The sequence below is a fragment of the Streptomyces viridiviolaceus genome (genome assembly GCF_014650995.1).
In the GTDB taxonomy this organism is placed as follows: domain Bacteria; phylum Actinomycetota; class Actinomycetes; order Streptomycetales; family Streptomycetaceae; genus Streptomyces; species Streptomyces viridiviolaceus.
Genome location: NZ_BMWA01000016.1, coordinates 1 through 208,677 on the forward strand (window position 1 = coordinate 1; position 208,677 = coordinate 208,677).

Consider the following 208,677-nt stretch of genomic DNA (forward strand, 5'->3'; position numbering starts at 1 on the left):
CTGTGCTCCAGGGAAGGCGAGTGGATCAACGGCCAGCTGCTGATGAGCAACGGCGGCATCGCATAGAGCCCGACCGCTCGTTGGCTCGGCTGTCGGCCGGAGCGATCTGACGCATCGGCAGCGGTGGCTTCCCATCCGGCTCATGATCCGGAATCCGTGACATGCCGGCGGTGGGGCCGGGAGCGGCGAGGGGGCGAAAAGCCGGGACCGGTCCCGTGAGGAACCCCGGAAGTCCCCCGTCGTCTTCGCCCGCCTGCTCACCTTCTTCGACTAGCGCCTGCGCCACCTGCTGTTCCGGTGGTTCAAGTGGGTGGCCAACGCCCTGCGCGCGCTGCCCGAGATACCGTCGGCCGGCCTGCGCCAGTGGCTGATGCCCTACTGGGGAGGGCCGCTGCCGCTCATCGGGAGCGGTGGCCAAACCACTCGGCGGACTGACGCCGGTGCTCTTCTCACCGGCCGTGAGCGCCGCCCGGTCCGTCGCGGAAGGTCTCGTGACGCTTCTTCACGCCCCGAGGCCCGCTTGCGGAGTTCCGCGTACGTGGCTCACTGGTCGGCCACGAACAGCCGATACCCGACGTCGATGGTGTCGAGCGTGAGCAACTCGGCGTGACGTGTGTGCCAGCGGCCGGTCGCCAGGTCCTCCGCCAGTCGGGCCAGGCCGTGCTCGACGGCGTCGTCGCCCAACTGGGCCAGCATGGAGATCCCCGCACGTACCTGCGGGTCGAGGTAGGCGCTGGGCCGGCGCCAGTAGGCGGCGCCGAAACCGTCCACGCAGTCATGGGGGACTCGGACAGGCTCCTGGCGGGCCCCGCCGAGCAGGTCGGCCAGTTGGTCGGTCGGGGTGGCGCGCGTGTCGTCGAACGCGGCTGCTTCGGGGAGGTAGTCCCGGACGAGCCAGAACCGCTCACGGAAGACGCGCTGGTCCCACGTCAGGACGACGATGCGGCGGCGGGCGACCCGGCGCAGTTCGCCGATGCCGGTTGCCAGGTCGGCCCAGTGGTGGACGGTGAGCAGGGCCATCGCTGCGTCGGCGGCGTTGTCACGAAGCGGCAGCTGTTCCGCGACCGCCCGCACGGCGGGCGCCGATCCCGGGGGGCGCTGGTCGATCATGACTCGGCTGGGTTCGATCGCGAGGGCCGTCTGCGGCGGTTCGTACGAGCCGGTGCCCGCTCCGACGTTGATCACGTCGGTGGCGTCCCCGAGTGCAGCGTGGATCTGCACGGCGATCCGGGGATCAGGCCGTCGTGTCCGGGCGTACGTTGCGCCGAGTGAGTCATAGGCCACCATGCCCGTCAGTATCGTGTCCCGGCGGAGAAGATCTCACGCGAACCGGGCCGAGACCGCCTCGTTTTCGGTGTCAAAAGGCCCTGGATCGCGGGCCTGGACGTGGATAGGCTGGCCATACGGATGATCTTGAATTGCCGAGGGGGGACTGTTCTTGTCAGCCGCACGGAGATCCTCTGCCGGCTGACCGGGGCGTTCACTCCGTGATCAGGGCGAACTGCCACCGAACCGTCGTACGGGAGACGCCGACGCATGAGTACGCCACCACCGACACCTGAAGCGGCGCGGGCTGACGGTTCGTCCGTCCTGATCGGCGCTCTCGTTCCGCTGACTCGCCCCGGATGGGTCGAGGCGGGCCGACACCTGCTCGCCGGCGTCGAGTTGGCCGTCCGCGAGGTCAACGATGCCGGCGGGATCGCCGGAAGACCACTCGAGTTGGTGGTCCGAGACACCGCGGCCGATCCACACAGGGCCGCGGCGGCCGTGGACGAATTGGCCGGCCTGGGCGTGGCTGCCTTGGTGGGGGAGTACCACAGCGTCGTCGCTCGCGCCGCTGCCACCAGGGCCGACGCCCTCGGCCTTCCGTTCCTCTGCTCGTCAGCGGTCCTCGACGCGCTCACCGAACAGCCGACGGAATGGGTGGCGCGCCTCGCCCCGCCGCAGTCCCGCGGCTGGCAGATCTACGCGGACTTCCTCCTCGGCGCGGGCCACAGCCGCATCGCCGTAGCAACCCAGCCGAGTGTCTACTGGGCATCCGGGACCCGCATTCTGCGGGACCACCTCGCTCCACGCGGCGGCAGCGTCGTAGAGCTTGACATGAGCGCGCTCACCCCTGCGGCCGTGTGCGACGAACTCGTCGACAAGCGCGCGACAGCCCTCCTTCTTCTGGTCGGCCACCCGGAGCCGGCCGTGCCGATCGTCAGGGCCGTCCGCCGCGACCAGCGCCTCGCCGAGATCATGATCGGCGCTCCGGCCGGGCAACCGGAGCTCGCCGCATGGGCGACGACTCTGGGCACCGACGGCGCCGCGATCCCGTTCTTGCGCTACCTGCCCGAGCGTCTCAGCCCACTTGGCGAACGAGTCGGGGCGGCGCTCCGCGAGCGGCTGGCCGAAGCACCCTCCTTCGTGGCCTTCGAGGGCTACGACACGGTCACCGTCCTCGCCGAGGTGCTGCGTTCCCACGGCGCGGACCGGGCGCGCACTGCGGCATCCTGGCCGCACGTTGCCGTCGACGGCACCCGCGGGCAGATCCGGTTCTCGCGTGCGCCGGGCATCAGCGTCTGGCAATGGGCTCGGGCGCCGATCCAGGTCGTGGACCGGCATCCGGCGGAGCCCGACCGCTTCCGGATCCTGCACGCCGGCTGAGGGGGGCGCAAAGTCGGCTCAGCGCACCTTGGCCAGCTTGTCGGCGATCGTGGTGAGCAGGGAAGTGCCACAGGCGGCGAAGCTGTCCGCAGCCCAGCAGACGTAGCCGTCGGGACGGATGAGCAGGACTTCGGCGCCCAGTCCATCGGTGCACGTGGCGCGGACGAGGTCGACCCGTGGCGGGAGCCGGAGGTCGGCCGGGACGGTTCCGGCCAGATCGAGCAGGACGGCGTGCCCCGCGGCGAACAGCGTCGACAGCCGGGTGGGGCCGGCTGCGGTGACCAGCTCGGCGTCCGGCACGCGCTGTCCGGCCGGCGGAGGCTCGCCGGGCAGCGCGTGGCTCAGCGCGAGACCGGACATCAACCCGGCGAGGTGGCGGTTGGTGTCGGGCAGGCGCATCAGGTCGATGAAGATGTCCCGCAGGGCGGCCACGTCCGTGCTCGGGTTCGGATCCGCCAGCACGCGCTGCGCCGACGTGTGATGCAGCACCTGGGCTGCCGCCGGGTGCCGTTCGGCGTGGTAGCTGTCCAGGAGGCCGTTCGGCGCGCGGTCCTGGACGGCTGCGGCCAGTTTCCAACCGAGGTTGAACGCGTCCTGGAGGCCGAGGTTGAGACCCTGGCCGCCCAGCGGCGGGTGGATGTGTGCGGCGTCGCCCGCGAACAGGACACGGCCCACTCGGTACTGCTCCAGCTGCCGGGTGGCGTCGCTGAACCGGGACGCGTTGTCCACGGCGGCAAGGGTGGTTTCGGGGCCGTACAGGGCCCGCAGGGTGGCGGCGATCTCCTCGTGGGTGACGGGGGTGTCCCGGCCGGTGTCCGTCTGGTCGGCGCGGCCGAAGGTGATCCGGTACCGGTCGCCGCCGAGCGGGACGAGCATGGACCAGTAGCCGCCCACGTGACGGGTCAGGGAGCTCATGTGCCCCATCCGCCGCGGCACCAGCGATGACACGGCGGACAGCCGGATGTCGGCCAGCACCGCCTGATGGGTCCCGGGCCGGCCGGGGAACGGCAGCCCGAGCAGTTTCCGTACCGTGCTGTGGCCGCCGTCGCACGCCACCAGACAGTGGGCCCGCACCCGAAGACCGTCCGCCGTCACGACCACACCGTCCTCGTGTTGCTCGACCCCTGAGACGGCGGCTCCGCGCAGCACCTGCGCGCCGACGGCGGTCGCCCGCTCTTCGAGCACCTCCTCGATCTCCCATTGAGGGATCCCGATCGGAAAGGGGTGCCTGGTCCGCCAGGGCGCGCAGTCCAAGGGCACGGGCAGCGCCGCGAAGTGCCCGCCCACCGGTTGACGCGGCAGGGCCCGCTGCTGCAACGGCTCCAACAGCCCCCGCAACTCCAGCAGTTCGGCGGTACGGGGCTGGATCGCGCCACCCTTCACCTGCTCGATGCGCTGGTCCAGCTTCTCCAGGACCAGGGTCTCGACCCCGGCCAGAGCCAGTTCGTACGCCAGCATCAGTCCGGTCGGGCCTGCGCCCGCGATGACGACCTCCGTCGACCGCTCTGTCAGCACTCTGACTCACTCCCTATGATTTCTTTCCTCGGTATAAATGTATACCAGGTGCGGAAATATCCTCAGGGAAGTCGGCTGCTATGGTGTGGGCCGTGGACGGCAAGCCAGGACTGCGGGAACGAAAGAAGCAGCGGACCCGCGCGGCGATCTCCGACGCGGCGATCGCATTGTTCCTCGAGCACGGCTTCAACCAGGTCTCGGTGGCTCAGGTGGCCGAGGCGGCCGAAGTGTCCAAGCGCACGCTCTTCGCGTACTTCCCGACCAAGGAAGACCTCGTGGTGCATCGCCTCGCCGATCACGAGACCGAGGCCGCACGCGTCGTGCGGGCCCGCACGCCCGGCACTGCCCCGCTGACGGCGCTGCGTGAGCACTTCCTCAAGGGGCTGCAGGAGCGAGACCCGATCACCGGACTCAATGACCATCCCCAGGTGCTTCGGCTCACCCGGATGATCCTGGACGCGCCCTCGCTGGTGGCTCGCATGGATCAGTTCAAGACCAGCGCCGAACGCGCACTCGCCGAGGCACTGCGGGAAACGGCGGACACCCCCGAACTCACGGCGAGGTTCGCCGCCGCCCAGATCGTCGCCGTCCAGGGGGTGCTGGCCCAGGACAACGCCAGACGCCTGGCGCACGGAGAGGCGGCCGACGCGCGCCATACGGGTGCCGTGGCGGACGCGGAGCTCGCGTTCGCGCTGTTGGAGAACGGCCTGCGGCAACTGTCCTCACGGCACTGACGCGTGGCGTGCGGACAGCGAGCGTCGGGGACACCCGGTGCCGTGCAGTCCGTGGACCGGCCACCAGTTGGTCAGACTCCCGCACCACGGGCGATGCGGAACAGCACATTGGGGCGCAGCGGTCCCTCGGGCACGCCGGGGTCGTCGAAGTCCTCGGCAGGATCCCGGGTCATGCCGATCCGGCGCATCACCGCCTGAGAACGGAGGTTGGTGGCCGTCGTCACAGCGAGGATCTCGGGAACTTCGAGCGTGTCGAAGCCGTAGGCCAGGACCGCCAGCGCGGCCTCGGTGGCGTAGCCCTGACCCCAGGCCGACCGGGCGAGCCTCCAGCCGACCTCCACTCCGGTGAACGGCATGCCGTCATCCACGTCGTCCAGGCCCGCGAAGCCGATGAACTTGCCCGTGGCCCGCACCTCGACGGCCCACCATCCGTAGCCTCGCCGGTCGAAATCCGCCTGGAACCGCGCCACAGAGGCATCGCTCTGTTCACGTGTGAGCAGGTCGCCCAAGTGCTCCCGGACCTCCGGATCGGCGTTCATGACCGCCCATGGCCCGAGGTCGGAGTCACGCCATCGACGCAGGGTGAGACGATCGGTGTGGAGTTCGGTCATGCCCCCACCCAACGTGAGCTGTCCCGCCGGGGCAATCCCTTTTCTCAGGGAGGTCGTTCACGCCGGTGACCGTCGGGACGCCTCCCACGCACCTGGGCGCCCCGACAGGCCCGACCGCTGACGGTGGAACTAGCTCTGCGGGACGTCCTTGACGAACACGATCCCGTCGCTGTCCGCCAGGTGCGCCGGGTCGAGCGGGGCGTAGCCGAACCAGGGGGACACCCGGTGCGCGGGCAGCGTGTCGCCGAGGGCGGTGACCAACCGTGGGGCGTCGACCACGCAGCGGTCCTCCGGGAGCGCGTACAGGAGCCCTTCGACGGTGTCCGGCGGTGGCGCGTCCACTCCCTGGTGCCGGATCGTGCCGAGGGCCGTGGCCACGAAGGCGTACTCCTCGCGGAGCTGGGCGTTCACCAGCGCACCGGCGCCCCACCACTCCAGCGGCTTCCCGCCCATCCGCATCGTGCTCTTCCTGCGCTGCAGATGGGAGTTGTGGCCGTGCACGAGTGCCGGGCCCCGGGCGGCGAGGGCGAGGATGTTGCGGGCCATCATCTGGTCCCGCACCCCCACCAGCCGGGTCATGCGGGCCGGCGAGGTGTCGGCCATCCAGTAGTGGTAGCGCAGCAGGCCGGTCGCGGTGCGCCCGTACAGGCACGCCCGGTCCCAGTCCTCCCGAGAGGTCGTCGCGAGCAGGTGGGGCATCTGCTCGTCGAGCAGCGCCACCAGGTCGTCGGCGAGCAACCGCAGCTCCCCAGTCTCGACCGACCGCCCCACGGAGTGGGCCGGGTCCATCATCGCGGCGGGATCGGACCACCGGTCGTCGGTGCCGAGAAGGCGGTCGAGTGTCTCCGCGGTGCAGGGGAGCAGGTCCGCGTCGACGCGGGCCGCGAGGTAGCCGTGGAGTGCGGTGAGGGCCTGCCGGGGGCTCGCGGCGCCGGTGATCTCCAGCGGGCCGTCGTAACCGGCGAAGCGCAGCAGCTCGGACGCCGGCCGGCCGTCGTTGTAGGAGCGCATCCAGCGCACGAGTTCGCGGTTGGCCGCCGAGACGCCCCAGCCGTGGCTGAATCCGTGCTCCATGACCTCGTCGAGGCTGCCCGTGCCCGAGGTGACGTAGTCGTCCACGACCAGGCCCGTCATGCAGTCGCTCTCGATCGCGATCGTCCGGTAGCCCTCCTGCTCGACGAGCTGCCGGAACAGCTCGTTGCGCAGGTCGAGCAGGGTGTCCTCGCCGTGGGTGGGCTCCCCCAGGGCGAGCAGCCGGGGCCGGGCGGGGAGCAGCCTCATGACGGCGGCAGCCTCGACGGCATGGGCGGTGTCCTTGATGTCAGTCGCCATACTTAAACGGTATCGTTGAACCTTCGGTTGAAAGTTTCCCGCGATATCGTCGGCGCCATGGGGCGGAACCTTCAAAGCGGTGAGCGACTGCGGCCGGTCGATCTGGCGCGCGGACACGGTCTGTCCACGCAGGCGATCCGGAACTACGAGGAGGCCGGCATCCTTCCGGCCGCCGGTCGCACACCCCACGGCTACCGCACCTACACCTCGCTCCACGTGGTGGCCCTGCGGGCGTTTCTCGCCCTGGTACCCGGCCATGGCCACCGGACGGCGGCGTCGGTCATGCGGGCCGTGAACCAGGGCGCGGTCGACGAGGCGTTCCGCCTCATCGACGAGAGCCACGCCCAACTCCTCGACGACCGGCGGACCCTCCAGGCCGTGGAAAGTGCCCTCCACGACCTGGAGCCGACCACGGCGTCCGAGCCGGCCGAGGTGTCCGGACCCGGCGGCACGTTCATCGGGCCGCTGGCAGGCAACCTCGGGATCCGGCCCGCGACGCTGCGCAAATGGGAGCGCGCCGGGCTGGTGCGCCCGCGCCGCGACCCGCGGACCGGCTACCGCGTCTACGACGAGGCCGACGTCAGGGACGTCCGGCTGGTCCACCAGCTCAGGCGGGGCGGCTACCTGCTGGAGCAGATCGCCCCGCTGATCGCCCAGGTGCGGGCGGCCGGCGGGCTGGAGCCGCTGGAGGCCGCACTGTCCGACTGGCACGGTCGGCTGTCCGCCCGCGGGCGGGCGATGCTGGCCGGGGCCGCGGAGCTGGAGGCGTACCTCCGCCGACGCGGTCGGGACTCCGCGTCCGACGACGGCGTCGAGGGCTGAGGACGAATCCGCCGATCGCAAGGACGCACTCCACGAAGGGGATGCGCGCAATCCACTGGGCGCCCTTCACACAACCCCGACGGTTCCTGCGCGCCCGAGGGGGAGACCCTCGGGCTTGCGTCGCCGCGCTCATCGACCACTGGGCGGCCGTCCTCGCTCTCCCCGCCTTCGGCGGACAGGGCGCCGCGCCTTCCGCCGGGCGCGGCCTGGACCCGCATCGAACGCGCACCTGCCGGACGGGCACCGGGGCGGTCAGGGGAGTTCGTAGGCTCGGGCGAGTGTCTCCACGGTGACGGCCATGGCCTGGCGCAGTTCGGGCGGTGCGACGACCTCGACGTCCCCACCGAGCCGGAGCAGCTCGCCGCGGGCGTGCTCGGTGCCCTCGGTGGGGATGACCGCCTCGACCCATCCGCGGTCGCCGATGGGGACCGCGGTGGAGTCGACGGCCCGTACCACCTCCGGGGGGACGTTGTCGGGCAGGCGCCGGCGTCCCTGTGGGGACAGACGGATGGTGGCTGTGCCGGTGTAGCGGCGTGCGTGGAAGTCTTCGAGGTAGGAGGCCCAGTAGGCGCCCAGGTCGAAATCCACCGGGCGGTCGAACCGGTCGTCGCTCAGTACCGCGTCGAGGACCTGGGCGACGCGGTAGGTCGCAGTGCCCCGTTCCGTCGCGGCCACGGCGTACCAGGTTCCGGATTTGAGGACCAGGCCATAGGGCCGGAGGCGGCGATCCACTTCCTGCGGGGCACGCCAGCGTCGGTATCGCACGTCCACCGCCCGCCGAGTGAGTACCGCATCGACGAACAAGGGGAGATGCGGGGGCTGTTCCGGATCCCGGTACCAGCCGGGGGCGTCCAGGTGGAACACCGAGGCGACCCGTGACGCCTCCTCGCGCAGACCGGTCGGCAACGCGGCGAGCAGCTTCAGCCGGGCGGCCGTCACGTCGGCCGCCAGGCCCAGGTCGGCGGCGGGTCCGGGCAGTCCGGCGAAGAACAGTGCCCGTGCCTCGCCCTCGCTCATCCCGGTCAGACGGGTGCGGTAGCCGTCGAGCAGCCGGTAGCCCCCTCCGCGGCCCGGCTCGGCGTAGACCGGAAACCCCGAGGACTGCAGGCGCGCCAGGTCACGGTAGGCGGTGCGCACGGACACGTTCAGCTCGTCGGCGATCGCCCGCGCGGAGACGCGGCCCCGCGATTGCAGCAGCAGAAGAACCGAGAGGAGCCGGCCGGCAGACATGCGCCCATTCTCCCCGGAAACCCTGCCAGGAGCTGTCACACGGTTCTCCTATCGTCGCTCCACGCCCGGGTCCGGCCGAACGAGCCGGTTCCCCATCCGCAGAGCATGGAACAGGAGCCTTGCCGTGCCCACCGACATCCTCGGCCCGCCGCCTGCCGTGATCGAGCTCCGCCAGTACACGCTGCGCCCCCGTCGACGCGACGAGCTCATCGAACTGTTCGACCGGGAGTTCGTCGAAAGCCAGGAAGCGGCGGGGATGACCGTGCTCGGCCAGTTCCGCGACCTCGACGACCCGGACCGCTTCGTCTGGCTGCGCGGATTCCCGGACATGGCGGCGCGTCACCGCGCGCTCGCGGCCTTCTACGGAGGTCCCGCCTGGTGCGAGCACGGGCCCCACGCGAACGACACCATGGCCGACTCCGACGATGTCCTCCTGCTGCGCCCCGTGCCGACCGGAAGCGGCTTCGCGGGACTCTCGTCCGCTCGGCCCCCGGTCGGTGCTCCGCCACCGGACCGGTTCGTGGCCGCCACCGTGTGGTCCTTCCCTCCCGGACGGCACGACGGCATCGCGCTGATTCGGGACGGCCTCCTCTCCGTGCTCCGCGAGACGGGGCCCGCGCCACTTGCCTTCCTGGTCACCGAGCCCGCGCACAACACTTTCTCCCGGCTGCCCGTCCGCACGGGCGAGAACGTCGCCGCGATCTTCACCTCGTACCCCGACGAGAACGCGTACCGTCGGCACCTCACCGACATCCGGGTCCATCCGCCGGCACGGGGCGAGATCCTGCCGGCCGTCGAACGCGAACAGACAGCGGCGCCCCGGGTACTCCGGCTGGCACCCACCGGCCGCTCGCTCATCTCCTGACTGCTGGGCCGACGAGCCGGGAGGAACGCGGCGGAGCCGGTGGAGGCAGGGATGCGTCAGAGGCCGGGAGCGGCCGCGCCGGCCGGGCCGCTGTCCTCGGGGAAGCTTCCCTCCGGGCCGAGCGGACTGCCCTCCCACAGGAGGACCTGCCAGCCCTGGGCGGGCGAGCCGGAGAGAACGACGACGCCGGTGTTGCCCAGCGGGTGGCCGGACGCGTACGCCACGTCGACGTTGCCCGCCCGAGCGGCCACCCACATGCGGATCGCCGCTCCGTGACTGACCATGGCCACCGTCTTCGCCCCTGTTCCCGCCGCCTCGGCGACGACGGCGTCGAAGCGGCCCAGAGCCTCCACGCCGTTCTCGCCACCGGGCATCCTGCGGCCGGTGTCCCCCGCGGACCAGGCGAAGGCGGTGGAGAGGTAGGCGGCGGCAGCGTCGTCGTCGCCACGCATCTCCAGCTCGCCGGCGGCCAGCTCCCGGATGCCGTCCCGGACCTGAACCTCCAGCCCCGTGGCGGCGGCCAGGGGCTCCGCGGTCAGCTGGGTGCGCACCAGAGTGGAGGCGTACAGGGCATCGATCTTCTCCGCCGCCAGGGCCTGCGGCAGCGCCGCGGCCTGCTCCTGCCCCAGCGGTGTCAGCCCCGGACCAGGTGCCGCGGTGTCCAACAGGTGCTTGAGGTTGGACGGGGTCTGGCCATGGCGGATCAGCAGCAGACGCATACGGGGAGTACCTCCACAGGATCGGGCAAGTCCCTCCACTCTGCCACCCGAGCCCTCCGCCCCGGCGCGCGGGGACCGACGCCGGTCGCCTCTGCGCGCGGTGGCGGGGCCGTGCCGGGATCGCTCGACGCCCCGGCGGCGGGCGGGATGCGACCGGTCCCGCCCGAGGACCGGGGCAGGACCGGGCCGCATCCGAACCCGCACTGACCGGTCTCCCTCACCTTGGAGGGCCAGGGAGCAGCCGGGGACTACGGCTGTGGCCGGCGGTCCGGTTTGCGGGTCACGGGCTCTCGCTCCGGGATCGTGGCGGTCATCTGCTCCTCGGGGTCGAGGATCTGGTCGCCGTACAGGTCCTGCAGCCAGTTGGTCTGGTAGATGGTGTCGAGATAGCGCTCGCCGAGGTCGGGCGCGATGGCCACCGCCGTGATGTCGCGGGCGTCGTGACGCGACAGCCAGTCCGTCGCGCCGCTGACCACCGTGCCCGTGGAGCCGCCGAACAGGAAGCCGCGCCGGGCCATGCGGTGGCAGGCGCGGATGGTCTCCGCCTCCTCGACCTTGATCACCTCGTTGACGTAGGACTCGTCGAGCAGCGGAGGACGCATGCTCATGCCGAGCCCGGGGATCATCCGGCGGCCCGGTTCGCCGCCGAAGGCCACCGAGCCCACGCTGTCCACGGCGACGATCCGCACCGGCCGGTGCCACTGCCGGAAGTAGCGGGCGCAGCCCATCAGGGTGCCGGCCGTGCCCGTGCCGATGAACAGGACGTCCAGGCGCGGGAAGTGACTGGCGATCTGCTGCGCCGTCGTGCGGTAGTGCGCCCGCCAGTTGCCGGGGTTGGTGTACTGGCTGAGCCACACGTACCGGCTGTCGGAAGCACAGAGCGAGCGGACGTACTCGACACGTGTGCCCAGGAAGCCGCCGTTCTCGTCCGGGTCGGCCACGATGTGCACCCGGCTGCCGAGAGCCTCCATCAGCAGGCGGGTCGACAGGTTGCAGCGGGAGTCCGTCACGCACAGGAACTTGTAGCCCTTGCTCGCGGCGATCATGCTGAGCGCCACGCCCAGGTTCCCGGACGAGGATTCGACGAGGATGGAGTCCGGTTTCAGGATGCCGTCCCGCTCGGCGCTCGCCACCATCTCGTTCGCGGCCTTCAGTTTGATGGAGCCGGCGAAGTTGAATCCCTCGCACTTCAGGTAGAGGGGGCATCCGAAGATCGGCTCGAGGTCGACGAAGAGGCGGCCTTCGTTGAAGTCATGGGGAGCGGATATCACGGGCACGATGGGCCTCCTGGTACCGGAGAAGGGCAACGGTCTCAGCCGTACCGGCGCAGGTCGTGGAAGAAGTTGTCGATGAGACGGAGGTTTCCCGCCCTGGCTGCCTCGTCGTAGACGTACTTGCCGACGGCGAGGTCGAGGACACCGAGTCCGAAGGGCGAGAAGACCACCGGCCGGTCGGGCGGTGGCGCTGCCCGCCCGAGCATCACGTCGTTGAGCGTGCCGTTCAGGAAGTCCCGGCTGCCGGTGCGCTGTTCGGTCAGGTGGGGAGAGGTGCCGGCCTTCAGGCAGTGCTCGACGTCGTCGACGAAGTTGGCCGAGGCCAGAAGGACTTCGGGGGCGAGGTCGCGCAGGGACACGTGCAGGACCAGCGGGTTGTGGTCGAACAGCGAGGGGTCGGTGACGTGCGGTTCGCCTGCGACGGTGGCGAAGACCACGAGGTCGCTGGCGCGAATGAGGTCCTCGGCACTGTCGTGGACGGTGATCTCGGCGGCGGTACCGCGCTGCCGCAGGTAGCCGCAGAAACCGGAGGCGCTGTCGGCGGCGAGGTCGTGCACACCGATCGTGTCGAACGTCCAGCCGGTGCCCGCGAGGAACGTGTGGATGTACCGGGCGATCAGCCCCGTGCCGATGAACCCGACACGGCTCGGACGGGGCCGGGAGCGGCTGAGCCAGTCGGCCGCCAGCGCGGCGGACGCCGCCGTCCTGGTCGCGCTGATGATGGAGCTCTCCAGACAGGCGAACGGGTAGCCGGTGCCGGGGTCGTTGAGGATGAGGACCGCGGAGGCGCGAGGCAGCCCGGCCCGCACGTTGTCCGGGAAGCTGGAGATCCATTTGAGGCCGTCGACGCGCACCGACCCGCCGACGGAGGCCGGCAGCGCGATGATCCGCGCGGTGGGGCGGTCGGGAAAGCGCAGGAAGTAGGACGGCGGGTTGACCGAGTCACCGGCGCCGTGCAGCCGGTAGGTGGCCTCGACCAGTTCGACGATCTCCTTCTCGCGTCCGTGCAGGGCTTGCTGCACCTGTTCACCGGAGATCACCGCGAATGTCGGCGCCGGAGCCATGTCGGGCATGGCAGGCTGCGTGGCGGTGGACAACAGGTTGGTCATCGCTGGCTTGCCTCCGAGGTCGGGTCGCAGTCGGCCAGGCGGTGGGGCTCGGCCATGCCGACCAGCACCTGCCGCTCTCCGGTGAAGGGCTCCCGGCTGTGCGCGGTGCGGATGTTGTCGACGAGCAGCAGGTCACCGGCCTGCCAGGGCTCGCGTCGGGTGTGCTCTTCGTAGGTCTCGTTGAGCAGTCGGACGGTGTCCTCGCCGATCGGGCTGCCGTCGCCGAAACGGGTGTTGAACGGGAGCCCGTCCTCGCCGTAGAGGTCCACGAGGTACTCGCGTACCTCCGGGGCGAGCGTCCACTCGTTGAGGAAGGCGATCTGGTTGAACCAGCAGTCCTGCCCCGTGACAGGGTGCCGCACCACGGCCGGGCGCCGCTGCGTCGTGCGCAGGGTGCCGTCAGGCTGCCAGGTGAAGTCGATGTCGTTGGCCCGGCAGTAGCGCTCGATCTCCGTGCGGTCGCCGGTGCCGAACGACTCCTCCAGGGACGCCCCGATCTCGTCGGTGTAGGAGCGGGTCAGCAGCCAGCCCTCGCGCGCGAAGCGTTCCCTCGGCTCGGTGGGCAGCGCCTGGAGGATCCGTGCGGCGTCGGCGACCGCCGTCGCCCCGCCCCGGTCCGGCGCGGTCAGGCACGCGAACAGCATGAGACCGGGAGCCGCGAGCGTGTAGCTCAGCTCGTGGTGCATGCACATCGGCTGGTTGGCCGGCCAGGTCGTGGAGGAGTAGAGCCCCGGGGCGAACTCCTGGCGGGGGGCGAAGGACTCCCGCTCCGTCATGAGGCCGCCGGTCAGGCGGGAGAAGACGGCACCGACCTGATCCGTCTCCCGCAGCCCCAGTCCGCGGACCAGGAGTGCCCCGTGTTCGGTGACCTGGGCGCGCAGCGCCTCACGGTGCTGCTCCGTCCAACTCGTCACGTCCGCCGGAGTGTCGATGTGTGCCACCGCCGGTGCGTCCGGGCGCAGCTCCACGTCGAGCGGGGCTGCGAGGGATGAGGTCGACATCTCGGTTTCCTTTCGGTTGCCCGTCTGGGGTTCGCGAGGGTCAGGAGGCGGCCATCGGTGCGACGGCGGCCAGGACGGCCTTGGCCGCCTCGGCCGGTCGGAGGCGCGGGAAGTAGTGACCGCCGTCGGCGAGTTCGTGCAGGTCCACGTGCTCGGCGAAAAGCATCCAGTCCAGGTGGGCGTCGGCGTGGCCGGCCGTGTAGGGGTCGTCGGCGGCCACGACGACCGACACCGGAACCGACAGCTTCTCCCGCGGCGGGTTGTCCAGAACGTCGCAGAAGTACCGGTGCGCGCTCAGGCAGTCGTGCCGGTAGGCGGCACCGATGTGCTCGGCGTGCTGCGCGTTCAGCTCCGTCAGCTCGCTGTACCCGCCTTCCGCGGCCAGGCGCCCGGCGATCTCCGCGTCGTCACGGCTCATCAGTTCGTCGGCAGCGGCCCGCCGCTCGGCCGAGGTGCCGGGCAACTGGGCCCCGAGGAACAGTCGCATCACCTCCACACCGCGTTCCTGGAGCCTGCGGGCCGTCTCGACGGCCGGTGCGGTGCCCGACGAGTGGCCCCACAGCATGACCCGGGTCAGGCCGCGCGCGGCGATCTCGGCGGCGACCCGCTCCGCCACCTCGGCGATCGACGCGAACGGCTCGTGGGGGGCGGCGGGGTCGTGACCGGGCAGGTCCACCGCGAGCACCTGAGTGCCGCTTCCCGCCAACGCCTCCGCCATCGGGTGGTAGTTGACGGCGTTGCCACCGGCGTAGGGGAAGCACACGAGCGTGCAGTCCGGTGTCTCGTTCGCCTCCGACAGCGGCTGGAGCAGCTCCGTGCGCCGCCCGGCCGCGCCATCGAGGAGGGCGGCCAGGTCGGCGAGCACCGGGTGACTGGTGATGTCCTTGAGGGACACCGCTCGGTCGAGTGCGATCGTGAGCTTCACCGCGGTGAGGGAGGTGCCCCCGGACGCGAAGAAGTGGTCCGTACGGCGGATCTGGTGCTCGGGCACACCGAGCAGCTCGGCCCAGGCGGCCGCCAGCCTCCGCTCGGCCCGGGTGCGCGGTTCGCCGTCCTGCTCGCCCGCGTCGTCGTGAGCGGCAGCCACGCTCTGTTCGGCCAGCGCGGTGAGCGCCTTCCTGTCGATCTTGCCGTTGGCGGTCAGTGGCAGCGTGGACTGCCAGTGGAACGCGGAGGGGACCATGTAGGCGGGCAGGTCGCAGCCCAGCGCGTCGCGCAGCTCGTCGGCCGGCAACCGCCGCCCCGAGTAGTAGGCGACCAGGTGCTTGCCCTGCCCGGCCCGGGATGCGACGACCACCGCGCCGTCCCGCACGCCGGGGACCCGCAGCAGGGTGTTCTCGATCTCGCCGATCTCGATGCGGAAACCACGGATCTTGACCTGGTTGTCCCGGCGCCCGAGGAACTCCAGCTTGCCACCGGGGTGCCAGCGGCCCCAGTCACCGCCCAGGTAGAGCCGCTCGCCCGGCCGGTACGGGTCCGAAAGGTACGCCTCGCTCGTTCGCTCGGGATCGTTGATGTAGCCACGGCCCACACAGACACCGGAGAAGGCGATCAGCCCCGGGGCGCCGAGCGGCACCAGCGACAACTGCTCGTCCACGACGTAGACGTGCACGTTGTTGACCACCCGTCCCAGCAGGACGCGCTCGCACACCCCGTCGATGACCTCGTGGTTGGTGTCGTCGGACGTCTCGGTCAGGCCGTAGGCGTTGACCAGCTTGATGCCCGGCTGGACGGCGAACCAGCGCTGGACCAGCTCCTGTTTGAGCGCCTCACCGGTCACCGACACGTACCGCAGGTCCGGGAGCTCGCGGGGGTGCTGCTCCAGGTACGAGACCAGGACCTCCAGATAGGAGGGCACGAGCTGAGCGACACCGACCCGGCCGCTCACCAGTGTGTCGACGAACCGCTCCACGTCCACGAGGACGTCCTGTTCCACCAGGAGCGTTTGCCCTCCAGCCAGCAGCGCGGACACCATCTGCCACAGCGAGATGTCGAAGCACTGCGGTGCCGTCTGCGCCACCACGGTGCCCTCGCCGATGCACAGGTCGTCGATCTTGGCGAAGAGATGGTTGAGCATGCCGGCGTGCTCGCACATCGCTCCCTTGGGCTCGCCGGTGGAGCCGGAGGTGAAGTAGATGTAGGCGAGCTGGCCGGCATCCACCGCGACGCGGGGGTCGTCGTCGGCGTGCGGTTCCGCGTACGCGTCCTCGATGAGCAGTCGCTCGGTCCGCGGCAGCTCGGCCATGGCCTGGTCGAGGGTGTCGGTGCTGCCCGCTTCGGCCAGCACCAGCCGGCATTCGGCCCGCGTGAGCGTCGCCGCGATGCGGCCGGGCGGGAAGTGCGGCTCGATCGGCAGGTACGCGCCTCCCGCCTTGAGCACCGCCAAGGTGGCCGCCATCCAGTCGAGGCCGCGTTCCGTGACGACGGCGACCACGTCCTCACGGCCCAGGCCCCGGGCCAGCAGCGCCCGTGCCAATCGGTTGGCCCGAGCATTGAGTTCTCCGTACGTCCACTGCCGCTCGCCGTGCACTGCCGCGACCGTGTCCGGATGTGCCCGCGCGCGCTGCTCGAACAGTTCGTGCGCCCGCGCGTCGGGCAGCGTCCGCCGGGGCCCGGCCAGTCCTTCCAACTGTTCGTGCATCTCCTCGGCCGACAGCAGACTCTGCCGTGTGTGCTCGGCGTCCGCATCGGCCGTCATCAGGTCGAGCGCCGTCAGGTGGTAGCCGGCGATCCGGGCCGCGCTCTCGGCGTCCAGTACGTCCGTGCGGTAGCGAAGCCGCAAGCCGAGCTGTCCGCCGCTCTCCGACCAGCGCACATGCAGGACGCCGTCGTCCGCCGGGGCCTCGTCCGCGGCCCCGGGCCCGAAGACGACCTCGTACGACGGTTCCGAGGCCCGCAGTTCGCGCCGCAGCTCCGCCACCGGGAAGTCCGCGTGCGCCAGCATTTCCGCCTCCGCGTGCCGGGCAGCCGACACCAGCGCGCGCCAGGTGCCGGGGGCGACGGCGAGGCGGCAGGGCAGGGGTTCGCCGCGCGCTTCGGGGACGTACCCCGTCACGACTTCCTGCTCGCCGGAGAGGGCTGCCAGCACCTTCGCGTGCGCCGCCAGCAGCAGCGTGCCGACCGGAACCTGCAGCTTCCGCGCCAGTACGTCCACGGCGTCCGCCACGGCCTCGGGCACCGACGCCTCGTGTCCGGCCGTACCGGGAGCCGGTTCCCGAACCCATCGCGGCACTGTGGTGAAACCACCGGCGGTCAGCACACGGCTCCAGAACTCCCGGTCCGCCTCCACACGCGCTCCCATCGATTGCTCCCTCAGTTCACGGTCGCCGCGGCGGCGCCGTCCACGGACGGTGATGTCCTCCGGCCGGTGCCGGCGGGCCGTACCGCGGCCTCCTGCGTCTCGACGGCGGGGTTGCCGCCCCAGCGCGAGTGCGGGGGGACCTCCTCGCCCTTCATGAGAAAGGAATCCGGCGCCAGTTCCGCGCCGTCGCCGATCGTCACGCCGTAGTGCACGTGTGCGGCGACGCCCAACGTGCAGCGGGCGCCGAGCGTGGTGACGTCGGACTTGAAGGTGCCGTCCTCCTGCGAGTGGCACTGGATCTTGCTCCCGGCGTTGAGGGTGGATTCGTCGCCGATGGCGGTGAGCGTGCGTTCCGTGATGAAGCAGCCGTCGTCGAAGACCCTGCTGCCGATGCGGACGCCCAGCAGGCGCCAGACAAGGGGCTTGTAGGGGGTTCCGTTGAAGATGTTCAGATAATGGTCCGGAACCTTCCACAGGCGCTCGTGCGACCAGAAGGCACGGTCGTAGATGGAGCACAGCATGGGGCGCAGCCTGCGGAACGACCTGAGGCAGCGTTCCACCAGGACGTAGTAGGCGGTGGACAGGGCGAGCGCGAGTGCCATGTACGAGGCGATCACGATGTGTCCGAGCACGCCGTACAGGTTCACGGAGGCCAGTGCGAGCAGCGTGAGCACGAGTGTGTGCAGCCACCGTACGAACAGCATGAGGGCCATCGTGCGCAGGTTGTGGCGGTTCTTCGCGGTGAGGGCGCGGCGCAGGGCCTCGCCGGTCCTGAGATCGTCGAACCGCGAGTCGCGCTCCACGGACCTGGGGATCTCGAAGCACGGCGAGCCGAGGAGCCCGACCCCTTCGCGGACCTCTCCGTCCAGGGGCACCATCACCTTCGTCGCCAGCAGACAGTTGTCGCCCGTCCGGCCGCCGATGGGGTAGGCGATGTTGTTGCCCAGGAAGTTGCGCGGGCCGATGGATGTCCGTGACAGCCGGAAGGACGTCGCGGAGTAGTCCGCGTTGATGACGGAGAGTCCGTCGGCCACCATCGTTCCGCTGCCCACGGTGACGAGTACGGGGCTCTCGTGCTGCACCGCGGTGCCGAAGTTCGACCCGGTCTGCTCGACGTGCGACAAGTCGTATCCGATGCCGCGCAGGTAGTGCACGATGTACGAGCTGTCCCCGAAGAGCCAGGTGAAGAACTTGATGTTCGTCATCCGTGCCGTCGCACGATGTACCGCGTACCGGAACCCGTAGAGCGGATACACCCGGTCCGGTCTGACGGCCAGGCTGAGCAGGCGCGGAAGGGTGAACAGGGCGGCGAGACCCAGGACGACGAAGCCGAGGAAGAGTGTGAGGGAGAGGACCAGCGCGTCGTACACCAGTTCCGGCAGTGTCAGTGCGGCGGCGGGTTCGAGCCGGTCGCGGATCGCCGGTACCTCGTTGAACAGCGCGTACAAACCGCCCACGGACAGCGGGATGTACAGGAGGAACAACTGGAGCAGGGAGGCGAGACCGAACCAGGCCCGGCGCACGGTGCCGCACGAGGCCGGCGCGACCCGCACGTAGTCGACCTCCGTGGGCTGTGCGGGAGACCCGTGCCGGTGCTCGCCGTCCGGGACGGCCTGGCCGCGGTACAGGGACGAGGAGTGCCCCAGCTGTGCGCCGTCGCCCATGGACGTATCGATGTCGAGAACGGTCTTCTCGCCGATGTAGACGTCGCGGCCGAGGGTGATCCGGCCGGTCTGGATGCGTCCCGCATGCGCCCGGTAGCCGAGGAAGAACGAGTCCTTGCGGACGACCGTGCCGGAGCCGATCGTCAGCAGGTCGGTGCAGACGGGGACGGAGCGGGAGAGGATCGTCACACCCCTGCCGATCCGCGCGCCCAGCGCCCGCAGATACAGCACGTACAGCGGGTTTCCGACGAAGAGGATCATCGGATTCGCATGGAGCAGTGCCTTGACGATCCAGAAGCGCAGATAAGTGCCACCCCAGTAGGGGAATTCTCCTGGCTTCCAGCGGCCGATGAGCACCCATTTGGCGACGACCGGGAATGCGCAGAGCGTAACGAATCCGAGACCGCCGAACAGCAGCGACCGCACGTAGATGTCCAGTGGCCCGGAACCCGCGGCCACCCACTCGTATCCGCCTGCGGTGACGAATCCGGCGACCACCGTGTATCCAAGGAAGAACAGCAGTTGGAATGTGCCGCAAAGAGTGTGGGAAAGCCTGCCGTTCGTCCGCGTGACCGGATCCGGCGGCATCGCCCCCGCAGATGGCGAGAGGGTAGCCGGGGCATCCGCGGGAGCCGGGGCGGACTCCGCGAGAGCCGCCGCCAGGCTTCGGATCGTGGGGTACCGGTAGATGTCCTTCATGGACGGGGAGGGAAGGTCCTCCCGCTTCCGCACCCGCGCGCAGAACTGCGCCATGACCAGGGAGTTGGCGCCGAGGCCGTCAAAGAAGTGCACGTCGACCGGAACGCTCTCGACGCCCACGACGTCGGCCAGGGCATCAGCCAGTCGCGTTTCGGTTTCCGTCGTCGTCGATCCCGGGCTGCTCCGCTCCATGACGGTGCTTTCGTCCGGTCCGCCTATGTGGACCTCCGAAGACTGCTCCACGATCTGATCTCCTCGAGGGCGGCTGGGTCCCCGATGGCTTCCGGATGCGAGTCAGGGCGCTGGCGCCCCGTGCAAATCCCGCCGAGCCATCGGAAGCTCGGGCATGTGCTCTTCTCCATTCAATGACTGCCGCTTCAGTCTCGTTCGGGTGTCGTCAGGCTGCCACTCCGAATCGATCACGAGGCGGGCGGGAAAAGCCCGTCGGGCCCGTGACGCCTGGGCAACCGCAGATATGCGGCGCATCACGGATCACCTGAATGGCGGATGCTCCGGGCCAGGCAATCGCAAAGTCCGGCGACCCCGGAATGGACGGGGAGGGCACGCTGGTTGGAAGGCGGAGCGTTCGCCGGCGGTGGCGCGGCCTTCGGCATCGCTGCGGGCTGCGTCGTGGGCGGCAGGCGAGGCCCCGGAGCCGGCTGCTGGTCCATGGCGGTGGCGGCGCCGCCGGTCGCGTCGGCCGAGCCGGCATGACGCCGTTCAGATCATCGACGCCGACGGCGGTGACCGCGCCGGAGTCCGGCTGGAGCCGCACGCGGCAGTCCGTGCGGGAAGTCGCGGACGGCTCCGGCCGGACCGTTCTGCCGAGCGGACTCAGCCGATGTACCCCATGCGGCGGCTGATCTCGTCGGCGCCCTTGAGCAGCACGGGGGCGAGTTCGTGGATGCGCGGCTCGGTGAACCGGTACTCGGGGCCGGAGGCACTGAGGGCGGCGACGACCCGCCCCTCGTTGGACCGGATCGGGGCCGCAACGGCGTGCAGTCCGATCTCGAACTCCTCCAGCGTCACCGCGTAACCGCACTCCCGAGCCTCGGCGAGATCCTTCTCCAGCTCGGTCATGGACGTGATGGTGCGCGGCGTCAGCTCCTGTATGCCGGACGCCGCGAGTACGGCCGCGCGGTCTCCCGCCGGCAGGTGGGCCAGCAGGATCTTGCCGCTGGACGTGGCGTGCAGCGGAGTGAGCTGCCCGACCCAGTTGTGCGTGCCGATCGCGCCCGGGCCGCGCACCTGGTACAGGTTGACCGCGTAGTGCTCCTGCAGGACGGCGATGTTGACGGTCTCGCCGATCTCCTCGGAGAGCCGCTCGCACACCGTCCGGCCCTGCTGGGTGAGGTCGAGCCGGTCCGTGACCGCGCCCGCCAGGCGCACGATCCCGAAACCGAGCCGGTACTTGCCCCGTTCGGTCGCCTGCTCGACGAGACCGCGCGCCTCCAGCGCCCCGAGCAGGCGGAACGCGGTCGACTTGTGGACGTCGATCTCGGCGGCGACCTCGCTCACGCCCGCCTCCCCGCGCTGGGCGAGGATCTCCAGGACGCTGACGGCACGGTCGACGGACTGCACACCGCCTGCCGCGGGAGCGGCTGTTTCGCCATCTGCCGTATGGTTGCTCATGGCGCAACTATACGCGTGACCTCGGGACATTCGCGGGGACGTGGTGGTGCGTCAGTCGCTCTGCGGCAGGGGTCCGGGCGCGGCCAAGCCGGTATACCAGGACCCGGTGGCGCCCTCAAGACTTCCGTCAGAGCTCAGGGGGTCGCCGCCGCGCTTGCCGACCCTCGGCCGGCGCGGTCGGCGGAAGAGGACCGTGCGGTCGCCGCCGACCGGCACGCGGAACTCGCTGTGTCATTCCACGGCGCGGGCCAGTGACGGGACTTCGGCGTCGCGGCCGTGGCGACCAGCTCGTCCGGGACGCGCGAGACGGACGACGTAGCCGGGTGGCGGCCCGGAACAGGCGGAGGCCGCCGAGTTCGGCATGGAGCACGACCTCGGCCCGACCTGCGACCCGGTCGGCGGCGCGGCCGGCGGTGCGAGACAGCCGTAGCCGGACCATCCCCATAACGATGGGTGTACGGGGGCTTGACCTATCGGGGCCGACGGCGAAACTGTGTTGCACATCAAGCTTTCGGTTGCGTGTTGTGCACTGTCGAGTGCAGGGACCGCGCGCAGGGAACCTCCTGCTCCTGCCCGCCTCCTCTCACCTCCCCATGCCCCCGTTCGGAAGGCCGCTGATGAGCACCCGTACGACGAAGAAGCCGGGCCCGGCCCCGACTCGGCTCGATCCGGCAGTCCTCTACATCTCTGTGACGCTGTCCGCCCTCTTCGTGGCGTGGGGAGTGTTCTTCACCGGCAACCTCGCGACGGTGGCCGAGGCGACGTTGGGCCGGATCATCGAGAACTTCGGCTGGCTCTTCGTCCTGGCCAGTTCGGGATTCGTCCTGCTGGCCGTCGTACTGGCCTTCAGCCGGTTCGGCCGCATCCGGCTGGGCAAGGACGGCGACCGTCCGGAATTCAGCACCGCCTCATGGGTGGCGATGATGTTCAGCGCCGGCATGGGCATCGGCCTGATGTTCTACGGCGCGAGTGAACCACTCATGCACATGTCCAGCCCGCCGCCCGGCACCGCCAGTGCGGAGTCACCGGACGCGGCCCGCGTGGCCTTGGAGTACTCGTACTTCCACTGGGCGATCCATCCGTGGGCGATGTACGCCGTGGCCGGCCTCGCGCTCGCCTACTTCGGATTCCGCAGGAGCGGCAGCAGCCTGATCAGTTCCGCCTTCCGGCCGCTGCTCGGTGACCGGGTGGACGGACCGCTGGGCAGGTCCATCGACATCCTGGCGATCTTCGCGACCCTCTTCGGCTCCGCCGTCTCCCTGGGGCTCGGCGCGTTGCAGATCAACAGCGGAATGAATGAGCTCTGGGGGATAGCGGACTCCACCTCGCTGGCCGTCCTGATCATCGCGGTGCTCACCGTCCTGTTCGTCGTCTCCGCCCTCTCCGGGGTGCACCGCGGCATCCAGTGGCTGAGCAACGGCAACATGATCCTCGCCGCCGTCCTGCTGCTGTTCGTCTTCGTCGTGGGCCCCACGGTGTTCATCCTGAACAGCCAGACCCAGGCGCTGGGCGGCTACCTGGCCTCGCTCCCCGAGATGAGCTTCAGGACGGGTGCCTTCGGTGGTGGCGAATGGCTGTCCGGCTGGACGGTCTTCTACTGGGCGTGGTGGATCTCCTGGACGCCGTTCGTGGGCACGTTCATCGCGCGGATCTCCCGTGGGCGCACGATCCGGCAGTTCATCGTCGGTGTGATCATCGCGCCGAGCGTGGTGAGCATCGTGTGGTTCGCGATCCTCGGCGGTACCGCGCTGAACCAGGAGATGCACGGCGGTGGGCTGTCCGCGGCGGTCGCCGAGGGCGAGGAAGCGGGCCTGTTCGCCACCTTGCAGACACTGCCCTGGTTCAGCATCACCTCGGTCGTGGTGATCATCCTGGTGGGCCTCTTCTTCGTCAGCGGTGCCGACGCGGCCTCCGTGGTGCTGGGCATGCTCTCCTGCCGGGGCAGCATGAGCCCCAGTCGCCCGGTCGTGATCCTCTGGGGTGCGCTGACCGGTCTGGTCGCGGCCGTGCTGCTGCTGGCCGGAGGATTGGAGGCGGTCAAGCAGGTCGCCGTCGTCGCCGCGTTCCCGTTCCTCTTCGTGATGATCGGCATGTGTGTCTCCCTGGTGAAGGCGCTGCGTGCCGAGCCGAGAGGTGAACGGGCCCCGGACGGTACGGTCACCGCCGCCTCCGTTGACGAGCACGCATCGGATGACGGAGCGCGGCCGGCCGAGGTGGCGGATACGCAGGTCGCCGGCTGAGCTGCCGGACCGATCGATCACCCGTCGCATCAGGGCGCACGCGAGGGCCGTACCCCCCGGGGGCCCTCGTGTGCGCCCGCGCGCGTCGACGGCGACCGAGTTCCGGATCGGTGGCGGCGGTGGGCCTCTTGACCTCGCGCCTTCCCGTCCTCGATCCTCAGTTGCGCATAGCGGTGCGCGTGCCTTAATGAGCAACGCGCAGTCGAGGCTTCCGCCAGAGGAGTAACCCATGGCTCACGAGGTTCGTGCCGTCGTCGCCCGCGAGAAGGGCGCCCCGGTCTCCGTCGAAACGATCGTCGTCCCCGACCCCGGTCCGGGCGAGGCGCTCGTCGCGATCGAGGCGTGCGGCGTCTGCCACACCGACCTCCACTACCGGGAGGGCGGCATCAACGACGAGTTCCCCTTCTTCCTCGGGCACGAGGCAGCGGGCCGCGTCGAGGCCGTCGGAGACGGTGTCACCGGCATCGAGCCGGGCGACTTCGTCATCCTCAACTGGCGTGCGGTATGCGGCCAGTGCCGGGCCTGCAGCAAGGGCAAGCCCTGGTACTGCTTCGCCACCCACAACGCGAAGCAGCCGATGACCCTGCTCGACGGCACGCCGCTCTCACCCGCGCTCGGCATCGGTGCCTTCGCGGAGAAGACGCTGGTGGCCACGGGGCAGTGCACCAAGGTCGACCCGGCCGCTCCGGCAGCCGCCGCCGGCCTCCTCGGATGCGGCGTCATGGCGGGCTTCGGAGCGGCCGTGAACACCGGCGCCGTGGGCCGCGGGGACTCCGTCGCCGTCATCGGCTGCGGCGGGGTCGGTATGGCCGCCGTGGCCGGGGCTAAGCTCGCCGGCGCCGCCAAGGTCATCGCCGTCGATCTCGACCCGCGCAAGCTCGAGCGGGCCAAGAGCATGGGCGCCACCCATGTGATCGACGGCAAGGCGGCGGACGTCGTGGAAGCCGTGCGCGAGCTGACCGGCGGCCACGGCGCGGATCTGGTCGTGGACGCGGTCGGCCGTCCCGAGACGTACAAGCAGGCCTTCTACGCCCGCGACCTGGCCGGCACGGTCGTCCTGGTCGGTGTGCCGACCCCGGAGACGACCGTGGAACTGCCGCTGCTCGACGTGTTCGGCCGCGGCGGCGCCCTGAAGTCCAGCTGGTACGGCGACTGCCTGCCCTCGCGCGACTTCCCGGCACTCATCGACCTGTACCTGTCGGGGCGCTTCGACCTCGACGCCTTCGTCACCGAGACCATCGGACTCGGCGACGTGGAGAAGGCGTTCGAGAAGATGCACCACGGTGATGTCCTGCGCTCGGTGGTGGTGCTGTGATGGCCGGTACCGTCCGCATCGAACACCTCGTCACGAGCGGCACCTTCAGCCTCGACGGCGGCACCTGGGAGGTCGACAACAACGTCTGGATCGTCGGCGACGACGACGAGGCCGTGGTCATCGACGCCGCACACGACGCCGACGCCGTCCTGGCGGCCGTCGGCGACCGCCGCCTGGCGGCCGTCGTGTGCACCCACGCCCACGACGACCACGTGAGCGCCGCTCCGGCCGTCGCGGACGCCACGGGAGCCCCCGTCCTCCTGCACCCCGACGACCAGGTGCTGTGGGAGCTGGCGCACCCGGACCGTCACCCCGACGGCGCGCTCACCGACGGCGAGGAGCTGAAGGTCGCGGGCATCGGCCTTCAGGTGCTCCACACGCCCGGTCACGCTCCAGGTGCCGTGTGCCTGTACGCACCCGACCTGGGAGCCCTGTTCAGCGGCGACACGCTGTTCGCCGGCGGGCCCGGCGCGACCGGGCGCTCGTACAGCGACTTCGGCGCGATCATCACCTCGATCCGCGACCGGCTGCTGGCGCTCCCGGGGGAGACGACCGTGCACACCGGGCACGGCGAGACGACGAGCATCGCCGCGGAGGCACCGCACCTCGCCGAGTGGGTGGCCCGCGGCTGGTGACGCCGGCCAGGCCGTGCCCCGTCGGGGCGCTCGACTGCCACGGAGTCCTCCGCACGGCACCCACAGCCGAGCGCCCCGACCGACGCTGACCCGCCCCCGACCTCGCCCCGCGTCGGCGGGCTCGTCGCCACCGACCTGCGTGATGTGACCGACGCCCCCGGCCCTGGATGCCCCCTCCGGCTTCTGGATGCCCCCGCCGGCTTCTGGGCGACCGTCGCGGACTTCGCAGGCCGGCCGGCCTGCGCCCGGTTCGGTGACGTGCGCCGCGGGCCGCCGCCCGGCCTTTCCGTCCGCGTCCGCGTGTCCGTCCTGGCGGCCGCGCAGGGCGACCGGTGTGTCCGTGTCCACGACGTCGCCTCGACGTCGGACGCGGTGCGCCTGACGGCCCGTCGGGGCCGGGAAGTTGTGGCACCTGCGCCGCGGACGTCACTGCTGTGAAAGCCCTTCGACGTGGCCGCCTCGACAGTCCCTGGGCGCCTTGACAGGGGTTTGTGGCCGCCTTCACACTGGCGTTGCGTTGACCGCAATCCGTTTCGTTATACGCGCCGAGGTGTCATGATGATTCCCGCGTGCCGTCTCGCGGATCTGCCGCGAGGAGAGGCTCACCGGCTCGACATCGATCCGCCGGTCACGGTCTTCCACACCGACGACGGCGAGGTCTTCGCCATCGACGACACCTGCACCCATCAGGACGCCTCGCTCGCCGACGGCTGGCTGGAGGGCTGCGAGGTGGAATGCCCGCTGCACGCTTCGAAGTTCGACCTCCGGACCGGAGCGGTCGACGCTCCGCCGGCCAAGCTCCCCGTCCGCACGCACGAGGTCGTCGTCCAGGACGGCATGATCTACGTCGAGCTGTCCACGGACGCCCCCAACCTGCCGCCCTGCATCGCGGCCAGGCTGGCGGGTGGTCCCGTATGAGGACGGTGGCCGTGGTGGGGGCCTCGCTGGCGGGCCTGTCCGCGGCGCGTTCGCTGCGGAGCCAGGGCTTCGACGGGCAGTTGGTCGTCATCGGCGAAGAACCGCACCGCCCCTACGACAGGCCGCCGCTGTCCAAGGAGTTCCTGGCCGGCAAGATCGGTGAAGCCGATCTCGCACTGGAGCAGGACGGCGAGGACCTGGCGGCGGAGTGGCTGTTCGACACCCGCGCCACCGGGCTCGACAGGGAGCGGCGCGCCGTCCGGCTCGCCGACGGCCGAGAGGTGAGGGCGGACGGCATCGTCATCGCGACCGGTGCGGCCGCGCGGACCCTGCCGGGTGCGGACGGCCTGGCCGGTGTGCACACCCTGCGCACCCTTGACGACGCCCGTGCCCTGCGGGACGACCTGGCGCTGGGCGGCAGGCTCGTCGTGATCGGCGGCGGCTTCATCGGCGCCGAGGTCGCCTCCACCGCATACGCCCTCGGACTCGACGTGACGATCGTCGAGGCGGCGCAGACCCCGCTGGCCGGACCGCTGGGCGAGGCCATGGGCCGCATCGTCTCCGCCCTGCACGAGGACCACGGCGTACGGCTGCTGTGCGGGGTGGGCGTCAAGGGGCTGAGCGGTGAGACCCGGGTCAGTGCCGTGCTGCTCGACGACGGCCGTGTCGTCCCCGCCGACACCGTCGTCGTCGGTGTCGGCGCACGCCCGTGCGTCGAGTGGCTGGAGGGCTCCGGCGTCGCGCTCGACGACGGCGTGAAGTGCGGTGCCGACGGCCACACCAGCCTGGCCGGTGTGGTCGCCGTCGGTGACTGCGCCTCCTGGTACGACCCGCGGGTCGGCGTGCACCGCCGCGTCGAGCACTGGACCGGTGCCCGGGAGCGGCCGGACGCGGCCGTCGCCACGCTGCTGTCGTGGGGCGCGGCGGAACCGGGCGTGCTCCGGCCGCCGTACTTCTGGTCCGACCAGTACGGGGTGAAGGTCCAGTTCGCCGGACATGCGGCGGGCGCGGACAGCGTGACGATCGAGGAAGGCACTCCGGAGGACCGGGACGTCCTTGCCGTCTACCGGCGTGCAGGGCGTCCGGCCGCCGTGCTCGGCATGAACCGGCCACGGCTGTTCACGCGGTGGCGCAAGCAACTCGCGGCCCCGCCGTCCTGACCGTGCCCGCGCAGCCCGTCCACGGCGTCCTCGCGGGAACGCGCGGTGACCGCGACCCGCGCGCCGTCTCAGCCCAGGTAGCCCATGCGACGGCTGATCTCGTCCGCGCCCTTGACCAGCACGGGAGCGAGTTCGTGCATGCGCTCCTCGGTGAGCCGGTAAGCGGGTCCGGAGGCGCTGAGTGCCGCGATGACCTCGCCGTCCCGGTCGCGGACCGGTGCGGCCATCGCGTGCAGACCCAACTCGTACTCCTCCAGGGTCCAGGAGTAGCCACGCTCCCGGGCCTCGGCGAGGTTCTTCTCGAGCTTCGTCTTCGTGGACATGGTGTGCGGAGTCATCTTGTTCAGGCTGACCTCCGACAGCAGAGCGGCGCGTTCCTTGACCGGCATGTGGGCCAGGAGGATCTTGCCGCTGGAGGTGGCGTGCAGCGGGGTCAGCTGGCCGACCCAGTTGTGTGCGGTGACGGCACCCGGGCCGCGTACCTGGTAGAGGTTGATCGCGTAGTGCTCCTGCATCACGGCGACGTTGACCGTCTCACCGATCTCCTCGGCGAGACGCTCGCAGACCGGGCGGCTCTGCTGGGTGATGTCGATGCGTCCGGTGACCGCGCCGGCGAGGCGTACGACGCCGAAGCCGAGGCGGTACTTGCCGCGCTCGCCCGCCTGTTCCACCAGGCCCCGCGCCTCCAGGGCGCCGAGCAGTCGGAACGCGGTGGACTTGTGCACATCGATCTCGGCCGCCACCTCACTGACTCCGGCCTCACCACGCTGGGCCAGGATCTCCAGCACGGTGATGGCACGGTCGACGGACTGCACACCGCCCGTCTGCGAGCCAGACGTTTCGTTACCCGAACCGAAGTTGCTCATGGCGAAACTATACGCGCGGTAAACATGGACGGCAGCGGTGCGCGTCACGGACGGGCCGCAGGTCGCGGCGGCGCGTGCTCCGCAACGCCATGCGCATAGGGCATCGATCCTCGACTGGATCGCGAAAGAAGGTGCGATGAGCGGCGAATCCGTCCGCGCGCTGCTGAGCGGCGTCCGTTACGAGGTACTGCCCGCCAAGGCGACCGAGGACAAGGTACTCGCCCACGTCCCGCGTGACATCGCCGTCACGGTGACGGCCTCGCCGGTCAAGGGCCTTGGAGCCCACGCTCGGCCTCGCCACCCGGCTCGCGGCGCACGGCTGTCGAGTCGTCCCGCACGCGCCCGCACGGCTGGTGCGGGCACGTGCACCTGAAGGACGTCGTCGACCGGCTCAGCGGTGCGGGTGTCGACGACGTCTTCGTCCCGGCGGGCGACGCCGATCCGCCGGCCGACCCCTACGACGGTGCGCTGCCGCTGCTGCGCGGACTGGGCGAGCTGGGCAGTCCCTCCGCCCGGGTCGGGACCACCGGCTACCCCGCGAGTCATCCGCTGATCCACGACGACCTCACCGTCCAGGCGATGTGGGACAAGCGGACGCACACGTACATCGTCAGCAACCTCTGCTTCGACCCGCGCCTGCTCGGTGACTGGGTCGTCCGGGTGCGTCGTCGTGGAGTGACCCTGCCCCTCCGTGTGGGCGTCGCGGGGCCGGTGCAGCGGGCCAAGCTGCTGTCCATGGCGGCCAAGATCGGGGTGGGGGAGTCGACCCGCTTCCTGACCGGGCACGCGTCCTGGTTCGCGCGATTCGCGGCCCCCGGCGGCTACTCGCCCGACCGGCCGCTCGCCCGCGGTGCCGAAGCGCTCACCGCGCCCTCGGCGGGAGTGGCCGGCCTGCACGTCTTCACCTTCAACCAGGTCGCCGAGACCGAGCGGTGGCGCCGCGCCCTGCTGGACCGGTCCGGCGGCTGAGCCCGCCACAGGAAGGCCATGCACGGCGCGATCGCGTGCCGCGAAGTGCGCTGTCCGGCGGAACGGGGCCGCCGGACAGCGTTCCGTCCCGTCTCGCGCAGGCCCCGACACCCGCTGCAGGCGCCCGCCAGGCCACGTCGTCGGTCTGCCGGACATCGCCGCGTTTCGGCCTGTTCTCCGACGTCACGGACCCCTTGACACTCATCCCCTCGGGGGGCACATTGAGTTGCGCAACCTGAACCCTGTTGCGCAGCAAGCAACCACAACGGCTTCAACGTCGGAGGTGCGGCGATGGCGGGACCCCGGGTGGTCATCATCGGAGCGGGCGTCGTGGGAGCGGCGCTCGCCGACGAGATCTCCGAGCGAGGCTGGACCGAAGTGACGGTGGTCGACCAGGGCCCGCTCCCTGCCACCGGGGGATCGACATCCCACGCCCCGGGCCTGGTCTTCCAGACCAACTCGTCCAAGACCATGACCGAGATGGCCCGCTACACCGTCGAGAAGTTCCGCTCGCTCGACGTCGACGGCCGGCCCTGCTTCCTCCAGGTCGGCGGCCTCGAGGTGGCGACCGGCCCGGAGCGCGTCGCCGAACTCCAGCGGCGCCACGGCTGGCTCACCTCATGGGGCGTCGAGTCCCGGCTGCTCGGCCCCGAGGAGTGCGTCGAACAGCACCCGCTCGTGAACCCGGACAAGGTCCTCGGCGGTCTGCTGGTCCCGACCGACGGCCTCGCGAAGGCCGTCCTCGCCGTCGAGGCGCAGATCCGGCGGGCCACCGAGCGCGGCGTGCGCTTCCTCGCCCGCCATGAGGTCCTGGACGTCCGGCACGGCGGGGGCCGGGTGACCGGCGTCCTCACCGACCAGGGCGAGATCCCCGCCGACATCGTCGTGTGCTGCGCCGGCATCTGGGGCCCGAAGATCGCCCGCATGGCCGGCATGAACCTGCCGCTGACGCCGCTGGCCCACCAGCTGGCCTGGACCGGCCCCGTCCCGGCGCTGGCCGGCCAGACCGAGGAGGCGGTGCGTCCGATCCTGCGCCACCAGGACGCCGACCTCTACTACCGCGACCGCTTCGACGGCCTGGGCATCGGCTACTACGGCCATCGCCCCATGCCGGTCTCCGCCGACGACATCCTGTCCGTGGACGACGCCGACGAGATGCCGTCGGTGCTGAAGTTCACCGAGGAGGACTTCGAGGACGCCTGGACCGAGACCCGGTCACTGCTGCCCGCGACCCGGGAGGCCAAGGTCGAGGAAGGCATCAACGGCCTGTTCTCCTTCACCACCGACGGCATGCCCCTCCTCGGCGAGTCCCCGGACGTCAAGGGCTTCTGGGTCGCGGAGGCCGTGTGGGTCACCCATTCCGCCGGTGTGGGGCGGGCCATGGCCGAATGGCTGGTCGACGGGCACTGCTCGTCCTTCGACCTGCACGAGTGCGACGTCAACCGCTTCGAGCCGCACCAGCTGGCCCCGGAGTACGTGCTGGCCCGCGACTGCCGGAACTTCGCCGAGGTCTACGACATCCTCCACCCGCTCCAGCCGCCGGAGGACCTGCGCCCCCTGCGCACCAGCCCCTTCTACGCCCGCCAGCAGGAACACGGCGCCTTCTTCCTGGAGGCGAACGGCTGGGAGCGACCCCAGTGGTACGAGGCCAACGCGGGCCTGGTCGAAGGCCGGTCCGTCGTCACCCCCAACGACTGGGCCGCGCGCTTCTGGTCGCCCATAGTCGGCGCCGAGGCGCAGGCCACCCGTGAGACCGTCGCGATGTACGACATGACGGCCCTCAAGCGGCTCGAGGTGAGCGGGCGCGCCGCCGCCGCCTTCCTGGAGCGGCTGTGCACCGGCAAGGTCGACAAGTCCGTCGGCTCCGTCACCTACACCCTGCTGCTGGACCGGGACGGCGGCATCCGCAGCGACATCACCGTCGCCCGGCTGGCCGACGACCGCTTCCAGATCGGCGCCAACGGCAACCTGGACCTCGACTGGTTCACCCGGCACCTGCCTGCCGACGGCACGGTCCAGGTCCGCGACATCACCGCCGGCACCTGCTGCATCGGCCTGTGGGGACCACTGGCCCGCGAGGTGCTCCAGCCGCTCACGGACGCGGACTTCTCCAACGAGGGCCTGAAGTACTTCCGCGCCAAGCAGGCGTACATCGCTTCCGTGCCCGTCACGGCGATGCGGCTGTCGTACGTCGGTGAACTCGGCTGGGAGCTGTACACCACCGCCGATCAGGGCCAGAAGCTGTGGGACACCCTGTGGGAGGCGGCCCGGCCGCACGGTGGCATCGTGGCGGGCCGCGGCGCCTTCAACAGCCTCCGCCTGGAGAAGGGGTACCGCTCCTTCGGCACCGACATGACCTACGAGCACGACCCCTATGAGGCCGGTGTCGGGTTCGCCGTCAAGCCGGACAAGGGCGACTTCGTCGGCAAGGCCGCGCTGGAACGGCGCAAGGCCGACGTGCGGCGCAAGCTGACCTGCCTCACCATCGACGACCCCCAGGCGGTCGTGATGGGCAAGGAGCCGGTGTACGACGGCGACCGTCCCGTCGGCCACGTCACCAGCGCCGCCTTCGGCCACACGATCGGCAAGGGCATCGCCTACGCGTGGCTCCCGGTGGAACTCACCACCCCCGGTCGCGCCCTGCAGATCGGCTACTTCGACCAGCGGGTCGAGGCGGTCGTGGCCGAGGAGCCCCTGTTCGATCCCACCATGTCCCGCCTCCGCGGCTGACCGAGGGAACACGATGACTGCGCAGCTGCTCGACGGCAAGGCGACCGCCGCCGAGATCCGTCGCGGACTCGCCGAACGCGTGGCCGAGCTGACCACCACCGTCGGCCGCCCGCCCGGGCTCGGCACCGTCCTGGTCGGGGACGACCCCGGCAGCCACGCCTACGTCGACGGAAAGCACCGGGACTGCGCGCAGATCGGCGTCGCCCCCATCCGGCGCCGACTGCCCGTCGACGCCACGCAGCAGCAGGTCGAGGACGTCATCGACGAGCTCAACGCCGACCCGGCCTGCACCGGCTACATCGTCCAGCTCCCGCTCCCGCGCCACCTCGATGCCAACGCCGTCCTGGAACGCATGGACCCGGCCAAGGACGCCGACGGCCTTCACCCCGTCAACCTCGGCCCGCTCGTGCTCGGCGTCGAGGCCCCGTTGCCCTGCACTCCGCGCGGCATCGTCGAACTGCTCCGCCGTCACGACGTGCCGCTCGCCGGAGCACGCGTGTGCGTGGTCGGACGGGGCATCACGGTCGGACGGCCGATCGGCCTGCTGCTCACCCGCAGGTCCGAGAACGCCACCGTGACCCTGTGCCGCACCGGCACGGAGGACCTGGCCCGGCACCTGCGCGAGGCGGACATCGTCATCGCCGCCGCCGGCTCGCCCGGGCTGATCACCAAGGCCGTGCTGCGCCCCGGCGCGGCCGTCCTGGACGCCGGCATCACCCGCACCGACCAGGGCCTCGTCGGCGATGTGCACCCGGACGCGGCCACGGTCGCGACGTGGCTCGCGCCGATGCCGGGAGGCGTGGGCCCCATGACCCGAGCCATGTTGCTCGCCAATGTCGTCGAGGCCGCCGAGAGAAACGCGGACTCCGTATGAACGCGCTGAACACCCCTCTGGCAGAGCCGGATCCCGAGGTCCACAGCGCGCTCCGCGCCGACCCGCACCGCCGGCAGACCGCTCTCGAGGAAGCTTCTCCACCGCCGTGACGGAGGCCCAGGGGCCGGTCGCGACCGACAAGTACGCCGAGGGCTACCCCGGCCGCCGTTGCCACGGCGGATGCGAACACGTCGACGAATCCTCTCCTTCCGGGTGCCGACGCCACGGCCCGTCACCCGCCCGAGACCTATCCCTCGAGGTGAACAATGACCACCACCGACCTTCCGGAGAGCCTGATCGCGACCCTCCCGGGTGATCACTACACGGACCCGGCGATCTTCCGGCTGGAGCAGGAGCGCATCTTCGAGGCCATGTGGTTCTGCGTGGCGCGCTCGTCGGAGCTGGCCAGGCCCGGTGCCTTCAAAACCGTGGACGTCGGGCGTGAGAGCATCCTGGTCACCCGGTCGCGAGACAACTCGATCCGCGCCTACTTCAACGTCTGCCGGCACCGGGGCGCGAAGCTGTGCACGGAGGAGTCCGGCGAGGTGAAGCGGGCGTTCCAGTGCCCGTACCACGCCTGGACCTACGACCTCCAAGGCAAGCTCGTCGCGGCCCCGAACCTGACGAAGATGCCGGACATCGGCCGGACCGAGTACGGCCTGGCGAGCGTGGCGGTGCGCGAGTGGCTGGGCTACGTGTGGGTGTGCCTGGCCGAGGACCCGCCCCCGTTCGAGCAGTCGGTGATCGCGGACGTGGTGAGCCGTCTGGGAGACGTGGAGTCCATCGAGCGATACGACATCGCAAGTCTCGAGGTCGGCAAGCGGATCGTCTACGACGTGAAGGCGAACTGGAAGCTGATCATCGAGAACTTCATGGAGTGCTACCACTGCGCCACGATCCACCCGGAACTGACCGAGGTGCTCCCGGAGTTCGCCGACGGCTACGCGGCGCAGTACTACGTGGGCCACGGCGCGGAGTTCGGCGACGACGTCCAGGGCTTCACCGTCGACGGCTCCGAGGGCCTGGACCGGATCCCCACGGTCGCCGAGGACCAGGACCGCCGGTACTACGCGATCACGGTGCGGCCGCAGGTGTTCATCAACCTGGTCCCCGACCACGTGATCTTCCACCGGATGTACCCCGTGGCGGCCGACCGGACGATCGTGGAGTGCGACTGGTTGTACCTGCCGCACGTGGTCGGCAGCGGCAAGGACGTCAGCCGGTCCGTGGAACTGTTCGACCGGGTCAACCGGCAGGACTTCGAGGCCTGCGAGCGCTGCCAGCCGGCGATGAACTCGCGTCTGTACGCCAAGGGCGGTGTCCTGGTGCCGAGCGAGCACCACATCGGCGAGTTCCACGAGTGGGTCCAGGCCCGGCTGGGCGGCCGGCCGTCCCAGTAGCCAACCAGGAGCGAGCGCGGCAGCGGTGCCGGGCGGAGGGCCACGTCCCCTCTCCGCCCGCCACCGGCTGCCCGGCCCGTGGCGGCAGCGTCATGCCACTCGTCGACATCCGGACCCGTGCGATGGCCTGGCGCACGTCGTCGGGGTGGGGTGTGGGGTCACGCCTCCCGCTTGGCGTCGATCTCGGCGATGAGGGCCTCGATGCGGGTCTTGATCTCGTCGCGGATCGGCCGGACGGCGTCGACGCCCTTGCCCGCCGGGTCCGCCAAGGCCCAGTCGAGGTAGGTCCTGCCGGGGAAGACCGGGCAGGCGTCCCCGCAGCCCATGGTGATCACGTAGTCGGACGCCTGAATGGCCTCGGTGGTCAGGATCTTCGGCTCGGCGGCGGAGATGTCGATACCGATCTCCTCCATGGCCTCGACGGCGGCCGGGTTGACCTGGTCGACGGGGCTCGAACCGGCGGAGCGGACCTCGACCCGGTCGCCCGCGAGGTGGGTGAGGAATCCGGCGGCCATCTGCGAACGGCCGGCGTTGTGTACGCAGACGAACAGCACGGAGGCGAGCGGGGCGGAGGACATGCGTTCTTCCTTCACGGGGTGAGTGCAGGTGATGCAGGGGGCTTCAGGTGTCCGGCCGGCCGGCGACCCTGCCGGTGACGCGGGTGGTGATGTCGTCCGTGCGGGTGGCGGAGCGGGCGTGCCGCGGGCCTACGGGTCAGCCCGTACTGGTATCAGTCCAAGGTGATGTGACAGTATCAGCCCATGCTGACGTCAGTCGACAATGACTTGATCCGGGTGCTGGCCGACCCGCTCAGGCTCCGGATCGTGACCCTGCTGGCCCGCGAGACGCTGTGCACCACGCACCTGGTGGAGGAGACGGGCGCCAAGCAGACGAACCTGTCCAACCACCTCAAGGTGCTGCGCGAGGCAGGGTTCGTGGACACCGAGCCCTGCGGCCGGTTCACCTACTACCGGCTCAGGCCCGAGGTCGTCGAGACCCTCGCGGGCCAGTTCGCCGACCTCGCCGAAACCGCACGCGCCAACGCCGACGCCAAGAGGGCCTGCCCGTGACCCGCACCGAAGCTGCCGCGACCGCCGAAGAAGCCTCGGTCGTCGCCAAGCTCTCCACCCTCGACCGCTACCTGGCCGTGTGGATCCTTCTGGCCATGGCCGTCGGCCTCGTGCTCGGACGCGTGATCCCCGGGCTGAACGACGCGCTGGCGAAGGTCGAGATCGGAGGCATCTCCCTGCCGATCGCGCTCGGCCTGCTGATCATGATGTACCCGGTCCTGGCCAAGGTCCGCTACGACAAGCTGGACGCGGTCACCGGCGACCGCAGGCTGATGATCTCCTCCCTGGTCGTCAACTGGGTCGTCGGACCTGCGGTCATGTTCGCGCTGGCCTGGATCTTCCTGCCGGATCTGCCCGAGTACCGCACCGGCCTGATCGTCGTCGGTCTCGCGCGCTGCATCGCCATGGTCATCATCTGGAACGACCTCGCCTGCGGCGACCGCGAAGCCGCGGCCGTCCTCGTCGCCCTCAACAGCGTCTTCCAGGTCCTCGCTTTCGGCCTGCTCGGCTGGTTCTACCTCGACCTGCTCCCTGGCCGGCTCGGCCTCGGCGACGGCGAGCACCTCGACATCTCCATGTGGAAGATCGCCCTGAACGTGGCGGTCTTCCTCGGCGTCCCGCTGCTCGCCGGCTTCCTGACCCGCCGCATCGGCGAGAAGAGGCTCGGCCGGGAGGACTACGAGTCCGGCTTCCTGTCGAAGATCGGCCCCTGGGCGCTCTACGGTCTGCTCTTCACGATCGTCATCCTCTTCGCCCTCCAGGGAAAGACGATCACCTCGCAGCCTCTGGACGTCGCCCGCATCGCCCTGCCGCTGCTGGTCTACTTCGCCGTGATGTGGTTCGGCACCTTCGCTCTGGGCAAGGCCATCGGGCTCGCCTACGACCGCACCGCCACCCTCGCCTTCACGGCCGCCGGCAACAACTTCGAGCTGGCCATCGCGGTCGCCATCGCCACCTTCGGCGTCACCTCCGGCCAGGCCCTGTCCGGCGTCGTCGGTCCGCTGATCGAGGTGCCGGTGCTGGTCGCGCTGGTGTACGTCTCCCTGGCCTGGCGGCGGAAGTTCACCACCGCGCAGCCCGGTTCGTGACGCGGCGGCCGACCACGGCACCCCGTTGCCGTCCTGTGGGGGCGGGCAGCGGCGCGACTCCATGACTTCGACACGTGTCTATGTTGACATCCGTCAATGCAAGTGTCAGGCTCATCGTATCGACAGTCGTCAAAGTAAGAGGTCGAACGCCTTCGGCACTCCCGGCTGACAGCCTTCGCCCACGCTCGCTGACATCGCATCCCCTTCAGGAGACCGAGCCCATGAGCGCTCAGCAGCTTCCCGTCATCGTCATCGGAGCCGGTCCCGTCGGACTCGCCGCTGCCGCCCACCTCGTCGAACACGGCATCCAACCCCTCGTTCTGGAGGCAGGCGCCAGTGCCGGCGCGGCCGTCCGCGAGTGGAGCCATGTGCGCCTGTTCTCCACCTGGGGCGAAGTCGTCGACCCGGCCGCCGAGAAGCTGCTGGCTCCCACCGGCTGGACGCGCCCCGACCCGGCGACGTACCCGTCCGGCGGTGACTGGGCGGAGCGGTACCTGCAGCCACTCGCCGACGCTCTCGGCGACCGCGTACGCCTGGGTGCCGCGGTCACCGGCGTCTCGCGGGCCGGCCGCGACCGCATCGTGGATGCCGACCGGGAGGCCCAGCCCTTCGTCGTTCACGTCCAGTACGCCGGCGGACGGGAGGAGCGGATCCTCGCCCGTGCGGTCATCGACGCCTCCGGCACCTGGACCACTCCCGGCCCCGCAGGCGGCAGCGGCCTGCCGGCCCTCGGGGAGAAGGCGGCGGCCGGCCGCATCACCTACCGCGTCCCCGACCTCGAGGACCCCGCCGTCCGCGCCCGCTACGCGGGCAGGCGTACCGCCGTGATCGGCTCCGGCGCCTCAGCGTTCACCGCGCTCGCCTACCTCGCCGAGCTGGCCAAGTCCGAGGACGGCAGGGGGACCCACGCGGTCTGGGTCCTGCGCCGCGGCATCTCCGGCGCCACCTTCGGCGGCGGCGAAGCCGACCAGCTCCCCGCCCGCGGCGCCCTGGGCCTGGCGGCCAAGGCCGCCGTCGACGACGGCTGCGCCGACGCCGTCACGGGGTTCCGCACCGAGGCGATCGAGCGTGCCGACGACGGCAGCCTGGTGCTGGTGGGCGAGGACGGCCGAGGGCTTCAGCCGGTGGACGAGGCGATCGTGCTGACCGGGTTCCGCCCCGACCTGTCCTTCCTCTCCGAAGTCCGCCTGAACCTGGACGAGCGTCTGCAAGCCCCGGTCGCCCTCGCCCCGCTGATCGACCCCAACCAGCACTCCTGTGGCACCGTCTACCCGCACGGCCACCGCGAACTCTCCCACCCCGAACAGGGCATCTACCTGGTCGGCATGAAGTCCTACGGCCGCGCCCCGACGTTCCTCGCCATGACCGGCTACGAGCAGGTCCGCTCCGTCGCCGCCGCCATCGCCGACGACACCGAGGCCGCCGACCGCGTCGAACTCACCCTCCCCGAGACCGGAGTCTGCGGCGGAGCCGGACTGTTCGACGCCCCCGACACCCAGCAGACGGACGGCGGCGGCTGCTGCGCCCCGGCCCCGCAGCTGATCCAGCTCGGCGCACCCGCCGCCACCTCCAGCGGCAGCTCCGACTGACCCCCGCCCGTAATCACGCCTTGAGCTGTCCAGCGGCGCTGTCGGGTGGCCGTCGCCGAGGTCGTGAGGCGCGGCAGCCGACCGCCGGCAACACCGATAGCGTGACCGTGTGGATCAGGATGAACGGCTACTGCACGCCTCGTCGTTCGGGTCAGCAGCGGTCGCGTACAACGCGCACCGTCCGGACTACGCGCAGGCCGCGGTGCGCTGGGCACTCGAACCCGCGCCCGGCCCGCGCGTCCTCGACCTCGGCGCCGGAACCGGCAAGCTGACCGGCACGCTGGTCGCGCTGGGTGCCGAAGTCATCGCGGTCGAGCCGGACCCCGCGATGCTGACCGAGCTGCGCCGCTCGCTGCCGTCCGTCCGTGCCCTGTCCGGTGGTGCCGAGGCGATCCCGCTGCCGGACGCTTCCGTGGATGCCGTGCTGGCCGGCAACGCCATGCACTGGTTCGACATGGCCGTCGCGGGACCCGAGATCGCCAGGGTCCTCACGCCCGACGGCATCCTGGCCGGCCTGTGGAACGTCATGGACGACCAGGTCGAATGGGTCGCCGAGCTCGCACGGGTCAGCGGCGGCGCGGCCATCGGTCCTCGTGACACGCCCACCAGCTGGCGTGCCGAGACGGCCGGCATGCACCTTCCGAAGACTGGCGTGGCCGCCCGCTTCGGCTCGCCGGAGCAGGCCGAGTTCCCGCACGGGCAGCGCCGCACCGCCGACTCCCTCGTCGCGACCCTCGGCACACGCGCGGGCGTGCTGGTCATGTCGGAACGGGAACAAGAGGCCACGCTGGACCGGATCGGCGCATTCCTCGCGAGCAGGCCGGAGACGGCCCGCGGCGAGTTCACTGTGCCGATGCTCACCGCCGTACTGCGCGTCCGGCGGCTGTGAGTCCCCGCGTGCTCGCGGTCGTGCCTTGCCGTAGTGCCAGGCGTGCCAGGCCGGCGGATCGTCTCTGTACCACTTCGACAGATGAGTGTCTGATGACGACACCGCAGGTGCCACGCAGTGACGCCGGTGGCCCGGAGCGAGGAACACCGTCCGCGGGCGCTCAGATGACGCTGCGGATCGCCACCTCGAACCCTTTCACATGGCTCGCCGCCAGTGCCTTGGCCTTCTCCGCGTCGCGGTCGATGATGGCGGTCAGCAGTGGTCCGTGCTCGTGCACGTGCCCCGCCAGACCCGGGAGCCGGTCGAGGAACAGGCACCAGATCCGCGTGGCCAGGTTGTCGTACCTGATCAGGGTGTCTTCGAGGTAGGGATTGCGGGTCGCGGCGTAGATCGCCCGGTGCAGGGTCATGTCCAGCCGGATCAGATCGCCCTCGCCGTCGGACGACTTCGCGAGCTGCGCCAGCAGCCGGTCGAGTCCGGCGCGGTCGCCATCGCTCGCCCGCTCGGCCGCCAGTGCCGCGGCAAGGGGCTCGAGCTGCAGCCGTACTTCGGAGATGTGCCCGAGATCGGCGATCTGCACCTCGGTGGCGAAGGTTCCGCGTCGGGGGTAGGCGACGATGAGGCGTTCGTGCTCCAGCCTCTTGAGCGCCTCGCGGACCGGGGTGCGCCCGAATCCGAGTTCGCCGGCGATCCGCTCGTCGTTGATGGGTTCGCCGGGGCGGATCTGGAGGGTCACAAGACGGTCCGCGATGGAGCGATACGCCTGGTCGGCCAGCGTTCCATGACCTTGACCAGCGACGGTCGAAGAAGTCACCGGCACATCCCTCCCTTGACGCGGCCTGATCTCCCTCCTAGCGTATCGCAAGAGAACATTGATATATCAGTCGTCTGTCAGACGTTCTTCACTCGCTCGTCTGTCAGCCGTCCTCCATCAGTCGCTCCCGAGGGAGTTCTCATGACTGCCCATACCCCCGACTCACGAGTGGCTCGGTCCGCGGTTCTCGGCGCTCGGCTCGATGACTTCGATCCCGAGATCGCCCTGGCGATCGAGGCGGAGCTGGCCCGGCAGCGCGACACGCTGGAGATGATCGCGAGCGAGAACTTCGCGCCGCTCGCAGTGATGCAGGCCCAGGGCTCGGTGCTGACCAACAAATACGCCGAGGGCTACCCGGGCCGCCGCTACTACGGCGGCTGCGAGCACGTCGACGTCATCGAGCAGCTCGCCATCGACCGCGTCAAGGAGCTGTTCGGCGCCGAAGCCGCCAATGTGCAGCCCCACTCCGGCGCCCAGGCCAACGCCGCCGTCATGGCCGCCCTGCTGCAGCCCGGCGAGACGATCCTGGGGCTGGACCTGGCGCACGGCGGCCACCTCACCCACGGCATGCGGATCAACTTCTCCGGACGCCTGTACAACGTGGCGGCCTACCAGGTCGGCGAGCGCGATCACCGCATCGACATGGAGCAGGTCCGCAAGCTCGCCCACGAGCACCGGCCGAAGCTGATCGTGGCAGGCTGGTCGGCATATCCCCGCCGGCTCGACTTCGCCGAATTCCGGCGCATCGCGGACGAGGTCGGCGCCTACCTGATGGTCGACATGGCCCATTTCGCCGGTCTGGTCGCGGCGGGCCTGCACCCCTCGCCCGTCCCGCACGCGCATGTGGTGACCACCACCACCCACAAGACCCTCGGCGGTCCCCGCGGCGGTGTGATCCTGTCCACCGCCGAACTCGCCAAGAAGATCAACTCCTCGGTCTTCCCCGGCCAGCAGGGCGGCCCCCTGGAACATGTCATCGCGGCGAAGGCCGTGGCCTTCAAGATGGCCGCCCAGCCGGAGTTCGCCGACCGCCAGCGCCGCACTCTGGAAGGAGCCGCGATCCTCGCCCAGCGGCTGCTGGCCGAGGACACCGAGGCCGCCGGAGTCAGCGTGCTGACCGGAGGCACGGACGTGCACCTGGTCCTGGTGGACCTGCGGCACTCCGAACTCGACGGCCGCCAGGCCGAGGACCGGCTGCACCGGATCGGCATCACCGTCAACCGCAACGCCGTTCCCTTCGACCCTCGCCCGCCGATGGTCAGCTCCGGCGTCCGCATCGGCACCCCCGCCCTGGCCGCCCGCGGTTTCGGGGCCGAGGAGTTCACGGAGGTCGCCGACATCGTCGCGACGGCGTTCCTGCCCGGCTTCGACGACGAGGTCGCCGCCGCACTGCGCGAACGCGTCCGGGTGCTCACCGACCGCTTCCCCCTGTACCCCGTCGACCCGCAGCGTGCGGCCCAGGAGGCTCGTCACTGATGCACCCGCGCGACAACGCTCCCGCCACGCCCGGGGACGCCCTCCCCGACCACCCCGACTTCCTGTGGCGCAACCCCGACCCCAAGCCGTCCTACGACGTCGTCATCGTCGGCGGCGGCGGGCACGGTCTGGCCACCGCCTACTACCTGGCCAAGAACCACGGCATCACCGACATCGCGGTCCTGGAGAAGGGCTGGCTCGCGGGCGGCAACATGGCCCGCAACACCACCATCATCCGCTCCAACTACCTCTGGGACGAGAGCTCCGGCATCTACGAGCACTCGCTGAAACTGTGGGAAACCCTCGAAGAGGACCTCGACTACCCCATCCTCTTCAGCCAGCGCGGTGTCCTCAACCTCGCCCACAGCCTGCAGGACATCCGCGACAGCAAGCGCCGTGTCTACGCCAACCAGCTCAACGGCATCGACGCCGAGTGGCTCGAGCCGGACGAGGTCGCAGAGGTCTGCCCCATCGTCAACATCTCACCCGACGTGCGCTACCCGGTGCTCGGTGCCACCTACCAGCCGCGCGCGGGCATCGCCAAGCACGACTACGTCGCCTGGGGGTTCGCGCGGAGGGCGGACGACTACGGCATCGACCTGATCCAGGACTGCGAGGTCACCGGCCTCGACATCCGGGGCGGCCGTGTGACAGGGGTGCAGACCACCCGTGGCCCGATCGCCGCCGGGAAGGTCGCGCTCGCGGCCGCAGGACACTCCTCGGTCCTGGCCTCCATGGCCGGCCTGCGCCTCCCGCTGCAGAGCCACCCGCTCCAGGCGCTGGTCTCGGAACTGCTGGAGCCGGTGCACCCGACCGTGGTGATGTCGAACGCGGTGCACGTGTACGTCTCCCAGGCACACAAGGGCGAGCTGGTGATGGGCGCCGGCATCGACAGCTACAACGGCTACGGACAGCGCGGCGCCTTCCACATCCTGGAACGTCAGATGGCCGCCGCGCTGGAGCTCTTCCCCGTCTTCGCCCGCGCCCACATGCTGCGCACCTGGGCCGGCATCGTCGACGTCACTCCGGACGCCTCGCCCATCGTCGGCACCACCCCCGTCGAGAACCTGTACCTCAACTGCGGCTGGGGCACCGGCGGCTTCAAGGCGACCCCGGGCGTCGGCTGGTGCTACGCGCACACGATCGCCACCGGCGAACCGCACCCGTACAACGCGCCCTTCACCCTCGCCCGCTTCACCACCGGCGCCCTGGTGGACGAGCACGGCGCAGCCGCCGTAGCCCACTGACCGCAGCCCCAGCCAAGGAGACCGGACATGCAGCTCATCGCCTGCCCCTGGTGCGGCGAGCGCGAGGAGATCGAATTCCACTACGGCGGGCAGGCGCACGTCGCCTACCCCGACGACCCCTACGCGCTCGACGACGACCAGTGGGCCCAGTACGTCTTCTTCCGCGACAACCCCAAGGGCCCGTTCGCCGAAAGGTGGGTGCACGCGGCAGGCTGCCGACGCTGGTTCAACGCCGTGCGCGACACCGTCACCCACGAGTTCCTCGCCGTCTACGACGTCCGCGCCCCGCGCCCTCTCCTCACGGGCAGCGCAGCCGCCGCACAGCAGCGCAAGGGCCAGGAGGCCAGCTGATGACCAACCCGTTCCGTGCCGGCGGCCACGGTCGCATCGACCGCGACACCACGCTCTCCTTCACCTTCGACGGCACCGCCTACACCGGGCACCCCGGCGACACCCTCGCCTCGGCCCTGCTGGCCAACGGGGTGCACCACGTGGCCGACAGCATCAAGTACGGACGGCCGCGCGGTGTCCTGGCCGCCGGAGCCGAAGAGCCCAACGCGGTCGTGCAGATCGAGGCCCCCTTCCCCGAGCCCATGCTCACGGGCACCACCGTGGAGCTGTACGACGGCCTCGACGCACGGGGGCTCTCCGGGCAGGGCCGCCTCAGCAGCCGGCCGGACACGGCCCGCTACGACACCCTGCACGCCCACTGCGACCTCCTGGTCGTCGGCGCCGGCCCCGCAGGGCTCACCGCCACACTGTCGGCCGCCCGCGCCGGCGCCCGCGTGATCCTCGTCGACGAACTCCCCGAGCCCGGAGGGTCGCTCCTCGGCAGCCAGGAACTGCTGGACGGCAGGCCCGCGACCGAGTGGGTCGGGGAGGTCGTCGCGGAACTCGACGCCTGCGCCGACGTACAGGTGCTGCAGCGCACCACGGCCTTCGGCCACTACGACGACGGACTCGTCCTGGCCCTGGAGAAGCGCACCGACCACCTCGGTGCGGCGGCACCCGCCCATGTCTCGCGACAGCGGATCTGGCGCATCCGCGCCCGGCAGGTCGTGTACGCCACCGGCGCCTACGAGCGTCCGGTCGCCTTCGACGACAACGACCGCCCCGGCATCATGCTGGCCGGCTCGGCGCGCACCTACCTCAACCGCTTCGGCGTACTGCCCGGACGGCAGGCCGTCGTGTTCACCACGAACGACAGCGCCTACCCGGCAGCGCTCGAACTGGCCGATGCCGGCGTGCGGATCGCCGCGGTGGTCGAGGCCCGCGAGGAGGTGCCGGCGCACTGGCGCACCGCGTGCGACGAGCGGGGCATCGAGATACGCACAGGGCACGTCGTCACCGGAACCAGCGGCGTCGAGCACGTCTCCCGCGCCCACGTCGCCCCCTTCAGCCGGGGGCGCCTCGGCGAACGGCAGGGCATCGACTGCGACCTGCTGCTCGTCTCCGGCGGCTGGAACCCGGCCGTCGCCCTGTTCAGCCAGGCCCGCGGCACCCTGCGCTACGACGCCGGGATCGGGGCCTTCGTGCCGGCGCAGGCGCCCGGCAGTGTCCGTACGGCGGGATCGGCCGGAGGCACCTTCACCCTGGCCGGCTGTCTCGCCGACGGCGGGGACGCCGCCTCGCGGGCCTTGTCGGCCCTCGGCAGGACCGGTCGGACTCTCACCCTGCCGAGCACCGGTCCGCTGCCGCAAGGGGCGCCCGGCCGGGTCCTGTGGCGGGTCCCGAGCCCCCGGGACGGGCAGGACGGCTCGCACCAGTTCGTCGACCTGCAGCGCGATGCCCTCGTCTCCGACGTACTGCGGGCGACCGGGGCGGGACTGCGGTCGGTGGAGCACGTCAAGCGTTACACCACGATCGGTACCGCCCACGACCAGGGCCGCACGTCCGGCGTGATGACGTCGGGCATCGTCGCCGAGGCGCTCGGGGTGGACGTCGCCGACCTCGGCACGATGCGCCTGCGTCCGCCCGCCGTACCCGTGGCCTTCGCCGCGCTCGCGGGCCGCAACCGCGGCGAACTGTTCGACCCGGTCCGGGTGACCGCGCTGCACTCCTGGCACGCCGAGCACGGTGCCCTGTTCGAGGACGTCGGCCAGTGGAAGCGCCCCTGGTACTACCCGCAGCCGGGCGAGAGCATGGAAGAGGCAGTGCTGCGCGAGTGCCGTGCCGCCCGCACGGGCGTCGCCATGATGGACGGCTCCACGCTCGGCAAGATCAACGTGCAGGGCCCGGACGCCGGCGTGCTGCTGGACCGGCTCTACACGAACATGATGAGCACCCTCAAGGTGGGCCGGGTCCGGTACGGCGTGATGTGCGGCGTCGACGGCATGGCCATCGACGACGGCACCGTGATCCGGGTGGCCGAGCAGGAGTTCCTGCTGACCACGACCACCGGCAACGCCGCCAAGGTCCTGGAATGGATGGAGGAGTGGCTGCAGACGGAGTGGCCGGACCTGCGCGTCCACCTCACCTCCGTCACCGAGCACTGGGTGACCATCCCCCTGGTCGGCCCCCGCTCCCGCGACGTGCTGGCCCTGGTGGCTCCCGACCTGGACGCCGACAACGACGCCTTCCCGTTCATGTCCTGGCGCGACGCAACCGTTGCCGGCATCCCGGCACGGGTCTGCCGCATCAGCTTCTCCGGTGAACTCGCCTATGAGATCAACGTCCCCGCCTGGGACGGCATCACCGTGTGGAACGCCCTGTACGCGGCCGGCGGCCCGTTCGGCATCACTCCGTACGGCACCGAGACCATGCACGTGCTGCGCGCGGAGAAGGCGTACCCGATCATCGGGCAGGACACCGACGGCACCGTCACCCCGCAGGACCTGGGCATGTCGTGGGTCGTGTCCAAGAAGAAGCCGGACTTCATCGGCAAGCGGTCCTTCTCCCGCGAGGAGAACCAGCGCGGCGACCGCAAACAGCTGGTGGGCCTGCTGCCGGCCGACGAGCGGGTCCTGCTCCCCGAGGGCGCCCAGATCATCGCCACCAGCAGCATCCCCCAGCCGCCGGTGCCCATGCTCGGCCATGTCACCTCCAGCTACCGCAGCGACGCCTTGCAGCGGACGTTCGCGCTGGCCCTGGTCCGCTCCGGAAGCGAGCGCATCGGCGAAACCCTCTACGTCCCGTTGGACGGCCGCACCGTCCCGGTGACCGTGACCGACCCCGTGCTCTTCGACAAGGAGGGATCCCGCCGTGACGGTTGAGACGCCCACTCGCTTCAGCCCGCTGGCCGCTTGGCAGGACGACCTGGCGCAGCTGCCCACCGGGGTGCAGGCGCGGGAACTGCCCTTCCTGACCCAGCTCACACTGCGGGTGCAGCCCGGCAGCACTGCGGCGAAGGCCGTCGAGGCCGTGCTGGACGTCACCCTGCCGGGGCCCGTGAGCGCGGAGATGTCCGGCGACGTCAAGGTGCTGTGGATGGGCCCGGACGAATGGCTGCTGGTCGCTCCCGACGGCCGGCAGGACGACCTCCTGGCACAACTGCGGTCGGCCGTCGGGGACGAGTTCGCCACCGTCACCGACGTCTCGGCCCAGCGCACGACACTGGCGCTGTCCGGGCACCTGGTGCGCACGGTGCTGGCCCAGGGGTGTGCCATCGACCTGGACCCGCGGGTGACACCCGTCGGCTCGTGTCTGAACACGCTGCTGGCGCAGGCCCCGGTCACGTTGGTGGTGCGGGGCGAAGCCGCCTCCGACGTCTGGCTGCTGGTCCGTTCCTCGTTTGCTTCCTACCTGGCCACCTGGCTCGTCGACGCCTGCACCGAATACCGCGGAGGCACCGGATGAGCATCAGCGTCTTCGACATGTTCAAGGTCGGCATCGGGCCGTCGAGTTCCCACACCGTGGGCCCGATGCGCGCCGCACACTCCTTCGCGTACGCCTTGGAGCAGGAGGGCCTGCTCGCGGAGACCAGCCGCGTCCATGTCGAACTGTTCGGCTCGCTGGGCGCCACCGGGCACGGCCACGGCAGCGTGAAGGCCGTCGTACTGGGGCTGGAGGGTGAGGTGCCCGAGCTCGTCGACCCCGCCGTCACGGCACCGACGATGGACCGCGTCCGGGCGACGCGGAACCTGCGGCTGCTGGGCAAGCACCCCATGGCCTTCCACCTCGACGACGACGTGATACTGCACCGTGGCAAGCGGCTGGCCTTCCACTCGAACGCCATGACCTTCGAGGCCACCGCCCAAGACGGGCGCCGCCTGGCATCACGTACGTACTACTCCGTCGGCGGCGGCTTCGTACTGGACGACTCGGAAGCGTTCAGCCCGCGGATCGTCCCGGACAGCACACCGGTGCGCCACCCGTTCACCACCGGCGCCGAACTGCTGGCGCACACCCGCACCACCGGCCTGCCGATCAGCTCGATCATGATGGCGAACGAACTGTCCTGGCGCAGCGAGGAGGAAGTCCGTGCCGGACTCCTGCACATCTGGTCGGTGATGCAGGAGTGCGTGCGCCGAGGCTGCACGCGGGACGGGGTACTGCCCGGCGGGCTCAAGGTGCGCCGCCGGCGGCCGCGCTGCACCGGAAACTGCTGGCCGCGGACACGGAGGCCGAGACGGACTCCCTGCACGCCATGGAGTGGGTCACCCTGTACGCGCTGGCCGTCAACGAGGAGAACGCGGCCGGCGGCCGGGTGGTGACCGCCCCGACCAACGGGGCGGCCGGCATCGTCCCGGCGGTCCTGCACTACTACGAGCGTTTCGTGCGAGAAGCCGGCCCCGACGGCATCGTCCGCTTCCTGCTGACCGCGGCCGCCATCGGCGTGCTGTTCAAGGAGAACGCCTCCATCTCGGGGGCCGAGGTGGGATGCCAGGGCGAGGTCGGCTCCGCCTGCTCGATGGCCGCGGCGGGCCTGGCCGAAGTCCTCGGCGGAACACCGGAGCAAGTGGAGAACGCCGCGGAGATCGGCGTCGAGCACAACCTCGGCCTGACCTGCGATCCGGTCGGCGGCCTGGTCCAGATTCCCTGCATCGAACGCAATGCGGTGGCGTCCCTCAAAGCCATCACCGCGGCACGGATGGCCGTGCACGGTGACGGCAGCCACCACGTCTCCCTCGACCAGGCGATCAAGACCATGCGGGAGACCGGAGCCGACATGAAGGACACGTACAAGGAGACCGCGCGTGGCGGTCTCGCCCTCAACGTCGTCGAGTGCTGAGGAGCCCTCCATGACCCGCGAGTTCGTCCTCACCCTCAGCTGCCCCGAACGCCCCGGCATCCTTCACGCCGTGACGTCGTTCCTCGTTCGGCACGGATGCGACATCACCGAACACCAGCAGTTCGACGACACCGACCACGGCATCGTGTTCCTGCGCACCGGCTTCACCGCCCTCGACGCGGAGATCACCGCGGACCGTCTGCGGGACACCTTCGCACCCGTGGCCGCGGAGTTCGGGATGGAATGGCAGCTCAGGGACGCTGCGCTCAAGCCGCGCGTGCTGGTGATGGTCTCGAAGTTCGACCACTGCCTCGCCGACCTGCTCTACCGGTGGCGCAGCGGCGCACTGGACGCCGAGATCGTCCTGGTGGTCTCCAACCATCCGGACCTTCAGCCGCTGGCCGCGGCCCAGGGCGTGCCGTTCGAACACGTCCCGGTCACACCCGACACCAAGCCCCGGGCGGAAGCCCGGCTGCTGGCTCTCGTCGAGGAGCATCGCATCGACCTCGTCGTCCTCGCCCGCTACATGCAGGTGCTCTCCGACGACCTCTGCAAGCGGCTGGAAGGCCGGGCGATCAACATCCACCACTCCTTCCTGCCGAGCTTCGCCGGCGCCAAGCCCTACCACCAGGCACACCGCCGCGGGGTGAAACTCGTCGGCGCCACCGCCCACTACGTCACCGCCGACCTGGACGAAGGGCCCATCATCGAGCAGGAGATCATCCGCGTCGATCACCGCGCCGGCCCCGGCCGACTCGTCACCGTCGGCCGCGACGCCGAACGCCTGGCACTGGCCCGCGCCGTCAACTGGCACTGCCAGGGCCGCATCCTGCTCCACGGCAACCGGACCGTGGTCTTCAGCTGACCCCGGATCCCCACGGACCGGTGCCGCACTGCTGTGCTCGCCTGCCGGGCCGGCGCCCCGCCGCGATGCCCGCGGCAACAGAGGAGGAGCCACGCGCCGAGGGCCGTAGGCCTCCTCCCTCCTCTCACACACGGCTCTGACGCCCGGTCACAGCTGACGCCCGCGAGCGCTCGGTCTCCGCCGGCGGACGTGCCGGAACTTCCAGCCGCTCCGCCTTGCCCCCGTCGCCCACGGCTTCGGAAGCCAACGGCGGCGGGGAGGGCCGATCGCACAGCGGACGGGGTGGGAGTCGGCAGTCGGCAGGGCTCGCTCAGCCGAGGGCAGCGGGGAGGCGACCGGGTCAGAGGTGCGGGGCAGGGCAAGTCGGCCACGGGTGGTGTTGATCAGCTTCTTCCAGGCGGGGGAGCAGTGGGCGCAGTTGTCCAGCCTTCGTCGACGAGCGGAATGAGGCGATCGTCCCGCGGAGCCCACGGCGTCCTCCAAGAGCTCGTGAGCGAAGTGTGCAGTCGCACCCCACAGGCTCGTCTACAGTAATCCATGGATTTATGGAGGATGCCATGTCGGCGAGCACGAAGAGCGGGACGAAGGCGCGGCTGTACGACGCGTTCGCGGCCAGCGGCAAGGCGCTGGCCAGCGGAAAGCGCCTGGAGCTGCTCGACCTGCTGGCCCAGGGCGAGCGCACCGTGGACGCGCTGGCGAAGGCGGCGGGCCTCAACCTGACCACCGCGTCGGCGCATCTTCAGACCCTCAAGCAGGCGGGCTTCGTCGCCACCCGTCGCGAGGGCGTGCGCATCCACTACCGGCTGGCCGGCGACGACGTGGCCCAGCTGTTCGCGCTGCTGCGCAAGGTCGCCGAGAGGCACCAGACGACGGTCCCGCCCGCCCGTGCCGCCTACCTGGGGGAGGACGGCGGGCCGGAAGTCACTCGCGAGGGACTGCGGGCCCGGGTGGAGACCGGAGACGTCGTCGTGCTCGACGTCAGGCCGGCGGAGGAGTACCGCGCCGGGCACATCCCCGGCGCGGTCTCCATCCCGGTCGAGGAACTGGCCGACCGGATCGACGAGCTCCCCGAGAACGCCGACATCGTCGTGTACTGCCGTGGCGAGTACTGCGTCCTGGCCTACGACGCCGTGCGATTGCTGACCGACCGGGGCCGCCGTGCGATCCGTCTCAACGACGGCATGCTGGAGTGGCGCCTGTCGAAGCTGCCCGTCGATGTCTCGGACCTGACGTGACCGGCCCGGGCGGTGACCTCCTCGTGCACCCGGGACCGCACGGCGAGCCCGTCCACCTCGACGACAACGTCACCACCCCGGCCGTTCCCCGGGTGACGACGCCGATGCCGCCGTCTCTGACGGACCGCCTCGGCGACCGGCCCAGCAGCCACACCCCCGCCGAGAGGTCGAGTCCCTGGCCACCACCCGGCCCGGCACCACCACCCACCACGGCCTCGAAGGCGCCGACGACCTGACCGCCGACCTCGCCGCGGCCCTCGACGCCGACTGGTCCCACCCCGTGCACGGGCCCGCGGCGCTGCTCGTCCGGCGCCGGGCCGATGCATGACGGCCCGCCCGCCCGCTGCCGAGACCGGCTCGTCCTGCACGACCAGGGCCACCCACCCCATCGATGCCCTTCCCGCCGGTCCCGCACCTGTCACCGCCGCTCCGGAAGAGAGACATGACCAAGACCGCGCCCACCGGCACGACGGCCGCCACACCCGACCCCGCCCAGGTCCAGCCCCGGATCCTGCGCGTCCTGGTCGCCTCTCAGATCCTCAGCGGCGCGGGGCTCGCCGCCGGCGTCACCGTCGGCGCCCTCCTCGCCCAGGAGATGCTCGGCTCCACCAGCCTCGCCGGCCTGCCCAGCGCCCTGTTCACCGCCGGATCCGCCCTCGCCGCCATCGCCGTCGGGCGCATCTCCCAGGTCCGCGGCCGCCGTCCCGGTCTCGCCGCCGGATACCTCACCGGCGCGGTGGGCTCCGCCGGCGTCATCACCGCCGCCGTCCTGGACAACCCGGTCCTGCTGTTCACCGCCCTGTTCGTCTACGGAGCAGGCACCGCCACGAACCTCCAGGCCCGCTACGCCGGAGCCGACCTCGCCGCACCCGGACACCGCGCCCGCGCCGTCTCCACCGTCCTGGTCGCCACCACCCTCGGCGGCGTCGCCGGCCCCAACCTCGCCGCGCCCACCGGCAGCTTCGCCGAACACCTCGGCATGCCCGACCTCGCCGGCCCCTTCATCCTCTCCGGCGCCGCCTACGCGCTGGCCGCCCTCGTCCTCGCCCTCTGGCTGCGGCCCGACCCGCTGGTCCTGGCCCGCACCCTCGCCGAGACCAAGGAAACCGAAACCGCCGCCGGGACGCCCACCGCAGACGACGCGGACACACGGGAAGGGCGCGGGGGCGTGGTCCTCGGCGCGCTCGTCATGGTCCTCACCCAGCTGGTCATGGTCGCGATCATGACCATGACGCCGGTCCACATGCACGACCACGGCCACGGTACTGCCGCCTCCGGCCTCGTCATCGCCGTCCACATCGGCGCCATGTACTTGCCCTCGCCGCTCACCGGCTGGCTCGTCGACCGCTACGGCCGCATGAAGACCGCCGCCGCCTCCGGAATCACCCTCCTGGCCGCCGGCATCCTCGCCGCAGCCGCGCCCGGCGACTCCGTCGCCCTCCTCGCGCTCGCCCTGGCCCTGCTGGGGCTCGGCTGGAACTTCGGTCTCGTGGCCGGTACCGCGATCATCACCGACACCGTCCCACTCGCCACCCGCGCCAAGACCCAGGGCCTGGTCGACGTCTCCATCGCCATCGCCGGCGCCACCGGGGGCATGGCCTCCGGCATCATGGTCGCCGCCACCAGCTACCCTGCCCTCGCCCTCACCGGTGGCATCCTCTCCCTGGCCCTCCTGCCCGCCGTCGCCGCCACCGCCTACCGCCGATGAGGACCGTCGTGAAGCCCGACACCCCCGCGCCGGACATGACCGTCGACGGCACCGGCCTGCTCTGCGTCACCCTCCTGCTCCGTCTGCGCAAGGAGATCGAGGGAGCCGAGCCCGGCACGGTTGTCCACGTCATCGCCACCGACCCGGCCGCACCGCTCGACCTGCCCGCCTGGTGCCACATGACCGGCCACCAATACCTCGGCCCCGTCCCTGGCCTCCAGGACGTCCATTCCCTCCGCCTCACCGCCCAGCCGGCCCAGACCCGACCTGACGCCCCCTGGCACCGGGCCACACCTGCTGCTGACCGTTGAGCCCTCTGGGCCGGCTCGGACAGTGCTGGAGCTGCGACAGGAGCCCGTCCTCGCGGGTCCGGCAGACGCAACCCCGCCCTGCTCCCGGCGCGGGCGCCGCTTCCGTCACCACCGCGGCCTCGCAGCACGTGCCGTCCCTTCGGCAGACGCGAAGCCGGCCGTGACCGCCTGATCCGGGGCCGGCTCGGCCGATTGCCCGAATCAACGGCAGGTACGTCGTCGAGGACGCCCATTGTCAGTGCGGTGCGCTTCACTGTCCGCCATGGAACTCACGCAAGCGACCGTCAACGACCTGCTGGCCCAACTCGGTCCAGGAGGCGGCTGTACGTACCTGCCCAGCGACCTGGACCCACAGGCGCTGACCGAACTGCTCGACAGCAGGTACGGTCTCCCGCGCACCCTCGTCCTCGACGGCTTCACCGATCCGACGGTCGACGAGTCCCGGGGCGCGGCCCTCCTCGCTCCCTTCGAGGACCGGGCCGTGACGATACGGGCGTGGGCGTACGGAAATCAGTGGGTCGGCACCGGTACGGCGCGGGACGCCGAGGGCGCCGTGCGGCCGGTGCTGGTGGTCGCTCACAGAGAGGTGCCGGAGCCGTTGGCGGTCGCTCGCGACGGGGACGGAGACGTCGACTGGGTGGAGCGGCTGATACGGATCACCGGCTGGACACTGCCCGCCCAGCGGCCGGACGTGGACTGGGCAGAGGTGGAGTCGCGCCTGGGAACCGCGCTGCCGAGCGACTACAAGCGCATGGTGGAGACGTTCGGCTCGGGCGCCTTCGACGCATGGCTGGACCTGAACCAGGAGCCGTGGACGTACCTCAGGGAGGACGGCCTGCTCATCTGGGCGGGCACGGAGCACGAGGACTCGTACTGCTGGAGAGCCGACGCCGGCGACCCCGACCGTTGGCCCGTCGTCGTCCGGTCCTTCGACGGTGAGGACGTCCCCTTCGACTGCCAGACCGCGGAGTTCGTCTGCCGCATCCTCACCGACCCGCACCACCCGTTCACGATGGCCCACTATTTCGACACCCACTGGTTCATGAACTACGCGGAAAGCGGCTGACGGAGCCGGCCGCCGACGGTATCCGCAGCGCCGGAGCCTGCGCATCCGCTTCGGGCTCCTTCGCGGATCCGTCGCGACAACCGGTCGGTGCGCAGTGCTCGGGCGCGCCGTTCCACGCCGAGGGGAACATCGCCACGGCGGGAGGCTGCACTGGGAAGCGGACGGCATCGTGCTGCCCACCAGGCGCCGCGCCTACCGCCGCGACGCCGATGGCCACCCCGTCCTCGACCAGGTCATGGTCTCGATCGACCTCAGCGACGTCCACTTCAGCCGACCGCACGAGAGCACCTGGCCGATGCGCCGTCAGCCACGTTCGATGCGCCTTTCCGGTGCTCGTGATGCGATGTGAAGCATCCGTTACTACGGTTCTATGGCGTATGACATAGAACCTGCAATGGTGAGGCTGTCGCCACCACGGGCATCGCGGTTCCGCCCTCAGCTGTGTGGCACCCCTCCGCTCACCGGCACGGACAGGCGAAGTCACCCAGAACGGGACGCGGGAGCCGGGCCACCGAGAGGAACTGATCGACATGGCATCCGTGCTGCACTTCAACGTCTTCGACGCCCCGGAGAAGCCGGTGGTGGGGGACCGCCCGCGGCCGTTCGGCCCACCGATGGCCTGGGACCCGATGACGTCGACACTGATCTACGGCGAGAGCGACGCGGTCCTGGTCGACCCGCTCACCACTGTCGCCGAGGCCGAGGCGCTGGCCGCCTGGGTCGAACTGCACCACCGTAACCTCACGACGATCTACATCACCCACGGCCACCTCGACCACTTCGCCGGGCTGAGCGTGCTGCTGCGTCACTTCCCCGGGGCGCGGGCCATCGCCACGCCGAAGACCGTCGACCTGGCACGCCGGCAGCCGGTGCCCTTCTACCGCAAGCTCCTGCCGGGTCAACTGCCGGCCGTGATCACGCTGCCGGAGCCCTACGAGGACGAGGCCTTCGCCCTGGAGGGCCACGAGCTGCGCATCATCGCGCAGGGCCACACCGACGCCCCCGACAGCACCTCCCTGCACGTGCCCGCGCTCGACCTCGTCGTCGGCGGGGACGTCCTCTACAACCAGTGCCACCAGTACGTCGCCCAGACCACGCCCGAGATCCGCGAGAACTGGATGACCGCGCTGGACCGGCTCTCCGCATTCAGCCCCAAGACCGCGGTCGCGGGCCACAAGAAGCCGGGTGTCGCCGACACGCCGCAGGCCATCGGTTGGACGAAGAAGTACCTCGTCGACTTCGACCGTCTCCAGAAGGAGACCTCCGGCGAACGCGAGCTGTTCGACGCCATGGGCGAGCTGTACCCCACCTGGGCCGCCCACCAGGCATGGCTGATGTTCGGCCTGTCCTGACCATCCACGACATCCTGCAGTGCTTGGCGAGGGCGGAGCTGGATACGGCTGCTCGGGCTCCAAGCCGTCCGATCCCACAGAGTCCCTGCAGGGGCCGGGTGCAGACCGAACTGCCCGTGGACGCTCGTCGCTCCCGGCTACATCACGCTGTCTCTCAGCACGCGATCGAGCGCTGCCCGGCCTGCGGGTCCCCATGTCGGCTTGCCGCCAGGCAGGCCCCGGTCTCCGTTCTGGCCCATCAGCATGAGGAACAGGCTCTTCAGAGCAGCCAACCCACGGGCGCGCCGGATCGTCGCCTTGTCGGCATGCGCGTACGCGTCGAAGAACCGTGAGGCGGCGCCCGCGGGAAGGACCACCCAAGCGGCCGCGAGGTCCCACGCCGGATCACCGGCGAACATGTCACCGAAGTCGATCACGCCCGAAAGCGTCCCGTCCGAGACGACGACATTCGCGGGATGCAGGTCACCGTGCACCCATACCGGCGCGCCCTCCCAATCCGGGGCCGCAACGGCATCGTCCCAGACGGCCCGGACCTCGTCGGCAATGCCGTCGGGAACAACGGCTCGGAAGAAGTGGTCGAAGCCGTCCGTGCACTTCTTGGGGTGAGCGCCGCGGTCCGAACTGGTCGGCGCCTCGCCGGGTGCCTCCACATGGAGCGCCCTGAGGAAGTCCGCCAGCGCGGCGGCAGCGTGGTCGCCGCGGCTGATCGAGGTGCGGTCCAGGGGCTCGCCCGGAACCCACGTCATGATGGTCCAGGACCTCGGGAAGCGCGCGGACGGTTCACCGATCCGCACAGGGTTCGGAACCGGTAGCGGCAGGCGCGGGGCCAGGACGGGCAGCCACCGGCACTCCTTGCGCTGGAGCTCCGGGGCCCGTTCCGTACGCGGCATGCGCACGGCCAACTCGTCCCCGAGGCGCCACTGTCGATTGTCCCATCCGCCTGCTACTTCGCGGATGACCAGACCCGCAAGGTCCGGATGCTGCTCCTGCAGCAGGGCGTGGACCAGGGCTGCGGTGATCTCGATCCCGGAGTCGGTCATGCGAAGGCACACTACTGGGTCGAGAGGTCTTGGAAGCCGTCCGGGAATGACACCGGCGGATCTGGTGGCCACCGCGCCCTGCTCCTCCTGGCCGCCGGCCATGAGACCACTTCTCGCGACGCTCCCCACCATGATGCCGGGGCGGTAACGGGGACTGAGCCGAGCACCGCTCGGCAAGCCGAACGCCCAGGGCGCGTCCGGGCGGGGTGGTACTTCCAGCACCTGCCGGGCAGTGTCCAATCTTCGCGGGCTGCCCAAGCACCTCCGAACGCCTTTGGTACACGACACGTACTTTCGACGCGGTCGACGCACTGGTCGCGTCCCGCGCTGCGCTGCCGTCGGTGGAGGAGCGCAAGCGGCTGCGCCAGGCCCGCGGCCTGACGCTGGACCAGGTGGCAGCGGCACTGAAGGTGCGCCGGGCCACGGTGTCCGGTTGGGAGTCGGTCAAGCAACAGACGTGCGTACGCCTCACGTTCCGGGCCGCGCGGCTCGACCGGCTTCCCCGTCCTCTGGGGCGAGGAGGTCCGCGAGCGGTTCGACGCCCCGGACCTCAACCTCGCCCGCTACCTCAAGGACGGCACTGTCACCGACACCGACAACGGCGAGTAGGGGAGGGCCATGAGCCTGTTCGGCGACGGCCTGGACGCCGCGGTGCAGAAATCGTTCACCCGCCCGGCCCCGAGAGCGCACCCGCGCAGATGCGCTACCCGGTCAAGCAGCTCAAGGGCACCTCGTATGGCTACGGCGAACGGACATGTAGCACTGCGTAGTGCCTACGGTCGAGCTGTGTTCACGACCGGGACCAGGGTCCCGGCCCCCACCCATCGACGGGTAGAGCTAACCCCCGGGCCGATCGGGGGGCGCAGCGGATGGTCCGGGGCGCCCCCGCGCGGCGAGAGTTGGGCCCATGAACACGCACAAGGCCCTGCTCGCCGCCCTGCTCGTCCCGCTCGGTGCCACCCTGGCCGTCGCCCCGGCCGCCTCCGCCGCCACCCCGCCCGCCCCGGCCGCCGCATCGGCCTCCGCCGTCGCCGCCGCGCCCGCCGGCCCGGAGGAGGCCGCGGCCGCCGCGTTCCGCTCCCCCGAGGCGGCCCTCGGCCGGGTGGCCCACCCGCTGCGCACCACCGAGCCCCGCGGCGGCCTGGGCGACCTCCGCCCGTTCGGCCGGATGGTCGGCGACGCCCGGGTGGTGGGCCTGGGCGAGGCCACCCACAGCTCGCACGAGTTCTTCACCGTCAAGCACCGGGTCTTCCGGTACCTGGTCGAGGAGAAGGGCTTCCGGGCCTTCGCCCTCGAAGCCCCGTGGAGCACCGGCCTGCGGATCGACGCCTACCTCCTGCGCGGCGAGGGCGACTTGAAGCAGATCATGGACGAGGAGTTCCAGGGCGACTACCGGTGGTGGAACAACGCCGAGTACCGCGATCTGCTCCAGTGGATGCGCGCGTACAACGTCAAGCACCCGAAGGACCCGGTCCGCTTCGTCGGCGACGACAGCGGGTTCGCCGGTGCCGAACTGTACGACGAGGTGAACGCCTACGCGGCCGCGGCCCGCCCCGAACTCGCCCCGCGGCTCACCGAGCTGTACCGGGGCCTGCGGCCCGCCACCGATGCCGAGACGTACGTCAACGACTACCTGTCGAAGCCGATGGCCGAACGGAAGGAGCTCGCCGAGCGGACCGGCCGGGCGGTGGACCTGCTCAAGCAGCGGCCCGGCACCGGCGCCGACGCCGACGCGCACGCCTGGGCCGTCCAGCACGCCACCGCGATCCACCAGATGACCACGCTGTACGCCTTCGACCTGGACGACCCACAGGGCATCACCGACGCCATGCTCCACCGCGACCGGATCATGGCGGAGAACGTCGCCTGGTGGCAGCAGCGGACCGGCGACAAGATCGCGCTCGCCGCCCACAACGGCCACATCGCCCTCAGGACCTACGTCCCCGGCACCTATCCGAAGGTTCAGGGCGACTTCCTCCGCGAGCAGTTGGGCGGCGGCTACCTGAGTGTCGGCCTCACCTTCGACCGGGGCTCGTTCAACGCCTTCGGCCAGGACGGCGGCGTCCACCGCTTCACCGTCGGCCCGGCCGCGCCCGGCACCACCGAGCACACCCTCGACCGGGTACGGTACCGCGACTTCGTGGTGGACCTGCGCAACGCCCCGGCGGCGGCCCGCGCCTGGCTCGCCGCGCCGCGCACCGTCAAGAACATCGGCGCCACCTACCCCGGGATCGCGGACGCCCCGCAGATCCGGCTCGCGGAGTCGCACGACGTCGTGATCCACCTCCAGCGGGTGGAGGCGGCCCGTATGCTCCAGTAGCACCGGGCCCGCGCGGCGCGGCGGCGGCGCGGGAGGTCGGCCGGTGCGAAGTCCCCGCGCCGCCGGTGCGTACCCCGCTCCCCTCCCGCTGCTTCCCCGCCCGGATCACCTTCTCCGACGCCGCCGCGAAACAGCTGGAGTCCCTCACCAGCGAAGCAGAGCTCCACGCCCTCGACCGCACCCTGGTCGTCATCTCCGTCACCCCCGAGATCGGCCAGCCGATCCCCGGCGACACCACCGGCCCCCAGCGGCGCCAGTACACCGACGACGTCGACCAGGGCCGCGTCCTGCACTTCGTCACCGCCCTGCGCACCGTGGTCGTCGTCGCCTGCATCGAGGTCCAGTCAGGGCCTGTTACGGAAGTGCATCGTCTGTCAGACCTGCCTGGGATGCTCCGAGCATGGAGATGACAGTGCAGCTGACGATCGACTGCTCCGATCCGCAGAGAATGGTGACGTTCTGGGCGGAGGCCCTGGGCTACGTGCCTGAGCCTGCGCCGGGCGGGCACGCCACGTGGCGTGCCTACTGGGCGGCGGTGGGGGTGCCCGAGGAAGAGTTGCCGACCGGTGCCGGGGATATTCCGGAGTCGATCATCGATCCCGCGGGACGTGGACCGAGGGTGTGGTTCCAGCAGGTTCCGGAGCCCAAGGTCGCCAAGAACCGGTGGCACTTCGACCTGAAGGTCGGCGGCGGCCGTGACGTCCCACTGGACGTCCGCACACAACGGGTCAAGGCCACGGTGGAACGGCTGGTCACAGCTGGTGCCACCGTGCTGCGGATCAAGGATGAGCCGGCCATGGGGCTCTACGCCGCCGCCATGCAAGATCCCGAGGGCAACGAATTCGACGTCGTCTGAAGGCCGTTGCAACGGTGCTCAGCCTGCTTCCTCGGCCCGCTGTGCAGTCACCGATTCGTCCGCCGCCCCAAGAAGCCGCGGGGCGGTGGCGGTTGCGCACTGGGCCGCCTGGTGGGCAGTGGGTCTGCTCATTCGCGCCTGTGACCATTGCGCAGCATCGGCCTGCCGACGTGCTCTGCGCAGCCGGGGGTTGCCTGGCTGACGTCGTCCGGTGCGCAGCGGGCGGGTTGTTGCGCAGTTTTCGGCCGGATGGTCTGTGCAACGCTGTGACCTGCAGTGGTCGGGTCCATGGTCGGGGTCTGGGGGGTGATAGTCGGGGCGGGGGAGGGCCGTGGTCGGGGCTGGCGATTGGTGTTGCATCGCCCGTGACGGTGGGTGTGTGAGCGGCTACGGTGACGATCATCAGCGACGTCGTACGCAGGGGGAAGAGGTGCGCAGGGCCAGCACACCGAGGACGGGCGCAGTTTGCGCCTGCGCAGTGATGCTCATGACGATCCTTGGGGGATGCGGCTCCGGCACCAGCGACAGCCAGGACGCCGACCACGCCGGCGCCGACGCATCGCCGTCTGCGCAGTCGACTACGACGTCGTCGGCGCCGGCGGATCCAGAGGCGGCGGACGAGACGAAGGTATTGGAGGCGTACCGGGGGATGACTCAGGCGGAGGCGGAGGCGTACCGCAGGGGGTCCGAGAAGGGCACTGGCCTGGAGCGGTACGTCACCTCGGACGCTCTGGGGCAGACCCAGACTGCGGCCGCCGCACGCCGGGCCCACGGGGGGACAGGTACAGCGGTCACAGGACGTGCAGCGGTGGGTGGCAGTGCGCTGTTGGTCATGAGGACGGCTCCCTGTTGGCGGGCTGGTTGTGACATCCCGGAGGCTGTCACGTGCCCTCGCGCGGCCACGTCCGTCTCCAGGGCGGAAACGCGCGCGTCTATGGGCGCATGCACCCACAGGGGAGTCAGACCATGGAGTTAGGCACAGTCGTACGCTGGTCGGAGCTTCACGCCGCGCTGAGCCGATCCACAGGCCTTGAGCATTGCCTTTCCAGTGGACGGCTCGGCACGCTCCTGCACCACTTCCGGCGCCTGCGAATCCGCTGGGATGTCCACGACGACATCAACGAAGCGCTGCTCACCTTGGGTTGCGCCCTCGTCCCAGGGCTGGTTCAGCGTACGCGACGGGGACGGAGACATCGGTCAGGATCGGTAGCACGGAGGGCTGGGTCTCCGGGGCCGAGTCCGGGCCGAGCGCCGGCGCCCGGCCTGGGAGTCCCCCTGCCGCAGCTGCTGCGGCAGGGGAGCCCCTCAGACCGTGGAGAGCTCGGTCGCCGGGAGTGACTCAGTCCGAATTCACTCGTAACGCAGGCGCAGTGACTCCCGCTCGGCCTCCTTGACCTGATCGAGGGTCAGGCCCGGCAGGTTCAGCTGGGCCAGCGTCACCTCGGCGCTGGTCGGCTGGGCGTCGGCAGGCACCCACTGCTCCGGTTGCCAGGCGTCGGCGCGCATCAGCGACTTCGGGCAGTGCGGATAGACCTGCTCGACATGCACCACAATCGCCGTGACCGGCGGTTTGCCGACGGGAGTGAGTTGGGCGAGCAGCTCCGGGCGCGCCGAGACACAGGCGCGGCCATTGACGCGCAGCGTGGTCGGGCTGCCGGGGATGAGGAAGAGCAGGCCGACGTGTCCGGTCTGCAGCACGTTGTGCAGGGTGTCGAGCCGCTTGTTGCCGGTCGCGTCGGGGATCGCCAAGGTCCGTTCGTCCAGCACCGAGACGAACCCGGCCGGGCCGCCACGCGGCGTCACGTCCGCCCGGCCCTCGACGTCCGCACTGCCGATGAAAACCAGCGAGGAACAGCCGATCAGCGCCCGGGCCTCCTCGGTCAGGCGGTCGATCTCCTTGCGGAGCGAGTTCGGGTTCGGCTGCGGGTAGAGCTCGCGCAGCTGGTCCGGGCTGGTGACGGCGTCTGCCTGGAGGGATTCGAAGAGCAAGCCGGCGGCCCCAGTGTCGATCATCATACGGACGACCCTAGGAGACGACCGAGGCAATACGCGGGTCAGCGCGTGATCTCGCCCGCGTTGACCGGTGGCTGCTCCTCGGCCGGGTTCCTCGGCGTACGTCGGGCCGCGCCGGGGCGCCGCCCTGCCGCACGCCACAGCCGCCTGCTGGCTGTCGGTGCTCGTGGACGCGGGCCCCTAAGGTCGCCGGAACCGCGATCGGGCCGCCGTCGTCGGCCCCCTCGAAACCGAGCCTGAGCCACTCGACGCACCACCGTGGTCACAGCTCCAGCAGGACCCCTCGACCACTAGCGGCTGGACGGCCGATCCACCGTCCGCGTCCACACCGGATCCGGCCGCGACAGCCGCCATGACTTCTACCAGGACCGCCGCCACCACGTCTGGGACAACCGCTCCGACACCGCCGCCCTGCGCGACCACCGCGACCGCTTCGTCGAGGATGCCGTTCTCGGACTGCAGCACCACGTCGACTCCGGCCGGCAGGAAGTTCGGCACGAGCGTGGGCGGTCCGATGCCCAGGTTGACGTAGGACCCGCTGGTCAGTTCGGCCGCCGCGCGTGCGGCCATCTCGGCGGCGGCGGAGTCGTCCCCGGCCGCGTGGAGGGAAGCGTGAGCGTGGCCGAGTCAGGGAGCGGACGGATCCACGCCCCCGGGGGCCCACCCCTTCCGCCGGGTGGCACTGAGGGCCGGCGGTTGAGGAGTGCGCGACTTTTGGGTTCGACGCCGGCCTGCGAAGCCCAGCCACAGTCTCAAGGCCCTTGTACGCGCGTCAAGCAACTTTCGAAAATCATGGGATGTTCGAAACGTGATCCGAAGCATCCGTGGCGGGCTGTCCCCACCCGCCCACAATGGTTTACTGTTCAACGACATCGGTGGCCCTCGCTCTACGAACCGATAGTCGGCGGGCCATGCCTTGTCATGGGCCGTGAGGGCACATGCACTCATCAGTGAACGGAGATTCTCTGTGACTTCCCCCGTCAAGCTGGCAGTTGTCTACTACTCGTCGACCGGTTTCAGTGCCGAGATCGCCAAGGAGATCTCCGACGCCGCGGAGAAGGCCGGTGCGGAGGTCCGCCTGCGCAAGGCTGCCGAACTTGCCCCCGAGGCCGCCGTCGCCGCCAACGAGGCCTGGGCCGCCCACGCCGCCGCCAGCGCCGGTATCCCCGTGGCCACCGCGGACGACGTGGAGTGGGCCGACGCGGTGATCTTCGGCACCCCCACCCGCTTCGGCAACATCTCCTCCCAGCTCAAGCAGTTCATCGACACGCTCGGCGGCCTGTGGGCCCAGGGCAAGCTGGCCAACAAGGTCTACAGCGGCTTCGTCACCACCGCCACCACCCACGGCGGCCAGGAGTCCACCCTCCTTGCGCTCTACAACTCCATCCACCACTTCGGCGGCCTGATCGTCAGCCCCGGCTACACCGACCCGGTCAAGTTCGTCGACGGCAACCCCTACGGCACCTCCCACGTCGACGCCCAGGGCAGCAACCCCATCGGCGACCAGACCCGCAACGCGGCCCGCCACCAGGCCGAGCGCGTCGTACAGATCGCCGAAGCGCTCAAGAACGGTCTCTCTGCCTGAGGCCGGACAACGAGCCGACCATGGTGGCGCGCCCGCGGCCTTGCCTTACCGCTGCCCGCGCGAACGTGCCTTCCAGCGCCGCTCCTTCCCCTGCACGGGAGGGGCGGCGCGCCCGCATGCGGGGCCCCTTCCGCCACCGCACGGCACTCGCCGGACAACACGTCCCGCGCCCTTGAAAGCAGTCGACTCCACAGGTGATCCCTGCGGAGTCGACTGCTTACGGTGGATCAACGGCCCGCGCGGAACGGGTTGTCAGGAGTTCAGCCACGGGAAGCGCTTGGTGTCGGCGTCGGCGTAGTCGGGGTCGAGGTAGATGAACAGCCGCTGGATCTTCTCATCGCGGATGTGGAAGACGTTGCAGAAGCGCCCGCCGAGGCCCTGCCCGGCGTGCCAGGAGGTGCCGTCGGCCAGGACCCCGTGGGTGAACCCTTCGACCACCAGGAACTCGCCCTCGGCGATGTAGTTGAAGTACGGGATCTCGTGGACGATCGAGGTGAACAGCGCGCCGATGTCGGTGAACAGCCGGCGCACCTCCTCGGTGCCGCGCGCAGGCACGTGCTTGGGGAAGCAGACGTAGGCCTCGTCGTCGAAGAGGTCCAGCAGGTCCCGGCCGGTGTCCAGGCGCTTGAAATAGTCGACGGCGACGGCCTTGTGGTCCTCCGCCGATGTCGCGAGAGACGACACGGGTGTCATGTTCCTCCTTGGGTGTGGATGCCGTGCGCCGTCCCCGGCCGCGAGGCGACGTACCAGGCCGGGGACGGCAGTCCGGAACAATGGGTGAAATGGAACCGGGTGGGCAGTGCTGTCAGCCGCGCGCCAGGATCCCGTCCAGGGCCCTGCGCAGCTCCTGCTCCGGATCGGTCGGCAGGTCGTGGCTGCGCCAGGCGATGTGCCGGTCCGGCCGGACGAGGAGGCATCCCCGGTCCCCGACCTCCCGCAACCGGGCCCAGTCCCCGAGCACGTCCTCGTAGGTGCACCGGGCGCCGATGCTGTGGACGGGCAGGGCGATGCCGTATTCCGCGGCGGCCTTCTTGGCCGCCCGCAGCCACGGCTCGCCACCGATCCCCGTGATCAGGGAGAACCGCCCACCGCCCGCGAGGTCGAGTGTGGAGACACGATCCGTGCCGTGTTGGAGCCAGGCGTGCGGCAGACAGGCGCCCGGGTGGGTGGTGGGGTGGTAGTACAGCTCGGGGTCATGCTCGAAGGGCGGGTACGGCGTACCGTCGTCGATCACGGCACAGGACGCGTAGCGCTGGCCCAGTTCTACGCCGTGGCAGTTGAACTGGTAGTTCTGCAGCTCGACCGCTTCCCGCAGGGCACGGCGGCGCTCCTGGCCGGTGTCGCTGTCGTCGGCGAGCTCTTCCAGGCTGGCCCATCCCTCCTCCGCGCTCTGGCCGGGGCGGAAACCGAGGGCCTGCGATATCGGCAGCATGTCCCGCACGCTTTGCATGGCGCGGTCGACGACCTGACGCCCCACCGGCTGGCGCTCTTGGTGGTAGCTGTCGAGGAGGCCCGGGCCGGCGTGGCCGCGGAGGACCGCGGAGAGTTTCCACGTCAGGTTGTAGGAGTCCTGGACGGAGGTGTTGGACCCCAGGCCGTTGGCGGGCGGGTGACGATGGGCGGCGTCACCGACGAGGAAAACCCGGCCCTTGCGGTACTCGGCGGCGACTATGTGGTTGATCTCCCAGCGGCTGACCGCCTTGATGCGCACGTTCACCTCGGGGTCGCCGATGGTGGTGTGCGCGCGGGCCAGCAGCGCTTCCTCGCTGAGGTCGGGGTCGCCGTCGGCCGGGTCGTACATGAACAACATGACCCACTCGGTCCACGGTTTGACGCAGATGAACGTGCCGCTGCCGACCCAGTAGTCATTGCCGGGCTGGCACATCCAGTACAGCGCGCCCGGCCGGTGGGCGGTGTACTTCGTGAGGTCCGCCTCCAGCCAGACGTTCACGGCGGCGCCGAGACCGGTCTCTCCCTCGAAGGTGAATCCAAGGTCCCTGGCGACGGTGGAGCGTCCGCCGTCGGCGCCGACCACGTACTGGGCGCGGATGGCGTACTCGGACCCGGTGGTGCGCTCCCGCACCGTGGCGAGGACACCCTCCTCGTCCTGGCGGATCTGGACCAGTTCGGTCGAGAAGCGGATGTCGGCGCCCGCCTCCTGCGCCGCCTCGAGAATGACCGGTTCGAGGATGTGCTGGGGGGCGTTGCACATCCGGGAAGGGCTGGCGGCCTCGTAGTCGGCCTTGCGGGCGGTGCCGGTGCCCCATGTCATCAGCCGCGCGAACTCCTGGCCGGCGAAGCTGGTGGCCCAGACGTTGTTGCCCATCAGGTGGTGGGGTGTGGCCAGTGCCCGGACGCGGTCCTCGATGCCGAGGTCCCTGAAGACCTCCACGGAGCGCTGGTTGGTGATGTGGGCCCGGGGCGAGTTGGCGGTGCCCTGGTACTTCGTCACCGTGATCGTGTCGATGCCGTCACGGGCGAGGAGGGCGGCCGCGGTGAGGCCGGCCGGCCCGGCCCCGACGACGAGTACGGACGTGTCGATGGTGCGCATGAAAAGCGGCTCTCTTCTCCTGGTGATCAGGGTCCGTCACCGGGGCGCGTGCGCACCGGTCATGAGGGCGGCGAGGTCCTCCGGCTCCAGGAAGGAGGGCGGCGGAGGCGGTCCCCAGTTGAAGAGTCCCTTGGCGCCTTCGAAGGCTTCCGGCTTCCACAGCACGTCGTCGACGATGCAGTCCAGGTCCGAGTAGTACTCGGAGAAATTCCCTGCCGGATCCTTCAGGTACCAGAAGAAGTTGGAGCCGATGTGGTGGCGGCCCAGTCCCCAGACGTGCCGCTCGGGGTGTTCCTGGAGCATCGCGGTCGCCCCGCGGCCGATCTCGTCGATGTCGTCGACCTGCCACGACGTGTGGTGCAGGTAGTTCACCGGTGCCGACAGCACGAGCACGTTGTGGTGATCCGTGGAACAGCGCATGAAGGCGGCCATGCCGGGGACGAGGTCGCTGATCTTGAAACCGAGCCCGTCGGTGAAGAACCGCTGCGTGGCCGCCTGATCGGTGGAACCGATGACGACGTGCCCCAGTTTGCGGGGCCGCACTGCCTCTTCGCGCAGCACCCCGGGAGCTCTCGTTCCCGGCCGGTCCGTCCGTCCGGGCCCGTTGTAGGGGGTGGGCTCGATCCTCGGCTGCTCCAGCCGCGGTGCGATGCCGACAACTGCGCGTACGCCACTGATGGGTTCCTCGGTCACCAGCGAGTTCCCGGTGCGCTCGCTGGCCAGTTCCAGGCGCGCGAGTGAGGCGGACACGCGGTCCAGGTCGTCGGGATCGTCCACGCCGATGCCGATCTCGACCAGCCGCCTCGAGGGCGTGTGGACGAGTTTCAGCTGCTGTCCGCCGTCGACGGTGGCGAAGGCGTTGTCACCGGTCGGCCGCAGGCCGAAGTCCGTGTAGTACTGGGATGTCTCTTCCACATTGGGCACCCCGATGGTGATCGAGGTGAGGCGGTGCAGTCCCATGCCGTGTCCCCTCTCTTCAGGCCCGGACCAGGCGGTGGCGCAGCTCGCCGATGCCCTCGACGTAGGAGACGAGTTCGTCACCGTCGGCGAGGAAACGCCGGGGGGTGCGGCCCAGCCCCACACCAGCCGGCGTGCCCGTGAAGATCACGTCTCCGGGCAGCAGGGGCAGCACCGCGGAGAGGCGGGCGATCAGCTGGGGAACGGAGAAGATCAGGTCCGAGGTACGGCCCTTCTGCACCTCCTCGCCATTGATCGCGCAGCCGAGCCGGAGGTCGTCCGGATCGTCGAATTCGTCCGGGGTGACCAGACAGGGGCCCATGGGGCCGAACCCTGGGTGCGACTTGCCGAGGCTGAACTGCGGCACGGGCCCGGACAGCTGCAGATCCCGCTCGGAGATGTCCTGCCCCACGGTCAGGCCGGCCACATGTGCCCAGGCCCGCTCCTCGCTCACCTGCCAGGCGCGGCGCCCGATGACCGCGACCAGCTCCACCTCCCAGTCCACGCTGCCCTCGGGCAAGAGGATCTCTCCGTACGGGCCGGTGATCGAGGAGACGAATTTGGTGAACACCGGTGGATGTTCCGGGACGGTGAACCCGGACTCGTCCGCGTGATCCCGGTAGTTCAGCCCGATCGCCAGGGTCTGCCGCGGCCGCGGGACCGGAGAGCGCAGCTCGGATTCGTCGATCATCGCGTGGCCGGCGGCGGGACGGGTCTGGGCCGCCCAGTGGCGGAACTCCTCCCAGCGCTCGTAGATCTCCTGCGGATCGGCCGAGAACAGCCCGCGGCTGGCCTGTTCCACATCCGTCCAGCCGTCGTCGGCCAGCAGCATCAGCCGACCGGCCGCATTCGCAATGCGCATCTCACACGCTCCCAGGCGGTGTCGTCTCCGGCGTCGTCCGCCGAAGGGCTCGCCACCGTTGTAGACCCGGCAATTCGACGCGTCAATAAACTTTCGAAAGTTTGTCGGTGATTCGATCTGTGTCTAAGGTGAGCGACATGGTGGCCAAGGGTGGGAAGCAGACACTGGGTGACGACGTACGCGCACGTCTGCGCGCCGACATCCTCAGCGGCCGGTTGCTGCCTGGATGCCGGCTGAAGTTCCCGGTGCTCAGCGCGCACTACGACGCGAGCGTCAGCGTGCTGCGCGAGGCCCTGGTGCGCCTGGCGGAACAGGGCCTGGTCAGGTCCGAACCCCACCAGGGGTTCGTCGTCACCCCCCTGTCCCGGGAGAAGCTCTGGGAGCTGACCGAGGCCCGCATCGAGCTGGAGGCCCTCGTCCTGCGCCGCTCAGTGGTCGAGGGAGACCTGTCCTGGGAGTCCCGCCTCGTCGCGGCGCACCACACGCTCGAGCGCACCCGGTACACCGCCGAAGGCGACGACCAGCGCGTCGACGACGACTGGGCCGCCGCCCACGCCGCCTTCCACGCGGCCCTTCTGGACGGCTGCACCAACCGTCGGCTGCTGCGGATGGCCCTCGGCCTGCGGGACGAGGCAGAGCTCTACCGCCGGTGGTCGCAGCCGCTCGGCGACGAGCCGGGCCGGGACCTGGCCGGCGAACACCGCGCACTGCTCGAAGCCGCACTGACCAGGGACCCGGATGCGGCAGCGGCAGCTCTGTGCGCCCACGTACGGCACACCACCGAGCTTCTGCTGGCAGCCGCCGACCGCCTGGATCACGAACAGCCTGCGCCCGAGGAATGAGCGAGGATCGAGCGTAGGCGAGCGCCGAGTCCCCGGCCCGGCGCATGAGGCGGTCCCCTCTCGGGTGGCGGGTCCCGTGCGGGCGCCCCACCTGGCCCAGCCCGGCCGGACCCTGGCAACGGCGCCTTCAGTAGGCGACCTGCACCCACCGAAGCGCCCCGTGGCGGCCCGACAGCCGGCCCTTGGCCCGACGCCCACCTCCCGTACGGGCGGCGGAGACGCCGGACCGGCAGTCGCTGGAGCTCTTGCCGGAGGTGGGCGGTCCCGCCCCGAGCGGCCGTTTTGTCGTAGCCGGCACGTTCCCGCACCGCCGAAGGGGGGCTTCGGACCCGGCCCACGATGTCATAGCCCAGGCAGGCGGACGACGCCGCAGCAAGGGGGCGAGCACCCTTCCGCGGCCCTCGGAGCCGGTGACGGAGGCATGTTGGCGTCACCCTGGTCTCGCTGCGCTGTCGGCCGAGCGGAGCGCCTGGCCACACTGATCGAGAGTAGACCGCGAGTGAACCGCGATGCGCGGGTGCCGCCACGCTCATCGCGGTCAGCGCTTGAGCAGGTGCCGAAATTGCGAAGGTGACGCGATGGCCTAGCTGTACGAGGTCAGGACGTTGGTTACGCCGTCTCGTAGTCGAGCCGCCGGGGGCTGGTTCCCGATGGAGGTGTGGCGCCGGTGGTAGTTGTAGTGGATGTTCCAGACGCCGAGAGCCTCGCTGCGTTGGTCTTCTGATGTCCAGGTGCGGGCGTACAGGAACTCCTCGGAGATGATCCGGTTGTAGCGCTCCTCCTTCCCGTTGTGTCGTGGCGTGTAAGGCGTGATCCGCTGGTGCCGCGAGCCGATCAGCGCCCGTGGGAAGGCTGCGGCGCGGTAGCAGGCTCCGATGTCGGTGACGATCCGCTCGATGCGGGTGATGCCGTGGGCCACGAACCACGCTGTTCCTCGGCCGTGGACTCGCCAGCCGCCGCCGTCGGGGATTCGGCCGACCTTCCTCACGTCGATGCGGACCACCGGGCCGCCGAGCGATGATCTTGCGTGGTTCGCGGTTTGAGGAGCCGTTCGGGTCGATGAACTTGCGGCGGTTCAGCCCGAGGCGAGAAGGTGACGAGAGACCGTGCGGCGGCTGACCTTGATGTCCTCCTCTCGGAGTTCGAAGGGGATCCGGGAGGCGGACCACTTCCGCGTGCGACGTAGGTCCTCGATCCGTGCCACGGCGTCCGCAGAGATTGCTGTCGGCTGGCGGTGAGGGGCCGAGGAACGATCCAGGTGGCCAAGCTCGCCATCCTGGCGGTAGCGGTTGACCCACTTCGATGCGCACGCACGAGAGATGCCCATCTCAGCGGCCACGTGTGCGATGGGGCGGGCAAGGCAGTGTTCGACCAGCCGCCGACGACCTTCGAGGGACAGCGGCGCGTTGCGATGAACCATCCGCGTCAGCGTGCGCCGGGACGCATCGCAGCCGCGGTGTCCGCCGCAACGGCCAGCGCGTCGGTGAGCGGTCGGTCGAGCAGTCCCACGAGGTCGGGGCTGGAGCTGCTGAGGTACCCATGGCGGACGCTGGTGGCGATCGAGGCGAGCATCGGCGGCTGGAACGGCAGCAGTGCATCGTCCGCGAGGAGGCGGGCGCGGTACTCGCTGAGCCCGATCGTTCGGTGGGCGACGCCGAGACGTTCGGCGACATCGTCGGCGGTGATCGGGTCGCCGACCAGGTCGTAGGTCTTGTCGGCGTGCGCGGTCGGGTGGCCGGCAACGATGGCCGCGGCTGCGGCCAGGTCCGCCCGAGCCACCGCAGAGAGAGCGCCATCGCCAAAAGCTGACTCCAGGCCGTCGGGTGTCCACGTCAACAACGCTCCGAAGAGCTCGGCGTAGAGCCCGTTGCGCAAGATGGTCCACCCGAGGCCGCTGGCCTTGACAAGGTCCTCGGTGGCGCGGTGGGCGAGCGCGAACCCGAGGTGATCCCCGGTGCCGGTCAGGCTGGTGTAGATCACGTGCGCGACGCCGTCGCGGTCCGCAGCGTCGAGAAGGGCCCGGTGACGAGCGATGACCTGGTCGTCCTCGGCATATCCGGCCGAGACCAGGACCAGCGTCGAGACACCGGTGAGGACCAGGCTGGTGGGGTCGTCGAAGTCCAGGTGGCGCTGCCCGTCGGAGGGTGTTCGGCTGCCACCCAGGGCGGGCACCTTCCGGTCGGCCAGCTCCTGGAGCGTGAGGGAGGCGAGCTGTCCGTTCGCGCCGGTCACCATGATCATTGGGGGTTCAATCTCCTACCGTGGTTCTCTTCAGTAACTACGGCGATCCTGAACCGGCCGCGGTCGGCCCACAAGGAGGCAGTTTCATGTCAGTGAGGCACACTTATGTAACCGCTGGACCCGCAGAGCTGGAACCGTGCGGGCAGTCGGACCACCCCGACTGCGGGATCCGCGACGTGCTCGACCGCGTGGGCGACAAGTGGTCGGTCCTCGTGATCGTCGAGCTTGCAAACGGGGCGCGGCGCTTCCGGCAACTTCAGCGCGCCATCGAGGGAATCTCTCAGCGAATGCTGACACTGACCGTCCGTCGGCTGGAACGCGACGGGCTGGTACTTCGAACGGTCTACCCAACGGTGCCCGCCCAGGTCGACTACCGACTCACCGAGACCGGCGCAAGCCTGACCCACCTCGTCAAGGCGCTGGCCGACTGGTCACTCGAGCACCGAGACACCATCGCCCACGCCCGCCAGGCTTACGACGCGCAACATCCCGACAACGAGATCCGATGACCGCCGGCGTCAACAACGTCATGACCCGCAACACCTAGCGGTATCGCCGGTGGAGCACCCTCAGTGAGTTAGTTGAATCTGAAACGATGCCCTGTCGACGTCATCTCGAAGGAAAACATCGTGACCTTTCTGCTCCTCCGCAAGCGCAGGGGTGCCAGCCCTGCGGATCTCTTCCCAGCACTCCCGCGGGAAGCGGGAGTTGTCAGTTGTGAGGTCATGGACCCGATGGGCATGCCGCTGCACAGCGCATCCATCCAGTGACCGACAGCACCACCCGCTACACGACGGTCACTGCCACGACCGATCCCTTCGGGCGGTTCGTGGCCATGCTGCGACCGGGCCAGTACTCCGTCCTGGTGACGGCCGACAGCCCGGAGCCGGCGCACAACACCTTCACAGTGGTGGCCGGATCGCGGTGCGACCTGGGGCAGGTCCGCCTGGCTTCCTCGACGTGGACAAAGACCCCCACTTTCACTTCGCCAGCGACAGCTTCGTGCACCGGCACGGCGCCAGGTGGACGGTGCAGGGCGTGCTGACCATGCATGGCACGAGCCGGTCCGTGCAACTGGACACCACCTACCTGGCCATGGTCAACGGGGGCTACGGGCAAGAGCTGAGATGCGCCGCACTGGCTACGGCCGAGCTGCATCGGGAGGACTTCACACTCAACTGGCGTTCCATGCTCGCTCGTGGCATCGCCGTGGTCGGTCCGCGGATCAAGCTGGAGCTGGATCTCCAGGCGATGTTCCAGGGCCCGGACACCCCGACGCCACCGCAGTAGAGGACGAGGCTGGTCGGCGTCCCGACGGTGCGCCGTTTGCTCGCCATGCCGGCAAGATACTGCGGACTCACCGCCCATGCGGCGGGTCCGGGATCACTGGGTGCGTACGCCTCCGACCGTCCGGATAAACAGATGGTCAGGGTCGAGCGTGGCGCGACAGGATGCTCCGCATGACATTGCCCACCCCCGAACTGCACACCGCCCGCCTGCGACTGCGGCCGTTCACCGACGCCGACGCGGCGCCGCTCTACGCGCTGCACAGCAGCGCCCACGTGCTGCGTTACTGGGACTCCCCGCCGTGGACCGAACCGGCACGCGCCCAGCGCTTCATCGCGGCCTGCCGGACGATCGAGGAGGACGGCACGGGAGCGCGGTTGGCCATCGACCGCGTCTCCGACGGCGTGTTCATCGGCTGGTGCGGTCTGACCAACTGGAACCCGGACTTCCGCAGCGCGTCCCTGGGCTACGTCTTCGACGCCGCCGCGTGGGGCCACGGCTACGCCACGGAGACCGCGCACGCCGTCCTGCGGTGGGCATTCGACACCCTGGACCTGAACCGCGTCCAGGCCGAGACCGACACCCGCAATGTGGCGTCCGCCCGGGTCCTGGAGAAGCTCGGCTTTGTCCGCGAAGGCACCCTCCGCGAGGACTGCGTCGTCAACGGCGACGTCTCCGACTCCTGGGTCTTCGGCCTCCTCCGCCGCGAGTGGCACCCGACGGCTGGCCGCTAGGACCGAGACCTGCCCGCCTTTCGGTCCGCACCCCACCGAGATCACCGTGGGCCGCTCCGGCGGCTCGACGTCCTTCGCCTGCCCCACCGATCCCGGCCATCCAACATCGCTGGAGCATCCAGTAGCTCGTAGGGTCCGCCTGGAGCGGCAACATTCTCATCGGCGCGCACGAGTGCTGTCGCTTCTCGTGAACATCGAACACGCCGCGGCCCGGGTGCCTCCCGAAGCACCGCGCAAACCGCTGTGAAACCGGTGAACAAAGCCACCTGGCTTTGTTCACGAGTCACGACAGCGGATGTCACGACGTTGAGCAGCGTCCGTGTGATGTCGTGTTCGATGTTCATGAGGAACGACAGCACCAGCTCAGGCATGCTGCTGCCTGCCGGCGTCTCCGGCTGTTGAGAGGCGGCCGCTCAGCTCGCGTGGAAGTCGCGGAGGGGCCGGGTCGCGATGTCACGTCGGCATCAGGACGCGTGAGGTCGCTGGAGTCCCTGGAGGAGGAGAGCGATCAGGCGTCGGGGGTCGTAGCGGGGGTCGTTGTCGCGTCCGATACAGAGGTTGCCGATGCCGCGCATCAGCTCGTACGGCTGCGTGCCGGGCCTGATGTCGCCGGCCTCGACCGCAGCGTCAAGCAGTTGGGCGCAGACGGGCAGCAGGCGGTCGAGGAAGTAGGCGTGCAGCGCGGCGAAGCGGTCGTTGTCGGACTGCAGGGCGTCGGCGAGTCCGTGCTTGGTGACCAGGAAGTCGACGAAGAGGTCGATCCACTGGCTCAGTGCTTCGAGTGGGGAGTCGGCACTGGCCAGCAGGTTCGGGCCGGCTTCGGCGCATGCCTCGATCTGGTGGTGGTAGACGGCTGTGACGAGATCCGCCCGGGTCGGGAAGTGGCGGTAGATCGTGGCCATCCCGACGCCCGCCCGTGCCGCGATCTGACGGATGGGCGCGTCGACGCCGGAGGTGACGAACACCTCGGCGGCGGCAGTGAGCACCGTCTGCCGGTTGCGCTGGGCGTCGGCCCGCTTGCCTCGGGACGGCGAATCCCCTGCTGGGCTCTCGGTGGCCATCACGTATTCCTTCCACATCGATTGACAAAACGGAGCGTCGCTCCGAATACTAAGTGGAGCGGCGTTCCGTTTCAGGTTAGCCGAAACGGGCCGCTCCTGACCGCCATGTCCGTCGCCGGTCGCAGGAGACCGGTGGGCGGCATGTGCCACCGAAAGGAAACCCACATCGTGAGCACATCCACCGCCACCAGCACCGACGCCTTGGGCGCGCCCGTCCCGGTCCTGTCCTTCAGCCCCGTAGTCCTCTCCGTGCCCGGACGTCCCGTGGACCTCCAGGTGCGCGTCTCCGCACCCGCGACCGGAACCGGCCTCCCCGTCATCCTCCTCTCCCACGGTCACGGCCCCTCGAACAACCTCTCCTCGCTCAACGGCTACGCGCCGCTCGCCAACTTCTGGGCCGCTCACGGATTCGCCGTCGTTCAGCCCACCCACCTCACCTCCCGGACACTGAGCCACCTGGTCGCCGACGCACCCGGCGCACCCGACTTCTGGCGCTCCCGCGCCGAGGACATGACCCACATCCTCGATCGGCTCGACGTGATAGAGCGCACCGTGCCGCAGCTCGCGGGGCGGATCGACCCCACCAAAGTCGCCGTCGTCGGACACTCGCTCGGCGGCTTCACCGCCGCCCTCCTGCTGGGCGCCGGGCTCAACGACCCCGACACCGGCAGCGTGGTGCACCTCGTCGAGCCCCGGATCAAGGCAGGGGTACTGCTCGCCGCGCCCGGCAGAGGTGGGGAAGTCCTCAACGGGCCCATGGCCGAGCAGTGGTCGATCATCGGGGCCGTCGACTTCTCCACCATGACCGCACCCGCGCTGGTCGTCGCCGGCGACAAGGACGATTCCCGGCACTTCACAGACATGGGGCCGGACTGGCACGCCGACCCCTACACCTTCGCTCCTGGCCCCAAGACCCTGCTCACCCTGTTCGACGCGGAGCACGGACTTGGCGGGATCGCCGGATACGACGCCGCCGAGACCACGGACGAGAACCCCGAGCGAGTCGCCGCCCTCGCCCGGCTCACCGCGGCCTACCTCAGCACCCAGCTTCACCCCGGCACCCCTACGTGGCCGAACGAATGCAAGGCACTGACGACCGGCCCCGACCCGGTAGGACGAGTCGAATCCAAGTAAGCCTCCCACCCCCATAGCCAGCCTGCCGGGCGAGGCGGAAAAGGAGCATTGGGACAGTCAGCGGGCTCGTACTCGACGACAGTGTGTGGGCAGCCGGCCGCCTCGGTCCGAAGTGCCTCGGCACCCAGGGCCCTCGGCCGCAATAGGCTGCCTCTGCGCTGCCCAGACTCCGGCACCGTTCGAATTGCAGCCGACCGCGCACACTGCTCAAACGGGTGAACAACTGCTGCCGGTACTCGAGAACAGAGCCACCCTGGCCCCGTTGCTCGTGGAGCACCTGCCCGACGCACTCGATGCCCGCGCCGGCGAGAGCGTCCGCATCCTCGACGCCGGACCTCCTGCCGCTACCTCCACCGCCTGGCCGCCTTGCACGCCATGCTCAACGACGCGGCCGACCGCAGCGACCAGTACCAGGTACGGCGCGCCCTACGGCTCGGCCATTACCAATTCTTCGACACGGCAGACCTCCTCCAGCGCCGTGGCACCCGCTCCGCCTCCAGCGTGCTCATCAACCGAGAGCGACTGATGCTGCAACTCGTCGCCCAAACTGCCGAGATTCTCACGCCCACGGCCGATGACGCGCCCTCCGCCTGCCCCGGCCGACCGCGCAGGCAGCTGGCGGGCCCCACCCTTCCTACGAAATCATTCGGAGGCCCAGCAGCACCCAGCTCCGACCGACAAGTGCTCTTCGCTCTGACCTACGCAGCCACTGAACAAGGCCACCAGTCAACCTGCCGTGTTCTGGTTCGCAGTTGGCAGTCCGTGCGGCCGTGGTCGGGCCGGCGGCCAAGGGCTTGCCGATGTCTGGCTACGGACGTCGGGAGTGCATCCAGCCGACCTTGTGGTCGGGGTTGTGGACGGGTCGCCAGACGGGTGCGGCGGGTCCGTGTTGGAGCAGGTCGGTCATCGGTGCCACGAGGATGGGAACCTCGCGCAGGTAGGCGGCCAGTGCCAGGTCGCGGGCGGCGGCGCTCAGGGCGTGGATGCGGGTTTCGATGCCGACGGGGCCGGTGTCGTCCAGGACGAACAGCAGCCGCGGGAAGAGCAGGTAGCGCCGCCGCCAGTCCTCCCTCGCCGTTTCCTGGATGGCCGGCCGGTGCCGCGCGCCGGGCGGGGGTGCGGGCACGTACTGCTGGAGGCGGGTGTATGTCGGGGGGCAAAGTTCTCTGCAACCGGTGATGCATACACCCGCCCGGCCCAGCACGAAGTCGGCACCAAGCCCCGACGCCGGACGTCATCACCGCCCCGGCGCTGAGACCTCCCCGGCAGTCGGGTTGGATAGCAATGTGGCTTGAACAGCCACGAGCAAGGGGGAAGGGATTGTTCACGTTCCTTGTGCTGAGCTTTGTACTGGTCGCCCTAGCCATCATCTTGGCCGTCATCGGGGTGCACGCTCTGTTCCTCGGCCGTATGCCCGGCCAATGGCTCCAGCAGCGAGTACGGCAACCCAGACTATGGGGAGCAGGGGCGATCCTGATGCTGATCAGCTGGAACCTGCGCTCCCCGTCGCTCCTGGTGGTCGGTGCCGGCCTCGTCGCGCTGGGACATGCCGTGAAGTCCCCTTGATGGCGTAGGCCAGCCCCCAGGGCGTCGGCGTCGGGTGACGTCCGGTCCCGCCATGCCATGGGAGGCGGCGACCTCCCACCCCTGTGCGGAACTGCCGCCCACCCTCCGTCTCAGCCCTTGCTCCATCTATCGAATCTCGATAGATTTCGATTGCGATTCGATGGAGGGATGGGCATGAGAAAGCTGACCGTGCGTGCGCTGCGCGTCCTGCTCGTGGTGGTGCTCGCCGGCACCGTGTTCGTGCAGGCATTGATGGTGTGGACATTGGTCAGCGGGAGCGACCCGGAGGACGGGTCGCTCCCGCTGACCGCGCTGCGCGTAATCACGATCCTGGGCGTGGTGTCGGTTCAGGTCGCCCTGGTCTGCGTATGGCGGCTGGTGACAATGGTGCGGCGCGGAACCGTGTTCTCCCACGCCGCCTTCCGGTACGTGGACGGTGTGACCGGCGCGATCGTGGTGGCTGCCCTGGTGTGGTTCGCGGTCACAGCCGTCAGTGCGCCGGGCCAGCGGGACGACCCGGGCGTCACCGTCATCATGGGCGGGGTTGGCGTGGCCATCCTGGGGGTCGCGCTCATCGTGCGCGTGCTGCGGATGCTGCTCGCCCAGGCCGTCGCGCGCGACGTCGAAGCGGCGCGGATGCAGGCCGAGTTGGACGAGGTGATCTGATGCCGATCGCCGTCGACATCGGCGTGATGTTGGCCAGGCGGAAGATGTCCGTGGGCGAGCTCGCGGACCGCGTGGGGATCACACCCGCCAACCTGGCGGCACTCAAGAACGGCCGTGCCAAGGCAGTGCGCTTCACGACCCTCGCCGCGCTCTGCGAGGTGCTCAAGTGCCAGCCAGGCGACCTGCTGCGATGGGAGGCCGTGGCGAGCGGCGCCGCCCGCACCTGGTTCCGTGAGCACCCCGCCTGACGGGCGCACATACTGCTCCCTCGGCGTGTCCGGTGGCCACGGCCCTCGCCGAGGTGCCGGCGCCATGGGTTTCAGGAGCGTCCCCACAGTCCTCGTGTGCCAGCCTGCCACTCCAGGGTGGAGGCTGGAGGACACAGCCACCCTCTGAACAGTGAATCGGGCAGGTCGGCCCCGCCGATTGCTGATGCTCGTCGCCAGGCGCCACGGCACCGCCCGCGTGGACGTGCAGGCGCTTCGAACCGCGCCGCGCGCGGCCCCGGGTTCCGGTGGGACCCCTCCTTCCCGCTCCCTTCCGCAGCCCTCACCCGAAGGAGACGTCATGAGCTTCGCCTACTCGTCGATTCAGACCCGGGAGAAGGCCGGTGTCCTGTTCGCCACCCTCGACGCCGGCCCCCTCAACCTCATTGGTGTCGACCTCGTCCGTGACCTCGTCTCACTCGTCGACACGCTGTACAGCGACCCCGGTGACGCCCGGGTGGTCGTCATCGACAGCGCCTCACCCGAGTTCTTCTCGGCGCACGTGGACCTCACGGCGATCCCGCAGTACACCGCGGAGGCAGCGAAGGCCGGCGGCCCCGGAGACGCCTCGCTCGGCATGTTCCTCTACAAGCTGGCGCACGTCCCGGTGATCACCATCGCCAAGGTGCGCGGCAGAGCCCGCGGTGGCGGAAACGAACTCGCCCTGGCCTGCGACATGATCTTCGCCGCGCGGGAGAACGCGATCTTCGGTCAGTTCGAGTCCGGCACCGGCGCCCTGCCCGGCGCCGGCGGAATCCAGCACCTGACCCGGCGGCTCGGCAGAACACGCGCCATCGAGGCCATCACCGGCGCCGACGACTTCGATGCCGATCTCGCGGAGCGCTACGGCTGGATCAACCGCGCCCTGCCCGACGCCGAGCTGGACGGCTTCGTGGAACGCCTGGCCACGCGCATCGCCGGCTTCCCACCCGCGGGGGTCAAGGCCGCGAAGCGCGCGATCAATGACCTCACGTTGCCGCAGCCGGCGAACGTCCGCTCCGACTCGGCAACATTCCTCGGCCTGATTGCACTGCCCGAAAGCCGCGAGCGCCTGGACTACCTCGCGAACCGGGGCCTCCAGACGCCTGGTGACCTCGAACGCGACCTCGACGAGGCCGTGGCGGAGTTCCCCGGCTGAGGGGCAGCGTCGACGGCTGCGCCGGTGTGACGTCGGTGACAGGGATGGTGGTGGTGGCGAAGGGCGGCCCTTCGGTACTGCCCAGGGGAGGTCCGCTCGGCAGGTGAGGGACCTCGGTACTCCCGTCGGGACGGGCGATCACGGGTGGCGGGTGGCCGGCGAGGGCGATGGTGCAGGTCTGGGCGAGTGGGTCGTAGACCGCGTACACGCAGCTTCCCGTGAGCGGCATGGGGTCGCCGGGCGGCAGGGCTGAGCGTTCCTGGGCCAGGTTGACGGCGGTGTCGTTGAGGCGGGCGAGGAGCTCGTCGAGCTCCAGGTCGAGTGCGGCCAGGGAGTGTGTGGCGGTCCGTATCCGTCCCCGGGGCGGTGGCCGCGTGGATGCCCTGGCCGGCTACTTCTCCGACCACCAGGGCGGTGCGGGCGCCGGACAGGGCGAATGTGTCGAACCCGTCGCCTCCGCCCGTCTTGGACGGCACGTGCATGTGCGCGGTGTCGACGGTCGTCCGCGTCGCAGGCTGGGGTAGCAGCAGATGGCGCTGGATCGTCAAGGCGATGGTGTGTTCGGGTGTAACGGCGGGCGTTGTCGATGCACAGTGCTGTGTGAGCGGCCACTGCGACGGCAAGGGTGACGTCGCCCTTGTCGTAGACGTCGCTCGGGCCGGTGCGGTACAGGCTCATCAGTCCCAGCACGGCTCCCCGCAGTGTCAGGGGTGTCGTGACGAGGCTGTGCGCACCGGAAGCGCGGATCGCCTCCGCGCGCGGCGGGACGGCCGCGAGCCAGGGCGTTTCAGCTGAATTGGATGTCGCTGAGGTCGATGGAGACCATGACCTGATCGAGAATGGGGTAGCCGTCGGCGTCGCGGCGGTAGGCCCGGCGCTTGGTGGGCAGGACGATGCCGTCCGCCTCCACGCAGTCGTAGACGTACTGCGCGGCGGCGAATCCGCCCGCCACGTCGACGTGGTAGTCGTGTCGGCGCAGCAGCCGGTCGGGGCCGAAGTAGAAGTCCTGGTGGGTGCTGTGGCTGGCGATGTCGGGCGGGAACGTGGCGCGCAGTCCTCGCCACTGTTCGTCTCCTTCCCGCCACGGCTTGATCTCGGTGACCGTGAAGCCGGGCATGGCCAGCAGGAAGGGCGTGGTGAGGTAGGTCCACAGGGCATAGCCGTTGAAGTAGGCGCGGTCCAGGGGGGCCCAGGGGGTCTCCAGAGTGTGGCCGTCGAAGGACGACCGCGGGTCCTCGCGAGCAGCCACCACTCGCCCGTCGAGCTTGTTGATGCTCACCCGGTCGGGCGTGAAGTCGGTCTTCTGGTCAGGGGCACCGAAGGGTCTGACCGAAGCGTGCTCCTCGTGGAGCAGCACGGTCATCTCGCGGGGTTCGGGATCCTGCGGCAGGCCTTTGGTGGCGAACAGGTGTCCTCCGCTGACAAGGGTGGCTCGCGCCCGGGTCAGCGAACGCCAGCGTGTGTTTCCGCCGTGGGCTTCGATTGCCGATGTGAGAAGTTCGTTCATGTGAGTCTCCTGCAGTTGGTTAGGAGCTATGGTTTGGTGACCATCGGCATTGTCGATCGCACTCCTCGTTTTTCCCGGCGGAACTACCGAGTGCAGCCTTATCCGCTTTCCGCGCCGTTGTTCACGGCCGAGCGAGCGCGATCCCGTCGTTTCCGGCCGAAGTATTGCCCGGACTGAGGCTTTTGACGCCGAAAGCGGTCGGTTCCGACCCATCCCTCAGAGTCCGCCACATCCGCCTTGAGCTATGTCGATGCGGCGAGCGCCCTTCGGGTTGAGCCGCCGCTACGGCTGAGGCGCACACCGAACGCGGACGTCGCCAGGCCCAGTACGGCGGCTGCGCACCAGACGATCCGGAAGTCGTGCAGGGAGGCGGCACCGACGCGAGAGCCGACCACAGCGACCAGGACCGCGACGCCGACCGAGGTCGAGATCTGACGGACAGAGTTGACCAGCGCCGAACCGGTCGCCGCACGGTGCCCCGGAACGGCATGCACACCAGCGGCCACCAGAGTTCCCAGGGCCAGACCGACACCCGTACCGGTCAACAACTGGCTGGGCAGCATGCCACGCCAGTAGTCCGGCGTGACGGACGCGAAGCACGCGAACCAGACCATGCCGCCCGCGAACAGCGTCCCGCCCGCGGCGACCAGCGGACCGTGCCCGAAGCGCTGCGCTGCGCGGGCCGTCAGAAGGGTGACGACCGGGACGAGGGCGGGACCGGGGACCAGGGCGAGACCGGTGCGCAGCGCGCTCCATTGCCAGACGTCCTGGCACCACAGCACATTCGACAGCAGCATGATCGCGAAGGCGACGCCGAACACGAAGCTGCCCGCGTTCGCCGCTCCGAAGCGCGGCAGCCGCAGCAGGTCCAGCTCGAACAACGGATGGGAGTGACGCAGGGACCTGTAGACGAACGCTGCCCCGCCGATCACGGCAACGGCCAGGAGCAGTACGGTCCCGCCGCTCGCCCAGCCCCAGTCGGGTGCCTGCACCAGCGCCGCGGACAGCGCCGTGACCGCAGAGATGAGCAGCAGGGCGCCGAGGAGATCGGGCAGCGGACCCGTCTCCCGCGCGGCCGGCTTCGGCAGGACCGATCGGCCGGCGACGAGCGCCGCGATCCCGATGGGCAGGTTGACGGCGAAGACCCACCTCCAGTCCACCGCGGTCAGGAGGCCACCGGCGACGGGCCCGGCGGCCGCGGCGAGTCCGCCGACCGCGGCCCAGTTACGGGTGGCGTGGGTACGGCGTTCGGCCGGCACCGTTGCCAGCAGAAGGGCCAGGGACGTCGGAATCTGGGCGGACGCCCCGACAGCCTGCACGACCCGGGCCACGACGAGAGTCTCCAGGTTCGGGGCCAGGGCACAGCCCAGCGACGCGAGGGTGAAGACGGCGATACCGGTGAGGAAGACCGGCCGCTGGCCTATGCGGTCACCGGCGCGCCCGGCCACCACCAGCAGCGCGGCGAAGGTGATCGCGTAGGCGTTGAGGACCCAGGACAGCGAACCGAGGGTCACGCCCCCGCCGCCCTCGGAGAAGGTCTCTCCCATGGCTGGGAGCGCGACGTTGACGATCAACAGATCGAGATTAGTCATGAACACCGCCACCAGGACGACCGCGGCGGCCGTCCGGGGACGCTTTGAAAATCGAACCATCTCAGTCATGCGGCAAGCCAAACACGGGTAAGTTTGAAAATCAAACCATGACGGGTGACAATGAGGTGGTGACGACGCGCATCGATCCTCAGACCATGACTGGACGCCCCTGTTCGCTCGCTGCCGCCCTGCAGATCGTCGGTGACCGATGGGCTCTGCCGGCGATCCGCGAGGTCATGCTCGGCAACCACCGGTTCCGGCAGATCGCCAGGAACACCGGCGCCCCCTCGGACCGTCTGGCGGCGCGCCTGAAGGCGCTGGTGGAGAGTGGTGTCCTCGAACGGCGCCCGCTGCCGGACGACGCACGCCACAGCGGCTACTACCTGACGGAGGCGGGACGCGATCTGGGGGGCATCACCCGCGAGCTCATCGGGTGGGGTGACCGCTGGGCCGTCACCACGCCGCCCAGCCGGCTCCTCCACCGGGACCACGAACTCGTCACCCACACGGTCTGCGAGACCTGTGGCGAACAGGTAAGTGGCGAGGACATCCACCGGGAGGAGCTCACGTCCGGCTGGGACCAGTCCGGTCCAGTGCGGTCCGCGACGGCGAGCACGTCCCATCAAGCCGGTCAGAGTTGAGCGTCCTTCGGCCATCGGCGCGGTCAGCCTCGAAGGGCGCGCCCCGACCTACCTCAGGCTTGTCGGCGACGGCTGAGGGGCGATGACCGGATGACGGTCAGCGCTCCAGCAGGCGTCAGACGTTTCACCGAGCTTTTCAGAACCAATCGGCCTCGCCCGGCAAATCTGAGCCCAACACTGGCCGAACTGCGCGTGCGCAGAACTGCTTTCGCCGTCTGCTCGCGCCCGGTGGCCCGGTCGCTCGACCAGCCCGGCGACTGGTGGTCTCTGCTGATCGGCACAGGGAGATCCTTCAAATCCTGGAATGGGCCGCGAGCACACGACCACCGGCACGCGCCAGCTTGAGCCGGGCGATTGCGCTCACCTGTGCACCTCTCCACACGCGGCAAAGGCTCCTCGTCCTCGGTGAAGAGCAAGCCCCTGCCGCCTAGGTGCAGTGCGTGAACCACCAGGCGCAGCGACTCACCGCTCCGAGCCGTTCCGACATGACCGGCAGCACATCCAGCGACGCACCGCTGATCGGCAGCCGGGCCAGCGGATCGCCAGCGTGTTCTCCCTCGCCCCCGGCGATCAGGGCCTTGGACGGGCCCGGCCAGCGCAGCAGCTCGCACCTGGCCCCGTGCGTTACCCGCGTTCTCCTGGCAGCCGCATTCGGCCCCGAGAGCGACGGCGAACTCTGCTCATCCGCCGCCGGCGCCGGGGGAGAGACGCCGCTGGCATGCCGGGGATACCGTCACCGGCCCGGCAGCCGCGTCGTGACTTCCTGCAGCACCCAGCCGTTGCCGTCCGGGTCGTTGAACGAAGCGAACGAGCCGTAGCTGGTGCGCTCCGCGTCCGGCCCAGGTACGCGTCCCTCGGTCCCGGCGCGATGGAACACTCCGCCCGCGTCATGGAACACCTCGCTGACCTCCACGCCGCGATCGGCGAGCTCAGCCTGGGCCGCCTCGATATCGGTGACGATGAGGTGCAGGCCCTCGGCAGAGCCCGGTGCGGCAGAGCTGAGCCCGGTACCGAAGATGACCGAACACGGCGAGCCGGGCGGGGTGACCTGTACGACGCGAAAGTCCTTGCCGCGGGCGACGTCGGCGTCGAGCCTCCACCCCAGGTCCTCGTAGAAGTTCTTGGCTCGGTCGACGTCGGCGACCGGTACCACCACGACCTCGAGTTTCATGTCCACGATCGATTTGCTCCTGTCCCTTGGTGTCCAACGGCCTCTGCCCATGGCGATGCGTGCTGCTCGTGGCACCCGCTGCGTATCCGTGGAAGGCCCTGGTCGTGGTGGGCGCCGGCCTGAGGACGGACCGCCAGGCGACCAATTGTGATCAGTTGATTGCTTTGAGTGTTCATGATCCTAGCGACCCCGCTTGCCTGATGGCGGGCGGCGGCGCAGGTGTGGTCGATCGGATCGATGCCCTGGGTTTCCGTTGCCGCTGCCGCCCCCGTGCTGCGCATCGGCTTCCCGTAGCACATGGTGGTGGTGGGGCATCCCGCGCCGGTTACGAGAGCCCGCACTGGCGAACGGTGCCCGGACCCGGACAGGAGCGGCGACATTGCGCCACCAGTGCCTCTGAGATGAAGTCCGACATGACCCCACCCAGGAACCTGCTGATCGCCACCTTGTACGTCGTCTCCGACCGTCCCGTCGGACAAGGCGACCTCTCGCTGGCCCTCGCGGGGGCGGAACTCATCGACCCGCCGGAGCCGTCACTCTGGACGGCGGCCGCATCGACCCCGGCCCGCAGCGGGCCATGGACGATCGCCTGCTGGACGCGGCCGTGTCGTCGCTCGGCCGGGACGTGTCGTACGAGTCCCTGGAGGACTGGCCATGGCGCCGGGGCCGTGGCCTGCCGGCGGCTCATCGCGCCGCAATGGAGGCGGAAGGACAGGTCACCCGGCAACGGCATCGCTGGATCCCGCGCAGGTCCGATCGGACAGCGCCGGCCGTCTCACCGGCCCGTCGCCACGCGGCCGAGCGCTGGACGCCGGTCAGACGACGGGGGCCGGCGCCGAACAAGGATGCCGGCACCAGCACAGGTTTTGTCCAAAACGCCCGCCGAGATTGCCGGGCGCTGAGAGACGAAAGGTCACTCATGCCTCGATCCATGCGCGCGCTCGTAGCCGGAAAGGTCGGCGAGCCTACCGATGTCCTGCGGCTGGAATCCCGGCCTGTTCCCACGCCAGAAGCTGGTCAGGCGTTGATCCGTGTGAAGGCGACTCCGATTCACGCCAGTGATCTGCACGTGCTGCGCGGCCGCTACGGTTTCTCCCCCGACTTTCCCACTGTTGGTGGTCACATGGAATGTATGGGCCGTGTTGAGGCTCTGGGTCCGGATACCGAAGGGCCAAAGATCGGCGAGCGTGTGGTCGTCGCTGCCGTACCGGCGGTACCCGGGCCCCATGTGGCCGGAACCTGGCAGGAATACCTGGTCGCCGACACACGAAGGCTCCTGCCGGTCCCCGACCATCTGAGCGACTCCACCGCCTGTCAACTCGCCGTCAACCCCTTGACCGCGCTGCTCCTCGTGACGCGCGAACTCGACGTACAGCCGGGTGAATGGTTGTTGCAGACGGCCGCGGGCTCCACCGTCGGCCGGCTCGTCATCCAGCTGTCCCGGCACCTGGGGATCCGCACGATCAATGTCGTGCGGCGGCGCGGTGCCGTCGAGGAGATCAAAGCGTTTGGTGGGGACGAGGTCATCTGCACCGAGGACGAGGACCTGTTGCAGCGTGTGGCTGAGACAGCAGGACCGGCCGGCGTGCGCAAGGCTGTCGACTGTGTCTCGGGACCCGTGGGTGCCCAGGTATCGCAGGCATTGGCTCCGGGGGGAGAGGTCGTGGTCTACGGCGCGCTCTCCACCCATCGGCAGACTGATCCGGCAGCGCTGACGATCCCGCTGCAGGCACGCTCGGTCATCTACGAGACCAAAGCGGTCCGCGGCTTCTGGCTGAACCGCTGGTTCGGCACTGTCTCACCTGAGGATGCGCTGGGCGCGTTGTCCCAGGTTCGCAGTCTCGTCGCTGAGGAAGTGCTGAGCATTCCTCAAGGTCAGCCGTTCCCGCTCGAACGCTTCGCTGAAGCCGTCTCGCTCGCCGAAACACCCGCACATGACGCCAAACCACTCTTCGTCTTCAAAGACGGCCAGGACTCCTAACGGAATGTCCTACGCGGTCTTGAGGGCCACGCCGGCGGTTGTGAGCGAACGCGGTTGCTGGTGTCCGGACGTGACCCTGGCTGACCTCAACAACCTGATGCTGCAAGCGAGACTGAGGAAGGCTTCGTCGATGTCGTCGCGTATCTCCCAGCGGATGCGCAGGCGGCGGAACCAGTGCAGGTGGGCGAACGCTCGCTCCACGACTCAGCGTTGGGTGCCCAGGCCGGAGACGTGCTCGGTGCCTCGGCGGGCGATCTGCGGCTTCACGCGGAGGTCCCAGACCAGGCGACGGTACGTGTCGTGGTCGTAGCCGCGGTCGCCCAGGACCACGTCCGGGCGGCGCCGGGGCCGGCCGCGCTTGCCGCGCACGGGTGGTACGGCCTGGAGGAGCGGGATCAGCTGGGTGACGTCGTTGCGGTTGCCGCCGGTCAGGGTGGCGGCGAGCGGGATGCCGGTGGCGTCGGTGACCAGGTTGGGCACATTCCGCCGAGCTGCGGGGTTCTGCTCGCTCACGCCTCGAACAGTGCCAGGTGGGAGCGTCGGGCCCCTGCCGCTTAGGTTGTTGGCTCTGCCGAGCTACTAAGAGGCCCTGCTGTCATGCGCCGGTTCTCCCGAGATCACCCGATCAGGGAGCTTGTTCGACAGGCCCGCCCCACGATCGATAAGCGGAGGAGTCTCAAGAATCGCCACTCAGCGCCAGCTCGGGGACTGGCTGTTCGGTCCATCGAAGGGCACCGGTCGGCCCGTGAACGCGTCTAGCATGACCCGGCTGCCGACTGGCCGGTTCAGCACGACCGTCACACTCTCACCGTTCATCTCGCCAGTCCAGGGGCCCTTCCTCGCCTCGACGATGAACGCGGACAACACCACGCTGCCGTTGGTCTCAAGGACGTCTACACCGGGTCCGTCATCACAAGAGCCATGGTTGGCCGGCACGGTGACGGTCCGGCAGGCATCGGCCACCCCGACCAACCTGCCGAGGGGCAGCAACTGGCCTGATGAGACCCGGGCGGACTGCTTGATCGGCGACTCCGGGAGCTTCGACGGACTGACGGCCATCCGTTTGAGGGCGGTGTCGTAGCCTTCCAGCGCGAACAGCCACGCGGGGACGGTAGCCGGGCCGCGGCTGGTGGCGACGGTCATCTCGCCCAGCCGTGCTCCGGTCACGGTCAGGTAAGGTGCCCCACTACCATTGCGGTCCATGCCGCAGGCCGCCCGAGCGTCCACCAGTGGCAGCGTGATCGATCCGCCGCCTTTCCACGTCACCTGCCCGTCTTTGCGTGTTGCGGCGGGCAGGTTGCCACGGAGAAGGAAATTCTGGTCTTCGTAGGCGCGCTTGTCGGTTGCACTACTCAGGCCGTTATCGGGCAGCTGGATGGCCTCCCCCGTAGGGTAGTAGCCCTTGCGCCATGCTTCGGCCGCGATGGAACCGTCCCAGGCGTCGGCCACCTGCTGGGCCCGAGCCTCACGCTCAACGGACGGGGCGGCGCTGCGTACATGCTCTGCGCGGCTGTCTTCCTTCTCGCTGCTGCAGCCGCCGATGGTTCCTGTAGCCAGCAGCGCTGTGCGGTGTGGAGGTGTCTCGCCTCTGTGACGGACCGACCCTGGGCCGGGATCGGTCCGTTGCGACTGCCGATCCCCTCTTGTTGCTGCATCGTGACTGATCTTCATTTGCCCATGCAGACGCCCTGTGTATCTGCGCCGCGCTGTTTCCGCAGGGCCCGTACGCGCTATGTACTGTGAATGTACGTGATGCGTACGGTTCATCGGTTAGGGTAGGGATCAGGAGGTGCTCCCATGTCCGAGTTGTTCGACGCGGTCGACGCACTGGTCGCGTCCCGCGCTCCGCTGCCGCCGGCGGGGGAGCGCAAGCGGTTGCGGGTCGCGCACGGCCTGACGCTGGACGAAGTGGCCGCCGCGCTGAAGGTGCGCCGGGCCACGGTGTCGGGCTGGGAGTCGGCCAAGAAGCCGACCGAGCCGCGCGGCCCGGAACGTGAGGCGTATGCACGTCTGTTGAACAAGCTCGCGGAACTCTATCCCGCCCCTTCGGCGCCGCCGGAGCCGGCCGCCGCTCCGGCGCCCGCCACATTCACCAGCACGCCCGCCCCGGCGGAGCCGGATCCGCCCCCCAGCCCGGGCCCAGAGGCCGCAGCTTCCCAGACCGCCCCCGCTTCTTCCGCGCCTGCCGAGCAAGCCGTACCGAGCCCGGAGCGCACCGCCAGGAGCACGTCAGAATCGCGCCGGCCGGGCGTGCGGAAGGTGGCCCCGGCCGGTACCCCGGCGGGTGGCATCGACCCACGGTTCGAGAACGGTCCGCTCGCCGTCGTCGACGTCGAGGACGGTCAGGTGCTGGCGTACTGTCCCGGTGGCCTGGTCCTGGACGTGCCCGCCAAGTCCCTCCCGGCCCTGGTGACCTGGACGCTGAGCGACGCGAAGCTCGGGCAGCCGAGGCTGTCCGGGCCGGGAAAGGACGCCGACCCGCTGATCGTGCTCACCGAGGCCGCGTTGGAGCGCTACGGGCTGCCCGTCGCCCTCACCGATGAGGAGCGTCTCGCCGGCCGGATCCCGGAGGGCCACAAGGTCATCAAGCAGCTGGCCCGCGCGGAGTGGAAGCTGACCAAGCGCGGATTCGGGCCGTGGGCCCGGATCTACCGCCCCGCGCAGGGCTCGGAGCGGACCTGCGTGCAGTTGTGCATCCCGTCCTGGCACGCTCTCGACTCCCGCCACTGGGGCAACGCCGCCGAGCTCCCGCCGGCTGAACTCGCCCATGTGCTGGGCGTGTACGCGTCGCGGGTGATGACACCGCGGGGCTCCACGGCCGTCACCGGCCTGGAGCTGATGACCGCGCTGCACCCGCCCACCCGTGCCTCCGAGCCCGACACCGACGGCAAGCGGCACTCCGAGCACAACCCCGGCAGCCTGGGCAAGGACCCGGTGGACTGCGCGCCGTGCGAGGCCCCTGACGGCCACCCGCTGCTGGCGGACCTGCCACGCTTCCACGTCCGAGGACCGGCGGAGAAGCTGTTGGAGGAGGCGTACGACTGGGCACGGCCGATGACCGATGCCGAATGCACCAAACGCCACCTGGTCGGCATCGACGTGAACATGGCCTTCGCCGCCGGCGCCAACGGCCTGGTCGTCGGCCTCGGCGCGCCGACGCACGTCAAGGCACCGGTGTTCGACCCCAAGCTGCCCGGCTCGTGGCTGGTCGACCTCTCCCACGTCGACTTGTCCCGCGTGAAGGTCGGCAAGGACAAGTGGGCGGACCTGGACGCCAGTCTGCTGCCGAGCCCGTTCACGCCGCAGGGCGAGCGTCCCGATGGCCCGGCCTGGTACGCCACGCCGACCGTCGCCTACGCGGTGGAGCTGGGCTACGAGGTGCGCCCGCTGGAGGCGTACGTCCGCTACGACAACGGCCGCTATCTGGACGCCTGGTACAACCGGCTCCGTGACGCCTACCTCGCCACGATGGCCGACCTCGGCGTTCACGCGGACATGCCGCCGGCCGGCTTCCTCGCGGCGATGGACGGCTACAAGGAGCGTGACCCTCAGCTGGCGATCGTCGTCTCGGCCGTCAAAGCAACGGTCAAGGGCGGCCTGGGCAAGCTGCGCGAACGCCCGCGCGGGGAGGGCTGGCGACCGGGCGAGCCGTGGCGGGCGCTGTCCCGCCCCACGTGGCGGCCGGACATCCGCGCGGCGGTCATCTCCCGCACGCGGATCAACCTGCACCGCAAGATCGTCAAGCACGCGGCGTTCACCGGCCAGTACCCGGTCGCGATCATGTCCGACTGCGTCGTGTACGCGGCCGACGGCACCAGCCCGCTGGACTTCCTCCCCTACCGGGACGGCAAGCCGCTGCCCGGCGGCTTCAAGCTCGGCATCAACCCCGGCCTGGTGAAGCACGAGGGCACCCAGACCGTCCTGTGGGGTGAGGAGGTCCGCGAGCGGTTCGACGCCCCGGACCTCAACCTCGCCCGGTACATCAAGGACGGCACCGTCACCGACACCGACAACGGCGAGTAGGGGAGGGCCATGAGCCTGTTCGGCGACGGCCTGGACGCCGCGGTGCAGAAGTCGTTCACCCGCCCGGCCCCCAAGAGCGCACCCGCGCAGATGCGCTACCTGGTCAAGCAGCTCAAGGGCACCAAACCGGTCGCCCAGATGCTGCGCATCTCCCAGCGCACCGTCGAACGCTACGTCAAGGACCAGATCAGGAAACCACGCCCGCAGCTCGCCGCGCGCCTGGAGCGCGAGGTGAAGAAGCGGTGGCAGCCGCAGATCCGCGCCAGGGCCCGGCAGCAGGCGGCGACGACCGGCGGCATCGTCATCGACACCCGGGCCCGGATCGGCTACACCGCACCGGTCGGTACGACGGACGACGCCAGGATCCGGCACCTGACCGTCGCGCTGCCGCCGCAGTACGCCGCCCGCCTCTTCGACGCCCAACAGGCCGGCGCCCCCGACCGGCAACTGCAGCAGATCGCCGCCGAAGGACTCAAGGAGGTCTACTTCCAGGACAGCGGCCGCCGCGCCGGCAGCCTGGAGGAGGTCCGCTTCACCGACATCGAGCACGTGGAATTCGACCTGTAGCAGCCGTGCCCTGAACGCTTGCGAGCCACATGTCACAGCTGCACGTACTCAACTGCCCGGGGAGGCGGCCTCACTGTCGTTCGTAGGGCCCGCAGTGACTCCCCGAATACGTGGACCAGAGCCCGGAGGAACCGCCAGAGCCCGGTCGGCAGCGCTCGCTGATCGGGATTCTCATGAACGGGCTCTCGGGCGTCGGCTGGACAGCCGACGCCCGGCCGAGGGCGGCGTCAGGACGGGTTGTCGCCGTGGGTGAGGGTCTCCCAGGCGACGAAGAGGTTGTTCGTGCCGGAGGGGCGTGTGCGTTCGGTCAGGGCCTGGGTGTTGGACATGGCGAAGCCGAGACGGTTGTGCATGGCGTTGTATCCGACCTCAGTGACCGGGCCGAGTCCGAGGTGGAGGTTCCCGCCGCAGAGCCAGCTGGGAACGGTCGCGCCCTGCTCGTACTTCGCCTGGAACCCGAGCGCGTGCCGAAGCCGTTCGCCCACGTCGGTGCCGTACAGGTCCTGGCCTTGTATCCGGCTGGTTTCGGCGACGTGCGAGATGGAGGAGATTCCGTACCCGGTGTGAGTGAAGTCCCGGCACGTCTCCTGGGTGAGGCCGGTGACGAAGGTGTTCTGGCCCTGCCAGTAGTTCACTATCTTGTCCCGGGTGTCGAGGTTCTGACTCGGCACGGTCTTCGGCAGGTCACCGTCGGAGGCCAGGTAGACGTAGGCTGCCGTGCGGGTGCGGAACTTGGCCATGGCCTTGTCGTAGGCGCCCTTGTCCTCCAGGAAGACGGAGATGCCGACGGCGGCCTCCATCATCGTCAGCTCCCAGTTGCCGTTGGAGTTGGAGCCGTTGATGATCTCGGGCAGATAGACGTCGCGGAGCATGGTGGCGAAGCGGCCCGAGTTGGCCCAGGACCCGGTGTAGGTGTACTTGATGAGCTCCGCCGCCTTGGACCACGAGGAGCCGGCCCAGCCGGTCTGCAGGGGCGCATTGCTGTTGGTGTGGTCCTTGATGATCGCGGACCAGCCGTCCATCAGCTCGATGGACTTGCGGGCGTAGCGTTCGTCGCGCGTGAGGTACCAGGCCAGCGCGTTGGTGTACGCCGCCATCGCGTCCTCGCGTTCGTCGGTGCAGCCGTTGTTCGGGTTCGAGTACGAGCCGCACTCGACGATCGCCCTCGGTTTCGGCACGCGGTTCAGGTCGGCGTACTTGCTCGCCATCATCTGGTCGAAGGCGCCCTTCCATGGCTGGGCCCCGGCATCGACCTTGCTGCGGGCGAAGTCCAACTGGCTCCTGGAGACGGTGACTCCGGGGTGCGTGAACGTGGTGGGCGCGGCATCGGCCCGTGGGGCGGCCTCGGGCCGGAACAGCAGGGTGCCGACGAGGGCGGCGGTGAGCGCGGCGTACGGGACGGCGCGGGATCTGCGGTGGGGACGTGGGGGAGCAGACGGCATGAGCGGATACATCCGTTCTTCTATGTGAACGACGAGTGTCTGTCTGAACGCTCTGCTGGTCGGTGACGATAGGTAGAGACCAATGGGCCGTCAAGTGTCCGGGCGACTACGGGCGGAGCGCCGTACGTGACTTCCCGGCCTCCGGCCGCGCCAACCTTGCCCCCGACAGGCCGGCCTGCCCGTCTGGGGCGGCAACCGGCGAGAGCTGGTGGTGACCGCGCAACAGCGGTGTCCGGGCATGGCGCGGTGTGCGGTGCGGGACGGGGTGGAGCCAGAGTGCCATGCCGCTCTGTCTCATGCGGTGGTGGCCCGGTGGTGGGAGCAACTCGCGCACACTTGGCCGAGGAACAGGCTCAGAGCCGTTGATCGTGTCGCCTCCGGCAGGTTGTCCAACCGAGCGGCGGGGACGCTGCCCTGGAGCAGGCACGGCGACGAGCGAGCGGCCCAGCCGCTGGAGCACCTCGGTCTGCGGGCACCTGCCTGTGCCCCCGGCTGAATGAGTCAAGCCCCGGGGCCGTCCCACTCGGCCTGAAGCGCAGCAGTCAAGACGCGGCCTCAGTCGAAGGCGGCGCCATTGTCCGATGCCCATTGCTGGAACGATCTGGCCACGGACCCGGTGACCCGGGAAACCGTGTCGCGCACCTTCAGCAACTCGTCATTGACGTCCCCGCCCATCAAGTCCAGGACCGCATCCGCGGTCTCGTCTCCCATGAAGGAAGCCATCCGCCGATGGGCTTCCCCCCGGCTGATCTCGATGCAGGTCACCTCCCGCCCCAACGCCGCAGCGATGGCTGCGACTTGCTGTCGGACGGTAACGCGTTCCGGCCCGGTCAGCGCATACGTCCGTCCCCGGTGCCCCGGCTCGGTCAGGGCCACGCGGGCAACCGCCGCGATGTCCGCAGGATGGATCGTGGGAAGGCCGATGTCTGCATACGGCGCTCGCACCACGCCCTGATCACGAATCGACCGCGCCCACCACAGGGTGTTCGAGGCGAACTGCGTCGGCCGCAGGATCGTCCAGGCCATGCCGCTGTCCTTGAGCAACCGCTCGACAGCCAGATTCTCACCGGCGCCAGGCAGATGCGGATGAGTCTGCACCGTGATCGACGACACGAGCACCACGTGCTCGACGCCTGCGTGCCGAGCAGTCGCGATGACCTCTCCTTCCGCACCCATCCCCGCCAACAGGAACAGCGAGCGCGCTCCCTCCAGCGCGGCCTTCAGGGACTCCGCCTGCGCGAGATCGCCCTCGACGGCTTCGACCCCCTCAGGGAACGAGACCCGACCCACGGCCCGAGTAAGCCCTCGAACAGGTGCGGCACCAGACAGGCGCAGTTCCCTCAGCAAAGGACTCCCGATATTCCCGGTCGCGCCGGTCACGAGGATCATCGTCATCTCTCCCTGTCGTCAGCCGGTGATCACGTTCACGGCACGCTAAGATCTCAACCTTGCTCGAGGTCAAGGAGTCGCTTCCACCGCCTCGGGTTGACTCATGAGCGAGAGCGGACTCGCTGGGCGGGTCACGATCACGGGCCGTCGCCGCAGACCATGCCTCCAGCCTCTCGCGGGGCCGCTCCTGCGGCGATCAGGGCGATTCGACCTGTAGCATGTGCCGTCGACGCCGGGGGCCCGAGCGGATCTTCTGGGTCCGAGCGCGCCGGATGTCGCGCAGGGTGGCCGGGCTGAGCCGGTCTCAGGGGGATCGCAGGCTGCCGGGCGGCAGGTCCAGTTCGGCTTCTGCGAGCGTGCGGGCCAGGTCGGTGAGGGGCGCCATGCGTTGATCGGCGCTGGTGTTGATGTAGGCGCTGGTTCCGTCGACCACGGCGAGGATGCGCACGGCAGCGGCCCATGGATCGGTGCAGCGGAACGCCTGCTCCTTCACTCCCTCGGTGATGATCTGCTCGATGCGGCGGCACCAGCGCAGTTCCTGGCTCACGACCTGGTCATGGAGCACGGGTCGGTAGCGTGAGAGGTTTCGCGCGTTGAGCCAGAGCTTGCTGATGTTGTCGAACTCGGTGCCCGAGGCCCGGGTGAAGAAGCGCTGGAGCGTGCGCAAGGGACCGTTGCCGTCGCGATCGGCAGCCGCCTCGGGCAGCAGGCCGTCCAGTTCCGCCATGGTTGCGCTGGTGAACGCCTCGGCCACAAGTTCCTCGACCACGGGGAAGTAGTGGTGGATGAGCCCGGGCTGGACTCCGAGGTCGTCGGCGATCCGCTGTCGGGTGACGCACTCGAGCCCTTCCTGGAGCCCGACCTGCGCGGCCGCTGTGACGATCTCGCGGCGGCGCTCGGCCGCTGACTTGCGAACTTGTTTCCCAGGACCCCTTGACGTCATGGCACCGATGCTATTGGCTGTGCAGCCAAATGAGCAATTGGCTGTAGAGCCAATTGACGGAAGGCCGCCCGGGCGGCCGCCGTGGCACCGGCCCGTCGCGGGAAGGGACGGCGATCCGGCGGCCGACCCCTCTGTGTGAGCCGCGCCACCAGGCGCGCGCCCGTACCGATGCCAGGAGACGAACGTGGACCACACCCGTGCCGATGCCGGTGATCTGGCTGAATACGGCTACGAGCAGGAGCTGAAACGCACCCTGTCCGCGTGGGCCGTGTTCGCGCTCGGATTCGCGACGATCTCGCCTGTGGTCGGCATCTACGCCGTCGTCCAGCTCGGGTTCGTCTTCGCCGGTCCCGCCTGGACATGGGCGGTCGTCGTCGCCTTCCTGGGGCAGTTGCTGGTCGCCACGGTGTATGCCGAACTGTCCTCGCAGTTCCCGATCACTGGAGGCGTCTACCAGTGGGTCCGCCGGCTGGGCGGGCCACGGCTGGGCTGGCTGGTGGGCTGGATCCATCTCGCCTCCGCCGTCGCTTCCCTGACCACCGTGGCCTACCTCGGTGCGAGCTGGCTGCACATGCTCGTCAGCGACTCGGCGCTGTCACCGGCGACCCATGTCCTGCTCGGCGTGGTCTTCCTCGTCGTGGCCCTGGGCATCAACCTGCTGGGCGTCGACCCGGTCAAACACTTCCTGAACGCGGGCATCATCGCCGAGGGCGTCGCCTCCATCGCCGTCAGCGTCGTCCTGCTGCTCTTCGCGCGCAACCACGGATTCGACATCCTGTTCAACACCCTGGGAGCGGAATCCGCCTCCGGCGGATCCGTCGCGGCCGGGTTCGTGACATGCCTGGCGGTGGCCGGCTGGGCCTTCCTGGGGTTCGACGCGACCACGCAGGTGGCCGAGGAGACCGATCAGCCGCGGCGCAGCGTGCCCCGGGCCCTGCTGCGCTCCTACCTGTTCGTCGCCTTCACCGTCCTGCTCACTGCGCTGGCCGTGACGTTCGCGCTGCGCCGCCCTGAGGACGCCGTCTCCGGAAAGATCGTGGACCCCGTTTTCGAGGCGGTGACGCAGAGCCTGGGCGGGTGGAGCGAGAAGCCCTTCATCCTCGTCGTCCTGATCGCGTTCTTCGCCTGCGCCATCTCGATCCAGACGTACATCGGGCGAGCCGTCTACGCCTTCGCCCGGGACCGGCAGCTGCCCTTCTCCGCTCAGCTCGCCACCGTCGGTGAGCGGCAGATCCCCTGGGTCTCGCTCACCGTGACGGCCGTCCTCGCCGGCCTCGGCCTCGTGCTCGGGCTCAACGGCAACGCGGCGGCCACACTGATCGCCTTCGGATCCGGTGGCTTCTACTTCATCTTCCTGGCGGTGGCCCTCGTCGCGCTGTTCGCACGTCTCAGCGGCAGCTGGAATCCGGCGGCGGGAGAACTGCGCCTGGGCCGGGCCGGCCTGCTGGTCAACGCGCTCGCCGTGGCCTGGCTGCTCTTCGAAGCGGTCAACATCGCCTGGCCCCGCGCCGAACTCGCCCCTCCCGGCGGCAGCTGGATCCAGATCTGGGCCGTGGTCCTGGTCTTCTCCGTGCTGCTCGCCGTCGGCCTGGCCTACGTCGTGATCGCCAAACCCCACACCCAGCTGCCCACCCACTCGAACACCCAAGAAGTGAAGGCTTCCTGATGCGCGCGCACCTCTCACCCGCCATCGCCTACGATCCCGTCGCGGGGCTGCACACCCGTGAGATCTCCCACAGGCCCGCCGGACCGGGCGAGGTCGAGATCGACGTCCGCGCTGCCGGGGTGTGCCACTCCGACCTGCACATCCTGACCGGCGACTGGCCCAGCGACCGCCCCCTCGTACTCGGCCACGAGGCCGCCGGGGTGGTCACGACCGTGGGGGAGGGGGTCACCGGGCTGACAGCAGGCGACCACGTCGTGCTGTCCTGGTTCGCTCCCTGCCGCCGCTGCCGCAAGTGTCTGGCCGGAATGGCCTGGCTGTGTACGGGCACCCAGGCCGTCGCCAACACCCTGCCCGACGGCACGACACCGTTCACGGACGCCCAGGGCGAGGAGATCTGGCCCTACCTGGGGTTGGGCGCGTTCACGAACCGAGTGGTCGTCCCCGAGTCCGCCGCGGTCAAGGTCCCCGACGAGCTGCCTTTCGGCATCGGCGCCCTCCTGGGCTGCTCCATCTCCACCGGCATCGGCGCGGTCATGAACACCGCTGGTGTCCGGCCCGGCGAATCCGCGGTCGTCGTCGGCGCCGGCGGGGTCGGACTGTCCGTGGTGATGGGCCTGCGTCTGGTGGGAGCCGATCCCATCATCGCCGTCGACCTCTCGTCCGAACGCCTCGACGCTGCCGAACGCTTCGGAGCCACCCACACCCTCGACGGCGCCGCGACCGACGTCGCCGCCTGGTGCCAGGACGAACTCGGCGGGGTCGACTACGCCTTCGAAGCCATCGGCAGCCCCAAGGTCATCGAGACGCTCCCGGCCATGCTCACCTCCGGCGGCGCGGCCGTCCTGGTCGGCATGGCCCCCGCCGACGCGACAGGCGCGTTCAACCTCTTCGACCTCGCCGACCAGGGCAAGCGCATCCTCGGCTGCAACTACGGCTCCAGCGTCGGCGCAATCGACATCCCCAAACTGGCCCGCCTCCATCTGGCCGGCCGACTGCCGCTGGACGAACTGATCGGCACGGTCCGCCCCCTGGAGGAGGCAGCTGCCGCCTTCGCGGATCTCGAATCAGCCGTCGGGACCCGTACCATTCTCGAACCGTAGACCCCCTGGACACCGGCCCCACGACACACGTGTGCCGCGAGGCCGACCCCTGCCACCACACCCCGCACTTCCTGGAGACTTGATGTACGCCGTGACCGACCCGTCCACCGGCAAGACCACCGAAACCTACCCGACCGCCACCGACGCCGAGGTGGCAGCGGCCGTCGACGCCGCCCACACGGCCACCGCCTGGGGACGAGACAGCTCAGTGGCCGAGCGGGCCGCGCTCCTTCGCCGGCTCGGTGATCTGCATGCCCAGCACCGCGCCGAACTCGCGACCAGCATCGTGCGGGAGATGGGCAAGCCGCTCGAGGAAGCGGAGGGCGAGATCGACTTCTGCGTCGACATCTACCACTACTACGCCGACCACGCCGAGGAGTTCCTCGCCGACGAGGAACTCACCGTCACCTCCGGCCCCGGCCGCGCGGTCGTCCGGCGCAGCCCGGTCGGTGTCCTGCTCGGCATCATGCCGTGGAACTTCCCCGCCTACCAGGTCGCGAGGTTCGCGGCCCCGAACCTCGCCCTGGGCAACACCATCGTCCTCAAGCACGCCCCGCAGTGCCCCGCGACCGCGGCGCTGCTGGAGCGCCTGTGCGCCGAGGCGGGCTTCCCCGCCGGCGCGTACGTCAACGTCTATGCCACCAACGAACAGATCGCCGAGGTGATCGCCGACCCCCGCGTCCAGGGGGTGTCCCTCACCGGCTCGGAACGGGCCGGCGCCGCCGTCGCCGAGATCGCCGGACGCCACCTGAAGAAGGTCGTCCTCGAACTCGGTGGCTCCGACCCGTTCATCGTGCTGTCGACCGACGACCTCGACTCCGTCGTGGAGGCCGCCGTCGCCGCCCGCCTCGACAACACCGGCCAAGCCTGCAACGCCGCCAAGCGGTTCGTCGTCAGCTCCGATCTCTACGACACATTCGTGGAGAAGTTCACCGCCCAGCTGCTCGCCCGCCAGTCCGGGGCCCCGTTGTCCTCGGTCGCCGCGGCCGACACCCTCGCACGCCAGGTGGAGGCCGCCGTCGCGGAAGGCGCGACGTTGCACGCAGAGGGCGAACGCAACGGTGCCTACTTCCCCGCCGGTGTCCTCACCGGTCTCACCACCGAGCACGCCTCGGCACGCCAGGAGCTCTTCGGCCCGGTGGCCATGGTCTTCCGGGCGGCCGACGAGGAAGACGCCCTGCGGATCGCCAACGACACCCCGTACGGTCTCGGCTCCTACCTCTTCACCACGGATCCCGAACAGGCCGCGCGCGTCGCCGACCGCATCGAGGCCGGCATGGTCTTCGTCAACGGGGTGGGAGCCGAGGGAGCCGAGCTGCCCTTCGGCGGCATCAAGCGCTCAGGATTCGGCCGAGAGCTGGGCCGGCCGGGAATCGAGGAGTTCGTCAACAAGAAGCTCATCCGCACCGTCGCGTAGGCGCCGACGGGCCGGAGGGCCGAGACTGTCAGCATCCCGGAGTTCCCAGGCATTCGGGGTGCTGACACCCTCCGGCTGCGGCCGCTTCCGCCCGTGGCCCTGGCGGCAACCGCAGCGGCCGGGCGAGCCGCGACGGCCGGTGCCACCAGACCGCGCCACCGGGGCCACTCGCCGCATGACGCCGGGACTGCCGACCTCTGGCCGCGGACAACCCTGTCGCCGGGCTTCGGCGCTTGCGGCAGGATCAGGCAGATCGACATGGCAGGGAGAAACCAATGATCACCGCCACCCAGGGAGTGAAGGTCACTTCGACATGCGCGACCTGTGATGGCGTGCTGGTCCGCGACGTCGGTCAGTTCATCGACCGGGGACGCCTGTCCTGGGGCGTCGAAGGGCGATGCCGATTGTGCTCCGACGCGTGGTGCGAGATGGGCGAGGGCCCGGCTCCCGAGGAGATCAGGCAGGCACTGATGGCCGAGCACGGCACCACTCGGCTCCGCCTGGCGACCAGGGAGGCCGGTCTCGTCCCCGTGCTGCGGGCCCTGCGCGAGGTGTGCCACCTGTCGCTGGGGGAAGCCCGGCTGGCGGCCGCCGACCTGACCGGGGTCGGCCTGGTCGGCACGTCCGTGGAAATGGCGCACCTGGCGGAAGGGCTCCGCAAGCGGTCCGTCGCCACGACGCTCGTTCCGTCGCCCGCCTGACCGCCCGCGAAGCGGCTCGGCCGGGTTGACAGACGGCCTCAGGAGTCGCCGGCACAGGACACCGTGCCCGGCAGCGACGGCTGGGGCTCTTTGACCGGGTCGTCCCCGTGAATGCGGGACTGCCGATACGGTTGGGCGAGCTTTCCTCGGTCATCTTTGTGAGAGCCATGAACGCGGTGGGCGTCCGCTCCCGCGTGCCGTCGAAGGCCCACGCGGCGCCGCGGATGAATTCGGTTGCGGTGGGTGCGGTGAGCCCGGTGAGGTAGTGCCATGGAGCAGGCGTGGCGGACCGAGTCGGAACCAGTCCGCAGAGGCACGCCGCAACCGGCTCCGTGGCACAGGGCTGCGGTGCTCGCAGCCCTGATGCTGGCAGCCTTCACCTTCAACACCGCGGAGAACCTGCCGATCGGTCTTCTGGACCGCATCGCTGAAAGCCTCCAGGTGTCCCTCTCGGCGGTCGGCCTGCTCGTCACCGGGTACGGCGTGACGGTCGCGGTCTCGTCCGTGCCGCTCGCCCACGTCATGCGGTCCGTGCCCCGGCGCCACGTCCTCACCGGGCTGCTGGCCGCGCTCGTCGCGTCCAGCCTGGTCGCGGCCCTGGCCACCTCGTACTGGCCCCTCCTCATGGCGCGGCTGCTCACCGCGCTCGCCCAGGCGCTGTTCTGGGCGGTGATGGGACCGGTCGCCGTGGGGCTGTTCGTTCCTGGGGTCCGCGGCCGTGTGATCGGGGCGCTGTCCGCCGCCGGCTCACTCGCTCTCGTCCTCGGTGTTCCGGCCGGGACCTGGCTGGGCCGGCGGAGCGACTGGCACGTGCCCGTCGCCATGCTGGCGGTTCTGGGGTTCGTCTCCCTGGTGACGATCGCCGTTCTCCTGCCGACCTCACCGCCGGAAGCAGAGCCCGCGGTCCACGGAACCCGTCCTGACGCCCGCCGGTTCAGGACCGTGCTGGCAGCCGGCACGCTTTCCGCGACGGGGGCGTTCTCGGGGTTCACCTACATCGTGAAGTTCCTGGGCGACGTGAGCGGCTTCTCCCCGGCCGCCGTCAACGCCCTGCTCGTGGCTTTCGGCGTTGCATGTCTGGCCGGGGTCAGCATCACCGGGGCGTTGCTGGACCGCTACCCACACTCCGCCATGACCGCCGCCGTCACCACACAGGCCGTGGGCATGCTGGGCCTGTACGCGGCAGGCGCCAACCCGGTGGCGGCGGTGGTGTTCCTGACACTGATGGGCGGTGCGCTCGGGCCGGTGTTCATGACGTCCCAGAACGCGATGCTGCAGTGCGCACCGGGCCGCACCGACATCGCGCTGGCCGCGAACTCCGGTCTCTACAACGCCGGTATCGCGGCGGGCGCCGCGCTTGGGGGACTGGTCCTGCCACTCGCCGGCGCCCGGGGCACTTTCCTTGTCGGAGGACTGCTGGCCGGCGGGGCCTGCACAGTGCTTCTCAGCGGGCATCTGCTCCGTTCCGGAGCGGCGTCCGCCAAGTAGAGCACGGTCAGTGGCGGCCGGCGGTCGGCCACGGGTCCGGCGCCGCGATGGCCCTTCCGGAGCTTGTCCGACAGGTCGTCTGCCGGCCCGCGCTGACAGCGGTCCCCGGGATCGGGTTGTCCCCACCCCCATGTGGCGGCTCGCCGGATGGGCAGCGGCATCGGCGTGCGGCGATCGTGTGTACCGGAAGACCACTGCCGTGCGATTCCGTCCGGCGGCGGCCCAGGGCGAGGGCGGCTGAGTGGCCACCGGTCGCGGTGTGGCGTGTCAGTCGGCTCGCAGGAGCGCGCTGACTTTGCTTTCCGGCTCCCTGCATGCGGCACAGCCGGGGAACCTCGGCCTCGACACGCACGCCGACCGCCTTCCCCGACAGGTACTGGACGTACCGTCAGGTAATGGACATCGCTCGTACCTGAGAGGCAATCCGTGCGCAACCCGCCCTTCACGATGTTCGGCCCCCCGATCACCTTCCTCGGCGTGGACGCGTGTGACCTCGATGATCCGGCCGGCTACGCCGACGCGGACGTCGTGATCCTCGGCGCGCCATTGGACGGAGGCACCACCTACCGATCCGGCGCACGCTTCGGGCCGTCGGCCGTCCGCCAGGCGTGTTATCTCCCGCAGAACGGCTCACGTCCCAGCCTCGCGCTACGGGTCGACGCCCTGAAGGACCTGAAGGTGTACGACGCCGGCGACGTCGCCCTCTATGCGCGAACTGCCTCGTGGTATCAAGGTTTGTTACCCGGTGTTCCGTGACCACATCCCCACCCGCGAGGCGCTGCTGCGCCACAGCGCGGAGCTCTTCGACCTGGTACGGCAGGACCTCCTGCGTCCGGGCATCGGCCGACGCTACCCACTCAAGGATGCTGCCCAGGCCCACGTCGACATCGAGTCCCGGGCGACCAGCGGCAAGCTCTCGCTCTTTCCGTAGCAAGAGGTGCCCGGTCCGCCCGTGAGGCCGTACCTACGGCTCCCGGATCGGCGCCCTCGCGCGCACCTCCGTACTCGGCCTCGAGGGGCCCGTCGCCGGCCGGCTGCGTCCTCGCCGGGACGGCCCCGCTGCCCCTGGCCGGCCGCCACTCGGCGCAACGAGCCCGCAGCGTTCAGTTGACCTGCAGCGGGGCAAGGTATCCGGCTCGCCCCGGCCCCGGCTCCAGTCGCAGCTGCCTGCCGCCGACGTGATCCTGGTAACCGGAGGTCCCGGACCGCATCGACGGGAGCGCCACCCCGGGAACGGTCACCCGACCGACGGGAGCTTCCTCAACCCCGCCCTGCAGCCGGCCCGCACTCAGCCGCTGGCCGGGTACCCGTCCCCTGCCCACCCACCGAAGCAAGGAGCGACCATGCGGTACCGCAAGCTCGGCAGCTCGGACCTAGAGGTCTCGGAGATCTCGCTCGGGTCCTGGCTCACCTACTCCGGCGGCATCGAGGCCGAGAAGACCCGCGCCTGTACCGAGGCGGCGTTCGACGCGGGCATCAACTTCTTCGACACCGCCAACGTCTACGGACAGGGCGCCGCGGAGACGGCCTGGGGCGAGATCCTCTCGGCCCGCCCCCGCGACTCCTACGTCCTCGCCACCAAGGTCTACTTCCCGATGTCGGACGACCCTGCCGACCAGGGACTGTCCCCGGCGCAGATCGCCAAGCAGATCGACGCTTCACTCACCCGGCTGAAGACCGACTACGTCGACCTCTACCAGGCACACCGCTTCGACCCCGCCGTACCGATCGAGGACACCGTCGAGGCGTTCCAGAAGGTCGTCGAGCAGGGCAAGGCCCGCTACCTCGGCTTCAGCGAATGGACGCCCGAACAGATCCAGGCCGCGATCGACATCGCCGGACCCGACCTGTTCGTCTCCTCGCAGCCGCAGTACTCCATGCTGTGGCAGGCCCCCGAGGCCGAGGTCTTCGGCCTGTGCGCCGCCAACGGCATCTCCCAGATCGTCTGGTCCCCCCTGGCCCAGGGCGTGCTGACCGGCAAGTACAAGCCCGGACATCCCGTCCCGGAGGGCAGCCGGTTCGCCTCCGCCGACATGGCCGTCTCCCAGGACCTCGTCTACAGCGACGCGACCCTCGAGGCGGTCCAGCGCCTCGTCCCGATCGCCGAAGAGGCCGGGATGAGCATGCCCACCCTGGCCCTCGCCTGGATCCTGCGCCGCACCGAGGTCGCCTCGGCCATCACCGGCGCCTCCCGCCCCGAACAGGTCCACAGCAACGCCGCCGCCTCCGGCGTGGAGCTGTCCGACGACCTGCTCTCTGCCGTCGACGAGGCCCTCGGAGACGCACCCCACCGAGCCCACCCTCGCCCCCGGCGCCCAGGCCGGCATCACGCACCGCTGATCCGGCAGTCCCGACAGGCCGTCGCGCCCGCCCGCGGAGGCGGCTACCGCCTGCTCGACACCGCCGCGGCCCACGAGAACCAGCGGTCCGTGGGCCGCGCCGTCGCCGTCGGTCGGCCTTGCTCTCCACCCCCTCCACACAGGCACCCCCTCCACACCCGCACCACACTGATCGGAGAAGCCTCCATGCGCGCCACCTTCCTGTACGCGGCCGGCGACGTCCGCGTCGAGGACGTCCCCGACTCCTCCCTCACACATCCCACCGACGCCCTGGTCCGCATCACCGCCTCGTGCATCTGCGGCAGCGACCTGTGGCCGTACGCCTCCAAGCCCGACGACGGACCGGTGCGGATGGGCCATGAGTTCATCGGCATCGTCGAGGACACCGGCCCGGAAGTGAGCACGGTCGAGCCGGGTGACCTGGTCGTTGCTCCCTTCGCCATCTCCGACAACACCTGCGAGTTCTGCCGCGAGGGCCTGCACACCTCCTGCGTACACGACCAGGCCGGCTTCTGGGACGGCCTGCCCGATGAGGGCGGCCAGGCCGAGGCCGTCCGCGTCCCGCTGGCCGACGGCACCCTCGTCAAGCTTCCCGTCGCCGCCGACTCGGCCCTCATGCCCTCCCTGCTCACCCTCTCCGACGTGTTCGGCACCGGCTACCACGCCGCCGTGGCGGGCGGCGTGAACGAGCGCACCAGCGTCACCGTGATCGGGGACGGTGCCGTCGGCCTGCTGGCGGTGCTGTCGGCCAGCCGTCTGGGCGCCGAGCGCATCATTCTCATGGGACGCCACCCGGCGCGCACCGACCTCGGCCGGCAGTTCGGGGCCACCGACGTCGTCTCCGCCCGCGGAGAGGAAGGCATCGAGGCGGTCCGCGAGCTGTCCGGCGGACACGGCACCCATGTAGTCATCGAAGCCGTCGGCGCCATGCCCGCCTACCAGCAGGCCGTCGGTGCCGTCCGCCCCGGCGGCGTCATCAGCCGTGTCGGCGTCCCCCAGTACGAAGACGCGCCCATCGGCTTCGGCAGCCTCTTCGGCCCGAATGTCCGCCTGGCCGGCGGACCCGCCCCGGTACGCGCCTACATCGAGGAGCTGATGCCCGCCATCCTCGACGGCAGCATCGAACCCGGGAAGGTCTTCGACACCACCACCGACCTCGACGGCGTACCCGGCGGCTACCGGGACATGGCCGACCGCAACAGCCTCAAGGTCCTCATCATCCCTTGAGCCTCGCACCGGCGAGCGCCCGGACACGACGCGTCCCGGCCGCTCGCACGCTTTCGAAGACCCGACGACGTCAAAGACCCGACGTCGAACGACAGAATCCCGGCCTGACGGGACGCGTCAGGTGCCGGGCCGACAGCAGGACGCCTGGGCGAGGCTGTGGGCCACGTCGAGCCAGGAGGTGCCGGGCACGGCGTCGCGGTTCGTTCCCGCATGGGTCTGGATCAGTGCGGCCTGCCGGTGGGGGACGCCGTCGCGCAGCACGAGCGAGGTGCTGAGGAGGGCGGTGAAGTCGGTGAAGGGGTCTCCGTCGATGACGGCGAGGTCGGCGATCTTGCCCGCTTCGATGGTCCCGAGGTCTTCGTGGAGGCCGAAGAGCCGAGCGGGATGAGTGGTGGCCGTGTGCAGGGCCTGGGCAGGGCTGAAACCGTGGGTGTGCAGCCCCCGCAGGCCCAGGTGCAGGGAGAGTCCGGCCGGGACGATGGGCGCGTCGGTGCCCAGAGCGAGGGGCACCCCGGCCGTTGCCAGTCGCCGGTAGTTACCCATTTCCGTGGCCAGGGCCTGCAGCTGCTGTGCGGTGGGCGCCTTGCCGGCGCGTTCGCGGATGGCGGCCTCGTCCCACGGGGACATCAGGGTCCGTACGCGCGGGTCGTCGGCCAGGGCCGGGTCCGCGCCGAGCAGGAATTGGGTGGTGAACGGGGTGATGATCAGGGCGAAGGCGCCGTCCGCGTACTGCTCGACCAGGTCCTGATGGATGTGGCCGAGGGGCGTGTTGGCGTGACCGTAGGGGAGTCGTTGTGTGGCCTGGAGATGCGTGGTGAGGTCCTGGCCGGCGGCTCGACCGGGGGCGCACAGGTGGCTTCCGCAGGGTACGCCGAGGCGGTGCGCGGTCTCGGCGGCCTGTGCCATGGCATGACCCGGTGCTCGTACGTACGTCTTGACGAAGTCGACGTCCAGGGCGGTGAGTCGTTGCAGGGTACGCTCCCAGCCTGCCTGTGTGCGGTGTGCCCGGCCCTTGCTGTAGGCCGTGCGGGAGCCGTCGAGGAGTTCGGCGCAGGCCAGCAGCCGCGGGCCGATGCTGTGGCCCGAGGCGAGTGCTTCGCGGAGCCGGACGGCCTCGTACAGGGGCGCGCCGAGGCAGGCGGTGGTGGTGACGCCGTAGGCGAGTGCGGTCAGGTGGTTCCTGGCGCCGTAGGTGGCGCTGTACGGATGGGTGTGGCTGTCGATCAGTCCGGGGATGACGGTCTGTCCGGACACGTCGATGGTGCGGCGACCGGGCCTGCGGGTCCGGTGGGGCAGGACGGCGGTGATGCGGCCGCCGTCGATCAGGATGTCGACGTCGTGGCGGGGTTCGCGGCCGGTGGCGTCCCACAGCTGCCCGGCGTGGACGCGCAGGGCCTCTCGCTGCCCGGAGGGCCGGCGTCGCACGGTCAGCGGGACGGACAGGGTGCGGCAGAGGCCCGGTGTTCGGGTGCTGTCGAGGGGGAGCAGGCGCAGCCGACCGCAGGAGAGGTAGAGCAGGGTCGCCGCATCGCGGGCCCAGGAGGGGTGGTCGGCGGGCTCGTCGGTGAGCCGCCGGGCAGGACCGGACGGGGTGCCGTCGGGTGTGACGGGCAGCAGCCACAGGGCCGACTCGGCGACCAGCGCCATGTGGTGGCCGTCGGGTGACCAGGCGGGGCCCGCGGCCTCCCGGTCGGACAGCGACTGGTGCGGGGCCGGCAGGTGACGCCGGTCGGCCCCGGTACGGGTGTCGATGACCCGGATGAGGTGATAGCCCTCACGGAAGCGCTGGTTGATGCGGTTGCGGTCGCAGAAGGCGACGTACCGGCCGTCGGGTGACCAGCTGGGAGCGCCGGCCGGCCCGTCGGTGGCCATGGGCCGGGCCAGTACCCGCTCGGCGCCCGTGGCCAGATCCCGCAGCAGCAGGTTGCCGGTGATGTCCCGGCAGGCCAGCCGGGTACCGTCCGGCGACGGCACCGGGTGCAGCCGGCCGCCGTCGCTGACCGGTTCGTCGGCCCTGTCGTCCAGGCGCAGGCGGCGCACCGCCGTCAGCCCGCCCCGGTCGGTGCAGTAGAGCAGGCTGCGCCCGTCGGGATCCCATGCGGGCATCTGGACATGGTGCACGCCGGCCTCTTGGAGGAGTCTGCGCGGCTTGCCGCCGACGGGCATCACCCACAGCGCGTTCAGCGCCACAAAAGCCACGCTGCGTCCGTCCGGTGACAGGACGGGGAGGTGGATTCCGCGTACCGATGCGGGGCCGGTCGCACGGGCGGCACGGGGCTTTCGCCGTCGGCGCGGTCGCGGCATGGGCATACGGGCGACGAAGTCGATCTCCTCGACGTGGGGGTCTCCCGTGAGCGCGCGGATACGCAGCCGGCCGTCGGCCACGTACAGCAGCCGGTCCTCGTCCAGCCAGCACGGTGGCCCGGCGGCCACGTCCTCATCGGCCGTGACGACCTGGTCGTCGACCATGAGGGCCGCTCGCGCCGCCGGCAGGGACGGCGAGTCGCTGGTGCCGGTCAGGTGCAGATAGGCGATCCTGCCCGACGGTGACACGGAAGGGCACATCAGGCGGCCGGTGGTCACCTCGCGCACCACTTCCGGCTCGCCGCCGGTGGCGGGCACGCGGACGAGTACCAGGCCTCCGTCGGTGCCCCCGTCCGCACGGTGAGCCGCGCGTACGCACACCAGTGAACGTCCGTCCGGCCACCAGGCCGGGTCGTAGTCCTCGAAGTCCCCACCGGTCAGGCGTCGCGGCTGCAGGGTGTCCACGTCCATGACGCACAGACCGAAGGAACTCCCGGCGACGTCGTCGCCGCCCCGTTCGGAGGAGAACGCCAGGCGGCGGCCGTCGGGTGACCAGGCGGCCTCGCGGTCGTCCCAGGGCCCGTTGGTGAGCTGCCGCAGGCCGGAGCCGTCCGCCCGCATCGTCCACAGATGGAAGGCGCCCTCCTGGTAGCCGCACAGGGCCACCGTCGTGCCGTCGGGGGACAGGACCGGCCGGGTCGCCTCCAACCGCCAGTCCGTCAGTCGAGCTGCGACGCCTCCCTCGCGGGGGATCCGCCACAGCACGCCCTGCACCTCTGCGACGACGACGCCGGAGCCTGGCACGGCGGTGACCGAACCTCCGGTGATCTCCCGGTAGTGCACGGTCGTGCCGTCCGAAGGCGTGGCGGCGTCGGCCTCGCCCGCGGCCAGGGCGGACGCTGTTGTCGCCGCCATTGCTGATGTCGAGGTCCTGAGGAAACGACGACGGCTGACAGGCCCGTAGTCCAATTCGACATCCTCCGGTAGATCGGTGGTGCGGGCGACCGCGACGCCGCGGCCGCTCGGCGGTCGCGACGTGCAAAGGCCCGGTCATGTCCGGCTAACGAACCCGGCAGGCCCCGGTCACCGGGCAACCCGCAGGTGGACGGGCCCCGGCAGGTACCGGTTGTGCCGGATCGGTGCGGCGGGTGCGGGACGGACAGCTGGGTGTCGCCACCGGTCAGGACGGCAGGGTGGAGCGGCCGCTCAGCCGGGGGGCGAGGGCGTGGGCCAGGGCCAGCGTGCTCAGGGCGAACATCAGGACGCCGAGGGGGACGTGGAGTTCGGGTACGTGGGCGATGCCGAGGACGACTTGTGTCGAAGCGAGGGCGAGGAAGCCCGTGGCGTACAGGATGGGGCGGGGGCTGCCGCCGCCGGGCCGCCAGGAGAGGATCGCGGCGAGCACGTACAGCATGGACGCGCCGTACATCACCTTCGATCCGATGTCGTGCATCAGGTACCCGTGGGACGAGGTCAGCAGTGCTCCGGCGGTGGCGGCCTGGAAGAACAGGGTCAGGGTCTGGAGACCGACCGAGACCCTGAGGAACGTGACATGGCGCTGCCGGGTCGATGTCTGTCCGGTCATGGAGCGGTCCTCTCGGCGGTGCGGGGCGTTTCAGCGGAGGGTGAGCGGGGTCCCGGCGTCGACGTGGGTGAGCTTCTCGGGATTGCGGACGTAGTAGAGGCCGGTGATCCGGGCGTTCTGGACGCTGATCGCCATGACGCCGTCGAACTCGCCGTCCACGGAGACGGCGAGGGCCGGGCTGCCGTTGATCACGGTGGATTCGCAGTCGACCGTGACGGCCGTCCTGGCCGAGCCGCCGCCGCAGTAGAAGCGGGCCACTGTCTCAGCGCCGACGATGGGCCGCAGCGCGGCCCGCTTGAGGCCGCCGCCGTCGCTCACCAGGACGACGTCGGGCGCGAGCACGTCGAGGAGGCCTTGCGGATCGCCGGTCTCGATCGCGCGACGGAACGATTCCACAGCCGCCCTGGCCTCGCTCGCGGAGGCCCTGCGGCGGGGCCGCCGGGCGTCGACGTGCCCGCGGGCGCGGTGCGCGATCTGCCGCACGGCCGCAGGGGTCTTGCCGACGGCCTCGGCTATCTCGTCGTAGCCGACGTCGAAGACCTCCCGCAGCACGAACACCGCCCGCTCGGTCGGAGTGAGGCTCTCCAGGACGAGCATCATCGCCATCGACATGCTCTCGGCGAGTTCGACGTCCTCGGCCACGTCCGGTGTGGTGAGCAGCGGTTCGGGCAGCCACTGCCCGACGTACGCCTCGCGCCGGCGCTTCACGGTGCGCAGCCGGTTGAGTGCCTGGCGGGTCGTGATCCGGACCAGGTACGCGCGCTTGTCGCTCACCTGCCCCAGGTCCACCCTGATCCACCGCAGCCAGGTCTCCTGGAGGACGTCCTCGGCGTCGGCCGCCGATCCGAGCATCTCGTAGGCGATGGTGAAGAGCAGATTGCGGTGGTCGACGAACGTCTCGGTCGCCCGGTCGCCGGCGTGGTCGGTCATATACCGGTCCCTTCCTCGAATGCCTGGTGAGGCTGCCTGTTCAGCGGTGGCCGACGCATCGTCGTGCCGGGCCCGCGGCAGTCGCCGGCGCTTGCCTTGCCTGAGCCAGGCGTGCGAACCCGGGCTTGCGCACATCGTCGGCCGGTGGCCTGGCGCTGAACTGGCAGGAGAGCGCCCTGAGCTTCGCGCCCGCCTGCCCGGCCGCCGACGTGGAGCCTCGTCGCGGTGCCGTCCTCGTGCGCGCACTGGAACGGCGGTCCGACGGTGCCGCCGCGTCGCCGACGGCGACGATGCGCTCGTCGTGGACGCTGGTCAGCGTCTCGTCCGTGAGCAGGCGCCCCACCGCGTCCGTGTTCAGCCCGCTGGGCGCGGCCAGAATCGCTGTGCGGCCTCCAACGTAGCGACCTGGTAGGTGAATTCGGCCGCTTCGGGACCTTCAGGCGGGCGCTGCCACTGCCCGCCGCGCCGATCAGGTAGTCGTAGCCGACCGAGCCGCCGCTCGCCGGCGTCACGCTGCGCTTGGCCGCGTCGATCCGGGTCATGGTGTCTCCTCCGTTTCCAAGGGGGTCGGCTTGAAGACACCGGGCGACGGCCGCATGTGACTGCATATGACGCACATCACAGCGCGCGGCTCTGCTTCACTTCCTGGTCGACGGCCCAGGCGTCGGCGACGGCCGAGGTGGCCCAGTTTGTCGGGGTTGATGACCGATCGGATCGTCTGGAGCTGCCCGTCGAGCAAGCCCAGGACGAGGACGTGGAGGACCTCGCCGCCGCGGTCGCGGAAGAGAGTGCCCGGCCGTCCGTTGACCTCGTGCCGTTCGAAGCCGCAACCGGGCGGAACGCAGCACGTCGATCGCGATCCGGGTCACCGCGGCCGACAGGAACGCCTTGACCGACGTGGGCCGGGTCGCCGAGGCGCCGTGGCGGAGCCAGGCCTCCTGCACCGCGTCCTCCGCCTCGCCCACGCTGCCCAGAACCCGGTACCGATCGAGAACAGCAGCGGCCGCAGCTCCTCGAACTCCTCGAACTTCCCACACCGACCCCCTGCGGTCTGTGTGCCTGTGCTGGCCCGCGCCGGCGAGGCATATTGCTGCGATCATCCGGTGTGCGGGCGGAGCAGGCAACGCTCGTACCGCGACCGCCCTGCTCGCCTGAACCACGGCGCCTGGACCGGCGCGACTGACCCGGGCCAGGCCGCCGTGCCGGTCAGTGGAACCGGCCGACTCGTGGTCGCGGGCCGGCTGCTGGTCCGGTGGCCGGTGGCCCCGTCCGCCACGAGGCAGACCGCGCATCCGTTGATCTGACTCACCAGCAGTGCCACGAGCTCCTGCGTCGCGGCCGGCAGCGGCGAGTCCCTGACACCAGAGAGACGGCCCCTGTCTCTGTGACACGGTGGCGTGACGCGCTGTCAGGCGATGCCTGGCGTCACCAAGCCGGACTCGTAGGCCAGGACCACGAGCTGGGCCCGGTCACGGGCCCGGAGCTTGGTCATGGCCCGATTGATGTGGGTTCTCGCGGTCAGCGGGCTGATCACCATGCGGTCGGCGATCTCGTCGTTGGACAGACCCCGCACGACGAGGACGACAGCCTCGCGCTCGCGGCTGGTCAGCTCCTCCAGCCCCGCGCCGGTGTCGGTGGCGAGCGGCCGGGCCACGTACCGGTTGATCAGCTTGCGGGTGATCGCGGGGGCGAGCAGGGCATCACCGCGCGCGGCGACACGTACGGCGTGCAGGAAGTCTTCCGGCAGGATGTCCTTGACCAGGAATCCGGCAGCGCCGGCGCGCAGGGCGTCGAAGACGTGCTCGTCCAGGCCGTAGTTGGTCAGGATGACCACGTGCACTCCGGACAGGGCCGGGTCCGCGGCGATGTGCCGGGTCGCCTCGATGCCGTCCATGACCGGCATCTGTACGTCGATGAGCGCGACGTCGGGCAGGTGCTCCTTGGCGAGTTCCAGGCCCTCGCTGCCGTCGGCGGCCTCGGCCACCACCTCGACGTCGTCCTCGAGGTCGAGGAGGGCGCGGAATCCACTGCGAATGAGGGGCTGGTCGTCGACCAGCAGGACACGGATCACGACGTCCGGTCCACGGGGAGTTCGGCCTGGACGGTGAAGCCGCCCCCGTCACGGAGGTTCGGCCCGTAGCCGGCCGCCGAGGGCAGTGACGCGCTCACGCATGCCGAGCAGCCCGAGGCCGGGCGGCGGGACAGTGGCCGGCGTCGCCTTGCCGTCGTCGACGACCTGTATCGCGAGGGTGTCCGGACGGCACTCGATCCGGACCGACGCCGTACTCGCATCCGCGTGCCGGGCGACGTTGGTGAGCGACTCCTGGACGATCCGGTAGACGGTCCGGTCCACGGCGGCCGGAACGTCGTGACGCCGTCCCTCGATCGTCAGCGTCGCGTCTAGGCCGAACGTACGGGCACGCTCGACCAGTTCCGGGACGTCGTCGAGCCCTCGCGGCGGAGTCGCGTCGTCGTCACGCAACGCCTCCAGCGTGGCGCGCAGTTCCCGGCTTGCCTCGCGCCCGGACTCCTGGATGGCCGGCAGGGAAGGCGGCACCTCCGCGCCCCGCCGGCGCGCCACGTGCACGGCGACTTCCGCCTGCATCTTGATGACCGAGATCTGATGGGTGAGCGAGTCGTGCAGTTCCCGGGCGATCCGGAGCCGTTCCTCGTCGGCGCGGCGCCGTGCGGTCTCCTCGCGGGTGCGCTCGGCCTCGTCCGCCCGCCGCTCGGCCTGCCGCAGCGCCTCTCCCGCGGCGCCGGCCGCGATCAGCCAGGCGATCTCGAGTGCGCCGCGGGCCTGGGCGAATGCCTCGCCTGCGTTGTGCGGGCCAGCGGCCAGGGCCGCGAGCGGGAGCAGCGCCAGGACGACCACGCTCACCACGACGGCGACGGTGCGGTGCCCCGCCCGTACGGCCGCGTACACCGCGAACGGGTACGCGACGGCGGGCACGTCGAATCCGGCCGCCTGATGGCCCACGGCGCACAGTCCGGTGACGCCCAGCACGGCGACCGGAGCCCGGCCCTGTGCGGCCAGCGCCAGCCCGCCGGCCGCGAGCAGCGCGCCCCCGAGCAAGGCCCGGCCCGTGGTGGAACCCTGCTGGGAGAGCCCTGTGACCTGGGGTGACTCTGGGCCACTGTCGGCGTAGTGCTGGAGCTGGCCGGCGTGGTCATCGCCGGACTGGCACTGGCGCGCCCCCCAGCCGTCCCGGCGTTGCCCACGGACCCTTCGGGGCCAGGACGGCCCTGGTGGCGGGATCGGCAGCGATGGTCCTCGGCGTGCTCGTCGCGGCAACGGCCCCCGGGGGCTCGGCACCGGCAACGGGCTGGGAGGGGCGTACGTGGCCATGCTGGTGGGGCTGATCGGCACAGTCCTGGGCGGACTGCGATGTCTGCTGAGCGCAAGTTGCAGGGGCCATTGGTGTGACTACAGTGAAAAGGAAACCCTATGTGACCGATGTGGCAAAGGGGCAGGACATGAACGCTTGCCGTAGGAAGCGATACGTCGTCCTGAGCGCGGCCCTCATCCTCGGCCTTTCTCCCATCGGCGTGCAGCAGGCTTCGGCCGCTCCGCCGAGTGAGACTCACGCAAACGTGTCTGCGGCCGTTTCCAGCCCATCGGACTACCGGCAGGGTTACCGAGTCGGCTTCCGCGACGGATTCGGCGATGCCAGGAACGAATGTCACTTCGGGTACGACGGGGTGAACTTGGGCGGCGGCAGAGGATTTGGCGACTACGCCCGCGAATACGTGCGCGACTACGCCCGTGGCTACGCCGACGGTTACAGCTTCGGGTATGCCCGGGCCGAGCGGCAGTACTGCTTCCTGCCGTACTGGTACTGACGCGGGCGGTGAGCAGCGCACGGGTGGCCGCCGTTCTGTGGCGGCCACCCGTCCCTCATCCGGCGGCGTGCGCGGTCGCGGCGAGGTGCTCGCCGACGGCGAAGCCGCGGGTGATGGCCGAGCCCAGGGTGGCGCCGCCGCCCGGGTAGTCGTCGTGGAAGACGGTCGCCGAGCAGTTCCCGGCAGCGTACAGTCCGTCGATCGGCGTGCCGTGGCCGTCCAGCACACGCCCGTCGAGGTCGGTGCGCAGACCGCCCGCGGTGCCGAGCACACCGGCGTGCACGGGCACGGCGTAGAACGGCGCCTTCTCCACCGGCGCCAGGCACGGGTTCGGCGCGTTGGCCGGGTCGCCCAGATGCCGGTCCTGCTCACTGGCACCGCGCCCGAACTCGGTGTCGACGCCGATACGGGCGTCCGCGTTGAACTGCAGCAGGGTCTCCTCCAGGCCGGCCGGATCGATGCCGCAGGCGCGGGCGAGGCCGGCGGGGGTATCGGCCGAGACCATCCACTCCTCGACCGTACCGGGAGTGGAGCCCGCGATCGCGTACCTGTCCAGGTAGGACTGGTCGAAGACGAGCCACGCCGGGGCGTTGGCGCGGCGGCCGCTGCGCGGGTCCGTGGTGCCGAAGACCCGGTTGAGGTCGTGGTAGTTGGTGGCCTCGTTGACGAACCGTCGGCCCTGCGCGTTGACCGCGATCGAGCCGGGCAAGGTCAGTTCCACGTTCCCCATGAGGCCCGACGGCAGGCCGTCGTACCGCTGCGTCGGCATGGTGATTTCACCGGCACGCCCCACACAGCGGTCATGTCGCCGACGGCGGCACCCGCGGCGAGTCCCAGCAGCAGGCCGTCGCCCTCGTTGCCGGGTGCGCTGATCGGGGTCACCGGGAACGGCAGGTAGGCGGCGCGCAGCGTCGGGTTCCACTCGAAGCCCCGCCGTTGCGAGGACCCCGCCTTCCAGCGCGGGTCGACGCCGTTCAACCGCTACGGGGGCGACCCGAAGACGACCCCCAACCCCTCGCTCGCCCCCCTGGAGCAGGGACCCTTCTACGCCGTGCGGATCGTGCCCGGCAGTTTCGGCACGTTCGCCGGACTGGCCACCGACGAGCACGCCCGGCTCATCGACGACCAGGGCGAACCGATCAGCGGGCTCTGCGCAGTCGGCAACGACCAGGCGAGTGTGATGGGCGGTCACTACCCCGCCGGCGGCATCAACCTCGGACCCGCCATGACCTTCGGCTGGATCGCGGCGCGCCACCTCGCCGACGTGGGCGCCGAACAGGGAGCGGCCGCACGAGCTACCCCGAAGGCGTACTCGCCCTGGTCACCGGCGGAGCAGGCGGGATCGGCGCCGCGACCGCGGCGAAGCTGCGTGCCGAGGGCGTGCGGGTCGTCACCGCCGAACTCGCTCCGGGCGCCGACGAGAGACGTCACCGACCCGGAGGCCGTGGCCTCGCTCGTCGACAGGCTGGGCCCGGTGGACATCCTCGTGCACAGCGCGGGCGTCGTGGGCCCTTCCCGCCGCCTCGCCGACCTCGAACTCCACGAGTGGCACACCACCTTCCGGGTCAACGTCGACGGCACCTTGTCCGGCAGCCGGACGGCGTGGACGATCTGCGGCTGGTCGTTGAGGTGGCGGCCCAGCGCGGCCGGGCGGATGCCGGAGGCGTGGAGCAGCTGCGGGGTGCGCAGAGCGTCGGCTGCCACGACGACCGCCCGCGCGGTGATGCCACTCTCCTCACCGGTGACCAGGTCGCGCACTGTCACCCCGGTCACGGTGTCCCCGTCCAGGACGACGCGCAGGCACAGGCAACGGTCGGTGATCCCGACGCGTTCGTCGCGCGCCGCTGGGCCGAGGACGACGTCGGTCCCGCTCCCCGCGTGGGCTCCGTCGAGGCGTGTGGTCACGGCCAGGGGCATGGGGGCCACTCGCCGGCCCGTCGGCCGGCCGGGGTCGAAGAGTGCCGAAAGCCGACCGCGCACCTCGTCCGCGAAGGGGGCCTGGCCGAAGGCGTGCGCGTCGACGCGGAGGAGTTGCTCGGCGCGGGTGAGGTGGGCGTCCAGTTCGGCGTCGACGATGAAGCCGATGCGCGCGCCCTCGCCGGGGCGGGGGCAGGCGCCCGCCCAGTGTGCGCCCATGCCGTCGACGTTGGTGGAGAGGGCGGCTGCGAGCGAGCCGTACCGGGGACGCGGGCAGGTCCGCCGCCAGCACGCCCCGCCACGGAGCCTGGACGGGAGCGTCGGCCCGGCGTGACGTCGGGATACTGCGCGTCGACACCGCCTCCGCCCAGCGGCGTTGCGCCGGCGCAGCATCCGGCGTCCGTGTCCAGCGGGCAGCGCCCGTTCGGCCGGCTACTTCACCGTGGTCAGTGTCGCGTAGACCACGACGTTGCTCAGGTACCCGGTGCGCTTGGTGTAGCCGCCACCGCAGGTGATCAAGCGGAGTTCGGGCCGGCCGGAACTGCCGTAGACCTTCTTACTGGGGAACCGCTTCCTGTCGTAGAGCTCGACGCCGCGGACGGCGAACACCGCTGTCCGCCGGTCCGCCCGGCGGATCTCGATGGTGGCGCCCTCGGTCAGGGCGCCGAGGTTGTAGAAGACACCGGGGTCGCCGGTGGGTGTGTCCAGATGCCCGGTGGCGATGGCGGTTCCCGGCGAGCCGGGAGCCGTGCCGTCGCCGTACCAGCCGGCGAGGTCGGCTTTGTCACGTGGTGGAGCCCGTAGCGCCCCTGCCGGGTTGAGGCCCACCCGTGTCATCGGGGCGTCCACGCCGATGGAGGCGATCCGGAGCCGGACCGGCTCCGCGGGGGGCAGCGGATCGACCGTGGGGCGGGCGTGGTCTTCAGAGGTGTCGACCGTGGCGCGGGTGTGGTCTTCAGAGGTGTCGACCGTGGCGCGGGTGTGGTCTTCAGAGGTGTCGACCGTGGGGCGGGTGTGGTCTTCAGAGGTGTCGACCGTGGCGCGGGTGTGGTCTTCAGAGGTCGGAAGGGCCTGGGCCGCCGACGGCTGCGGTGGCTGCTCGTCGTGCACCGCACTGCTCAACAGCACCGCACCTGCCGCCATCGCACAGGCGAGAAGGCGTACTGCAGGGACGAACGGATCTGGGGCAGCGGGGGTGGGATGTCTGGGTGCCATCGCGGTCGTACCTCTGATTCACGGCGGGTGCGTCGTGGCGGGCGGTGTGGGCCTCGCGGTGGACGGGCCTCACGGCCACCGTGCCCGTTCCGCTCCGGGGGCCGGTCACAGGCCGGCGTGGACGGGGTCGGCCGGGTCGGACGGTCAGGTTCGGTTGGCGTTCGGGCGGCGGCACATCCAGACCAGACCCCCGGCGGCGGCCGTGACGAGCAGCCCACCGCCCACGGCGAGCCCCGTGTTCGTGTCGTCGGCCGGTCCGAAGCCGGCGCCGACTGAGCCGTTCGGAGGCCGGCCGGAGACCTGGTACGTCTCCGTGACCATGGTCCGTGGCGGACACTTCAGGGTGACGGTGTCGCTCCCGGGCCCGGCCCCTTCCGGGATCTTGAACTGGCCGGTGAGCACCCCCTCCTGGTCACCTCCGAAGAGATGGAACTCTCCGCCCACCTCCGAAAATCCCTTGCCGTAGTCCACCCCAGGGTCGCAGGCCCTCGTACTGACCGTGACCGTGGAACCCGGGTAGGCGTTCCACTGGTCGATGCGGACATCCGAGTCGTCAGCGGCGACAGCGGCCGGGATCTGCAGCGCGAGGGCACCGAAAGCCAGACCGATACCTGCACCAATGTGTGTATAACGCATGCGAATCCTCCAACGGGACAGTGTCCGGCGTGTCAGCGTGACACCTCTCGTGTGTTCTGCTCACGAGGCAACCGACAGCCCGTCAGTCCCGCAACCTGACGAACCGCCAAATGTGTCACCCGGTCAGGTGCCACGGCGTGTCGTCTTGCACACTTGCGCAGGTCACCGCCGCTGAGATCGCCGACACCGATCACCCCCCGCCTCGTCCCCATAACGGTGAACGCCGACCGGGTGGTCCTGCCCGGTGCGGTCTGCCTCGGACAGCCGCGCCGGGGCGGCGTGACCTTCCTGCGGGCCGGGTCTTGTGCATGGCGTGCGAGCCGCGCAGGTGACCCTGAGCCGGCTGGCCGGTCGTCCCGCCGTCACCGCCCCGGTCCGGGCAGCGGCCACCCGTAGGGCGAGATTCACGGGGGCACGGCTTGACCCTCACGCTGCGTGAGGCCGGATGGTGAGGCGCATGAGTGACTACTACAACGCCTTCGAGATGAGTCCCGTGCCCGCTCCCGGCCCGGATGCAGTGCCGCCGGAGCCGTTCCGTGGCATCTACGGAATGCCCGCGTTCGTGACGATCCCCACGAGCGATCTGGCGGCGTCGGTGGACTTCTGGATTCGTGGGCTGGGGTTCTTCGAGCTGTTCGGCATCCCCGGCAGGCTCGTCCATCTGCGCCGGTGGGCGTTCCAGGACGTACTGCTCGTCCAGGCGGCGAGCGTTCCGGAGCGGACACCAGCGATGAGCTTCAGTTTCGCGTGCGTGCTCAGCCAGGTCGATTCCCTGATCCAGGCTTGTCGTGCGCTGCGCCCGAACTCGGTCGATGGTCCACGGGACACTCCCTGGAACACTCGCGACGTGGAGGTGGTCACCCCCGAGAACGCACGGATCGTTTTCACTGCGGCGAAGCCCTTTGATCCGGCCAGTCAGGAGGCGCGAAACCTTGAGGCCATCGGGATCACCCCACCGGCCGTCGGTCACGGCGACGACAATGAGGAGCATGCCTGATGCCGCTGACGCCGACGGCCTGACCGTCGGTCAGGTCTCGACGCGTCTGGGCGTGACCGTTCGCGCGCTGCACCACTGGGACGAGATCGGTCTGGCGCGACCCTCGCTGCGCACGGCTGCCGGGTACCGGCTCTACACCGCTGGCGATCTGGAACGCCTGCACCGCATCGTCGTCTACCGCGAACTCGGCCTCGGACTGGACAAGATTCGAGCCATGTTGGACGACTCGACCGCAGACGTGCCCGGCGCACTGCGCGCGCAGCGCACCCAGGTCGCCGAACGGATCGACCGCCTCCAGCAGCTCAGCGCCGGGCTGGATCGGATGATCGACGCCCACGAGCGCGGCCTGCTGCTGACCGTCGAGCAGCAGGCCGCGATCTTCGGCCCCCGGTGGAACCCGGACTGGCCCGCCCAAGCCCGTCAGCGCTTCGGAGACACGACGCAATGGCTGCAGTACGCCGAACGCTCAGACTCTCGCGGCCCGGAGGAATGGCAGGCCATCGCCGACGCCATGGCCGGCTTCGAACGTGCCCTCGGAGATGCGATGGGCGCGGGCGTCGCACCTGGTAGCCCAGAAGCGAATCAACTCGTCGAGCGGCACCGCGAAGTCTTTGCCTCGTACTTTCCTCTCACCAGGCAGATGCAGGTCTGTCTCGCCCGCATGTTCGAGGCCGATCCGGGATTCGCCGCCCACTACGACGGCATCCGCGCCGGCCTCGCCACGTGGTTCCGCCGGATCATCGACGCCGACGCGCGGGCCCACGGCATCGACCCCGACACCGCGGCCTGGCAGTAGAGCGCGGATTCGGAAGCCTGCACCTCCGGTCCGTCCGACGCCTTCACGAACCGGAGGTTCTCCTGACTCACGCGAACACCATCCTGACCCTCGCGGAGGTCGGCTGATCAATGAGCGGTCCAACGCGGGCCGGAACACGCGTACCTGGCTGTGGCGATGGGGGTGTCCCGCCAGTGCTGGAGCACTGGCTCGGCCGCTATGCCGGCGAGAACTTCCGGCCGACCTGCCGGACTCCGGACCCGTCACCATCACGAGATCGAACCCGGCGGGCTCGGCCTGCCGAATCCGCCGGGAGGACCGGAGCCGCTCCACCGCACCGTCCCCGGCGTAGAGCCGTCCCACGTGCGTCCTGAGGCAACCCCTCTTCCCCGCCAAGACGCAACTCTGTACCGGGAGATGAGCAACGATGCCCCCTGCTATGGTGCGCCGATGACATCGATCAGGCAGTTCCAAGTCACCTTCGACTGCGCAGAACCTGAGCGCGTCGCTCGCTTCTGGTGCGAGGTGTTGGGGTACGTCGTGTCGCCGCCGAAGGGGTTTGCCACTTGGGGCGACTTCGACCGCTCGCGACCGCCTGAGGACCGGGGTTCGTGGTTCGCATGCAGTGATCCCTCGGGTGTGGGCCCGCGACTGTTCTTTCAGCGCGTTCCCGAAGGCAAGGTCGTCAAGAATCGGGTGCATCTTGACGTGCGGGTCGGCACCGGGCTCGTGGGTGAAGAGCGCCTGGCCGCGCTGGAGTCCGAATGCGCACGACTGGTCGCACTCGGCGCGGTGCGCGTGCGGCTGCTGGCTGACGACAACGATTCGTGCATCGTGATGCAGGACGTCGAGGGCAACGAGTTCTGTCTCGACTGAGCATCCCTCGAGACGGCACAGGACATGGGCGGAGCTCGGAGCCGGCACCGCCGGTCGCCGGAGGTCAGTAGTCGAGGTCGGGGTACCAGTCGTCGCGGCCCTGCGGTGTCATGTCGAGGAGGTGCCAGACAGGGGCCAGGAGGTCGATGCCGCGCTCATCGATGTCGTCGGCCATGCGTGGGTGCGTGGAGTAGAAATGGCGGACCGTGCCGGTTTCGTCGCGGGTGAAGACGGAGATGGTGGAGTCCTGCTCGCCGTCCTTGTCCTCGCTGCCCAGGTCGTACTTGAACGTGCTGTCGCCGCAGCTCAGAAGCCGTAGCCGGTGCCAGCCGCGGTTGCGGGCGTGCTGCCGGAGGGTGGGCGTGTCGGCGGCCGCGGCGATGACGAAGTCGGCGTTGCGTGCGATGTGGTGGGCTATGCCGTTGAAGCCGTCGATCCACAGGGTGCACATCGGGCATGGCTCGGTCTGCAGTTTGCCGTACATGAAGTGGTAGACGATCAGCGGGCGGTCCGCGTCGGTGAACAGCTCGCTCAAAGTGACCTCGCGGACCGGTGTGTCGCCGGCGCCGAGGTCGGCGGGGCCCTCGATGAAGACGTAGTCGTCGACGGGTGGCCCTTGGGGGAGCGCCCGTCGCTGGGCCGCGACCTTCTCGCGGTGGCGCATGAGGTCGATCTCGGCCAGGCGCAGCTCTTCCCGAGCGTCGAGGTAGTCCGCCGATTCGCCGGCCAGCCTGGTGTGCCGCAACATCACGTCCTCCTGGGGTGGCGATCCCCCGTCCCGGGTCCGGATCACGAGCTCCCCGCTCCTTCGTTCCCGAACCGGCCCTTCGAGTCTATGGCGGCTCCACGGCCGCCGACAGTTGAGCCGAAGCCCGCCTCTGTGCCGGCGCCCCGGGCGTGGTGTCAGTTCGCAACGGCTGAAGCGGACCGGATCAACTGGGCCGACATCCGGCATCCACCATCGGCGTCGACGTGGCCCTCTTCGACGGCGGCCAGGCGCTGGTCACGTTCATCGGAACTGTGCCAGCACGCCTGGTTGCGGACGCTCACTGCGCGTCGCTCCCCGAGCCGCCCACCGCAGCAGTCCGGGCGGGCCAAGACGCGACAAACCATGAATATCCACCTTGTATCCACCGGACCATTCTGGTTTCGACGAACCCGTCCAGCCCGCGATCCACGTTCCCGCGCCCCCGCCGCACGACGAGCCGCCACCGCTCGCGGCAACGCACCGCTCGAAGCAGCCTTCCTCGCAGGCGGCCCCGAACGCGTCGCGCACACGACCCTTCTCGCCATGCAACGTGACGGCCGGCTGCACCTATCCCGGAACGGCACAGTCAGCCGGGCGCCGGGAGCACCGCACAACGCGGTGGAGGGACAGATCGTCGGAGCCCTCGGGCACGGGAACATCGTCACGACTCGGACGCTGTGCCACCGCGTCATGCGCAGCGGCGCCGTCCGGGACATCGCCGCCCTCGTGCGAGCCGGACTGCTTGCCGAGCCGGCGGCGCGCACACGGATGCCCGAGGCCCGCCAACGGCGGTAGTCACGCGGACGCGCAGGCGTTCGTCCAGCATCTGGCGGCCCAGAGCCTGCTGCCCCAGCCCGCAGGCCAAGCCCCCATGGGCAAGGACCCCGCTCCACCGACTGGTGCGCCACCTGCGCGCGGATCAGAGGTGACCGGCACTTGCCGTTGCTGGCGCTATTTCTTGGGATCGTGTCCCCAGTTCATGAGGGAGTAGCGCCACTTGGTGTCGGTGATGTCGCCACTGGGGCGTTGCTCGATGTGGCGGTGGACGTACCCGACGACCTTGCGCATGTGGGCGACGTCGTCGTCCGTGAGGTCCCCTTTGTTCTTGTTGAGCAGTTCGACGATGCGCCGTCCGGAGGCGTGCCCGACGCTTTCGCCGCCGTCGCTTTGTCCGACGCTCTGGGATTCGTCGGTGGCCAGCCACTTCTCAAGCTGCTTCGCCGTCATGTTGACGGCGTCGTGGAACTCTCTGACGGTGTCTTCTCGACCATCCGGCTGCTTGGCGGCCATCAGGCACGGTTCCCCTTCTTGTGCAGGGCGCCGGGCTTGTGCACCGCTGAGCGGCCGGTCTTGTCGCTTTGCACCTCGTACTGCGGGTCGTCCTTGGATGCGTCTACCGTCCGGCCCGCCGCCCGAGTCCGCTCTGCGATCTTCCGCTTGACCTTGCCGACCACCGTCTGGCCGTGGCTCCGCCAGGAGACCTTGTCGCCCTTGTGCAGGTTGTCCTTCGGCATCGCTGTTCCCCGTCGCTGTCGCGAAACACTGGGCTCCGCGTTTCCCTCTGCCCGCCGGACAAACATGATCACGGTCGTCCTGACCTTCGGTGAGCGTTCGGTGGCGCCGCCTTGGTGTCCGCTCCGGCCGGCCTCTCAGCGCAGGAGGGCGAGTTCTCGGTTCATCTCGCTGAGGAAACGGACGACCACCAGCAGTTCGTCCTGGCTGAAGCGGGAACGTGCCGTTTCGGTGCACTGAGCCAGGGGCCGGAAGTAGTCCCTGGCCACCTTTCTTCCCGCTGCCGCGTAGTGCAGGTGCACCACGCGGCGGTCGTCGGCTGCCCGGACACGCCGGATGTGTCCCGCCCTCTCCAGCCGGTCGATGCACGCGGTGACGGCGCCGGACGTGAGATTGAGCTTCTGGCGCAGGCGGCTGGGTGTCAAGGGCTCATTGCCTGCGTCCTCGTCGGAGTCGGCATCCAGGATCGCGATGAGGGCCTGTACGTCCGTCAGGTGCAGGCCCTGCGCCTGGGCGAACTCCTGAGCGATCCGGTTGAACTCGCTGTTCATCCGGCGCAGCAGGGTGGCGAATGTCTGCAACCCCGTCGGGTCGTCCGCGAGAAGAGGCTGCGAGGGCGTACCGGTACCACTCATGCCCCTACTATATGGTCTCTCAATGATTGAGATACTTGATCGATGACTTACTTCGGCCAACGTTTGGGATGCACATGAAGACCTCACCGCGCTGGCACCGGTGGTTCCTGCCGACCGTCCTGCTGCTCGTGTGGCTGGGCGTCGGTGGGGCGCTCGGCCCCTACGCGGGCAAGCTGGGCGAGGTGGCCACGAACGATCAGGCCGCCTTCCTCCCGCAGAGCGCCGAGTCGACCCAGGTGCTCAAGGCCCGCGAGGCGTTCGACCAGTCCGAGACTCTGCCGGCCATCGTGGTGTGGACGGCGGACGGTGAAACGGTCACCGAGGCGCAGCAGGCCGCCGCCACGAGCACTGTCGGTGCGCTCGCTGGTGACGCCGGGGTCGTCGGCCGTCCGTCACCCGCTCTGCCGTCCGACGACGAAGAAGCCATGCAGGCAGTCGTCCAGCTGGAACCCGACCTGGGCGAAGGACTGAGCGCAGTCCTCGACGAAGTGCGTGAGGCGGCGGAGGACGTGCCGGGGGCCACGGTGCACATCGTCGGCCCGGCCGCGAGCCAGGCCGATCTTTCGGACGCGTTCGCGGGCATCGACGGACTGCTGCTGGGCGTGGCGCTCGGCGCCGTGCTGCTGATCTTGCTCCTGGTCTACCGCAGCTTCCTGCTGCCATTCGTGATCATCCTCGGATCGGTCTTCGCCCTGGGACTGGCCTCCGGCATCGTCTACGCCCTGGCGGAACGTGACGTCGTCCGAGTCGACGGCCAGGTGCAGGGCATCTTGTCCATCCTGGTCATCGGTGCCGCCACCGACTACGCCCTGCTGCTGAGCGCCCGTTTCCGCGAGGAACTCGCCTCGCGAGGCGACCGGGCCGCGGCCGCCGTCGCCTCGGTGCGCCGCTCGTTCGGCGCGATCACCGCCAGCGCCGCCACCGTTGCGCTCGGGCTGCTGGCGCTCCTGGCCAGCGACCTCACCAACAACCGTTCCCTCGGACCGGTCGGCGCCATCGGCATCGTGTGTGCCGTGGTCACCACCCTCACCTTCCTGCCCGCCGTACTCGCCCTGCTGGGCCGTGTCGTCTACTGGCCCTCCCGTCCGAAGGCGTCGGACGCGTCCATGGAGGGACACGGGTTGTGGCGCCGGGTCGCGGCGAAGGTGGACAGCCGACCCCGGCTCACCTGGGTGGTCACCGCGCTCGTACTCGCCGTTTTCGCGGCGTTCTCCCCTTCGCTGTCTGCCAAGGGCGTGCCGCTCGACGAGATCTTCGTGAACGACGCCCCTTCGGTCGCCGCTCAGAAGACCCTCGGCGAGCACTTCCCCGGCGGGTCCGGCAACCCCGCCGTCATCATCGCCGACGCCGACCGCACCGCCGAGGTGACGGCCGCGGTGAGGAAGACGGAGGGCGTGGCCTCGGCCGGCCCCGTCTCGACGTCGGGGCGGTCTGGGGCCGGTGAGCCGCTCGTGGTCGACGGGCGCGTACAGATCGACGCCACGTTGACGGCGGCGGCGGACAGCGACGCCGCCAAGGAGACGATCGAGCGACTGCGCGGCAACGTGCGCGCGGTGTCCGGGGCCGACGCGCTGGTCGGCGGATACACGGCCCAGCAGTACGACACCCAGCAGACCGCTACCCAGGACCGCACCCTGATCGTTCCGATCGTGCTCGCCGTCATCCTGCTGATCCTCATGGCACTGCTGCGCTCCCTGCTCATCCCGGTTCTGCTGGTCGCGACCGTGGCGCTCAACTTCCTTGCGACGCTCGGGGTGTCGGCGCTCGTTTTCGAGCACCTCCTCGGGTTCAGCGGCACGGACGCGTCGGTCCCGCTGTACGGCTTCGTGTTCCTGGTCGCGCTCGGCGTCGACTACAACATCTTCCTGATGTCCCGGGTAAGGGAGGAGGCGTTCGCGTACGGGCACCGGCAAGGGGTGCTGCGCGGGCTGGCCACGACCGGTGGAGTGATCACCTCCGCGGGTGTGGTGCTCGCGGCGACGTTCGCGGCGCTGATGGTGATCCCCTTGGCGTTCCTGGTGCAGATCGCCTTCATCGTCGCCTTCGGTGTGCTGCTGGACACGCTCGTGGTCCGCTCGCTGCTCGTGCCGGCGCTGGTGATCGACGTCGGGCGCCGGGGGTGGTGGCCCAGCGCCCTGGCGCGCACCGGTACCGGGACCGCGGCCGGGGCCCGGCACCCCGAGTAGGTGCATCCGCCGCTGGCGCCGGGGGCGAAGAGGCGGATGCGAGCGGCGCTGGAGAGGACCGGAGCCCGAGCCGTGGTGGAGGCGAAGATCGCGAGCCTGACAACCGCCAGTCTTGAGTACTTCGAGGCCACCGGCGCCCAGCCCGCCGTGCAGCGGGACTTCGCCGCCCTGGTCGAACGGGCCTCGGGTCGGGCCCCACAGCACATCCGCGAGGCCCCGTGAGAACGGTGCCGGGAGCGACCGGCCATGTCGTGGTGGGTGGGGGCGCCGGGCCGTCCGGCCTGCATCTGCTGGGCGCGGGCCGGGCCGGGTGACGGTCGTGGAACGCGACGCCGTTCCCAGCGGCGGGCCGGCCGCACGCAGTTGCGCGGGTGCCAGGTGGACACGGGTCCGACGGTGCTCACCGGCCGACGATCGACTGCACGGTCGCGACGGCTTCGGCGAGCCCCGGCGGACGCGGTAGACCGGCCACCGTCTGACCGGCCCAGCCCGGTCCGAGCGTCAGGACAGTCGGCTTGCGGCGGGCGCCGAGCACCCCCCACTCCATCGCCGCGACGTGCTGGGCGAGTGGCCGGCTGGCGGTGGTACGGGACTGCGCCCACAGCCCGACCGCGACCGGCCCGGTCCTTCGCACCGCCGCGATGAGCGCTTCGACGGGCAGGGCACCACCGAACATGCGAACCGCGATTCCGCGTTCGGCCAGTGCGGCGGCCAGCGCTTCGAGGGGCAGCGTGTGGCCCTCCCCAGGTACGCAGGCGAGGACGGTGGTGGCGCCGGGCCGGGCGGCGGCCACGGGCGGCGCGGCGAGGCGTAGCGCACCGGAGACGTGCCACGACAGGAAGTGCTCGACCTCGACGTACTTCTCACCCGAGCTCTCCCACTTGCGCCCGACCGCCTGCAGAGTCGGCACGATCACCTCGGCCCAGGCCGTGACCAGCCCGTGCTCCGCGATCGCGGCCGCGATCAGCCCGTCCAGGGCGGCCGCATCGAGGCGCAACGCGGCACGGGCAATGCCTTTGCACTCCTGACGTACGTCGCCGAGCCGAAGACCGCTGCCGGCCCGGCTACGGGCGCGTCCAGCCGATGCCTGTGCCGGAGCGGGCCGCGGTGGCGGCGGGGCCTGGTCCGACGGCGCGTCGGCGCGGGCCAGCCTGGCGGCCTCGGCGGGGGCCAGCCCGGTCGCCGTCAGCGCGCACATGCGCTCCAGCCGTGCCACATCCGTGGCGGTCCAGCGCCGGTGCCGGCCGCCGGTGTGGGCGTCCGGACCGAGGCCGTAACGGCGGTCCCACGTCCGGATCGTGGTGGGCGCCACGCCCAGTCGCCTGGCCACTTCGCCGGTGGTCAGCCCGCCGCCTTGCCGTACGTCCTCGTCAGTGCGGTCGTCGCCGTCCTTCGCACCTGCGTCCATGACTCCCATCGTACGACGCATTAACGACGCATGTTGCCTGCGTCGTTCACGCGTCCAACACTGATGGCATGCGCGCGGGTCACCGCGGCCGCACGTCTCCCGGTGCGGCTCGGCCGGCGGCCTTTCCGTTCCCGCACAGGACGCACGGCAGGAGGAAACAGGCCATGAGCGCGAAAGCCCTGACCACCACCGTCCTCACCCCACCCGTGGAGGAGACGCGATACGACGAGGAACTGGCCCGTGGTCTGGCATCCGCCGACGCGGCAGCATTCGCGGCGATCTACCGGCGCTGGGGTTCGCTCGTGCACACCATGGCCACCCGATCGCTCGGTGACGCCCACGAAGCCGATGACGTGACCCAGCAGGTCTTCCTCGGCGCCTGGCGGGGCCGGGAGGGGTTTCGTCCGGAGCGGGGACCGCTCGGCGCCTGGCTCGTCGGCATCACGCGACGCAAGATCGTCGATGCGCTGACGGCAAGGACCAGGCGTCTGGCACTGATCGATGCGGCCGCCCAGGGCGCCGAGTCGCGAGGCCACCTGTCTGCGCCGGACGAGGTCCTGGACCGGGTGCTCCTGGTCAGCGCGCTGTCACGACTGCCACGGCGTCAGCGGGAGGTCCTGTGCATGGCCTTCTACGACGACCTCACCCAGACGCAGATCGCGGCACGCACCGGTATGCCCCTGGGGACTGTCAAGAGCCACGCCCGCCGCGGCCTGCATCGGCTGCGCCAGGCCATCGAGCACGACCGCGTCTACGGCGCACCCCTGTGAGCGCCGGCGCAGAGAGGACACCCACTGCGCATCCGTCACAGCGCCTGCGCACGAAATGCGCATGAGACTCCATCCGAAGGGATGATCCCCATGACCTTCCGGACCCCCCTCGTCGTCGCCACCTCGGCCGGTGTCTGTGCCTTGGCTCTCGGAACAGCCGCTCCCGCCCTGGCGGCTCCCGTCGCCGCGCAGGAACAGGCCATGCTGTCCGTCTTCCACGGCATTCCCGGCATGACCGTCGACGTGTACGCCAACGGCGACGAACTGCTCAGCAACTTCAAGCCCGGCACGGTGACCGACCCGCAAACCCTCGACGCCGGGACCTACAGCGTCCAGATCTTCAAGGCGGGCCAGGGCCCCGACGGCACACCCGCCCTGGAGAAGAAGATCGAGGTCCCCGAGGGCGCGAACGCCACGATCGCGGCCCACCTCTCCGCCGACGGCACGCCTCAGCTGACGGCCTTCACCAACGACGTCTCACGGGTGGACGCCGGCAAGGCGCGACTGACGGTGCGTCATGTCGCCGCCGCACCCGCCGTGGACGTACGGGCGAGCGGACAGCCGGTCTTCACCGGCCTGACCAACCCGAACCAGGACACCGCCCAAGTCGACGCCGGCACGGTCAACGCCGATGTCGTGCTCGCCGGCTCCGACACCGTGGCCATCGGACCGGCCGACCTGAAGCTGAAGGAAGGCACCAGCAACGTCGTCTATGCCTGGGGCAGTGCCGAGGACAAGAACCTTGCGCTGAAGACCCAGACCTTCAGCGGCATGGAGTCGGCTCCCCACGCCGTGCGGGCCGGCGGCAGCGGTGCGGCCGTCACTTCGAACTCATCCGACCAGTGGCTGGCCTGGGCCGCCGCGGCCGGAGTGATCACGGTGACGGGCGTCCTGGTGGGCCGCCGGATCGCAGGCCGACGTGGGTGACACCGCACGACGGCTGGCCGGACCGACCGTGACGGCTGCCGCTCTGGCAGCCGTTCTCGGCTTGGCGAGTTCGCTGTCGACTCCGGTCTCGCACCCGTCCGACTTCGGCCCCGGACTCGCAGCCCCGGATGCTGGTGACCCGCCTGAGAGGAGTGGGCCGCGGGGCGCGAGCGTGCAGGCTGCGCCCCCGGAGCGTGTTCTGGTGCGCGACGTGGGCCTCGACGCGCGGATCGATCCGGTGGGCGTGACAGAAGAAGGCGCGATGAGCGTTCCGGAGGACCCGGCCGTGGCCGGCTGGTACCGCTACGGCCCGGAACCGGGCACCACCCAGGGTTCGGCCGTGCTGGTCGGACACGTGGACAGTGACACCGGTGCCCTGGGCGAGTTCGCCGCTCTGTACGAGGTGGAGCGCGGCGACCGGGTCGAGGTCCACAGGGCAGGGGCGGAGCCGTCGGCCTATCGCGTCGTCTCGCGCGCCACGGTACCGAAGGACGAGTTGTCGTCCTCCGCCTTCCGCCGGACAGGCCAACCCGTCCTCACACTGATCACCTGCGCCCCACCGTTCGTCCCCGAGCGGGGAGGCTATCTGGCCAACCTCGTCGTCACGGCGAGACCGGAGCGGCCCTGACCCCACCTGCTCGGACCTCAACGGAGACCGCACGACAGGAGGGTGCAGTGGTCCACGTCGATCCCGCGCACCTGGTGGAACTGGCGCTGGGGAACGCCGCGATCGGTGACGACGACGCCGGCGCTCTGCAGCACATCGCCAGGTGCGTTCGCTGCCGGGAGGAACTGACGCTCATGACCCGCCTGGTCGGCGCCGCACGCAACGCGGAGCCGGCGGACATGCCCACCGCGCCACCGGAGCACGTCTGGGAACGCATCCACGATCAGCTCGTCCCACAGGCCGAGACCTCCTCACACTCCAGGGGAGAAGACGTTCGGCAGGATCACGCGGCGCCGATCGCCAGAGTACGACTCCTCCAGGCCGCGCACGCGAGCAGGCGCAGGCGCCATCTCGTACTGACGCTGCTCGCAGGCATGGTCGTCGTGTGGTGGTCGAGACACGGTCGCTCACGCCCTACGTCCGAGCGTCGACGAGCTGTGACCGGCTGACAGGTCGGCGCGTCTGCGCCGGGCCGAAGCCGCTTCTATGAGCTGTTCGGGGAACCGGCGGTGCGGTGCTGGCGCGCCGCGGCCGGTCGGCACGTGGGTGGGCCGCAGGATGAATATCCGCACGGGCGGGGCGGCGGGCCCGATTCCCCGGTGGCTGCGCAGCCCGCGAGTTCTGCGCAGCCTGCGGGTCCGTCCGTCCGGCTGCGCAGTTCTTCCGGCTGCGCAGCCACACAGCGCCCGTGCCCCGTGTGCGCAGCTCAACGAAGGAGAGACACCATGGCCACCGGCACGGTGAAGTGGTTCAACGCGGAAAAGGGCTTCGGCTTCATCGAGCAGGACGAAGGCGGGCCGGATGTGTTCGTCCACTACTCGGCCATCGCCGGCGGTGGCTACCGGGAACTCAGCGAGGGCCAGAAGGTTCGCTTCGACATCACCCAAGGTCCCAAGGGTCCCCAGGCTGAGAACGTCACCCCTGCGTGAGCGGGCAGGGCGCCTCCGACCACACGATGTCGGGCAGGGACCCGGCTGAGGCCTCATCAAGCATCAGGGCCGGGGCGCTGATCCGCCCAGAGCAGAGAGTCCGTGTCGCGTTCGACGGCCGGAACCACCAGGGAGGCGATGCCAGCCGGCCGCCTCCTCGATCATCGGCAGACGCCACACGGAGGGCGCGCGCATCAGCTTGATCGGCCCGGCTGATGCCGCCGTCCGGCGAGAGACCGACCAGCTGATCGCCTCCGTCACTGCCCCGACGAACTGGCCGGCGGGCTGTCGGTGGAGGGCTGGACCGCGGTCGAGCAGGCCAACCCCGCCGAGGCCCGCCGCGGATACGCCGACGACTGGCTGCGGTTCACCGCGAGGTGCGCGAGCACCGGCGTCCAGCCCTGCCCGCGCCCCGCGACGGCCTCGCTGCTACCCGGCTGCCGGAACGGCCGACCTGGGCAGTGCTTCTGACCGCTGCTCCTGCGTGGCGTTGGCCGTCCTTGTCCGGGACCGCCAACGCCCACGCGGCAGGATCTGCGCGTAACCCAGCTGTCCGACGGTCTGCATCGCCGCCGACAGCGACCGGGACGACGCTGCTGCACACGTCGCTGTCCGCCCCGGGAGAGGTCGCGGCGCACCGGCGCCGAGGCTGCGGGGTCAGACGCCGAACTCCGAGGGCGACACACCAAGTGCGGTGCAGGCCTCGCGGATCGCGTACTGCTCGGACGGCTCGAAGACCCCGTCGGCACCGGCGATGACCATGCCGGTCTGGATGACCGCCCGGGCCTCCGCGGGCTTCTTGGCGGCCTTGGCGATCACCTGCAGGGCCTCACTCTTGCCCAGCTCGAAGTTGCCGACGAGGCGGTCCACATGCTGGTTGAACAGCTTACGGAGCTGGTCGGCCGGGAAGTTCTGCAGGACCTCGTTGGTGACGATCAGCTCCTCGACGCGCTGTCGCTCGGCCGGCTCCACCTGTCCGTCGGCCGCGGCGACCAGCGCGCACATGGCCATGCTGGCATCCCGGTAGGCACCGCTCTTCAGCTCGGTCTTGACCGATGCGAGCTGGGACTTGAACAGCCCGATCAATTGGGCCTTGGAACCGCCGGAGGACGAGCCCGACCGGCCGGGTCCCGGCATGCCGTGTCCAGGACCGCTCGCTCCCCGATTGCCCTGGGACTGCTGGAAGGTTTTGGCCTGGTCCTTGATCTTGTCCCACATCGCCACTCGTGCCACCTCGGCTTCTGTTGCTGCTGCGAATCTGTCTTGATCCTCGGCCGCGACTGCTCGCGGCCACCAGCTTGAACGCGTCCGGGAGCCATGGGGTTCCCGAAAGGCAAAGACAGGGCAAAGTGTCTCATGACTACGGCGTCGACAGCCGGTTGGCTGGGCGGAGTCGTGCCGTGTGGCCCGGCTCCAGGTGTCATCGGTCGCTGAGCCCTGCGGGCCACCCGGTGGTCCCTCCACGCGGTGCATCGTTCGGTTGCGGAAGGCCGGCTGGTTCGCGGGCGATCGGCACGTGTCAAGGTCGGTGCGGGCAGGACGCCGGATATCCCGTTGCCGTCTGCATCGGGACCGCTGACCATGTGGCATCCAGGAAGGTGAGGATGACATCGATGGGCCGGATGATTGCCTCTTCGTATGGGGGGTTTCTCGATCAATGGGACGCGACGTCATACTCAACGAACTCGCCCAGGGTCTGCGCCCGATGCCTCAAGGCATCGAGTGGTTCGACGGTCTCGGCCCGGCGGAACAGGCCGAGGTGCTGCTCTTCCTGCGCCATCACTGCGTCCAGGCTCGCCCTGTCGACGAGGACGGACCGGAGAGCATCCGCCGTGCCGGACTGAGCCCGACGCACACCCCTGCGGTACTGATCACCCGCGGCCGGATCGACCAACAACTGGGGAAGATCGCCGGCCTCGCCCCAGCCGACGAGCGCCGCAAGGCGTTCCGCTTGCTGATCGCGGTTCTCGCGATCGCGGATGCACGGCGCCGCGAGCGCTTCTGCTCCGGCGGATGCGGTCACTGGTGGCGCAGACTGCCCGCCGTTGATCCCGCCGCCCCCTGAATCCGATCGGACGGGACTTGCACAGCCTTTCCTCGGCGGGCTGCAACAGAGCACCCGGTGCAGCCACACCGACTTGGTCGTGTCCGGGCGTCCAAGCTGTCGGTGGCTGACGCAGCGTGAGATTGCGGGAGTCAGTTTCGGGTTCATACGATTCCCGAACTGTCATGGCGGCACATCGACGCTCCCAACGACGTCGTCCAGGTCGGACTGAAGGAACATCAGTCGACGGGCGGCCAAGAGGCAGCCGAGGCCGGGGCCTGCGGTCCATCAGATGGCCCTCGGAGGCATAGAGCTCGGCGTGCAGGCGCTGGGCACCAATTCTCCTGCCCGAGGCATGACGGAGACCGCGGTCGCCGGCGGCGTGCAGCGGCAGGGGGCGGTGCACGCGACGTCAGCGCTGCGAGCCGGCCAGTCGTGGCGCGGTCACGCAGGACCTGGTCGACATGCGGAGACCCATTTGCTGACTTCGCCCGTCTCACGGCGGGGCCGCAGGCGCACACGTGACACCGGCCCTACCCGTTGAGACGCATACCGATCGAGAGGAACGCCTGCACGAGGGGAACCTGGGGGACCGCGGGGGAGACGACCTGGGAGGCGAAGTGGACGACGACCAGGTCGAGGGCGGGTGAGATGAACAGGCGCTGACCGTGGATACCGCTGGCCATGAAGGATCCGTAGGGGTCGTTCAGGATCCACCACAGATCGTGGTACGAGAGGGTGGCGGGCGAGCCGACCGGCGCCGCCGGGAAGCGGACGCGGCGCGGGTAGCCGTCCGGAACACCGTCGACGACGGCGGTCACCGCTTCCGGCACGATCTGGCGATCGCCGACGGCGCCGCCACGGCGGATCAGTTCGCCCAGACGCGCCACGTCGCGCGCCGTGGCACTGAAGCCGCCGCAGGCCGCCTCGACGCCGTCCGCGTCGACGAGGTAGTACGCGTCCTCCTCGGCGCCGATCCGGGACCAGATCATCTCGGACATCAGTGCCGAGGTGCTGACGCCGGTGACCCGTCGCAGGACCTCGGCGAGTGCCTCGACGTTGCCGTTCTCGTAGCGGAACTCGGTGCCCGGCTCACCCGTCGCCCGCGCGGTGGCGAGGTGTTCGCGGATGGTGGCCGGCCCCGAGTAGCCGTAAGGACGCAGCCGCGGAGCGATGACGGCGAAATAGCGCTGCGCCTCCAGGACCTTGTCGTACGGGCGTCCCGCGTAGCTCATCTGCGTGCCCATGTGCAGGAGGTGGTCGACCTGGGCGTCTCCGAAGGCGGTGCCGGCGAGTTCCGGAACGTATTTGGCCACCTGGGCGCCGCGGTCGAGGTGTCCTTCGTGGGCGAGGGTCGCGGCCAGGAGGCCGAGATAGGACTTGGCGGCGGAGGCGTTGAAGTGCGGGACGTGGGGCTCGTAGCCGTGCAGGTACTGCTCGTGGACGAGCCTGCCCTTGTGCAGGACGAGCAGGGCGTCCGTCTCGGCCTCGGCGAGCAGCTCCGAGAGCGTGAGTGTGCGTCCGTACGGGCCGGCGAAGCTCAGGCCGTCGAGGGCGCCGGGCGGTGCCGCGGGCAGGTCACCGGGCCGCCCCGGACCCCGCCAGACGCGGCGGCTCGGCATGATCTCCCGGCCCGCCGTCGTGTGCCGTCGCGCCCAGGCCGAGTCCGTGAAACCTCGGGCCCAGACGAGGTCGGCCAGTGAGTCCGTGCCGGTCACGTGTCGCTCCGCTCGCTAGGGAAAGCCCGCCTTGGGAATCGTTACCGTACACATTGTTCAGTAACTCCGGAAGAGGTGGGCCTCAGCGAGGGGAGTTGGCGCTCGACGCTCGCCCCGTGGTGAGGTCGGCGGCTCCGGGCCCAGGTGCGACCGTGGACGTGAAGGGCCCCGCAGGTGGGCAAGGGGTCTGCTCGGTCCTGCAGTCCATGTCGTTCTGGTTCTCGGGATCCTCGGCTCCGCGCCGAGTTGTTCCGCCCGGTCGCGGAAGGCCGCCTTGATGTGCGTGCTTGTCGCGGTGGCGCGCGAAGTGCCAGTTCGACCATGGCCTGGCGGAGGGTGGCGCGCCCTCGCCGGAAGCGGCGGTCTCCGGGCTTCACGCCCACCTCGATTCCTTCTCGTCCGCACCGTTGACCTGACCTGGACGCCGCACATACGTTGCCCGACAACAAGGTTGCTATTGAACAGACTGTTCGGAAAACTCCGGAGGCGGCGATGAATCTCGGGCGTTACGTGCGCCGGACATCCGAGCACCACCCCGATGCCGAGGAGGTGGCCTGCGGCCGGATCCGGTCGACGTATCCGGCACTCGACGACCACAGCGACCGACCGGCGGCCGCGCTCACGGAAGCGTGCTTCCGCAAGACGCCCGCCTGACCAGCGGCCCCGGAAGACCGTCCGAGGCGGTGTCTCAGGCCCGCTGCCCTCCGTGTCCCCGGCTCCCCGCGCCCCGGACCGCCCCATGCCCCGCCCCCGGCGCCCCGAGGGTGACCGCACGGCGAGGCACCGCGACGGCATGCGCACCCGGCCGAGGACACGCCCACTGAGCACTCACCGCAGGCCGCCCACTTCCCGCGGCCCCACCACGTCCACGTTCGCCCTTGCTCCACCCGTATCCGCAGGAGTCACCCAATGGCACCCCAACCCTCCGCGCCCCCCGTCAGCCGTTCCGGGGACCGGGCGGCCGGCCGTCCGAACGACCGCCGCCGCGCCTGGCTGGTGACGGCCATGATCGTCACGTTCATGGTCATCAACTTCGCCGACAAGTCGGTCCTCGGCCTCGCCGCCGTTCCGATCATGGATGAGCTGCACATCAGCAACAGCACCTACGGGCTGATCTCCAGCTCCTTCTACCTGTTGTTCAGCCTCTCCGGACTGGTCGTCGGATTCTTCTCCTCCCGTATGTCCAGCAGGAGCATGCTCTTCCTCATGGCGCTGCTGTGGGCGGTCGCCCAGCTGCCCGTGCTGGTCGTGGCGGCGGTCCCGACCCTGATCGCGGGCCGCGTCCTGCTGGGCGCCGCGGAAGGGCCGGCGGCCTCGATGTCCATGCACGCGCTGTACAAGTGGTTCCCGCCCGAGCGGCGCGGACTGCCCTCGGCCTTGCAGATCAGCGGCGCCGCCATCGGCACGCTCGTCTCCGCGCCCGTACTCACCTGGCTCATCACGGATTTCGGATGGCGATCGGCGTACGCCTCCCTCGCCGCCATCAGCCTGCTCTGGGCGCTGGTGTGGTGGCGGACGGGCCACGACGGCCCCTACGACGAGACACGCCCCGCGCGGGGTGACAGCCCACGGCTCGCGAAGCAACAGCCGTATCGCCGACTGCTGCTGACCGGAACCGTGCTGGGCAGCATCGCCAGCGCCTTCGGAGCCGCCTGGGCGCTCGCCCTGGCCCACGCCTGGCTGCCCGCCTACCTCAGGACCGAGCTCGACATGAGCCCCAACGCGGTCGCGACCACCATCAGCGCCATCTCCGCCCTCAGCCTCGTTCTGCTCTTGACCGTCTCTCCGCTCATGGACGCACTCAAGTCCCGTGGAGTGTCCAGCCGCTGGTCCAGCGGTGCCGCGCAGGGAAGCGCGGTGTGCGTCGCGGGCTGCGCCATGGCCGCGTTCCCCTTCACCGACGGCCCCGTCATCCGGCTGTTGCTGATCGGCGTGGCCTTCGGCACTGTCGCCGTCGCGATCCCCTTGCACTACGTGACCGCCGCCGAGGTCGTTCCCGCGGCGCAGCGCGGTGCCGTCTTCGGCGTCGTCGCCGCGACCGGCACTCTCCCGGGCCTGATCGCCCCCTTCGTCACCGGCCATCTCATCGACGCGGCGGACACCGCGTCCTCCGGTTACGCGACCGCGTTCCTCATCGCATCCGCGGTGATGCTGCTGTCAGGCGTGTCGGCTGTCACCGCCATACGGCCGGAACAGGACGCGCGACGGATCGGCCTGCACGACGGACAGACCTCGTCCCCGCACTGACGGGCGAGGGCGTGCCGCAACCGGGGCCGCGACGGCGGGGATGCCGCGGCCTGCGCTGTACCACCGGCCGACGTCACCGCCGTGGCTCTTCCCCGGCCTTCACAGTTCCGCCCCGCGACCGACCACGAGAAGGGTACGCAAGGATGAATCCGATGAACCGGCGCGGCTTCGTAGCCGCCGCGGTGGGCGCCGCGACGACGACCGTGCCGCTGAACCCCCAGACGTCCGAGGCGTCCTCCGGCCCCGGGCGTCCCGGAACGCCGTCGCCGACGCACACCGAGAGCCTCCCCTACGACGACCGGACCGACTTCGCCGACGCCGACCGTGGCTTCATCGCCGCGTACACCGGCGGACCGATCACCACACCGTCCGGCAGAATCGCCTGGGACACCGACGCCCACCGCTTCCTCGCCGACGCGGACGAGGCCCCGCCCACGACCGTCGACCCAAGCCTTTGGCGGCAGGCCAGGCTCCTGTCCCGCCAAGGGCTCTACGAGGTCACGACCCGGATCTACCAGATCCGTGGACTCGACCTGTCCAACATGACCATCGTCGAAGGCGACACAGGCATCATCGTCATCGACCCCCTGACCTCCGCCGAGACGGCGGCCGCGGCCCTCCGGCTCTACCGCGACCACCGCGGGAACCGCCCGGTCAAGGCAATGATCTACACCCACCCTCACGTCGACCACTTCGGCGGCTGCCGGGGTGTCCTGCCCGACGGCACCGACGGCATACCCGTCCTCGCGCCGCAGGGCTTCATGGAGCACGCGGTCAGCGAGAACGTCTACGCCGGTCCTGCCATGTCCCGCCGCGCAGGCTACATGTACGGCACCAAACTGCCCACCGACGCCGCCGGCCACGTCGGCTGCGGCCTCGGCCTCGCGGTCTCCACCGGCACCGTCGGCCTGATACCCCCCACCCGGTACATCCAGGCCACCGGACAGGAGGTCACCCTCGACGGGGTCAGAATCCGTTTCCAGTTGACTCCGGGCACGGAGTGCCAGGAGGAGATGAACTTCCTCTTCCCCGACCTGCGGGCGGTGTGCATGGCGGAGAACGCCACCCACACGATGCACAACATCCTGACTCTGCGCGGCGCCCAGGTACGCGACGCGCACGCATGGGCGCGATACCTGACGGAGTCCATCGGCCTCTGCACGGGCGTGGCCGATGTGGCGTTCGCGTCCCACCACTGGCCCACGTGGGGCAACGACCGGATCATCGCCCTGCTCACGCAGCAGCGGGACCTCTACGGCTATCTCCATGACCAGACCGTCCGCCTGATCAACAAGGGCCTGAACGGCACCGAGATCGCGGAAAGCCTCCAACTCCCGCCGCAGCTGGAGCGGGTGTGGGCCAACCGTGGCTACTACGGCTCCCTCAGCCACAACGTCAAGGCCGTGTACCAGCGCTACATGGGCTGGTTCGACGCCAACCCCGCGCATCTGTGGGCGCATCCTCCGGCCGAGGAGGCACGCCGGTGGGTCGAGTCCCTCGGCGGACAGGCCGCTGTGCGGGCACGCGCCCGGCACTACAGCAACCAGGGCGACCTGCGCTTCGCCGTGACCCTCCTCAACCACGCCGTCTTCAACGACCCGGCCGACACCAGGGCGAAGCACCAACTCGCGGGGCTCTACGTCCGCCTCGGACGGACCACCGAGAACGCGGTGTGGCGCAATTTCTACCTCACCGGCGCCCAAGAGCTCATCAACGGTGCCGAGCCGGCCCCCAAGGCCACCATGGGACCCGACCTGTACCAGGCCCTGACGGTCGGACAGCTCATCGACGGCCTGGCCGTGCGCGTCAACGGCCCCGGCGCCTGGTCGCTGCGCGTCGCCATCGACTGGCACATCGGCGACACCTACTGGCACCTCCGCCTCGCCAACGGCCTGCTCACCTGGACCACCGACGCAGGCCCCGGCCCCGACGCGGAGCTGACCATGACGATGACCAGAGCCCAGCTGCTCGCACTGCTCGCCGGCAGGAGCACCGACGGCATCACCATGGCAGGTGACGCCTCGCAGCTGACCCGGCTGATGTCAGCGCTGGACACCCCGGACGCCAACTTCCCCATCGTCACTCCCTGAGCCTCGACCCTGCCGTGGAAGCCGAGGCTCCTCGAGAGCGCTCGAGGGAGGACGGTGCCGGGGGCCGAGCGCGGTTCCGGCGGAGACGGCGCCGACCGCGTTCCCCAAGGGCAGCCCGGCGATCCGGATCCGGGAGAAGCGTCGGTGCGTGCGTTGCGCCGTCCTACGGGGCGATCCCCACACCGTCGATCCGGCTCCAGGACGTTTCCTGGGCGTGTGTCATGGCCGGCCACGACAACGCTCCTGGCCGGGGCTGGACACGGGAGGCGTACGGAAGGGGGCGGAAGTCGGCGTCGTAGAAGCATCCGGTGCCGTAGGTGCGATCGAAGCCGGCGCACGATGATGCGATGGACTGCGGCGTGGGCTTCTTCCCCGTGCGTACCCAGGCAGCCAGCGCAGCCATGGAGTTGGCGTACTCAGCCTTGCTCAGCTCACTGTGCTCGCTCTCCGTGGTGAAGGTCTGCACGAGATTCTTCTCGCGATGCGCGCCCTCAAGACTCGCCCGGTATCCAGCCTCATGTTCGACGAATGCGGTGGGGTCGTCGATGGCGTGCATGGTCAGCACAGGGATCGATACCCGCCCGGTGAGGTCGCTGTCAAAGGACAGATCGCGCTGGGCGGCGGGATCGGCGGAGAAGCGTTCGACACCTGCGTTCAGTGCCTTGTCGTCGTGTGCACCGGAGTATGACACGCCGTCGTTGCTGAAGGGATTCCGGTCGCCGAGCCGACGGTGGACGATGTCGCGGAAGGTGAACACGGAGAAGCGCAGGTGCGATTCCAGCGTCCGTTCCGGGATGCGCGTGACTGCGAGGATGTCGTCAAGGTTGCGTTGCTGCAGTGGGGTGCGCTCCTGCGGTGCCGAGGCGTATCCCGTGCACTCCTGCAGGCGGGCTCGCAGACCTGCGGTTGTCAGGGTCGACGTGGGGCGCAGTCCCTGCCACAGCGGGTACTGAGGTTCGCTGGGGCGGGGAAGATTCCGGCAGTAGTACTGATAGACCACCCGAAGGTCGACGCGGTGGTCGTAGCCGCGGGAGCCACCGGCCAGAACACCGTTGGTGAGCAGAGCGCCGTCGTAGGAGCCGTGCTTCTTGCCGTACGTCTCCACGACCTTGGCGGCCACGTTCCCGCCCCAGGACTGGCCGTGTACGTAGGTGCGGTCAGGTTCGCCGAATTCGTTCACGAAAAGCCGCCGCAGATTCTCCGTGTCGGCAGCCGCCATCCGGGTTCCGTAACCACCACGTCGATACGACGAGCCCGCCCAGGCGTATCCCTCGTCCACCATCACCGACCAGCGGTCCAGGTCGCCGATGCTCCGCTCCGGATCTGATCCTTCACCCAAGTCGGGGCCGCCGTGAGCGTGGACGATCAGCGAGCCGTTCCACTGCTTGGGCACGGCGATCGCGTAGAAGGCTCCGTTTGTGTCCTGCCCGGTGTAGCACGTGGCCTTGTCCCCCACGTTCGAGGGGCACACGGTCGTTGTGGGATGCGGACCGGCGGCTTGGGCCGGGCCGATACCGCTCAACGACCCGGCGACGATGCCCGCGACAGCGGCGGCCAGTGTCACGCCACGTGCTGTGCGGGACCGGGTGCGTGGAGGGGAAGACGTGTTCCGGCCTCGACTGTTCACAGCGACGCTCCCGAACTCAGTGGCGCCTCATCGCGCCGAGCGATGCGATGCTAGGAATGCACCGATAGGCGCGCCATGGATCACTCAGTTCTGTTCATACTGTGCCTGCGCCTCCTCCGGGCCATCACCGACAGCGGCAGCTGGGCGCGGGCCGGCCAACGGGTTCAGCGGGTCAGCGCGGAGCCGGCGAGCATGACGAGCGCCCCTGTCGGATCGATGCCCCTCGCCCGGCAGACGATGACGAGGACCGCGCCGCCGACGACCATGATCACCGGATAGGCGACACGGAACCTCCGCAGCGCAGCAGCTACGCCGTTGAAGACCGACACGGCGGTCTCACGGAGTTCGCCATCGAGCGCGGCACCACTCAGGACACCCGGGCGTACGTCACCGCCGCCCAAGTGCTGGGCCGCTGCAGCCGAGTCGGCCGTCGGGTGAGCTCGGTGCCATGCTTCGCGGCTGTCACGGGATCGCGCGCCGCGTCGCTGCCGTCCGGCTCTGGCACTGGCGGCGGTGGACGGGTGATTCGACGAGGTCGGCGGTTGCCAAAGTGATGGCAGCAGGCGGCGGTTGCGGGGAAGATGGGTGCCATGACGGACGAAGGCTCCTCCATCGACTCCACCAAGCCCAGTATCGCGCGCGTCTACGACTATCTGCTCGGCGGCAAGGACAACTACGCCGTGGACCGGCAGATCGGCGACGTGTTCAAACGCGACCTTCCTGGTTCGGTGGCGATCGCCTTCGCCAACCGCGCAGCGCTGACCCGTGCGGTCGAGGTGATCGCGACGACCACGGGCATACGGCAGTTCATCGATCTGGGGAGTGGCCTCCCGACCGCCGACAACGTCCATCAGGTCGCGCAACGGCACGCTCCGGACTCACGTGTCGTCTACGTCGACATCGACCCCCAAGTGCTGGTCCACGGCCGCGCGCTTCTTGAGGAGAACGACCGGACCCGGGTCGTCCCGGTGGACGTACGTGACCCCGAAGGCATCCGTACCCACCCGGAGACCCGGGAACTGATCGACTTCGATCACCCCGTCGCCGTCATGTTCAGCGCCATCCTCCACCACGTCAACGACGACGAAGACCCCGCCGGAATCGTCCGCTACTGGCGCGACCACGTTCCCTCCGGGAGCTACTTCTTCGTCAGCCACTTCCGTTCCGGCAACAACCCGGAGACGGCGGAGGCCGAGAGAGTCCTCCAGGAGACTTTCGGCCGCGGCCGCTGGCGCACCGACGAGGAGATCGAGGCCCTGCTGCACGGTCTGGACATCCTCGAGCCGGGGATCGTGCCCGCGTCCCTGTGGCGTCCCGACGTGGCCGACAGCCGGTGGAGCAGCAGCGAACGGCGGGAACTCACCGTCTGGGAGCGTCTCATCGCCGCCGGGCTGGCCCGCAAGGCCTAGGTATGGCCTGGCCGGGGGATCCGTGCGTGGTACTGGCAGCACCTGCGCAGGCGGCCGAGCCCGCTCAGGCTTCCGTGTCGGCGGCTGCGGTGCAGGCGGTCGGTGGCGGCACCCTCGCGTCGTCCCGGTGTTGCGTTGCGAACGGTCGTGCGCATGAATCAGCTCGGTGTTCCGGACAAGCCACGGGTGGGCTCCGCCTGCGCTCGGCGGAGCCCACCCGTGGCCCAAACTCGTCATCTCCTGCCTGTCAGCTCGCAGCGCGGCTGCCGGCAAGGGTGAGGGCCACGTCGACGATCATGTCCTCCTGGCCGCCGACCAAGCCCCGTCGGCCGCACTCCAGCAGAATGGCGCGGACGTCGACGCCGTAGCGGTCGGAGGCGATCTCCGCGTGCCGCAGGAAGGAGGAATAGACGCCTGCGTAGCCCAGGGTGAGGGTTTCGCGGTCCACGCGGACCGGGCGGTCCTGGAGCGGACGGACCAGGTCGTCGGCGGCGTCCTGCAGCCGGAACAGGTCGCAGCCGTGCTCGATGCCCGAGAGGTTCGCCACCGCGATGAACGCTTCCAGAGGGCAGTTGCCCGCGCCCGCGCCGTGGCCGGCCAGGGAGGCGTCGACGCGGCGCACCCCGTTCTCCACGGCGACGATGCTGTTGGCCACCGACAGGGAGAGGTTCTCGTGGGCGTGGATGCCGATCTCCGTGGCGTCGTCAAGGACGTCCCGATAGGCCCGGACCCGGTCGGCCACGTCCTTCATGGTGAGCCGGCCGCCGGAGTCGGTGACGTACACGCAGTGCGCGCCGTAGGACTCCATCAGGCGGGCTTGTTCGGCCAGTTGGGCCGGTTCGGCGCGGTGGGAGAGCATCAGGAAGCCGGACACGTCCATGCCCAGGTCACGGGCCGCGGCGATGTGCTGCGCGGAGATGTCCGCCTCGGTGCAGTGGGTGGCCACCCGGACCGAGCGCACCCCCAGAGCGTAGGCGGTCTTCAGGTCCTGGATGGTGCCGACGCCGGGCAGCAGCAAGGTGGTCAGCCGCGCCCGCTCCAGCTCCGAGGCCGCCGCCTCGATCCACGCCCAGTCGGTGTGGGAGCCGGGCCCGTAGTTGAGCGAGCCGCCCGCCAGGCCGTCGCCGTGGGCGACCTCGACGGCGTCGACGCCGGCGGCGTCCAGGGCTCGTACGATCCGTCGCACGTCCGCGGGGGTGATCCGGTGCCGGACGGCGTGCATGCCGTCCCGCAAGGTCACGTCCTGGACGAAGATGCCGCTCCTCATGCCGTCACCTCGCAGGCACCGGCCGCACGGGCCGCGATCCGCTCGGCCACCCCGAGGGCGGCCGAGGTCATGATGTCGAGATTGCCCGCATAGGCCGGGAGGTAGTGGGCCGCGCCCTCGACCTCCAGGAACACGGACACCTGATGGGTCGGCCGGCCGGTGGCTCCCTCGGCGAGCAGGGTCGCGACCGGCTGGTCCCCGGGGACGGGGGTGATCTGCACCCGCTGCTTGAGCCGGTAGCCGGGGACGTAGGCCGCGACCTCGGCCACCATCGCGGTGACGCTCTCCTCGATGGCGGCGTGCTGCGCCGTGTCGGGCGCCTCCACCAGGCACAGCACCGTGTCCCGCATGATCAGCGGCGGCTCGGCCGGGTTCAGGACGATGATCGCCTTGCCGCGGTCCGCGCCGCCCACCTCGACCAGCGCGCGGGACGTCGTCTCGGTGAACTCGTCGATGTTGGCGCGGGTGCCGGGGCCGGCCGACCTCGAGGCGATCGAGGCGACGATCTCCGCGTAGCGCACCGGGACCGTCCGGGAGATCGCGGCGACCACCGGGATGGTGGCCTGCCCGCCGCAGGTGACCATGTTGACGTTCGGAGCGTCCAGGTGCTGCTCCATGTTGACCGCCGGGACGACATAGGGGCCGATCGCCGCCGGGGTCAGGTCGATCAGGCGCTTGCCCAGCGGTGTCAGCTTTGCCGCGTTGGCCCGGTGGGCTCCCGCCGAGGTGGCGTCGAAGACGATGCCGATCTCGTCGAAGAAGGGGAGACCGATCAGCCCGTCCACCCCCTCGTGCGTGGTGGCCACGTTCAGGCGCTTGGCGCGCGCCAGTCCGTCGGACGCCGGGTCGATGCCGACCAGCGCGCCCATCTCCAGGTTCCGGGACGTGCGCAACACTTTGATCATGAGGTCGGTGCCGATGTTGCCCGAGCCGATGATCGCGACCTTGGTGCGTGGCGCACCGTCCGTACGCGTCGTCATACCGTTCCTTCCCCGATCGCGGTGCTGACCGTACCGAGGCCGCCGATCACCGCGGTGACCTGCGCGCCCGGTGCGAGCGGGCTCATCGGGCCGAGCGCGCCGGAGAGCACCACATGGCCGGCCCGCAGCGGATCCCCCAGGTCACGTGCCGTGCGGGCCAGCCAGAGCAGTGCGGCGAGCGGGTCGCCCAGGCAGTCCGCGCCGGTGCCCTTCGACACGGTCCGGCCGTCGACGGACATCTCCATGACGGCCGTCCGCGGTTCGAACTCGTCGAGGCCACGGCGCTCCCGGCCGAGCACGAAGGCGCCCGCGGAGGCGTTGTCGGCGACCGTGTCGGAAAGCGTGATGTCCCAGCCCGCGACCCGGCTGCCACAGATCTCCAGAGCGGCCACGGCGTGATCGACCGCGGCCCGCACCCGGGCCGGGTCCAGCGGACCCTCTGCCAGGTCCGCGCCCAGTACGAACGCGATCTCGGCCTCGATCCGGGGCTGGAGCACGGACGCGTACGGCACGGTGTCGCCGTCCGTGTGGCCCATGTCGTCCAGCAGGACGCCGAAGTCCGGCTGGTCCACGCCGAGTTGCTGCTGCACCGCGGGCGAGGTCAGCCCGATCTTGTGGCCCACGACGCGTGCGCCGCGCGCCAGGCGTGCCGCCGTGACCCGTTGCTGCACGGCGTACGCGGCACCGATGTCGGAGGTGCCGATCAGATCCCGCACCGGCGCGCACGGAACACGGGTGGCGGCGGCCTCCAGGAGCCGGGCGGCCGCCTCCGGGACGCCCTGTGGCGTCTGCCTGGTGTCAGTCATCGCTGCTGTTCCCCCGGACGAAGTCGATGACCAGCCGGTTGAACTCCTCGGCGTGCTCGATCATCGCCCAGTGTCCGCAGCGGTTGAGCAGGACCAGCCGGGAGTCGGGGATGTTCGCCAGCAGGAACAGAGAGCTCTCGAACGAGACCACCCGGTCGTCGCGGCCGTGGATCAGCAGCGTCGGCACCGCGATGTCGCGCAGCCGGGACGGGTCGACCCAGCGCGGCAGCGGCGCCCCGTGCGGCAGCCCCGCCACGTAGTTGGCCAGGTGCTCGGGGCGGGCGAGCGCCGCCTGCGAACGGGCCTCGCACAGCTCAGGCGTCGCGAAGCGCGCCTTGTCGTAGCACATGATCTCGACCAGTCGACGCATGTTTTCCGCGCTCGGGTCCTGGTAGGCCTCGATGAGGACCTTCAGCCCCTCGGACGGCCCGTCGCCGGCCCCGAACAGGCTCGGCATGCGGCCCACCGGCGGTCCCATGGTCACCAGGTGGCTGATCCGTCCGGGGTGCTCGGTGGCCAGCCGCAGGGAGGTCTGGCCGCCCATCGAGTTCCCCACGAACGCGGCCCGGGAGATGCCCAGCGCGTCCAGGAACTGGATCGCGGCGTCGACGTGGTCGAGCCGGTCGACCGTGGCCGGGTCGGACTCGCCCCAGCCGGGCATGTCGACGGCGTACACATGGAAGTGTTCGGCGAGCGCCTCTATGTTGCCGCTGAAGTTGCTCCAGCCGGTCGCCCCCGGGCCGCTGCCGTGCAGCAGCACCAGCGGATGGCCGGAACCGGCCTCGTAGTAGCGCAGCGACCAGTCGCGCGTCCTGACGGTACGTGCGGACTTCTCCTTGTCGAGTGCCATCAGCGCTCTCCTCCTTCGGTGTGCAGCGGGGACGGTGCGGCGGCCAGCAGGTCGGCCACCGCGCCCGGCGGGCGGTGGCCCCAGCTGTGCAGCCGGTCGAGGGTGCGCACCTGCCAGGTGGCGTCGTCGATGACGAGTCCGCCCCAGCCGTACTCGACGGAGAAGCCGGAGGGGGTGAAGACGTAGAAGCTGAACATCTGGTCGTTGGGGTGCATCCCCAGCGTCATCTCGAACGGCTGCTTGGCGTCCATGCAGCGGTCGTAGGCCAGGCCGACGTCCCGGATGTCGGTGACCTCGACCATGAAGTGGTGGGTGCGCTTGGGGGAGGGCATGTCGCCGAACGCGACACTGTGGTGGCGACCGTTGCAGTGCAGGAAGATCAGGTCCGCGACGACACCGGGGGCCAGCTCCTCGACGATGATGTCACTGATCCGGAAGCCGAGCAGGTCGCGGTAGAAGCCGAGGTACTCCTCACGGCTCACCCCGTGGGCCAGCAGCACCTGGTGTCCCGCGCCGCCGGCCCCGGTGACGAACTCGCCGAGCAGCGACGCGGAGGCGAACGGGGTGGCGGCGTCGGCCAGGCCGGTGACCAGTTCGACGCGGTTGCCCATGGGGTCGGTGGTGGCGAAGAGCCGCTCGACCCGGCGGTCCGCGGCGAGGGCCGGGTCGCTCTCCTCGACCTGCAGGCCGGCGGCCCGCAATCGCTCGACCAGGGCGTCGAGTTCGTCGTCGCTCTCGACCTCGTACCCGCTGGCGACCAGGTCGTCGGCCGGTCCCCGGGTGACGATCCAGCGGTGCGCCTTCTCGTCCAGGCGCAGGGTGAAGCCGTCCTCGCCGCGCTCGCCGAGCTGCATGCCGAGCAGCTCGACCCCGAAGCGCTCCCAGTCGGCGAGATCGCCGACCTCGTAGACGACGTACGCGAGTTCCTTGACTCCGCTCATGGAAATCTCTCCTTCTTCGGCAGATGGGTGGGTGGTCGGTCAGGCGGGGACGGCGAGGCCGCTGGTGTCGGCGGCGGCCACGAAGCGGTCGGGGCGCACGGCCACCGCGCGCACCCCGTAGCGGCGCAGCCAGGGGCCGAGCACGCCGTCCAGGTCGACGAGTTCGTCGGGCCCGTGCGTGTAGGCGTTCTGCGGGCGGACGGCGCAGTAGCGGGCGCCCAGCGCGTCCCACTGCCGGCGCTCCTCCCCGGTCAGCAGCGTCGAGGGATCGACGTCGTCGCCGAGCAGCACGAAGGTGTCGCCGAGCAGTTCGTCCAGGCGCACCATCCGGCCGACGGTGTCGCCGACCACCGGCTGCGGCACCATCCGGCCGACGATGCTGGCGTCGCCGAGCGGGCCGCGCAGCCAGCCGCCCTCCAGGACCGGAGGCGCGATCAGCGGCGGCTCGAACGGGGTGACGAGGCCCTCGGGCGGCGGCGCGGACAGGGCCGCCGCTTCCTCGTCGGAGATCTTCTGCTCGATCACCCGGCCGAGCTGCACCGCGAGCCCGGTGTAGAACGCCGCGTTCGGCCGGCGCTCGGCCTCGTACGTGTCGAGCCAGGACTCGGGCAGCCGTCCGGCCAGCACCCGGCCCAGCTTCCAGCCCAGGTTGTGCGCGTCGCGCATGCCGGTCTGCATTCCGGCGCCCGCCCACGGCGGCATCAGGTGCGCCGCGTCGCCGGCCAGGAAGACCCGGCCGGAGCGCCAGGTGTGCGCCATCCGTACGTGGTGCCGGTAGAAGGCGTGCTGGTGGATCTCGACGTCGTCCTCGCTCACGCCGAGCGCCTCGAGCAGGCGCCACACCTCGGTGCCGGTGGGGAAGTCGGCCTCGGTCTCGTCCGGCTTGAGCGGGATCTCCCAGCGGTGGTTGCCGGCCGACAGTGCGATGTCGACGACCGGTCGCTCCTTGTCCGTCCAGAAGGTGAGGAAGTCGCGGTCGGGCCACCAGCGCTTGACCCGGCAGTCGATGACCACCCAGGTGACCTCGTTGGTGTCGCCGAGCAGCTGGATGCCCAGCCGCTGCCGGGTCCTGCTGCTGCCGCCGTCCGCGGCGATCGCGTACCGGGTCCGGTACCGGTGGACCTGGCCGGTGGCCGTGTCGGTCGTGGTGACCGTGACCCCGGAGTCGTCCTGCTCGATCTCGGTCACCTCGGCGCCGTAGCGCACCGAGATCAGGTCGCCCTGGTCCTGTGCACAGGACCGCAGCTCGCTCTCCATGACCGGCTGGTAGATGTTGTAGAAGCGGGCCCTGGCCCCGAGCGCCGACGGCGGATGCTCGATGCGCATCACCTCGTGCCCGTCGTACGTCACCCAGCGCAGGGCACGCTGCGGGTCGATCACCTTCTCGATGCGCTCGCCGATGCCCAGGCTCTGGAAGATCCGCATGGTCCAGTCGTTGACCGTGACCGCCCGGGCCCGGGGGTAGATCTCTCTGTCCCGTTCGAAGGCGATCACTCGCGCGCCCTGCTGGGCGAGCGTCAGGGCACCGACGACGCCCGTAGGGCCGTAGCCGATGACGGCGACGTCCGCGTCGAAGTTCTGGGGCATGGCGGCCTCCTTGCCGTTCGTCCCATGTTTTAGACCGGTCGTTCGGTCCAATAGTGGCGACTGTCACACGGCTGAAAAAGGCCGGTCAAGAGGGTGCGTCACGGATTCCGCACAGCAGAATCAGCACCCACTCCGGCGCCGGGGGCCTGATCTTCCGGCGCATGAGCGCAGGTATGCTGCAGCGCGTGGAACCCAGGCGCGACAACACCGGAAACCGCAGGGGGCGGCGCTCCCGGGAGGAGATCCTGGAGGTCGCGTCACGCCTCATGGCCGAACGCGGATACGCGGCGACCACTCTCTCGGCGCTCAGCAAGGAGACGGGGCTGCCCAAGAGCGCGGTCTACCACCACTTCCGCTCCAAGGGCGGGCTGCTCTCCGCGGTGATGGAACACGGTGCCTACGCGTTCTTCCAGCACATGGCGCGGGCGCAGGAGCACCCCCCGCACGAGGGGAGCGCACGGGAGCGGCTGGGCTGGTACCTCCGGCGCACCGGGGAGGTCTTCCTCGCCAACCCGGACTTCCTGCGGCTCCACCTGATCCTGGTGATGAACGCCGAGGCGGCGGAGGAAGCCGAGGCCGCCGAGGTCGACCGGATCATCGAACAGGTGCGGCGGGACGGCCGCGCGCACATGAACCGCATGATCGCCGACTCGTTCGCCGAGTACGGCCCCAAGGCCGCGCAGACCGTGGCCGACCGGCTGGACTACTTCGCCATCGCCGGTTTCGACGGGGCTTTCGTCGCCTGGCAGGCCGACCCTTCCCGCTCGATGGCCGAGGCGATGGACCTGCTCACCGACGCGGTCGCGACCCTCGGTGAGTCCATCGCCGCCGGCCTGCGCTCCTGACGGCGGGCCGGCATGCCCGGCTTCGGGGTGCATGGGACGCCACACGGCGGGGCCGGACCCAGTGACCGACACGTGAACGCGTCGCCCTTGAAGGGGCCCGCCGGATCGAGCCAGCCGGGGGACGTCCATGGGGGTGAAACACTCGCCGCTGTCGGAGGGCCGGCCCACTCTGGTCGTCGCCGGTTTTGTCAAGCCCCGGGTTCAAGTGACGTGACGCGTTGTTTCTGTTGGGGCTTACTTGAGTCATGGGTTGGCGGAGAGCAGCCGGCCCGCCCGCTTCGTGCGGTACCCCGCCCCTTTTGCTGGAGGAGAATTCCCATGCCCCGCGCCTTTCGGATGCAGCGTCTCGTGACGGCTACCGCTTCGACCGCTCTGGTGGCAGGAGGTGTGCTGATGCCGACCGGTGCGTTCGCTGCCCCGGCGGCGCCGCAGGCCGGCGCGGTGACCGCGACTGCGGGGGACCACGGTGACCACAGGAAATACAACAAAAACAAGCACAAGAAACATAACGACTACAGCAAGTACGGCAAGCAAAAGCACAAGCGCTACGGCGGCAACGACGGCTCCCCTGTCACCATCATCATCATCGGGAACAACAACACGGTCAACGGCAACGGGACCGGTAATGGAAGCGGCAATGTGCTGACCTGATTTCCACAGACGGTGTCGATTTCATGTCCTGGCCGGGCGGCAATGCCCGGCCAGGCCGTCGTGTGTCCGCCAGGAATCTGCGGGAGTGGGTTGTCGTACGCAGCCTGGCACCGTGCACGGCCTGGTCTGTGCAGGCGGGTGGTCGGCTGAGCGCATCGGGACGTGCGGTGGGTGGGTGCCGGTGGCGATGCGTCGGCCTGCGCGGTACGCGCTGTCTGGTCGCCGTCGAGCAGCATCAGCGGGCCCTGGGCCGACGGCCCCAGCGGCTGTGCTGGAAGGACGTGCCGGCGCTGGACCGCTCGACCCCTCGGGGCCACGGCGGCGTGAGGATGGGCCGGACCGTACGCTTCGTGGGGAGAACCGCGTCGCCCGTTCGTGGGCACGGAACGAGAGGGGCCGCATGTCCGGTGACGCGGGGCCGCACCCGTCCGGGACCGCCGAAGCCGAGCGGCGGTTCGTCGAGCACCGCCGACTGCTGCACGCCGTGGCCTACCGAGTGCTGGGCAGCGTCACCGACGCCGAGGACGTGGTGCAGGACGCCTGGCTGCGCTGGAGCCGTCAGGACATGGCCGATGTCGCGGACGCCGAGGGCTACCTCGTACGCACGACCATCCGGCTGGCGATCGACCGGCTGCGCAGCGCGCACGTGCGACGCGAGGCATACGTGGGCCCCTGGCTGCCCGAGCCGCTGCTGACCGGCCCGGACGTCGCCGACAACGTGCTGCTCGCCGACTCGGTCTCGACCGCGATGCTCGTAGTCCTGGAGAGCCTGTCCCCGGTCGAGCGCGCGGTGTTCGTGCTCGACGAGGTCTTCGGCTACAGCCACGCCGAGACCGCGCGCTGCGTCGGGCGCAGCGAAGTGGCGGTACGCCAGATCGCGCACCGTGCGAAGAAGGCCGTGGAGGCGCGCCGCCGTCGCTACGACACCGACCAGGTCACCCGGCTGCGCGCCACCGAACGCTTCCTCGCTGCCTGCGCCGGCGGCGACCTGCGGGCCCTGATGGAGGTGCTGGCGCCCGACGTGACGATGGTGAGCGACGGCGGCGGCTTCACCGGCGCGCCCCGCAAGCCGATCCACGGCGCCGAGCACGTGGCCCGCGCGGTCACCGTCCTCTTCCGGCGCAGGCCCCACGACTCGACCGCGCGGGTGGTTGCGGTCAACGGTGGCCCCGGGATCGTCGTCCTCGCCGGAAGCACGCCGATCCTGGCGGGCGTCCTGCACCTGGTGGACGGGGCGGTCGACACCATCCACATGGTCAGCAACCCTCAGAAGCTGACAGGCGTCATGATGTGACGCAGGCCATGCGGGACCGCGTCACGATTCGGCGCGCTGTCTCGTCCGTGAGGCGAACCACTGGCACCCCTCACGGAAACGGAGACACCCCGTGTTCGCTCTCTACCTCACGGTCACTCTGATCGCGGCGTTCCTGTGCGGCTGGGCCGGCGTGCTCGGTCTCATCGGCCACGAGATCCCGAAGAGCCAGGCGGCGAAGCTGGGCGTGCCCGGGTCCTGGACACCCGTGATGGGCATGCTGCTTGCGGCGGGCACGCTGGGTCTGCTGTCGGGGATCGCCGTGCCGCTGCTGGGTACGCTCGCTGCCACCTGCTTGGTGCTGTACTTCGTCGGCGCCTTCTACGCCCACGTGCGGGTGCGCGACCACGATTTCACCCTCTGGTCCGTGTTCTTCGTGGCTGTGGTTGCGGCCCTGGCCGTCAACCTCGCCCACTACGGCCTGGGCGGCGCCTGGGAGCTGTGAGACCACGGGTGCAGGGACGGGGGAGGTGCGAAGGTCGAGGCCCTTCACAAGGCGGTGCACACGCGACGCGGGCAGGCGGACGTTTCCGCCTTCGGGACAACGAGCAGGCTCTCGCACGTACCTGGACGCGCTCCCCACAATCGCCCACAGCCGTGCCAGCACCACCCCGACTCTCACCCCGCCTATGGGCGGCTTCCTGGGCGACGCGATCGACATCAACCAGTCCGTCAGTCGGATGCCGGCGCTCAGGAAGCCGGGCTCGTGGCGCCTGCGCCGTCTCTGTTGTCAGCGGCGGCTGCGATGCTGGCGGCATGTCACCTTGGAACCTGCTCGATCTCGACAAGGCCCTGCGCGCCGGCTGGGCCGCCGACACCTGTTCGCCCGATGACCGGGCCGACTGGCAGCCCGGCAACCCGGCCTGGGGGCACTGTGACGTCACGGCCTTGATCGTGAACGACGTCTTCGGCGGTGATCTCGTAGTGGGCGAGGTGCACCATGACGGGACCCAGCGTGGCTTCCACTGGTGGAACCGGCTGCCCAGCGGTGTCGAACTCGACCTGACTCGCGAGCAGTTCCAGCACGGACAGACCATCACGGCCGCCCGAGTCGTGGAGCGCCCGCCCGGCCCGCTACCCCGCCGCTGGGAGGAGTACCTCCTCCTGCGTGAGCGTGTCATCAAGTACCTCGGTCCGCTTCCGGAACCGGTCTGAGGAGGCCGGGATCAGCCGGTCCACGACGTGGCCTTGGTGCAGAGCTGGTCGACGGCGGCGGTGGCCGGCGCCTTGGGCGTGATCGAATCGAATCGGTACTGGACAGTGGACATCAGGGCGTCGTCCTTGGCCCGGCCCGTCTTGTCGCGGACGCAGCCGGATTCAAGCAGCCGCGGACGCGGGCTGGAACGCGTACGACCACCTTGCCGTGATCGCCCGCTTCGCCCATGTCCCAGCAGGCCCAGTCGGTGCAGGACCTGTTCGATCATGCCCTGCTGGGATGGATGCGGGACGCCGAGGCGACCGACGGCGAAACGTGGACCGCGTTCTCTGAGCGCGCCGCGGCCGAGCCGACCGCCTCGCTCGGCCGGGGGCGCGACGCGGCCGTCGTCACCTCGGGTGGCCTGCCTACTGCCTTGTGCAGCGCACTGCTCTCACTGCCCCGTGAGGGCGTCGTCTCCCTCAACCGCGTGACCGTCGACGCCTCCGTCACCGCCCTTGCGGCCGGCGCGTCCGGGACCACTCCGCTGACCTTCGACGACCACGCCCATCTCGTCGGCGACAGGTCCCATATGCGCACCTACCGCTGACGTCCCCACAGACCGGACTGGTGCCGACGGCCTAGACCGCTGTCTGCGTGGTCGCCGTCTGCGCCATCGCCCGGGAGGCGTTGAACAGCGCGTGGACGGCGGCCCGGACCTGGGCGGCGACGACTTCGGGGGTGGAGGTGTCGAGCTTGCCGTCGAGGTGCAGGAACGCCAAGCCGTGGACGAGGGCCCACACCGTGGTGGACAGGGCGTCCGCGTCCACGCCGGGGAAGGTGGACTGGACGATGCCGCGGACGTACTCCGAGATGGCGGCGGTCGCGGCGACCCGTTCCTCGCTGGTCGGATCGCAGGGCTCGGCGAACATGGCCCTGAACAGTGCCGGGTGTTCCAGGGCGAACTGGACGTAGGCGACGGCGACCGCGGCGAGTTCGTCGGGGGTCGAGGGTGCGGGATGGGCCTGGGCCAGGTGCCCGGCGAGTTCTCGGTAGCCTTCGGCGGCCACCGCGGAAACGAGCGCGTCGCGGTCGGCGTAGTGGCGGTAGGGGGCCGTGGCCGACACCCCGGCGCGCCGGGCGACTGCGCGCAGCGAGAGGCCCGCGCTGCCGTCCTCTTCGAGGAGTTCGCGCGCGGCGCGCAGGCAGGCGGCGCGCAGGTCGCCGTGGTGATACGTGTCCTGAGGCATGGGTCGCATTCCCTTGAAATTTACAGTGCTCACATTACCTCTCCAATGTGAACGCCGCATACATCCTAAGCGATCGAAAGGGAAGAGGGAAACCGCGGAGGACGAGCGAGCTGTTCGCGCCACTACTGCTTCGCTCCGGGCAGGTGCTGAAGAACCGGATCGCGAAGGCGGCCATGGAGGAGAACATGGCCGGTGACGGCCGGCTCCCCGACGAGCGGATGTTCACGCTGTACCGACGCTGGGCCGCCGGCGCCGGGCTGCTCGACATCGTCCGCGCAGTCCGGGCCGTCGTGTCGCCGGCCTTCGCGGTCGCGGTCAAGCTCAACTCCGCCGACTTCCAGCGCGGCGGATTCGACGCCGACGACGATCGCGATACTTGAACCCCCTCGGCGTCGACCTGGTCGAACTGTCCGGCGGCAGTTACGAAAGCCCGGCGATGACCGGCCGTTCCGCCGACGCCCGCACCCGGGCCCGCGAGGCCTACTTCCTGGACCTGGCCAAGGACCTGGTCCAGACCAGCCCGCTGCCACTGATGCTCACCGGAGGCATCACCCAACGCGTCACTGCCGAAAGGGTCCTCGACAGTGGTGTGGCGGTCGTCGGCATGGGCACCGCCCTCGCCGTCACCCCCGACCTGCCCGACCGCTGGAAGAACTACCGCGAGGCCGACTGGCCGATGGAACCGGTGACGTGGACCGACAGGGCTCTCGCGTCCGCCAGTATGGCGCGGGTGCGCCACCTGGCACGCCGCATCGCCCGCGGAAGCAAACCCGCGCCCGGAATCCACCCGGCGATCGCCCTGATCTCCGAACGGCGCCAACAGCGCAAGGCTCTGCGCCGCTACCGCGCCTGGCTGTCCAGAGACAGCCCACCGGGGGCCGGTAAACCTGCCCTGCAGGATGCCACCGGCCGGTTCCCCCTGCCGAAAAGCAACGGTTGCAAGGCAGCAGTGGGCACTTTCCCACGAGGGCAACTTCGTCGCGAGCTCTCCCAGCGACGCCGTCCGCCGTGTACGAGCTCGCCGGGTGACAGCGGCGCCGGGTGCGCGTTCCGCGTGGGACAAGGTGAAGAGGGCGAACCTGCCCTGTGGGCGGGCAGCCCTCTTGTCATGGCGTGGCCCCGATCGGGGCCGTGGTCGCACGGCAGCCGCGGTTCAGCGGACGCCGGCTGCCTTGAGGACCTTGAGTGCTCCGGTCAGGAGGGTGGCCCAGGTTTCGGGGCTGATGCGGGCGGGTGGGGTGAAGCCTTGGATCCGTTGGTGGGCGATGGTCTGGGGTTCGGTGTACTTGAGGATGCCGTCGGCGCCGTGGCGCCGGCCGAGTCCGGAGTCGCCCATGCCACCCATCGGCGCGTCGATGCTTCCCCATGCGGCCGCGAAGGCCTCGTTGACGTTGACGGTGCCCGCGTGCACGCGGGCGGCGACGGCCCGGCCGCGGGCTCCGTTGCGGGTCCAGACGCTCCCGTTGAGGCCGTAGGGGGTGGCGTTGGCCAGAGAGATGGCCTCGTCGATGTCACGGTAGGAGTAGACGGAGACGACGGGGCCGAAGGTCTCGTGGTCGTACAGGGTCATGTCGGGGGTGACATCGGTGAGGATCGTCGGTTCGTAGAAGAGGGGGCCGAGGTCGGGCCGTGCCTTGCCCCCGGCGAGGACGGTGGCGCCCTTGGCGACGGCGTCGTCGACGTGTTCGGCGACGGTCTCGAGCTGGGACGGGGTGGTGAGGCTGCCGACGTCGATGCTGTAGTCGTACGCGGCGCCGATCTTGAGGTTCTTGGTACGGGCGGTGAACGCGGCGATGAACTCGTCACGGATCGATTCGGCCACATACAGGCGTTCGATGGAGACGCACAGCTGGCCGGCGGACGGGAAGCAGGCGGCGACAGCACCATCGGCGGCCTTCTCGATGTCGGCGTCGTCCAGAACGATCATGGCGTTCTTGCCGCCGAGCTCGAGAGAGGCGCCGATCAGGCGCCGGCCGGCGTCGCCGGCGATCTTACGGCCGCTGGCGGTGGAGCCGGTGAACATCATGTAGTCGGCGTTGTCCATCAGGGTGCCACCGATGGAGCTGCCGCGGCCGATCACCATCTGCCACACGCCCGCGGGCAGTCCGGCCTCGTACATGAGGTCCATGGACCACAGGGCGGTGAGCGCGGTCTGGGTGTCGGGCTTCTGGACGACGGCGTTGCCGGCCATGAGGGCGGCGATGGTGTCGCTGGCGGCCATGCTCAGTGGGTAGTTCCACGGGGAGATGACGGTGACGACGCCCTTCGGGTGGCGCAGTTCGGTGGTGTGGGTGAGCAGCGGGATCGCGCCGCGGCGGCGCTTGGGGCCGAGGTACTTGGCGGCGTTGCGGGCGTAGTAGCGGGAGACGATGCCGATGTCGACGACCTCGAGGAATGCGTCGCGGCGGGTCTTGCCGTTCTCGGCCTGCATCAGGTCGAGCGCTTCGTCCTGGCGGGCCAGGACGAGGTCGTGGTAGCGCAGAAGGATCTTCTTGCGCTCCTCGATCGGTGTGGCGGCCCAGGCCTTCTGGGCGATCCGGGCACGGGCGAACGCGGCCTCGACGTCTTCGGGCGTGGAGACCGGAAAGTCGGCCAGGGGGACGCCCGTGTAGGGGGCGCTGGTGGTGACCCGCGATGCATCCGGCGCGGCCGAGACCTGCGCGGTCAGCCGCTCGAGCAGAGCCGGGGTGATGGACGCGGGCAGGCCCGGGCCGCGGGCGGCCGTGGGGCGGCTGGCGTGGTCGGTGACCATGGCGGGACTCCTTGCTGCTACTTGTTCCGGCTCTGGACCGAGGTGGGCACCGGCATGTGGAGGGCGGCCTGACCCTCGGTCATGACGTCGAACTGGATGGTCCGCTTCGGCTTGAGCGACCGAAGGTCGTCGGACATGCGGCCCTCACCGAGCTGGAGGGCGATGCCGCTGGTACTGCGCGTCGTGCCGGCGTTCAGGACGTTGGTCTGGTTCAGAGTGGAGTGCCATGCGCCGTTGATTTTCGTGTACGAGGTGAGCGAGCCGACGCGCTCCCCGCTCACGTAGGCCCTCTGGGCGGGGGTGTTCGCCAGGAGTGACAGGTCTACGCCGCCGGCGTCGTTGGCCACGCGGGCGGTCGTCCGGTGGTGGTTGATGTCGACGTCGAGGTCGGTGACCCACTTGGGGAATCCGTAACCGTCGTGGCCGCGGACCTGGGCGATGTCCGAGCTCACGGGAAGGGACAGGACGTAGGAGTCGAGGTGCTCGTTCTTCAGGCCGGTGACGAGGTCGAAGAAGCCGAGCTTGCCGTGCCGCGCGGGCTTGACGGCGATGCCGACGGCGGCTTCGGTGTAGAAGTCGATGTCGCACACGTCGTAGCGGAAGAACATCACCGAGACCAGCCCGAGTCCGGGGGCGATCTCCAGCGGGGAGAGTTCCTCGGGCAGGCGGGTGCGGATCGCGCGGGACGGCGCGAGCATCGTGAGCCGGGCGGTGGAGATCGTGTAGTAGAAGTTCGGGGTGAGCGTGGCGCCGATCGGGGAGTCGACTTTGATCTTGGGTAGCCGGCGGAAGAAGTCCACGCTGCTGACGCGGGGGTCGCGGGCGATCTCGTCGAGGTCGGGGTTCATCCGGTAGCGGTCGTACAGGCCTCCCTTGGGGACCGTGACCTCGCGGCCTCCCAGGTCGACCTTGACGGTGTCCTTCTGCGTCGAAGACATGGTGTGGATTCCTCAATCTCATGTAAGCGGTGCATACATTACTGTAGAGCGCCATGTGTGCACTGTCAACACTGGTGCGGGGGTCCGTGAAATAGCTGCCGATCTTGGAAAAGGGGCTCTACGAGGCGCTCGGCGGCAGCGTCTTCAGTGATTACTTTTCGGCCTCTTGGGATTGCGCAGTACGACCTCGGCACGACGTTCAAGCGCGGCTCCGGTGACCAGCCAACTGCGGTCGACAACGAGGGAGGGCCGGAGTCGGTACTCGGGCCTTGTCTCCGTATTCCGGATTGGCGCCGCCTTCACCCTTACTCGTTCAGTTACCTGTTCGTCTGAAGTGCATTCCGCGAGTCTGAAGAATGGTCCAACCGGAGCGCCTTCGGCGCTGGTGCTGCATCGGCGCATTCGCCACCCGGAACAGCCCGCCACCTGAGGAGAAGGGCGACCGTGCTGTGTACGGAGGGTTGCCCGTGCACAGCCTTCATCGGCTGCCCCCGAGTCGGTGACAGGCGGTGGAGAGAATGCTGGACCACATTGTGCTCACGGCTCCGGGCAGGGCCACGGACTCGCGCGGGGTCTCTCCATCGGACCCGGCGGACACCAGCTCTGCCGAGGTAGGTGAGCCCGGTGCGCCGTTGCCGCTCGACGACTCCTCATGGACTGCCGCGTCGAGGGGCCGAGGAACCGCCGTCGGCTGAGGGTGACGATTCGTCGCTCGGGGCAGTTCCAAGTCCTTGAGGCCGCTGGCATTCTGGGCCGGTGCTGCCATGTTCGCGCTCCATTTGTCAGGGCGGTGTGGTCGCGGGCGCCCAGACGCTTCCCGTCGCATGTGCCTTGCGCAGCCCGGCCGTAGCACCGGGCCGCGGGTGCTTTGCACGTCTGCCCCGACTTGAGCTCCGCCGTTCGGTCGGCTCCGCTCAGGCTGCAACCCGAGGCTTCGACAGCCAGGCGCGGTAGTTGCGCAGGGCCTTGCGCTGCTTGCGCTGTTCGGAGATCAGGGCGATCGCCGGATGGGTGCCGGGCCTGGGGTTGCTTCCGCGGGCGAGCCGGCGCATCTGGTGTCGGACCTGAGCCATGCTGGCGGCGGACGCGAGGGCCTTGTCGGACCAGTTCACCGGCCGCATGTGACGGTCGGCCTCGCGGCCCTGGTGCCAGCGGTCGGGCAGGTCGGGGGTGACGGCGAGGGCGGTGCCCATGCCGATGACCGCCACACCACTGTCGAGGACCCTTTCGGCAGTGACGCGTTGGGTGATGCCTCCGGTGAGCATCAGTGGCAGCGGGCTGGTCTTGACCAGGTCCTTGGCCAGGTCCAGGAAGTAGGCCTCGCGGGCCCGGGTGCGGGCGTCGGCGGAACGGCCGGTCATCGCCGGGCTTTCGTAGCTGCCGCCGGAGAGTTCGACCAGGTCGACGCCGAGGGGTTCGAGCATCGCGATCACCTGTCGGGCGTCGTCGGCGTCGAATCCGCCGCGCTGGAAGTCGGCGGAGTTGAGCTTGACCGCGACCGCGAAGGCCGGCGACACGGCGGCCCGGACGGCGCGGACGATGTCGAGCAGCATCCGGGCGCGGTTCTCCAGAGACCCTCCCCACTGGTCGGTGCGCTTGTTGACCAGAGGGGAGAGGAACTGCGAGAGGAGATAGCCGTGCGCGGCGTGGACTTCTACGCCGTCGAAGCCCGCCTTCTCGGCGCGGTGAGCCGTGACGGCGAACCGGGTCACGGTGTCCTCTATCTGCCGTGGGGTCATGGCGGTCGGACGGCCGAAGCGGCTGCTGTGCCTGCCCAGGCTGACGCCGATGTCGGAGGGGCCCCACACGACGCCGGGCATGTCGGAGGCCACCTGGCGGCCGGGGTGATTGATCTGCATCCAGATCGCACCACCGCCGGACTTGCCCGCCTTCGCCCAGTCGATGAAGGGATCCAGAGGAGCGTTCTCGTCGAGGACGACGCCGGCGGGGCCGGTCAGTGCCTCGGCGTGCACCATCACGTTGCCGGTGATCAGCAGCCCGGTGCCGCCGGCGGCCCAGCGTCGGTACAGCGTGAACAACTGCTCGTCGGGGAGCTGGCCGTCACCGGCCATGTTCTCCTCCATGGCCGCCTTCGCGATCCGGTTCTTCAGCACCTGCCCGGAGCGCAGGGGCAGTGGTGAGAACAGCTCGCTGGTCATACCGGTTCTCTCTTCCATCTTGATTGCTTACGATGTTTGCACCACTCACATTAAGGCATCAATGTAATCATCGTAAACATCGAAGGGTGTGGGGTACGTCGCAGGCGAGTGACTCGTGCCCCTGTGGCGACCGCAGGCGCGAGTCTGGCTGGCGACGACTCCCATGCGCCCCGATGAACGCGTCGACAGCAGTCAGGGCTCCCGCCTGCGTGGGTACGCGCCGTCCCGGACCGGTGACCCCATGGGACGGAGCACCCAGTCCGAGGTGAAAGTGTCGTCACCCCGCAGCGTCGTGCCTGGGCGGAGCTGGTTCAGGCGTGGGGAACCTGAACCAAGCCGGCCCGCTCGGGGAGGTCTTCGCCCTCGACCCGACCACATCCTGGCGGTCGTGTCCGTCCTGCCGCCTGTTCGCGACCGTGGCTCAGCTGCACGTCTACGGTCCCGAGCCCGGCCCCACTGCCCACTGCCCACTGCCCGCTGCCCCGGCTGTGCCGCCGCCGCCCTGCGCGTCGTCACCCGGCCCCAGTAGCTATGGCTTCAGCTGAGCAGCGGGGCGAGCGCTTTCCGCTCCAGCCTTCCTCCCCACCGCGCCATGAGCCGCGGCGTCGAGGACCAGCCACGGGCAGTCCCCCTGTCAGGCGTCCTTCAGGTGAATCCCCCTGGTCTCCCGCATGAGATAGCACGCGATACCCGTGAATGAGCACAGCAGCATGATGTAGAAGCTGGAGAGCCGGGCCACGCCGTACTCGTTGAAGAGCTGGTTCAGATATGGTGCGGTGCCTCCGAAGACGGCGACGGAGACGGAGTACGCGAACCCGATGCCCTGCGTGCGCACCCGTGTCGGGAAGGTCTCCGACATCGTGGCCGACAGAAGCGCTCCCGGGATGGCCACGACGGCGAGTGCGACCGAGGAAGCCACCAGGAGCGTCCAACCCTCTGAGCCGATCAGGCTGGTGAGCGGGATCTGCAAGGCGATCATCAGCGCCGCGAACGTGAGCATCATGGGGCGGCGGCCGATCTTGTCGGAGATGCGACCCCACAGAGGAAGGGTCGTCAGGGCGATGCACTGGGCTGCGACAGAACACCAGTAGGCGACGCCGGCATCCATGCCCTTCTGGGTGATGGCGTAGGTGGACACGTACGACGTCCAGGTGTAGTGAGCACCGGTGATCCCCGAGGTCATCGTGATGACGAGCAAGACTGCACGGACCACCTGCTTGCGAGGCAACGGCTGAGCCTCGTCACTGGACTTCTCGTCCGAGAACACTTCGCTCTCGTCCATGCTGCGGCGCAGGTAGAGAGCGGCGAGGGCGAGGAGGGCGCCGAAGACGAAGGGGATGCGCCAGCCCCATTGACCGACCGCGCCGTCGGACAGCAGAGATGTCACCGCTCCGCCCACCGAGTAGGCGACGGCCGAGCCTCCGAAGATCGCGACGAACACGATGCTTCCCCACAGGCCGCGGCTCTCGCTCGGAGCGATCTCTGCGACGTAGGTGTTGGCCGTCGCGGACTCCCCGCCGTGGGCGAACCCCTGCGCCATGCGGGCGAGCAGAAGGAGCAACGAGGCCCAGGCCCCGATCGAGGCGTAGGTGGGCATGAGGCCGATGACGAGACTTCCGCCGGCCATCATCAGCATGGTGGTGATCAGTACGAACTTGCGCCCCCGCCGGTCGGCGATCCGTCCGAAGACAATGCCGCCCAGCGGGCGCATCAGAAAGCCGACCGCGAACACGGCGAGCGTCGACAGCAGTGCCGACACCTGGTCGGACGAACTGAACATGACGGTGGCGATGAAGGGCGCGAACACCGCGTAGGCGCTCCACTCGTACCACTCGAGAACATTGCCGACCGTGCTGGCGAAGAGAGACTTGCGTCTCGACCGAAGCGTGGGGCCCGGATGGGTTCTTCCCCCGGTCGCTGCCTCGGGCCCTGTCTTCGCGTTGCTCATGACTGCTCCTTCACTGTTTTCGGGCAGGGCGAAGTGACGTCCGGTGCCCAGAGGTGAGTGGTGCCGAGAGGCTGTCAGGCGTCAGGCGCGGGGGGCCGGGATCAAGCCGGCGTACTGTGCGGCCATGTCCAGCAGACGGGGGACACCCGTTTCCAATGACGGACCGAAGTCCGTGTCGTCCGGACGTTCGCCGCGGCGCCAGCGGGTGTAGATCGCCTCGCAGAAGATCGCGGCCTTCCACAGTGCGAGGGTCTGATACCAGGGGAGCGGGGTGAGGTCGAGGCCCGTGCGAGACCGGTAGCGGTCCGCCAGTTGGAGCCTGGTGAGGTAGCCGGGCGCCCGGGTCACCGGTGTCAGTTCCAGGGGAGTGGGGAGCGCACCGGCCTCGGAGTACGTGGCGGTCATGTATCCCAGGTCTGCCAACGGATCACCGAGCGTGGCCATCTCCCAGTCCAGGACCGCGAGGACCCCGGCGGGTGCGTGCGGAGCGAACATGAGGTTGCCCATGCGGTAGTCACCGTGGACCACCGCGGCGGCCTGGCTCGTCGGCAGGTTACGGCCGAGCCAGTCCGCGATCCGTTCCACCGCCGGGAGACTGCGTGAAGTATTGACCTCCCACAGTCCGCTGAAACGGTCGACCTGGCGTCGGAGATATCCGTCGGGGGATCCCAAGGAGGCGAGCTCCCCCCTGGTCACATCGATGCGGTGCAGTGCGACCAGAGTGTCGACGACCGCCACACTGGTGGCGCCCCGTTGTTCGAGCGAGGAGAGGTGGGACGGGATCGCGTCGGTGACGACCGTCCCCTCGAGGCGGGACATGAGGTAGAACGGCACGCCCAGGAGCGACTCGTCCTCGCAGACGGCGACGATCTCCGGCACCGGCACCCCGTGCCCGCGGAGGATCTTCTGGATGCGGGCCTCGCGCACCATGTCGTGCGTCGACTTCGGCAGCGGCGGGCGCGGGCCTCGACGGAGGACGACGCAGTCGCCGCCGCGCTGGAGCAGATAGGTGATGTTGGACTGGCCGTCACCGATGCGCTGCCACGCCATCGGACCGTGCCCGACACCGTGCGTGTCGAGGAAGTCGGTGACCGCGTCGACGACGAGAAGGGGTGGGCTTTCGAGATGCCGGGCCGCGTCCCAGCTCGCGACGACCTCCACCCCGTCGGGAACGGTGTGCATCACGCGCCCCCGCCCCGGCCGACGACGGCGTCGCCCTGGTAGCGCTCACCGGCCCGGACCGCCGCGCTTCTGCCGGCCGAGGCCCGGCGGGCGATCGCCCACTTGTGGGTTTCGTTGGGACCGTCGTAGATGCGAAACGGGCGGACCTCGTTGAGGTACTGCGCCAGCGGAAGCCCGTCGGAGACCCCGTCGCCGCCACAGATCTGGATGGCACGGTCGACGACGCGGAAGACCGCTTCCGAGCAGTGCACCTTTGCGATCGAGGACATCGCCGAGCCCGCCTTCGGGTCGGTGTGGAGGAGAGTCGCGGTCTTGGAGATGAGAGCGTCGGACGTCTCGATGTCGATCACCGAATCGGAGATGAGATTCTGTGCCAGACCGAGTGAGTCGATCGGACCGCCGAACAGTTCCCGCCGCCCCGCCCGGTCCAGCGCGATGTCGAGTGCCCGCCGCGCCAGTCCCAGCCACCGCATGCAGTGGGTGAGACGTGCCGGACCGAGCCGCACCTGGGCGTAGCGGAAACCGAGTCCCACCTCACCCAGCACTGCGGCGTCGGGGACGAAGCAGTCCTTGATGGAGAGGTGCGGATGTCCGCCGTCGATGGAGCGGTCGATGGTGTGGATCGCCTCACCGACCTTGAGGCCCGGGTTCGTCATGTCGACGAGGAACATGGTGGCCCCCTCGGGGGAACCGTCCACGGCCGGCGTCCGCGCCATCACGATGCAGAATCCGGCGCCGACGGCGCCGCTGGTGAACCGCTTGTGGCCGTCGATGATCCAGCCATCCGAGGTGCGCACGGCCTTGGTCCGCAGGGCCGCCGGGTCGGACCCGGCCCCCGGATGGGGCTCGGTCATGCCGAAGCAGGATCGGATGTCTCCCGCGGCCAGCGGCACGAGGTACCGGTGCTTCTGCTCCTCGGTCGCGATCAGGTTGAGCATGTGCATGTTCCCCTCGTCGGGTGCCATGCAGTTGAGCGCGCTGGGGCCGATCGGCGAGTAGCCGGCCTCCTGCAGGATCGGGGACCAGTGTTCGATGGGCACCCCCTGCCCTCCGTACTCCTTCGGCACGTGCGGCGCGAAGACTCCTGCTTCCTTCGCCGCCGCCTGCAGCCGGTCACGCGTGACCTGGTCGAGGCGTTCACCGGGCGCGGGTTCCGCGTCGATGACGACCTCACGTATGAATCGGCGTGTGCGCTCACACAACTCCGCCACATCGGGAGGGAGGTGAGTGAAGGTCATGACTGTCCTTTCGGGGTGGTGCGCGGTCGTCAAGCGGTGCCGCCGGCGACCGTGAGGCCGCCATCGACGGTGAGGACGTGGCCGGTGACCCAGGAGGCGTCGTCCGAGGCCAGGTAGGCCACCGCGGCGGCGATGTCGGACGGCACGCCCAGACGCTTCATGGGGTAGTTCTCGACCACCTCGTCCTCCTTGCCCTCGTAGAGGGCTTTGGCGAACCGGGTCTTCACCACGGCCGGTGCCACGGCGTTGACGCGGATCTCCGGGCCGAGTTCGACGGCGAGGGTCCTGGTCAGGTGCGATACAGCCGCCTTGCTCACCCCGTAGAGGCCGATCCCGGGCGACGGGGTCTGGCCGGTGACCGAAGAGAGGTTGACGACGGTTCCGTGGCGCTCGGCGAAGCGGAGGGACCGGTGCGCCACCGCGTCCTGGACCCATGCGAGGGTGGCGAGGACATTGACCTCCAGCACCTTGCGGGCGACATCGAAGTCCAGCTCGGTGAGGGGGCCATAGGCCGGATTGATCCCCGCGTTGTTCACGAGGACGTCGAGCCCGCCGAACTCGCGTGCGACGCTGTCGAACACTTCGCGACGGTGCTCGGGATCGTCCGCTTTGCCGGCGACGGTGATGACGCTGTCCCGGGGGAGGGCGGCGGCGGCTTCCTCGAGCGGTCCGGCCGTGCGGGCGGTGATGCACACCCGCGCCCCTTCGGACACCAGTTGTCCGGCGATCGCCAGGCCGATGCCCCGGCTCGCGCCGGTCACGATGGCGGTACGGCCCGAGAACCGGCCCTGGCCGGCGTGGTTCTGGTTCAACGGATCAGCCCTTCGAGGGGGAGGAGGGCCCGGTGGTGCCCGCCTTGCGGAGTTCGGCACGCCGGATCTTGCCGCTCTGGGTCTTGGGCAGGTCGGCGATGAAGTGGATCTGCCGGGGGCACTTGTAGGCCGCCAGGCGGTCGCGGGAGAAGGCGATCAGTTCCTCCTGTGTGAGGCTCCGACCCGACTTGAGCGAGACGTAGGCGACGACCGTCTCGCCGCGGTAGTCATCCGGCTCCCCGACGACGGCGGCTTCGTGCACCGACGGGTGCTCGTACAGTGCGTCCTCGACCTCACGCGGCCAGACCTTGTACCCGGACACATTGATCTGGTCCTTCAGCCGGTCCACGAGGTAGACCCAGCCCTGCTCGTCGATGATGGCGACATCGCCGGTACGCAGTCGACCCCCAGACATCGTCTGCTCGGTGGCCTCGGGCTTTCCCCAGTACCCGGGCACCACCTGGGGCCCGCTGAGCTCGAGCTCGCCCTGATCCCCGCTGGGCACGGGATTGCCGTGCAGATCGACGACGCGGGCCGTGAGGTGCGGCAGCGCCATCCCGATCGACAACGTCCCGCTCGGCAGATGGACCGGTGCCTTGCGTGCCGGCGGCACGGCGATGACAGCAGAGGTCGTCTCGGTCATCCCGTAGGCGTTGTGAATGTAGATGCCGAACCGCTGCTGGAAACGCTCGACGGTCGCCGGCGGGATCGGCGCACCCCCGGAATACACGGTCTTCACCGACGCGAAGTGCCGCGGCTCGGCCTGCGGCAGCTCGTAGATCGCGTTGTACGCCGTGATGGAGCCGATGGTGAAGGTCACGCCGTGCTCGGCGAAGGCTTCCAGGGCGACTTCGGGGTGGAACCGGCCGGCGAGGACGAGTGTGGTGTTGGTGAGCAGCGAGATCGTCGCGTTGACCACGGCGCCGGTGATGTGGAACAGCGGGGCGATGGCGAGGACGACGTCCCCGTCGCTCAAGCCGGTCCACGCCGCGCAGGTCCCCACCACACTGAGGACGTTGCCGTGGGTGTTCATGGCGCCCTTCGGCGGCCCGGTCGTCCCGGAGGTGTAGGTAAGGAACGCGACGTCGTCGCGGCTCAGCTGAACCGGTGTGGGCCGGCAGCCGGCGAACTCCTCGATCAGCGTGACGAGATCGCCGTCCGGCGCCGGGGCGGGGCGCTCTGTCGTCGCGAAGACCCGCGGGTCGTTCCGGGACTGGTAATCCAGCGCCGACGTGCTGATCAACCACTGGACCGTGCTTCCCGCCAGGGTGCCCAGCGTTTCCTGGACGTCGGTGTCCGCGCAGACCACACCGACCGCCCCGGCGTCGTCGATGATCCGGCGTAGCTCCTGCCGCCGGTACATCGGGTTGAGACCCAGTGCCGTGGCCCCCAGCTTCCACAGGGCCAGCAGTACGAGCGCGTACTGCGGGACGTTCTGCAGACAGACGCCGACGCGGTCACCGCGGCCGGTCCCGCGGGCCTCGAACACGGCGGCCAGGGCGTCCGACGCCGCGTCCACCTCCTGCACGGACATCACGCCGTCGAAGTAGCGCATCGCCGTGGCAGCCGGGTTCATCGCCACGCGGGCAGCCCATGCGGCCACGAGCGAGTCGTGAGCACCCGCCGTCTGCGCTTCGACATCTGTGGGGAGCAACGAACCCCACGAGGGGTCTTCAGGAACTGTCACTACTCGTCCCTCCTGCCCACGGCATACGCAGGCAACGGCTACCGAGCGCTCGCTCGGTTCGCGATGTGCGACGATAGGGCTACCGAGCGATCGCTCGGTGAAGGATTGATGTGGCAGGAGCACCGTGTCAAGAGGTCTGCCGTCGGCACGGAGCCTGGCGACGCTGCATACTGGCGTGCCGATGCGATGAAGATCCAGGGCAAGGGGAGCGCTGTGACCAAGACGGATGCCGGGGCGGACTGGAGAACATACTCAGGCAGCGGACTGCCGCCCATCCTCGAGACCGCGCTGGCCTGCTTCATGGAGCACGGCTACCACGGGACGACGATCCGGACGGTAGCCGCCCGGGCGGAACTCTCCGTGCCGGGGCTGTACTACCACTACGCGTCGAAACAGGCATTGCTCGTCGCGATCGTCTCCTACGCCATGGACGACCTCTGGGCACGCAGCACCGCCGCCCTGGAGGAGGCCGGCAACGACGTCCAGCGGAAGCTGGAACTGCTCGTGGAATGCCTCGTGCTCTTCCACGCCCACCGGCGGGGCCTCGCCTTCATCGCCTACAGCGAGATCCGCAGCCTCACCGGAGAAGCCCGCACCACCTACATCGCTGCCCGTGACCGCCAGCAGCGACTGATGGACCACGTGATCGAGGAGGGTGTGGCACAAGGCGTCTTCGCCACCGCGTACCCCCGTGAGGTCAGCAGAGCGATCGTCACCATGTGCACGGGCGTTTCACAGTGGTACCACGCAGAAGGCGAGCACACCCCCCAAGAACTCGCAAAGCGGTACTGCGACATGACACGTATGACTGTGGGCGCACTGTCACCTTCCCGGTCCTGAAGGACTGAGCTCGTTGTCCTGGTCGGGGGACAAGTGAATTGTGGCCGGCTGGCGTTCAGGAGACGGTGAAGGGGCGCGAGGTACCGGGAACGTGTCGATTGCTCCGGTCAGCCAGTCGCCGTCGTAGGGATAACGCGCCCCGCTGCCGCACCGATGACACCATCTGGCGCGACTTCTGGACTCTGGCCGACCACTGCGGCGGCAAGCGCGCGCGAAACCTCGTCGAGACGCCCTCCCAGAGTGAGGAAGTGGAAGTCGTCGCCGGGATGGCCTGCAACATCACACCCGCAGCGGCACGCCGCTACTCACCTCGCCCCGGCGTCCGTCCTCTCGATCGACGGCCACCCCGACTCGACCGTCGCCGTGGCCCACCGCTTCAACCAACTGAATCCAATCGTCGCCGCATTCGGGGCTTCGGTATGCCGCTCCGGGACGACTGACAGTCGTGTCCGGCCCGTCCAGGTGGGCTGCGCCCGGCCTGGTCCGCGGCAAGGAAAATCAAGATGGGCGCCGGATCAGCCGGGCTCCAGGGACGGCGGCGCTCCCTCCGAAGGTGATCGGCGTGCTCGCGAGCCGACGCTCGGCGGCGCTCCTGTCCGTCCTCGACCCCGCCGACGGCTGAGGCGGTGCGAGCACTCAGTGGGCCCTGTGGTCGGGTTGCGAGGGGCGTATGAGGCGCAAACCCTTGGAACCAAGCATCGATATGGACAGGGCGAACGTGTGCCCGTGACATGGAGTGGACATGACCGATCTTCCTCCTCCGATCACTCCCTACCTCGAACCCGCGGCGAAGGAGCTGTGCGAGGCGACGGACCCGCATCCTCGGATCTATGAGGTCCCACCGGAGCAGGGCCGGGACATCCTGCTCGGCCTGCAGAGCGACCCCAGCGTGCCGCGCCCGGAGGTCGACGAGGAGTGGGTCGACGTGGATGCGGGCGAGTGGGGGACGGTCCGCACGCGCATCATCCGGCCCAAGGGATCGACGGGGCCTCTGCCGGTGGTCTTCTACATCCACGGCGCCGGCTGGGTCTTCGGCGACGACAAGACCCACGACCGGCTCTTCCGCGAGCTCGCCGTGGGCGCCGGGGCGGCGGGCGTCTTCCCGGTCTACGACCGAGCGCCCGAGGCGAAGTACCCCACCCAGGTCGAGCAGAACTACGCCGTGGGGCAATGGGTGCTGGAGCACGGCGCGGAGCACGGCCTGGACACCTCGCGGATCGCCGTCACCGGCGAGTCGGTGGGCGGCTGTATGTCGGCGGTGTTCGCGCTGATGAACAAGGAGCGCGGCGGGATCGACCTCAAGGCGCAGGTCCTGCTCTACCCGGTCACCAACGCCGACTTCGACACCCCGTCCTACCTGCAGTTCGCCGAGCACTACTACCTCACCCGCGACGGCATGAAATGGTTCTGGGACCAGTACACATCCGACCCCGCCCAGCGCGCCGAGGTGCACGCCTCCCCGCTCCAGGCCTCCCTGGACCAGCTCAAGGGCCTGCCCACCACGCTGGTCATCACCGACGAGGCCGACGTCCTGCGGGACGAGGGCGAGCAGTACGCCAACAAGCTCCGCGAGGCCGGTGTGGACGTCACCTCGGTCCGCGTGGCGGGCATGGTTCACGACTTCCTCCTCTTGGACAGCCTGCGCGACACCCGCGCAGCCAACGTCGCCCGCAAACTCGCCGTCGACGTCCTGCGGACGGCCCTCCACGACAGCTGAGACGCCCGCATCCGTCCCGGCGCTCCCGCGTGACGCGCGTGTACGGCCCGGGCCCCCAACGCCTGCGTGGCAGAGGTGGGCCCGCGAGCCGCGTGAATGCTCGGCTGAGCTGACCGTCCGACTCACCGGCGGTCCGTCCCGAAGGGCGGACCGTACGACCGGTACCGGATGGACACCGACCTCGACGAGGTCGCCCGGGACTCTCGCCTCACCGCCGTGCACTTCTTTCGGCAGCTGCCAAGACCACCAGGGTCGATTCCCCGATCGGCCCCACCCTCGCCCCGAACTTCTCCTGCACCGCCTCGGCCGCGCGGTTGACGATGCTCGCGCCTTTTCGGGCGATCCGCACCCGGTGGCCCGAGGAGCCGACGATCAAACCATTCAGCTCGGTGTGATGGCGAAGGGTCAGACTGCCGTGCACATGCCGGTTCTCACCCGCGCCGAGTGCGGTGCACCGCCTCATGTTGACATCGCTCACTCCCTCAGCCTAATGTGTGCAGCGTAAACATTGAGCTCTCTGGTCCCGGCTCAAGGATCGGATGCCAGTTCCTCGCGGCTGCGGCCTGGCCTTTTCGGCCTGTTCCGCCGGTGTCGCACCTTTGCCGAGGCCGGACCGCCGCGCTTGCCTCGGGCAGGAGAGCCCTCCACGCGGCCATTTGAACGGAGCGCCATGAAGGCTGTATCGATCAAGGAACCCGGTGGTCCCGAGGTCCTGGAATGGATCGAGGTCGCAGACCCGACGCCCGCCGTCGGCGAGGTGGTCATCGACGTGGTGGCCAGTGCCCTGAACCGGGCGGACGTCATGCAGAGGTGGGGCCTCTACCCCCTGGCCCCGGGCACGTCGCCATACCCGGGACTGGAGGTGTCGGGCCGTATCAGCGCCCTCGGCGAGGGAGTGACCGGCTGGCAGCTGGGTGACGAGGTCTGCGCGCTGCTGACGGGCGGCGGCTATGCGGAGAAGGTCGCCGTCCCCGCGGGACAACTGCTCACGGTGCCCCAGGGGATCGGGCTGATCGAGGCCGCGGGCCTGCCGGAAGTGACCGCGACGGTGTGGTCCAACATCGTCATGACCGCAGGGCTGAAGGCGGGCGAGACCCTCCTCGTGCACGGTGGGGCCGGAGGCGTCGGCACCATGGCGATCCAGATCGCCAAGGCGCTGGGTGCTCGTGTCGTTACCACCGTCGGTGGACCTGAGAAGGTGGCGCGGGCGCGTGAGCTGGGTGCCGACGTGGCGATCGACTACCGCACGCAGGACTTCGCCGAGTTCGGCCCGTACGACGTGATCCTCGATGTCATCGGCGGCGCTTACCTCGAACGCAACATTCAGTCCCTGGCCGCTGACGGACGCCTGGTCGTCATCGGCCTGCAGAACGGCCTGGTCGGCCAGCTCAACCTGGCCGACCTGGTGTTCAAGCGCATCTCCGTCCACGGCACCACGTTGCGCACCCGGTCCGCAGAGGACAAGGCCGCCATCGTCGCCGAGGTCGAGAAGAAGGTCTGGCCGATGATCGAGAGCGGCACCGTGCAGCTGCTCATCGACCAGACAGTCCCCATGGCCGAGGCCGCCGAGGCACACCGGCTCATGGAGGCAGGTGGGCACATCGGCAAGATCTTGCTGGTGAACGGCTGAAGCACACCACAGCGGGTGCCGACGTGCCGGGGAACGGTCCTCGTCCTCGACGGACGGAACAGCGGGCCGCTGTTGATGGGTCAAGAGGGCCGGCACGTTCCTCCCGGCATCGGACCCAGCGGCCCGCTGTTTGCGGTCGCCCAAAGGCCCGGTCCTGGGTGAGGGCGATGTGCGGCACCGACGTCCTGGCCGCCCACCGGTGCGGCCTCAGAACGTCACTCACGGTCAGATCCGGTGCCCCGGCCCGCCTCCTGCCCTCGCGCAGCCGCCTCCAAGACCCTGGCCGAACACCAGCCCCGCCCCCTCCCACATGCGCCCCGAGGGCGACAGAAGGAATCCCATGGACACCCAAATCGATCTGAGTACCCTGCCTGTCGACGTAAGCGCACCGGCCCTGGTCACCGGCGCCACCGGTTACGTCGCCGGCTGGATCGTGAAGGGCCTGCTCGACGCCGGGGTCACCGTCCACGCCGCCGTCCGAGATCCGCGCAACACGGGCAAGGTGCAGCACCTTCTCGACGCCGCCGACGCCTCACCCGGGACGCTGCGCCTGTTCGCCTCCGACCTGCTGCATGACGACTCCTACACGGAGGCCATGCAGGGGTGCCGGATCGTGATCCACACCGCCTCACCGTTCGTCCGGTCTGTGCGGGATCCTCAACGCGACCTCGTCGACCCGGCCGTGCGCGGCACTCGCAACGTGCTCGGCACCGCGAACGAGGTCGGCAGCGTCGAGCGGGTGGTGCTCACCAGCTCGTTCGCCGCGATGATCGGCGACGCCCAGGACATCCTCAAGGTCCCGGGCCGGATCGTGACCGAGGAGACCTGGAACACGACGTCGTCGCTGACCCGCGAGCCCTACAGTTACTCCAAGACCCTGGCCGAGCAGGAGGCGTGGCGGATCGCCCAGGCGCAGGACCGGTGGCGCCTCGTCACCATCAACCCCGGCCTGGTCATCGGACCTGCCCTCAACGCCGCCCCGACCAGCGAGAGCTTCACCATCGCCAAGGAGATGGCGAGCGGCAAGATGCGGCTCGGCGCCCCCCGCATAGCGCTGACCGTCGTCGACGTCCGCGAGGTGGCCTACGCGCACCTGGCGGCCGCATTCCTGCCCCACGCGCGGGGCCGCCACCTCGTCGCGGCGGAGAGCACCGACATCGTCGATCTCGGCCGCAGGCTCCTTCCCGCCTACGGGGCGCAGTACGCGCTGCCCCGCCGTGCGCTGCCCAAGACCCTCGCCCTCGCACTCGCGCCGGCGGCCGGACTCGAACGCGCATACCTGCGGCGCAACATCGGTTTCGACCTGCGGGCCGACACCTCCAAGAGCCGCCATGCCCTGGGCGTGCGCTACCGGCCTGCCCAACAGTCCATGGAAGAGATGTTCGGTCAGCTCGTCGGATCCGAGACGCTGAACCGATGAGGCTGGGAACATGCCCGAAAGGGAAGTGAACCTGTGCCCGGCAGGTACGGAAACCGCACCGGAGGGGCCTCGGACCGGGGCAACCGGCCGCTGGAGCCGCACCAGGGGGAAGACGGGCATGCCTGTTCCGACGTGCCGTCAGGTGGCTCCGCCCGTGAAAGAGTCCGGGAGGGACTGTTCCGCCCAGATCACCTTTCCGTCGCGGGTGTAGCGGGTGCCCCATTTGGCGGCGAGCTGGGCGACGAGGAACAGGCCGCGGCCGCCTTCGTCGAAGGTCCTGGCCCGGCGCAGACGGGGAGAGGTGGTGGCGGTGTCCGTGACTTCGCAGGTCAGCGTGGACTGCAGGATCAACCGCAGGCTGATGGGAGGTCGTCCGTAGCGGATCGCGTTCGTGACGAGTTCGCTCACCATGAGCTCCGTGCTGAAGGCCAGATCGTCCAGGTTCCAGGCGGCCAGCTGGTCGGTCGCGTGCGTGCGAGCCCGGGCGACCACCGAGGGATCGGACGGCAGTTCCAGAGTGCTGACGTGGCCGGAATCCAGCGCGCGTGTTCGGGCCAGGAGGAGGGCAACGTCGTCTGCCGGCCGAGAGGGCAGCAGGGTACCCAAGAGCCGGTCGCAGACGTCTTCCAGCGAGGGACCGGCACCACCCAGGACTTCGAGGAGTTCGGCCAGGCCGAGGCCCAGGTCGCGAGATGTGCTCTTGATGAGGCCGTCGGTGAACAGGGCGAGGAGGCTGCCTTCCGGCAGCTCGAACTGGGCGGTCTCGAAGGGAAGCCCTCCCAGGCCCAGGGGCGGGCCGGTCGGCGCGTCCACGAAGTGCACCTGCAGCGGGTGTGCAGGACGGTCGCCGGCCATCGGCAGCGCCACGGCGGGCAGTGCATGCCCTGCGCTGGCCAGCGAGCACAGCCGCGTCACGGGATCGTAGACCGCGTACAGGCAGGTGGCGCTGATCTCGTCCAGATCTTGACCCTCCTCGTGCTGCAGCCGGATGACGACATCGTCGAGGTGGGTGAGGAGTTCGTCCGGCATCAGATCGATGTCAGCGAGCGTCCGCACGGCCGTGCGCAGCCGGCCCATGGTGGCCGAGGCGTACAGACCACGGCCGACCACGTCACCGATGACCAGGGCCGTCCGCGCCCCGGAGAGCGGGATCACGTCGTACCAGTCGCCTCCCACGCCGGCACGTGCGCCGGAGGGCAGGTAGCGGGCGGCGGTCTCGACGGCACCGTGCCGGGGCACGCGGTCCGGGAGCAGGCTCTGCTGGAGGGCCAGGGCAGTGGCGCGTTCGTGGGTGTACATGCGGGCGTTGTCGATGTACACAGCCGCCCTGGAGGTGACCTCCTGGGCCAGGAGCAGATCGTCGTCGTCGAACGGCGCAGCGTCATGGTGACGGAAGAACTGCGCGACGCCCAGGGGACTGCCCCGGGCCCACAGCGGGGCCAGCAGCACCGTGTGGATGCCGAAGTCGCCGAGAGAGCGCCTGAGGGCTTCGGAGCCGGTGAGCCATGCCGGGATGTCGGCGGACGTGATGCGGTGGCGCACGGGCTGCCCGGCGGCCAAGGCGTTGGCAGGACCCGACCCCGTCGTGAAGGTGTGCGTGTGGCCTGTGGGCACCCCCTGTGGGCAGCCTCCCAGCGCCGGGTGCTGGGCGACGCGGCGCACCATCAGGGCGTCCTGTGCGGGAGGCGCGTCCTCTTCACGCAGTGCGGCTTCGAGGAGATCGACGGTGACGAAGTCAGCCAGGTGTTCGGCCCCTACTTCGGCCAGTTCCTGAGCGGTGCGGCCGATGTCCAGGCTGGTGCCGATCCGCCGGCTCGCCTCGTTGACCACTATGAGCCGCCTTTGCAACCGGCCGTCACGCGCGTGCTGGAATGCCATCACGGCCTGTTCGGAGGTGTGGTCGATGTAGTCGAAGGATCCTGTGATCAGTCTGGCGGCGACTGCGTCGCGCAGCTGCGGGTCCGTGGCGTGGCGGGCCGCCTCCTCCCGGACCATGGCGAGGGCGGCGGCGTGTCCGATGCGGTAGGCGCGCAGGAGCTCGGTGATCTGCCCGCCGCACTCGGCAAGGCGTCTGGCAAAGTCGATGGCGGCAGGCGGAGCCTGGACGCCGGAGAGATCGAAGCCTCGTTCGAGCGATTGGAGCACGGTGTCGATGTGCTGATGGGCAGCGTCTGTGGCGAGGTCGGTGAGATCGTCGTGCGCCCATACTGACGGGACCTGCTCGCGCATGCTCGTCACCAGGGCATCGACCAGCTCCCCCACGCGCGACCGGAGCCGGAGTGCGATGTCTCGCAGGAGAGCATCGACATCAGTCCTCATGACATGAATGTAATAGATTCTCCCTTTTTGCTCCTGCTTGCTGCCTGACGAGCTCGCGATTGCCGGCTCGGTGTCTGTGAGCTCGGTGTCGCAGAGACGTGAGCGTGAGCGGGATGCGGCCGTCGGCGGCCGTGCTGCTGCAGGGCCGAGCGCCGATTGACCTGTACGCGTCACCGGAAAAACTTCGCCATCCAGTCGAGCACGCTGGGTGTACGCCAGCACCACAGGCGGGAATCACGGGCTGGAGAAGGGGGATCCGTCGCCCGCCTCGGGCTCCATGTGCCATTTCTGGATGCCCTCCGGACGGTCCACGGGCCAGCCAGGGAGCAGCTCGCCGTCACCGACGCCCACGTCAGCCTCGAAGATCAACTACGACCTGAACCACCGGGCCATGGTGGTCACAGACGCGGTCCCTTGCGGCGCGCAGTCCGGATGCACCACTGGTGAGGCCAGCTTTGCCGGGTGGGTCCGGCACTGGGCAGAGAACAAGCCTTGGCATGAGGCTGCGTGACTGTCCAGGAGGCCGGCGAGCGAGGTCCAGGCCACGCGGCAGGACGGCGGAAGCGGCGCTGCCGCGGTTGCCGGTCACGGCCACGGTGCCGACCCCCGTCACCGCCGGCTACCTCCGCGAGCCCGACACGGAGCTCCCCACGGCCCGGACAGGAATTCACCGGCCGCATCAACACCCTGCTCACCGCAGCCGACCACCCGTACATCTGGGACAGTCGGCCCACCAGTCCTCCCCGACTCCCCGGAGAGCCACGACTGCCCAGACACCAGGTCGGCCGACAGCGAGCTTGCCCGACCAGATGGGCACCCCGGAACGCCGAATGCCTCCGTCCTTGTCACAGGGATGCCTCAAGCGGGCGTCTTCGCTCACCTATCCGGTGCACCGAGCGAGCACAGCTGGGACCGACAGCCCTACCGTCGTAGTGCCTTGCAACAGCGACAGGACGGCAAGGCCCGGGTGGCCCCCGAACTATGCGCCCTGGGAGGGGGCCGCCAACCCGGTTCGGCGGCCGGCGCCGGCGCGCAGGCCGGGCTGCGCGCCCGCGTGCGTGTCCAGGAAGGCAAGGGTCACCACCGCGAAGGCGGAGCGCTGCAACGGCCGGTGGATGATCACCAAGTTGCACATCCGGGGGAGTGTGAAGGCTGAGGCGCGCGGCGGCGGCATTGGTACACCGGCCCGCAAGGGCGCCTCGACCAGCGGTGGCTCTGTCCGCGAGTTCAGAGAGCAGTTGTTCAGGGCCTGGGAGGCGGCCCGCTCCGGACCGAAGCAAGTGTTCACCAGACCGAGAGGCATCCCGTCGGCGCTACACCGGACCTGAGTCTCCGAGGTGTTGGACGTCCTGCAAGGATGATCTGCGAGGGCATCTCAGCGACGTCAGTCGTGCCGGGCAAGCTCGACCGCGGAAGCGAGCAGGATCACGGTCGGTACGGGGACGAGCACCAGGTCCGGGAACACGCCGAGGAGCAGCCCGCCCAGCACCGCCCCGCCGGCCGAACCCGCGGCCACGACCAGGGTGAAGCGTTGGACCTCCGTTCCAGCCGGCTGACCTTCGCACGCCCTGCCTCGCCGCCCCCACCGTCACGAGGTTCCACAGCGCTGGCGAAGAGCACAACACCGTCGCCCTCCACGTCGTCCAGATGCCACCATGCTGTTCCATGGCCCAACGCGACCCCAAGGCCGAGGTTCGGCAGCTCCTCTACGAACTCTGCGTCGACCTTGGTTTCTGTCTCCCGCCGCAACAGCAGCATCACCTCATGGCGACACCACCTGCCGACGCAGACAGCTTCACCGAAGCCGTGTTCGAGGCGGAGGGAATGGACCCCGGCCTGCATGAGCAGCTACGGCGCCAGGTGCGAGAACGGGTCGACCGGCACATACGCACATGGGGTGCCCCCTAGAGCACGGAGGGCGTCGGGAGTACGTCCAGCTGACCCTCTCTGGTCGGGGCCGTGGACGGGACGCCGGACGGGTGGGTCCGCGCTGGACACGCCTGTCCTGCACACATCGGGGCGTCACCTGCACGGGGCCCGGCCCCAGCGGCGGACCGCACTGGGTGACATAGGATCGAGCTCCCTTTCATGCGGGAAGGCGGTCGGTCCATGCCCGTGCCGAGCCTGCTCGCAGTCTTCGCTCACCCGGACGACGAGTCGTTGTCCGCAGGCGGAGTGCTGGCCCGCCACTCTGCTGAGGGAGCGCGTACGGCAGTCGTGACGGCGACCTGGGCCGCGGACACCCCGCGGGCTGCCGAGTTGGCCGAGGCACTACGGATCCTCGGCGCCGGCAAGCCACGGATGCTCGGCTACCGGGACTATTCGCGGTGCACCGGGCTTCAGCCTGGTGGTGAAGCGAATCTGAGAACTGCTGTGACCTCAGATGTGTGCATGGATCCGCGCTGTTCACCTCAGCCAAGGTCAGAGCGGCCGGTTCTGCTGCTCGATGTACTGCTTCACGATGCTGAGCGGTGCGCCGCCGACGGAACCGGCGAAGTGCGAGCCGGACCACAGGCGCTGTGCCCGCCAGTAGTGGCGGACGAGGTCGGGGAACTCCTGGCGCAGCCGCCGGGAGGAGACTCCCTTGAGGCTGTTGACCAGCTTGGATACGGCGACCTTCGGGGGGAAGTTCACGAGTAGGTGGACGTGGTTGTTCTCGCCGTTGAACTCGACCAGCTTGGCCTCGAAGTCCTCGCACACGGCCCGCATGATCTCCTCGCACCGCGTCAGGTGCCGGTCGGCGAAGACGGGGTGCCGGTACTTCGTCACGAAAACCAAGTGAACGTGCATGCGGAAGATGCAGTGACGACCAGTACGAACGTTCTCATCGATACCCATAAACCACGTGTGTACCGTGATCGGTATGCAGCTTCGGTACAGCTTCCGCCTGTACCCGAGCGCCGGTCAGCGCATTGGTTTGGCGAGGGCGTTCGGGTGCGCGCGGGTGGTCTACAACGACGCGCTCCGCGTTCGGGAGACCGCCCGCGGTGAAGGCCTGCCGTTCCCGAAGACCGGGGACCTGTCGAAGCAGCTCATCACCGAGGCCAAGAGCCGGCCGGAACGGGCCTGGCTCGGCGAGGTGTCGGCGGTCGTTCTCCAGCAGTCCCTGCGCGATCTGGACGCCGCGTACAAGAACTTCTTCGACGGGCTGAAGGGCAGGCGCCCGCGCATGGGTGCGCCCCGGTACAAGTCGCGGAAGGACACCCGGCAGGCGGTGCGGTTCACGGCGAACGCCCGCTGGTCGATCACCACCGGCCAAAAGCTGCGCCTGCCGAAGATCGGCGACCTGAAGGTGAAGTGGTCCCGCTCCCTGCCCTCGACGCCGTCCACGGTGACCGTGGTCAAGGACAGCGCGGGCCGGTACTTCGCGAGCTTCGTCGTGGAGACCGGCCCGGACGAGATCTGGCCGCAGACCACGCCCGAGGTGGGCATCGACCTTGGGCTGGGGCACTTCGCGGTCCTGTCGGACGGCAGGAAGATCGACAGCCCGCGCTTCCTGCGCCGGGCCGCCAAGCGCCTGAGGAAGGCGCAGCGCGCCCTCTCCCGTAAGGAGAAGGGCAGCAAGAACAGGGACAAGGTCAGGATCCGCGTCGCACGGGCACACGCCCGTGTCGCGGACGCACGCCGCGAGTTCCACCATCAGCTCTCCACCAGGCTGATCCGCGAGAACCAAGCGATCGCCGTGGAGAACCTGGCGGTGAAGGGACTCGCCCGCACGCGCCTGGCCAAGTCCGTGCACGACGCCGGATGGTCGGCGTTCGTGACCATGCTGGAGTACAAGGCCGCCCGGTACGGGCGCACCCTTATCCGGATCGGACGCTTCGAGCCCACGTCTCAGGTGTGCTCGCAGTGCGGCTTCAAGGACGGCCCCAAGCCCCTGCACGTCCGGGTGTGGACCTGCGGGGCATGCGGGGCCGTCCTGGACCGGGACATCAACGCGGCGGTCAACGTCGCCAAGGCGGCCGGACTGGCCGTGACAGCCTGTGGAGCGCAGGTAAGACGGGCACCCGTGCCCGCACCGCGCAGCGAAGCAGGAACCCACTCGACACCGCAGCTCCCAACGGCGCGGTAGGCGGGAGTCTCCCCCTTCATGGGGGAGAGGATGTCAAGCCGATGCACGTGTACCGCAGCAGTCGGCCCCAGGCATGGTGCGGTTCTGCGATGCCCCGCTCGACGAAGCAGTACGGCAGGTGGTGGCGCACATCCGTGAATTCCGCCCCGACATCATGGTCACCCATGACGCCTACGGCGGGCTGCCCGGCCACCCGGACCACGTGCACACGCATCGGGTGACCACGCTCGCAGCCCAAGCAGCCGGACTCGGGCAGCTCTACCCGGATGCCGGAGCACCCTGGCAGCCCCGTGCCCTCTACCTGGCCACGCACCCGCACTCGGCCGTTCCGGCGCTCAGAGACGTGATCGGCGCGCGCAAGGCGGTGTACAGCGTTCCGGACGAACTGGTCACGGCAACCGTCGATGTCAGCGCTTGGATGCAGCAGAAGATCGCCGCGGTACTGGCGCATCGCTCCGAGGTCGAGAGGGGAGCCCTGCCGGGCGTGATCGCCGGCCTTCCACCGGTTGCACGAGAGCGGCTGTTCGCTACCGAGTGGTACATCCGTCAGACCCCCGCAATCACGGCACCGGCCCAAAGGGAACTGACCGTTTGACCCCACGGCCCGCATTTGGCCCACCTGGTGGCGGTCCGCTGGGCGTTGGCTGGTCGTGTCCGGCTACCTCTCGGGATGTTCAGCAGGCGCAGGGCTCGCAATTGCTCCGACGAGGCCATCACACGTGCAGCCTCCAAGACGCTGGCCCGACACGCCGACTCCACCGACCCGCGGCTGGGCGCCGCGAGCCTGGAGGGAGCTCCCCTGCTGAACGAATCCGGAGCGTTCGACCGCCTGACAGTCGAGCTCGAACGCCCCGCAGTGAACCCCGTGTTCGTGGCCGTCACGGACGCCTACGTGCGCGACCGCGACGGCCGTCTCTCCGATGCCCAGAGCTGACCTCGCTCAGAAGCGCCACCCCCTGATCGGCAGCCAGACTCGTATGAGAGGGCGTGGTCGGACCGCCGCGGGACCGGCTCGGTGCGGGTCGGTACCGGCCACGATCCGATCGCTGTGAAGTCTCGCGTCCCTTCTCAGCTGATTCGCCAGGGACGGAGCTTCTCGGGGTTTCTCACCGCCCAGATGTGTCTGATCCGGTCGGCGGCGATCTCGAACGCGAACACGGTCGAGAGTGTGCCGTCCTGTTGCGCCACCAAGCCGGGCAGGCCGTTGACCGTGCACTCCAGGAACGTGGTGCGGTCGCCCGACACACGGGCGATCTCCGCGTAGGCGCGTGCAATCTGCGAGCTGCCCACGATCGGGTGCAGGTGGGTGATGGCCAGCCCGCCGCCGTCGGCGGTCGCGACGGCGTCGGGGTCGAGCAGGCCGATCAGGGCGTCGATGTCCTTGGCTTCCCACGCCGTTCTGAACTGCCTGACGATGTCGGCTTGTCCGGCACTCGAGGTCGCCGGGCTCTGCGATGTGCGGATGCGCCGGCGGGCGGACGAGGCCAGTTGGCGGCACGCCGCCGGAGTACGGCCGACGATCTCGGCGACCTCACCGAAGGGGTAGCGGAAGACGTCGTGCAGGACGAAGGCGACGCGCTCGGCCGGCGTCATCGAATCGAGGACGACCAGGAAGGCCATCGTCACCGACTCGTCGAGGGTGACCCGGTCGGCCGGGTCGGTCCCGTCGGCGCCGGAGCCCCCGGTGAGCCACTCAGCGGGTTCAGGCAGCGGTTCCGGGATCCAGTCGCCCACGTACGTCTCCCGCCTGGCCCGAGCCGAGCCGAGCAGGTTCAGGCAGATGCGGCTGGCGACCGTCATCAGCCAGGCGCCGGGCGACTCGATGGCCTGCTGTTCCCGTGCGGACATGGCGTACCAGCGGGCGTAGGCCTCCTGCACGACGTCCTCCGCGTCGGCAAGGGAACCGAGGAGCCGATAGGCGAGGTTGATCAGCCTGCGACGCTCACTCATGATCGTGCTGAGGCCCGGATCGCTCTGGTCGTCGCCGGGCTCGGCTCTCGTGGTCATGGTCTGGCCGTCTCCCTCGCTCGGTTCTGTGCCGCTACGCCTACGACAAGACAGCGCTCCGGAATGTGAGGCCGACGCGCCGCCTCACATTCCGGAGCGCTGCATTGTCGTCACGGTGTCGCGCCGGTGAGGGCGACAACAAGACGGAGAGGGGACATCCATGAACGACTTCCAGGCCATCGCGGACCGCGTCGAGATAGAGGCACTGCGCGGCGAGTTCACCGACGCGGTGATGATGCGGGACCGACGTCGCCTGGCGTCGCTGTTCACACCGGACGGCGCCCTGCGCATGCCCGACATCCCTGCCGAGCAGATCGGTCGAGAGGAGATCCGTGCCGGGGGCGAGCGGCTGCAGAGGCAGTGGGACTTCTTCGTGCAGAACACACACCCCGGCACGATCCACATCGACGGCGACACAGCGACCGGCCGCGCCTACATCCAAGAACTCGCGCGCACCCTCGACGGACGCCAGGGTCTGAACTACGCCGTCTACCACGACCGTTACCAGCGCACCGCGGAGGGCTGGAAGTTCGCCGAGCGGGTGTACGAGGTGAGGTACCTTGACACCTCCCCGCTGGCGGGCACGGCGCCCCAGGCAGCGCGGGGCTCCGAGACCAACCAGGCAGACGACGCCACGGCGACCACGGCTCCGGCGCCGTCCTTCACCGACCCGGCAACGGCCGAACAACTGGAGCGGACAGCAGCCGCACTGCGTGCCAACGGCTTCGCCGCCGAGGTCCTCGACGACGCCGCACAAGCGCGCGTCCGCATCAAGGACCTGGTCCCCGAAGGCGCCGGGGTGCTTACCGGAGCCAGCGAGACTCTTCGACTGTCCGGCATCGACGAGGACATCAACGCCAGTGGCCAGTACGACGCCATCAGGCCGCGCCTCCTGGCCATCGACCGTGCCACCGGCGCCGACGAGATCCGAAGGCTGGTCGCCTGCCCGGAATTCGTCGTCAACAGCGTCGCCGCGGTCACGGAGACCGGCTCGCTCGTCCTCGCCTCGGGCAGCGGCAGCCAACTCCCTGCCAACGCGGGCGGCGCCGCTCACGCGGTCTGGATCGTCGGCGCGCAGAAGGTGGTGCCCGACCTGAGCACAGCCCTGCGCCGCGTCGAGGAGCACGCCCTCCCGTTGGAGAACGCCCGCGCCCAGGCGGTGTACGGGATGCCCAGCGCCGTCAACCGCCTGCTCATCCTGAACGCCGAACCCCGCCCAGGACGCGGCACCGTCCTGCTGCTCCGCGAGGCCATCGGATACTGACCCGGTCCGTTCTACGCACGGACTCGAAGCCGGTCAATGACGGCGGCGATCCGGACGGTGGCTTCGTAGCGGACTGCGAGCTTGTCGTACCGGGTCGCCACGGCCCTGTGCCGCTTGAGGCGGCCGCATCTGCATTCGACCACCTGCCGAGCCTTGCAGTCCTCGCGGCCAAAAGCCCAGGGGCCGGCCCCGCTGTAGAGGCTGCCGGTGCAGAACGGCGTGCCCCGAGCAGGGCGAGGGACGTCACCGTCGGCAGCGCCAGTACGCGGCCGTGCCTGAGCGGACGCAGGCGGTCGGGCAGCGATGCGGCCGGAAGCGCTGGCCGATCCGGTGCGGCATCGTCGCGCGCCCGGACCATAAAGCCCTCGCGGTCCCGAGCGCCGTGGTCGGCCCGTCACCCAGGTCCGGCCTCGACGTTCTATCTCCAACCTGTGTTGTTTCTAGAATGGCCGGGTGAAGGACATCGAGGCGATTGCGGCGTTGCAGGATCCCGTGCGGCGCCGCTTGTACGAGTACGTTGCGGCGCAGGGCCGCGAGGTCGGCCGCAACGAGGCCGCCGAGGCGACGGGAGTGGCGCGCACGCTCGCCGCGCACCATCTGGACAGGCTGACCGAGGCGGGGCTGCTGGAGAGTGGCAGTCGTCGTCTTTCGGGCCGCTCGGGGCCGGGAGCGGGCCGTCCCGCCAAGGTGTACACGCGGGCGCGGGCCGAGCGGGCGGTGTCGCTGCCCGCTCGGGACTACCGCACCGCCGCCGAGTTGCTCGCCGAAGCTGCTGAGCAGGCAGGGCTGGACGCCGGGCTGTACGCGGCCGCGCGCCGCCGGGGTGAGGCCTTGCGTGGCTCGGTGGCGCCCTGCGGCGGGCTCGAAGAGGCCATGGAGGTGCTGGCCGCCCGCGGCTACGAACCGCGCCTGGAAGGCGCCGAGGGTGTCGATGGTGCCGAACCGGCAAGAGCGGGGGCTTGCGTCGTCCGTATGCGCAACTGCCCCTTCCATGCCGTCGCCGAGCGCTTCCCGCCGCTCGTCTGCGGCATGAACCTCGCGCTGCTGGAGGGCCTGCTCGGCACGGACGGTCCGGTCCGCGCCCGCATGGAGGCACGGCCGGGGGAGTGCTGTGTCGTGGTCGAAGCCGCTTCTAAAAACAATGAGGATTGACATAGAAACAGGGCGATGCTGGGATGTGACCATGACCTCATCCGCACATGCCGCCCACCTCGCCGAGCTCAACGTGGCCACGCTCCGCTACCCCCTCGATGACCCGCGCATGGCACCGTTCGTCGAGATGCTCGACCCGGTCAACGCAGCCGCCGACACCGCGCCCGGCTTCGTGTGGCGGCTCGTCGAGGAGGGGACGGCCGACGCCACCGGCCTGCGCCCGGCGGGCGAGGACGTCATCGTCAACCTGACGGTGTGGGAGACCCAGGAGGCCTTGTGGGACTTCACTTACCGCAGCGGGCACTTGGAGGTGATGCGGCGGCGCCGCGAATGGTTCGAGCGGCACGTCGAGGCGCACATGGTGCTCTGGTGGGTTCCCGCCGGTCATCTCCCGACCGTCGGGGAAGCTCTGGAGCGGCTGGCTGACCTGCGTGCGCACGGGCCGTCCCCGCGCGCGTTCACGTTCGCCTCCTCCTACACCGCCGTCGAGGCCGCCCAGCACCTTCAGGCCGTGCGGCCAGAGCAGACCGCCCGGAGCGAGCGGCCGACGCCGGCCGGGGACGCGGCGGCGGTGTAGGGCGGCAGGTTCCGGCTCAAGGATCGCACTCCTGGCTACGGGTGAGGCTGACCTGCCTGCGGCACTGCCGCTGCCTTGGAGTCGTAGGCAGTTCGGGCCTGGGCGATGGCACCTCGGTGCCGCTCCGCCCATTCCACGAGGCCGGTCAGGTAGGAGTACAGCTCTCGTGCCATGGCGGTGAGGCTGTACTCGACCTTCGGGGGCACGGTGGGGTGAACGGTCCTTGTCAGGAGACCATCGCGTTCGAGGCGACGCAGGTTCAAGGTGAGCATCCGTCGGCTGATGCCTTCGATGGAGCGTTCCAGCTCGGTGAACCTGATGGGGCCGCGCGCGGCAGCGACCAGGATGCTGATGCTCCACTTGCCCGCCACGTGGTCGATCACCTCGACCAGTGGACACGCCTGGTCGGTGACCTCCTCGGACACATGAGTGTGACTGCGTGACATAAAAGTGCCTCCTTCCCCCGGCGCCTCATGGTTACAGAAGATGGCGGCTGTAACAAATAGTGCTCCAAAGGGGGTTCCACCATGTCTCTGCCCAGCACACGGGCGAGTGCATCGCCGTGGCATACCGTCATCCTGCTCTGTGTCGGCCAGATGATGATCGTCTTGGATCAGAACATCGTGAACGTGGCGCTGCCCGCTGTGCAGAGTGGCCTCGGGCTCTCCTCCGAGAACCTCGTCTGGGTGGTCAACGCCTACGTCATCCCGTTCGGCGGGCTCCTGCTGCTGGCCGGGCGGCTCGGTGACCTGATCGGGCGGAAGGCCGTGTTCCTCACGGGAATCGTGCTCTTCAGCGCTTCCTCCGTGCTGTGCGGTGTCGCAGGGAGCGAAACGTCGTTGATTGTGTCCCGTTTCCTCCAGGGGATGGGTGGAGCGGTCGCCTCCGCCTGCATCCTCGGCATGGTCGCGACCGTGTTCTCCGGTCGTCGCGAGCAGGCTCAGGCCATTGCTGCCTACAGCTTCGCCTCCGCAGGCGGTGGCGCGGTCGGACCACTGCTCGGCGGCGTCCTCACCGAAATGCTCAGCTGGCACTGGATCTTCTTCATCAACGCACCGATCGGTGCCACCCTCGTTCTGGTCGGCATGCGAGTGATCCCCGGGGACCGTGGCGAGGGGATGGGCAAGGGCACCGACTTCCTGGGGGCCTTGCTGGTCACGAGCGGGATGATGCTCTTGGTGTACACCGTCGTGGACGCTGAGCGGGTCGGCTGGGGAGCCGCCAGGACCCTGCTGCTCGGACCTCTGTCCCTCTTGTTGCTGATCGGGTTCGTCGTCCGCCAGGCCACGGCGGCACGGCCGTTGCTGCCGCTGAGCCTCTTCCGCTCGCGGAGCCTGGCGGCGGCCAACATCGTCCAGTTCCTGATGATCGCCGGCATGTTCGGCCTGTTGTTCTTCGGCACGCTCTACCTGCAGCGCGTACTGAGGTACGGCTCGCTACAGGCCGGTCTCGGGTTCGTGCCCATCGCCGTGGTGATCGCGGTGGTGTCCCTCGGTCTTTCGACCCGGCTCATCACCAAGTTCGGCCGGCGCGCGATGCTCCTGCTGGGGCTCGCCCTCATCGTCGGGGCGTTCGTCATGCTGTCGTTCGCCCGTGTCGATGGCGTCTACCTGGTGGACTTCCTCCCCGCCAGTCTTGTCATGGGGCTGGGCTTCGGCCTGGCCGCGCCGGCCGTCATGGGACTCGGTATGACTGCCGTGTCGTCGGCCGAGTCCGGCATCGCCTCCGGACTGTTCAACACCACTCAGCAGATCGGGGGCGCTCTCGGCCTGACCGTGCTGAGTGCCTTCGTCAGTGCGCGTACGAACAGCCTCATCGCCGCGGGGACGACCGAGGCGGAAGCGCTGGTCGGCGGGTACCACGTGGCCTTCCTGGCCGCTGCCGGATTCACACTGACCGCCTTGATCATCGGCACCGGCCTGCTCAAGGCAACGCCGCCCGTGGGCGTGGAGCAACAGAGCACGGAATCTCCTGTACAGAACGCCCCGGCGTCCTGACCAGCAGCGGCCGGCCCGGCTACTGGCCCGGTCTCCGTCGACCCAGGACCGGCCGACCGACACCCGGCGACACCACCGGCCCCCAGCTGCGCCAGAACGGTCAAGTGCTGTCAGGCAGCTGTCGCCCTCGCCTCACTCCTCATGTGGGTGTGATCCTTGACGCCGGTCCCTAACCGACCAGGCGGCGGCGCCAATCCAAGGGGGTGACGGTGATGGCCCGGCCGGGGTCACCATCCCACTTTGCGTGGAGGCCGACTGCTTCGAGGGCGGCCACGACCTCGTGGCCCATGACTGCAGTGGTCTCGGACGAGCCGTCGAAGCCGCCGTAGAGGAGCATCAGTCCCTGGCCGGCTGCGGCGGAGTCCGTGCACTGGGCGTGGAAGTAGACGAAGCCGCGGGCGTCGGGCCTGCCTTCGCCGCCGATCTCGGACTGGCCGCAGCTGCGGCAGCAGGTGAAGTTCTCGCGGGCTGTGATGCCGGCCTCCTGCAGGGCGGTGAACGCGCGGGTGAGTCGCTCAGGGTCGGTCTCGCCCTGCCATGCAGCTTGCTCCGCGACCCGCTCCAGCCACAACCGGTCGGCCAGCGCTTTCGCTTGCTCGCGCGAAACGGGCCGGCGGTCCTTGGTGACCAGGTACTCCTCAGCGAGCTCGGCCAGTTCGGCGCGGGAGGCGTAGCCGCCGACCACCACCTCGCGGACGCGCTTCTCCAACTCCACGCGCTCGATTTCGTCGAGGTCGAGCGGCGGCACTTCGCGGGCGGGGCCCATGTCCAGCAGCGACCAAGCCAGACCACCGTCCCAACCGGCCTCCTGGCGGGCCCAGCCGGTAATCGCCGCGATCACGGCTTCGGGCCCACCGGCCATCGCCTGGAAGTGTCGGTCGGCGGCACCGTCTCGGTGCTCCAGCGTGTAGTCAGCACCGGCCTTGTGCCAGACCTGAGCGAAGACGTCAGGCAGGTCGGGTATCCGCTGGACAACCAGGAACCGGTCACCATCACCACCGATTCGCCGGACCAACCCAGCCAGCTCCTCGGCGGACACACGGACGTGCCGCTCCCAGTTCTCGGTCTTCACCACGATCTCGAGCATGCGCAGACTCTGACACACCCCTCTTGCTACAGACATCCCGGGAGCCGACCAGCGCTGAACCTGGGTGGTCGTTGGCCAAGGTTTGACGACAGTCCCTAGGCCTCCTGCGGCGGCAGTTCCACGGGGTACGGCTCGGCGAAGTCGGCCGAGCGGCTCACCTCCTCCCAGGCGCCCGCCTCGGCCAGTTGGCGGCGGGAGTAGTCGAGCGCCATGGTCACCGCGTTCACGCCGAGCAGCAGATGGCTCGGGACCTGGCCGCGCCGCACCGTACGCACGATGATCTCGGCAGCCCGCTCCGGGTCGCCGGCGCCGCCGGACGTACTCTGGCGCACCATCCGGTTCATCGCGCCCACGGTCTCGTCGTAGGCCTCCGGGACAGGGTGGACGGTCATGGACGAGCCGGCCCAGTCGGTGGCGAAGCCGCTCGGCTCGACGACCATGAACCGCACCCCGAACGGTGCGGTCTCCGCGGCCAGCGCCCGGCTGAAGCCGTCGACCGCGAACTTGGCCGCCTGGTACGAGGCGATGCCCGGGGATCCGCCGACGCGCCCGCCGACCGAGGAGAACTGCACCACGGTGCCCGACCCCTGTCGGCGCAGGGTGGGCAGCGCCGCCTTGGTCACGTTGTAGACACCCCAGAAGTTGGTCTCGAACTGGGCGCGGAAGTCGTCGTCGTCCGCCGTCTCGACCGGTGACACGTTCGCGTATCCCGCGTTGTTCACCAGGACGTCGATGCGGCCGAAGCGGGCGAGCGCGACGTCGATCGCTGCGTGTGCCGCCTCGGGGCTGGTGACGTCCAACGGCAGGGTGAGGACCCGGTCGCCGTACTCCTCCAGTTCCTTGGCGAGGGTCTCGGGACGACGGGCGGTGGCGACGACGAGATCGCCTGCGTCGAGGACGGCGGTGACCAGAGCGCGGCCGAATCCGCGGGACGAACCGGTGATGAACCAGACCTGCTGCTGCGTGCTGCGTGCGTTTTCACTCATGAGGTTAGTACAACACCGTTCTCTTAATAATGCAACACCGTTTTGCTAAGCGTTCTTATGATGGCTCCATGAGTCAGCCAGCCTTCCAACGGGCGCGCAGCGCCGAGGCCAAGCAGGCGCGTGAAGCGGCGATCCTGGACGCAGCCCGGGCGCTGGGCCGAGGGCGCGGCATCCGCGACGTCACCCTCACCGACATCGCCACCGAAGTGGGTATGCACAAGTCGGCGCTGCTGCGTTACTTCGAGACGAGGGAGCAGATCTTCCTCGAGCTCACCGCGGAGGGCTGGCGGGAGTGGTCCGCGTCGCTCCGTGCCGACCTGCAGGCGAGGGCGGAGGCCACCCCCGCGGACGTCGCCGAGGTCTTCGCCGCGACGCTGGCGGCACGCCCCCTGTTCTGCGACCTGCTGGCGCAGGCCCCCCTCAACCTGGAGCGCAACGTGTCGCTGGAGGCGGTGCGCGCGTTCAAACTCGTCACGCTGCACGAAGTCGACCTGATCGGCGGCGAGTTGAGCCGTCTGCTGGGACTCACCGAGCAGCAGGTCCTCGACATGATCTCCACCGCCACCGGCATGGCCGGCGCGCTGTGGCAGATGGCCAGCCCGGGCCCCCGCCTGCGGGAGCTCTACACCAGCGACCCCCGGCTCGGGCACGCGATCGTCGAGGTGGAACCCCGCCTGCGCCGCATCCTCACCGCGTTCCTGACGGGAACGGGAGTCGGAGTTCCTGCCTCATGAGGCACCGCAGGAACTGACGCACGGTACGTCGGGCTCCCAGCCGCCAGTCGCTGCTGTCCGGGCATGCCGCAGCATGCCTACGGCCTGTCTGATGGGTCGGAAACTTCCATTCCATCGTTCTGTACGGCGTGAGAAGGGGCGACAAATCAGACCGCGAGTGGGCTCGTCCGGACGGGCCTCTACCGCAGGTCGTCGGCAGAGGCGGCCGGTGGAAGGGTCACCGGATCGTCATCATTCGGACTCTTGCCGCTGATCCGGGGTGGTTGACAATGCCGCCCGCTGGCACTGCTGATCACCGGGCCAGTGGGGGCAACGCGGCCCCAGATGATTCCGGTCCTGGACCGTATGCGGGAGTGGAACACGCCGTCCGCTCCGGCAGTCGAGGCACGCTGGTCATCTTCGAACACACTGCAGGCGCAACCCAGGAGCGCGCCCGCGTACACGAGGGAGAGTCACCCGCCCCGGTGTCGACGTCGTCGGTGTCCCAGAACGCCGAGACGGCGCCGCCCGATAGCGTGACCGCCGCGATGGGGTGAACCGTCTCCCTCACCCGCTGCCGCAGGGCCGGTCGGCGGTCGGCGGGACGTTCGAGCAGCTCCTCATCGGAACGACTGTCTCTGAGCGCCGGATGTCTGACTCCCGGCGTCAGTGCCCATCTCTCCTGGTCGACGGCCTGCTCAACGCGGGCGAACGCGCACCTGGTTCTCGGTGTCGGTGACGCGGGCGAGGGCGAGTCAGTCGGTGGTTGTCCGTGATGTACCGAGGGAGCAGTGGTGCTGATCCAAGATCCCCTCGACGATTCTCATGAGGTGGTCCCCCGCTTGCTCGATGCTTCCGTTCTGCGTGCTGACCTGCGCGCCTTCCAGTACGAAGGTGATCGCGGCCGCGGCCTGCTCGGGGTCGCGCAACCCGGCCTCGGTGCACATGCCGACCAGTCTGCGGGTCTGGTGGGCCTTGTGGCTCTCGATCACTTGCCGTGCGGGATGGGAGCGGTCGGGCAGCTCGGCGATGGAGTTGATGAACGGGCAGCCCCGGTGCGAGATCGCCGGCAATCCCTCGGCGATGAAGCGGGCCAGGCCCAGGATCTGCTCCCTGGGCCGGCCGGGGTGTTCGGCCTCTACCCGGTCGAAGGCCGCCTGGTAGTCGGCGGCGACGATCCGCAGCCACTCCGCGACCAGCGCATCCTTGGTCTCGAAGTGGCGGTAGATCGCCATTTTGGTGGTCTCGGCCCGCTCGGCGATCGTCTGGACGCCCACCCGCCGGATCCCCTCGCTCTGGAAGAGCTCTTCCGCGGCGTCGAGGATGCGCTCGCGAGGCGGCAGTTTCGCCACCCTGCTCGGCCTGCTGGCGCTTGTTGCCATGACTGCTCCGTGACCTCCGGTCCGTTGTCGGGCCACTCACTTCCCCTGTTACGGTACCAGTCCGTGCCACGCGATACCGCTGAGTATCACTCGGCACTGGTCGGTATCTTTTTCCGTTGGGAGTGACAGTGAGAATCACCGAGTACGTGAGCTTCGACGCGGTCGGGCTCGCGGAGCTGGTGGCCAGAGGCGAGGTGACCCCCGCCGAACTGGAAGCGGCCGCACGAGAGGCCGCGCAGGCGGTCAATCCGCAGATCAACGCCATCGTGGAGACCTGGCCGGCCGACGACGAGCCCAGCCCCGGCAGCACACCGCTGGCCGGAGTCCCTTTCCTGATCAAGGACATCGCAGTCTCCATGGCCGGGAAGCGGATGGAGCTGGGCAGCCGTCTCGCGGCCGGCAACGTCTCCGGCACCGACTCCTCGCTGATGCTGCGCTTCCGGCGCGCCGGGCTCGTGACGTTCGGGCGTACCGCAACACCGGAGATGGCCTACAGCAACACGACGGAACCGGTGCTGTACGGCGCGACCCGCAACCCGTGGGACCTGACGCGCAGCGCGGGCGGATCCAGCGGGGGCGCGGGCGCGGCTGTCGCTGCCGGCGTGGTCCCGATCGCTCACGCCACCGACGCCGCCGGCTCGATCCGCATCCCCGCCGCCCATAACGGCCTGTTCGGGTTGAAGCCCACCCGTGGCCGGGTCTCCGTGGGCCCCTACTTCGACGAGCTCTTCAACGGCCTGGCCGTGCACGGCAGCGTCAGCCGCACGGTACGCGACAGCGCGACGTTGCTCGACCAGATCCGCGGCCCGGAACCGGGTGACCCGTACTTCGCCCAAGAGCCGTCCCGGCCGTATGCGGAGGAAGTCACCCGCCACCCGGGCTCGCTGCGGATCGGTGTCCTCGCCCAGGCATGGGGCGGGCACCGTACGACCACGTCAGTGGCCGACGCTCTCTCTCGTACCGTGCGTCTGCTCGAATCTCTCGGCCACCAGGTGGAGGAGGTCAACGTCGACCTCGGGGCCGACTGGGAGGAGTTCGTCCTGGCCAGTGCCCGTCAGTGGACGGCGAATCTGACGGCCTCGGTCGACGAGCTGGCTGCCGCCTTCGACCGGCCCATCGACTCCTCAACCCTGGAGCCGCCCACCCTTGCCAGCTACCACTACGGGCAGCGGGTCAGCGGCGCCCAGTTCGTCAGCGCTCTGGAAATCCGTAACCGGATCGCCCGAAGCCTGGCGAGGTATTTCGACGCTCACGACATACTGCTCACCCCGACCGTGCCGGAGCTTCCCCCGCCCTTGGGCACTCATGCGGAGGGGGCGGAGGCACTGGACGGCCTCGGCTGGCTTCGCCGTCTCTTTGATCTTTCACCGTTCAGCGCGGCGTTCAACGTGGCGGGCACGCCCGCCATGTCCGTGCCTGTGACGACCGACGCGGAGACGGGGCTCCCGATCGGTATGCAGTTCGCTGCCGGATACGGGCTCGAAGGCCGCCTCTTCCGCCTCGCCGGACAACTCGAAGAAGCAAGCCCGTGGTCGGGCCGGACTCCCACGGTGTGGGCAGGGAACCACACAGGCCACTGAGGAGTGCTCCTGGAGCCGGGAGTCCACTGACCGGAGCGCTCCCGATGCGGGAGTGTGCCACCGTGCCGGTGCTCCGGAGGTGGGGGGTAAGCCTCCCGGGACGACGGTTCCCTTGATCACCATGACCGCGACATCCGCGTTGTGCACCGGCCTGCCCGTGCCGCTGAGCATGTGCAGATCGAGTACGGCGTCGTGGGACGTGGCAGCCTCCCCGTGTGGTCTGGTCGAGGCGGATCGGCCAGGCAGGCGGCCTGCGCACCGGGCGGCGATCGCGCGGTGCGTGGGCGGCATCGGCGGCGATCACCCGTAGAGCGAGCGGGCTCCCGGGCTGCTGCCCTGGAATCGCTGGCCCGCGGCGATCTCCTCGCCGACCGCCGACCACACGGTCTCGTCGTCCTGGAAGGGCAGCGGGTCGATGCTGTTCGTTTCCTGACGGATACGCTCGACCTCGCGCTCCAGGCGCTCGAAGTCGGCTTCCTCGTCGCCGTCGTCGCCGCTGAAGGTGAACTCCTCGAGCAGGCGCTGGAACCGGAGGGTGACATGGACGAGGGAGGAGACGTCCGAATGGAGTTCCTGCACGGTCTCCTCGTCGGCGTCGAAGGCGTACACCTTGCCGGAACCGGTGTCGAGGGCGAGGTGGGCGTTGAGCAGCCAGCCGATGACGGGCCATCCGCCCGCGTCCTCCGAGGCGTCCTCGAAGCCCTCCACGTCGACGACGTCCTGCACGAGGGGGAGCCGACCCGAGTCCTCTTCGCACTCGCGCAGCCGGAGCGTCCCGGTGGGGACGCCGACGACCTGCAGGAGGAGGGCGCCCTCGGTGTCCGCGGTGGAGGGCGGGAAGGCGGTGGCGTGCAAGGTCTCGAGCCGGTCGTCGCCGAAGATGTCGGCGAGTTCGCCGCGGGTGACGTCGAAAAGCACTGCTGGAACTCCGAACTCGGTGGCGGCACGGGCGCCGTGGGACTGGTCAGGAGACCGTATCCGCACGCGGGTGCCGGAGCACACGACCGCGGAGTCGGGGAGTCAGGGAAGTTCTGGCGATGGCCGGCCTGGGGCGCTCTGGGCGCTGAGGCTGACCGCCACGTCTTCAGATGGTCCGCCTTCCGCACCCTCCTGCCGCCCGCCCTGCGCCGGGTGCCGCCCCTTGAGGGCCGAGGGGAAGGGGAAGGGGCCCGGCTGGTGCCGGACCCCTTCTTTTCGTAGCGGGGACTTCGCGGGCCGTCAGCCGCGGACGATGTTCTCGGCCTGCGGGCCCTTCTGGCCCTGGGCCACGTCGAAGGTGACCGTCTCGCCCTCGACGAGCTCCCGGTAGCCGTTGCCGGTGATGTTGGAGTAGTGGGCGAAGACGTCAGGTCCGCCGCCGTCCTGGGCGATGAATCCGAAGCCCTTCTCGGCGTTGAACCACTTCACGGTGCCGCTGGCCATGCTCTGTCCTTCGCTATCGCCGGGAACTCCCGGCTGGTCTGTGGGCGGGGCCGACCCTGACGGGAAGGCACCCGGCGTCCGTTCTACCCCGTCACCGCGCGATTATCCGAACTTTTACGCCCATCGGCGTGTGCCGCGAATCGTTCCCACGGCACACGGGACGCATACCCCGGTACCGCGCTCCTGCCACCGGCACCGTCCCGTGCCCTGTCCACCGCCTGCGGTCAGCCGCGCACGTGCAGCCCGAAGCCCGTGCGGCCCGCGGGCTCCAGTCCCTCCTTCAGGTGAAGCGAGGGAATCTCGTAGTCACCGAAGTTCTGCCGCCGGAACGCGATCGGCTCGGTCGACTCCAGGGTGAGCAGGCGCTGCTCCCAGGCCTTGGCGACGTCCGGGTAGCCCTCGTCGGTCATCCGGTCGGAGCCATACAGCACGAACGGCGGCAGCACCTCGATGCCCGGGTAGTAGAGGATGCCGTGGTGGATCGGGAACAACAGATCGTCGATGGGGCCGTTGATCCCGCGAGCGGCGTAATGCGACTGCGGGCCGCCGACGGTCACCGACAGCAGTGCCTTCCTGCCCGCGAGGGTGCCTTCGCCGAAGCGCTCGCCGTACCTGGTGTCGCTGTGCTCGCCGACGCCGTACGCGAAGTGGTAGGTGAACACCCGGTCCACCCAGCCTTTGAGGATCGCGGGCATCGTGTACCACCACAGCGGGAACTGGAAGAGGATCGTGTCGGCCCACAGCAGCTTCTCCTGCTCGGCGAGCACGTCCGGGGTGAGCGTCCCGGCGTCGAAGGCCCGGCCCGAGTCCCGGGCGACCTTCAGCGGACTTGAGACGTCGGGGCCGTAGTCCGCGGCGTCCACGACCGCTTTCCAGTTCATCGCGTACAGATCGCTCACCCGTACCTCGTGCCCGGCGGCCTCCAACGTGGACACCGCGAGGTCCTTCAGCGAGCCGTTGAGCGACTTCGGCTCCGGATGGGCGTAGACGATCAGCGTCTTCACGGGAACTCCTTCGGATCGGATGCCTTCGATCCTGGGCGCCGCGGAGCCCGGTGTTCAGGGGCGCATCTTCCATCGGACGGGACTTCCTGGTAACGGCAGGACCACCTTCACGGCCACTACCGAGGCCATACTGGGGCGTATGGACGATCTTGCAGGCTTCCTGCGGACCCGGCGTTCCCGGGTCGACCCGGCGGCCGTCGGCATACCCACCGACAGTCGCCGCCGGGTCGAAGGGCTGCGCCGCGAAGAGGTCGCGCACCTGTCCGGAGTCAGCGTCGACTACTACGTACGCCTGGAGCAGGGCCGCGCGACCCAGCCCTCCGAGCAGGTCCTCGACGCGCTCGCCCGCGTCCTCGGCCTCGACGAGACCGAACGCGGGCACCTTTACCGGCTCGCCCGGCAGCGCCGCCGCCGCGCGAAGACGCCGGCCGGTCGCGTCCGGCCGCAGCTGCTGCGCGTCCTCGACCTGGTCGCCGACGCACCCGCGCTGATCATGGACCACCGCATGGACGTGCTCGCCGGGAACCGCCTCGCCGCGCTCCTCTACGGCCGACCGATGCCGGGCCTGAACACCGCCCGGCACATCTTCCTCGAAGAGGCCGAGCGCGGCCTTTACGCGGACTGGGAGAAATGCACCCTCGATGTGGTCGGGCACCTTCGCCTGGCCGCCGGCAAATACCCCGAGGACCCCCGCCTGGCCTCGCTCATCGGCGAACTGGCCATGGGCAGCGAGCGCTTCCGCCGCCTCTGGGCCCGCGCGGACGTGCGCGCCCGCACACATGGACCCAAGACGTACCGTCACCCGCTGGTCGGTCTGCTGGAACTGCACCAGGAGAACTTCGCACTACCGGACGAATCAGGCATGGAGCTGCTGGTATTGTCCGCCGCCCCCGACAGCCCCGCCGAGGACGGACTGCGCCTGCTCGCGGGCCTGGGCACGGACAGCGGTGACGCGCATCCCACAGCGGACGCTCAGGTCCGCGAGTAGCTCACGTGTCGCCGTGCCGTCGTCTTCGTCGAGGTGAACCGCTGCCGGGTCGTGCAGGGGCCCGCACCCCCCCTCGACCGCGGCAGCACCGTCAGCGTCCGACGCGATTTCGGGTTCTGGCTCACCCTCTGTGGAACGCACAGAGCACGATGACGCCTCCAGCAACTGCTGCTGTCACTCATGGCCGGAGCCAGTGGACCTTGGTCGCAGCCGGGGCGACGCCCCGCACGCGCCGCGCGCCTTGGGGTCGACGTTCCAGCACGTCGATCAGCTTGGGATCACTGCCGGCATGCGGTGCTGGGAGGTAGGTGCCGGCGGTCCGTCCGTCCCCCTCGGGCCGGCCGAGCGAGTCGGCCTCACCAACATGGTCCAGGCGCTGCGGCCCGGCGGCTGGCTGCTCCTGGAGGACGCCGACCCGAGGCTGCAGCCGCTGTCGTGTCCGGACGAGTCGGGCCCCCGAACAGCGGCTCGCCAACCGGTTGCGATCCGGATTCCGTACCTCGATGCCAGCCCGCGGCGCGGACCTCGCGTACGGGCGAACCTTGCCGAGGCTGCTGCGTGAGGCCGTCGGGTCGACGTTCAGGCCGACGGGTACGACCCGATCACCTCGCCGGCATGTGCCGTCATGGAGGCCGCGACCGTGCGGCAGATCCGCCGCCGTCTGGTGGCGGCAGGAGCCGCCACCGACGAGGAGATCGACAGCCACTTGGCCAACTTCGCCGCCGGAGGCCTCGACCTGGCCGCTGCCCCGGTGATCTCCGCTGGGGCCCGCCGCCCGCCCTCGGTTGCCGTCCGAGGGCGGTTCCCGTTCACCACGGTGCGACGTCGTGGGCGGTGCCGTCCGTGATGGCGTGGAGTTTGTCGGGGTTGGCGACGTTGTGGATGGCGGTGATACGACCGTCGGAGTCCCAGTCGAAGGTGACGGTGGCGATCACCCGGTCCGGGGCGCTGAACACCATGCCCGGACTGCCGTTGACGTCGACGAGCTCGGCGCGCATGTCGGCGGGCCGGACGCCCTGGTAGGTGACCGTGCCGATGGCCGCGAACCACGAGGCCACCGTCTGTGCTCCCACGACCGGCTTGAGCGCCTGACGGACCTTTCCGCCGCCGTCGGTCCACAGGGTGACGTCCGGGGACAACAGTTCCATCAGGGTGTTGATGTCACCACCGGTCACGGCGGCGAAGAACCGCTCGGTGACCTCGCGCTGCCGAGAGCGGTCGGCTGCAAAACGGGGCCTGCGGGCCCGTACGTGCTCACGCGCACGGTGCGCGGCCTGTCGTACCGCCGCCTCGGACCGGTCCACCGCCTCCGCGATCTCGGCGTGGCTGAAGCCGAAGACCTCCTTCAGTACGAAGACCGCGCGCTCCAGCGGGCTCAGCGTCTCCAGCACCACCAGCACGGCCATCGACACCGACTCGGCATCCGTGACGGCGTCGGCGGTATCGCGGCTGGTGAGGATGGGTTCGGGTAGCCACGGGCCGACGTAGGTCTCGCGCTTGTGCCGGGTGGAACGCAGGTGTTCCAGCGCCAGGTTGGACACGATCCGCATCAAGTACGCCTTGGGATCGGCGACTTGCGACCGGTCGGCGGACGACCACTTGATCCAGGCGTCCTGCATCGCGTCCTCGGCGTCGGCCGCGGAGCCGAGGATGCGGTAGGCCACGGAGAACAGCAGCCTGCGGTACTCGTGAAAGACCTGCCGGCCGGCGCTCACTCGGCACCCTCGGTGACACGGGTGAAGCGACCGCCGTGCGGCCAGAACGCGCCCGAGGCGGGCATCCTCTTCATACGGCCGAAGGTCGGCCAGGGCGAGGCAGTCACTGTCTCCTTATACCGGACCGCCATCCGGCCGGTCAGATGAATACGCCGCGGGCTGTCATCGGGTCGGGTGAACTGCACGACCGCATCATGTCGGCCCAGGCTCACCGGCGTGTGGTAGTAACCGAAGCGGAACGGCTTGGGCCGCTTGCCCTTCAGCGTACGGATGATCGACACCGCCGCGTGCACCCCGGTCGGCATCCCGCTTTGGCAGGTGCCGTGCATGACGCCGTAACCCTGGCGGATCGCCGCGGCGTCACCGATGGCGTACACGTCGGGGTGCGACACCGAACGCAGCGCGGTGTCGGTGACGATGCGGCCGCGCTCGTCGACGGCCAGCCCGGCGGCGGCTGCCAGCGGCGACACCCGCGTACCGCTCGTCCACAGGACGACATCAGCGGCGATGCTCCCCCCGCCCGCCAGCGCGACCGACCCAGGCAGCGCCTTCACCACCTCTACGCCGCTGCGCACCTCGACGCCGAGGTGGTCGAGCGCCGACTGCAGATACGTCCTGGCCTTCGGGTTCATGGCCGCACCGGGTTCGTCCCGGCCCAGCAGCACGACGTCCAGCTCCGGGTGCCGTTCCGCGATCTCCGCGGCCGACTCGACACCGGTCAGCCCGCTGCCGGCGACCACCACCGTGCCGCTGCCGAGCCGCGCCAGCCGGTCGGCCAGCAACTCGGCATCCTGGGGCCCGTCAAGGGTGTACGCGTGGTCGTCGACGCCCGGCACCGCGGTCGTGTCCGCCACGCTGCCCAAGCCGTACACGAGCGTGTCGTAGTGCAAGACCCGGTCGTCGTCGATCCGCACCGTTCGCGCGTCCGCATCGACCGCCGTCACCCAGCCGCGCACGAACTGTGCGCCCGTCCCTTCGAGCAACGACGGAATGCTCAGCTCGGCGAGCTGCTGTCCGGTCGCCGTCATGTGAAGCCGCATCCGCTCGGTGAACCGCTCCTGTGCGTTCACCAGGGTCACCTGTACGTCCTCGCGCCGCTTGACCCGGGCCGAGAGCTGTATGGCCGCGGACATGCCCGCATAACCCCCGCCCAGGATCAGAACGCGGTGCGTGGTGATCGCCGTGCCGGTTTCGTGCCGTGCGCTCATCGCTCTGCCCTCCTTGCTCGCTGTTGACGACCAGTGGATGGAAGCTGCGAACCAGTTCGTGACATGAGGTCGATGTAACGCGCGTCACAGTTGAATTGGTGGGGTGCGTCCGTGTGCACGCCGGGACTGGCAGGGACGGTCAGCTTCGCTCAGTGAGCGCGGTCGGTGAGCCGGGAGCCGGGCGGCGCGTTCGTGTGGCTGGTGCACCGGCGTGCGGATTCGGTGGAGCGCGAGGAGCTGCGGCCGGGCCGTTGCCTGGCGTCAGACCATGGCGCCCGGCTGGGTGCGCTGGCAGGTCATGGGCAACCAGTTCGAAATGCGCCGGGACCGCATGGTGTCAGGGCCCGGGCTTGGGAGCCCCACCGACCCAGCGGTGATAGGCGTCTACGTCGACGTTGCTGCCGCACACAATGGTGACTACGTGTCGGCCGGCGAAGCGGTCACGGTCTTCGATGATCGCCGCGACGCCGAGCGCGGCAGACGGTTCGACGACGAGGCCGGCGTGTCGGAGGAGCATCCGCATACCGGCGATGATCGATGCCTCCTGGACCAGGACGGCGTCGTCAGCGACCACCAGGAGGTCGTCCAGGACGTCCGGGACGGGATGCCGGCCGGCGACGCCGTCGGCGATGGTGTCCGTCGAGTCGGTGGTGACGACACGTCGCCGGCGCCAGGATTGTGCCATCGCCGGAGCGCCCAGCGGCTGGACGCAGATCACCTCGGCTTCGGGTGCCATGGCCTTCACGACATGACCCACACCGGTGGCCAGCGCGCCGCCGCCGAGAGCGATCAAGACTGCGTCGAACGATGGCTCGGTGTCCATCAGTTCCAGGCCGATGGTCGCCGTGCCCTCGCAAGTCTCGATGTCCAGGCTGTCCTCGACCAGCCTGATGCCGTCGTACTGCGCAATGGCCGCCGCCCGCTCGCGGGCCATCTCGTGGTCGCCGTGCACCAGTTCCAGCCTGGCACCCAGCGCGCGGATGCGATCAAGCTTGGTCGCAGTCGCGAAGCGGGATGCCACCACGGTCACGTCGATACCCCGGCCGCGACCGGACCAGGCGAGGGCCTGGCCGAGGTTGCCCGCGCTCGCGCACACTGCGGCTCGGGATCCATTGTCGGCGAGCAGGCTCGCGACGACCTCGGTGCCGCGGGCCTTGAAGCTACGGACCGGGTTCGCCGTCTCGAGCTTGATGCTCACCGTGCACCCGAGGCCGGCCTCCAACGCCTCGCAGCGGTACAGCGGAGTGTCGAGAAAGACCGGGTCGATCACCCGGCGAGCCGCCCGGATCCGAGCAGTGTCGAGGCGTGTCTCCTGCACGACATAGCAGGCTAACGGGGCAGGACGGCGCTTCATGAGTGATTGTCAATTTCGTTGGCTCCGCTGAGGCAGCTTACGCGGCACTGGACTTGGGTCGTTCGACTGCTGAGCTTCCCGCTCCCGCGGCCAGGAGTGCGTGGACGGTGGTGCGCTCGGCGCGGTTCCGCTCAGCGAGTTCGCCGATGACAGTCGGCAACTGCTCCCAGCGCGGCGGTCCCCTTCGCCAGCCGGCGGCGACGGCGGCCCCGTGGCTGCATCGAGCGGCTGGACCAGCGCGCCGGCCGTCTTCCCTCAGGTGTGTCTCCCCACGACGGGGGATCATCCCACGCCCTTGCGGCATCAGGCAGGGCAGCCCGCTGGAACGGCGGCCGTAGGCCTCTCGCAAAGTCGGAAAAGTATGGCTCAAACAGCGTTCCCGCGGGGCAGCGCAGCACGGTTTGCGGTCGGCTGACCTCGTGATCACGCGTGCCAGCGCCCAGGGTCGCCATCTGCTCATGGGGGGGCGGCTCAGGCCTGCGGGCTGTCGCGGGGCCGGGGGCCGGGCCGACCTCGGCGGGAAGCGGATCCTTATCAAGACCGACTGCGGGTGTCAAGCCACGTCATTTCGCGACGTGCCAGGGCATCACCCGCTCGGGCTTACTCATTACAGGACCTCATCTACCCGGGCTCGGCCCTCCCGCACCAGGGAGAGGTCCGCCCGCAGAAGGAAGGAGGACAAGCCATGTTTCGGACCAGTAAGAAGATCGCACAGATCGCGGCCGTCACCGTCACCGCTGCAGGCGCGATCCTGGGCGTCGGCACCGCGGCTCAGGCCGCCCCCGCCAGCCCCACGCACGCCACCGTGACGAGCGTCAGCAGCTGGGAGCACGACGACGGCTGGGAGCACGACGACGGCTGGGAGTACGACGACTGCTGGGGGCACTACGACGACTGGGACTACGACTACGACTGGGACTACGTCGACTGGGACTACGACTGGGACTACGAGGACTGGGACAGCGACAGCTGGGACCACGATGACGGCTGGGACAGCTGACCCGGGCGGGCGGCACCGACGCTGCCCTGACCTCGGTAGCACCCGAGGTGGCGCTTGACCGGCCACGGGAGCCCCAGCCAGGTGGCCGAGGGCCGGGCGCGGGTGCGGCAGACCCGCTGAGGCGGGAGATCGCCGCACCCGCGCATCAAGTGAAAACAGGGGGAGCCGCGATCGGCCCCGACCGGTCGACGTTCGGTGTCGCGTCGGACGCGGTGTGTTTCATCATGGTGCCGTCCATACCGCGACCGGCCCGGTAGTCCGCTTGCAGATCCTCGACGGTTGCCACCTCGGAGATCATTTGCTGGACAACGCTCAGTGTGCTCCGGTTCAGGTACGAGGTGGCCTTGGACCTGGCTGCCAGCCGAGCGTTCCCGGCCCGCTCCATGTCTCACTCCTCTCCGCCGCCCGACCGGGGGGCAACTGAAAGGTACGTGCGTCCGCTGACATTGAACCTCGCGCATCGTTCTCGAGTGCCGACTGTCCATCTGGTCAATCTGATGGGCAACCAGACCGTAGGTCAGCGCGGTGGTGCGCCCGGGAATTGCGGTGAGCAACTACGAGGCCATGTGAGCACTGGGTGGGGGGATTCGGGGCTCTGTCCGCAGCTTCGTGACGAACCACTGCAGCGCCTGCCCCTGGCGGCATCGGCTGTCAGTGGGGACCAGCACGATGCCGTCATGAGCTACGACTTGGCTGTTTGGGACGGTCCGCGCCCCGCTGACGATGCATCGGCGCTTGAGGTCTTGGAGGGCCTGTACGAGAGATTCACGGGAGGTAACGTCGAGCCGCCGACCCCGCGTATCAGGCAGTACGTCGAGGAGCTGGTGGCCCAATGGCCCGACCTGAGTGCCGGCGATGAAGACGAGGACACGAGTCCGTGGTCGGACGGCCCTTTGATCAACAACGCGAGCGGTCCGCTGTTCTACTTCGGCATGGTCTTCAGCAAATACCAGGAGGCCGCGTTGTTTGCCTCCGCCCTGGCACGGACCTCCGGGCTGGTGTGCTTCGATCCGCAAGATCGGCGCCTGATCGCCTGACCAGTGGCCCTTCGCCGATCATGGCCGGGTGAGGACGCGGGTCGGGAGGAGTTGGAACGAAGCCCGCCCTTCCTCGCTCTCTTGAGCGTTTTCACCCGGTTCACGTTCCCTTCGACGACGCAAGAACTCCACGGGGGGAGTGAATCCGGTGGTGGCGGCATCGAGGTCCTGGAGCGGCTGGTCGCCCGGGTCCGGGTGGCGGCGTACGTCCGCAATCACCCGCGCCCTGACCTTGGTCTTGCCCAGCGGGCGCAACACCTGGGTGATCCCCGGGGTCGCCCACTGCTGCTGGAGGCGGTCCGTCACCGCGCGGACGGTGTCTTCGTCGTCGGCGCCGACGTCCAGGACCGCCAGTTCGGACTCGGCGATGCGCATGCCTCTGGCGACGCCCCCGCGGCAGTGGCCCGGTTCGCCCGCAGCCGCACGACCGCCCGGACGGGCGAGAGTTGTGTGCTTGCTTCCGCTCTCCGGCCGCAGGGGTGCGGCCCGCCCCATAGACAGGGACGGCAGCCCGTGGTCCGACGACAGGACGGGGACCTCGTGGCTGCTGCCCCTCTTGCCGGTGAACCCACAGGGGGACCAACCGGGTCGCGCAGTGCGTGGTGTCGTCGTAGACAGAAGCCATGAGCGAGGAGAAGACGTCGTGGCATCCCGGTGAGATCGTGCCCGCCAGCGGGATCTACGAATGCGACTGCGGCGGGGAACACCACTGGAGCACGGACGTGAAGGGCCACCGCTTCCCGCCCCTGCCATCGGGCTGCTCCGGCGAATTCTGGACGCTGCAGAAGCCGGCGCACCCCGAGGACCACCTCGGCTGACCGGCCTGGGCGCGCAGTGGTGATGAAGACACCGGCGGCGCCGATGCTCGCCCGAGCCCTGGGGGACGTCCGGCAACTCCTCGGTCGGCTGACCCGTTGATCACGGGCAGGCTCGCCCCGCATCTGGCCCGCTACCCGGAAGGCGCGGGGTCCGGCCGATCACCCTGGTAGGTGGGAGTCACGGTTGGACCTGTGCATCCACCATGAATCCCGCCGATTGTTGACAATCTCGTCGTCAATTGCTCTACCTTCACAGATGCAAGCCCGTACCAACCGAGGAGACATTCACGTGAAGCACAGGGCAGTCCGGCGCAGGAGCGTCGTGATGGGTATCGGAGCGGCCGCGGGCGCCGCGGCGGTCGGCGGCGTCGCTCTCACCGCGCAGGCAGAGGACGAGAAGGGCGGCGCGTCCGCCTCCGGCGCCCTGGTCTTCGACGAGGACGCCTACACCACCCTGACGACGACCGTCACCGACGCCGACGGCGCCGAGCGCGAGGTGGCGTACCGCTTCTACAAGGCGGTCACCTATGTCACCAAGCCGGTCGACAAGACGTATCAGAGCCTGAACATCAGCGTCCCCGTCAAGATCGACGGCAAGGCGGTCGAGGCGAGCGGCGCGCCGATTCTCTTCGCCAATTCCGTCGGCGGCTACATGCCCTCCTCGGTCGCCGAGGCCACCGGCGTGGGAGGTGGTGGCATGGGTGGCGGCGGGGCCCCGAGCGGCGCCCCGAGTGCCTCGGCCGCCCCCTCCGCTTCTTCCACGTCCGGCACCGAGTCCGGCAGCTCCGCCCAGCTCAGCGGCGGCAAGATGGTCAGCCTGCCGCAGCTGGGCCTGGCGGCGGGGTACGTCGTCGTGGAGCCGGGGGCCCGCGGGCGCACCCTGAAGAACTCCGCGGGTGAGTACTACGGCACGGCCCCCGCCGCCATCGTCGATCTGAAGGCCGCGGTCCGGTATCTGCGCGCCAACGCGGGCCGTGTCCCGGGGAACGTGGACCGGATCTTCTCCACCGGCACCAGCGCCGGCGGCGCCCTGTCCGCGCTGCTCGGCGCATCCGGTGACAGCCCGGTCTACGAGAAGTACCTCAAGGAGATCGGCGCGGCCGACGCCTCGGACGCGATCTTCGCGACCGGCGCCTGGTGTCCGATCAGCGACCTGGAGCACGCCGACGGCGCCTACGAGTGGAACTGGGGCAGCAACAAGCTGAGCAACGGCGAGCAGGTCGACCAGACCGTCTCCAAGCAGCTGAGGTCCCAGTTCACCGAGTACCAGGCCGGGCTGAAACTGCGCGGCCTGAACGGCTTCGGCCAGCTCACCGCCCGTAACTACGACGACTACCTGCTCAAGACGTACCTGCAGCCCGCGGCCACGAAGTACCTCACGGACCTGTCGGAGTCGGACCGCGAGACCTATCTGAAGAAGAACACGTTCATCGACTGGGACGGCGAGCAGGCGACCTTCACCTGGGCTGAATTCCTCACGCACGTGGGCGCGCGGAAGAAGGACGCTCCGGCCTTCGACCTCTTCACGCTCCCCACCGACTCCTCCGACACGATGGCCGGGGACATCAACAACGAATTCGGCGCGGGCACCGAGCAGTACCGCCACTTCACCCTCTACAGCCTGCGCAAGGACAAGGGCGCCAGTGCCCGCCTGGCGAGCGACATCCCCGAGAAGCTGCGCCTGATGAACCCGATGTACCACCTGGTCGACAAGCCGAACTCCGGCCGTTCCAGGCACTGGTGGATCCGGCTCGGCAGCGCGGACTCCGACACCTCGCTGACCGTCTCCGCCAACCTCGCCGCCGCCGCACGTCAACTGGGCGACGAGGTCAGCCATCTCTACTACTGGGACGCGGGCCACGGGGCGAACGAGGACGCCGGTGACTTCATCAAGTGGATCGCCAAGACGTCCGGCTACAAGGCGCCTTGACCGGTGGCGTGACCACCCCGTCGCCATGAAAAGGTACGGGCGGGTTCGGTGATCCGTCCGTCGGCTTCGACGGGCCGTGAGCACGGACAGGATGCCGAACGGGACCGCGCCGTACAGCAGGTAGGGGCGGGCGCGCCCGTGGCGGCTGCGGGTGCGGTCGACGGCGGCGCCGACTGGATGACGCTGTCGTTCCTGCGCTGTGAGGAGCCTTCGACGCGATCGCCGACCCCGTGGCAGCAACGGCGACCTGTCCGCGCTCATCTGCCCCCCCGCCGCTTCCGCGGCCTCCGCCGCGACATCCAGCGCCATGGCACGGGCGACGTTCACGATGTATGCAGCATCTCCCATGCTCCGCGGCTGGCCGCAGGTCAGCACCCCTTCGCAGCCGGCTCGTCGATGGCCCGGTCACGCGGCATCGAAGGCCGCGGAGTGGTCACTGACCAACGCCCTGCGCTTTGGCCTGCGCGACAGTCAGGGACCCGCGAGGACGCCGGTCGACGGCGGCGGCACCCGAGGCGAGAATGGCTCTCAGGCGCGCCGCCCCGGCGTGGGGTGGTTGGCCCTTCGCCCCTTCGCCGACTCTCACGAGCGGCGCTGTGCTCGAACGGCGAGATCCGTCGGCTCGACCTGCCGACCGCCCTCGGGCTGGAGTGAACAGACGTTCGGGAGGGTTCGATGGCGGACGAGACAGGTACGGCACGCACACCATCAACCCAGGCGGGAGCGGCGGCGACGCTCGGCACCACCTGCTGCGTCGTCGGCGGTGGCCCGGCCGGGATGATGCTCGGCCTGCTCCTGGCCAGGGCGGGCGTGGACGTGGTGGTGCTGGAGAAGCACGCGGACTTTCTGCGGGACTTCCGCGGGGACACCATCCACCCGTCCACGCTGGAGCTGATGAGCGAGCTCGGGGTGCTGCAGGAGTTCCTGGCGTTGCCGCACCAGGAGGTCCCCAAGCTGGCGGCGGTGGTCGGCGGTGTCGAGGTCGAGGTGGCCGACTTCAGTCACCTGCCGACCCGGTGCCGTTTCGTGGCGATGATCCCGCAGTGGGACTTCCTCGACTTCCTCGCCGACCGCGCCGCTGTCTACCCGGGGTTCCGTTTGATCAGGCAGGCCGGGGTCACCGACCTCGTCGAGGACGCCGGGCGGGTGATCGGCGTACGGGCGAGCACCCCGGACGGGCCGCTCGAGGTGCGGGCCGGACTCGTCGTCGGCGCCGACGGTCGCTCGTCGGTGGTACGGAAGCGCGCGGGCCTCGCCATCCGGGAGCTCGGCTCGCCGATGGATGTGCTGTGGTTCCGGCTGTCCCGTAAACCGGACGACCCGGTCCAGAGCACCGGGCGGTTCGATCTGGGGCGGATCTTCGTGGTGATCAACCGCGGCGAGCACTGGCAGCTCGGGTATGTGATCAACAAGGGGACCCGCGAGGAGATCGAGGCGCGCGGGCTCGATGCGTTCCGCTCGGACGTCGCCGAGCTGGTGCCGTTCCTCGCGGACCGCGTCGCCGAGATCGCCGCCTGGGACGACGTCAAGCTGCTGACGGTACGGGTGGACCGGCTGCGCCGCTGGTACCGCAGGGGCCTGCTGTGCATCGGCGACGCCGCCCATGCCATGTCGCCGGTCGGCGGGGTGGGCATCAACCTGGCCATCCAGGACGCGGTCGCGACCGCCAACATCCTGGCTCCGCGCCTGCGCGCGGGCCGGCTGAGCACCGCGGATCTGGCGCGGGTGCAGCGGCGTCGCGAGTTCCCGACCCGGCTCACGCAGGCCGGCCAGGTCTTGATCCAGAACAGGGTGATCGGCGCGGTGCTGAGCGGCGGGGAGGTACGGGACCCGGCGTCGGCCGAGCCGGCGCTGCCGCTCAGGCTGCTCGACCGGTTCCCGGCGCTGCGCCGTGTCGTGGCCCGCGTCGTCGGCATCGGCGTACGGCCCGAACACGTCAAGACGCCGCAGGCCTCGTGAGCTGCCGGCGTGGGCTGCCGGCATCCTGGGTTCGAGTCAGCCCGGCGAGGTGGCGAAGCGGGTGATCTCTTTTCGGTAGCCGGTAGCCGGTAGCCGGTAGCCGGTAGCGTCGGCAGCGGAAGCGCGGGGAGGCCTGGCTGAACGCGGCCAGGAACCTCTGGGCGCCTCCGGCGGAGCGGACGCCTGTATGGCCCGTTTGCGCCGGCGGGTCGGCTGATGGGAGTTTTCCCCGGTTGTTGAGGTACTTCGACCTGCGGCATCAGCTCGCAGTGAGCCGCCCCTAGCCAGGCAGCAGGTGGGTGACCACGACGCGCTGCACATACTGCAGACCCTTGAGGAGCCCCGGGAAGGCAACGCGCTGCCGCCCCAGCGCGTCTACGGTTGGCGGATCTCGCCCGTTCCCAGTGTGATCACGGCTCTGGACTTCATGGGCTCCTCGCCGCAACGGGAGAGCAGGACCACCTCCTCGACCACTGCCGACAGTGTGCCGAGCCGGGCGGCACACTCGGCCGCCAGGCACTTCGGGTTTTGGGTGCGTCCGAGGGACAGGTGCGGGGTGAAGCGGCCGCCGCGCCCTCGGCAGAGCGGGAACCGCAGCTGCAGTTCCCGGTGGAGACGGGCCCAGGGTGCCTGGTCTGCCGCGGCTGGATCGAGCCAAACCGTCGCATAGTGGCGGTGCCGGAAGTACCGCACACCGGCCAGGCGCGCCGTGAATACTGTGGTCCGGGCCGCGACGGCGGACAGCAGCGGCACTGCCCGCGCGAACTCCTCCTCCGGCACGAAGCCGAACAGCAGATTCACATGCGGCGGCCAGCGACGTACCTGGGGATCGTGCTCCCAGCGGATGTCTTGAATGGCTGGCCAGAGCTCCCGTGGCGGCAGCCACGCCACCGCCGTCCGGGGCGTCGGTCCCACCGGTAGTGTCTCCATCGGCTCGGCCCCACCGAAGGCCGGATTTCCTTCCACATGGCCATGGTCCCAAGTGGGCCTTCAGGGAGTGTGGCGGCCTCGTCGTCGGCGTCGACGGCCACAGGCGCGCTCCGGACCAAGGGCACTGAATGAGGAGTGCTGGAGGTGCCGATGGCGGGCGGGCTCATAGGTTGCGCCTATACAGGGCATCGATTTTTGGTCGTGGACCTCTCCATGTGTGACCGGCTTCACTGACCCGTTAGTTAGGGCGGTGCCGGTCGGGCCCGGCGCCGCAGGCATCGCCGTCGTGGCCGTCCGTGCCGGACCTCTCGTGGCGCGTCGGTGATGCTCAGCCGTGCCTGGATGGAGGTTGCAATGACGCGCACCCCGGACGAAGCCGCGGGCGGCACCGACGTGGTGAAGGCCAAACCCTGGTACCGACAGCTCTACGTACAGGTGCTGGTGGCCATTGTCATCGGCATCGTGCTCGGCTGGCGCTGGCCGGATCTGGGCACCTCGATGGAGCCGATCGGTACGACGTTCGTCACCGCGATGAAGATGCTCATCGGGCCCATCGTGTTCCTGACGATCATCGGTGGCATAGCGGGGGTCGCCGACCTGAAGAAGGTGGGCCGTACCGGAGTCAAGGCGCTCGCCTACTTCCAGATCGGCACCATCGTGGCGCTCGGCGCCGGCCTGGTGGCCATCAACCTCTTCCCCCTCGGCGAGGGGGTGCACGCGGACGTCGGCGAGCTGGACACCACGGGAGACGCGGGCCAGTACATCGAGAAGGGCGAGCACCAGCACTGGTGGGAGTTCCTCACCAACCTCGTCCCGCACAGCTTCTTCGGCGCGTTCGTGGAAGGGGACATCCTCCAGGTCATCTTCCTCGCCGTGATCTTCGGTATCGCGCTGAAGATGGTGGGCAGGACCGGTGAGCCGATCATCGCGTCGGTCAACCGCCTGACGGAGGTCGTGTTCAAGGTCCTGTCGTTCGTCATGAAGGCGGCGCCGCTGGGCGCCTTCGGGGCCATGGCCTTCGCGATCGGCAAGTTCGGCCTGTCCACCCTGACGAGCCTCGGTTCGCTGATCCTGCTCTTCTACGTCACCTCGATCCTCTTCGTGGTGGTCGTGCTGGGCGCCGTCCTGGCCGCCTACGTGAAGCTCAACATCTTCCAGCTGCTGCGGTACTTCAAGGAGGAACTGCTGCTGGTCCTCGGCACGTCGACGGCCGAGCCCGCGCTGCCGGGACTGATGCGCAAGCTGCAGTCCATGGGGGTCGACCGGCCCACGGTCGGTCTCGTCGTGCCGACCGGCTACAGCTTCAACCTCGACGGGGCGGCGATCTACCTCTCGCTGGCCTCGCTGTACATCGCGCAGGCGACCGACACGTCGTTGTCCGCCGGTCAGCAACTCGGTCTGCTGGCGGTGATGCTGCTGACGTCCAAGGGCGCGGCCGGTGTGGCCGGCGGCGGGTTCATCGCGCTGACCGCGACCCTGTCGACCGTCGGCCACGTCCCCGCCGCGGGCATCATGCTCGTGTTCGGCATCGACAAGTTCATGTCCGAGTGCCGGGCCCTGGTCAACTTCTGCGGCAACGCCGTCGCCACCCTGTTCGTGGCGCGTTGGGAGAACGGTCTGGACCTCGAACGGGCCCGCCGCGTCCTGGCCGGGCAGCCCGTCGAGAGCCTGCCGGAAGACGCGGCGGCGGAAGAGGGGATCGACGATCGGAGCGGTGCGGTGCCACTGCGGAAGGAACGGGGCGCCGTGGGCACGGAGAAGCGGAGCGCCGATCAGGAGATCCAGGAAGTCCCTGGACCGCGTCCGGCCGATGACGCCTCCTCCGCCGTGCCTTCACGGCCGGTCTGAGTGGCGAGCCGGCTTCCACGCCTCGGACGGAGCTGCCGCCCGGCTGCTCGATAGGCTGCCCCTATACGACGGGGCGGAGGAGGCAGAGTGGACGCCCGGCAGTTGCAGTACTTCCTCGCCATCGTGGAGCACGGCGGCTTCAGCAAGGCCGCCGCCGCGCTTCACGTGGCGCAGCCGTCGTTGTCCCAGGCGATGGCCAACCTGGAGGCGGACCTGAGAGTCTCGCTCTTCCACCGCATGGGCCGCGGCGTGGTCCTCAGCGAAGCCGGTGCTCAGCTTCTGGAGCCGAGCCGCCGCGTTCTGCGTGACCTGGACGCCGTACGGGCGCGGGCTGCCGATCTGGCAGGGCTCGGCCGCGGGACGGTGGAGGTGGCCGCCATGCCGTCACCCGGCATCGAGCCGCTGACCACGCTGATCCACCGGTTCGCCGAGCTGCATCCCGCCGTCACGATCAACACCCAGGCGGCTTTCACGCCGGAGGAGACCGTCGAACTGGTCCGCAGCGGCGCCTGCGAGCTGGGGCTGCTGGGGGCGGCCCGGCCCGTGACCGCCACGGGCATCGAGGTCCTGCCGGTGGAGGAACAGCCGTTCGTCGTCGTGTCCGCGGCCGACGGGGGTTTCGAGGACGGAAGCGTGCTGCGCCCCGAGGACCTGGCCGGACACAAGCTCATCGCCTCTCGTCCGGGCAGCCTGATGCGCACCATCGTCGACGACATCACCGCCCGCAGCGGGGGCACGGAGATCGTCGCCGTCGTGGACCACCGCACCTCCATCCTTCCGCTGGTCCTCACCGGTGTGGGCATCGCCGTGCTGCCGGCAGCCTGGACCCGACTGGCCCGCCGCTGCGGACTGGTGGTCGCCTCCCTGGCCCCGACCGCCCATCTCCACGTCGCGATGATCAGCCTGCCCGATCACCTGACTCCTGGTGCGCGGGCCTTCCTCGACCTGACCAGGGCCCTGGCCGCGCGGCGGGCGCAGGACGCTCAGAAGTGACGGCGGGGAGCCGTCGTCGTACCGATCGATCGTCCCTATGAGTCGTATCGGAAGCATGTCTTGGACGTGCCGCGACAGCGACTGTTGACTCGAGGACGCATCAGATCAGCACTCGATCACAGTCCGCCCGTGCCCGGTTGAGCACGGGCGTACCGCAGAAGCCGGAGGCCCCCGTGCCCGAGACCCGAACCTTCCGTATCGCGGCCATCCCCGCCGACGGCGTCGGTGCCGAGGTCGTCGCGTCAGGACGCGCCGTCCTGGACGCCCTCGCCGACGCCTCCGACGGAGCCTTCGCCTTCGTCTGGGAGGAGTTCCCCTGGGGCAGCGACTACTACGCCCGCACGGGGAAGATGATGGCCGACGACGGCCTGGAGCAGCTCAAGGACTTCGACGCCATCTACTTCGGTGCCGTCGGCTGGCCCACCGTCCCCGACCACATCAGCCTGTGGGGCCTGAGGCTGAGGATCTGCCAGAGCTTCGACCAGTGGGCCAACGTCCGACCGGTCCACTTCCTTCCCGGAATCACCAGCCCGCTGCGCAAGGCCGACGACACCGAGCTCGACTGGGTCGTCGTCCGGGAGAACAGCGAAGGCGAATACGCCGGACTCGGCGGACGCAATCTCTCCGGCCGGGGACCTGGCGGCGAAGTCGCCGTCCAGTCCGCCCTGTTCACCGAGGTCGGCTGCGAACGCATCATCCGCTTCGCCTTCGACCTCGCACGCACACGCACCCGCCGCAAGGTCTCCTCCGTCACCAAGAGCAACGCCCAGCAGTACGGCATGGTCCTGTGGGACGACGTCTTCGAGCGGGTCGCGGCCGACTACCCCGACGTGGAGACCGAGAGTGTCCTGGTCGACGCCATGTCCGCCAAGTTCGTCCTGCACCCGGAGGACCTGTCGGTCGTCGTCGCCTCCAACCTCAACGCCGACATCCTCTCCGACCTCGGCAGCGCACTGGCCGGCAGCCTGGGCCTGGCGGCCAGCGCCAACCTCAACCCCGAGCGCCGCTTCCCCAGCATGTTCGAGCCGGTCCACGGCTCCGCCCCGGACATCGCCGGGCAGGGTCTGGCCAATCCCATCGGCGCGGTCGGCAGCGCCGCCCTCATGCTCGACCACTTCGGCCTGCCCGACCAGGCTGCCCGCCTGAACGAGGCCATCGAAACCATCACCGGCGCCGGCGTCCTCACCCGTGACGTCGGCGGGAGTGCCACCACGGACGAGGTCACCAAGGCCCTCATCGACGCCCTGAACAACTGAAGCGCCGCCTCGACGGCGTTCCCCTGAGTGTCCCGGTCCGGTCACACGTCGCGCCGACGGACCGGGACAGCCGCTCCGCAGCGGCCGAACCGTACCGGGCACCCCGATCACCGGGGGAGCCCGGTACGGCCGTTCCCACGCCGCCCCGGCCCACTGCCGCCTTGCGATGCGTCAGCAGCCCCGACGGCCCGGACCGAGCGCCCTCGCCCGGCCACTTGTGGACCCTCTTTTAGGAACTGCTCGCAGTCACCACTGGACCGTCGGCGCCTGGCCCACCGCAGTGGCGAGGGGCTCATCGCGCTCCGGTGTCAGGAAAGAGATCGGACGCTGGCAGCTACGGGCGGCGCGACGGAACATCCACCGCTTCCACAGCCGCGACCAGGGAAGCCAGTTCCGGGTTCCTCGCAGCTTCGTCGAGCGCCTCCCGCAGGGCGGCGTCGTTGGTCGGGCGGGCCTCTTCGAGGAGTTTCAGGCCGGCTTCGGTGACGTCGGTGTAGATGCCGCGGCGGTCGGTCGGACACAGGTACCGGGACAACAGGCCGCGGTCCTCCAGGCGGGTGACCAGGCGGGTGGTGGCACTCTGGCTGAGCACGACCGCGTCGGCGACCTGCTTCATCTGCAGGTGGCCGCCTTCGCCGTCGTGCTGGCGGCTGAGCACGTCGAGCAGCGAGTACTCGCGGACGCTCAGATCGTGCCGGGACTGCAGAGCGCGCTCGATGTGCGTCTCGATCCGGCCGTGCAAGAGGGAGAGGGCGCCCCATCCACTGGCGAGGGCCGTGAGCGCGGGGTCCGTGGCGGTCATGGGGTCCATGTCTCCTTCTGGCTGTGACTGGACCCAGGATATGCCATCGAGCAAAATACCAGCTAGGAATTATATAGGGCTGATGCAATCAATTCTTCCTGCCGAACTCGCGTGTCGGGAGGCGACTCGGGGAGCGGCTCCTGGGCGCTGCACCGGGCAGGAGGGAACCACGAACCCGGACGCGCGTGATGCGTGTCCGGGTTCGTGGCTTTGTGGGGCTGTTGCCGCGGTGTCAGGCGGAGAGGGTCTTGTGGAGGGCGTCGAGGCCGTCGCGGTAGATGCCCGTGAAGAGGTCGACCACCTCCTCCTCGGTGGCGCCTTCGGGGTTGAAGCGTCCGGACCACTGGACCTCGGCGACGTCGTCGCGGCCGGGGACGGTGTGGACCCGGATGGTGGAGAGGTAGCCGTTGACAGGGAACGGGGCCTGGAGGATCGCGTAGCTGTAGTGGCGTTCGGCTTCGTTGAAGTCGACCAGACGCTCGACGATGACCTCACCGTCCGGGTTGGTCAGGCGCCGGACGCGGCCGCCTTCGAGTGCGGTGCTCTCGGGGATGTAGGGGAGCCAGTCGGGCAGGGCGTCGAATCCGCCGATGAGGTTCCAGACCTGCTGCGGCGGGGCCGGGACTATGCGGCTGACGGAGGTGGAAGCCATGATCCTTCTCCTGGAAGTGGTGCTGCGTGTGGGGGATGGGGCTGTGGGAGGTCAGGCGCCGTTCGGGAGCGGGGCGGCAGAGCTGACCAGGCCGCTGGCGCGGAGCCCGGTCCAGAAGGCGGCCGGGATGTCCTCGGTCAGCGCGGCGGTGTCCTCGGCGATGCGGCTGGGCCGGGTGGCGCCGGGGATGACGGCGGCGGCTGCCGGGTGGGCGAGGGAGAACTGG

Annotated in this window: 186 protein-coding genes and 23 pseudogenes; 114 read left to right on the forward strand and 95 right to left on the reverse strand. The window is 69.8% G+C overall.

The window, feature by feature from the left end:
* Positions 1-220: 220 nt before the first annotated feature.
* Positions 221-466: pseudogene (locus tag IE260_RS43090) on the forward strand (hypothetical protein); the annotation flags it as partial.
* A 77-nt stretch (positions 467-543) separates the two neighbouring features.
* Here IE260_RS43090 and IE260_RS23480 read toward each other — a convergent pair.
* Entirely contained in the window at positions 544-1,287 is a 744-nt protein-coding gene (locus IE260_RS23480; RefSeq protein ID WP_189875047.1) for a methyltransferase domain-containing protein, read from the reverse strand.
* Between the two features lie 249 nt (positions 1,288-1,536).
* Between IE260_RS23480 and IE260_RS23485 the strand changes: the two genes are divergently transcribed.
* Complete coding sequence (locus IE260_RS23485; RefSeq protein ID WP_189875049.1) at positions 1,537-2,649, forward strand: ABC transporter substrate-binding protein; 1,113 nt, start codon at positions 1,537-1,539, stop codon at positions 2,647-2,649.
* Positions 2,650-2,667: 18 nt separating this feature from the next.
* On the opposite strand, the gene IE260_RS23490 is transcribed toward IE260_RS23485, so the two are convergent.
* The gene (locus tag IE260_RS23490; protein ID WP_189875051.1) at positions 2,668-4,164 is read right to left on the reverse strand and encodes an FAD-dependent monooxygenase; all 1,497 of its coding nucleotides are present in this window, start codon (positions 4,162-4,164) and stop codon (positions 2,668-2,670) included.
* A gap of 92 nt (positions 4,165-4,256) precedes the next feature.
* Here IE260_RS23490 and IE260_RS23495 point away from each other — a divergent pair, with 92 nt between their 5' ends.
* The gene (locus IE260_RS23495; protein ID WP_189875053.1) at positions 4,257-4,898 is read left to right on the forward strand and encodes a TetR/AcrR family transcriptional regulator; all 642 of its coding nucleotides are present in this window, start codon (positions 4,257-4,259) and stop codon (positions 4,896-4,898) included.
* 71 nt (positions 4,899-4,969) lie between these two features.
* On the opposite strand, the gene IE260_RS23500 is transcribed toward IE260_RS23495, so the two are convergent.
* Positions 4,970-5,509 carry a GNAT family N-acetyltransferase gene (locus IE260_RS23500; RefSeq protein ID WP_189875055.1) on the reverse strand — a complete coding sequence of 180 codons (540 nt, stop codon included), beginning with the start codon at positions 5,507-5,509 and terminating at the stop codon, positions 4,970-4,972.
* Between the two features lie 129 nt (positions 5,510-5,638).
* A complete protein-coding gene (locus IE260_RS23505) occupies positions 5,639-6,841 on the reverse strand; it encodes an erythromycin esterase family protein (RefSeq protein ID WP_189875057.1) in 1,203 nt (400 codons plus the stop codon).
* Between the two features lie 57 nt (positions 6,842-6,898).
* Between IE260_RS23505 and IE260_RS23510 the strand changes: the two genes are divergently transcribed.
* Positions 6,899-7,663: a TioE family transcriptional regulator gene (locus IE260_RS23510; protein WP_189875059.1), complete on the forward strand. Its 765-nt coding sequence runs from the start codon at positions 6,899-6,901 to the stop codon at positions 7,661-7,663.
* A gap of 252 nt (positions 7,664-7,915) precedes the next feature.
* Here the strand turns inward: IE260_RS23510 and IE260_RS23515 are convergent, their stop codons facing one another.
* A complete protein-coding gene (locus IE260_RS23515; RefSeq protein ID WP_189875061.1) occupies positions 7,916-8,893 on the reverse strand; it encodes a helix-turn-helix transcriptional regulator in 978 nt (325 codons plus the stop codon).
* A gap of 124 nt (positions 8,894-9,017) precedes the next feature.
* Between IE260_RS23515 and IE260_RS23520 the strand changes: the two genes are divergently transcribed.
* On the forward strand, positions 9,018-9,758 hold the full coding sequence (locus IE260_RS23520) for an NIPSNAP family protein (protein WP_229881119.1): 741 nt from the start codon (positions 9,018-9,020) through the stop codon (positions 9,756-9,758).
* Between the two features lie 56 nt (positions 9,759-9,814).
* Here the strand turns inward: IE260_RS23520 and IE260_RS23525 are convergent, their stop codons facing one another.
* The 7 genes from IE260_RS23525 to IE260_RS23555 all read right to left on the reverse strand — a co-directional run bounded on the left by IE260_RS23525 (position 9,815) and on the right by IE260_RS23555 (position 21,157).
* On the reverse strand, positions 9,815-10,477 hold the full coding sequence (locus IE260_RS23525; protein WP_189875065.1) for a histidine phosphatase family protein: 663 nt from the start codon (positions 10,475-10,477) through the stop codon (positions 9,815-9,817).
* Positions 10,478-10,725: 248 nt separating this feature from the next.
* Positions 10,726-11,754 (reverse strand): 2,3-diaminopropionate biosynthesis protein SbnA, encoded by a 1,029-nt coding sequence (gene sbnA, locus IE260_RS23530; protein WP_189875067.1) that lies wholly within the window; start codon positions 11,752-11,754, stop codon positions 10,726-10,728.
* 35 nt (positions 11,755-11,789) lie between these two features.
* Positions 11,790-12,860, reverse strand: coding sequence for a 2,3-diaminopropionate biosynthesis protein SbnB (gene sbnB / locus IE260_RS23535; RefSeq protein ID WP_189875068.1), 1,071 nt, complete (start codon positions 12,858-12,860; stop codon positions 11,790-11,792).
* A complete protein-coding gene (locus IE260_RS23540; RefSeq protein ID WP_189875070.1) occupies positions 12,857-13,861 on the reverse strand; it encodes a TauD/TfdA family dioxygenase in 1,005 nt (334 codons plus the stop codon). Before IE260_RS23540 ends, sbnB begins: the two co-directional genes overlap by 4 nt.
* A 40-nt stretch (positions 13,862-13,901) precedes the next feature.
* The gene (locus IE260_RS23545; RefSeq protein WP_189875072.1) at positions 13,902-17,162 is read right to left on the reverse strand and encodes a non-ribosomal peptide synthetase; all 3,261 of its coding nucleotides are present in this window, start codon (positions 17,160-17,162) and stop codon (positions 13,902-13,904) included.
* Between the two features lie 11 nt (positions 17,163-17,173).
* A complete protein-coding gene (locus IE260_RS23550; RefSeq protein ID WP_229881179.1) occupies positions 17,174-19,771 on the reverse strand; it encodes a Pls/PosA family non-ribosomal peptide synthetase in 2,598 nt (865 codons plus the stop codon).
* Positions 19,772-20,359: 588 nt separating this feature from the next.
* Complete coding sequence (locus IE260_RS23555; RefSeq protein ID WP_189875074.1) at positions 20,360-21,157, reverse strand: IclR family transcriptional regulator; 798 nt, start codon at positions 21,155-21,157, stop codon at positions 20,360-20,362.
* 617 nt (positions 21,158-21,774) lie between these two features.
* Between IE260_RS23555 and IE260_RS23560 the strand changes: the two genes are divergently transcribed.
* The 5 genes from IE260_RS23560 to IE260_RS23580 all read left to right on the forward strand — a co-directional run bounded on the left by IE260_RS23560 (position 21,775) and on the right by IE260_RS23580 (position 27,425).
* Positions 21,775-23,397 (forward strand): BCCT family transporter, encoded by a 1,623-nt coding sequence (locus IE260_RS23560; RefSeq protein WP_189875076.1) that lies wholly within the window; start codon positions 21,775-21,777, stop codon positions 23,395-23,397.
* Between the two features lie 229 nt (positions 23,398-23,626).
* Positions 23,627-24,712, forward strand: coding sequence for an S-(hydroxymethyl)mycothiol dehydrogenase (locus IE260_RS23565; protein WP_189875078.1), 1,086 nt, complete (start codon positions 23,627-23,629; stop codon positions 24,710-24,712).
* Positions 24,712-25,347 (forward strand): MBL fold metallo-hydrolase, encoded by a 636-nt coding sequence (locus IE260_RS23570; protein ID WP_189875080.1) that lies wholly within the window; start codon positions 24,712-24,714, stop codon positions 25,345-25,347. The genes IE260_RS23565 and IE260_RS23570 overlap by 1 nt, the downstream gene beginning before the upstream one ends.
* Positions 25,348-25,902: 555 nt before the next feature.
* A complete protein-coding gene (locus IE260_RS23575; protein WP_189875082.1) occupies positions 25,903-26,265 on the forward strand; it encodes a bifunctional 3-phenylpropionate/cinnamic acid dioxygenase ferredoxin subunit in 363 nt (120 codons plus the stop codon).
* Positions 26,262-27,425: an NAD(P)/FAD-dependent oxidoreductase gene (locus tag IE260_RS23580; RefSeq protein ID WP_189875085.1), complete on the forward strand. Its 1,164-nt coding sequence runs from the start codon at positions 26,262-26,264 to the stop codon at positions 27,423-27,425. The genes IE260_RS23575 and IE260_RS23580 overlap by 4 nt, the downstream gene beginning before the upstream one ends.
* A gap of 68 nt (positions 27,426-27,493) precedes the next feature.
* Here the strand turns inward: IE260_RS23580 and IE260_RS23585 are convergent, their stop codons facing one another.
* A complete protein-coding gene (locus IE260_RS23585) occupies positions 27,494-28,240 on the reverse strand; it encodes an IclR family transcriptional regulator (protein WP_189875377.1) in 747 nt (248 codons plus the stop codon).
* 187 nt (positions 28,241-28,427) lie between these two features.
* Between IE260_RS23585 and IE260_RS23590 the strand changes: the two are divergent.
* The 5 genes and pseudogenes from IE260_RS23590 to IE260_RS23610 all read left to right on the forward strand — a co-directional run bounded on the left by IE260_RS23590 (position 28,428) and on the right by IE260_RS23610 (position 34,264).
* Positions 28,428-29,260: pseudogene (locus tag IE260_RS23590) on the forward strand (methylenetetrahydrofolate reductase).
* A gap of 291 nt (positions 29,261-29,551) precedes the next feature.
* Positions 29,552-31,990 (forward strand): GcvT family protein, encoded by a 2,439-nt coding sequence (locus tag IE260_RS23595; protein ID WP_189875086.1) that lies wholly within the window; start codon positions 29,552-29,554, stop codon positions 31,988-31,990.
* Positions 31,991-32,003: 13 nt separating this feature from the next.
* Positions 32,004-32,864 (forward strand): bifunctional methylenetetrahydrofolate dehydrogenase/methenyltetrahydrofolate cyclohydrolase, encoded by an 861-nt coding sequence (locus tag IE260_RS23600; RefSeq protein WP_189875088.1) that lies wholly within the window; start codon positions 32,004-32,006, stop codon positions 32,862-32,864.
* Positions 32,861-33,060 (forward strand): annotated as a pseudogene (locus IE260_RS41795) (serine hydroxymethyltransferase); the annotation flags it as partial. The gene IE260_RS23600 and the pseudogene IE260_RS41795, both read left to right, overlap by 4 nt.
* A 70-nt stretch (positions 33,061-33,130) precedes the next feature.
* On the forward strand, positions 33,131-34,264 hold the full coding sequence (locus IE260_RS23610; RefSeq protein ID WP_189875090.1) for an aromatic ring-hydroxylating oxygenase subunit alpha: 1,134 nt from the start codon (positions 33,131-33,133) through the stop codon (positions 34,262-34,264).
* Between the two features lie 158 nt (positions 34,265-34,422).
* On the opposite strand, the gene IE260_RS23615 is transcribed toward IE260_RS23610, so the two are convergent.
* Entirely contained in the window at positions 34,423-34,842 is a 420-nt protein-coding gene (locus IE260_RS23615; RefSeq protein ID WP_189875092.1) for an arsenate reductase ArsC, read from the reverse strand.
* A gap of 183 nt (positions 34,843-35,025) precedes the next feature.
* Between IE260_RS23615 and IE260_RS23620 the strand changes: the two genes are divergently transcribed.
* The 4 genes from IE260_RS23620 to IE260_RS23635 all read left to right on the forward strand — a co-directional run bounded on the left by IE260_RS23620 (position 35,026) and on the right by IE260_RS23635 (position 38,900).
* Complete coding sequence (locus IE260_RS23620; protein ID WP_189875094.1) at positions 35,026-35,334, forward strand: ArsR/SmtB family transcription factor; 309 nt, start codon at positions 35,026-35,028, stop codon at positions 35,332-35,334.
* Positions 35,331-36,422 (forward strand): ACR3 family arsenite efflux transporter, encoded by a 1,092-nt coding sequence (gene arsB / locus IE260_RS23625; RefSeq protein WP_189875095.1) that lies wholly within the window; start codon positions 35,331-35,333, stop codon positions 36,420-36,422. The genes IE260_RS23620 and arsB overlap by 4 nt, the downstream gene beginning before the upstream one ends.
* Before the next feature lie 221 nt (positions 36,423-36,643).
* Positions 36,644-38,011, forward strand: a complete 1,368-nt coding sequence (locus IE260_RS23630; protein WP_189875097.1) for an NAD(P)-binding domain-containing protein — start codon at positions 36,644-36,646, stop codon at positions 38,009-38,011.
* 109 nt (positions 38,012-38,120) lie between these two features.
* The gene (locus IE260_RS23635) at positions 38,121-38,900 is read left to right on the forward strand and encodes a class I SAM-dependent methyltransferase (RefSeq protein ID WP_189875099.1); all 780 of its coding nucleotides are present in this window, start codon (positions 38,121-38,123) and stop codon (positions 38,898-38,900) included.
* Positions 38,901-39,060: 160 nt separating this feature from the next.
* Here the strand turns inward: IE260_RS23635 and IE260_RS23640 are convergent, their stop codons facing one another.
* Entirely contained in the window at positions 39,061-39,714 is a 654-nt protein-coding gene (locus tag IE260_RS23640; RefSeq protein WP_189875101.1) for a GntR family transcriptional regulator, read from the reverse strand.
* Between the two features lie 141 nt (positions 39,715-39,855).
* Between IE260_RS23640 and glyA the strand changes: the two genes are divergently transcribed.
* The 14 genes and pseudogenes from glyA to IE260_RS23710 all read left to right on the forward strand — a co-directional run bounded on the left by glyA (position 39,856) and on the right by IE260_RS23710 (position 54,144).
* On the forward strand, positions 39,856-41,190 hold the full coding sequence (gene glyA / locus IE260_RS23645) for a serine hydroxymethyltransferase (RefSeq protein WP_189875103.1): 1,335 nt from the start codon (positions 39,856-39,858) through the stop codon (positions 41,188-41,190).
* On the forward strand, positions 41,190-42,437 hold the full coding sequence (locus tag IE260_RS23650; protein ID WP_189875105.1) for a sarcosine oxidase subunit beta family protein: 1,248 nt from the start codon (positions 41,190-41,192) through the stop codon (positions 42,435-42,437). The genes glyA and IE260_RS23650 overlap by 1 nt, the downstream gene beginning before the upstream one ends.
* A gap of 27 nt (positions 42,438-42,464) precedes the next feature.
* Positions 42,465-42,788 (forward strand): sarcosine oxidase subunit delta, encoded by a 324-nt coding sequence (locus IE260_RS43095; protein ID WP_189875107.1) that lies wholly within the window; start codon positions 42,465-42,467, stop codon positions 42,786-42,788.
* Complete coding sequence (locus IE260_RS23660) at positions 42,788-45,649, forward strand: 2Fe-2S iron-sulfur cluster-binding protein (protein ID WP_189875109.1); 2,862 nt, start codon at positions 42,788-42,790, stop codon at positions 45,647-45,649. The genes IE260_RS43095 and IE260_RS23660 overlap by 1 nt, the downstream gene beginning before the upstream one ends.
* Positions 45,639-46,232: a sarcosine oxidase subunit gamma gene (locus IE260_RS23665; protein ID WP_189875111.1), complete on the forward strand. Its 594-nt coding sequence runs from the start codon at positions 45,639-45,641 to the stop codon at positions 46,230-46,232. Before IE260_RS23660 ends, IE260_RS23665 begins: the two co-directional genes overlap by 11 nt.
* Positions 46,229-47,607, forward strand: a pseudogene (locus IE260_RS23670) (L-serine ammonia-lyase). The gene IE260_RS23665 and the pseudogene IE260_RS23670 overlap by 4 nt, the downstream one beginning before the upstream one ends.
* Before the next feature lie 10 nt (positions 47,608-47,617).
* Positions 47,618-48,472 carry a formyltetrahydrofolate deformylase gene (gene purU, locus IE260_RS23675; RefSeq protein ID WP_189875113.1) on the forward strand — a complete coding sequence of 285 codons (855 nt, stop codon included), beginning with the start codon at positions 47,618-47,620 and terminating at the stop codon, positions 48,470-48,472.
* 557 nt (positions 48,473-49,029) lie between these two features.
* Positions 49,030-49,707: an ArsR/SmtB family transcription factor gene (locus IE260_RS23680; protein ID WP_189875115.1), complete on the forward strand. Its 678-nt coding sequence runs from the start codon at positions 49,030-49,032 to the stop codon at positions 49,705-49,707.
* Positions 49,704-49,943, forward strand: coding sequence for a hypothetical protein (locus IE260_RS23685; protein WP_189875117.1), 240 nt, complete (start codon positions 49,704-49,706; stop codon positions 49,941-49,943). Before IE260_RS23680 ends, IE260_RS23685 begins: the two co-directional genes overlap by 4 nt.
* 206 nt (positions 49,944-50,149) lie before the next feature.
* Positions 50,150-51,415, forward strand: a complete 1,266-nt coding sequence (locus IE260_RS23690; protein ID WP_189875119.1) for an MFS transporter — start codon at positions 50,150-50,152, stop codon at positions 51,413-51,415.
* 8 nt (positions 51,416-51,423) lie between these two features.
* Positions 51,424-51,726, forward strand: a complete 303-nt coding sequence (locus tag IE260_RS23695; RefSeq protein ID WP_373303390.1) for a sulfurtransferase TusA family protein — start codon at positions 51,424-51,426, stop codon at positions 51,724-51,726.
* A gap of 262 nt (positions 51,727-51,988) precedes the next feature.
* Positions 51,989-52,792 (forward strand): SMI1/KNR4 family protein, encoded by an 804-nt coding sequence (locus IE260_RS23700; protein ID WP_189875123.1) that lies wholly within the window; start codon positions 51,989-51,991, stop codon positions 52,790-52,792.
* A gap of 169 nt (positions 52,793-52,961) precedes the next feature.
* Positions 52,962-53,141: a hypothetical protein gene (locus IE260_RS23705; protein ID WP_189875125.1), complete on the forward strand. Its 180-nt coding sequence runs from the start codon at positions 52,962-52,964 to the stop codon at positions 53,139-53,141.
* A gap of 181 nt (positions 53,142-53,322) precedes the next feature.
* The gene (locus IE260_RS23710) at positions 53,323-54,144 is read left to right on the forward strand and encodes an MBL fold metallo-hydrolase (protein WP_229881122.1); all 822 of its coding nucleotides are present in this window, start codon (positions 53,323-53,325) and stop codon (positions 54,142-54,144) included.
* A gap of 137 nt (positions 54,145-54,281) precedes the next feature.
* Here the strand turns inward: IE260_RS23710 and IE260_RS23715 are convergent, their stop codons facing one another.
* Entirely contained in the window at positions 54,282-55,184 is a 903-nt protein-coding gene (locus IE260_RS23715) for an aminoglycoside phosphotransferase family protein (RefSeq protein ID WP_189875127.1), read from the reverse strand.
* Positions 55,185-55,423: 239 nt separating this feature from the next.
* Here IE260_RS23715 and IE260_RS43380 point away from each other — a divergent pair.
* The 4 genes and pseudogenes from IE260_RS43380 to IE260_RS23735 all read left to right on the forward strand — a co-directional run.
* A pseudogene (locus IE260_RS43380) lies at positions 55,424-55,639 on the forward strand (helix-turn-helix domain-containing protein); the annotation flags it as partial.
* Between the two features lie 452 nt (positions 55,640-56,091).
* Positions 56,092-57,504 carry an erythromycin esterase family protein gene (locus tag IE260_RS23725; protein WP_189875129.1) on the forward strand — a complete coding sequence of 471 codons (1,413 nt, stop codon included), beginning with the start codon at positions 56,092-56,094 and terminating at the stop codon, positions 57,502-57,504.
* A gap of 65 nt (positions 57,505-57,569) precedes the next feature.
* Positions 57,570-57,845: pseudogene (locus IE260_RS23730) on the forward strand (hypothetical protein); the annotation flags it as partial.
* 59 nt (positions 57,846-57,904) lie between these two features.
* Positions 57,905-58,360, forward strand: coding sequence for a VOC family protein (locus IE260_RS23735; RefSeq protein ID WP_189875131.1), 456 nt, complete (start codon positions 57,905-57,907; stop codon positions 58,358-58,360).
* A 1,350-nt stretch (positions 58,361-59,710) separates the two neighbouring features.
* Here the strand turns inward: IE260_RS23735 and IE260_RS23740 are convergent.
* Positions 59,711-60,376 (reverse strand): MSMEG_1061 family FMN-dependent PPOX-type flavoprotein, encoded by a 666-nt coding sequence (locus tag IE260_RS23740; RefSeq protein ID WP_189875133.1) that lies wholly within the window; start codon positions 60,374-60,376, stop codon positions 59,711-59,713.
* A gap of 435 nt (positions 60,377-60,811) precedes the next feature.
* Positions 60,812-60,943 (reverse strand): annotated as a pseudogene (locus IE260_RS23745) (CoA-transferase); the annotation flags it as partial.
* A 397-nt stretch (positions 60,944-61,340) separates the two neighbouring features.
* Between IE260_RS23745 and wrbA the strand changes: the two are divergent.
* Positions 61,341-61,958: an NAD(P)H:quinone oxidoreductase gene (gene wrbA, locus IE260_RS23750; protein WP_189875135.1), complete on the forward strand. Its 618-nt coding sequence runs from the start codon at positions 61,341-61,343 to the stop codon at positions 61,956-61,958.
* A 252-nt stretch (positions 61,959-62,210) separates the two neighbouring features.
* Here the strand turns inward: wrbA and IE260_RS23755 are convergent, their stop codons facing one another.
* The 4 genes from IE260_RS23755 to IE260_RS23770 all read right to left on the reverse strand — a co-directional run bounded on the left by IE260_RS23755 (position 62,211) and on the right by IE260_RS23770 (position 66,328).
* Positions 62,211-62,642 (reverse strand): nuclear transport factor 2 family protein, encoded by a 432-nt coding sequence (locus IE260_RS23755; protein WP_229881124.1) that lies wholly within the window; start codon positions 62,640-62,642, stop codon positions 62,211-62,213.
* Positions 62,643-62,763: 121 nt separating this feature from the next.
* On the reverse strand, positions 62,764-64,509 hold the full coding sequence (locus IE260_RS23760; RefSeq protein ID WP_189875139.1) for an FAD-dependent monooxygenase: 1,746 nt from the start codon (positions 64,507-64,509) through the stop codon (positions 62,764-62,766).
* Between the two features lie 36 nt (positions 64,510-64,545).
* Complete coding sequence (locus IE260_RS23765) at positions 64,546-65,469, reverse strand: VOC family protein (protein WP_189875141.1); 924 nt, start codon at positions 65,467-65,469, stop codon at positions 64,546-64,548.
* A 16-nt stretch (positions 65,470-65,485) separates the two neighbouring features.
* Positions 65,486-66,328, reverse strand: a complete 843-nt coding sequence (locus IE260_RS23770; RefSeq protein WP_189875144.1) for a fumarylacetoacetate hydrolase family protein — start codon at positions 66,326-66,328, stop codon at positions 65,486-65,488.
* A gap of 137 nt (positions 66,329-66,465) precedes the next feature.
* On the opposite strand from IE260_RS23770, the gene IE260_RS23775 reads away from it, so the two are divergent.
* Positions 66,466-67,170, forward strand: coding sequence for a GntR family transcriptional regulator (locus IE260_RS23775; protein WP_189875146.1), 705 nt, complete (start codon positions 66,466-66,468; stop codon positions 67,168-67,170).
* 583 nt (positions 67,171-67,753) lie between these two features.
* On the opposite strand, the pseudogene IE260_RS23780 reads toward IE260_RS23775, so the two are convergent.
* Positions 67,754-68,590 (reverse strand): annotated as a pseudogene (locus IE260_RS23780) (integrase core domain-containing protein).
* Positions 68,591-68,595: 5 nt separating this feature from the next.
* A complete protein-coding gene (locus IE260_RS23785; protein ID WP_189875148.1) occupies positions 68,596-69,411 on the reverse strand; it encodes an NAD(P)H-binding protein in 816 nt (271 codons plus the stop codon).
* A gap of 86 nt (positions 69,412-69,497) precedes the next feature.
* On the opposite strand from IE260_RS23785, the gene IE260_RS23790 reads away from it, so the two are divergent.
* The 3 genes from IE260_RS23790 (at position 69,498) to IE260_RS23800 (ending at position 71,432) form a co-directional block, all read left to right on the forward strand.
* The gene (locus IE260_RS23790) at positions 69,498-69,920 is read left to right on the forward strand and encodes a winged helix-turn-helix transcriptional regulator (RefSeq protein WP_189875381.1); all 423 of its coding nucleotides are present in this window, start codon (positions 69,498-69,500) and stop codon (positions 69,918-69,920) included.
* Between the two features lie 451 nt (positions 69,921-70,371).
* Positions 70,372-70,701, forward strand: coding sequence for a YceI family protein (locus IE260_RS41805; protein WP_229881126.1), 330 nt, complete (start codon positions 70,372-70,374; stop codon positions 70,699-70,701).
* A gap of 170 nt (positions 70,702-70,871) precedes the next feature.
* Entirely contained in the window at positions 70,872-71,432 is a 561-nt protein-coding gene (locus IE260_RS23800; protein WP_189875149.1) for a GNAT family N-acetyltransferase, read from the forward strand.
* A 464-nt stretch (positions 71,433-71,896) separates the two neighbouring features.
* On the opposite strand, the gene IE260_RS23805 is transcribed toward IE260_RS23800, so the two are convergent.
* Positions 71,897-72,493: a TetR/AcrR family transcriptional regulator gene (locus tag IE260_RS23805; protein WP_189875151.1), complete on the reverse strand. Its 597-nt coding sequence runs from the start codon at positions 72,491-72,493 to the stop codon at positions 71,897-71,899.
* Between the two features lie 141 nt (positions 72,494-72,634).
* On the opposite strand from IE260_RS23805, the gene IE260_RS23810 reads away from it, so the two are divergent.
* On the forward strand, positions 72,635-73,627 hold the full coding sequence (locus IE260_RS23810; RefSeq protein WP_373303391.1) for an alpha/beta hydrolase family protein: 993 nt from the start codon (positions 72,635-72,637) through the stop codon (positions 73,625-73,627).
* 808 nt (positions 73,628-74,435) lie between these two features.
* Here IE260_RS23810 and IE260_RS23815 read toward each other — a convergent pair.
* Entirely contained in the window at positions 74,436-74,753 is a 318-nt protein-coding gene (locus IE260_RS23815; RefSeq protein ID WP_189875155.1) for a hypothetical protein, read from the reverse strand.
* A gap of 194 nt (positions 74,754-74,947) precedes the next feature.
* Here IE260_RS23815 and IE260_RS23820 point away from each other — a divergent pair, with 194 nt between their 5' ends.
* The 4 genes from IE260_RS23820 (at position 74,948) to IE260_RS23835 (ending at position 77,263) form a co-directional block, all read left to right on the forward strand.
* On the forward strand, positions 74,948-75,193 hold the full coding sequence (locus IE260_RS23820; protein ID WP_189875157.1) for a hypothetical protein: 246 nt from the start codon (positions 74,948-74,950) through the stop codon (positions 75,191-75,193).
* Between the two features lie 174 nt (positions 75,194-75,367).
* Complete coding sequence (locus tag IE260_RS23825; protein ID WP_189875159.1) at positions 75,368-75,859, forward strand: DUF2975 domain-containing protein; 492 nt, start codon at positions 75,368-75,370, stop codon at positions 75,857-75,859.
* Positions 75,859-76,107 carry a helix-turn-helix domain-containing protein gene (locus IE260_RS23830; RefSeq protein ID WP_189875161.1) on the forward strand — a complete coding sequence of 83 codons (249 nt, stop codon included), beginning with the start codon at positions 75,859-75,861 and terminating at the stop codon, positions 76,105-76,107. The genes IE260_RS23825 and IE260_RS23830 overlap by 1 nt, the downstream gene beginning before the upstream one ends.
* Before the next feature lie 319 nt (positions 76,108-76,426).
* Positions 76,427-77,263, forward strand: a complete 837-nt coding sequence (locus IE260_RS23835) for an enoyl-CoA hydratase/isomerase family protein (protein WP_189875163.1) — start codon at positions 76,427-76,429, stop codon at positions 77,261-77,263.
* 49 nt (positions 77,264-77,312) lie between these two features.
* Here IE260_RS23835 and IE260_RS43100 read toward each other — a convergent pair.
* From IE260_RS43100 to IE260_RS23845, 4 genes and pseudogenes are all read right to left on the reverse strand, one after another.
* Positions 77,313-77,615: pseudogene (locus IE260_RS43100) on the reverse strand (SpoIIE family protein phosphatase); the annotation flags it as partial.
* Between the two features lie 245 nt (positions 77,616-77,860).
* Positions 77,861-78,097, reverse strand: a pseudogene (locus IE260_RS43105) (GAF domain-containing protein); the annotation flags it as partial.
* On the reverse strand, positions 78,051-78,770 hold the full coding sequence (locus IE260_RS23840) for a hypothetical protein (RefSeq protein WP_189875165.1): 720 nt from the start codon (positions 78,768-78,770) through the stop codon (positions 78,051-78,053). The pseudogene IE260_RS43105 and the gene IE260_RS23840, both read right to left, overlap by 47 nt.
* A gap of 242 nt (positions 78,771-79,012) precedes the next feature.
* Complete coding sequence (locus IE260_RS23845) at positions 79,013-80,431, reverse strand: MFS transporter (protein WP_189875167.1); 1,419 nt, start codon at positions 80,429-80,431, stop codon at positions 79,013-79,015.
* A 38-nt stretch (positions 80,432-80,469) separates the two neighbouring features.
* Here IE260_RS23845 and IE260_RS23850 point away from each other — a divergent pair, with 38 nt between their 5' ends.
* Positions 80,470-81,003, forward strand: coding sequence for a winged helix-turn-helix transcriptional regulator (locus IE260_RS23850; protein ID WP_189875169.1), 534 nt, complete (start codon positions 80,470-80,472; stop codon positions 81,001-81,003).
* A gap of 733 nt (positions 81,004-81,736) precedes the next feature.
* Here IE260_RS23850 and IE260_RS23855 read toward each other — a convergent pair.
* Positions 81,737-82,180, reverse strand: coding sequence for a VOC family protein (locus IE260_RS23855; protein WP_189875171.1), 444 nt, complete (start codon positions 82,178-82,180; stop codon positions 81,737-81,739).
* A 571-nt stretch (positions 82,181-82,751) separates the two neighbouring features.
* On the opposite strand from IE260_RS23855, the gene IE260_RS23860 reads away from it, so the two are divergent.
* Entirely contained in the window at positions 82,752-84,155 is a 1,404-nt protein-coding gene (locus IE260_RS23860; protein WP_229881130.1) for a zinc-binding dehydrogenase, read from the forward strand.
* Between the two features lie 75 nt (positions 84,156-84,230).
* Here IE260_RS23860 and IE260_RS41810 read toward each other — a convergent pair.
* Both IE260_RS41810 and IE260_RS23870 read right to left on the reverse strand, forming a co-directional pair.
* Positions 84,231-84,629 (reverse strand): annotated as a pseudogene (locus IE260_RS41810) (transposase); the annotation flags it as partial.
* A gap of 216 nt (positions 84,630-84,845) precedes the next feature.
* Positions 84,846-85,826 (reverse strand): hypothetical protein, encoded by a 981-nt coding sequence (locus tag IE260_RS23870; RefSeq protein ID WP_189875176.1) that lies wholly within the window; start codon positions 85,824-85,826, stop codon positions 84,846-84,848.
* 126 nt (positions 85,827-85,952) lie between these two features.
* Here IE260_RS23870 and tap point away from each other — a divergent pair, with 126 nt between their 5' ends.
* Both tap and tpg read left to right on the forward strand, forming a co-directional pair.
* Positions 85,953-88,178 (forward strand): telomere-associated protein Tap, encoded by a 2,226-nt coding sequence (gene tap, locus IE260_RS23875; protein WP_189875177.1) that lies wholly within the window; start codon positions 85,953-85,955, stop codon positions 88,176-88,178.
* Between the two features lie 9 nt (positions 88,179-88,187).
* Complete coding sequence (tpg, locus tag IE260_RS23880) at positions 88,188-88,745, forward strand: telomere-protecting terminal protein Tpg (RefSeq protein WP_189875179.1); 558 nt, start codon at positions 88,188-88,190, stop codon at positions 88,743-88,745.
* A gap of 227 nt (positions 88,746-88,972) precedes the next feature.
* On the opposite strand, the gene IE260_RS23885 is transcribed toward tpg, so the two are convergent.
* The 4 genes and pseudogenes from IE260_RS23885 to IE260_RS41815 all read right to left on the reverse strand — a co-directional run.
* A complete protein-coding gene (locus IE260_RS23885; protein ID WP_189875182.1) occupies positions 88,973-90,187 on the reverse strand; it encodes an alginate lyase family protein in 1,215 nt (404 codons plus the stop codon).
* 555 nt (positions 90,188-90,742) lie between these two features.
* Positions 90,743-91,576, reverse strand: a complete 834-nt coding sequence (locus tag IE260_RS23890) for an NAD(P)H-binding protein (RefSeq protein WP_189875385.1) — start codon at positions 91,574-91,576, stop codon at positions 90,743-90,745.
* A gap of 304 nt (positions 91,577-91,880) precedes the next feature.
* Complete coding sequence (locus tag IE260_RS23895; RefSeq protein ID WP_229881185.1) at positions 91,881-92,345, reverse strand: TetR family transcriptional regulator C-terminal domain-containing protein; 465 nt, start codon at positions 92,343-92,345, stop codon at positions 91,881-91,883.
* A gap of 36 nt (positions 92,346-92,381) precedes the next feature.
* Positions 92,382-92,519, reverse strand: a pseudogene (locus tag IE260_RS41815) (TetR family transcriptional regulator); the annotation flags it as partial.
* A 184-nt stretch (positions 92,520-92,703) separates the two neighbouring features.
* Between IE260_RS41815 and IE260_RS23900 the strand changes: the two are divergent.
* From IE260_RS23900 to IE260_RS23940, 9 genes and pseudogenes are all read left to right on the forward strand, one after another.
* Entirely contained in the window at positions 92,704-94,185 is a 1,482-nt protein-coding gene (locus IE260_RS23900; protein ID WP_189875186.1) for an APC family permease, read from the forward strand.
* Complete coding sequence (locus IE260_RS23905) at positions 94,185-95,285, forward strand: alcohol dehydrogenase catalytic domain-containing protein (RefSeq protein ID WP_189875188.1); 1,101 nt, start codon at positions 94,185-94,187, stop codon at positions 95,283-95,285. The genes IE260_RS23900 and IE260_RS23905 overlap by 1 nt, the downstream gene beginning before the upstream one ends.
* An 82-nt stretch (positions 95,286-95,367) precedes the next feature.
* Positions 95,368-96,702, forward strand: a complete 1,335-nt coding sequence (locus IE260_RS23910; protein WP_189875190.1) for an NAD-dependent succinate-semialdehyde dehydrogenase — start codon at positions 95,368-95,370, stop codon at positions 96,700-96,702.
* A gap of 275 nt (positions 96,703-96,977) precedes the next feature.
* Positions 96,978-97,403: a hypothetical protein gene (locus IE260_RS23915; RefSeq protein WP_229881133.1), complete on the forward strand. Its 426-nt coding sequence runs from the start codon at positions 96,978-96,980 to the stop codon at positions 97,401-97,403.
* 348 nt (positions 97,404-97,751) lie between these two features.
* Complete coding sequence (locus tag IE260_RS23920) at positions 97,752-98,891, forward strand: MFS transporter (protein WP_373303394.1); 1,140 nt, start codon at positions 97,752-97,754, stop codon at positions 98,889-98,891.
* 447 nt (positions 98,892-99,338) lie between these two features.
* Positions 99,339-99,602: pseudogene (locus tag IE260_RS42620) on the forward strand (arginase family protein); the annotation flags it as partial.
* 34 nt (positions 99,603-99,636) lie between these two features.
* Complete coding sequence (locus IE260_RS23930; RefSeq protein ID WP_229881136.1) at positions 99,637-99,822, forward strand: zinc-binding dehydrogenase; 186 nt, start codon at positions 99,637-99,639, stop codon at positions 99,820-99,822.
* Positions 99,823-100,234: 412 nt separating this feature from the next.
* Positions 100,235-101,104: pseudogene (locus IE260_RS23935) on the forward strand (aldo/keto reductase family protein); the annotation flags it as partial.
* A gap of 312 nt (positions 101,105-101,416) precedes the next feature.
* Positions 101,417-102,457 carry an alcohol dehydrogenase catalytic domain-containing protein gene (locus IE260_RS23940; protein WP_189875197.1) on the forward strand — a complete coding sequence of 347 codons (1,041 nt, stop codon included), beginning with the start codon at positions 101,417-101,419 and terminating at the stop codon, positions 102,455-102,457.
* A gap of 117 nt (positions 102,458-102,574) precedes the next feature.
* On the opposite strand, the gene IE260_RS23945 is transcribed toward IE260_RS23940, so the two are convergent.
* The 3 genes from IE260_RS23945 to IE260_RS23955 all read right to left on the reverse strand — a co-directional run bounded on the left by IE260_RS23945 (position 102,575) and on the right by IE260_RS23955 (position 107,276).
* The gene (locus IE260_RS23945; protein ID WP_189875199.1) at positions 102,575-105,676 is read right to left on the reverse strand and encodes an amidohydrolase family protein; all 3,102 of its coding nucleotides are present in this window, start codon (positions 105,674-105,676) and stop codon (positions 102,575-102,577) included.
* Between the two features lie 265 nt (positions 105,677-105,941).
* Complete coding sequence (locus tag IE260_RS23950) at positions 105,942-106,346, reverse strand: hypothetical protein (protein ID WP_189875201.1); 405 nt, start codon at positions 106,344-106,346, stop codon at positions 105,942-105,944.
* A 30-nt stretch (positions 106,347-106,376) separates the two neighbouring features.
* On the reverse strand, positions 106,377-107,276 hold the full coding sequence (locus tag IE260_RS23955; RefSeq protein WP_189875203.1) for an RNA polymerase sigma-70 factor: 900 nt from the start codon (positions 107,274-107,276) through the stop codon (positions 106,377-106,379).
* 125 nt (positions 107,277-107,401) lie between these two features.
* On the opposite strand from IE260_RS23955, the gene IE260_RS43110 reads away from it, so the two are divergent.
* Positions 107,402-107,677 (forward strand): hypothetical protein, encoded by a 276-nt coding sequence (locus IE260_RS43110; protein WP_189875205.1) that lies wholly within the window; start codon positions 107,402-107,404, stop codon positions 107,675-107,677.
* 423 nt (positions 107,678-108,100) lie between these two features.
* Here the strand turns inward: IE260_RS43110 and IE260_RS43385 are convergent.
* The 4 genes and pseudogenes from IE260_RS43385 to IE260_RS23980 all read right to left on the reverse strand — a co-directional run.
* Positions 108,101-108,285 (reverse strand): annotated as a pseudogene (locus IE260_RS43385) (sigma factor); the annotation flags it as partial.
* A gap of 87 nt (positions 108,286-108,372) precedes the next feature.
* Positions 108,373-108,597 carry a hypothetical protein gene (locus IE260_RS42625; RefSeq protein WP_373303396.1) on the reverse strand — a complete coding sequence of 75 codons (225 nt, stop codon included), beginning with the start codon at positions 108,595-108,597 and terminating at the stop codon, positions 108,373-108,375.
* 87 nt (positions 108,598-108,684) lie between these two features.
* Positions 108,685-109,347, reverse strand: coding sequence for a response regulator (locus IE260_RS23975; RefSeq protein WP_189875207.1), 663 nt, complete (start codon positions 109,345-109,347; stop codon positions 108,685-108,687).
* Positions 109,344-110,352: pseudogene (locus tag IE260_RS23980) on the reverse strand (sensor histidine kinase). Before IE260_RS23980 ends, IE260_RS23975 begins: the two are co-directional and overlap by 4 nt.
* 265 nt (positions 110,353-110,617) lie before the next feature.
* Between IE260_RS23980 and IE260_RS42825 the strand changes: the two are divergent.
* Both IE260_RS42825 and IE260_RS23985 read left to right on the forward strand, forming a co-directional pair.
* On the forward strand, positions 110,618-110,770 hold the full coding sequence (locus IE260_RS42825; protein ID WP_308434688.1) for a hypothetical protein: 153 nt from the start codon (positions 110,618-110,620) through the stop codon (positions 110,768-110,770).
* Complete coding sequence (locus IE260_RS23985) at positions 110,727-111,119, forward strand: hypothetical protein (protein ID WP_189875209.1); 393 nt, start codon at positions 110,727-110,729, stop codon at positions 111,117-111,119. The genes IE260_RS42825 and IE260_RS23985 overlap by 44 nt, the downstream gene beginning before the upstream one ends.
* Positions 111,120-111,174: 55 nt before the next feature.
* On the opposite strand, the gene IE260_RS23990 is transcribed toward IE260_RS23985, so the two are convergent.
* The gene (locus tag IE260_RS23990; protein WP_229881139.1) at positions 111,175-111,888 is read right to left on the reverse strand and encodes an FAD-binding protein; all 714 of its coding nucleotides are present in this window, start codon (positions 111,886-111,888) and stop codon (positions 111,175-111,177) included.
* Entirely contained in the window at positions 111,831-112,097 is a 267-nt protein-coding gene (locus tag IE260_RS41845) for a hypothetical protein (protein ID WP_229881143.1), read from the reverse strand. Before IE260_RS41845 ends, IE260_RS23990 begins: the two co-directional genes overlap by 58 nt.
* Before the next feature lie 10 nt (positions 112,098-112,107).
* Between IE260_RS41845 and IE260_RS43115 the strand changes: the two are divergent.
* Positions 112,108-112,668: pseudogene (locus IE260_RS43115) on the forward strand (FAD-binding protein); the annotation flags it as partial.
* Between the two features lie 77 nt (positions 112,669-112,745).
* On the opposite strand, the pseudogene IE260_RS43120 reads toward IE260_RS43115, so the two are convergent.
* From IE260_RS43120 to IE260_RS24010, 3 genes and pseudogenes are all read right to left on the reverse strand, one after another.
* Positions 112,746-113,429 (reverse strand): annotated as a pseudogene (locus IE260_RS43120) (GMC family oxidoreductase N-terminal domain-containing protein); the annotation flags it as partial.
* Between the two features lie 39 nt (positions 113,430-113,468).
* Entirely contained in the window at positions 113,469-114,164 is a 696-nt protein-coding gene (locus tag IE260_RS24005) for a class F sortase (RefSeq protein ID WP_229881152.1), read from the reverse strand.
* 231 nt (positions 114,165-114,395) lie between these two features.
* Positions 114,396-114,887 carry a sortase gene (locus tag IE260_RS24010; protein WP_189875212.1) on the reverse strand — a complete coding sequence of 164 codons (492 nt, stop codon included), beginning with the start codon at positions 114,885-114,887 and terminating at the stop codon, positions 114,396-114,398.
* 457 nt (positions 114,888-115,344) lie between these two features.
* Between IE260_RS24010 and IE260_RS24015 the strand changes: the two genes are divergently transcribed.
* From IE260_RS24015 to IE260_RS24025, 3 genes are all read left to right on the forward strand, one after another.
* A complete protein-coding gene (locus tag IE260_RS24015; RefSeq protein ID WP_189875214.1) occupies positions 115,345-115,884 on the forward strand; it encodes a VOC family protein in 540 nt (179 codons plus the stop codon).
* Positions 115,877-116,680: a MerR family transcriptional regulator gene (locus tag IE260_RS24020; RefSeq protein WP_189875216.1), complete on the forward strand. Its 804-nt coding sequence runs from the start codon at positions 115,877-115,879 to the stop codon at positions 116,678-116,680. Before IE260_RS24015 ends, IE260_RS24020 begins: the two co-directional genes overlap by 8 nt.
* 429 nt (positions 116,681-117,109) lie before the next feature.
* Positions 117,110-117,535 (forward strand): VOC family protein, encoded by a 426-nt coding sequence (locus IE260_RS24025; RefSeq protein ID WP_189875218.1) that lies wholly within the window; start codon positions 117,110-117,112, stop codon positions 117,533-117,535.
* A 64-nt stretch (positions 117,536-117,599) separates the two neighbouring features.
* Here the strand turns inward: IE260_RS24025 and IE260_RS24030 are convergent, their stop codons facing one another.
* Positions 117,600-118,328, reverse strand: coding sequence for a DUF899 family protein (locus tag IE260_RS24030; RefSeq protein WP_229881157.1), 729 nt, complete (start codon positions 118,326-118,328; stop codon positions 117,600-117,602).
* Between the two features lie 318 nt (positions 118,329-118,646).
* Here IE260_RS24030 and IE260_RS24035 point away from each other — a divergent pair, with 318 nt between their 5' ends.
* Positions 118,647-119,078: a TIGR04222 domain-containing membrane protein gene (locus IE260_RS24035; RefSeq protein WP_189875220.1), complete on the forward strand. Its 432-nt coding sequence runs from the start codon at positions 118,647-118,649 to the stop codon at positions 119,076-119,078.
* Positions 119,079-119,234: 156 nt separating this feature from the next.
* On the opposite strand, the gene IE260_RS24040 is transcribed toward IE260_RS24035, so the two are convergent.
* From IE260_RS24040 to IE260_RS24050, 3 genes are all read right to left on the reverse strand, one after another.
* On the reverse strand, positions 119,235-119,573 hold the full coding sequence (locus IE260_RS24040) for a DUF3140 domain-containing protein (protein ID WP_189875222.1): 339 nt from the start codon (positions 119,571-119,573) through the stop codon (positions 119,235-119,237).
* On the reverse strand, positions 119,573-119,797 hold the full coding sequence (locus IE260_RS24045; RefSeq protein WP_189875225.1) for a hypervirulence associated TUDOR domain-containing protein: 225 nt from the start codon (positions 119,795-119,797) through the stop codon (positions 119,573-119,575). Before IE260_RS24045 ends, IE260_RS24040 begins: the two co-directional genes overlap by 1 nt.
* A 135-nt stretch (positions 119,798-119,932) precedes the next feature.
* Positions 119,933-120,430, reverse strand: a complete 498-nt coding sequence (locus IE260_RS24050) for a MarR family winged helix-turn-helix transcriptional regulator (protein WP_189875227.1) — start codon at positions 120,428-120,430, stop codon at positions 119,933-119,935.
* Between the two features lie 74 nt (positions 120,431-120,504).
* On the opposite strand from IE260_RS24050, the gene IE260_RS24055 reads away from it, so the two are divergent.
* Together IE260_RS24055 and IE260_RS24060 are read left to right on the forward strand one after the other, a co-directional pair.
* Positions 120,505-122,616: an MMPL family transporter gene (locus IE260_RS24055; RefSeq protein ID WP_189875229.1), complete on the forward strand. Its 2,112-nt coding sequence runs from the start codon at positions 120,505-120,507 to the stop codon at positions 122,614-122,616.
* Positions 122,617-122,838, forward strand: a complete 222-nt coding sequence (locus IE260_RS24060; RefSeq protein WP_308434689.1) for a hypothetical protein — start codon at positions 122,617-122,619, stop codon at positions 122,836-122,838.
* A gap of 178 nt (positions 122,839-123,016) precedes the next feature.
* On the opposite strand, the gene IE260_RS24065 is transcribed toward IE260_RS24060, so the two are convergent.
* Positions 123,017-124,024 (reverse strand): MerR family transcriptional regulator, encoded by a 1,008-nt coding sequence (locus IE260_RS24065; protein ID WP_189875233.1) that lies wholly within the window; start codon positions 124,022-124,024, stop codon positions 123,017-123,019.
* Positions 124,025-124,188: 164 nt separating this feature from the next.
* Here IE260_RS24065 and IE260_RS24070 point away from each other — a divergent pair, with 164 nt between their 5' ends.
* The 5 genes from IE260_RS24070 to IE260_RS24090 all read left to right on the forward strand — a co-directional run bounded on the left by IE260_RS24070 (position 124,189) and on the right by IE260_RS24090 (position 127,317).
* Complete coding sequence (locus tag IE260_RS24070; RefSeq protein WP_189875235.1) at positions 124,189-124,794, forward strand: sigma-70 family RNA polymerase sigma factor; 606 nt, start codon at positions 124,189-124,191, stop codon at positions 124,792-124,794.
* A 90-nt stretch (positions 124,795-124,884) separates the two neighbouring features.
* Complete coding sequence (locus IE260_RS24075) at positions 124,885-125,721, forward strand: DUF4397 domain-containing protein (RefSeq protein ID WP_189875237.1); 837 nt, start codon at positions 124,885-124,887, stop codon at positions 125,719-125,721.
* Positions 125,722-125,965: 244 nt separating this feature from the next.
* Complete coding sequence (locus IE260_RS24080) at positions 125,966-126,349, forward strand: class F sortase (RefSeq protein WP_373303398.1); 384 nt, start codon at positions 125,966-125,968, stop codon at positions 126,347-126,349.
* Between the two features lie 47 nt (positions 126,350-126,396).
* A complete protein-coding gene (locus IE260_RS24085) occupies positions 126,397-126,837 on the forward strand; it encodes a hypothetical protein (protein WP_189875242.1) in 441 nt (146 codons plus the stop codon).
* A 276-nt stretch (positions 126,838-127,113) separates the two neighbouring features.
* Positions 127,114-127,317 (forward strand): cold-shock protein, encoded by a 204-nt coding sequence (locus tag IE260_RS24090; RefSeq protein ID WP_189875244.1) that lies wholly within the window; start codon positions 127,114-127,116, stop codon positions 127,315-127,317.
* Positions 127,318-127,974: 657 nt separating this feature from the next.
* On the opposite strand, the gene IE260_RS24095 is transcribed toward IE260_RS24090, so the two are convergent.
* Positions 127,975-128,541 (reverse strand): tellurite resistance TerB family protein, encoded by a 567-nt coding sequence (locus IE260_RS24095; protein WP_189875395.1) that lies wholly within the window; start codon positions 128,539-128,541, stop codon positions 127,975-127,977.
* A gap of 433 nt (positions 128,542-128,974) precedes the next feature.
* Between IE260_RS24095 and IE260_RS24100 the strand changes: the two genes are divergently transcribed.
* Complete coding sequence (locus tag IE260_RS24100; RefSeq protein WP_189875246.1) at positions 128,975-129,382, forward strand: DUF5958 family protein; 408 nt, start codon at positions 128,975-128,977, stop codon at positions 129,380-129,382.
* A gap of 512 nt (positions 129,383-129,894) precedes the next feature.
* Here IE260_RS24100 and IE260_RS24105 read toward each other — a convergent pair.
* Complete coding sequence (locus IE260_RS24105; RefSeq protein WP_189875248.1) at positions 129,895-131,079, reverse strand: serine hydrolase domain-containing protein; 1,185 nt, start codon at positions 131,077-131,079, stop codon at positions 129,895-129,897.
* Between the two features lie 492 nt (positions 131,080-131,571).
* Here IE260_RS24105 and IE260_RS24110 point away from each other — a divergent pair, with 492 nt between their 5' ends.
* The 3 genes from IE260_RS24110 to IE260_RS24120 all read left to right on the forward strand — a co-directional run bounded on the left by IE260_RS24110 (position 131,572) and on the right by IE260_RS24120 (position 135,416).
* On the forward strand, positions 131,572-131,733 hold the full coding sequence (locus IE260_RS24110) for a hypothetical protein (protein ID WP_189875407.1): 162 nt from the start codon (positions 131,572-131,574) through the stop codon (positions 131,731-131,733).
* 255 nt (positions 131,734-131,988) lie between these two features.
* Positions 131,989-133,326: an MFS transporter gene (locus tag IE260_RS24115; protein WP_189875250.1), complete on the forward strand. Its 1,338-nt coding sequence runs from the start codon at positions 131,989-131,991 to the stop codon at positions 133,324-133,326.
* 143 nt (positions 133,327-133,469) lie between these two features.
* Positions 133,470-135,416, forward strand: coding sequence for an alkyl/aryl-sulfatase (locus tag IE260_RS24120; RefSeq protein WP_189875252.1), 1,947 nt, complete (start codon positions 133,470-133,472; stop codon positions 135,414-135,416).
* Between the two features lie 163 nt (positions 135,417-135,579).
* On the opposite strand, the gene IE260_RS24125 is transcribed toward IE260_RS24120, so the two are convergent.
* Together IE260_RS24125 and IE260_RS24130 are read right to left on the reverse strand one after the other, a co-directional pair.
* A complete protein-coding gene (locus IE260_RS24125; RefSeq protein WP_189875255.1) occupies positions 135,580-136,980 on the reverse strand; it encodes a hypothetical protein in 1,401 nt (466 codons plus the stop codon).
* A gap of 227 nt (positions 136,981-137,207) precedes the next feature.
* Positions 137,208-137,372, reverse strand: coding sequence for a hypothetical protein (locus tag IE260_RS24130; protein WP_189875256.1), 165 nt, complete (start codon positions 137,370-137,372; stop codon positions 137,208-137,210).
* A gap of 261 nt (positions 137,373-137,633) precedes the next feature.
* Here IE260_RS24130 and IE260_RS24135 point away from each other — a divergent pair, with 261 nt between their 5' ends.
* Complete coding sequence (locus IE260_RS24135) at positions 137,634-138,452, forward strand: SAM-dependent methyltransferase (RefSeq protein WP_189875258.1); 819 nt, start codon at positions 137,634-137,636, stop codon at positions 138,450-138,452.
* Positions 138,453-138,699: 247 nt separating this feature from the next.
* Here IE260_RS24135 and dmpG read toward each other — a convergent pair whose 3' ends face one another.
* Genes dmpG through IE260_RS24165 form a run of 6 tightly spaced genes read right to left on the reverse strand, consistent with a single transcriptional unit; the run spans position 138,700 to position 144,883 of the window.
* Positions 138,700-139,719 carry a 4-hydroxy-2-oxovalerate aldolase gene (gene dmpG, locus IE260_RS24140; protein ID WP_189875260.1) on the reverse strand — a complete coding sequence of 340 codons (1,020 nt, stop codon included), beginning with the start codon at positions 139,717-139,719 and terminating at the stop codon, positions 138,700-138,702.
* Entirely contained in the window at positions 139,716-140,699 is a 984-nt protein-coding gene (locus tag IE260_RS24145; protein WP_189875262.1) for an acetaldehyde dehydrogenase (acetylating), read from the reverse strand. The genes dmpG and IE260_RS24145 overlap by 4 nt, the downstream gene beginning before the upstream one ends.
* Entirely contained in the window at positions 140,696-141,505 is an 810-nt protein-coding gene (locus tag IE260_RS24150) for a 2-keto-4-pentenoate hydratase (RefSeq protein ID WP_189875264.1), read from the reverse strand. The genes IE260_RS24145 and IE260_RS24150 overlap by 4 nt, the downstream gene beginning before the upstream one ends.
* A complete protein-coding gene (locus IE260_RS24155; RefSeq protein WP_189875266.1) occupies positions 141,498-142,355 on the reverse strand; it encodes an alpha/beta fold hydrolase in 858 nt (285 codons plus the stop codon). Before IE260_RS24155 ends, IE260_RS24150 begins: the two co-directional genes overlap by 8 nt.
* The gene (locus IE260_RS24160; RefSeq protein WP_189875268.1) at positions 142,355-143,296 is read right to left on the reverse strand and encodes a VOC family protein; all 942 of its coding nucleotides are present in this window, start codon (positions 143,294-143,296) and stop codon (positions 142,355-142,357) included. Before IE260_RS24160 ends, IE260_RS24155 begins: the two co-directional genes overlap by 1 nt.
* 39 nt (positions 143,297-143,335) lie before the next feature.
* Entirely contained in the window at positions 143,336-144,883 is a 1,548-nt protein-coding gene (locus IE260_RS24165) for a bifunctional 3-(3-hydroxy-phenyl)propionate/3-hydroxycinnamic acid hydroxylase (protein ID WP_189875270.1), read from the reverse strand.
* 161 nt (positions 144,884-145,044) lie between these two features.
* On the opposite strand from IE260_RS24165, the gene IE260_RS24170 reads away from it, so the two are divergent.
* From IE260_RS24170 to IE260_RS24195, 6 genes are all read left to right on the forward strand, one after another.
* Positions 145,045-145,728, forward strand: coding sequence for a TetR/AcrR family transcriptional regulator (locus IE260_RS24170; protein WP_229881161.1), 684 nt, complete (start codon positions 145,045-145,047; stop codon positions 145,726-145,728).
* Between the two features lie 318 nt (positions 145,729-146,046).
* Positions 146,047-146,379 carry a hypothetical protein gene (locus IE260_RS24175; RefSeq protein WP_189875272.1) on the forward strand — a complete coding sequence of 111 codons (333 nt, stop codon included), beginning with the start codon at positions 146,047-146,049 and terminating at the stop codon, positions 146,377-146,379.
* A 400-nt stretch (positions 146,380-146,779) separates the two neighbouring features.
* Positions 146,780-147,673: an RNA polymerase sigma factor SigJ gene (gene sigJ, locus IE260_RS24180; RefSeq protein ID WP_189875274.1), complete on the forward strand. Its 894-nt coding sequence runs from the start codon at positions 146,780-146,782 to the stop codon at positions 147,671-147,673.
* Positions 147,674-147,764: 91 nt separating this feature from the next.
* Positions 147,765-148,136 carry a DoxX family protein gene (locus IE260_RS24185; RefSeq protein WP_189875276.1) on the forward strand — a complete coding sequence of 124 codons (372 nt, stop codon included), beginning with the start codon at positions 147,765-147,767 and terminating at the stop codon, positions 148,134-148,136.
* 311 nt (positions 148,137-148,447) lie between these two features.
* On the forward strand, positions 148,448-148,846 hold the full coding sequence (locus IE260_RS24190; RefSeq protein ID WP_189875278.1) for a YunG family protein: 399 nt from the start codon (positions 148,448-148,450) through the stop codon (positions 148,844-148,846).
* 227 nt (positions 148,847-149,073) lie between these two features.
* Positions 149,074-149,436, forward strand: coding sequence for a histidine phosphatase family protein (locus tag IE260_RS24195; RefSeq protein ID WP_189875280.1), 363 nt, complete (start codon positions 149,074-149,076; stop codon positions 149,434-149,436).
* Positions 149,437-149,467: 31 nt separating this feature from the next.
* On the opposite strand, the gene IE260_RS24200 is transcribed toward IE260_RS24195, so the two are convergent.
* Positions 149,468-150,076, reverse strand: coding sequence for a TetR/AcrR family transcriptional regulator (locus tag IE260_RS24200; protein WP_189875282.1), 609 nt, complete (start codon positions 150,074-150,076; stop codon positions 149,468-149,470).
* Positions 150,077-150,219: 143 nt separating this feature from the next.
* Between IE260_RS24200 and IE260_RS41855 the strand changes: the two genes are divergently transcribed.
* A complete protein-coding gene (locus tag IE260_RS41855) occupies positions 150,220-150,456 on the forward strand; it encodes a hypothetical protein (RefSeq protein WP_229881163.1) in 237 nt (78 codons plus the stop codon).
* Positions 150,457-151,229: 773 nt separating this feature from the next.
* Here the strand turns inward: IE260_RS41855 and IE260_RS24210 are convergent.
* The 3 genes from IE260_RS24210 to IE260_RS24220 form a co-directional block, all read right to left on the reverse strand.
* On the reverse strand, positions 151,230-152,828 hold the full coding sequence (locus tag IE260_RS24210) for a succinic semialdehyde dehydrogenase (RefSeq protein WP_189875284.1): 1,599 nt from the start codon (positions 152,826-152,828) through the stop codon (positions 151,230-151,232).
* Between the two features lie 17 nt (positions 152,829-152,845).
* Positions 152,846-153,766: an acetoacetate decarboxylase family protein gene (locus IE260_RS24215; protein ID WP_189875286.1), complete on the reverse strand. Its 921-nt coding sequence runs from the start codon at positions 153,764-153,766 to the stop codon at positions 152,846-152,848.
* 914 nt (positions 153,767-154,680) lie between these two features.
* Entirely contained in the window at positions 154,681-155,925 is a 1,245-nt protein-coding gene (locus IE260_RS24220; RefSeq protein WP_189875399.1) for an NADH:flavin oxidoreductase/NADH oxidase family protein, read from the reverse strand.
* 317 nt (positions 155,926-156,242) lie between these two features.
* Between IE260_RS24220 and IE260_RS41860 the strand changes: the two genes are divergently transcribed.
* Positions 156,243-156,470, forward strand: a complete 228-nt coding sequence (locus IE260_RS41860) for a DUF6510 family protein (RefSeq protein WP_373303397.1) — start codon at positions 156,243-156,245, stop codon at positions 156,468-156,470.
* A gap of 89 nt (positions 156,471-156,559) precedes the next feature.
* On the opposite strand, the gene IE260_RS24225 is transcribed toward IE260_RS41860, so the two are convergent.
* The 5 genes from IE260_RS24225 to IE260_RS24245 form a co-directional block, all read right to left on the reverse strand.
* Complete coding sequence (locus IE260_RS24225) at positions 156,560-157,873, reverse strand: MFS transporter (protein WP_189875288.1); 1,314 nt, start codon at positions 157,871-157,873, stop codon at positions 156,560-156,562.
* Between the two features lie 81 nt (positions 157,874-157,954).
* A complete protein-coding gene (locus IE260_RS24230) occupies positions 157,955-159,055 on the reverse strand; it encodes a phosphotransferase family protein (RefSeq protein ID WP_229881164.1) in 1,101 nt (366 codons plus the stop codon).
* Entirely contained in the window at positions 159,055-160,293 is a 1,239-nt protein-coding gene (locus tag IE260_RS24235) for an acyl-CoA dehydrogenase family protein (RefSeq protein ID WP_189875292.1), read from the reverse strand. Before IE260_RS24235 ends, IE260_RS24230 begins: the two co-directional genes overlap by 1 nt.
* 29 nt (positions 160,294-160,322) lie before the next feature.
* Positions 160,323-161,105 (reverse strand): SDR family oxidoreductase, encoded by a 783-nt coding sequence (locus tag IE260_RS24240; RefSeq protein ID WP_189875294.1) that lies wholly within the window; start codon positions 161,103-161,105, stop codon positions 160,323-160,325.
* Positions 161,106-161,109: 4 nt separating this feature from the next.
* Positions 161,110-162,708, reverse strand: a complete 1,599-nt coding sequence (locus tag IE260_RS24245; RefSeq protein ID WP_229881166.1) for a class I adenylate-forming enzyme family protein — start codon at positions 162,706-162,708, stop codon at positions 161,110-161,112.
* A gap of 297 nt (positions 162,709-163,005) precedes the next feature.
* Between IE260_RS24245 and IE260_RS24250 the strand changes: the two genes are divergently transcribed.
* From IE260_RS24250 to IE260_RS24270, 5 genes and pseudogenes are all read left to right on the forward strand, one after another.
* Entirely contained in the window at positions 163,006-163,632 is a 627-nt protein-coding gene (locus IE260_RS24250; protein WP_229881168.1) for a TetR/AcrR family transcriptional regulator, read from the forward strand.
* A gap of 742 nt (positions 163,633-164,374) precedes the next feature.
* Positions 164,375-165,349, forward strand: coding sequence for an alpha/beta hydrolase (locus IE260_RS24255; RefSeq protein WP_189875298.1), 975 nt, complete (start codon positions 164,375-164,377; stop codon positions 165,347-165,349).
* A 168-nt stretch (positions 165,350-165,517) separates the two neighbouring features.
* A pseudogene (locus IE260_RS41865) lies at positions 165,518-165,714 on the forward strand (acetoacetate decarboxylase family protein); the annotation flags it as partial.
* Between the two features lie 305 nt (positions 165,715-166,019).
* A complete protein-coding gene (locus IE260_RS24265; protein WP_189875301.1) occupies positions 166,020-166,979 on the forward strand; it encodes an NAD(P)H-quinone oxidoreductase in 960 nt (319 codons plus the stop codon).
* 340 nt (positions 166,980-167,319) lie between these two features.
* On the forward strand, positions 167,320-168,399 hold the full coding sequence (locus IE260_RS24270) for an NAD-dependent epimerase/dehydratase family protein (RefSeq protein WP_229881170.1): 1,080 nt from the start codon (positions 167,320-167,322) through the stop codon (positions 168,397-168,399).
* Positions 168,400-168,537: 138 nt separating this feature from the next.
* Here IE260_RS24270 and IE260_RS24275 read toward each other — a convergent pair whose 3' ends face one another.
* From IE260_RS24275 to IE260_RS42635, 4 genes are all read right to left on the reverse strand, one after another.
* Positions 168,538-170,718: an ATP-binding SpoIIE family protein phosphatase gene (locus IE260_RS24275; RefSeq protein WP_189875403.1), complete on the reverse strand. Its 2,181-nt coding sequence runs from the start codon at positions 170,716-170,718 to the stop codon at positions 168,538-168,540.
* A 234-nt stretch (positions 170,719-170,952) separates the two neighbouring features.
* Positions 170,953-171,087, reverse strand: a complete 135-nt coding sequence (locus IE260_RS42630) for a hypothetical protein (RefSeq protein WP_268254936.1) — start codon at positions 171,085-171,087, stop codon at positions 170,953-170,955.
* A gap of 610 nt (positions 171,088-171,697) precedes the next feature.
* On the reverse strand, positions 171,698-171,853 hold the full coding sequence (locus IE260_RS24280) for a hypothetical protein (protein ID WP_189875305.1): 156 nt from the start codon (positions 171,851-171,853) through the stop codon (positions 171,698-171,700).
* A gap of 249 nt (positions 171,854-172,102) precedes the next feature.
* Entirely contained in the window at positions 172,103-172,234 is a 132-nt protein-coding gene (locus tag IE260_RS42635; RefSeq protein WP_268254937.1) for a hypothetical protein, read from the reverse strand.
* Between the two features lie 149 nt (positions 172,235-172,383).
* Here IE260_RS42635 and IE260_RS24285 point away from each other — a divergent pair, with 149 nt between their 5' ends.
* On the forward strand, positions 172,384-172,626 hold the full coding sequence (locus tag IE260_RS24285; RefSeq protein ID WP_229881171.1) for a hypothetical protein: 243 nt from the start codon (positions 172,384-172,386) through the stop codon (positions 172,624-172,626).
* A 201-nt stretch (positions 172,627-172,827) separates the two neighbouring features.
* Positions 172,828-173,067 (forward strand): annotated as a pseudogene (locus IE260_RS24290) (PIG-L deacetylase family protein); the annotation flags it as partial.
* A gap of 72 nt (positions 173,068-173,139) precedes the next feature.
* On the opposite strand, the gene tnpA reads toward IE260_RS24290, so the two are convergent.
* On the reverse strand, positions 173,140-173,556 hold the full coding sequence (tnpA, locus tag IE260_RS24295; protein WP_189875309.1) for an IS200/IS605 family transposase: 417 nt from the start codon (positions 173,554-173,556) through the stop codon (positions 173,140-173,142).
* Between the two features lie 25 nt (positions 173,557-173,581).
* On the opposite strand from tnpA, the gene IE260_RS24300 reads away from it, so the two are divergent.
* The 3 genes and pseudogenes from IE260_RS24300 (at position 173,582) to IE260_RS24310 (ending at position 175,724) form a co-directional block, all read left to right on the forward strand.
* Positions 173,582-174,790, forward strand: a complete 1,209-nt coding sequence (locus IE260_RS24300) for an RNA-guided endonuclease InsQ/TnpB family protein (protein WP_189875311.1) — start codon at positions 173,582-173,584, stop codon at positions 174,788-174,790.
* A 37-nt stretch (positions 174,791-174,827) separates the two neighbouring features.
* Positions 174,828-175,385 (forward strand): annotated as a pseudogene (locus tag IE260_RS24305) (PIG-L family deacetylase); the annotation flags it as partial.
* A gap of 75 nt (positions 175,386-175,460) precedes the next feature.
* Complete coding sequence (locus IE260_RS24310; RefSeq protein WP_189875313.1) at positions 175,461-175,724, forward strand: hypothetical protein; 264 nt, start codon at positions 175,461-175,463, stop codon at positions 175,722-175,724.
* A 134-nt stretch (positions 175,725-175,858) separates the two neighbouring features.
* On the opposite strand, the gene sigJ (IE260_RS24315) is transcribed toward IE260_RS24310, so the two are convergent.
* Positions 175,859-176,797, reverse strand: coding sequence for an RNA polymerase sigma factor SigJ (gene sigJ, locus IE260_RS24315; RefSeq protein ID WP_189875315.1), 939 nt, complete (start codon positions 176,795-176,797; stop codon positions 175,859-175,861).
* A gap of 160 nt (positions 176,798-176,957) precedes the next feature.
* On the opposite strand from sigJ (IE260_RS24315), the gene IE260_RS24320 reads away from it, so the two are divergent.
* The 3 genes from IE260_RS24320 (at position 176,958) to IE260_RS24335 (ending at position 179,790) form a co-directional block, all read left to right on the forward strand.
* A complete protein-coding gene (locus IE260_RS24320) occupies positions 176,958-178,061 on the forward strand; it encodes an LUD domain-containing protein (protein WP_189875317.1) in 1,104 nt (367 codons plus the stop codon).
* Between the two features lie 453 nt (positions 178,062-178,514).
* Positions 178,515-179,213: a helix-turn-helix transcriptional regulator gene (locus IE260_RS24330; RefSeq protein ID WP_189875319.1), complete on the forward strand. Its 699-nt coding sequence runs from the start codon at positions 178,515-178,517 to the stop codon at positions 179,211-179,213.
* Between the two features lie 31 nt (positions 179,214-179,244).
* The gene (locus IE260_RS24335; RefSeq protein ID WP_189875321.1) at positions 179,245-179,790 is read left to right on the forward strand and encodes a DUF3291 domain-containing protein; all 546 of its coding nucleotides are present in this window, start codon (positions 179,245-179,247) and stop codon (positions 179,788-179,790) included.
* Between the two features lie 35 nt (positions 179,791-179,825).
* Here IE260_RS24335 and IE260_RS24340 read toward each other — a convergent pair whose 3' ends face one another.
* The gene (locus IE260_RS24340; protein ID WP_189875323.1) at positions 179,826-180,236 is read right to left on the reverse strand and encodes a winged helix-turn-helix transcriptional regulator; all 411 of its coding nucleotides are present in this window, start codon (positions 180,234-180,236) and stop codon (positions 179,826-179,828) included.
* A gap of 153 nt (positions 180,237-180,389) precedes the next feature.
* Here IE260_RS24340 and IE260_RS24345 point away from each other — a divergent pair, with 153 nt between their 5' ends.
* Positions 180,390-181,787 carry a DHA2 family efflux MFS transporter permease subunit gene (locus tag IE260_RS24345; RefSeq protein ID WP_229881191.1) on the forward strand — a complete coding sequence of 466 codons (1,398 nt, stop codon included), beginning with the start codon at positions 180,390-180,392 and terminating at the stop codon, positions 181,785-181,787.
* A gap of 169 nt (positions 181,788-181,956) precedes the next feature.
* On the opposite strand, the gene IE260_RS24350 is transcribed toward IE260_RS24345, so the two are convergent.
* Together IE260_RS24350 and IE260_RS24355 are read right to left on the reverse strand one after the other, a co-directional pair.
* Positions 181,957-182,874 (reverse strand): DUF6891 domain-containing protein, encoded by a 918-nt coding sequence (locus IE260_RS24350; protein ID WP_189875327.1) that lies wholly within the window; start codon positions 182,872-182,874, stop codon positions 181,957-181,959.
* A 95-nt stretch (positions 182,875-182,969) separates the two neighbouring features.
* The gene (locus tag IE260_RS24355; protein ID WP_189875329.1) at positions 182,970-183,860 is read right to left on the reverse strand and encodes an SDR family NAD(P)-dependent oxidoreductase; all 891 of its coding nucleotides are present in this window, start codon (positions 183,858-183,860) and stop codon (positions 182,970-182,972) included.
* A 68-nt stretch (positions 183,861-183,928) separates the two neighbouring features.
* Here IE260_RS24355 and IE260_RS24360 point away from each other — a divergent pair, with 68 nt between their 5' ends.
* On the forward strand, positions 183,929-184,594 hold the full coding sequence (locus IE260_RS24360) for a TetR/AcrR family transcriptional regulator (protein ID WP_189875331.1): 666 nt from the start codon (positions 183,929-183,931) through the stop codon (positions 184,592-184,594).
* Between the two features lie 734 nt (positions 184,595-185,328).
* Here the strand turns inward: IE260_RS24360 and IE260_RS24365 are convergent.
* Complete coding sequence (locus tag IE260_RS24365) at positions 185,329-185,955, reverse strand: TetR/AcrR family transcriptional regulator (protein WP_189875333.1); 627 nt, start codon at positions 185,953-185,955, stop codon at positions 185,329-185,331.
* Between the two features lie 128 nt (positions 185,956-186,083).
* Here IE260_RS24365 and IE260_RS24370 point away from each other — a divergent pair, with 128 nt between their 5' ends.
* The gene (locus tag IE260_RS24370; RefSeq protein ID WP_189875335.1) at positions 186,084-187,535 is read left to right on the forward strand and encodes an amidase; all 1,452 of its coding nucleotides are present in this window, start codon (positions 186,084-186,086) and stop codon (positions 187,533-187,535) included.
* A 300-nt stretch (positions 187,536-187,835) separates the two neighbouring features.
* On the opposite strand, the gene IE260_RS24375 is transcribed toward IE260_RS24370, so the two are convergent.
* The 3 genes from IE260_RS24375 to IE260_RS24385 form a co-directional block, all read right to left on the reverse strand.
* The gene (locus IE260_RS24375; RefSeq protein WP_189875336.1) at positions 187,836-188,453 is read right to left on the reverse strand and encodes an SUKH-4 family immunity protein; all 618 of its coding nucleotides are present in this window, start codon (positions 188,451-188,453) and stop codon (positions 187,836-187,838) included.
* Positions 188,454-188,753: 300 nt separating this feature from the next.
* Positions 188,754-188,957, reverse strand: a complete 204-nt coding sequence (locus tag IE260_RS24380; protein WP_189875338.1) for a cold-shock protein — start codon at positions 188,955-188,957, stop codon at positions 188,754-188,756.
* A gap of 224 nt (positions 188,958-189,181) precedes the next feature.
* Positions 189,182-189,961, reverse strand: a complete 780-nt coding sequence (locus IE260_RS24385; protein ID WP_189875340.1) for an NAD(P)H-dependent oxidoreductase — start codon at positions 189,959-189,961, stop codon at positions 189,182-189,184.
* A 139-nt stretch (positions 189,962-190,100) separates the two neighbouring features.
* On the opposite strand from IE260_RS24385, the gene IE260_RS24390 reads away from it, so the two are divergent.
* Together IE260_RS24390 and IE260_RS41875 are read left to right on the forward strand one after the other, a co-directional pair.
* Positions 190,101-190,949: a helix-turn-helix transcriptional regulator gene (locus IE260_RS24390; RefSeq protein WP_189875342.1), complete on the forward strand. Its 849-nt coding sequence runs from the start codon at positions 190,101-190,103 to the stop codon at positions 190,947-190,949.
* A gap of 193 nt (positions 190,950-191,142) precedes the next feature.
* Positions 191,143-191,796 (forward strand): annotated as a pseudogene (locus tag IE260_RS41875) (methyltransferase domain-containing protein).
* On the opposite strand, the gene IE260_RS24395 reads toward IE260_RS41875, so the two are convergent.
* From IE260_RS24395 to IE260_RS24405, 3 genes are all read right to left on the reverse strand, one after another.
* Positions 191,759-192,664: an RNA polymerase sigma-70 factor gene (locus IE260_RS24395; RefSeq protein ID WP_189875344.1), complete on the reverse strand. Its 906-nt coding sequence runs from the start codon at positions 192,662-192,664 to the stop codon at positions 191,759-191,761. The pseudogene IE260_RS41875 and the gene IE260_RS24395 sit on opposite strands and share 38 nt — an antisense overlap.
* Positions 192,661-193,872 carry an NAD(P)/FAD-dependent oxidoreductase gene (locus IE260_RS24400; RefSeq protein WP_189875346.1) on the reverse strand — a complete coding sequence of 404 codons (1,212 nt, stop codon included), beginning with the start codon at positions 193,870-193,872 and terminating at the stop codon, positions 192,661-192,663. Before IE260_RS24400 ends, IE260_RS24395 begins: the two co-directional genes overlap by 4 nt.
* A gap of 337 nt (positions 193,873-194,209) precedes the next feature.
* Positions 194,210-195,190 (reverse strand): threonine ammonia-lyase, encoded by a 981-nt coding sequence (locus IE260_RS24405; RefSeq protein ID WP_189875348.1) that lies wholly within the window; start codon positions 195,188-195,190, stop codon positions 194,210-194,212.
* Between the two features lie 721 nt (positions 195,191-195,911).
* Between IE260_RS24405 and IE260_RS24410 the strand changes: the two genes are divergently transcribed.
* On the forward strand, positions 195,912-196,226 hold the full coding sequence (locus IE260_RS24410) for a hypothetical protein (protein WP_189875350.1): 315 nt from the start codon (positions 195,912-195,914) through the stop codon (positions 196,224-196,226).
* 145 nt (positions 196,227-196,371) lie between these two features.
* Here IE260_RS24410 and IE260_RS24415 read toward each other — a convergent pair whose 3' ends face one another.
* Positions 196,372-196,611 carry a hypothetical protein gene (locus IE260_RS24415; RefSeq protein WP_189875352.1) on the reverse strand — a complete coding sequence of 80 codons (240 nt, stop codon included), beginning with the start codon at positions 196,609-196,611 and terminating at the stop codon, positions 196,372-196,374.
* 292 nt (positions 196,612-196,903) lie between these two features.
* On the opposite strand from IE260_RS24415, the gene IE260_RS24420 reads away from it, so the two are divergent.
* Entirely contained in the window at positions 196,904-197,263 is a 360-nt protein-coding gene (locus IE260_RS24420) for a hypothetical protein (RefSeq protein WP_189875354.1), read from the forward strand.
* A gap of 18 nt (positions 197,264-197,281) precedes the next feature.
* Here the strand turns inward: IE260_RS24420 and IE260_RS24425 are convergent, their stop codons facing one another.
* Entirely contained in the window at positions 197,282-197,638 is a 357-nt protein-coding gene (locus IE260_RS24425; RefSeq protein ID WP_189875356.1) for a DUF6207 family protein, read from the reverse strand.
* Positions 197,639-197,886: 248 nt separating this feature from the next.
* Between IE260_RS24425 and IE260_RS24430 the strand changes: the two genes are divergently transcribed.
* From IE260_RS24430 to IE260_RS24440, 3 genes are all read left to right on the forward strand, one after another.
* Positions 197,887-198,081 (forward strand): hypothetical protein, encoded by a 195-nt coding sequence (locus tag IE260_RS24430; protein ID WP_189875358.1) that lies wholly within the window; start codon positions 197,887-197,889, stop codon positions 198,079-198,081.
* A 325-nt stretch (positions 198,082-198,406) separates the two neighbouring features.
* A complete protein-coding gene (locus IE260_RS24435) occupies positions 198,407-200,011 on the forward strand; it encodes a subtype B tannase (protein ID WP_189875360.1) in 1,605 nt (534 codons plus the stop codon).
* A 675-nt stretch (positions 200,012-200,686) separates the two neighbouring features.
* Positions 200,687-201,970, forward strand: a complete 1,284-nt coding sequence (locus tag IE260_RS24440) for an FAD-dependent oxidoreductase (RefSeq protein ID WP_189875362.1) — start codon at positions 200,687-200,689, stop codon at positions 201,968-201,970.
* Between the two features lie 375 nt (positions 201,971-202,345).
* Here the strand turns inward: IE260_RS24440 and IE260_RS24445 are convergent, their stop codons facing one another.
* Entirely contained in the window at positions 202,346-202,885 is a 540-nt protein-coding gene (locus tag IE260_RS24445) for a 2'-5' RNA ligase family protein (protein WP_229881173.1), read from the reverse strand.
* Positions 202,886-203,254: 369 nt separating this feature from the next.
* On the opposite strand from IE260_RS24445, the gene dctA reads away from it, so the two are divergent.
* The 3 genes from dctA to IE260_RS24460 all read left to right on the forward strand — a co-directional run bounded on the left by dctA (position 203,255) and on the right by IE260_RS24460 (position 206,997).
* The gene (gene dctA, locus IE260_RS24450; RefSeq protein ID WP_189875364.1) at positions 203,255-204,748 is read left to right on the forward strand and encodes a C4-dicarboxylate transporter DctA; all 1,494 of its coding nucleotides are present in this window, start codon (positions 203,255-203,257) and stop codon (positions 204,746-204,748) included.
* Between the two features lie 87 nt (positions 204,749-204,835).
* Positions 204,836-205,741 carry a LysR family transcriptional regulator gene (locus IE260_RS24455; RefSeq protein ID WP_189875367.1) on the forward strand — a complete coding sequence of 302 codons (906 nt, stop codon included), beginning with the start codon at positions 204,836-204,838 and terminating at the stop codon, positions 205,739-205,741.
* Between the two features lie 173 nt (positions 205,742-205,914).
* Positions 205,915-206,997: a tartrate dehydrogenase gene (locus tag IE260_RS24460; RefSeq protein WP_189875368.1), complete on the forward strand. Its 1,083-nt coding sequence runs from the start codon at positions 205,915-205,917 to the stop codon at positions 206,995-206,997.
* A gap of 334 nt (positions 206,998-207,331) precedes the next feature.
* On the opposite strand, the gene IE260_RS24465 is transcribed toward IE260_RS24460, so the two are convergent.
* From IE260_RS24465 to IE260_RS24475, 3 genes and pseudogenes are all read right to left on the reverse strand, one after another.
* Positions 207,332-207,799 carry a MarR family winged helix-turn-helix transcriptional regulator gene (locus tag IE260_RS24465; protein WP_189875370.1) on the reverse strand — a complete coding sequence of 156 codons (468 nt, stop codon included), beginning with the start codon at positions 207,797-207,799 and terminating at the stop codon, positions 207,332-207,334.
* Between the two features lie 232 nt (positions 207,800-208,031).
* Complete coding sequence (locus tag IE260_RS24470; protein ID WP_189875373.1) at positions 208,032-208,451, reverse strand: SRPBCC family protein; 420 nt, start codon at positions 208,449-208,451, stop codon at positions 208,032-208,034.
* Between the two features lie 51 nt (positions 208,452-208,502).
* Positions 208,503-208,677 (reverse strand): annotated as a pseudogene (locus IE260_RS24475) (aldo/keto reductase); the annotation flags it as partial.

Excerpts from the sequence above, each read along its gene's own strand:
- IE260_RS23480 (WP_189875047.1), bottom strand. The coding sequence starts at position 1,287 with ATGGTGGCCTATGACTCACTCGGCGCAACGTACGCCCGGACACGACGG.
- IE260_RS23485 (WP_189875049.1), top strand. The coding sequence starts at position 1,537 with ATGAGTACGCCACCACCGACACCTGAAGCGGCGCGGGCTGACGGTTCG.
- IE260_RS23500 (WP_189875055.1), bottom strand. The coding sequence starts at position 5,509 with ATGACCGAACTCCACACCGATCGTCTCACCCTGCGTCGATGGCGTGAC.
- IE260_RS23505 (WP_189875057.1), bottom strand. The coding sequence starts at position 6,841 with ATGGCGACTGACATCAAGGACACCGCCCATGCCGTCGAGGCTGCCGCC.
- IE260_RS23510 (WP_189875059.1), top strand. The coding sequence starts at position 6,899 with ATGGGGCGGAACCTTCAAAGCGGTGAGCGACTGCGGCCGGTCGATCTG.
- IE260_RS23515 (WP_189875061.1), bottom strand. The coding sequence starts at position 8,893 with ATGTCTGCCGGCCGGCTCCTCTCGGTTCTTCTGCTGCTGCAATCGCGG.
- IE260_RS23525 (WP_189875065.1), bottom strand. The coding sequence starts at position 10,477 with ATGCGTCTGCTGCTGATCCGCCATGGCCAGACCCCGTCCAACCTCAAG.
- sbnB (WP_189875068.1), bottom strand. The coding sequence starts at position 12,860 with ATGACCAACCTGTTGTCCACCGCCACGCAGCCTGCCATGCCCGACATG.
- IE260_RS23540 (WP_189875070.1), bottom strand. The coding sequence starts at position 13,861 with ATGTCGACCTCATCCCTCGCAGCCCCGCTCGACGTGGAGCTGCGCCCG.
- IE260_RS23545 (WP_189875072.1), bottom strand. The coding sequence starts at position 17,162 with ATGGGAGCGCGTGTGGAGGCGGACCGGGAGTTCTGGAGCCGTGTGCTG.
- IE260_RS23555 (WP_189875074.1), bottom strand. The coding sequence starts at position 21,157 with ATGAGCAACCATACGGCAGATGGCGAAACAGCCGCTCCCGCGGCAGGC.
- IE260_RS23560 (WP_189875076.1), top strand. The coding sequence starts at position 21,775 with ATGAGCACCCGTACGACGAAGAAGCCGGGCCCGGCCCCGACTCGGCTC.
- IE260_RS23565 (WP_189875078.1), top strand. The coding sequence starts at position 23,627 with ATGGCTCACGAGGTTCGTGCCGTCGTCGCCCGCGAGAAGGGCGCCCCG.
- IE260_RS23570 (WP_189875080.1), top strand. The coding sequence starts at position 24,712 with ATGGCCGGTACCGTCCGCATCGAACACCTCGTCACGAGCGGCACCTTC.
- IE260_RS23575 (WP_189875082.1), top strand. The coding sequence starts at position 25,903 with ATGATGATTCCCGCGTGCCGTCTCGCGGATCTGCCGCGAGGAGAGGCT.
- IE260_RS23580 (WP_189875085.1), top strand. The coding sequence starts at position 26,262 with ATGAGGACGGTGGCCGTGGTGGGGGCCTCGCTGGCGGGCCTGTCCGCG.
- IE260_RS23595 (WP_189875086.1), top strand. The coding sequence starts at position 29,552 with ATGGCGGGACCCCGGGTGGTCATCATCGGAGCGGGCGTCGTGGGAGCG.
- IE260_RS23600 (WP_189875088.1), top strand. The coding sequence starts at position 32,004 with ATGACTGCGCAGCTGCTCGACGGCAAGGCGACCGCCGCCGAGATCCGT.
- IE260_RS23610 (WP_189875090.1), top strand. The coding sequence starts at position 33,131 with ATGACCACCACCGACCTTCCGGAGAGCCTGATCGCGACCCTCCCGGGT.
- IE260_RS23615 (WP_189875092.1), bottom strand. The coding sequence starts at position 34,842 with ATGTCCTCCGCCCCGCTCGCCTCCGTGCTGTTCGTCTGCGTACACAAC.
- IE260_RS23620 (WP_189875094.1), top strand. The coding sequence starts at position 35,026 with ATGCTGACGTCAGTCGACAATGACTTGATCCGGGTGCTGGCCGACCCG.
- IE260_RS23630 (WP_189875097.1), top strand. The coding sequence starts at position 36,644 with ATGAGCGCTCAGCAGCTTCCCGTCATCGTCATCGGAGCCGGTCCCGTC.
- glyA (WP_189875103.1), top strand. The coding sequence starts at position 39,856 with ATGACTGCCCATACCCCCGACTCACGAGTGGCTCGGTCCGCGGTTCTC.
- IE260_RS23650 (WP_189875105.1), top strand. The coding sequence starts at position 41,190 with ATGCACCCGCGCGACAACGCTCCCGCCACGCCCGGGGACGCCCTCCCC.
- IE260_RS43095 (WP_189875107.1), top strand. The coding sequence starts at position 42,465 with ATGCAGCTCATCGCCTGCCCCTGGTGCGGCGAGCGCGAGGAGATCGAA.
- IE260_RS23660 (WP_189875109.1), top strand. The coding sequence starts at position 42,788 with ATGACCAACCCGTTCCGTGCCGGCGGCCACGGTCGCATCGACCGCGAC.
- purU (WP_189875113.1), top strand. The coding sequence starts at position 47,618 with ATGACCCGCGAGTTCGTCCTCACCCTCAGCTGCCCCGAACGCCCCGGC.
- IE260_RS23680 (WP_189875115.1), top strand. The coding sequence starts at position 49,030 with ATGTCGGCGAGCACGAAGAGCGGGACGAAGGCGCGGCTGTACGACGCG.
- IE260_RS23690 (WP_189875119.1), top strand. The coding sequence starts at position 50,150 with ATGACCAAGACCGCGCCCACCGGCACGACGGCCGCCACACCCGACCCC.
- IE260_RS23700 (WP_189875123.1), top strand. The coding sequence starts at position 51,989 with ATGGAACTCACGCAAGCGACCGTCAACGACCTGCTGGCCCAACTCGGT.
- IE260_RS23710 (WP_229881122.1), top strand. The coding sequence starts at position 53,323 with ATGGCATCCGTGCTGCACTTCAACGTCTTCGACGCCCCGGAGAAGCCG.
- IE260_RS23715 (WP_189875127.1), bottom strand. The coding sequence starts at position 55,184 with ATGACCGACTCCGGGATCGAGATCACCGCAGCCCTGGTCCACGCCCTG.
- IE260_RS23725 (WP_189875129.1), top strand. The coding sequence starts at position 56,092 with ATGAACACGCACAAGGCCCTGCTCGCCGCCCTGCTCGTCCCGCTCGGT.
- IE260_RS23735 (WP_189875131.1), top strand. The coding sequence starts at position 57,905 with ATGGAGATGACAGTGCAGCTGACGATCGACTGCTCCGATCCGCAGAGA.
- IE260_RS23740 (WP_189875133.1), bottom strand. The coding sequence starts at position 60,376 with ATGATGATCGACACTGGGGCCGCCGGCTTGCTCTTCGAATCCCTCCAG.
- IE260_RS23760 (WP_189875139.1), bottom strand. The coding sequence starts at position 64,509 with ATGCGCACCATCGACACGTCCGTACTCGTCGTCGGGGCCGGGCCGGCC.
- IE260_RS23765 (WP_189875141.1), bottom strand. The coding sequence starts at position 65,469 with ATGGGACTGCACCGCCTCACCTCGATCACCATCGGGGTGCCCAATGTG.
- IE260_RS23770 (WP_189875144.1), bottom strand. The coding sequence starts at position 66,328 with ATGCGCATTGCGAATGCGGCCGGTCGGCTGATGCTGCTGGCCGACGAC.
- IE260_RS23775 (WP_189875146.1), top strand. The coding sequence starts at position 66,466 with ATGGTGGCCAAGGGTGGGAAGCAGACACTGGGTGACGACGTACGCGCA.
- IE260_RS23785 (WP_189875148.1), bottom strand. The coding sequence starts at position 69,411 with ATGATCATGGTGACCGGCGCGAACGGACAGCTCGCCTCCCTCACGCTC.
- IE260_RS23790 (WP_189875381.1), top strand. The coding sequence starts at position 69,498 with ATGTCAGTGAGGCACACTTATGTAACCGCTGGACCCGCAGAGCTGGAA.
- IE260_RS23800 (WP_189875149.1), top strand. The coding sequence starts at position 70,872 with ATGACATTGCCCACCCCCGAACTGCACACCGCCCGCCTGCGACTGCGG.
- IE260_RS23805 (WP_189875151.1), bottom strand. The coding sequence starts at position 72,493 with ATGGCCACCGAGAGCCCAGCAGGGGATTCGCCGTCCCGAGGCAAGCGG.
- IE260_RS23810 (WP_373303391.1), top strand. The coding sequence starts at position 72,635 with ATGTGCCACCGAAAGGAAACCCACATCGTGAGCACATCCACCGCCACC.
- IE260_RS23825 (WP_189875159.1), top strand. The coding sequence starts at position 75,368 with ATGAGAAAGCTGACCGTGCGTGCGCTGCGCGTCCTGCTCGTGGTGGTG.
- IE260_RS23830 (WP_189875161.1), top strand. The coding sequence starts at position 75,859 with ATGCCGATCGCCGTCGACATCGGCGTGATGTTGGCCAGGCGGAAGATG.
- IE260_RS23835 (WP_189875163.1), top strand. The coding sequence starts at position 76,427 with ATGAGCTTCGCCTACTCGTCGATTCAGACCCGGGAGAAGGCCGGTGTC.
- IE260_RS23840 (WP_189875165.1), bottom strand. The coding sequence starts at position 78,770 with ATGAACGAACTTCTCACATCGGCAATCGAAGCCCACGGCGGAAACACA.
- IE260_RS23845 (WP_189875167.1), bottom strand. The coding sequence starts at position 80,431 with ATGACTGAGATGGTTCGATTTTCAAAGCGTCCCCGGACGGCCGCCGCG.
- IE260_RS23850 (WP_189875169.1), top strand. The coding sequence starts at position 80,470 with ATGACGGGTGACAATGAGGTGGTGACGACGCGCATCGATCCTCAGACC.
- IE260_RS23860 (WP_229881130.1), top strand. The coding sequence starts at position 82,752 with ATGGACGATCGCCTGCTGGACGCGGCCGTGTCGTCGCTCGGCCGGGAC.
- IE260_RS23870 (WP_189875176.1), bottom strand. The coding sequence starts at position 85,826 with ATGAAGATCAGTCACGATGCAGCAACAAGAGGGGATCGGCAGTCGCAA.
- tap (WP_189875177.1), top strand. The coding sequence starts at position 85,953 with ATGTCCGAGTTGTTCGACGCGGTCGACGCACTGGTCGCGTCCCGCGCT.
- tpg (WP_189875179.1), top strand. The coding sequence starts at position 88,188 with ATGAGCCTGTTCGGCGACGGCCTGGACGCCGCGGTGCAGAAGTCGTTC.
- IE260_RS23885 (WP_189875182.1), bottom strand. The coding sequence starts at position 90,187 with ATGCCGTCTGCTCCCCCACGTCCCCACCGCAGATCCCGCGCCGTCCCG.
- IE260_RS23890 (WP_189875385.1), bottom strand. The coding sequence starts at position 91,576 with ATGATCCTCGTGACCGGCGCGACCGGGAATATCGGGAGTCCTTTGCTG.
- IE260_RS23905 (WP_189875188.1), top strand. The coding sequence starts at position 94,185 with ATGCGCGCGCACCTCTCACCCGCCATCGCCTACGATCCCGTCGCGGGG.
- IE260_RS23910 (WP_189875190.1), top strand. The coding sequence starts at position 95,368 with ATGTACGCCGTGACCGACCCGTCCACCGGCAAGACCACCGAAACCTAC.
- IE260_RS23915 (WP_229881133.1), top strand. The coding sequence starts at position 96,978 with ATGATCACCGCCACCCAGGGAGTGAAGGTCACTTCGACATGCGCGACC.
- IE260_RS23940 (WP_189875197.1), top strand. The coding sequence starts at position 101,417 with ATGCGCGCCACCTTCCTGTACGCGGCCGGCGACGTCCGCGTCGAGGAC.
- IE260_RS23945 (WP_189875199.1), bottom strand. The coding sequence starts at position 105,676 with ATGGCGGCGACAACAGCGTCCGCCCTGGCCGCGGGCGAGGCCGACGCC.
- IE260_RS23950 (WP_189875201.1), bottom strand. The coding sequence starts at position 106,346 with ATGACCGGACAGACATCGACCCGGCAGCGCCATGTCACGTTCCTCAGG.
- IE260_RS23955 (WP_189875203.1), bottom strand. The coding sequence starts at position 107,276 with ATGACCGACCACGCCGGCGACCGGGCGACCGAGACGTTCGTCGACCAC.
- IE260_RS23990 (WP_229881139.1), bottom strand. The coding sequence starts at position 111,888 with ATGCCGACGCAGCGGTACGACGGCCTGCCGTCGGGCCTCATGGGGAAC.
- IE260_RS24010 (WP_189875212.1), bottom strand. The coding sequence starts at position 114,887 with ATGCGTTATACACACATTGGTGCAGGTATCGGTCTGGCTTTCGGTGCC.
- IE260_RS24015 (WP_189875214.1), top strand. The coding sequence starts at position 115,345 with ATGAGTGACTACTACAACGCCTTCGAGATGAGTCCCGTGCCCGCTCCC.
- IE260_RS24020 (WP_189875216.1), top strand. The coding sequence starts at position 115,877 with ATGCCTGATGCCGCTGACGCCGACGGCCTGACCGTCGGTCAGGTCTCG.
- IE260_RS24025 (WP_189875218.1), top strand. The coding sequence starts at position 117,110 with ATGACATCGATCAGGCAGTTCCAAGTCACCTTCGACTGCGCAGAACCT.
- IE260_RS24035 (WP_189875220.1), top strand. The coding sequence starts at position 118,647 with ATGAATATCCACCTTGTATCCACCGGACCATTCTGGTTTCGACGAACC.
- IE260_RS24040 (WP_189875222.1), bottom strand. The coding sequence starts at position 119,573 with ATGGCCGCCAAGCAGCCGGATGGTCGAGAAGACACCGTCAGAGAGTTC.
- IE260_RS24045 (WP_189875225.1), bottom strand. The coding sequence starts at position 119,797 with ATGCCGAAGGACAACCTGCACAAGGGCGACAAGGTCTCCTGGCGGAGC.
- IE260_RS24050 (WP_189875227.1), bottom strand. The coding sequence starts at position 120,430 with ATGAGTGGTACCGGTACGCCCTCGCAGCCTCTTCTCGCGGACGACCCG.
- IE260_RS24055 (WP_189875229.1), top strand. The coding sequence starts at position 120,505 with ATGAAGACCTCACCGCGCTGGCACCGGTGGTTCCTGCCGACCGTCCTG.
- IE260_RS24065 (WP_189875233.1), bottom strand. The coding sequence starts at position 124,024 with ATGGACGCAGGTGCGAAGGACGGCGACGACCGCACTGACGAGGACGTA.
- IE260_RS24070 (WP_189875235.1), top strand. The coding sequence starts at position 124,189 with ATGAGCGCGAAAGCCCTGACCACCACCGTCCTCACCCCACCCGTGGAG.
- IE260_RS24075 (WP_189875237.1), top strand. The coding sequence starts at position 124,885 with ATGACCTTCCGGACCCCCCTCGTCGTCGCCACCTCGGCCGGTGTCTGT.
- IE260_RS24090 (WP_189875244.1), top strand. The coding sequence starts at position 127,114 with ATGGCCACCGGCACGGTGAAGTGGTTCAACGCGGAAAAGGGCTTCGGC.
- IE260_RS24100 (WP_189875246.1), top strand. The coding sequence starts at position 128,975 with ATGGGACGCGACGTCATACTCAACGAACTCGCCCAGGGTCTGCGCCCG.
- IE260_RS24110 (WP_189875407.1), top strand. The coding sequence starts at position 131,572 with ATGAATCTCGGGCGTTACGTGCGCCGGACATCCGAGCACCACCCCGAT.
- IE260_RS24115 (WP_189875250.1), top strand. The coding sequence starts at position 131,989 with ATGGCACCCCAACCCTCCGCGCCCCCCGTCAGCCGTTCCGGGGACCGG.
- IE260_RS24120 (WP_189875252.1), top strand. The coding sequence starts at position 133,470 with ATGAATCCGATGAACCGGCGCGGCTTCGTAGCCGCCGCGGTGGGCGCC.
- IE260_RS24135 (WP_189875258.1), top strand. The coding sequence starts at position 137,634 with ATGACGGACGAAGGCTCCTCCATCGACTCCACCAAGCCCAGTATCGCG.
- dmpG (WP_189875260.1), bottom strand. The coding sequence starts at position 139,719 with ATGAGGAGCGGCATCTTCGTCCAGGACGTGACCTTGCGGGACGGCATG.
- IE260_RS24145 (WP_189875262.1), bottom strand. The coding sequence starts at position 140,699 with ATGACGACGCGTACGGACGGTGCGCCACGCACCAAGGTCGCGATCATC.
- IE260_RS24150 (WP_189875264.1), bottom strand. The coding sequence starts at position 141,505 with ATGACTGACACCAGGCAGACGCCACAGGGCGTCCCGGAGGCGGCCGCC.
- IE260_RS24155 (WP_189875266.1), bottom strand. The coding sequence starts at position 142,355 with ATGGCACTCGACAAGGAGAAGTCCGCACGTACCGTCAGGACGCGCGAC.
- IE260_RS24160 (WP_189875268.1), bottom strand. The coding sequence starts at position 143,296 with ATGAGCGGAGTCAAGGAACTCGCGTACGTCGTCTACGAGGTCGGCGAT.
- IE260_RS24165 (WP_189875270.1), bottom strand. The coding sequence starts at position 144,883 with ATGCCCCAGAACTTCGACGCGGACGTCGCCGTCATCGGCTACGGCCCT.
- IE260_RS24170 (WP_229881161.1), top strand. The coding sequence starts at position 145,045 with ATGAGCGCAGGTATGCTGCAGCGCGTGGAACCCAGGCGCGACAACACC.
- IE260_RS24175 (WP_189875272.1), top strand. The coding sequence starts at position 146,047 with ATGCCCCGCGCCTTTCGGATGCAGCGTCTCGTGACGGCTACCGCTTCG.
- sigJ (WP_189875274.1), top strand. The coding sequence starts at position 146,780 with ATGTCCGGTGACGCGGGGCCGCACCCGTCCGGGACCGCCGAAGCCGAG.
- IE260_RS24190 (WP_189875278.1), top strand. The coding sequence starts at position 148,448 with ATGTCACCTTGGAACCTGCTCGATCTCGACAAGGCCCTGCGCGCCGGC.
- IE260_RS24195 (WP_189875280.1), top strand. The coding sequence starts at position 149,074 with ATGTCCCAGCAGGCCCAGTCGGTGCAGGACCTGTTCGATCATGCCCTG.
- IE260_RS24200 (WP_189875282.1), bottom strand. The coding sequence starts at position 150,076 with ATGCCTCAGGACACGTATCACCACGGCGACCTGCGCGCCGCCTGCCTG.
- IE260_RS24210 (WP_189875284.1), bottom strand. The coding sequence starts at position 152,828 with ATGGTCACCGACCACGCCAGCCGCCCCACGGCCGCCCGCGGCCCGGGC.
- IE260_RS24215 (WP_189875286.1), bottom strand. The coding sequence starts at position 153,766 with ATGTCTTCGACGCAGAAGGACACCGTCAAGGTCGACCTGGGAGGCCGC.
- IE260_RS24220 (WP_189875399.1), bottom strand. The coding sequence starts at position 155,925 with ATGACCAGCGAGCTGTTCTCACCACTGCCCCTGCGCTCCGGGCAGGTG.
- IE260_RS24225 (WP_189875288.1), bottom strand. The coding sequence starts at position 157,873 with ATGAGCAACGCGAAGACAGGGCCCGAGGCAGCGACCGGGGGAAGAACC.
- IE260_RS24230 (WP_229881164.1), bottom strand. The coding sequence starts at position 159,055 with ATGCACACCGTTCCCGACGGGGTGGAGGTCGTCGCGAGCTGGGACGCG.
- IE260_RS24235 (WP_189875292.1), bottom strand. The coding sequence starts at position 160,293 with ATGACCTTCACTCACCTCCCTCCCGATGTGGCGGAGTTGTGTGAGCGC.
- IE260_RS24255 (WP_189875298.1), top strand. The coding sequence starts at position 164,375 with ATGACCGATCTTCCTCCTCCGATCACTCCCTACCTCGAACCCGCGGCG.
- IE260_RS24265 (WP_189875301.1), top strand. The coding sequence starts at position 166,020 with ATGAAGGCTGTATCGATCAAGGAACCCGGTGGTCCCGAGGTCCTGGAA.
- IE260_RS24270 (WP_229881170.1), top strand. The coding sequence starts at position 167,320 with ATGGACACCCAAATCGATCTGAGTACCCTGCCTGTCGACGTAAGCGCA.
- IE260_RS24275 (WP_189875403.1), bottom strand. The coding sequence starts at position 170,718 with ATGAGGACTGATGTCGATGCTCTCCTGCGAGACATCGCACTCCGGCTC.
- IE260_RS24280 (WP_189875305.1), bottom strand. The coding sequence starts at position 171,853 with ATGTGCAACTTGGTGATCATCCACCGGCCGTTGCAGCGCTCCGCCTTC.
- IE260_RS24285 (WP_229881171.1), top strand. The coding sequence starts at position 172,384 with ATGGCCCAACGCGACCCCAAGGCCGAGGTTCGGCAGCTCCTCTACGAA.
- tnpA (WP_189875309.1), bottom strand. The coding sequence starts at position 173,556 with ATGGGTATCGATGAGAACGTTCGTACTGGTCGTCACTGCATCTTCCGC.
- IE260_RS24300 (WP_189875311.1), top strand. The coding sequence starts at position 173,582 with ATGCAGCTTCGGTACAGCTTCCGCCTGTACCCGAGCGCCGGTCAGCGC.
- IE260_RS24310 (WP_189875313.1), top strand. The coding sequence starts at position 175,461 with ATGTTCAGCAGGCGCAGGGCTCGCAATTGCTCCGACGAGGCCATCACA.
- sigJ (WP_189875315.1), bottom strand. The coding sequence starts at position 176,797 with ATGACCACGAGAGCCGAGCCCGGCGACGACCAGAGCGATCCGGGCCTC.
- IE260_RS24320 (WP_189875317.1), top strand. The coding sequence starts at position 176,958 with ATGAACGACTTCCAGGCCATCGCGGACCGCGTCGAGATAGAGGCACTG.
- IE260_RS24335 (WP_189875321.1), top strand. The coding sequence starts at position 179,245 with ATGACCTCATCCGCACATGCCGCCCACCTCGCCGAGCTCAACGTGGCC.
- IE260_RS24340 (WP_189875323.1), bottom strand. The coding sequence starts at position 180,236 with ATGTCACGCAGTCACACTCATGTGTCCGAGGAGGTCACCGACCAGGCG.
- IE260_RS24345 (WP_229881191.1), top strand. The coding sequence starts at position 180,390 with ATGATCGTCTTGGATCAGAACATCGTGAACGTGGCGCTGCCCGCTGTG.
- IE260_RS24350 (WP_189875327.1), bottom strand. The coding sequence starts at position 182,874 with ATGCTCGAGATCGTGGTGAAGACCGAGAACTGGGAGCGGCACGTCCGT.
- IE260_RS24355 (WP_189875329.1), bottom strand. The coding sequence starts at position 183,860 with ATGAGTGAAAACGCACGCAGCACGCAGCAGCAGGTCTGGTTCATCACC.
- IE260_RS24360 (WP_189875331.1), top strand. The coding sequence starts at position 183,929 with ATGAGTCAGCCAGCCTTCCAACGGGCGCGCAGCGCCGAGGCCAAGCAG.
- IE260_RS24365 (WP_189875333.1), bottom strand. The coding sequence starts at position 185,955 with ATGGCAACAAGCGCCAGCAGGCCGAGCAGGGTGGCGAAACTGCCGCCT.
- IE260_RS24380 (WP_189875338.1), bottom strand. The coding sequence starts at position 188,957 with ATGGCCAGCGGCACCGTGAAGTGGTTCAACGCCGAGAAGGGCTTCGGA.
- IE260_RS24390 (WP_189875342.1), top strand. The coding sequence starts at position 190,101 with ATGGACGATCTTGCAGGCTTCCTGCGGACCCGGCGTTCCCGGGTCGAC.
- IE260_RS24400 (WP_189875346.1), bottom strand. The coding sequence starts at position 193,872 with ATGAGCGCACGGCACGAAACCGGCACGGCGATCACCACGCACCGCGTT.
- IE260_RS24410 (WP_189875350.1), top strand. The coding sequence starts at position 195,912 with ATGTTTCGGACCAGTAAGAAGATCGCACAGATCGCGGCCGTCACCGTC.
- IE260_RS24415 (WP_189875352.1), bottom strand. The coding sequence starts at position 196,611 with ATGGAGCGGGCCGGGAACGCTCGGCTGGCAGCCAGGTCCAAGGCCACC.
- IE260_RS24420 (WP_189875354.1), top strand. The coding sequence starts at position 196,904 with ATGAGCTACGACTTGGCTGTTTGGGACGGTCCGCGCCCCGCTGACGAT.
- IE260_RS24425 (WP_189875356.1), bottom strand. The coding sequence starts at position 197,638 with ATGCGCATCGCCGAGTCCGAACTGGCGGTCCTGGACGTCGGCGCCGAC.
- IE260_RS24430 (WP_189875358.1), top strand. The coding sequence starts at position 197,887 with ATGAGCGAGGAGAAGACGTCGTGGCATCCCGGTGAGATCGTGCCCGCC.
- IE260_RS24435 (WP_189875360.1), top strand. The coding sequence starts at position 198,407 with ATGGGTATCGGAGCGGCCGCGGGCGCCGCGGCGGTCGGCGGCGTCGCT.
- IE260_RS24440 (WP_189875362.1), top strand. The coding sequence starts at position 200,687 with ATGGCGGACGAGACAGGTACGGCACGCACACCATCAACCCAGGCGGGA.
- dctA (WP_189875364.1), top strand. The coding sequence starts at position 203,255 with ATGACGCGCACCCCGGACGAAGCCGCGGGCGGCACCGACGTGGTGAAG.
- IE260_RS24465 (WP_189875370.1), bottom strand. The coding sequence starts at position 207,799 with ATGACCGCCACGGACCCCGCGCTCACGGCCCTCGCCAGTGGATGGGGC.
- IE260_RS24470 (WP_189875373.1), bottom strand. The coding sequence starts at position 208,451 with ATGGCTTCCACCTCCGTCAGCCGCATAGTCCCGGCCCCGCCGCAGCAG.